Below are 190,661 nucleotides of genomic sequence, written 5' to 3'. Positions count from 1 at the left end.
ACACCTTGGGATTCGCTAGTCCCCTGCCATGTTGCTACTTATTAAACAATCCGCAAGGATAGTGTATTTAGCATAACAAGCTCAGATAACAAGGTTGAAGCAAACATTACCCTGAAAAGGTGAAATTTAAATGTCTAATTTTGTTCTAGTTCTTGATACCAACAAAAAACCACTTACTCCAATTCATCCAGGAGATGCACGTTTTTTATTAAATCAACAAAAAGCTGCTGTATTTAGAAGATTTCCATTTACCATAATTTTGAAAGAACCTAAATCTGAAGTTCCAACTCAACCGATTGAATTAAAAATAGATCCAGGGAGTAAAACTACAGGTTTTGCGTTAGTTCAAAATAATAAAGTCATCTGGGGTATGGAATTACAACACAGAGGTTTAGCTATTAAAGAAAGCCTAGAAACTCGAAAAGGAGTAAGGCGAGGAAGACGTTCTAGACATACTCGTTATCGTCAAGCTAGATTTCTTAACCGCACTAAACCTCAAGGTTGGTTAGCACCTTCTTTAAGCCATAGAGTTTTAACTATTAACACTTGGGTTAAAAGATTATGTAATTTTGCCCCAATAACTGACATAGTTCAAGAGCTTGCTAGGTTTGACCTACAGCAGCTAGAAAACCCGGAGATATCAGGCTTTGAGTATCAACAGGGAGAGTTACAAGGGTATGAAGTCCGTGAATATCTTTTGAATAAATGGAATAGAAAATGTGCATACTGTACTGCGGAAAATGTCCCTTTACAAGTTGAGCATATTAAACCAAAAGCCAAAGGAGGAACTAATAGAATTTCTAATTTGTGTCTAGCTTGTGAGAAATGCAATATCAAAAAAGGTACTCAAGATATTGAGAAGTTTTTAGCAAAAAAGCCTGAGTTGTTGAAGCAAATTTTATCCCAAGCCAAGCGTCCACTAAAAGATGCGTCTGCTGTAAATTCAACGAGATGGGCTTTATTTAATAAGTTAAAAGAAACTGGATTACCTATAACAACAGGTTCAGGAGGTTTAACTAAGTTTAATAGAACTCGTTTAGGATTGCCTAAAACTCATTGGATTGATGCTGCTTGTGTAGGAAAAGTTGAAACTCTCAAAATACTGACAACAAAAATTTTAACAGTAAAAAGCACGGGGCATAGTTGCAGAAGATTCTGTAGGATCAATAAATTTGGTTTTCCTTGCACTGAGCCTAAAAAAATATTCACTCATGTTTCTACAGGAGATTTTGTTAAGGCTACTTTGCACAAAGATCGTAAAAACATAACTTCTGGAAAGTATGTAAGTCGTGTTAAAACTCCCACAAAAAACGGATGTGAGATTGTTATCAATGGTTTTAGAGTTGAATTTTCAACAATGAAAGATATTACTAAGGTTCATTGTAGTGACGGGTATAGCTACGTTTGACTACGGACAACTACAATTTTATGAGATTAAATGCAAAGACGATTTCTTGGTGAAAATTTTAGGATATCTAAGGCAATTTACTTGCCGTATACCACAACAGGTGTAGATTCCAAACTACTTCTGTAAGTTAATACTATTTGAAAAATATGGTAACAAATATTGCTCCGGGTGCGCGGATTCTCTGTCGAGATGCAGAATGGTTGGTGAAATCCGTTTCTCTTTCTTCTGATGGAGATTCGGTAATAGAAGCGGTTGGAGTTTCAGAATTCTTGCGGGGACGACGAGTTCAGTTTCTCAAGGAGATAGAAGAACAAGGTGGAGATCTACAGGTTTTAAAATCCGAAGAAACTGAGTTGGTGGCTGATTCTTCTTCCGGTTATACCCAGAGTTTATTGTTTATTGAAGCAAATTTAAAACAAATCGTTCCCGAAGATGGGCGGATTTATCTGGGACAGTACGCAGCGATGGATGCTCTCGACTATCAACTATATCCTGCTGCTTTGGCTTTGCAAATGCCTCGCCAAAGGCTATTGATTGCTGATGCTGTGGGTTTGGGTAAAACTCTTGAATGTGGGATTTTGGTTGCAGAGTTAATCCGACGGGGAAAGGGACGCAGAATTTTAGTCGTCACCACTAAATCGATGATGGGACAATTCCAAAAAGAGTTTTGGTTGCGGTTTACCATTCCTCTGGTGCGGTTGGATTCGGTGGAAATTCAACGGGTGCGATCGCGTCTTCCCGGAAATCATAATCCATTTCATTATTACGATCGCGCCATTATTTCTATTGATACCCTTAAACAAGACCGGGAATATCGCAGCTACTTAGAACAAGCCTATTGGGATATCATTATTATTGATGAGGCTCACAACGTCGCTAAACGGGGGAAAGGAGAGTCGGCTTCCCAACGGTCAAAATTAGCAGAACGGTTGGCGACTCGTTCGGATACTTTAATTTTACTTTCAGCGACTCCCCATGATGGCAGACCAGAAAGTTTTGCCAGTTTGATGAATATGCTTGATCCCACGGCGATCGCCAATGAATGCAACTATACTAAAGATGACATTCGTGATTTGTATGTCCGGCGGTTTAAAAAGGATGTCTTGCAAGACCTCAAGCAAAATATCCCCGAACGTCATGTAGAAGCGGTAGAAGCCACAGCCTCTGTTGCTGAAGAACGGGTATTTCAGCGCATCAATGATTTACACTTAGCTACTATTGACAAACAGCGAAAAGCGGGACAACTGTTTAAAACCACCCTACTCAAAGCCATGCTATCTAGTCCCCAGGCTTGTTTAGAAACAGTTCATAATCGTTTGCAAAGGTTGCAACAAAAAGAAAGTATTGACCCAAGCGATGATCGCGCCGATATAGTAGAATTACAAGCCTTAGCAGCTGCTTTAGCACAAGTTGAACTTGCTGATTTTTCTAAATACCAACAACTACTGCAACTGATTCAAAAGGATTTTCAGTGGACAGGTAAAAATACCACCGACCGTTTAGTGATATTTACTGGTAGATTGGCAACTTTGAGATTTCTCCAAACCCAATTAGCCGCAGATTTACAGTTAAAACCCCAAGCGATCGCCATCTTAGATGGAGGAATGGCTGATGTAGACCAAGTAAAGATTGTAGAACAATTCGGACAAGAAAAATCACCCGTGCGGATTTTGATCGCCACCGAAGTTGCTTCCGAAGGATTAAACCTGCACTATCTCAGCCATAAACTCATTCATTTTGATATTCCTTGGTCTTTAATGACCTTACAACAAAGAAATGGACGTATTGATCGCTATGGACAAACCCGACAGCCAGAAATTCGGTACTTGCTGACTCGTTCTACCCTAGAACGGATGGACGAAGTAAAGCGAATTATTCAAGTATTATTGGTAAAAGACGAACAAGCCATTAAAAATATTGGTGATCCTTCCGTATTTATGGGAGTATTTGCACCAGAAGCAGAAGAAGCCGTCACAGCAGAAGCCATTGAAACCGGAATTTCGGCTGAGGAATTTTCTCAAAAACTGGATGGTAATGCAGCCAGTGGGGGAGAGACTGATATATTTAGTTGGTTTGAAAACGAAGACAGTTTTACACCAGAAGCCACAACCGCCCCTCAACCCATAGCAGAAACTGGGAAATTGTTAACTTTGTTTAACTCTACCTTTGATTTTGCCGTGGCTGCCCTGCGGTCTAGTACAGTAAAAATACCCAATCTTACCATTAATCAAGGTGATGGTTTTATTGAGTTACAACTACCCGAAGAACTCAAATCTCGGTACGATCGCTTACCCCCAGAAATCTGTCCCGATAGCAAAAGTCTCCTCCACCTGACAGACCGTCCCCAAGTAATTATGGCCGCAATGGTAGAAGCGCGTCGTCAGGATGCAGACTGGTCACAAAAACAATATCTTTGGGACTTGCATCCTTTAGTAGAATGGTTGAGCGATCGCTGTTTATTCTACTTTGGCAGACACCAAGCCCCAGTCATCCAACTTTCTCAGGGAATCAGTCCTCAAGAAGCCATCTTTATCTGTTTTGGGAGTTTTCCCAATCGCCGGGGGTCTTCTATACTCAATCGCTGGGTATCAGTGATTTTTCAACAAGGTCAATTTCAGAGAGTAGAACCTTTTGCAGACACAGTACAACGGACACAACTGGGTAAACACCCAATTCCTAATTCCGGCGGGATAGAGTTAAAAGATTTACTTCCCCTGCGTTCTGTTACCATTCAACAAGCCCGAACCTACCTCCAGAAAGAACGGGAAATTTTTCAAACCCAATTAAACCCCAAACTGCAAGAACAACAGGAACGCCTAGAACGTCTGCAAGGATATCATGTAGAACAACTAGAACTGTCCTTTGAGCAAGATAAACGCCCGCAAACCATTAAAGAACAGCAACAACAGAAAAGGCGCACGGATATTGATAAAATATTTCAAGATTATCGAGACTGGGTTAATCTCTCCATGACCACCGAAACAGAACCATATATCAAACTAATTGCTGTATTGCGTGGCTAGATGTTGGAGGCTGTGAATTTCCGGTTTAGGTTAACGATATTTGCACATTGGAGATCCCCCTAAATCCCCCTTAAGAAGGGGGACTTTGAGGACTTTAGCCCTGCTTTTCAAGGGGGGTTGGCGGGATTGCCTACGGCACGCTACGCGAACAAAACCTTAACCGAAAAGTATTGGGTGACGACGGAAACACATTTTTTGTGTGGTGTCTTGTAGGGGCGGGTTGACAAATATGATTTAATATTAACCAGCATATAAATAAACCCGCCCTCATCAGTGTTCCTCAAAGGTGGTTTTCGCCTCAATAATTCCGTGATATCATGTCCGAATAAACGCTTGTCATTACGTTAGCGGAGCGTGGCGTTAGCCATACGTAGCGATAGCGAAGTGAAGTAATCGCAGAGTCTGGGCGATTGCGTCGTTCCACTTCGTTGCACTCGCAATGACATATCGTAAGTAATTTGCCGGACTTGATATGACTTCCAGTCGCCTAGTGCCAGATTTTGCTTTATTGTATAAAGGGAAGGTGTAAAAAAATCCCTATTCCCAAACTTCGGATATAAATCTGCTGTAATCCTATGCCTTTAGTCGGAATCGCTAACGAAAACGAGTTTTACTCGGCGCATTACCTGGATGCTATTCTCTCCCAAGACCTGAACGGAATTACCCAAGATTGGCAAAATGCTGAAGAGAAAACACCAGATAAAGCCCTCGCTAGTCTCCGACAAGATTATTTTCGCCTCCGGGATAAATTAGAACGCATTCATGAACCGGGGGAAAAATTTCAGCTACAAACCGAATTTTTACAGCAGCTTTTAAGCATTTTGGGTTATAATTGGCATCCTCAAATCAAAGTTTTAGATGATGATAGTCTCTTGCCAGTGGTAGCAGAAGTTACTAAAAATCAGAGTAATCCTCAATTGTGGGCGATCGCAGCTTTTAATCCCCATAATGAACCTACAGATGTACTTTCTTTAACCTTAACACCAGAACAGTATCAGGAATTACACGCAGAAGATAGCCAGCAATTGCAGGGGATAAACCTGGAAGATTTGTTAACAGACTCGATTTTTGCCCAGGATAATCCGCCCCGGTGGGTGATTCTGGTGAGTATTGACCAAATTGCCTTAATTGACCGCCACAAGTGGAATGCGTCCCGCTTACTGCGCTTTGATTTAGTGCAACTCCTCGAAGAACGAGACCGGGATTCTCTCTTAGCTGCGGCTACCTTATTACATTGCGATCGCATTTGTCCAGCAGATGGCACAGCATTATTGGATACCCTGGATGACAATAGTCACCGCCACACTTATAGTGTTTCCAAAGACTTGAAATTTGCCTTGCGGGAAGCTATCGAACTGTTGGGGAACGAAGTAATTTACTACCGGCGTACAGTCAGCAAAAAAGGCCTGTATTCCACCGCAGAGCAAAAGCAACAGGGAGAACAGAAAATCAACCCCCAGCAGCTAAAACTAGAATGTCTGCGTTGGGTCTATCGTTTGCTGTTCATTTTCTACATAGAAGCGCGACCAGCATTAGGCTATGCACCGATGGCTTCTGATGTCTATCGCCAAGGGTACAGCTTAGAAGCCCTGCGAGATTTAGAAAAAACCAAATTACTTTCCACAGAAGACGAAAACAGCTACTATATAGATACTTGTATTCGGCGTTTATTTCAGCTGCTGTGGTCAGGGTATCCCGAAGCCAAATATAAGCAAGGAGAAATTTGGCAAAATTCCGAACATTCCCCCATTATTCATAATACCTTCCGCTTACCCGCCCTGAAAAGCCATTTATTTGACCCCAAACAAACGGATATGCTCAACCGGGTAAAATTTCGTAACTGCGTATTACAGCAGGTTTTAGAACTGATGTCTTTGTCTCAGGTGGGAAAAGGACGGCGGGGGAGAATAAGTTATGCTCAGTTAGGCGTAAACCAACTGGGAGAAGTCTATGAAGGTTTATTAAGTCTCTCGGCTTTTTTTGCAGAAGAAGACCTGTATGAAGTGCAACCTGCAAATAGTAGTAAAAACACCGATGACAGCGATGATAGCTGGGCGGGGCTAGATGATGATGATGCAGAACCCGATGAAGGCAAAAGCAGATCATTCACTAATTCAGGATATCAAAAATCACGAGAGTTAGAAGTTGCCTATTTTGTGCCGCAGCATCGGTTAGATGAGTTGAAAAAATCCGAGTTAGTCCCAGACCCAGACACCGGAAAAGCCCCCCGCAAGCATGAAAAAGGGAAATTCTTGTTTCGCTTGGCGGGACGAGATAGACAGAAAAGCGCCAGTTATTACACCCCTCAGTCTTTAACCGAATGTTTGGTGAAATATGCTCTCAAAGAATTATTAACCGATAAAACCGCCGATGATATTTTAAATTTAACCATCTGTGAGCCGGCGATGGGAAGTGCTGCCTTTTTGAATGAAGCAATTGACCAACTAGCCGCAGCATATTTAGAACGCAAGCAAGCCGAACTTAACCAGCGTATCCCCCATGATGATATCAGCTTGGAAATGCAGAAAGTCAAAATGTTGCTGGCGGATAGAAACGTTTTCGGGATTGACAAAAACCCGGTAGCGATGGAATTGGCGGAAGTCTCCCTATGGCTGAACTGCATTTATGGCGACCCCAAAGCACCAGAGAAAATATTTGTTCCTTGGTTTGGTTTACAACTGCATTGCGGAAATTCCCTCGTAGGGGCGAGAAGGCAAATTTATCGCCGTCGGAATGTCACCGGGTCTAAAAAAGGGGTGGCGAAATGGCATGAATTTGAACCGGAACGCATACCTTTAGCCTCAGCTTTACCCCCAGATGGAATTTTTCATTTCCTCTTGGGAGATCCGGGAATGGCAAATTATACGGATAAAGTGATTAAAAAACTGGAACCCGAAGCCATTAAACTGATTAATGATTGGCAGAAGCAGTTTTGTAAAGCCGAATTAACAGCAGAACAAGCTGATTATGCTGTGCTTCTCAGTCAACGCATCCATAAACTTTGGGAGTCTTACGCCCAGGAACTGAAAAAGATTCGTCAACGCACCACCGATAGTTTGACAGTATGGGGACAAAAATCGGAAGACCAGCGAGAAACGCCTTTAGAACAAAAGGATAAAATCTTCCAACAAGAAAAACTCTCCCAAGGGATACAGAATGCTTTTGCTTACCGTCGTCTCAAGTTGGTGATGGACTATTGGTGTGCTTTGTGGTTTTGGCCTGTGAAGGAGGCGGAAAATTTACCCAGTCGTGAGGAGTTTTTGCAGGATGTGGGGGCGATTTTAGGAGAAACTGAGATGCTGGCTTCTTCTTCTCAGCAGTTGTCTTTATTTCCCGAAACCCAACCGCCAGAACAGGGACAAGATTTTGTCGCCAATTGGGGATTTGTCAATTTGGATAAGTTGAAAATCATTAACCCTCGGTTGCAGTTGGTGGAAGAGTTGGGGGAAAAATATCGCTTTTTTCATTGGGAGTTGGAATTTGCAGATATCTTTCTGTTTAATGGCGGGTTTGATTTAATGGTGGGAAATCCCCCTTGGATTAAAATTGAGTGGACAGAGGGGGACGTGTTGGCAGATTATGACCCCTTAATGGTAATTCGCAAGTTATCGGCGAGTGATTTAGCGCAACGGCGAGAGAATTTATTTGAGAAATATCCGGGGTTAAAAAGGGGATATTTACAGGAATATGAGGAATCAGACGGAACACAAAATTTTCTGAATGCGGTGCAGAATTATCCGTTGTTAAAAGGTTCTCAGACGAATTTATTTAAATGCTTTCTTCCCCAAGCGTGGACATTTAGCAAACCTGCGGGGGTGTCGGGTTTCTTACATCCAGAGGGTGTTTATGATGACCCCAAGGGAAGAATGCTGCGGAGTGAGCTTTATTGTTATTTAATAGCACATTTTCAAATACAGAATGAGTTAAATCTTTTTGATGACGTGGATCATCATGCTAAATTCAGTATAAATATTTATCAAAACCCATTCAATCCAGCAAGCGGTATTATTCGCTTTGTTCATATTGCTAATTTATTCAGCACTAAAACTATATTTGAATGCTTTGAAACCTTTAGTAGTGTTATTCCAGGAATCAAAGATAATAATGGCAAATGGGAAACTAAAGGACATCCAGCGAGAATTATTAGCGTTGATTTAAATACGTTAAAAATATTTGCTCAACTTTATGATTCTGAGGGTACACCAGCAGAAGCCCGTTTACCTGCTTTGCATTCTCAGAATTTAGTCAACGTATTAGAGAAATTTGCAGCCCAAGAAAAGCGTTTAGGTAATTTAGAGGGTGAATATTATGCAACAGTAATGTTTGATGAAACAAATGCTGTAAAGAAAGACCATACCATTCGCCGCGATACTCAATTTCCCCAATCTCCTCAAGAATTAATTCTATCTGGTCCTCATTTCTTTGTTGGGACACCATTAAATAAAACTCCTAGAAAACTTTGTCGCTTGAATAGCCATTATGATTGTCTCGACTTAACGCAAATTCCCGATGATTATCTCCCTCGCACCAACTACGTCCCCGACTGTTCCCCCAGCGAATACCGTATGCGGACTCCCTGCGTCCCTTGGGGTGATAAAAAAACCTGTTACTGATTTTTATCGGTTAGCAGCTAGAGGTATGTTAAGTCAATCAGGTGAAAGAACTTATACTCCTAGTTTAGTTTCTCCGGGAGTAGCTCACATTCATGGTGTGCAATCAATTGCATTTCAAGAAACCAATGTTTTATTAAATGCTGCTAGTTTTGCAATTAGTATCATTGCAGATTTTTACATTAAAACAACGGGACGCTCTAACCTTGGCTACACTTGGGAAAACTTTCCTTTAATAAGTGCATCCCCAGCGCTAAAACTTCGCACCCTAGCTTTAAACTGCCTAACAACATACTACAGTGAACTATGGGAAGAAAGCTGGCAAGACACATACACCCAAGACAGTTGGAGTAAACCAGAAGATCCGCGCCTGACAAGCAACTTTTTCACCCAACTCACCCCCAAATGGCAAAGAAACAACGCCCTCCGCACCGACTATGATAGAAGACAAGCCTTAGTAGAAATAGATGTATTAGCAGCAAAGGCGCTGGGACTGACATTAGACGAACTGATTACCATATACCGAGTCCAATTCCCAGTCATGCAACAATACGAACGAGAAACATATTATGACATGAACGGGCGGATAATTTTTACCACCAGTAAAGGCTTAACAGGTGTCGGTTTACCCCGCAAAGGTAATCAGAAAAAACAGACCATCGGCTGGGAAGACGTGCAAGACATGAAAACAGGTACAGTAGAAGTCACAGTAGAAGATGATACCCTACCAGAAGGAATCATCCAACGCCAGATAATTTATCAAGCCCCCTTTGCTAAATGCGACAGAGTAGAAGACTACCGCACCGCCTGGAATTACTTCCAAAATCAAATATAGAGCGTGTTTTCAAAGTCTAGAAGTAGGGTGTGTTAGGATGAAATCCGTAACGCACCATTATTAAAGCTTTGGTGCGGTGCGTTACGCTGCGCTAACACACCCTACTGGTGTGACAAGCTTAAGTTGAATAATTACGAAATGCGAAAACCTGCCAAACCTTTGCTTTATCTCCCCTCCTCGCTTGCGGTCTGGGGTTGGGGGTGGGGTGACATGATGTGGTAATCGTAACTAATTACAGCAGTTTTCATCTATTTAGACCATACTCTTGATTCCTCTCTGCGCCTCTGCGCCTCTGCGTGAAACAAAAAAATGTGGTTCATTTACCCGAAAATCGCTGTAAACGGACATGATCTGAAGAGAGATAAAAATACATTGACAACACCTTAATTGCTGCTAGTATAATTTAAAGCAGCATCTCCCACCCAAACCAAACCTCAATGATACCTTCAGTTGTCGCCAGTCAAATCCGCAACTGTGTAGAAGATTACCTCTGCACCACCTTTCGCCCCACCACTGCTGGTTTTGATGGCTTGATAACACGGTTTTTAGCAGACAAACAGAATATCTATCGTGGTCCTTACGTTTCTCTCGGCTTACCTTTTCGTCCCGGAACCATTGGTCAAGACTACTTCCCAGAAATTCCCCTGGGTTTTACTCCCTTCCTCCACCAAGAACAAGCATTTAATCGCCTCAGTCCCCCCCATTACCAATCTACTTTAATTGCTACTGGTACTGGTTCCGGTAAAACCGAGTGTTTTTTACTTCCCTTATTAGAACACTGTCGCCAACAACAGGGAAAACCCGGAATTAAAGCTATTTTAATTTACCCCATGAACGCCTTGGCTACTGACCAAGGTAAACGCATCGCTCAACTTATCCACAACACTCCATCTCTGAAGGGAAAAATCACAGCCGGCTTATATGTGGGAGACAAAGACGAAACCCCCACGAAGGTGATGACACCAGAAAAAATTATCACCGATAAACCAACTTTGCGAGAAGCGCCCCCAGATATTCTGCTGACTAACTATAAAATGCTAGATTATCTGTTAATTCAGCCAGAACAGCAACAATTATGGCGAGATAACCAACCCCAAACCCTACGTTATCTGGTGGTTGATGAATTTCACACCTTTGATGGCGCACAAGGAACCGACCTGGCTTGTTTATTACGTCGGCTGAAATATCGTCTGCAAACTCCCCCGCAACATTTAGCTTGTGTGGGAACTTCGGCAACTTTGGGAAATAAAAGCGATCGCGCTGATATACTCAAATATGCCGAAACTATTTTCCAAGAAACCTTTGACAATGGCGCATTAGTAGAAGAAAACCGCCTCACCGATGCTGATTTTTTAGCCAATGCGTTGCTCAATGTTTTACCTCTTCCGGGGTTAGAAGCCATCAACCAACTGCAACCCAATAACTATCATAGTCCCGCAGCGTACATCCGCGCCCAAGCGAAACTCTGGCTGCAAAACCCCTGGGATGAAGAAAGTTTACCAGGGGAAACCACAGATATAAATTTAGGCGCAACGGGGAAACCAAAACCTGTATCTGACAATCATACACCCCCGGCACTCACCTTCACCGACACTGACCCCAACGCCCCCCTAGATGATGCTTGGTGCGTCCAACTGGGTACAGAACTCAAAACCCTGCCAATTATCCATAACTTAATCAGAATTTTAAGTCAACAATCTTACACCTATAGCGATATACTTGACCGTATCGGTCGGCGTTTGCATTTACCCCTACAGCAACACCCAGAATACTGTGAACTCCTCCTGGATAGTATTTTTGCTCTCATAGGCGCAGCCCGCAGCCGCATTCAGCGCCCTGATAGTGAATCTTTAATTTTACCCTGGGTAACATTACGCATACAAGTGTGGTTCCGAGAACTCAAGCGTATGGTGGCTTCGGTGGAGTCTCAACCAAAACTGCTATATTCTGACGACCTCACCGCCGAGATGAGGGAAAAAACCAAAACCTTACCGGTGATGCACTGTCGGGACTGTGGGGCGACCGGTTGGGGTGCGGTTCAGCCTTTCCAAAGCGCCAATAAACTGATTGCTAATGACTTACGGGGTTTTTACAAGGCGTTTTTTAATAACAAACCTTTAGTATCTTTTGTTTTCCCAGTGAATGAGGAAACAAATCACCCCGATATGCGTTTGCTGTGTACCGAATGTCTCACCATTAATTTATCTGGGGCGAAACATTGTCACAGTTGTCATTCCCCCAAACTGATTCCGGTTCTCGTTCCTGATGTCGTCAAAACCATCACCCGCAACGGTCAAACTCAATCAATTTCTAGCCATGACTGTCCATTTTGCGGTAATTCCAATGGTTTATCTATCCTGGGTTCTCAGGCGGCTAGTCTCACCAGCGCCACCATTGGCACTCTTTATACTACTCCTTTTAATACCGATAAAAAACTGCTGACCTTTTCCGATTCTGTCCAAGATGCTGCCCATCGTGCCGGATTTTATAATGCTCGTACTTATCGTACCACTCTCCGCACGGCTATTTTCCAACTGATTCGGGAGAGAACTATTAAATCCCCATCTCTGACTTTACAGGAATTAGTCACAGAGTTTCCCGAATATTGGCAGCAGAAAATCAATTCCACAGCTAATTATATTGCCACTTTTTTACCCAACGATTTACAGTGGTTGCGGGATTGGGATACTTTTGTAAATAGCGATCGCTTAGATTTAGCACCCAATACCAACTTACTCAATTTAGTCAAAGAGCGTTTAGTTTGGGAAATAGTCACCCAATTCGGTCTTCGCGCCGCCATTGGCCCTTCTTTAGAACGTAGTGGTGTGTGCAGTGTCAGTTTTAACAATGATGCTCTGAATCACAGCGTTAAAGCTTTACACTTGCAACTGAGCAATGAAATTGAAGCCTTACGCCACATTAGTTTCTCATCTGTGCGGCAGTTTCTCTTGGGGTTACTGCACCATCTCCGCCACCGGGGAGGCATTTTACAACCAGCTACCAAAGGTAATTATATCACAGATGGCGGTAATACTTTTATCTGGTCGAAATTAACTTATATGCCTCGCCTGGGGCCGTCTACCCCCGCGCCGAAATTTTTCGTGAATGCTACCGCAAAAACAGACCGATTTGAACGAGTTATCCAAACTGGTAAACAAAGCAGTTGGTGTGAAGACTGGACAAGGCGGGTATTTACTCCAGACAGTTTACTGCTCAAAGAGCAAATTATCGAAATTTTACACACTGCCCTCAATAGTTTGGTAGAATCAGGACTGCTGGAAATGTATCCTTGCGGTCAAGGTCGCGCCTGGGGGATTCCCCTGTCAATGATCGAAATTCAAGCCCAGGGTCAAGTTTTAGCTTGCGATCGCTGTCATCATCAGTTAACCCTACCCCAAACAGAAGATATACAATCCAGTCCCCAAGTCTGTCAAACATCAGGCTGTACCGGACATTATCAACCAGACCCCCGCAACGGTTTAGCTTACTACCGCCAACTCTATCAGCAAGGTGAAATCCGCCGCATAGTAGCCCAAGAACATACAGGACTGCTGACCCGCAGCAACCGGGAACGCTTAGAACAGCGCTTTATTAATAGCGATCGCTACTGCGACCCCAATCTGATCTCCGCCACCTCCACCCTAGAAATGGGGATTAATATTGGCGACCTTTCCAGTGTTTTACTTTGTTCTGTACCCCCCAGCAGCGCCAACTTTCAGCAACGCATCGGACGCGCCGGACGCAAAGCCGGAAACGCCTTTGTGGGTGTAGTTGCCAATGGTAAAGCCCACGATTTATTTTTCTACACCGACCCCACCCAGATGCTCGATGGGAGTGTGGAAGCTGCGGGATGTTATTTAAATGCTGCGGCGATCTTAGAACGTCAACTCACCGCATTTTGTCTGGATTGTTGGGTGGCTAGAGGTATCGCCCGTCAGGATTTTTCTTATAAAATCAATGATATTCTAAATACTCTGCAAAAGCAAGATCAAACTCGTTTCCCCTACACCTGGCTCAACTTCATTAAACACGACCAAAGCCAACTCCTCACAGACTTTTTAGCTCTATTCTCCCATAATACCATCGACGAACCCACCCAGGAACAGATCCGCTCATTTATGGAAAGCGGACAAGAACAATATGGGTTAGACTGGCGCATCCTCGACCGTTTACAGGGAGTACAAAACGAACGCAAACGACTCCAAGACCTGATTACCCATATTGCTAAAAGAATTAAAGACCTCAAAGCCGAACCCCAAGCCCTCCAAGACCCAGAAAAGCTAGAAGAACTAGAACGAGAAAAAGCCGGTTTTCAGGGATTAATTCAGCATATTAACCAGAAAAATATTTTCAACTTCCTCACCGATGAAGGATTGTTACCCAACTACTCATTCCCAGAAGCCGGAGTAACTCTGCGTTCCATTATCTTGCGAAAGATACATTCTAGCAATAGCACCCCCACTCAGAAAAATAGCAAAGGCTATGAAACCTCTACATACAGCTACGAACGACCCAGCCAAGTTGCAATTCGCGAATTAGTTCCTGGTGGCGTTTTTTATGCTGAAGGTCGGTGTATTAAAATAGACCAAATAGACCTGAAACTTTCTCAGCCCCAAGAGTGGCGCATCTGTCGCAATTGTAGTTATGCTACCCCAGCCTTTCAACCCGAAGCCCATCAAAAAACTTGTCCCCGATGTGGAGATGTCATGTGGAGTGACCAAGGTCGCTTGCGCCAAATGTTACGCCTGACTCAAGTCATGGCTACCACTACAGATAAAGAAAGTCGGTTTGGCGATGATAGCGAAGACCGCAATATCTCGTTTTTTGAACGTCATTTATTAGTAGATTTTGCCCCAGCATTTCGGGAACAGACATTTTTAGTCGATCATCCTGATTTTCCCTTTGGATTTGAATATATTTCCCGCACCAACTTCCGAGAAATCAACTTAGGAGAATCTTTAGCCACAGGGGAAACCGTAGAAATGGGCGGTGAAAAATTCACAACTCGCGGATTCCGGGTTTGTTCTCACTGTGGTAAAGTCATGAAAGGCAATAAACCCCAGGATCACACCATTAGCTGTAAGTGGCGAGATAAACCCGAACAAGCCAAAGCCCTGGATGTACTTTATTTATATCGTGAGTTTGAATCTGAGTCAATTCGGTTCCTGATGCCCGATGAAAGTTTCTGGACTCTTCAAGGGGAAAACTCTTTTATTGCCGCAATTCAATTAGGACTGAAGCGCAAATTTCGCGGCAAAGTCGATCATCTCCATACTACCATTACTCAAGAGCCTCAACCTCATACCAGCTTGCGGAAATCTTTTCTCTACTTATTCGATACCGTACCGGGGGGAACAGGTTATCTGCGACAACTGATACAAAAACCGCAAGAACTGCAAGATGTGTTTCAACAGGCTTTGACAATTATGAAAGCTTGTAGTTGCAAAGAACGCCATGAAGACGGGTGCTATCAGTGTTTATTTGCCTATCGCAACAGTTTTTACCAAGACTATACCAGCCGCAAAACAGCAGAAAACCTGCTGTCTAAGTTGCTTCAGCATTGGTCGCAGTTAAAGGAGACTTCTGAGGGTTTATCAGCAATTCGGATTAATAGCAACTTTGAAAGCGAGTTAGAACGGCGGTTTATTGAAGCAATTGCTCGGTATAATGGTCGAGTTTACCAGGGGGAACCGCCAGTTTTTAAGCCGAACGTGGTGAATGGCAAAACTGGCTACTATCTCAAAATTGGTAATATGGCTTGGACAATAGAAACCCAAGTGACCCTGGGAGAAGAGGATGGGGTAAATATTCCTTCTAGGGCTGATTTTGTGATTCGTCCAGCCTCTAGCCGTATTTCTAGTTTACCCCTGGTGATATTTACTGATGGTTGGGAGTATCATCACCAGCGCATCGCCCAAGACTTTCAGCAACGCCTAGCTATCTTACGCAGTGGACAATTCTGGTGTTGGTCTTTAACTTGGGACGATGTAGCCAAACAAGTTGACAAAAATCATCGCAGCCCCATTATATCACCTGATGGTCTGGATTGTCAATTAAATAACTCCAAATTCCAGCAAGCAGAGCAACAATTTTATGCACAATATCAATGTTCTCACTTACGCCCCTTAGAAACAGAGGGGAGTTTTGAGTGGTTAATGTATTATTTAGCCCAGCCAGATAGTCAAAACTGGCAAAACTGGGCGCTGTTGCGAACTCTGGCTCAAGCCAATTCTGCTGGCACACAATCACAACTAGATACCATCGCTGCGGATATCTCTGCGGAGGCGATCGCCGCTTGGGAAGTACCGCCGAAATTTATCACAGGTGTAGTTAAAGTTTCTCAGAATTTAAGGGTTTTCACCTTGGTTGATAGTAGCCGCCATCGTCAGCTAGACGGGAATGGTAGCCTAGTCTTGGTGCAACTCGATGATGTAACTCAGTGGGATACTGGCGGCGAGGTCAGCTATGCCTACGGCACGCTACGCGAACGCACTGAAATACAAGGAGATTGGCAAGCAGCGTTACGATTACTCAACCTTTATCAGTTTCTCCCTCATAGTTATGCAGTAACAACCAGCACTCATAAGTCAGGAATTACCCCATCTGCTGCGAGAATGCCATCTTCTACTACAGTAACAGCTCGAACTCACAGCGATCGCCAGTGGGAACAAGTACGGGAATTAACGGTAGAAGCAGAATTATTACCCGCAATTGACCGCATGAGTCAGTTAGGGTGGCTGACCCCAGAAGTCGGTTATGAACTGGAAAACGAGCGGGGAACCGTAGTGGCGATCGCCGAACTCGCTTGGTTAGAAGCCAAAATTGCCGTTACTCTCACACCAGAGGATGCAGATAAGTTTACTCAAGCCCATTGGCAAGGGTGGCTGATAGAAGACTTTTTATCCGCTTTTGATACCCTGAGCAGCACTTTAAAAGGAGTCTCATAAATGAGTTTACAACATAGTATCCGCCTAGCGATCGCCGATGATTTTTTTGATCAATATAGCCAGTTATCCCGAAAAATCCAGGGAAAAGTCTCAGAATTTATCAATCGATTTCGCCAAGACCCCACCCGTCCCGGCTTAAATTATGAATCAATTCGTGATAGTCGGGATAAGCGGCTCAAATCTATTCGGGTTGATCTAGAATATCGGGCGATCGTTCTCAAACCTGAATCAGGAAATGTTTATCTCCTGCTTTGGGTTGATAAACACGATGACGCGTATCAATGGGCTAAACGGAAAATTTGTCAAGTTAATGAAGTCTCTGGCGCACTGCAAATTATCGACGTAGAACAAGTTGAAGCCACCACAGAAAAACTTAGCCAGAAAAAAGACCAGCAACAGAGCGGAAGATTTGACTTAATCAAAGACCAAGAATTAATGCGCTTGGGTGTTCCAGAAATTTTACTTCCAGCCCTCCGCCAAATCATTACTGATGAAGATGTAGACCAATTATTACCCCATTTACCCACAGAAGCCAGTGATGCCATATTAATGTTAGCCGCAGGCTACCCCCTGGCAGAAATATTTCAACAGCTAGAAAAACCCAAACCGAAAGCAAATATCGACCCAGAGAATTTAGAAGTCGCGCTGCAAAACGAGGATAGTCTCAGCCGCTTTATGGTGGTGACCAATGACACCGAATTAGAAGAAATGTTAGCAGCGCCCTTAGAAAAATGGCGCGTTTTCCTTCATCCCACCCAGCGTAAATTAGTTGAACGAGACTGGAATGGTGCTGTGCGAGTTCTGGGCGGAGCCGGTACCGGCAAAACAGTGGTAGCTATGCACCGAGCTAAATGGTTAGCCCAAAATAGGTTTAATCATCCAAGCGATCGCATTCTGTTCACTACCTTTACCCGCAATCTCACTGTAGACATTGAAGCTAACCTGAAAACCTTAGTTTCCCCGGAAGTGATGAAGCGGATTCGAGTCATTAATTTAGACTCTTGGGTAATGAAATTTCTCCAGCAAGAGGGTATTGAAACTCAGATTGTTTATGAAACCAATGAAATTTGGGAACAAGCTTATACCCTCGCTCCCGTGGAACTCGGACTTCCTCTGAGTTTTTATTGCGAGGAATGGAAAGAAGTTGTGCAACCGAATCAATGTCAAACCTTAAAAGACTATTTACGCGCCAGTCGGACTGGGCGAGGAACTCGTTTAAGCCGCCAACAACGCCAAGCCATTTGGATAGTGTTTGAGGAATATCGCAACTTGCTCCGAGAGCGCGGACTTCGTGAACCTAATGATGCTATGCGGGATGCAATTCAAATCATTCGGACTAAGGGAATTGCAGCCTTACCTTATCAAGCCGTCATCGTCGATGAAGCTCAGGATATGAGTAAAGTAGCCTTTGAGTTACTGCGAGCCATTGCAGGGACTGCTAAACCGAACGATTTATTTATTGTTGGAGATGCTCATCAGCGCATTTATGGGCAAACTGTAACCTTAAGTCACTGTGAAATAGATATTCGTGGTCGGTCTAAGAAGCTCCGCCTCAATTATCGCACTACAGACGAAATTAGAAAATGGGCAACTGCTATCCTGGCTAACCTATCCATTGACGATCTTGATGGGGGTATGGATTCCCTGGAAGATTATCGCTCTTTAATGCATGGAGATGAACCGATTGTGAAAGGGTTTGATAAATTTGATGAGGAATTAAATTATTTAACTCATTTTTTAACTAATCTTCAAGAAAGCGGTCATAATCTTTCTGGGGTTTGTATGGTCTTCCGCACCAAAAAACTTATGGAAAAATATCAAGCCGCTCTGAATCAATTTCCCATTCAACAAATTCATCGCGATCGCGCTGATAATCCATTAGATGTAGGGATGAGGATGGGGACAATGTATCGAGTTAAGGGACTCCAATTTGACTATATCCTCATTCCTGGATTAAATCAGGACGTTTTGCCACTGCAAATTGCTCTGAGCGACTGTCCAGATAAAACCTCTCAAGACCGATTTATCGCTGGAGAACGTTGTTTGTTGCACGTAGCCGCAACCAGAGCCAAAAAGCAAGTAATGGTTACATACTATGGGCAACCTAGCCCGCTATTAAACAGTAGTTTTTCTTAGCCCTTAATCTGGAAACTCTCCAGTTTTTGACTGAGGGCGATCGCTTGGTCAAAGCACTTCTGAGAAGTCCACTATATTGCGCGAAGTTTTACATACGTTGCACTTATCTTAATTAAGATCGTTACGATTAGGTGTCGGCAATTGCATTATCTCAGAAAAACGTGAATACTTAACTTCATCTGTAGGAGGATAATCTGCTGATACAGCAATTAAGCCAATTTTTATATCCTCGAAATAAATTACACCCCCAATACGTCTTTCAACTTGGAAAGGGGCATGAAAAAAATGATACTCTGGAATGTAAATCGGGAGAAAGTCAGTAATTTTTATTGCCCTACCAAACATTTGCTGACAAGTGTTGTGCAGGACAGCATCTAGGTATTCATTATGAGTAGGCTTACCCAGTTCAGTAAATTCGGGATGATCCGCAAAATGATCCATATAAAATAACCAGATATTGGATAAGTCGGCTTCAACAGTCAGTTTTTCCTTGAGTTTCTGCAATCGGTCGATGTTCATGTTCGGATATTGATGAAGTGGGACGTGGGACGAGCAGACAGCACTGTTAAAATCTAACATGAGCATATCTTTACTCGGAATTATAGGTCATTAGTTTAGCTTTTACCCTACCCGGATTTCTTTGTGAGAAATCCGGGTAGGGTAGAAGTGGGAGAAGATGGGGCTAACTCGGCTCCAAAGTATCCAAAAAATATTCCTGTACTTGGGTTGGTGTCATTTGTTCAACTTGATCAAGTAATGTGGCGATTTCTTCTTTGTGAGATGTTTCGCTAAGGTTCGATACCAAAGCTTCTGTATCATCAGTAACCAGAGATTGATTTTCTCTAATAATTTTGGCTATACCAGCAATGGTGGGTGACTCAAATAAGAATTGTCGCATGGGTAATTCCACTTGAAATTCTGACCGCAGTTGAGAAACTGCTTGAATAGCTAACAGCGAATGTCCACCCAACTCGAAAAAGTTATCATGAATCCCTATAGGTGAGATTCCCAATAAATTCTCCATGACTTGGGTGACTCTGGCTTCAATTTCATTGCTGGGGGAAACGTAAGTAGTGGAAATTTGGGGACGGGCGTGGTTACTTGCAGATATGCTATTTTCTGGGATCTGAGATTGTGGGCGAGATTCTAAGTCTATGGGAGAAACGCTGATTTGTGCGGCTACAGGTTGAGCTAAAATTCTTTGTGTAACTTGCCAAACTTCCTGGGGAGTCATGGCTAAATCTACGAGGGCTGCACCTGTGGGAGTAGTGATTTCTGCTAAACTGACGGCATCCCAGTTAATACTAATCCAAGGTGTGTTACTGTTTTGACTATGTTGATGAGATATAGCATCCATAAAGCAGTTAGCCCCAGCATAAGCAGCAAAGCCAATCCCACCAACCACAGCCGAGAGAGATGATTGTAAAAGGAAGAAGTCCAGGGGTTGATTTTTTAGTGCTGCTTCTAACGTTAGCAAACCGTGGATTTTCGGAGAGAATTGTTTTTCACACTCATCCATCGTCAGATTGCGAATCAAACAACTAGCGCGATCGCCCATTGCAGCAGCGTGAATCACACCGTTAATTGTACCAAATTGAGTGAGAGAATGAGCGATCGCCTCCTCAACTTGATCAATCTGGGCTAAGTCAACACTGTTAAACAAAAATTCACATCCCTGAGCCTGTAAAGCTTGTAGTTGTTGAATACAATGACTAACAGAATCTTGACGACCGTGGGTAGCCAACCAATTATCCCATAGTTTTGGCTGCGGTAAATCTGAACGTCCCAAAAACACCAACTTAGCCTTCACCGTAGCAGATAAAAACTTAGCATAAATCAACCCTAAACCTTCCACCAAATCCCCAGCAATCACATATACACCCCCTGAAATCAGAGGTAGTTGAGTAACTTCAGCATCAGGTAAAGAAATTGGTGTAAATTCTTGTAACCAGCGAGTTTTACCGCGATAAGCAATAGCACTACCCAACCCTCCCCTTGCTAAGGGGAGGGTGTCCGATAGGACGGGTGGGGTAGTTATTTCCCTAACTATTTGCTGTAAATTAAGATTAGGAATAGACACATCAATATGTTGACAAGTCAAATTCGGATATTCTTGCGGAATTACCTTGACTAAACCCAGAATTGTGGCATCATCAACGTTAAGAGTTTCATTACCCAAAACATTGTGTACTTGTTGAGTCAATACACAAATTCGTACAGATGGAGATGATGACGATAACGCCTGAATTAGCCAAAGTAAACTGTAAAAACCAAGATTTTGCTGTTGTTGAAAATTTGTCAGTTCTTGAAGAGTCCATGAATGCAAAATTACATCAGGTAACTGATCATCTGTTTGTAATTGTAACCAAAGTGTTTTGTAATCTTCTGGGTGATCAAGTGCGATCGTATAATTATCACCTGCTTGAGTAAATCTTTCTCCAGGTTTAACAGTTATTACATCTTGTCCTATTTTCTCAAGTTGCTGGACTAACTTTTCACCAACACCCCCACCATGACAAAATACCAAATAGCGCTGTTTATTTAAAGGTGCAGCAGAACGCAACAGAGGCTTTTGTCTCCAAGAAGGCAAATAAAACCAATTTGAGATATCTTCCTGCTTCTGAAGGGTTTTAGAGGTAGTAGAAGTAGTTTCTGGTAACGGATACCGTTCCACCCAGTAGCGTTGACGTTCAAAAGGATAAGTAGGTAAAGGTAATCGTCGGCGTTGTTGTTCAGTATAAAATTCTGCCCAATTCACACTCACACCCCACAGCCAAAGCTGTCCCAAAGTTTTGCAAATCAAAGCCACATCAGATTGATTATCTTGGGGATGCCGTCCAGATGATAAAGTTGGATGTGCATCGGGAAATTGTCTCACTAAATTACTCAAAGTTTGACCAAAACCAACTTCTAATAAAACCTGATTAGGTATTTGTTGGAGTTGAGTAATTCCTTCAGCAAATCGCACAGGTTGACGCAAATGAGTCGCCCAATAATTGGGATTTGTCGCTTGTTCTGAAGTTATCCAAGTTCCAGTCACATTAGAAATAAAACGAATTTGGGGAGAACAAAGTTGAATATTTTGGAAAATTTCCGTCAAAGGAGTCACAGCACTTACCATTAAAGGTGAGTGGAAAGCGTGGGAAGTATGTAAACGCCGATGAGCAATATGTTCATTTTCTAGACGTTGTTCTAATAAATTAATCGCTGCTTCTGTTCCTGACACGACACATAACTGAGGTGCATTATACACAGAAATCACTAAATCATCTGTCAGCAAAACTTGCAATTTCTCAGCAGCAAGAGAAACAGAAAGCATCACTCCTGACGGGCATTTTTGCATCAATTGTCCGCGCTGTGCAACTATTACCAAAGCATCAGCTAAAGTGAATACACCAGCTAAAGTCGCAGCCACATATTCCCCTATACTATGACCAATCATTGCCTGTGGCTGAATACCATAAGATAACCAGAGTTTAGCCCAGGCATATTCTACTACAAATAGTGCAGGTTGGGCATAAGCAGTTTGGGTAATTAAGGCAATTTCCTCTGCTACTTTTTTATTTTTTTGAACAAAGAGGATAGAACGCAAATCTAAACCTAAATGTGGAGTTAATAATTCACAGCAATTGTCAATTTCTGTGCGGAAAACTGCTTCTGTGGCGTACAGTTCTTGTCCCATATTTACATATTGGCTACCCTGTCCAGGAAACATAAACACAACGCTAGGTTCAGTATTTTCTGGGGAATGACTCAAAACTTGGGAAGAATCAAGTCCTGTGAGTATTTCTATTGCTTGCGTTGGAGTTTGACAAACTAAGCAGCGACGATGGTTAAATGCTCTTCTACCAATTTGGAGAGTGTAAGCTACATCTGCAACATCCACATCAGGAAATTGTTGGAAATATTCAGAGAGATTTTTGGTTGCTGTTTCTAAAGCTGATAGAGTTTTTGCTGATAGTGTCAGCAAATGCCAAGGACGGGAACTATTAGCAGATAATAATGTTGGTGCTTCCTCTAAAATTGCATGAGCATTAGTTCCACCCATACCAAAAGAACTCACACCTGCTCTTCTAGGGTATTCATTATTTGTCCAAGATGTTAACTGAGTATTCACAAAAAATGGACTATTGGCAAAATCAATTTGGGGATTTGCAGCAGTAAAATTTAAACTGGGGGGAATTTGTTTATGTTTGAGAATTAGAGCAGTTTTAATTAAACCACTTATACCCGCAGCCGCATCCAAATGACCAATATTAGTTTTTACTGAACCAATAGTACAAAATTGTTTTTTATTGGTATGTGGAGAAAACGCTTTAGTCAAAGCAGCAATTTCAATGGTATCTCCTAAAGCTGTTCCAGTACCGTGAGTTTCAATATATTTAATTGTCTCTGGATTTATTTTTGATTTGGCTAAAGCAGTCGCTATAGCTTTCGCTTGTCCTGTGACACTGGGTGCAGTCAAACCAACTTTTTGCGAACCATCATTATTAATTGCAGTAGCTTTGATAATTGCATAAATATGGTCGCCATCTTTAATAGCATCCCGCAGTCGTTTCAGAACAACAATACCCACACCATTACCAAAAACTGTACCTTTAGCATTCACATCAAAAGCACGACAATAACCATCTGGAGAAAGCACACCATCTTCTTGATAAAGATAACCTGTTTTTTCCCCTGAACCGATAGATACACCACCAGCCAGAGCTATATCACATTCTCGACTGAGTAAACTTTGAGCAGCAAGATGTACACTTACTAAAGAAGTAGAACAACCAGTTTGAAGACCACAACTCGGACCAGTTAAATTCAATTTATAAGATACACGAGTAGGCATTAAACCCATCACATTACTAATAACAATCTGCACATTATTGGCAGAGTCTCGGTAATTAGAATTACTCGATAAATTGACAAGATAACTATTAAGTGCAGCCCCTGCATAGACAGAAATACTTCCTGAATATTGCTGTGAATCATAACCAGCATTTTCTAATGCTTCCCAAGCACATTCTAAAAATACACGATGCTGAGGATCAAGAATTTCCGCTTCTCTAGGAGAATAACCAAAAAAAGCCGCATCAAATTGGTCAATTCCTGAGAAACTAGCATAAGCCCGGACATAATGCGGATTTTGTAGATCTTCCGGCTTCACCCCATTGGCTAATAATTCCTCATCATTTAAAAACTCAATGGAGTTAACACCATTTTTGAGATTATACCAAAATTCATCTAAATTTCTCGCACCAGGGAACCGCCCCGCCATCCCAATAATAGCGATTTGCTCAGACCTTTCTAACTCCACAGCTTCTAACTTAATTCTAGCATCCTTAAGTGCAGCCAAAATACGCTCAGATGCAGGGTAATTTTTAATCTCATCAATGGAATAATTCATAATTTCTCTACTCTTAAAAATCTCTAATAAAAAACTCATAAATCTTACTCTGCGCCTCTGCGCCTCTGCGTGAGATTATTCTCCATATTTTCAGGATTAATAAACTGACAGCGACTCCGCGCAAAAGCATCTAAAACATCAACAGCACAACTCCGCTCAAATCGCAAACTACCCGTTTCTTCACCACCGAATTTTTGACAAACTGCGCGATGAGAAGAAGCCAGATAAAGATAAGCATCAACAAACTCTTGATGTTGGTCTTTTAATTCTATTGGTAAGTTAGCAAAATGGGGGCGTAGCTGCTTCCAAACTTTGACGAGAACTGAATGTTCCCAGGACATTAAACCACTAAAATCATGAGATTTAACTTGAGGAGGCATCATTGAAGGACGAATTTGTGCATCATACAATTCGGGACTTAAGCTACCTGCTAATTGCATAGCTGCACCTGATGCTAACATTAATTTGGTGGCAGCTTCTAATTCTGTTTGTGCTTCTGCTAAGTTTTCTTGTATGAGCCATAGTTCAAAGCGACGCAAACAAATAATTAATCCTTGAATATTAATAAAAAATGACCAGTGAAAACCTTGCCAAATTTCCTGTGCTTCAATTTTTAAGTTGTTCATAACTCTAGTTCAAGCTGAAAAACTCGCCCTAATAAATAAATATAAGTTAAAAAACCTTCTCGTTGTAAATTGATTTGAGTTTCATCTAAATTGGCGTTACTTTGATTTAAGCAGAAAAATGTTTTAATTGTGGATAACAAACTTTTTACTAAACATATTTCCGGTTCGGTGCTTTGGACATGATTTACTTGAAAGTAAGTATCAAAATCTTCAATTTCCCAGTACTTTAAGTTTGTGTTTGTTGATGTTATTTCGGGGGTGAATACATTATATATTTCTAATTCCATGATCATGTTTTCGATGATGGTGATATTCTGTTGAATATTGGGTTGAGTTAGTGCTGTTAATAGTTCTTTCAGCACTTTTTGAATTTTAATTTGATTGTTTTGAGTTAGGTTGCTTTTGATGGGGAGTTCCCAGGGAGTTAGGAGTTCTAGTTTCATGTTGAGATTTGGGTTTTTAACGCAAAGGGGCGCGGAGGTTAACGCAAAGGTTCGCGGAGGTTTTATGAGGAGGAGGGAATGGTGAATTGTAAGGTCTGTTGACAAAATTCTTGCCATTCGGGGGTGATATGGTTAAATATGATGTTTTGGTCGAGATAAATTCCGGTTGTTACTACATAGTTTTCTTGTAGGTAGAGAATACTATCTTCTGTTAGTTGTTGTTGGAGGTTTGGGTTTTCTTGCCAGTTTTTATATTGACGCAGTTGTTGTAGTAGATAAGCTTTGCAGTATTTTCCGATTTGTGGCATGGTTTTATTTCTATTTGTTTATAAGTCCTTGGGTTTGCAATTCTTTGATACTCTCGATAAATGCTTTTTTGATGAGATTAATATCTTCGTCTGTGTGTGCTGTGGAAAGAAATCCTCCTTTGTCTCCTTGGCGCAGGTGTATTCCTTTTTCTATGAGATGATAGGAAAGTAGATTCATCGCCATTGGGGAAACTGCATTTTGGGAAGTAGCTACAGCAAAAAATGACCCAAAGCTGGTAAACTTAATGGCTATATTCTGTTGTGCCAAATCAGCGTTTAAATCACTGACAAGCTGCGTAGTTCGTTCATTTAAAGCTTGGTGTAATGCAATACCCGATGTTTTGAGGTGTTGTAAGGTGGCATGGGCGGCGGCGAGGGCGAGGGGATGTTTACAAAATGTCCCAGCAAAGAAGGTTGTGGGGACTTGAGGGGCGGAATCATCACCAAATTGCCATTGTCCACCATCTATGTAATTCATATAACTTGCTTTGCCAGCAATTGCCGAAATTGGTAGCCCACCTCCAACTATTTTGCTATATGTGGTAATGTCTGCTTTTACACCAAAATGTGCTTGCGCTCCTCCGGGGTGAATGCGAAAACCTGTCACCATTTCATCAAAAATTAGGACTATTCCCAGTTCTTGGGTGATTTGTCGCAGGTGTTGCAGAAATTCGCGGGGTTGGAGTTCGGGAAAACGGCTTTGTACAGGTTCTACTAAAACAGCTGCAATTTCTTGGCGGTGTTTGCGAATTAAGTTTAAGGAATGTTCATTACCGTATTCTAAAATCAGCACGTCATCGGCTGCACTGGGGGGAATTCCTGGGGCGGCGGGTACGGCTTTGGGGTTGAGGTTGGCTGCTAAACCTGCTTGAATTGGCTGTAGTAGTCTACCAAGAAAACTACCGGATTTCGCTGCCATGACGCGACGAGCAGCTTTTTTAGCATACTCTGTCATTGTTGCCCGTACAAGTACAGCATCAAAATGTCCGTGATAGGAATTGGTGAAAATCACTATTTTTGAACGTTTTGTAGCGGCGCGGGCTATACGTACAGCTGTCATTACTGCTTCTGTACCTGTGTTGCTAAAGGTGACGCGTTCTGCACCTGTTAATTCACTGATGAGTTGGGCTACTTCTCCAGCTATTGTATTTTGGACACCAATGTGCATTCCTCGTTGTAGTTGTTCGGTGATGGCTGTTTGGATGAATGGGGGGTTATGTCCAAATAAGTTAGTTCCTAACCCCATAAGAATGTCTATGTATTCGTTGCCATCAATATCCCACAGTCGAGAACCATTAGATTTTTCTACAGCAATAGGGTAGCAAAGTTCTTTGATTTCTGGGGTGAATTTGATGCCAATTGAGGTTTTATCGGCTAATATTTGCCGATTTTTTTGAGCTAGGTTTTTCGACGCTTGGGTACGTTGGGTATATTTTTGGATGAATGTTTCTAGATACTGTTGTGGGGGGTTTTTCGTTGTTGTCATGGGTGTTTTTTTTCACGCATCAGCGAAGCGAAGTACGAAGTACGTTAGGCGCAAAGGCGCAAAGGAAGAAAGGTTATAAGCAAGTAAGTGGAGGTTAAATATTTATGGGTTTACGACATAGGAAGTATGCTGAGTGTCTATCGTCTATTGTGGGGTTTCCTTCTAGGGTGAGGATGTGAATGTCGGTGAAGCCTGTTTGTTGTAATGCAGTTTTGATTTCTTCGGGGATATGTCCTCTGACGGGGTATTTTTCAGCCATTTTTTGCCAATTTTTTTCTTTGGCTTGAAATGCAGTTAGGAATTTTATTCGGAGTTTGTATAAAAGTCGGTGGTTTAATATTGGGGAAAATAAACGCCATATTGTTCGCAGTAAAGGTGTGGATGATGGTTTGGTTTTTTGTTGAAACATTGTGACTTGGAAGTAGCCTTTACGTTCATCGGGGTTATAATTTGGTGTCAGCATCCAAGCGTATTTTTTTTCGATTTCTCCTTCAACAATTTTGCCTCTCCACCAGCGCTGCATTTGTTGATGATGGTTGATATCGAAGAGAAACCAGCCGTTATCTTTGAGGGCTGAATATACTCTTTGAAAGACTTGCTGTAGTTCGGGAATTGTCATGATGTGGTTGAGGGCTGCGCTTGTGGAAAATGCTGCATCGAAGGATGGGGGGAGTTCAAATTGACGTGCATCTGCTAATAAGAATTTGCCGTTGGGTGCATTTTGACGGGCATAATTTAACATTTGGTTGGAGTTATCTATGCCTGTTATTTGATATCCTTGATTAATTAAAATTTGCACTAGTTGTCCTGTTCCACAGCATAAGTCTAGGATTTGTGCGTTTTGGTTTAGTCGGGGAAGGAGGATTTTTTCTAGGGGTTTTAGTTGGTTTTGGCAATATTCTGGCCCCATTGTTTGGTTATATAGCCATGCCCAGGTGTCGTATTCTGTATGGTTTGGTGTGTTGGATATCATGATTTTTAAACGCAGAGGTTCGCGGAGGTTAACGCAAAGGTTCGCGGAGGTTTGAGGGAGGTTTTTTTATGAGGTTTTGTTGGATGAGGTGGGAGAGGTAGGTTTGTATTAGGTTTTCGTTGATGGTGGGTGGGGTGATTAGTTGATTTAGGATGTTTTGGGTTTTTCTGTTGTCAATTTGCAATTTAGTATTGGGTTGTGATTCATGGGTGGTTCTTTGTTTCGGTAGTAGGGGAATTAGGGGATATAGGATATGTTCTGGGGAATTTTGGGCTATTTCTAATATTTTGTTTCTCCATTGTTGGTAGGAAATTTTCTCAATTTTAAAGCCGATTTTTTTTAGTTGTTCAAAAATAATTTCTGAGGAGACGGGTTTGGGTTGGATGATATGGAAAATTTGATGGTTGGATGCTATTTTTGATAGTTCGATGATGGCACTACAGACGTAATCTACTGGTAAGATTTCTAAGGGCATGGCTGTATCTGGTATACTGCCTAATTGCACGTAGCCTAAAAGCAGTTTGTAGAGAAAGTCATCTTGATTAAATGCTCCGGTTTTACTATCTCCTGAAACTGCTCCTAATCTGTATATTTTGACTGGTATTCCTCGGTTTATGGCTGTTATGGCTAATTTTTCGGCTGCCCATTTACTCTGAGCATATCCACCAATAGGTATACCATATTTATCTAAGTTATCATCTTCTGTTATCTGTAAGTTACTATGATTATTGGCTGCAAAAATGCTGGTTGAGGAAATTAAATGTACAGGTTTTAATTTGCTCTGGCTTGCTAGTCTGAAAATTTCCTGTGTACCTAACACGTTGGCGGATTTTAAACGGTTGTAAGGTTCTGTGTGATTTACCTTTGCTCCATTATGATAAATTATGTCTATTTGGTTGGCTAAGTTGGCAAATTCTAGTGCAGATAGTCCTAATTTTGGTTTGGCTAAGTCTCCTACTATGGGAATAATTCTTTCTGAGTATGAGTTATCCCAAATTTGGTAGTTTTGTAAGGTTTTGACTATTCTCTGTTTTGCTGTTTCAATATTTTCGGCTCTGATTAAACAATAAATTGAGGCTGTGGTTTTATTTAATAGTTCTTGTAATAAGAATGCGCCGATAAATCCTGTCGCACCTGTTAATAGTAATGAGGAAGCTGCGGGGGATAGGGAAGATGAGGAAGGAGGAATAATTGTTGAATCAAGGGTTGTTTCTTGTTGCCAATCTATTTCTACTTTTGTTTTTCCAGAGTTTTGCAGAAATTCAATTATTTCGCTTTTGCGTTCCTGTAATTGTGCTTTTAAGGTAGGTTTTAAAACTCCTTTGGGAGCGTTACAGCGTAGTTTGGGTATGCTATCGGTATCTTCTAGCCAAATGCGAATATCTAGACGCTGCAATTCAAAGAGAAATGATTGAATTGAAGATACTTCTCCCCAAACTTCCGGTTGTAAAAGGGTGTGAGTTTTGATATTTCCTATAATTGATGAGGTTTTCGGGTTTGGTATGAGGAAGATTTCTTCACAACCAAAGAGGCGTTTGCTGAGAATTTCTTGGCTATGACAATATGCTATTAGTTGGTTAGATTCGATTATTGCTTTGGATTCTGCGGTATAAATAATTGAGGTGATGAAGGTGAGCCAAGGTTCTTGACCCATTGCATAAATATATACTTGCTGGGGGTGGAGTTGTTGCACTAAGGCGATCGCCCTGCTACTATCAGAACCATCTAAGCGTCGTGTTTGGGCAATTTTTCGCGGGACTTGATTGGTTAATAATGCCCCATAAGCCCACGTATAAGGCGCACCACCGCATTCCATACCAATGAACAATACATCGATATCGCCAAAAATTTGCTGTAGGTGGCTGTACAGTTGGGGGTCAATATTATTAGAATCGGCGGCACATAATATTGAACGTCCTTTGAGATTAATTAAATACGCAGCTTTTGTAGCAATATTTAAGTCTCCGTGTTCTCCTAAAAATGGTAATCCGGTTATGTACCCATCTGTAAGATGAATTACTTCTAATTCGTCAATTTCTCGGACATTTTTAAACCCAATTTGTTGCAGCATCAATTTTAAAGAAGGGTCAATTAAGGTTCCCTTATTACTTTTAGGAACGACCACAGTTTGAATTTTGTGGCGTAACTGCAACAGTGTTTCTAACATTATATGGTCTTGATGATTGTGGGTGATCAAAACGTAGTCAATCACCGGGGGGAGATGCTGGTATGTGTAACGATTATCTCCAGAATCATCGGGATAACTAATGATGGGGTCACAAAGAATACTAATGGATTCGGTTTGAATTAAAACACAGGCGTGACCAAAATAACGAACTCGGACAGCTTCCCCTCTGTAGTCTGGTTCTTGCTTGGGGGGTGTGGTGGTGAAAAAGTCTGCAAATAGAGTTTCTTGCTGGGGTTTAATTTTGAGGGTATCTCGAATATCTTCATAGGGCTGGGGAGTGTGACGCATTTGGAAGAGTTGGTCAAGTGCGCGATCGCTAAATGCCATTTTTAGATGTATACTCTGCTCATCTGGTAAGCGTGGTGTACTCAAAACAAAAGCCCGTTTATCTCCATCACCCAAGTACAAATTCACCGATTGATTGGCGGGATTATAATATGGACTGCGATAAAGTAACCCTTCAATAAAACGAATTGACGGATAATTATTACTATCTTGCACCAATTCCACATATCCACGTAAGGCTTGAGGAATTTTCTCATACAAAGGCTCTAAGGAATAACCCTGAGTATGTTCAGCTAAGATTTTTTCTAAATCTTGAATTGCTTGCGCCAGTTCTAGCAGATGCGCTTGCTGTTTTTGGGTTGTCTCTAGTAATATCTGTATATCCTCAACTCGACTGGAATCATAGTTAATGAAAGGACCGCCAATCATCGCCGGATTTTTTAAAGCATCTTGATGTACCTGGGGTGCAGCTACAAAAGATTGCATAATTGGCAGATGGGAATGAGCAATATACATTGCGGCTGTAGCGGGAGAAATTAAGTATGACCACGCGTACCACTGATTGAAAAGTGGTTCAACGATGACATTGGGTTTCAGGTAAATTAGTTGGTTAATCATTAAATTTCAAACTCCTCCCGTTCATCGTCTCCGGTGTCAGATATTACGGTAACTTCCGCCGTTAATTGTCTTTGCAAAATCCGTTCCGCCATACCTGCTACTGTCGGCGCATCAAACAAATCCATTACAGTTAGTTCCACTTGAAACACCTGTAAGGCTTGAGAAATTAATTGGGTAGCAATGAGAGAATGTCCCCCCAATTCAAAAAAATCATCGTGAATACTGACTTTTTCTAAGTTGAGTATCTGGGTGTAAATATTGGCTAATTGCGCTTCAATTTGTGTCCGAGGAGCAATAAATTCAGATGTTGAGACTATTTCTTCGGGTGCGGGGAGAGAGTAGATATCTACTTTACCGTTAGGTGTTAGGGGTAAATTATCCAACAGCACAAATGCACTAGGAACCAAATATTCTGGTAACTTCTCGCGCATGAAGCTGCGGAGGGACTGGGAAGTAAGTAAATTTTCTTTTCCCTGTTCCCTGGTTTCTTCATTGGGAATCACATAAGCAACTAAACGCTTCTGTTCTGGTTGGTCTTCGCGGATTATTACTACCCCGGCACGCACCCCAGAATTTTGACACAATACTGTTTCCACTTCTTGCGGTTCAATGCGAAAACCGCGAATTTTTACTTGATTATCAATCCTTCCTAAAAGTTTGATGCGACCATCAGGTAAGTAACAAGCAAGGTCGCCGGTTTTATAAAGTCTGGGTTGACTGTTGACTGATAACTGATAACTGATAACTGATAACTGACTAAATGGGTTAGGGATAAATTTTTGGTTTGTTAAATCTGGACGATTTAAATAACCTCGCGCTAAACCAATTCCACCAATGTAAAGTTCACCAATTACACCGATGGGGACGGGTTGTAAATAATTATCTAATATATATAGTTGTTTGTTGGCGCTGGGGCGAATGGTGGGAAGCAAAGGATGACCATTACCACAAAGTACCATGCTGGCGTTAACTGTTACTTCTGTTGGTCCATAAGCGTTAATAAAGCGTCTTTCTTCTGACCATTTGGCGATTAATTCAGGTGATGGGGCTTCTCCTCCTACTAATATCATTCGCAAATGTGGTAAATCTGCTGAAGGAATTAGAGACAGGGCTGAAGGGGTGATAGTTATATGAGTAACTGCATTATTTTGTAGCAGTTGTAGTAAGGTTTCTCCTGGTAGTAAAGATTCGGATTTAGCGAGACAAAGTTTAGCACCACTTCCCAAGGCCATGATGATTTCGGGAATCGAAGCATCAAAGCTGAGTGAGAAAAATTGCAGTACACAATCACCTGGATGAACATCACAAATTTCTATTTTATGTTTTGTGAGATTTGTTAAGCCAATGTGGGGAATTAAAACGCCTTTGGGTTTACCAGTGGAACCGGAAGTGTAGATTAAATAAGCTAAATTTTCTGGTGTAACTTCGCTTTTTGGGTTCTCTGTGCTGCATTGAGAAATTATTTCCCAGTCTGTATCTAGGTAAATTATTTCATAGTTTGGGGGAGTGCTGAGTGCTGGTTTCAGGCTGGTTTCTGTCAGCAAAATCGGAACTTGGGAATCAGCCAACATATATCCCAAACGTTCTGGGGGATAATTGGGGTCTAGGGGAAGATATGCGCCACCAGCTTTAAGAATACCAAGTAAAGCGATGATCATTAATGGCGATCGCTCTACACATAATCCCACAATTATCTCTGGTTTCACTCCTTTTTTTTGCAAATAATGAGCAACTTGATTACTTTTTTGATTGAGTTCTCTATAAGTAAGAGACTCAACAACTACTCCCTCCTCTTTGTCAGGGGAGGGTTGGGGTGGGGTATATACAACCGCTACTGCATCCGGTGTCTTTTCTACCTGCGCTGCAAATAAGTCTTGAAAAGTTAAATGACTGGGAAATTCTACCTGAGTTTGATTCCAATCAATGAGGATTTTTTGTCTTTCACTTTCTGTAAGTAATGGTAATTCGGAAATCCGTTTTTCTGGGTTTTCAACTATCGCTGTGAGTAGAGTCTGAAAATGTCCTACCATGCGGCTAATTGTCTCTGGTGCAAACAAATCTCGGTTATACTCAAATGCACCCACAAAACCTGCTGATGTCTCGTACATATCCAAACTTAAATCTAGTTTGGCGCTGGCTTCTGTACGATTTAGAGGTGTGAGAGTTAACCCCGGTAATTCTAATTTTTCTGTGGGGGCATTTTCTAAGCGAAATTTTACCTGAAATAAAGGATTAAAGCTTAAATCTCTTTCTGGTTGCAGAACTTCTACTAATTTCTCAAAAGGTATATCCTGATGATCGTAAGCTTGCCAAGTGGTATTTTTTAACTGTTGCAATAAATCCTGAAAACTAGGATTATCTGTGAGATTTGTTCTTAATACTAATGTGTTGACAAAAAAGCCAATTAAACCTTCAATTTCCCGACGATGGCGATTAGCTACGGGAGTACCAACGAGTATATCTGTTTGTCCGGTGTAGCGATGCAGAAGGATTTTATAAGCTGTGAGGAGGGTAACAAAGGAGGTGACACCTGCACTTTTTGCTATTTTGATAATGTCTTGACTCAACTGAGGAGAGAGAGAAAAAGACTCAATTGCACCCCGAAATGTTTGTACTCGTCCACGGGGGTAGTCGGTGGGTAATTGTAATACTGGCAGAATACCGCCTAACTGTTGTCGCCAATAGTCTAGTTGCGTGTCTAAAACTTCTCCTTGTAACCATTGTCTCTGCCAAATTGCAAAATCAACATACTGAATTGCTAACTCTGGTAAGGGGGATGGTTGATTGGTACTAAAAGCATTATAAAGGGTTGCCAATTCCTTAATTAATATTTCCATTGACCAACCATCAGAGACGATGTGGTGCATGGTAAATAACACTACGTTTTCATCTTTAGCCAAACGGAGAATTTTCACCCGCAATAGTACATCTGTGGCTAAATCAAAGGGTGTCTGTGCTGCTTTTAAGGCGAGGTGGCGGACTTCTTCATCTTGTTCTAGGGGATTAAATGCTTGTAAATTAATGACAGCTAGGGGAAGAGTGACACTTGGCTGAATGTGTAAAACAGGATTGCCATTTACGGTTTTAAATTGTGTCCGTAATACTTCATGACGCTGAATAATTTCATTGAGCGATCGCTCTAATACCCTAACATCTAAATTCCCCTTTAATCGCACTGCCGTGGGTAAATTATATGTAGCATTCCCCAGTTGCAATTGTTCTAAAAACCACAATCTTTGTTGAGCAAAAGAAAGCGGCAGATTTTCATGGCGTTCTGCTGGTAAAATTGCTTGTGAATAATTGATTGCAGAAGACTTAGCTTGACGTAAAAAATTGATAATTTCAGGTTTGCGCGATCGCAATTCTACACCAAGTTCATCCGTCAGCACATCTTCAGGAACACTACACCGCAAATTAGCATCTTCTATCCACAGTTTCACATCTAGGCTGTAAAGGTGTGCCAGAAATTTTTCTATGGTCTTCATAGCGAAATCTCCTTACGCCCTGGTTGATCAGATGGGGTAGTTTGCATTTGTTGAATAGTTTGTTGTAGAATTTGAATTCGTTCTGCAAGTCCAGCAACTGTTGGTTTTTCAAACACACTATGTAAAGGTAAATCCAATTGAAAAGCCTCCCTCAGTCGTGATGTTACCCGAATTGCCAAGAGGGAATTTCCCCCCAATTCCAAAAAGTTTTCATCTACTCCCATGCGTTCGATTCGCAACACATCCGCCAAAATATTAGCAACCAGCGTTTCTGTAGAATTACGCGGTGCAATATATGCTTGATTAGCATGGCGTACAGTCTCAGGTTGAGGTAAAGCTTGACGATTGATTTTACCGTTAGGCAATAAAGGTAACGCTGACAACACTAAAAATATTGACGGCAGCATATAATCTGGTAATTGAGATAACAGAAATTTCTGTAATTCTTGAGTGAAAGATTCTGACTCGGTGCTAGTTGAAGCAGGCACAATATAAGCAACTAAACGCTGATTTTCAGAGGATTTGGAGTCCAAAATCACAACTGTTTGTTGAATATCAGGATGTTGATTTAGTACCGCTTCAATTTCGCCTAACTCAATTCTCAATCCCCGAATTTTTACTTGAGTATCCAATCGCCCCAAGTATTCCAAATTACCATCAGGTAAATAACGGCCAAGGTCGCCTGTTTTATAGAGAGTGATAACTGCTGACTGTTGACTGTTGACTGTTGACTGTGGATTAATAAATCTTTCCGCCGTTAAATCTGGACGATTCCAATAACCCCGTGCAACTCCCACACCACCAATGTAAATTTCACCAGTTACACCTAACGGGACTGGTTGTAAATCTTCATTCAGCAGATAAATTTGGGTATTAGAAATAGGACGACCGATAGGTACTGTATGTAATTCCACCCCACCGCTTTCAGCACCTCCCCTTACTAAGGGGAGGTTGGGAGGGGTAGGTTGACATTGCCAATAAGTTACATCAATTGCAGCTTCTGTTGGGCCATATAAATTGTGTAATTCTGCATTTAAACTGCGGAAAAAGCGATTTTGAATCTCTATTGATAAGGCTTCACCGCTACAAATTACCCGCTTGACACTGCGACAGCGTGCAGTTAAATTTGGTTCTTCTAAAAATACTCCCAACATTGCCGGCACAAAGTGTAATGTGGTGATTTGCTGCTGTTCAATAATCTCTAATAAATAATTTGTATCTTGGTGTCCTTCTGGTTTAGCCATTACTAGACAACCACCGTTAAGTAATGTCCAGAAAAATTCCCATACCGAAACATCAAAACTAAAGGGGGTTTTTTGTAAAACTGGTTCTCCTATCTCTAAATTATACTGTTGCTGCATCCAATACAACCGATTACTAACACCTCTATGATTATTAATGACTCCCTTGGGTGTACCAGTAGAACCAGAGGTATATATGATGTAAATTGCATTGTCAGGATTAACTAAGGTAGTGGGGTTATTTTCAGATGTCTGGGATATTTCCTGTAAATCTGTATCTAAAGCAAGAATTTTACCAGAATAATGAGGTAATTTATCTAATAAAGATGATTGTGTTAATAATACTGAAATATTAGTTTCATCAATGAAATATGTTAACCTGGAAACAGGATAAGCAGGATCTAGAGGAACATAACAACCTCCAGTTTTCAGAATACCTAATATTCCAATCACCATTTCTAAGGAACGTTCAATATAAATTCCCACTGGGATTTCAGGTTGTACTCCCAAAGTTTGTAAATAGTGGGCTAATTGATTGGCACGTTGATTTAATTCTTTATAAGTAAGTTGTTTGTCCTCAAATACCACAGCAATATTATCTGGTGTGCGTTCTACCTGGGCGGCAAATTGCTGATGAATAGATTCTAGGGGATAATATGCTTCTGTTTGATTCCATTCATGAATGCTTTTGTATTCCTGCTGAGTTAATAGGGGCAAGTTTCCTACAGTTTGCACTGGTTGACTCATGCCTAATAACAGAATACAGAAATGCTCTAATAATTGAGTAATAGTATGATCTGTAAATCTGCTGCGGTCATATTTCACCTTCAATGATAATTGATTTCCCACAGAAACCAACACCGTTAAGGGGAAACTTGTCCATTCTAAAGATTGAATATCAACAATACGTAATTCTTGATTTTCTGGAATTGCCGATGTATCAACGAGATAATTTTCAAATACTAAAATACTATCAAATAGTGAAATTCCCTGTGAAAGTTCACTCCATTCTTGAATTTCCAAAAGAGAGGTGTATTCATAGTCTAAAGCTTCTGCTTGTTGTGCTTGTAACTTTTGCAACCATGCAACTAAATTCTCTGTTGCTGAGACTTGCACTCGCACCGGCAAGGTATTGATAAATAACCCTACCATTGATTCTACACCAGCGATCGCTGTGGGTCGTCCTGATGAAGTTGCACCAAATACTACATCTGTGGTGTGGCAATAACGACTTAATAATATAGCAAAAGCAGCCTGTAAAAGAGTATTGAGAGTTAATTGTTGCTGTTTTGCCCACTGTTGTAAAGAAGTGGTTTGACTAGGGGTGAGGTTGCGGTGTTGTTCTTGGGGTGTGAACTTATTGCTTTCACTTCTTGAAAAAGAGAGGGAATAAGCAGGTGTGGTGAATCCTTGAAGTTGCTTTTGCCAAAATTGTTTAGCGGCGATTTTATCCTGTTGCTGTAACCAGGAGATGTAGTCAATATAGGGGCGAGAATTAGGATAATAAAATGGGGAATTATAATAATTTTGCCAAACTTGTTTAATTACTAATGCTGATGACCAACCATCAAGAATTAAATGATGCTGTGTCCAAATAAGAATATATTTAATATCTGATAGCTTAATCAGAGTAAAACGCATTAAGGGCGGTTGTTTTAGGTCAAATCCCAAAGTGCGATCGCCCTGTAAATATTCCTCTAATTTTACCTTAATTTTTGCCTCTGAAATTCCTTGCCAATCTAACAATTTCCAAGGAATTTCTACTTGCCGAAATACAACTTGGAAAGGTTTATCTCGCTGTTCCCAATAAAAAGCTGTGCGTAAAGCTGCATGATTTTCCACAACTTGATTCCATGCAGTTTGTAAAGCATTTATATCTAGTCTTCCTTCCAGATACAAGCAAACTTGTGGTACATACACGCCTACTTGTGGTGTTAACAAGGTATGAAATAGCATTCCTTGCTGCATGGGAGATAGGGGATAGATATTTTCTATATTTTGGCGTTTATCCACGGGGTGCATGATTTTTGGTTTTGATGTTGTGATGCAAATATTTAGTTGGTGTCACGCAGAGGCGCAGAGGCGCAGAGAGTAAGAGAACTCTGCGTACCTCCGCGTTACCTCCGCGTACCTTTGCGTTTAAAAAAACTCTTCTCATAACTCTTCCAACAACTTATCAAGTTCATCTTGGGTAAAATCCATCTCTGGGAAATCAGAGGGGGTAAAGCCGCTAATGTCAGGGGTGACACAATGTTGAATTAGTGCAAGTAGTATTTGTTGATAGTTGTCTGCTAAGGTGGTGATGGTTTGACGGTGATGTATTTTTTGGCTGTAACTCCAATCACATCGTAGTTTTCCTCCTGTGACTATACTGTTAATTTCAATTAAAGTGTTGCGATTTCCTTTGAGACTCCGGCTATATCCGATAAGTTCACGCGCTGGGGTGAATAGGGAATTATCTGAGAAGATTTGGTCAGATTGTCCTAGATAGTTAAATCTGATTTGTGGTAAAGGTCTTGATTTCAGGGTAGCTTGAATTGTTGGGGATGCTAGATAACGTAGCAATCCATAGCTGATACCACGGTCTGGAATTTGCCGCAGTTGTTCTTTGATTGTTTTGAGGTAAACCCCTAAATCGGAAGAGGGAGTTATATTTAATAATACCGGAAATAGGTTTGTAAACCAACCCATTGTCCGAGATAAATTCATGTTTGGAAACAAATCTTCTCTGCCATGTGCTTCCAGTTCTACTAATAGACGATTTTCACCTGTCCAATCTTGAAAGGCTAGTGCTAGTGCTGTTAATAAAATGTCGTTGATTTGGGTGTGGTAGGCGTTGTTAACGTTTTGAAGTAAGGCTTGGGTGTCTGGAACTGTTAAAAATGTAGAGTAAGTTTCTACATCTGCCATTGTGTTGGAACCTGGGGCATAATCTCCGGGTAAAGGTGGTATTTGCTGCCAAAGGGGAGATGTCCAGTAGTTAAATGCTGATTGTAAATCGCCTGTCCAGGTGTAATCTTGAAGTTTGATTGCCCACTGTTGGTAAGATGTGGTTTTTGGTGGTAGTTGTATTTCTTGTTTTTGGCTAAGTTGCTGATATGCTAGTTGCAAATCTTCAAGAAATATTCGCCAAGAGATACCATCGATGATTAAGTGATGGAAGATGAGGAGTAAACGATTATTTTGGTTTCTACCAAGGTTGAAATAGGCGATACGCAGCAATGGCGGTGTTTCTAGGTCAAAGCCGGCTTGTAAATCATTGGCAACATTGGTTATGGTTTCTGATACTTTTTCTGGGGTGAGAATTGCTAACTCTGAGATATCAATATGATAAAACCCCACCCCTAGCCCGTCCCCGCAAGCGAGGAGAGGGACTGGATTTGCTGCTGCAAATTGTCGCCAACCATCGGGGGTGTTTGTAAAGCAGGAACGCAAGCTATCATGATGTGATAATAGGTGATTTAATGCCTGTTGTAACCATTCAGGATGAAGAGATTGCTTTACTTCTAACAGAATTGCTTGATTCCAATGATGTGCATCTACCAGATTTTGTTCAAAAAACCAATGCTGAATGGGAGTTAAAGGAATTTCTCCTGTAACTGGTGCTTGGTCACTCGGTAATATGATTTTGGTGTCTACAATGGCCGCTAGTTCTGCCACTGTTTGATATTGGAACATTTGCCGGGGACGCAATGCCAAGTTTTGCTGATTTGCTTTGGCTACTACTTGAATTGCTAGAATGGAATCACCACCCAAGCTAAAGAAATTATCGTGAATGCTAAGAGATGCAATCCCTAATACCTGACTCCAGATGTTAAATAATTGTTGTTCTATGGGTGTCCGGGGTGCGGTTGCTGTGGTAGTGACTGGTGATAAATCAGGTATGGGCAAAGCTTGACGGTCTATTTTACCATTAGCGGTTAAAGGTAAAGTTTCTAGGATAACGAAGGCAGTTGGTAACATATAAGCAGGTAGTTTTTCTGCTAAAAATTGCCTTAATTCTGCTGTTTCAATGTGAGATTTAGGAACAACATAAGCAACTAAACGGCTATGTTCTGGGTTATCGTTACGAACTATTGCTAAAGCTTGGGCTACCTGTGGATGTTGGTTGAGTACTGCTTCGATTTCTCCTAACTCAATGCGAAAACCGCGCAGTTTGACTTGATGATCTAAACGACCTAGATATTCAATATTACCATCAGGAAGATAACGCGCGCGATCGCCTGTTTTATAAAGTTGATTATTCCCTATTCCCCAATTAATAAACCTTTCTGCGGTCAATTCTGGACGCTTCCAGTAACCTCTTGCTAACCCAGCACCACTGAGGTAAATTTCACCGGGTACGCCAATGGGAACGGGTTGCAGGTTTTGATCTAGGATATAAACTTGAGTGTTGGCGATGGGTTTACCAATTGTGGGGGCTTGTTGGCTATGTGGAGGAATAAGGGTAAAAGTAGAATAAGTAGTATCTTCGGAAGGGCCGTAAAGATTATATACTCGCTGAATTGTCGATTGTTGATAAAGTGCGTCTACAAGGGATTTCGGTAAAGGTTCGCCGGCTAAATTGACTGTCTGCACTGATGCAGAAATACCATTTAAACGCAAGAGTTCTCTGGCTGCTGAGGGAACTGTATTTACTAACGTCACCTGTGCTGCGGCTGGTAATTCTGGTAATTGTAGGGCATGATCAGCCAGGATGACGCAACCTCCCCAACTCAGAGGAACAAAGATTTCAAATACTGAAAGGTCAAAACAAATTGAAGTGGAAGCTAAAACACCTGTTAATTCTGCTGCTGAGTAAATCTCTCGCGCCCAATACATGAGTGTAACTGGACTTTGGTGGGTGATGGCGACTCCTTTGGGAATGCCTGTTGTACCAGAAGTGTAGATAATGTAGGCGAGGTTGGATGTTAAAGGTTGACGGTTGACGGTTGACAGTTGACTGGGGATTGGGGAATCTAGGCAAACTGTGGGAATTTCTAGTTGGGGTAATTTGGTTAATTGCTGTTGCTGGGTGAGTAACACCTGCATTTGAGCATCTTGAATAATTAATGCTAATCTGGCTAGGGGATAGTTGGGTTCGAGGGGAACGTAAGCACCACCAGCTTTGAGAATACCCAATAAGCCGATAATCATATCTAGGGAACGGTCAACGCAAATTCCCACAGGCGTTTCAGGCTGTACACCTAAACTTTGCAAATGACAGGCTAATTGATTGGCTTTGGTGTTTAATTCTTGGTATGTTAGCTGTTTTTCACCCCAAACAACGGCTATACGTTCAGGTGTTTCTGTAACCTGTGCCTCAAATAATTCATGTAAACATTGGGGCTGAGAATACTGGCGTTGAGTTGCGTTCCATTGTGCTAGTTGCTGTCTTTCTGCAATAGTCAATAACGGTAGTTCGCTGATAGGTTGCTGCGGATTTGCCACTACAGCCTCTAGCAAAGTTTCTAGATGTCCCGCCAAACGCTCAATTGTTGTGGCTGCAAATATATCAGTATTATATTCCAACTTACAACGTAACCCCTGGGCAGTTTCCCTCACTACCCAAGTCAGGTCAAATTTAGCTGTACCACTATCGGCATCAATCACTTGCCATTGCACTCCCGCCATATCTAACTCTGGTAAAGGTAAATTTTGCAACACTAACATGACTTGAAAAATTGGCGTATAACTGAGCGATCGCACTGGTTGGAGAACTTCTACCAATTGTTCAAAAGGTAAATCCTGATGGGCATAAGCACCCAAAGCCGTTGCCCGTACCCGTGCCAACAAAGTCATAAAACTAGGATTTTCACTTAAATCAGTACGTAAAGCTAGAGTGTTCGCAAAACAACCAATTAACCCTTCAGTTTCAGCTCGATTACGATTAGCGATCGCACTACCAACCACAATATCATCACTACCACTGTAACGATACAACAGCACATTCCAAACAGCCAGCAAACTCATAAACAAAGTGCTATGAGAAATCCGACTCAAACCCTTCAACCCCTGAGTCAATTCCGCCGAAACATCAAACCCATATACAGACCCCCGAAAAGACTGTACAGCCGGACGCAAATAATCAGTAGGCAATTCCAACATCACAGGCGCAGACTCCAGCTGTCCCCGCCAATACTGCAAATGTTCCTCTAAAACCCTCCCTTGCAACCACTCCCTCTGCCAAAAAGCAAAATCCACATATTGAATCCTCTCCACCTCTCTGCGTCTCTGCGCCTCTGCGTGAAACACATCCCGAACCAACAACCCCACAGACCAAGCATCAGCAATAATATGATGCAAAGTCAACAACAAAACCTGATTTCCCTGCCCCAAACGCAGCAACCGCACCCGCCACAAACAACCATCAGCCAAATCAAAAGGCTGCTGCGCCTGACTTTGCGCCAAGTCCCGCACCTGCTGCTGCTGTTCAAATTCCGGTAATCCTTGCAAATCAATTACTGGTATCTGGACATCACAAACATCAGCAATCCTTAAAACAGGCTGTCCATCCAAACTTGAGAAACTCGCCCGCAACATTTCCTGTCGTCGGACTACTTCCGCAAAACTGGCTTGCAAAATACCCAAATCAATATCGCCCTGAATTTGTACAGCCAGAGGAATATTATAAGCAATGCTGTTTGGTTCCAACTGCGCCAAAATCCAAAAACGTTGCTGGGCAAAGGATAGAGGTAAATTATTAGTACGAGGAATAGGCAAAATAGGGCTAGCTTCCCTGTGACTTTGGGCAATTACCCCCGCTAAATCTGCAATCCTGGGACTTTCAAACAGATGACGCAAAGGCAATTCTACACCAAATACCTGCCGCACTTGCGAAATTAACCGCGTAGCTAGGAGGGAATGACCACCCAAATCAAAGAAATTATCCTCAATACCCACTGACTCGACACCCAACACCGTAGCCCAAATACTCGCCAAAACTTCCTCTGTTGGGGTGCGAGGCGTTTCATGTACCAGTGCTTGAGTATTCGGTGTAGGTAAGGCTTTACGGTCAATTTTACCATTAGGTGTGAGGGGTAAGGCTGCCAATGTGACAAATATCCCAGGAATCATATATCTGGGTAGTTTGTTGGCTAGGAATGTTTGTAAATCATTTACCCCCCTTAATCCCCCCTTATAAAGGGGGGAAACTGGAGAATTATCTAACTCCCTCCCCTTTATAAGGGAAACTGGAGAATTATCTAACTCCCTCCCCTTTATAAGGGGAGGGCTGGGGTGGGGTAAGTTTGATTCTGTGGAACATGGAACTATATATGCTACTAAGCGAGGTTCTTGTTCTCTGACTGTGACTACTGCTTGGGTGACTGCGGGATGTTCTGTTAATACTGCTTCTATTTCTCCTAGTTCAATGCGAAATCCTCTGATTTTAACTTGATTATCTAATCTACCTAAGTATTCTAGTTTACCATCTGGGAGATATCGGACGCGATCGCCTGTTTTGTATAGGGTGTATTCACGCAGAGGCGCAGAGGCGCAGAGAGGAGGAGTTTTGAGGAGAAATCTTTCTGCTGTTAAGTCTGGGCGTTGCCAATATCCTCTGGCTACTCCTGCACCACTAATATATAATTCTCCTGGTACTCCTATGGGGAGGGGTTGTAAATGTTGGTCGAGGACGTAAAATTGGGTATTGGCGATGGGATGACCGATGGTGACTGGTTGATCTATACTGAGTTTTTGGGCTGCTGACCAAATGGTTGTTTCTGTTGGCCCATAAAGATTCCAGACTTCTTGAGTGCAGGATAATAGTTGTTGGGCTAGGGTGTTATCTAATGCTTCTCCACCACAGAGGATTTTTAAGTCTTGTTTACCTTCCCAACCACTGGTTAAGAGTAATCTCCAGGTGGCGGGTGTGGCTTGCATGACGGTGATTTGATGTTTGGCGATCGCTTGTGCTAATCTCTCTCCATCTAGGGTGACATCCCTTTCTACTAGGACTAAACACGCACCTACTGTTAAGGGTAGGAAAATCTCTAAGGCTGCAATATCAAAGGCTAAGGTGGTGACAGCTAGGAGGTTATCTGCTGCTGTTAGTCCTGGTGCTTTGGACATTGCGGTTAAGAAGTTACTCAAGCTTTTGTGCAAAATTTGCACGCCTTTGGGTGTTCCGGTTGAGCCGGAGGTGTAAATTAGGTAGGCGAGTTGGTGGGGATGTGAGAAGTCACTGGTTTTGTCGCTGGTTAGGGGGATGGTTTTTATATCACGCAGAGGCGCAGAGGCGCAGAGAGGAGTTTTGAGAGGTGTATTTAACTCTATTTTTGGTAGGTTATTTAATAAGGATGTTTGAGTTATTAAGATTGATATTTTTGAGTCGTTAATTATAAATTGTAAGCGCTCTTGGGGATAGCTGGGATCGAGGGGAACGTAAGCACCGCCGGCTTTGTGTACTGCTAATAACGAAATTACCATTTCTGGGGAGCGATCGCAATAAATTCCTACTCGTGTTTCTGCTTGTACTCCCAAGTTTTGCAAATAATCGGCTAGTTGAGTGGCTTTTTGTTCGAGTTGTTGATAAGTTAGGGACTCACCGCCAAAAATAACGGCGATTTTATCTGGGGTTTTAGTTACTTGTTGACTGAATAATTCATAAGCTGTTAATTCAGGAATATCTGTAAATGTATCGTTCCACTGTGTGAGTAAATTTTGCTCTTTTGGTGTTAATAATGGTAATTCAACGATGGATTGTTCTGGGTTGAGGACAATTGCTGATAATAAGGTTTGGAAATGCTCGTTTAAGCTTTCAATAGTTGTTGATTGAAATAATTCTGTACTGTATTCCCAAGTTCCCCTTAATCCTTTTGATGTTTCGTACATATCCAAGCTGATATCAAACCGAGATGTGGAGTGTTCTGTTTCTACTGGTTCGATTTTTAAATCAGGTAAGGTTATAGTTTGGCTGGGTGTGTTATGCAGAACAAACATGACTTGGAATAGAGGATTTTGACTTAAATTTCTCTCTGGTTGTAGTTGTTCTACCAAATCCTCAAAAGGTAATTCTTGATGAGATAATGCGCCTAAAACTGTTTCTTTGACTTGGTTGAGAAGTTGGAGAAAACTGGGTTTACCAGATAAATTGCTGCGAAATATGAGATTATTAACAAATAAACCTATAAGGTTGACAATTTCTTTGCGATCGCGGCTAGTAACTGTAGAACCAACTAATATATCATCTTGCCCACTGTAGCGATATAATAATATATTAAATGCTGTTAACAGCGTCATAAAAACTGTAGAATTATGCTGTTGGCTTAGTCGTTGTAATTGCTCAGATAATTCTGGTGATAAAGTGAAAAATAGCCTTGCGCCCTGAAAACTTTTTATAGCCTTTCGGGGATAATCTGTTGGTAAAGATAATTCATGGGGATAATTTTGCAGTTGTTCCCGCCAATATGATAATTGATTTTGCCTAGCTTCACTTTGTAACCATTTTTGTTGCCAAGTTGCAAAATCAGCAAATTGAATTGGTAATTCTGCTAAGGTTTGACTTTGATAAATTGATATTAATTCCCGTACTAAAACACGAAATGACCAGTAATCTGTAATAATGTGGTGCATCACCAAAATCAACACAAATTCAGTATTACTCAGTTGTAGTAACGCAACACGTAATAAAGGCGGTTCTGTAAGTTTAAACGGTTGTTCTGTGAGCAATTTAGCTTGCTGTATAACTTCTGATGCTTGATTTTGCTGTGATAATTCCCGCAAATCAATTAAAGGTAAAGTTAGTTTTAAATTGGCAGCAATATTCTGTACAGGTTCATCATTAATTACAGTAAAACTGGTGCGTAAAATCTCATGACGTACCACAATTGACTGTAAACTTTGCTCTAAACGAGTGACATCGAGATTACCCGTCAACCGCAAAGCCGCAGGGATGTTATAAACTGATAATCCTGGTTGTAATTTATCGAGAAACCATAATCTTTTTTGAGCAAAAGAAAGCGGAAAATGTTGTTTAGCTGCTTTTTGTTGTAGAAGTTTCGCTAATAGTTCGCGTTTTTGGCATGAGGAAATATTCATAAGTTACTCAAGTAAAATAAGATTTTTATGTTTCGCGCAGAGGCGCAGAGACGCAGAGAGGAGAAAGGAGAGATAGTTTGATTAAGAAATTATTTCCCCATCTCTTATTCTCCGCGCCTCTGCGTCTCTGCGTGCAATAAATCATCCTCTTCTAACTGTATTTTTTGAAGTAATATCTCTACTTCTTCATCTGAAAGTTCATCTAAATTTGCCAGTATTTTTTGAGGATTAATACGTTCAATAGGCTCAATTGTAATTTCTTGTCTTGTTTTCCACTGATATTTGAGTAATTCAGCTTGTGCTGTTAATGTAGGCTTGAGGAAAAATTCCCGAATGGGTAAATCAAGTTGGAGATTTTGCCGCATCTGAGTAATTATCTGAGTTGCTGATAATGAATTACCTCCTAATTCAAAGAAATTATTGTGAATACTTGAAAATTTTACATTTAAAATAGATTCCCATAGTTGAGCTAGTGCTATTTCTAATTCTGTAGAGGGAGGTATAATAGGCTGTTCAGACTGACTAAATTGATATTCTGGCTGAGGTAAAGCACGGCGGTCAATTTTGCCATTTGCTGTTAATGGTAGGTTTTCTAGGGGAATATAGAGGCTAGGTATCATATATTCTGGCAATCTTTGTTGGAGAAATTGCCTTATTTTTTGGGTAACTAATTCGGTTTTCGTGATTTTGTTTGAAGAAGTTTCTGGTGATAGCCAAATATTTTTCCAACTGGGATCGATAGTACCACCAACAAAACCATGCCAGAATATTTGCTGTTCATTTAAAGCAAAATATTCACGGATAGCATCAAATTCTAAATCACCAATTGGACACAAACCTAAGTTTTGATTTGGGGCGTTTTCCATTAATAATTGTCCGATATAACCTGCTTCTAGTAAACAGAAATCCCTGGATTTATCTCCGTAAACTGGTGAAATTGCTTGTAAGTCACCAATTAAAAATATAGAAAATGCTGATGCTGTAAAAATCTCTTGATTTATGCCATAGATACTACTATCAATATTTGTAGCATCACTTAAATAAATAAGTTGATGTTGTTGGGGATGGTAGTAGTAAAAACCAGCAGCTAAATTTTCAACTTGATGGGGTTTGATATAAATATATGTTTGGACTGGATATAAACTACCAGCAGAAGCATAGCGATATTTTGGCAGGGGAGAATTTTCTAATTGCTGCATTTGCAAACATTTCAAAAGTTCACCCAAGGCATTTAGAGGGACAGTTTCTGCTAAAAACTGTCGGTAACTTTGTCGCTGCAAATTGACTTGAGAAGTTTTACCACCAGGGAAAGCTACAGAATGCACCCCAGGAGCAAATTTTCTGATTCCCTTTTGTTGTAGTTTAAAATCAAGTTGAGAGGAAGAATTAAGTATGTTTTGGCTGACAATTACCTCTGGTTGTAACACTAAATAAGCAACTAACTGTTGTTGAAAGGATGTATTTCCCGCAGTTGTCACAACTGCTTGGTTTATAGCTGGATGTTGTTGTAAAGCTGCTTCAATTTCCCCTAACTCAATCCGGTAGCCATTAACTTTAACTTGAAAATCTTCTCTTCCTAAAAATTCTATTGTGCCATCAGGTAAGTAGCGTCCTAAATCACCAGTTTTGTAGAAAGTGCTGAGTGAGGGATGCTTTAATTTTGAATTGATTTGTTCCCAATTAATAAACTTTTCCGCCGTCAATTCTGGATTTTGCCAATAACCTTTAGCAACTCCTAAACCAGCGATGTAAATTGCGCCTATAGCCCAGATGGGAGATGGTTCAAGGGAATGATTAAGGACGTAAACCTGTTGATTACTGAGGGAATAACCATAAGGTATGCTTTTCCAATGAGGATCAATTTTATCTATGGGGTAGAAAATTGACCAAATAGATGCTTCTGTTGCACCACCTAAACTAATAATTTGCGGATGATTGAATTGGCTACGAATGCGTTCAGGTAATGTTAAAGGAATCCAATCACCACTGAGTAAAACTAAGCGGAGTGTCTGGTTTTGGGTGGGGGAGGAGTCGAGTAAAAGCTGCATCAGGGCGGGAACTGAGTTCCAAATTGTTACCTGATATTGGTTAATTAGCTGCATCCAGTGTGTGGGATCATTACCGCATTCTGGAATAACAATTGTTCCCCCAGCCGCTAAAATTCCAAAAATGTCATATACCGATAAATCAAAACTCAGGGATGATAGCGCCAAAATTCGGTCTTTTGCTGTCACGCCAAAGCGTTGATTAATATCTAATATTGTGTTGACTGCCCCTTGATGATCAATCATCACACCTTTGGGTGTTCCCGTTGATCCGGATGTGTAAATTACATAAGCTAAATCTGTGGGTTGTTGTCTTACTCCCTCTCCTTTGCAAGGGGAGGGCTGGGGTGGGGTATCAACACATATCCGAGTCAGATGATCAGCCCATTCTAAAGTTTTATCTAGCCAAGATTGGGTGAGTATAATTTGTGCTTGGGTTTCTTGCAGTAATTGCAAACGACGCTGTGCTGGTAATTGTGGATCTATGGGAACGTAGGCTGCACCAGAGGTGAAAATTGCTAAGGCTGCAACCACTTGTTCCCAACCCTTATCCATGACAATTGCTATTAATTGATTGGGAATGACATTTAAGTATTGTAATTGCTGGACGAGATCACAGACGCGATCGCTCACCTGTTGATAAGTTAAAGTTTGTTCTGTAGTAAAAATTGCTGGCTGGTTTGGTTGTTTTGCTACCTGCTGAAAAAATAGGGTGTGAAGGCAAAGGGAAGGCTGGGGGGCTGGGGGGCTAGGAAGTTGGGGAACGATTGTATCGGGTTCTACTAACTGTTTTAGGAAATTACAGTAGGAGTGGAACATTTCATCTAACATTCCTGGGGGGAAAAGTTCATCGATGGTGTCCCAATTAAATACTAATGCGCCTGCTACTTCTCCTACTTGATGGTCAAAATACACTTGAGAGGTTTGGCTGAGGCTGTATATTAAGTCACCTTGCCAATGGCGTTTATCTTCTCCTTGTTGATGATCTTGGGTGAGGGTACTAGTAAACACAACAGGCATCAGTGCCTCTGTCACTCGCTGTTGCTGACGCGCCAGTTGTCTGAGTACCTCTACACCACTGAAATAACGATGGTCTAAATCATCCCACAGTTGGGTTTGGATGCGGTGAGCTAGTTCGAGGAAATTGTGACACCCAGCACTAACAATTTCTATAAGTAGGGAAGCTGTGAAATCTCCGACAATTTGATTAACTTCGGGATGTAGGGGAAGGCGGTTAAATAAGGTCAGATTTAGGGTAAAATTAGGTTGCTTGCTCCAGCGTGAGAGAATTTTAGCAAAAGCAGCCAAAAGTATGCCTGATGGTGTAATTCCCGCTTCGCTGCCTTGCTGTTTAAGTTTTTGCCATTGGCTTGGGGATAAAGTACCACTGCGACGCGTGAAATGTGGTTCTGTAATTTTACCGAGTGGTTTAGTTAAAGGTAATTCCGGTGCAGGTGCTAAGGTGGCGAGGCGATTTTGCCAGTATGCTTGAGAACGCTGATAAATTGCTGATTCTCGTAATGTCTTTTCTGTGAGGACGTAATCTCGGAAAGTTAAACTGATGGGTGGTAACTCGATATCTGGATTTTCCAGAATTTGGACTAATTCTCTACCTAATAAGCGGAAACTCCAAGCGTCACCAATTAAAACATCAAAACTGATGCAGAAACGGATTTTGTTTTCATCTAATAAAATTGCTTGAATTTCAAATAAAGGGTAACTGTCTGTGGGGCGAATTTGATGGGAAAGGTTTTGGCGGATATCCTTAAGTGTAGAATCTACCCCCCTTAATCCCCCCTTGTAAATGGGGGAAACCGGAAAATCTAACTCCCTCCCTTTACCAAGGGGAGGGTTAGGGTGGGGTTGCAAATCTGTCACCGTAATTTTGAAATCCGGGACTTGTGATAAAATCTGTTGCTGTCCATCAGCTTGAACAATCACCCGCAGCATATCATGACGCTCAATTAATCGCTGCATTGCCATTTCTACCTGTGCAACCCTTAACCCCACTGTCTCAATTTCTTGATAACCGTGTGTAGCAATGTTACCCAACTCAAAAGCGGCGTTACGTCCGATGAGGTAGGCTTGCTGAATATCTGTCAGGGGAAAAGGTTGATAGCGTTCTTGGAGTTGGGGTTGAATTTTGGGTAATCCCAACTGAATTTCATGGCGCTGTAACTGGTCAATCTGTGCAGCTATACTGGCAATGGTGGGAAACTGAAATAAATACTTGAGGGGTAATTCTACCTGTAAGGATTCGTTAATTCTTGCTACTAACTGCATCCCCAGTAGGGAATGTCCACCCAATGTAAAAAAGTTATCGTTAACACCGATTTGCTCAACTTGAAGTATTTCTTGCCAAATTGCTGCTAATTTTTGCTCTGTAGGAGTGCGAGGTGCTACATAAACAATCCCTAATTTTAAAGATACTTGATCAACTGTGGGTAACGCCTTGCGGTCAATCTTACCATTGGGATTACGCGGCAGGGCATCCAAAGTCATGAAATGGGCAGGAATCATGTAATTTGGCAATTTATCTGCTAAATATTGCCGTAAATTTAGAATATTGATACTTTTAGGGGCAATATAAGCAACTAAATTTTTATCCCCTGATGCTTTTTCACTAGCAATAACTACAGATTCTTGAATTTCTGGATACTGACTGAGTAAAGCGTCAATCTCGCCTAATTCAATGCGATAACCCCGGATTTTTACTTGACTATCTAATCTACCCAAGTATTCAATGTTACTATCAGGAAGATAACGAACGCGATCGCCTGTTTTATAAAGTTGATTATTCCCCATTCCCCAATTAATAAACCTCTCGTCCGTCAATTCTGGGCGTTGCCAATATCCCCGTGCTAATCCTGCACCTGCAATATATAATTCTCCAGGCACACCAACGGGTACTGGTTGTAAATATCTATCTAAAATATAAACTTGAGTATTTGCAATAGGACGACCAATAGGAGGAGTAGAACTATTTGGGGTAATATCTTTCAGTTCTATGTAAGTAGAATAAGTAGTATCTTCCGAAGGTCCATAAAGGTTAAAGATTTGCTCAACGTGCGGGAGTTGTTGAAGTTGCTGTACCAATTTCCATGTCAGAGGTTCACCCGCTAAATTAACTGTGTTAACAGAATTAGGAATAGCATTGAATTGGAGAAGTTGAGTTACTGCACTGGGTACAGTATTAATTAACGTCACCTGATTTTTAGCCGCTAAATTCGGCAATTCCAGAGCATTTTCAGCCAAAATTACCTTACCACCCCGACACAGAGGGACAAAAATCTCAAACACCGATAAATCGAAACAGATAGAAGTAGCCGCCAACACCCCAGAAATCGCATCATCACTAAAAACCTCACGCGCCCAATACAATAAACAAACTGGACTGCGATGCTCAATCATCACCCCTTTAGGCTTACCCGTAGAACCCGAAGTATAAATCAAATAAGCCAAATTACCCGGAGTAACATCCGTCACAGGATTAGTAATAGGATATTCCCCAATATTCTCCCAATCAGCATCCAAACAAACAACCCTCCCAAACTCCTCTGTGCGCCTCTGCGTCTCTGCGTGAACTAACAAAATCCCTACTTTTGCATCATCCAAAATATACTGTAATCTCTCATCAGGATAAGCCGGATCTAAAGGTACATAAAAACCCCCAGCTTTGAGAATAGCTAACATCCCAATCACCATTTCCGGGGAACGTTCCAGACAAATTCCCACAGGAATTTCTGGCTTAACTCCCAAACCTTGTAAATAATGCGCCAGTTGATTAGCTTTAATATTAAGCTCTCGATAAGTAAAACATTCCTCACCAAAAATCAAAGCTATTTCATCAGGAGTTCTTTCAACCTGCGCTGCAAATAATTCATGAATACACTCATGGGTAGGATATTCCCGTGATGTCGCATTCCAATTAATTAATAATTCTTCTTCTTTAGCAGTCAATAAAAATAAATCTGATATTTTCCCATCAATATTTGTAACTATACTCTCTAAAAGAATCTGCCAATGTTCCGCCATTTGAGCAATAGTAGCAGCATCAAATAAATCTGTACTATATTCAAATTGTCCCTTAATTCCCTGGGGAGTGTCTTGTAAATTCAGACGTAATTCATATTTCGCCGTATCTTCCTGAAGCTGTAACCTTTCTAAAGTTAATCCTGCTAGTTGAGGTGGTTGTACTGTTGCTAGTTGTAAATCAAATTTCACCTGAAATAAAGGCATCATTTGATTGAGATGGCGTTCAGGGTTGAGGATTTCTACTAACTTTTCAAAAGGTAAATGTTGATGAGTAAAAGCAGACAGCGTTACTTCACGCACTCGCTTGATTAATTCCTTGATCGTGGGATTACTGCCTAAGTTAGTCCGTAATATTACAGTATTGACTAATAAACCAATGAGATTTTCTGTTTCCTGGCGATCGCGGTTAACAATATCTGTACCAATTAATAAATCTTCCTCTCCAGTGTAGCGATATAGCAATGCTTGAAAACTCGCTAATAGCAGCATGAATAGGGTGACATTTTCTTTGGCTGCTAAGGTTTTTAGTGCTTTGGAAAGAGACAAAGAGAGAGAAACTCTATACTGTGAACCTGAGTATGTAGATATATCTTTAGCAATAGTTGGTAGTTGTAAAACAGGTAATTCACCACCTAACTGCTTTAACCAATAATTAATTTGGTTTTCTAGAAATTCTCCTTGTAATTGTTGTCTTTGCCACAATACCCAATCAGCATATTGAATTGGTAAATCTGACAAGGGTGAAGCTTCTCCCTGTACATAAGCTGAATATAATAGAGAAATTTCTTTGAGAAAGACACCTACTGACCAACGATCAGAGATAATATGATGGGTTGTTATTAATAAAATATGTTCATCTTCAGCTAAACGAAAAAGGCTAGTTTTGAATAAAGGTTGAGTTAAATCAAAGGGTGTTTGTGCGGCTGTTAATGCTATTTTTTCGACTTCTTCATTTGTATCTATAATTTGTAATGAGATGGGTTGCCAAGGTTCGATAATTTGAATTGGTTGGTTTTCGTCATTGGTGGTGAAATAAGTTCTTAAAGTTTCGTGTCTTTTTCTGAGTTGGTTGATAGCTGATTCTAATGCGGATATTTGTAAATTTCCCTGCATTTTTAGGACACAGGGGACGTTATAAACATAACTATCTGGTTCTAGTTGTTGGATGAACCAGAGGCGTTGTTGGGCGAAGGATAGGGGGATGTTTTCTGTTTGGTTTCGTGGGGGAATTGTGGAGGATTGAGGTAAGGTTAATCCTTTTTGTTTGAGGCGACGTTCAAATAAGGCTTTTTGTTCTGGGGTGAGGTTTGAGAGGATTTGTGAGTAGTTAGACATTTTTTTTAACGCAGAGGTTCGCGGAGGTTAACGCAGAGGTTCGCGGAGTTTTTAAGAGTGGTTGTTGAGTTGTTGGAGGACTTGTTCTGGGGTGAGGGTTTGGATTTCTGTGAGTAGGGCTGTCATTTGTTCTAGGTTTTGGTTTTGGGTGGCGATAAATGCTGCTATTCCGGCGATGGTGGGTGTTTCGTATAGTAGGTTTCTCATTGATAGTTCGATGTTGAAGCGATCGCGTAATCGGGAAATGGCTTGAATGGCTAGTAAGGAATGTCCGCCTAAGTCGAAGAAGCTATCGTTAATTCCAATGGGAGAAATTCCTAATAATTCTTGCCAAATTTGCGCGATCGCTGTTTCAATTTCGTTACGGGGTTCAATATATTCGTTTGTTGGCTGGGAACGGGTGTGGGTGCTATCGGTTTCTTTTTTGGTTTTAATTGGGGTGTTTGTTACCCACTGTTCTAAACGTTTGTATAAGTCGGCTTTAGTCACTACAACTGATTCTGGTAAACCCAATTTGATAATATGTTGGGTAGCTTTCCATACTTCTTCTGGTGTGAGTGCTAATGTTGCTAAATCACCCCATCCGCCCAAATTATCTCCCTCCCCTTTATAAGGGGAGGGTTGGGGTGGGGTATCATCACTACGACAAGCATCCCAATTAATGCTAATCCAGGGGAATTTGCTATTTTGATTTTGTTCCACGGCGAACATATCAATTACAGCATTCGCCCCAGCGTAAGCGGCTAAACCTAAACCACCTAACACGCTGGAAAGGGAAGATTGCAATACACAAAAATCTAGCGGTTTATCGCGCAAAACTTCAGCTAAAACCGATAATCCTTGTACTTTAGTATGATAGTTATATTCCCAATGTTTTACAGTTAGTTGGGGTAAGAATGCCATTGAATGTTCATTACTCATGGGTGTGGAGTAGAATACACCATTTAGTTGTCCAAATTTTTCCTCAGCTAGAGCAATTGCATTTTCTAATTCTGGCTGTTTGGTAATATCTACATTGAGATGAAAGTAGTCAATCCCAGCATGATCTAAAGTTTGTATCAAAGTTTCAGGAATAACATCACTTAGTACAACTAACCGGGCTGACATTTTTATTAAGAACTCAGCAAAAATTTTTCCTAAACCTGTTGTCAAATCTCCTAAAATTACATAAGTTCCTCCTTCCCGTAAAGAGATTTTTGATGTTGAATCATCTATTAACAAGGGTTTAAAAATCTGATTCCAGCGATAATTACCCCGATAAGCAACTTGCTGTGTCAAGATCCCCGACTTCTTTAAGAAGTCGGGGATCTGATTCTGATGACTAATATTTAAACAATCTGTAATTAATTGTTGGGCGACTTGTTTTTTATTTGTCTTAACTGTGCTTGGTAATGAAATATCAACACAGCGACAAGTTAATTGTGGTATTTCTTGAGAAATCACCTTACCCATACCCCAAAATGTTGCTTTCATGGGGTGGATATTTTCATTTCCTAACACCAATTGCCCATCATTCGTGACTAGCATTAATGTTATTGCTTGCTCAATTGATTGCGAGTGAATTGCTTGTGCTAGATATAATAAACTGATAGGTTGCTGTTGTGAATCAGTTAAATCCCATAAATATAGAATCTGGTGAGGAATTAATTCTCGCAATTCTAAATCTAACCATAACTCGGAAAAATCCTCTGGGCGTTGGGGATTAACTGTAAAAGTACGATATGCGGGTTGGTCGTATTCTTCACCCCTGTTAACAATAATTACATCTTGTCCAGCAGCTTGCAGAGTATTAATTATTTCTGTGCTGATACCGTGATTATCCGCAAACACCAGCCAAGATAGTCGTTTTTCAGCTATATCTACCTGAGTCTGGGGTAAACTACGCTCCCAAGAAGACATATAAAACTGGGGACTGGGGAGTGGAGACTGGATGAATTTTTGCTCATCTGCTTTCACATCAATCCAGTAACGCTGACGTTGAAAAGGATAGGTAGGTAGTGATAAACGTTGACGCTGTTCGTGAGTATAAAACTTTGCCCAATCAATTGATACACCTGCTAACCAGAGTTCACCCAAGGTTTGCAATAAAAATTCTACATCCGATTGCGTATCTTGAGGATGAGGCAGGGAGGATAAAATTTTGTTGCTGTTAGTTTGTTGTTTGGCTAAGGTAGAAAGTGTCCTTCCTGCTCCTACTTCCAGTAAAATCAGATCAGGTTCTGTTAATAGTTCTTTGATTCCTGTTGCAAACTGAACAGGTTGACGTAAGTGATTTCCCCAGTAGTGAGGATTAGTTGCTTGCTCTGGTGTAATCCAAGTACCAGTAACATTAGAAATAAAGGGAATTTGTGGGCTTTGCAGTGTAATTCTCTGGAAAGCTGCAATAAATGGATGAATAATTTCTGCCATTAAGGGTGAATGGAAAGCGTGAGATGTCTGCAATTTGCGACAGGATATTTCCTGTTGATTTAAATTGTGTTCTAACTGAATAATTTCCGCTTCAGCACCAGATACTACACATAAATCTGGTGCGTTGTATGCTGCTATAACTAAATTATCGGTTAATAGAGGTTGTAATTGATCTGCTGACATTCCTACCGAAAGCATTCCCCCAGTAGGACATTGCTGCATTAAACGACCACGCAATGTTACTAATTCTAAGGCATCGGAGAGAGAAAAGACACCAGCTAAGGTTGCGGCTACATATTCGCCAATACTATGACCAATCATCGCTTGTGGTTGAATACCCCAAGATATCCACAGTTGAGCTAAAGCGTATTCAATTACAAACAATGCTGGTTGTGCTATTGATGTCTGCTTGAGTTGTTCAGAGTCTTGTGAATAAATTTGCGATCGCAAATCTAACTGCAAATCATGCTTTAATAATTCACAGCAATGATCTATTTGTTCTCGAAATACAGTTTCCGTATCATATAGTTCCTTAGCCATATTAACATATTGACTACCTTGACCAGGAAACATGAAAGCAATACTTGGAAGTTTTTCTGAGGTAGCACGAATATCTTTTGTCTCTCTGACTAAAACTTGCGCTGCTGCTTCTGTGGTTTGACACAACACCATCCGGCGATATGCAAAATGTTGTCGTCCTATGTGGAGGGTATAAGCAATATCTGCAAGATTTAATTGTGGATGCTTTTGTAAATGTGTAGCCAGATTAATTATTGCTTGCTCAAGTGCTTTTTCACTTTTAGCTGATAAACATAACAGATGATAATTGCTTTTGACTTTTGACTTTTGATTTTTGAATTGTATTGGTGCTTCTTCTAGAATTACATGGGCGTTTGTCCCACCAATACCAAAGGAACTTACACCAGCGCACCGGGGGGTTTTGTCTGTTTCCCAATCAACTAAATTGGTGTTGACATAAAAGGGGGTTTGAGAAAAATCTATTTGAGAATTTGGTTGTTTAAAATGTAAACTTGGGGGAATTTGTTTGTGTTTAAGTGCTAATACAGTTTTAATTAAACTTGCAATTCCCGCAGCTGCATCTAAATGTCCAATATTGGTTTTTACCGACGATATGGAACAAAAACCGTTTGTCTTTGTTCCCTCACGAAAGGCTTGAGTTAAAGCCGCAATTTCAATGGGATCACCTAATGCTGTTCCTGTTCCGTGGGTTTCAATATAACTAATATCTGTTGGTTCTACTTCAGCTACTGCTTGGGCGGTACGAATGACTGCTGCTTGAGTATCAATTCTTGGTGCTGTGTAGCTAACTTTAAAACCACCATCATTATTAATTGCTGAACCTTTAATTACAGCATGAATATAGTCGCCATCGTCAATAGCTTCTTGTAACCGTTTCAAAACAACGATACCCAAACCACTACCAGCAATTGTTCCTTGAGCATCAGTATCAAAGGCTCGACAATGGCCATCGGGTGAATAAATTCCTCCTTCTTGGTATAAGTAACCTGTGGTTTTTGCTAAGGATACACCCCCGGCCAATGCTATATCGCATTCACCACTTAATAAGTTTTGACAGGCTACATGAACTGCTACTAAGGATGTGGAACAAGCTGTTTGAATATCTAAACTTGGCCCGCGTAAATTTAATTTATAAGATACTCTGGTGGTGAGAAAATCTTTATCGTTGCCGAGAAATAGCTGATAACGACTAACTTGATTTTGAATTTCTGGGTTTGATACTAAGTTGAATAAATAGCTATTCATTCCTGCACCGGCATAGATTCCGATGGCTCCAGGGTAGGTTTCAGAATTGTATCCAGCGTCTTCTAGGGCTGACCAAGCACATTCTAAAAATAATCGCTGCTGTGGGTCGATAATTTCGGCTTCTCTGGGGTTGAATCCAAAGAAGTTAGCATCAAAATATTCGATATTATCTATTATGCCTTGTTTTTTTACATAATTGGGATTTTTTAATAGTTCAGGATTTACGCCGTTTTTTAGGATCTGTTCGTCGGTTAAGTCGCTGATTGATTCTACTTTGTTGCAGAGGTTTTGCCAATATTTTTCTAAGTTGTTAGCACCTGGGAATTTAGCGTTCATGCCGATTATTGCTATTTCTAATTCTGTGGGGTTTTTCATATATTTTTTTTAAACGCAAAGGGGCGCGGAGGTTAACGCAAAGGTACGCGGAGGTTTAGGTTTTTAGTCTGGTTTGTCTTTGTTGGAGGAGTCTTTGTTTACCGTTTTGTAATTGAGCAATTCTTGATTTTGTTTCTGGGTCGGGTGAGGGGGTTTTTTGAGTTAAATATTTTGCTAGGGCGTTAATTGTGGGGTGGCGGAATAGGTCTACTAGGGGAATGTTTTGATTGAGTTGGAGGTGTAGTTGTCCCTGCATTCTCACTATTAATAAGGAGTGTCCTCCTAAGTCGAAGAAGTTATCATGAATACTCAGATTTTCTATGGTTAGCAGTTCTCTCCAAATTTTGGCGATGGTTTGCTCAATTTCGGTCTGCGGTAGCACTAAGGTTTTACTCACGGCTAAACGCAAGTTATTTGCTGTTGGTAATGCTTTGCGGTTAATTTTACCGTTGGGTGTTAAAGGTAATTTTTCTAGTTCTATAAATGCGGCCGGGATCATATATGTGGGTAGTTTTTCTCCTACGTAGGAGCGTATTTCTGTGAGGATGATCTCGGTTCTGGGGACTATGTAGGCTACTAAGTGAGGTTCTTGTTCTCTGAGTGTTACTACTGCTTGGGTGACTGCGGGATGTTCTGTTAATACTGCTTCTATTTCTCCTAGTTCAATGCGAAATCCTCTAATTTTGATTTGATTATCTAGTCTACCCAGGTATTCGAGTTTACCATCTCTTAGGTAGCGGACGCGATCGCCTGTTTTGTAGAGGGTGTATTCACGCAGAGGCGCAGAGGCGCAGAGAGGAGGAGTTTTAAGGAGAAATTTTTCTGCTGTTAGGTCTGGGCTTTGCCAATATCCTTTGGCGACTCCTGCACCACTAATATATAATTCTCCTGGTACTCCTATGGGGAGGGGTTGTAAATGCTGGTCGAGGACGTAAAATTGGGTGTTGGCTATGGGATGACCTATGGTGACTGGTTGATCTATACTGAGTTTTTGGGCTGCTGACCAAATTGTTGTTTCTGTTGGCCCGTATAGGTTCCAGACTTCTTGACTACAACACAGCAACTGTTGCGCTAGGGTGTTATCTAATGCTTCTCCACCACAGAGGATTTTTAAGTCTGCTTTTCCACGCCAACCACTGGTTATTAGTAACCTCCAAGTAGCGGGTGTGGCTTGCATGACGGTAATTTGATTTTGTTCTATGCAGGTTGCAAGTTGAGTGGGGTCAAGGGTTTGGGGCGCTAATACGATTTGTGCGCCGGCAATTAAGGGGAGAAATAATTCTAAGGCGGCGATGTCAAAGGCGATGGTGGTTATTGCTAATAGTTTGTCATTAGGGGTAATTGATAATCGTTGTTTCAGGTCTGTTAAAATGTTGAGGAGCGATCGCCCTTCAATCATGACTCCTTTTGGTTTCCCTGTTGAACCAGATGTATAAATTAAATAAGTTAGTTGTTCTGGTGTTACTTTAACTTGTGGGTCAAAGATTGGCTGTTGATTAATATTTTCCTCTAATTCATCGAGGTTAATTGTTGTTAATCTATCAGTAATAATACTATTTAAAGATGTTTGTGCAAGTAATAATATTAACTCTGCATCTGCCATCATGAAACGCAGACGTTCTGGGGGGAAGGTGGGATCTAGCGGGATGTAAGCGGCTCCGGCTTTGAGGATACCGAGTAAGACTATAATCAATAGTGGTGATGAACGCTCTAAATAAACTCCAATTCTGGCTTCTGGTTTGACTCCCAGTTGTAATAAAAAATAGGCGATTTGGTTGGATTTAGCGTTTAATTCGGCGTAAGTTAGGGTTTTATCTGCAAATACAACTGCTGTCGCGTCTGGTGTTTGTTGCGCTTGCTGACTAATGATTTCATGGACGCATTGCTGGGGAATTTCCTGGGTTGTGGCGTTCCAGTCAATGAGTATTTGCTGTTGTTGGGCGGGACTGAGAATTGGTATTGCGGCTAAAGTAACATCTCCCTGTGTCATTGCTAACAACAGTGTTTCTAGCTGTTCTAAAATTTGGGTGATAGTGGTATGGTGATAGCGATCGCGATCGTATAAAAGTCTTAAAGAAAGCTGAGAATCTACTGTTGCATACAGCGTCAGAGGATAATTAGTCTGTTCTATAGCTTGAATATTACGAATCTCCAGAGAATCCAAGGATTGTTTCAGGGCGGGTTCAATGGGATAATTTTCAAACACCACCAAAGTTTCAAACAGTGGTAAAGAGTGTGAAACTTCACTCCAGCGATGAATATCCACTAAAGAACAATATTCATATTCTCGTATTTCTACTTGCTGCTGTTGTAACTTTTGAAACCATTTATATAACGACTCTTCAGGTGATACTAATACCCGGAATGGTAAAGTATTAATAAATAATCCCACCATTGTATCAGCACCATTCAGCGAACTGGGACGACCAGCACTAACGGTAGCAAATAAAACATCTTTTTCCCCACTATAGCGACTTAATAACAACGCCCAAGCACCTTGGACAAAGGTATTGATGGTTAATTGTTGTTGTTTGGCTAGAGTTTGCAGTTTTTTAGTTAATTCGACTGAAAGTTGAATATTTTGCTCACTATAATGGCTATGTAAATTATCTGGACGAACATCTCTATTTTGCTCAATATTTAGTTTGGTTGGAGACAGAAAACCCTGTAATTGCTGTTTCCAAAAAACCTCAGCTTCCGCCAAGTTTTGTTGCTGTAACCAAGCGATATAATCTCGATAACGGCGTGGGTTTGCTAAAACGGGTGTTTGTTGTTGGCTATATGCTTGATAAATAACTATAAATTCTTTTAAAAGAACCTGTACTGACCAACCATCTAATAATAAATGGTGATAACTCCAGACAAATTGATAAACTTTATTTGTTAATTTTATGAGCGTTATTTGCATCAAGGGTGCTTGAGACAAATTAAAGCCCTGTTCTCGCTGTTTTTGTAGTAATGCTTTTAAAGATTCCTGTTGTTTATCACCAGTAAAATTACACCAATCAAGATGAGATATAGAAAACTCTACCTGCTTACCAACTACTTGTAAAGGCTTTTCTAACTTGTCCCAAACATAAGCTGTCCGTAAAACCGGATAACGATTAATTAAATATTGCCAAGTAGCATCAAAAGCCCGAATATTTAAACTTCCATGTAACTCATAACTGACCTGTACCACATAAGCACCAGAATTAGGCGCGTACAGGCTATGAAATAACATACCCTGTTGCAAAGGTGAGAGGGGATAAATATCTTCTATATTTTGGCGATTTAAGTTAGTATTCATTCCACACCCTCCGCTTCAAAACTAATCATCCCCATCACTAAATCTAAAGTATCCTGATTTAAATTACCTAACTCAAAATCAGAAGGTGTGTAACCTCCGATATTAGGTAAACGACAGTGATTAATAATTTCTTTTAATCCTTGCTGAAAATTGTTTGCTAATTGTGCAATAGTTTTCTGTTGATACTGTTGCCGACTATATACCCAATCAAACTGTAATTTACCTTCGCGGATAAACCCAATAATTTCTATAGCATAGCGTCGAGTTTGTTGTTTATCTTGGGTTGTAATTTCTGGTAAGGGTAGCCATTGAAATTTTCCATTATCTAAACCTAAATCTAATTGTCCTAAATAGTTAAAACTAATCTCAGCTTGGGGTAAATTCTGCAACTTCTCTGAAATTTCCCCGTTGTGAAGATAGCGCAAGATTCCATAATTAAATCCTTGGTTTGGGACTGTGCGTAATTGTTCTTTAATACCCTTAAGCATTTCACCCCAGTCATCACTAGACTTTTGTAATAAACAAGGATAAATTGCCGTAAACCATCCCACAGTTCGAGAAATATCTATATCTTCACCCGGAAAATTACGTCCATAACCTTCTAAATCAACCAACACCAAAGGATTATTTATCCAGTTTGATATAGTAGACGTTACAGCCGTTAATAAAACATCATTAACTTGCGTATTGTAGACCGGAGGAACTTCTGTTAGCAAACCTTGTGTATCTTCCACAGAAAGTTTTATAGTCACAGTCTCAACATCAGCCACCTGATTACTACCATCAGAATAATCGATGGGTAATAGTTTAACTTCTGTATAATTCCTTGATAACCAATATGTTAATTCCTCCTTGAGATATTCCGTCTGAGCATAATCATGTAATTTCTCAGACCAACTTAAAAAAGAAATCGTCTTAGCAGGTAAAACAATCCTCTTCCCGACTAAAACCTGTTGATATACAGTTTGAAAATCCGCCAACAAAATCCGCCAAGAAACCCCATCAACAACCAAATGATGAGCAACAATTAATAACTTAGAAACCTCACCCAAATCAAAATGAACTACCCTCAATAAAGGAGCATCACCAATATTTAAACTAGCCTGTATTTCACCAGCAACATCTTGAATAACTCTATTCTGCTCACTCTCATTAAAACCTGATAAATCACAAAAAACCAGAGGAAAATCCTCTAACTCAACAATTTCTCCTCCTATATCTCTCTCTGCGCCTCTGCGCCTCTGCGTGAATAAATCCCCACTTACAAATTGACACCGCAACATATCATGATGCAGCAATAAATATTTGATGGTATCAACCAGAACTTGCTGTTGTAACTTCTCAGAACACTCTAAAAACACCGCCTGATTAAAATGATGTTGATTCACCAACTCCTGTTCAAAAAACCAATATTGAATCGGGGTCATTAATACAGCACCAGTAATCATACCCTGCGGCGGTAGAATTGATTCATTAGAAATAACAACTGCTGCAAGTTCAGCAATAGTTTGATGTTGAAAAATCTGCTTATGACTTAACTTTAATCCTACCTGATTAGCACGACTAATTAACTGAATTACCACAATTGAATCGCCACCAAGTGCAAAGAAATTATCATAAATACCCACTTGGGACAAATTCAAAACTGATGACCAAACTTCTGCTAATTTCGCTTCTATATCAGTACGCGCTATACTTCCATCTGGAAAACTTGTAATTTCTATTGCTGGTAATTTCTGTCTATCTACCTTACCGTTAGTTGTCAGAGGTAGACTTTCTAAAGAAACAAAAAAGTGAGGAATTAAATAATCAGGAAGACGTTCTTGTAAAAAATCTCTGAGATTATCTGGTGTACTATCTAAAGGTATAAAGTAGGCTATAAGTTGTTTTTCACGAGTAATAACTACACATTCTTTTACTGCTGGATGCTGATTTAATACTGCTTCAATTTCACCCAACTCAATGCGAAACCCCCGGATTTTTACTTGGTTATCTAATCTGCCTAAGTATTCAATTGTACCATGAGGAAGGTAGCGGGTGCGATCGCCTGTCTTATATAAGGGAGTGGGGAGTGGGGAGTGGGGAGTAGGGAAAGGATGCTGAATAAACTTTTCGGCTGTTAAATCTGGTTGATTTAAGTAACCACGCGCCAGTCCATCACCGGCAATATATAATTCACCTGGAACTCCTACAGGTAAAGGGTTGAGGTGCTTATCCAGAATATAAACTTGTGTATTATTGATAGGGCGACCGATAGGAACAGTATTCCCCTGACAGATATCGGTAACACTATGACAACAGGTAAAGGTAGTATTTTCTGTAGGACCGTAACCGTTAATTACACGACATTCAGGATGAGTTTGCAGCAATTTGTTAATATGAACCGCAGATAAAACATCACCACCAGCTATTAATTGTTTAACTGATTTCAAACTTTCAATATGTTCATCCACCATCAGATGAAATAAGCCGGCGGTTAACCACAAAGTAGTAATTTGGTAATCTGTAATAGCCTGTGCAATTTCTGCTAATGTGGGCTGTTGACTAGATAAAATTACCAAACGACTACCATTTAACAATGCTCCCCAAATTTCAAATGTAGAAGCATCAAAAGCTATGGGTGCTGCTTGAAGTAAGCTTTCATCAGCACTTAAATCTATATAATTGCAATCTTTGACGAGTCGCACTACACCACGATGGGGGATACATACACCCTTGGGAACTCCTGTAGAACCAGAGGTGTACATGACGTAGGCGAGATTTTCTGGTGTGCTTTGGTTGACTGGGTTGGTTGTGGGGTAATGTCCTAGATTTGCTGTGTCTGTATCAAAGCAGAAGATGGATAAATCGGGTAATTGGGGAATGTGCTGCTGTTGGGTAAGTAGTACCTGTATTTGAGCATCTTCAATTAAAAATTCTAGACGTTCTTGGGGATAAGTAGGATCTAAGGGAACATAGAAACCGCCAGCTTTGAGGATTGCTAAAATAGCAATGATAAAATATAGGGAACGGTAAACGCAAATTCCTACGGCTATTTCTGGCTGAACTCCTAAATATTTGAGATGATATGCGAGTTGATTAGCTTTGGCGTTGAGTTCTGAGTAAGTAATTTTTTGATGATTACAAATAACTGCAATTTCATCACCAAATTTTGCGACTTGCTGCTCAAATAATTCTTGTATGCAATCAGTTATGAGATTTATTGGCGAAGTACCAAAACTAATGATTTGCTGAAGTTCTCCCGCACTCATCAAAGATAAATCGGAGATTTTTGGACTCGGTTGAGAAGTCATCCCTAGCAAAATATTTTGGAAATGTTCTGTAAAACGGTGAATCGTTGTTTCTGTAAATAAATCACAGTTATATTCCCATTTACCTTGTAAACCTGCGTCTGTTTCCGCAATCATTAAGGTGAGGTCAAATTTTGCTGTACCGCCATCAATTTCTAAGGGACTCCAACACAACCCAGGAATTTCTATTGATTGGGTTGGTGCATTTTCCGCTACCAGCATAACTTGAAATAAGGGTGAGTGACTCAAAGAGCGCGCCACGTTCAACCCTTCCACTACCTGCTCAAATGGTACATCTTGATGGCTATATGCAGATAACACCATTTCCCGCACCCGTGGTAATAATTCCGCCACGGTGGGATTATCTTCTAGGGAAATCAACAGTGCAAAAGTATTGACAAAAAAGCCAATTAATTCATCAGTTCCAGGATAATGACGATTAGCTACAGGACTACCAATGACGATTTTTTCTTGTTGACTATAGCGATGCAACAAGATACTTAACGCCGAAAACATTACCATAAATAATGTAGTATGCGTTTCTTGACCAAGTTGTTTAATTTTCTCGGTTAATTCCCCAGATATGATAAAACTGTGTCGCTGACCTCGAAATGTTTGAATAGCTGGACGAGGATAATCTGTAGGTAATTCTAATAGTTCTGGTGCTGACTCTAATTGTTGTCGCCAATATTCCAGTTGATAGTTAAATTTATCATTTTGCGACCTCTGCCAAGCGGCAAAATCAGCATACTGAATTTTTAATGGTTGTAGAGGTGAGAGTTTTCCTTGAGAAAATGCTTGATATATAGTCGCCATTTCCTGCGCGAATACATTAATTGACCAACCATCAGTAATAATGTGGTGCATGGTTAGTAATAAGATATATTCGTGATTGTTTAAGTATAATAATTTGGCGCGTAAAAGTAGACTTTCTGCTAAATTAAATGTTTGCTGACTTTCTTCTTTTGCAAGTTTTTGTTGTTGAGATAAAGGAAGAAAACTTAAATCTACAATTGGGATATTTATATCTATTTCCGGTTTAATTACTGCTACACCTTGACCATCTACATTTAAAAAGTTGGTACGCAATACTTCATGGCGCTGAATAATTTCTTTGAAACTTTCTGTCAGCACATCAACATTCACATCACCAGTAAGTCGTAAAGCGGTCGCTACGTTGTAGGATGGGTTTTCAGGTTCAATTTGTGCCAGCATCCACAAGCGTTGTTGAGCAAAGGAAAGCAAAGATTTACCCCCCTTAGTCCCCCCTTGTAAAGGGGGGAGACTGGAAATCATGTTCCCTCCCCTTTCCAAGGGGAGACTGGAAATCATGTTCCCTCCCCTTTCCAAGGGGAGGGTTAGGGTGGGGTAATTAAACTCAACAAATCGAGAGGAATTAATTAACGTTGCTAATTCAACAATTGTCGGGTTTTCAAATATTTGTCGTAAAGAAATATCCACCCCAAATACTTGTTGAATTTGGGAAACCAAACGAATAACTAATAGTGAATGACCACCCAAAGTAAAGAAATTATCTGTAATTCCCACTGAGGTTAAATTTAATATACTTTGCCAAATACTCAGCAGTAATTCTTCTGTGGGTGTGCGTGGTGCAATTGTCTCTGATGATGTTTTGAATTGTGGCTTTGGTAATGTACGACGGTCAACTTTACCGTTAGGAGTGAGCGGTAGTGCATCTAAGGTGATAAATTGGGAAGGAATCATGTAATCTGGCAGATGCTTTGCCAAATATTGCCGCAAATCTGTTATTTCTGGATTTTCTGAGACAATATAAGCAACTAACCGCTTATCTTCAGATGTATCTTCAGTCACCACTACAACAGATGTCTGTACCTCTGGATGTTGACTGAGTAACGATTCTATTTCACCTAATTCAATCCTAAATCCCCGAATTTTTACTTGGTTGTCTATTCTTCCTAAGTATTCAATTGTACCATCTGGGAGGTAACGGGTGCGATCGCCTGTTTTATATAGGGTATTCTCACGCAGAGGCGCAGAGGCGCAGAGAGGAGTTTTGAGGAGAAATTTTTCTGTTGTCAATTCAGGACGGTTTAAGTAACCTCTGGCGACTCCCGCACCAGCAATGTATAGTTCTCCAGGTACACCGATGGGAACGGGTTGTAAATGTTGATCAAGGATGTAAAATTGGGTGTTGGCGATGGGATGACCAATGGTAACAGGTTGATTATGGGTAAGTTTTTGTGCTGCTGACCAAATAGTGGTTTCCGTCGGTCCGTAAAGATTCCAAACCTCTTGACCAGATAATAACAACTGCTGTGCTAAAGACTGATCCAAAGTTTCCCCACCGCAGAGAATTTTTAAATCTGCTTTACCAGTCCAACCATGCGCGATAAGTAAACGCCAAGTAGCCGGGGTTGCTTGCATCACAGTGATTTGCTGCTGTTCGATAATAGCTGCTATCTGCAAGGGGTCAACCAAAGCTGTTTGCGGTGTTAAAATAACTCGCGCTCCGACAATTAAAGGCAAAAACAACTCTAAAGCTGCAATATCAAAAGCAATAGTCGTAATTGCTAACCAATGGTCTGTACAAGATATTCCTAACTGCTGTTGTAAAGCCGTGATAGTATTTGTGAGCGATCGCTGTTCAATCATTACCCCCTTCGGTTTACCCGTAGAACCAGAAGTATAAATTACATAAGCCAAACTTGCTGCCGTGACATCACTGATAGGATTCTCAATAGATTGTAGTGCGATCGCCTCCCCATCAGCATCCCAACAAACAACCCTCCCTTCCTCCTTTGCGTCTTTGCGCCTTTGCGTGAGCATTACCTCCACCTGAGCATCCGCCAAAATCCACCTCAAACGCTCATCAGGGTAAGTTGGATCTAAAGGTAAATAAACACCACCCGCCTTGAGAACTCCTAACAGAGAAATGATCATTTCTGGGGAACGTTCCAAACAAATTCCCACAATAGTTTCCGGTTTTACCCCCAACTGCTGCAAATAATGCGCCAGTTGATTAGCTTTATGATTAAGTTCTCTATAAGTCCAACATTCCTCACCAAAAACCAACGCAATTTCATCAGGTGTTCTTTCCACCTGCGCCTCAAATAGCTGATGAATGCACTGATTTGGATACGCTTGTGTGGTTTGATTCCACTTTTTTAATATTAATTGTCTTTCCTGGGTAGTTAATATTGATATTTGTGCAACCCTTTGCTCAGGATCATTCACCATTGACATTAGCAAAATTTCCAAATGTCCTAAAAGACGCGAAATCATTGCTGCATCAAAACAAGAAACATCATAACTAACTTTAAATAACAACTCCTGCCCAGGAATTACTGTTAATGTCAGAGGATAATTTGTTTTTTCAAATCCTTGAGTATCTTCAATTTGGAGAGTCTGATCAAAAGTTTTGATTATTGATTCTATAGAAACTGGATAATTCTCAAATACCAGCAAACTCTCAAACAAAGGTGTACCGCGAGGGACGGAACTCCAACCTTGAATATCTACCAAAGAACTATAACTATATTGTTCTCTTTCTACCTGTTCCCCTTGCAATTGTTGCAGCCAAGGTATGATTTGCCTCTCTCCATCTACATCAACCCGCACGGGTAAAGTATTAATAAATAGTCCAACTATCTTTGCTACTTGCGGTAATTCTGGAGGACGACCGGAAACAGTAGTACCAAATATAACATCATTCTCATCGCTATAACGGCTTAATAATAACGCCCAAGCTCCTTGTACTAAGGTATTGAGGGTGAGACGATGCTGACGGACAAAGTTTTGTAATGTTTCAGTTTGTTGACTGTTGACTTTTAACTTTTGACTGAGAATTGAGGATTGGTTATTTTCTCTATTCCCCAAAACTGTGGGTGCTGTAAAATCTTGAAGATGCTTGCGCCAATAATTTTCCGCTTGTTCTGGGTTTTGTTGCTGTAGCCAAAGAATATAATTACTGTAAGGTGTAGGAGGTGGTAATATTAAATCCTGCTCTTGACAAAATGCTTTATATAGTGTAAAGACTTCTGTTAATAAAATACCGTTACACCAACCATCCATGAGTAAATGATGGTGACTCCAGATAAACTGGTATTTATTAGCTTCTAAGCGAATCACAGCACAGCGCATTAAGGGAGGTTGCTGTAAATCGAAACCACAATTACAGTCACTCTCTAAAAACTCAGTTAATTTAGCTTCTTTTTCAGTAACTTTTAAACCACACCAGTCTAACTTTTGCCAAGGTAAATCCACAGAATCATACACCACCTGAAGTGGTTTTTCTAACTCTGAATAGTGAAAAGCAGTCCGCAGCACCGAATGACGCTTAACTACACCTTGCCAAGCTTGACGGAAAGCTGCTAAATTTAAATCGCCACGAATCAGACAACTACGCTGCTCAAAATATACCCCCGAATTGGGAGCATATAGGGTATGAAATAACATTCCCGCTTGCATGGGAGAAAGTTCGTAGATGTCAATGATGCTGCTTTCCACTTTCACTACCTTTTTTTGGGCTGAAGCTTGTTTAAAATTTTGTCGAGTTGTTGCTGATTCAAACGCGCACCTGCAAAATCAGACGGTGTGTAACCACCATTTTCTGCTGATTGACAATGTTGAATTATTGCTTGTAGTGTTTTAATAAATTCCTGGGCTAAATATTCAATGGTGGCTTTGTCATGTAAGTTATGACTGTACCGCAATTGAATTTGTAACTGAGATTGAGCTATCCAAGCATTGATATTTAATACATATCGACGCGCATTTAGAGGATGGGATGATAATCCTGTGGATTCTTTTGCTAGTCCCAGAATCCATGCTTGGGAGGAAAATAAATCTATTTGTCCCAAGTAATTAAAACTAATAGCAGATTGGGGTAGTGCTTGTAAAGTCTGGGACAAATTTTTATTTGTGCTTAAATATCTTAAGATTCCATAACCAATGCCTTTTTGGGGAATTCGTCGCAGGTGTTCCTTAACATATTTTAAATTTACTCCCAAATCATTGGTAGTTTTTAACTCTAAAAATACTGGGAAAATTGTTGTAAACCAACCCACTGTCCGAGTAATGTTTGTGTTAGTAAATAAATCTTCTCTTCCATGTGCTTCTAAATCAATCAGCAAGGAACTTTGTTTTGTCCATTGTCTCAAGGTCAGTGCTAAAGCTGTTAACAATACATCATTTATTTCTGTCTGGTAGGCTTTGGGTACTGCTTCTAGTAAGGCGCGAGTTTGACTGCTATCTAGTGTAACCTGAATTTCCGCTTCAGATGCAACAGTGTTATATTCTTTTTCTTTGACAAGTTGGGGAAGTTGATATGGGAGTGATTCTTGGGGGAGAAGTTCTAACCAAGTTGTTAATTCTGCCTCTATTTTCTCAGATTTTGCATAATTTACTAAACTTTGCGCCCATGCTGGGAAAGATGTAGTTTTTGCTGGTAATTGTACAGGAGTTTGATTGACTTTTAGCTGTTGATAGGCTGTGACTAAATCTTCTAGCAATATCCGCCATGAAACTCCATCAATTACCAAATGGTGCATGATAAATAAGAGGCCATCATGTTCACCATTTCCCAGTTGAAATAAGGCTACCTGAAATAATTTCCCGGTGGCTAAGTCTAAACTAGCTTGGAGTTGGGATGCTATGAACTCAATTTGCTGGGTTTGTTGGTTTTTTGGTAATTCTGCTAAATTAATAACTGTCAGCATACCCTCGTTTTCCAATCTGGGAATTATATTTTGTTCCCATGTACCGTTTAAGGAAAGATGTACAAAACAAGAACGCAAGATATCATGATGTAATACTAATTCCTCAATTGCTTGTCTCAAATAATTTGCTTCTAAGTCGGCTGCTACTTCTAAGAGAACAGCTTGGTTAAAATGATCCCAATTGTGCAAATTTTGCTCAAATAGCCAATGCTGAATGGGTGTTAAAGCCACTATCCCTGTGACTAATCCTTGTTCGGCTGCGGTTTCGGGGGCGATTTCTACCAGTGGGGCTAGTTCGGCGATGGTTTGATGTTGGAATAATTGTTTGGGAGTTAATTTAATTCCTGCTTGATTGGCCTTTGCTACCATTTGAATACTGAGTATGGAATCTACCCCATGTTCAAAGAAATTATCTTGAATGCCAATGGTAGAACCGAGAACTTCTGACCATATTTTTACCAGGATGATTTCTGTGGCTGTACGTGCTGCGATTTGCTTTGATTGTGCCTTGGCTGGGGGGGCTGGAAGTTGTAATTTATCAACTTTACCGTTAGTGGTTAAGGGTAATTGCTCCAGCCACACGAAGGCTGAAGGTAACATATAAGCTGGTAATTTAGGAGCTAAATATTGCCGAAAATCTGTTAATTCTGAGTTGATTTGATTCCCGACCAGGTAAGCAACCAACTGGGGCTGATTTGGGTGGTCTGTTCGTAGGATGACTACTGCTTCCTGCACGGAAGGATGAGTTTTCAGACTGGCGGCAATTTCCCCCAACTCTATCCGAAATCCCCGAATTTTAACTTGGTTGTCTAGTCTTCCAAGGTATTCAATTGTACCATCAGGGCGGTAGCGGGTGCGATCGCCTGTTTTATAGAGAGTGCTAACTGTTGACTGTTGACCGTTGACTGTTGACTGTGGAGTAACTAATTTTTGAATTTTAAATTGATCAATAAACCTTTTAGCCGTTAAATCCGGGCGATTTAAATAACCCCTCGCCACTCCTGCACCACCAATGAAGAGTTCACCGGGAACGCCTACAGGTACGGGTTGCAAATATTGGTCTAAAATATAAAGTTGAGTATTGGCAATAGGACGACCAATAGGAACATTAGCATTAGTTAATGGTATATCTGTGGCATCATAAACACAGCAACCCACAACAGTTTCCGTGGGGCCATATTCATTAATTAGCCTTGTTTGGGGAAAATAACGCCGCCAAAATTCTAAATGCTGTTCGGTGAGTGCTTCGCCACCAATAATCAATGCTTGGGGATATCCAGTTTGCACTGGTGGGGATAGCTGACTTTTCACATCATCTGGAAAACCTAACCCCCTAACCCCCTTCCCTACTAGGGAAGGGGGAAAAGTTAAAGCCTCTCTCCTTGTAGGGGAGAGGTTTGGAGAGGGGTTTTCTAAATCATCTGAAAAGCTAGGTTGGGGTAGAAGCTGAGACAGTATGCTCAAATGGGCTGGGGTGAGCTTAACTAGACTAAAATTAGTTGCAGAACTCAGGGCGTTACTCAGTGCTGCGATTTCCTCTGTTTCTGGTAACAAGATCACAGCTTTACCAACGAGCAGGGGAGGATATAAACTGGTAATGGTGGCATCAAAACTAATGGCAGATTGCACGGGTACACCCATTCCGGCTGTTACCGGATATGTTGCAATTGCCCAGTGGAGGTAATTTTCTAATCCTCGATGGGTAAGCATGACTCCCTTTGGTGTACCAGTAGAACCTGAAGTATAAATTATATAAGCTAGATTTTCACCTGTAACAATGTGATTTCGGTTGTTTTCTGGATTTTGAGCGATGATTTGCCAATCTTCATCTAAACACAGTACAGTGCCTTCATAGTTTGGTAATGTTGCCACTGATGCAGCCATTGTCAGTAAAATTTCAGGTTTGGCATCCTGAAGCATATAGGCTAAACGTTCTGGTGGTAGTTTGCTATCTAGGGGTACATAAGCACCTCCAGCTTTCAGAACTGCTAGTAAGGCGATGATTAATTCTGGTGAACGTTCTAAATAAATCCCCACTAAAGACTCACAGCCAATACCCAAATTTTGTAAGTGATACGCCAGTTGATTGGCTTTGCTGTTGAGTTCTTGATAAGTTAGGTTTTGCTCTCGATAACAAACAGCAATATGATCAGGTGTACGTTCAACTTGAGACTCAAATAGTTGATGTAACCACTTTTGGGGATAATTTACCTGAGTTTGATTCCATTCCACCAATATTTGATGTTCTTCTTCGGGGGTGAGAATGGAGATTTCGGAAATTTTGCGGCTGGAGTTTTCCACCACTGCGGTTAGTATCATCCGCAAATGTTGAATCATTCGGGTGATAGTTTGCTGTTCAAATAAATCTGTGCAATATTCCATCACCACTAGCAAACCTTCCGAACGTTCTACCAAATGACAAGTTAAGTCAAATTTGGTTGCGCCAGTTTCTACCCAAGTTTGCTGAATTTCTAAATCTGGTAGTTGTAAATCTAAATGAGTATCATTTTGTAATTGGTACGCTGCATTTTGTACCTGAAACATCACTTGCACAAGGGGATTATGGCTTAAATCCCGTTCTATTTGCAATGCTTCTACCACTTTGGCGAAGGGAATTTCTTGATGCTGATAAGCGTCTGCGGCGGTTGTGCGTATCCGTTCGAGGAGGGTTTGGAAGGTAGGATTTCCAGATATATCTGTTCTTAATACTAATGTGTTGACAAAAAAGCCAATTAACCCTTCTATTTCTTGGCGATCGCGATTAGCACTGGGTACTCCTAAAACAATCTCATCTTGTTGAGAATAACGATGTAATAAAATTTTAAACGCTGTTAGCAACAACATAAACAAAGTTACGCCTTGCTGCTTACTCAAATTTTTGAGTGATTCTAACAGGTTTTTTGGCAATAAATAAGACTCAGTTTTTCCTTGAAACTTTTGCAGGGGGCTGCGTGGGTAATCGGTTGGTAGTTCTAGAGTTGGTAATGCAGCTAATTTTTGTCGCCAATACGCCAATTGTGCTGTCATTTCCTCCTTTTGTAGCCATTCCCTCTGCCACAGGGCGAAATCTGCATACTGAATCGGTAATTCTGGTAAAGATGGTTTTTCACCCTTGATAAACGCACGGTAACAAATCGCCAACTCCCGCAATAAAATTCCCCGTGACCAGCCATCGGCAATGATATGATGTAAAGTCAGCAGTAAAGTAGTTTGATGGGGTGTGAGGCGAATTAATTTTACCCGCATCAGAGGCGCTTGAGTTAAATCGAAGGGTTGACTAGCTTCTAGTTTGGCTAAATTTTCAGCTGCTTGTGTTTGCTGTTGTGGTGGTAAACTTTGTAAGTCGATAACTGGTAATTGTAAGTCAACCGTTGGGAAAACTTCTTGATAGGGTTTACCTTCCTGGGATGGAAAAGCAGTTCTTAAGCTTTCGTGTCTGTGGATAATTGTTTGTAAACTGGTAAATAAAGCGGGAATGTTGAGGTTGCCAGTTAATTGCCAACTAATAGCAATATTATATGCACAATTGTGAGGATCAATTTGATCGAGAAACCACAATCTTTCCTGTGCTAAAGAAAGGGGTAATTCGGTATTTTCTTGACGACGGGGAATAGTTTTTTGCGGGGAAAATTTGCCGGAATTGGTTTGTTGGCGGAGAATTTGCTCAAATAATACTCGTTTTTCTGGCGGTAGGGCGGCTATGCGGTTTTTTAGTTCCTGGTTGATGCTTGGTTCGGAAGATTTCATCTCAATGTGCTGAATGGGAGAATTTATTGCACGCACCAGGCGCGGAGAGTTAGAGTTTAATTATTGCAAGTTTTTGTTATTAAGTCTAGTGGGGGATGTGAATGTTTGATTTTTAGGACTTACGCAATAACTCTGTGAAATCCTCTTTACTTTGTGTCCTTTGTGTCCTTTGTGGTTCGTTTTTCATAATTTTGCGTAATGATTTTTTAACGCAAAGGGGCGCAGAGGTTCACGCGGAGGAACGCGAAGTTTTGATTGGTTTGAGGCGATTATTATTGTTTTTGAGTTCTAATAGCCAGGGATGGAAAGAGCGCAATGAGGTTCGATGTCCAACGCTGATATAGGTGATTTCGGTTTGCTGTAGTTGTTGATATAGTAAGGTTTGGTTGGTTTCGTCTAAGGCGCTGGTGGCTTCGTCTAGAATTGCGTACTGGGGAGATTGCAAAAGTAGGCGGGCAAAGGCTAATCTTTGTTGTTCTCCTATTGATAATACTGTTCCCCAGTCGGTAGTTATGTCTAAGCCGCCAAAGCGTTGTACTAAGTCTGTTAAGTTGACTTGCTGTAAAGTTTCTAAGAGCTGATTTTCTGGTATGCTGTGATTAAGTTGGGGATATAGTAGCTGTTCTCTCAAGCTGCCGAGAATCATGTAGGGACGTTGCGGTAAAAATAGTAAGTCGGAACGCTTTGGGTGAGTTATGGTTCCTGTACCAGCTTGCCACAGTCCGGCTAAGGCACGCAATAGTGAGGTTTTACCTACACCACTTTTACCAGTTATTAATAGGGATTGTCCAGGGGAAATGCTAAAGGATAAGTCTTGTACTAAAATTTTCTGATAATCGGGGGTTTGTAGGGTGACGTTCTCAAAACTGATTCCGGAACTTTCCACTGTGTTAAGTCGTGGTTGACTCAGGTGGGTGGGGTTTTGTAATTCTTTGAGGCTGTTTTGTAATTCATCTAACCTAGTTACTGCTGCGGCTAAGTTACTTAGTTGCTCAAATTGGCTGACGACTAAACCTAATGCAATTAAGATACTCCGAAAGGCTACTCCAGCTTGTGTTGATACGCCTAGTTCTAATTCGCCTGTGAGAATCTGAGGAGCTAAAATAAATGTTGGTAACAAAAATGTGATGTATTGATAACTGTTTTGAAATAAATCTAAGCCCAATTGCCAACGAATTAGGTGGGTAAAGTTACTAAATACACGCAAGAAACGCTGCCACAGTTCTTGATATTCTACCGCTTCTCCTTGATAAAATGCGATCGCCTCTGCATGATCTCGGACACGAATTAAACCATAACGAAAATCCGCTTCTCGTTTGAGTTGTTCAAAGTTAATTCCTACTAAAGTTCGCCCAAAGACTATTGTCGTGATGACAGTGCCTGCAATGGCGTAAATGATTAAAAAAACCATTAACGCAGGAGAGATGCGCCATAGGACTCCAGAGAAGGCAATGAGCAGTAAAATGGAGTCCCATAGAACAACGGCAAAATAGAGTGATTGTTGGGTAAAATTTTCGATATCTTCACCAATGCGCTGGTCGGGGTTATCAATGTCCGCAGTTATGGTAAGCTCGTAAAAATTCCGTTGATGTAGGTATTGATGCAGAAAGTATTCTGTTAACCATTGTCGCCAAGATAAGCTTAATCGGGATTGTACGTATACTTTTAGGGAAAGTATGGGGACTCCAATTAGTAATATTCCCAGGAAGGTGAGAACTGCTTGCAAAAATCGGTTGTTATCTACTGCTGCTAGGGATGATTCTAATTCTCCCAAAAAAATACTCACGCCTACCATGATAGCGGTGCTAATGAATGAGAGAAATATCAGTAATATTAGGGAGGCGATCGCTTGCCATTTTTGTGATGATAACCAATAAAGTTTTACAATTCGCCCAAACTGCCGTAGTAAGCCATAATCAAATTTATCAGACATTGCTGAATTTTTCATAATCTGTTCTTGCCAATAATTGCCATTTTTGCTGCTCTGCTAGTTCTAATACAAGTTGATGATAATTCAACAATTCTTTACGGTGTCCGACACTAATATAAGTGATTGATGTTGTTTGCAGCTTTTGGTATAAACCGGCTTCAGTTTCAACATCTAAGGCACTGGTTGATTCATCCAGAATGGCATATTTTGGTTTAATTACTAACAACCGAGCAAAGGCGAGTCTTTGTTGTTCTCCTAAAGATAACACCCTTGACCAATCAATAACAGCATCTAAGCCTCCGTGACGTGTAGCTAAATCCGGTAAATGTACTTCTTGAAGAATTTTTAGCAGGATTTCAGGCTGAATATTAGTTTCTGTGAGGGGATAAATTAATTGCTGTCGTAAGCTTCCCCAAGGCATATATGGACGTTGAGGCAGAAATAATATATGCTCATTAGGTGGGCGTTCTATTTTCCCTTTTCCATGTACCCATAACCCTGCGATAGCACGTAATAGGGAAGTTTTACCTACACCACTAACTCCGACAATAATTAATGATTCACCTGGCTGTACAGTTAGAGATAAATCTTTAATTAAACTGATTTGTTTGGGAGTCTCTAAGGTCAGATTTTTAACTGCAATATATCTATTTTCTAAGATTTTTATTTTATCTTCTGGGGGGAGAGAGGATAATTTTTGTATGCCATTTTTAAGTTCTGTCAGTCGTTGAGTTCCTGCGGCTAAGACACTGATTTGATTGAATTGAGTAATAATTAATCCCAGTGCTAATCCTACTCTTTCAAAGGCTGCTTGAGCTTGGGTAACAGCACCTATTTCTAGTTCACGGTCAAATATGCGCGGTGCTAAAATAATAAAGGGTAAAATAAAGGTGATAAATTGATAACCATTCTGAAAAACATTTAGCTGAAATTGCCAACGAATTAAACGTTTTATATTGGCAAATACGCGGATAAATTTTTGTTTAATTTGTTGTAATTCCTGGTTTTGTCCACCGTAAAAGGCGATAGATTCGGCATTTTCTCTGACTCTAACTAAACCATAGCGAAAGTCAGCTTCTCGCTTTAGTTTCTCAAGGTTTATTCCCATTAAAACTTTGCCAAATACCAATGTTGTCAACAGTGAACCGAGTCCGGCATAAATTACTAAAGAGTACATCAGGATGGGAGAAATCAACCACAGTACGCCGATAAAACCAATTAACTGCACTAAAGAATCTAGTAAAATTACAAATAATGCTACTAAAGTTTGGGTGACATTTTTTATGTCTTCGGCTAAACGTTGATCTGGATTATCAATGTTAGAGTTAGTTAGCAATTGATAAAAAGCTTGTTGTTGAAAATATTCTTGGAGATAGTCAGATGTCACCCATTTGCGCCAGTCAAGACTGAGTTGTGCTTGGATATAGTTTTTTAGGGATATAAATAAAATGTTAATTATGACAACGCCACTAAAAAACCAAAATGCTTGATAAAATCTATTGGCGTTTTGCGCTGCTAAGGAAGATGTGAGTTCACCACGTTGGAAAATTTCAAAAATTATGAAATAACTACTGCCTAATGATAAGATTACCAGCATGATTAACTGCGCGATCGCTATTTTGCTCTCACGCCAACGAGATAACCAGTATGGTTGGACAATTTGCCATATTTGACGATTTCTCAAACCCATGAGATGATCACCTCTGTATCTAAAATTGCAATATCAGAGGAATATCAATTTTGCGCGCATCTATTACGCCTCGTTTTACACAATTATCAAAGTGTAATTGGATACAGGGTGAGCCATACTCAATTTGCACTACGCCATCTTGTGATAACAGCGCTAAAGGTTGACTCAAAGCATTTTCACAAGTGCTAGAAATCTCCATTCCTGTGATTTTTTTTAGCCCCAAGCTATGGGACATCCACTGGTATTGTAAATTGGGAAAATTTCTTGCTAGTGTAGGCAGAGCGATCGCATCAGGAATGACAAAACACAATGGTTCGGTTTGAGTGACTAAATTTTCCCTGGAAAAACTTAGTAATAATTCGGATTTTTCTGGTGATGAATAGCTAAAATTATACTGGTCTAGAAAGGCTTTCCTCCCAGATTGCTGACGTAGAGCAATTCCAAAGGGAGAATATTTATTGTTATACTCATAAGTCCGCCCTAAAAAATCTATACCTGTACGAACTGCATAAATTTCCGCAGCGATTTCATCCTCAACCCAGATAAATTCTAAATAAAAATTCTCAAAAAAAATAATCTGCGAAGCTGTACCTCGTTCTGGTTGTTTGACGGAAGTGGGAGAAACAGTTAGTCCATGTTTGGCAAAAAATTCTACTTCCGGTGCTGTCTCCAGACAAATAAAAACATGATCAACTTCTAACAAGGAACTGTTTACCGATGGTAGCAAGGGGGTTTTCATAAGTTAGCGAAAAATTGTTGGTTGTAGCTATTCATTTACACCTGAAATTTGCGACAAAAATATTCCAAATTTACATAATGATTCGATATTTAGAATCTATTATCATTTGTGTATTTTTGATTTTGCGTGTTTTGATGGTACGTGAGACTAAAAAACGTCGTTAATTGACTACCTAGCGATTACAGAAAATCAGTAGTGATTTTGCAAAATGTTAATTCATCCTCAGATTTAGTCAAGGCGAAAATTAGCTTCTGTCTAGTTTAGAGGCTATTCTTGAAACTTGAAAGTATAGTGCCAGCCTGTGTCTAAACCTTTTTCCTGGGAAGAAAGAAGATTGGAAACCCCCATTCCTTGCTAGGAAATGGGTACTAGACAAATGAGCTTCTGAGCTTTTTGGTGTTTCATTGATTACTTAAATTCTTTAACAATTATTCTCAATAAACCAATAAATAGCCTACTTTGTCAAGTCTTTTTGTTGTCACATCAATTAATAGGCACAGAAGACTCTGTTAAAAATGCTGCTAGCAAAAGTTTGGGGCAAAAAAGATATACCCGTATTTGTACTGAATGCGACAGTTTTTATAGAGCGATGCTTTCAAGCAACAGGGCTTTTACTCAGTCATCTTTAGAGCTTAAAGTAGAAAAATAAATCAGTGTATTTTTTATAAAATAGACTGGGGTGGAATCAAGTAATATTACGGTAAAAGATTGAGAATAATTAAAGTTAAAATGTTTGTATGCAAGTAGTATTGCTAAGTTTATAGTTATTTTCGGCTTAATAAACCACATAATATATTAACATAGGGGTTATAACTGAGTAAAATAGACTTGTGATTTTTTGTCCTGTCAGCGAGCTAAGGTAGGTGAAACCTTTATTTAATGGATTTACAAACTGATCATTATGATTAATTCCAAACGTAAGAATCCGAAAGAGAATATTTTAGCTAGTTTTGATTATGGCATTCTCACTCCCGAACAGCGATCGCTCGTTGAGCAACGTACCAGCGAAATTAGAGAACAGTTGCGAAAAACTGCTCAAGATATTTGGGAAATTGGACAAAGTTTGGCGGAGGTGCGCGCTCAATTGAAGCATGGCCAGTTTGAGACTTGGCTAAAAGCTGAATTTGGTTGGAGTCGTCGCACTGCTTATAATTTTATTAACGTGTACGAAACTTTTGGGAATCGTGCAAATCTTGCACAAATTGATATTGCTACCTCGGCTCTTTATCTTTTGGCTGCGCCTTCCACGCCGGAAAATTTGCGTGAGCAATATTTACAAGAAGCGAAAACAGGTAAACGCATCACCCATAAGGAATTAGTCCACAATATTAAGCATCAAGCCGAAAAAGTAGCTGAAAAATCAGAAGAATTACCACAGCATCCAACATCAGAAATTATCTCTAATTATAGTAATGTTATTGAGCAAAAAGTCCAAGAAATTACTGCGAACCCAAGTAGTAGTCAATGGTTACGCTTAGGTAAGCAGCATTTGATATTTCATGGAGATACAGCTTCACCCAAGTTTTTTACGAATATCCCTGCTATTGCTTTGGCTGTGGCTGTGACTGCGGATGATTGGGATCATGAGTGGCTGATTGAAGAAGCTAGAACCTTGATTGTGCTTCAACCTGCGGATTTACAAACAAATACTTTAGAGCAACTAATTACGATGTTTTCTCAGTCAGGTGAGTTGGTAGTGTTTCCCTGGTTGCCACAAGAAGATATGATAGCGATCGCTCATCGTTTGCAGCGAGTGGTGATAGCCGGTGATCCTTCTCTAGATTTGTGCCAAAAGGCCGTTATTGCATCGGGTTTGAGTGTGGAAAAAATTTAATCTATTTTTAGCAGTTTTTCCACAGCATACTGATTAACCCTTGTCAAAGGGACATCATCGCCGGATTTGAGTTTTGTTGTCACTGTTCCGGTTTGTTTGACGAGGGCTGAGTATGCACCCCCATTGTAACTAATTTGGACTTTAGTCCATGTTGCTTGCTCATTCCACCGTGCAACTAAAAGTTTTAATTTGGGGAAGGGAAGGCAGTTAAAAATAGTTTTTAGAACCATTTTTACGATTCCTCCTGGTTCCTGCGCCAATATGCGCCCACTTTTGGGATATTCCAACCAGTTCCACCCCTGCTGCATCCAAATTTCCCGTTCTGCTATTTGCTCAAATTTGCTCAAACCTGTCCAACCACGGTAGAAAGGGCGCAATTGAGAAACATCACCTTGACGATAAATTAAACAATCTAAAATATCAAGTTCTAAATGTCCCCAAATTTGTCCGTTGGGAAAGTCAATTAATGTGGGAGCAAATTGATGTCCGCCAAAATGATTAGTTTGCCACACTCGCAGGTTTTCTGTAGCTGTGGCATATTTTTTTTGTAGTTGTCGGTAAAGGGGATAACCAAATTTGCCACAAGCTCGGTCATAGTTAGCATGGGTACAGATGAGAATTTCCCGAATGTGTGCTGTTGGTTGTTGGTAGGTTTGAAAGCGGATGAGTTGGCGGGGTTGGAATAATATAGCTTCTGCAAGGGACGCAATTTCAGCCAGGGGAAGTAAATATTCTTGCTTGGTGTATTGAGCAAATAGTTTGGCTGGACGTTTGTAGTGAAAAATGCGGACGAGTTCTGGATGAGTGTGAATTTTATGGGGTGCGATCGCTAATAGTCGAGTTTTGAAGTATCGTAAAGGTTGAGATGCTAACTTTTCTACAACTTGCAGCAGTGGTTGAAACTGTGGTTTTTGTTGCCAAAGATCGGTTTTCCACGGTTGGGGTACTTCCACCAGCAGCCATTCATCTACTGTGCCGGCTGTACCAATGGGATCTTCCCGGTTAGCTTGAGAAACTACGGAGCAGTAACGACAATCATCATTGAATTTTCTCATGTCACCAGTTGATTTTTGAGCCAATACACGGAAAATACTGCCGTGAAACTGTAAAATGTGATTAAAATCAAGATGAAAAATTCATCTAAGGGAAATTCTAGCCCTATACCTTCCCCTAACCAGAAGGTTCCCATTGCACTGAGCATGACTCCAGCACCTAGTTTGATTAACACTTCTGGCAGTTTTAACAAATATTGATGTAAGAAAATTATCATTACTAAGGATAATAATAATGCTAACCCAGTACCTGCGATCGCCTCATACCATGCACTGGTTGCTAAACCTAAAGTGATGACAATCACAACAATTTCCAAGGCTTCCAGAGCCACGCTTTTGGTCATAATCAAGAAATTGAGTTTGCTAAATCCTGGGGATTCTTGGTCTAATGTAATACCTTCTTTTTCTAATACCTGATCATCGATCCAACCGGCTCGTCTCCCGCTTGCTAGTCTGCTTACAGACTTCTTTGCCCATCCCCAGCCGAACCACAACAGCAATGATCCAATCAGGATTTGTAATGGTTGTAGTGGTAAAAATTGTAACCCATTTCCTAGTGCGATCGCCACAGCTAAGACTACTATTAAGCCAACGAGGGAACCCCAAATAGCCTCTCTAACATAGCCAGAACTACCAATAGCATAGGCGATCGCCACCACTTCTAAAAATTCAATCCCTGTACTGCCAAGTGCAGCCAAGAAAATACTCCAATTAATCATACATCTCACCGCATAAATTGAGATAGATTTGCAACTAACTTAGTATACTTGTGGTAAATTAGTAAAATCATTGTCTCACAGAAAAGTTTGCAAGTTGCTAAATTTTAAAATGATTTTAGCAAAGAGTGTGGTTCTTTTACTGAACCGTATTCCGCCGTATTACCCACACAAAAAATAGGTTGATTAATTATGGAATGGATTGATAATATCTCCATCTTCGTCAAATATGTGCTGCAAGGACTTCTGATGTATGGTGTATTTATTCTCATCGAAAGATTGCGCCCAGCCGAGCCAAACCAGCCATTTCGTCATATTCTTTTTAACTTAAAGTGGTACATTGTTTATACTTTATTGGCATTTTTAATGAATGCTATTGGTATTGCCACATTAGTAGAATTAACACGTACTTGGTTAGGTGGAGCCTATTTAACTTTCCCAGAACCCAGAAATTGGATAGAAGCATTTTTTGGAGTCATACTTTACTTGTTGATTGTTGACTTTTTTTATTATTGGTTTCACCGATGCCAACATACCAATTCATTTTTATGGGAACAGCATAAATTTCATCATAGCGAAGTTTCTTTAAATGTTACCAGTTCTAGAAGAGTACATTGGTTAGAAGAGCCATTGGTTCTCTTATTTATAGTCCTGCCTATGACCTTATTATTTAATCTTCAACCCATACCATCGGGTTTCTTAGCATTCATACAAGTTTTGTGGTTACAGTTTATTCACATGAATTTACGGTTAGGAGCAGGCAAATTATCCCCTATCATTGTTAGTCCACAATATCACAGAATTCACCACTCGTATCAACCAGAACACATTGATAAAAATTATGCCGTCTTTTTTCCTATTTGGGATATTATTTTTGGCTCTTATTATCATCCGCAAAAGGGAGAGTTTCCCCCAACCGGACTGACAACAGGAGAAACTCATAATCATCTTTGGGAAGCAGCCATTTTACCTTTTAGAGAATGGTTAAAATTAATCAAATTCAGAAAGCAGAAACCAGAAAATAACCATTTTTAATGTAATATATTGGTATCTGCCTCACGCAAAGACCCAAAGGTACGCGGTAATAGTACCTATTTGGGAATCGCTATAAAAAATTACAACCTTTGATGATGAACTTTATTAAAACCAAAAATCCTTGGCTAATATTTCCTCAACCAAATCCCCAAGCAAAATTACGGTTATTTTGCTTTCCCTATGCTGGAGGTGGAGCATCTATTTTTCGGGAATGGTACAAACAATTAAACCGCGAAATAGAAATTTGTGCAGTGCAGTTACCAGGAAGAGAAAATCGGCTAATTGAAACACCTTTTAATCATCTCAAATCTTTAATAAATGCACTAAGCCAAGAAATATTACCAAATTTAAATCAACCCTTTGCTTTCTTTGGTCATAGCATGGGTGGTTTAATATCTTTTGAGTTAGCACGTTATTTGCAGCAAAAACATGATTTAAAGCCATTACATTTATTCATCTCTGGTGCAAGAGCGCCTCATATTCTTGAAACAAAGCCACCCATTCATAATTTACCACAGCCAGAGTTTATCCAAGAGTTACGCCGTTTTAATGGTACGCCAGCAGCAATATTAGAAAATAGAGAATTTATGAAATTATTCTCACCAACTTTAAGGGCAGATTTTGCGGTTTTAGAAACTTATATTTATACAGAATCAGCACCATTATCTTGTGGAATCACAGCCTTGGGAGGTTGGGAAGATACAGAAGTTACCCTAGAAAAATTAGTAGCATGGAAACAACATACAATTGATAATTTTTCTATAGAAATGCTACCAGGAAATCATTTCTTTTTGCATTCTCATCGGGTGCAATTGTTAGAATTATTGTCAAAATATATAGAAATTCCTGATTAGATATACTATAATAGGGTATTCAATAATTATTAAAAAACGTCGGCTGGATCAGCATAACGAAGCTTACTGGAAGCGATCGCAGCTGAAACTATACACATAACGAAAGTTAACAAAAATACTATCACAGCCAGTTCAGGTGTCATCGCTAGCTCCAAACGTGTCATACTAGCGAGAAAATTGTACATACTCAAAGATACCAAAAAACCAGGAATAAAACCTAATATAGTCAAAATGGTCGCTTCTTGAAAAATAATTGCTAGGAGATAAATATCAGAATAACCCATCGCTTTCAGCGTCGCATATTCAGCTAAATGATCTCTCACATCAGCATACAAAACTTGATATACAATTACCACCCCAATAATAAACCCCATGATTGCACCAAAACTAAAAATCAGTCCGGCTGGATTTTCTTCTTGGTATTTTAATTCTTTAGCTATCAATTCCTGATGAGAATAGACATTAATCCCAGGGACATTCTTTTTGATACCAGCTTTCACTGCATCTGGATTAACATCTGGGTTTAAATTCACTATACCAATACTAACTCTATTTAAAATATTATTGCCAAATATTTCTTGATAATTAGCTTCGCTAGTAATTAAGTTACCAGTACCTAAAAAGAAGGAATTACCAAGATTAAAAAGCCCGACAATATCAGCTTTACGTCTATTAATTAAAACTTTAATTTGATGAGGTTGAGTATTTTTAGATTCTGCTTTACTAAAATCTTCAACAATATTCCCTAACTCTTGTTGAGCAAAACGATCAAATAAGAAACTATTGGGCATACTTATTTTATAACGCTGCTGATTAATCTCAGCAATATTGAAAACTTTTTTTTGAGGATTAAATGCAACTATTCTTACCTCATAAGATTGGTAATTTTGTGTATAAGCCCAAGAAACACCTGAATTAATATAAACAGGAATAGTATCGGCAACACCTTTAATTCCTGCTGCTTGATAAAGCCGCAAGCGGTCAAATTCAATTGCACCTAAAAATCTGCTATCTGGATGTAATAAAAATAAATCTCCTTTGAGACTTTCGGGTAAAACAGTAGCTCCACTAGTAAATAATTGCCTAAAACCCAATTGCATAAAAATTAATATATTGGCAAATGCAATTCCTCCCATCGCCACTAAAAGACGCATTTTTTGATGCGATAATTGTGACCAAGCAATTGAATACTGGAATTTAATTTTCTTCAGGGTAGACTTTAGCATAAATATTTTTTATTTAGTATAGATCTTTCTTACTAATAAGTGTCATTAATTTGTTATATTATATTTTTTACCTGTGCCAAACAATGATTTATTATCAAAATTTGCTTCAAAAAAAACTGAACTATTGATTAATATCAATTTTGACTCTTACTAACATATAAGTTAAAGCTGCAATCTGGGAATTATATTGAGGATCTATCCGAATTTTAACAGCAATCACCCGTGAATTATCATCAGTAGTCGGTCCTCTTGTATTAGCTGCATCTTGAAGAGTTCTTTTACCAATCTGTAAAGCAATTTGTTCCACATTACCTTTAATATCACCGCTAAAACCACCATATTCGCTGCTAATAGTTGCTTGTTGTCCGAGACGAATTTTGTCAATATCAGTTTCTGCAACTTCAGCTACAGCAAACATTCGGTCAGTTCGAGCAATTTCCACTATCCCTAGACTAGTGTTAACTTGTTCACCAATACGGGTGTTTATTCTTAATATCTGACCAAAAGCAGGAGCGCGGACTTTTGCATTTTCTAGCCTAGCTTTCCTCTGAATAACAGCAATTTTGGCTTTTTGTAACCGCAAGTTAGCAATTTCTATATCTACAGGACGTATTTCTGTTAATTGTGTTAATCTTGCCTCTTCTTCAAGAATTTGTGCTTGTAAAGTTGTAATAGTTTTATCTAATTCTGCTGTGCGCTCCATTAAAGTAGCTTCAGCAGTTGCTAATTCTCGTTTTGCCGTGTCTGCATCTGCAATAGAAATTGCACCTTGTGTCGATAAATATTGACGACGTTGATAAGTTAATTGTGCTTCTTCTAATGTAGCATCTGCAATATTTCTAGCTGCTTGTTTTTGGATAGTTTCTGCTTTTAATTGCGCCTTTAAACGATTAATAGTAGCTGTTTGTGCAGCAATTTCAGCTTTTTTAGCCTCACCTTGCTGCACCTTTAAAAGTTCTGCTTGCTGCAAACTTACATCAGTCTCCGCATCCTTTAAATCAGCTTCTAATTGGTCAATTCCCTGCAAAATCGCGATAATTTGATTTCTTTGGACAAAATCGCCTTCCTTCACCAAAATTTGGTTAACTCGACTATCTTGAGCATTGGGAACAGAGAGTCTGATAACTTCTCCTTCTGGTTCGATTTGTCCCAGGGCGACAACAGCAGTTACAGGTGCTGGTTCTACTGCTATCTGAGAGTTCAAATTAATATTTGCCTGGGATGTTGTACAACCTGAAGTAAGATTTAATATTCCCCATATAATCGTGGTTATTTGCCATTTTTTCATGAAAGGCTGCACAAAATAAATTGCTTCGGTTGAATTTTTCAGCAGTACCCTAACCCAAAATTTCTACTTTGCAGGAGAATATTATGTTAGGGCAATGGTTTTTTTACTTACATAAACTCAATGTTAATTGTTGTTGTAATTTGCTGACAAATGGTAAACTTGCCATTACTAAATCATAATCTTGGACAAAATCAATTAAACAAGCAATTTCATCTACACCAGCAGCACGAATTTGTTCAACAAATGGACGACAACTTTCGGGAGTACCAATGAGCGATCGCCCCTTCATAAATCCTTCGACACCGAATTGAAGTAAACTATCAATATCATCTTCAGAGAAGTGTTTGATACTGACATTTAACCCCATACCCTTAGCTAGATTTTCCAGCAAGTCGTAGTGAGTTTTCAGGTAATGGCAAAAAGGCTGTGTGACTTTTGCTTTCACATCATTGATATCATCACCCAAAAAGGTATGAATCATCAACGCCACTTTTCCACCTTGGGGGTCGTGTCCGTGCTTTTCTAAAGACTTGCGGTAAAGTTTAATTTTCGGAACAATATCATCAAGAGGACCACCTAATAAGGAAGTCAAGACATTTGACCCTAATTTTCCTGCTTCCACAAAAGTTTCTGAAGATTGACAAGTCATCCACATAGGAAGCTCTGCTTGTACAGGTCGAGGTAGTGTTTTCACCGTGAAAGTTTTCCCATTAGCATCCTGACGTTCCACAGCTTCACCCCGCCATAGCTTCCGCATTACCTCCAAATCACGCCACATGACAGCTTTGCGGTGAGAGTGGGGTTCACGAGCCAAAACAAAATCATCCACAGTCCAACCAGAAGCAAAAGCGATCGCCACCCTACCATCTGATAAATTATCTACTACAGACCATTCTTCCGTAGCCCGTACAGGGTCATGTAAAGGTAAGACAAAACTCCCAGCACGTAGCTGTATCCGCTTAGTAATCATCGCCAGAGCCGCACTTGTTAAAGCCGGATTTGGGTAAAGACCACCAAAAGCGTGAAAATGTCGCTCTGGAGTCCAAACAGCCGTAAAACCGTTAGCGTCGGCAAACTTAGCACTTTTTCTTAACAATTGGTATTGGTTAGGGAGCGCAACAGAACCATCACCATCGAAATAAAATAAACTAAAATCCATAACTTTAAAAAAACAAAAGACAACCAGATATTTTTATAGAGACGTAGTAATACTACGTCTCTACTTTGCGTACCTCTGCGCTAACCTTAGCGCTACTCTGCGTTTAAATCCTCAGACCTAGTATTTTACACAACAGTAAACGCTGAAGAATTGAGGCTAGTGGATTGAACAAACCTCAACACAGCCAGAGTTTCATCGCCTGTTTTAATCAAGGTATCCATACCACTTTGAGTCAAAGTTAACTCGTCGAAACTTAGACCACCACTTAAACCAATTCTTTGTCCCAAGCTAACTTGGAAGTTGTTGATAGTATCGACTCCCTCACCTTGGGCTATAGCAACAGTATCTTGACCACCATTTAAGAAGATGATGTCATTGCCAGCACCACCGTTAATTAGGTTTTGGCCAGAACCACTGTAGATAATGTCATCACCAGCGCCACCCAGTAGAGTGTTATTACCAGCACCACCATAGAGAATATCGTTACCGTAACCTCCATCTAATAGGTTGTCACCAGCACCACCAGTTAAGTAGTCATTACCAGCACCGCCCCGTAGAGTGTCATTACCATCACCACCAAAGAGTGCATCGTTACCGTCTCCACCATCTAACAAGTCGTCACCAGCACTACCAAACAGGTAGTCATTGCCAAGACCACCGTATAAGATGTCATTACCAGCAAGACCAAATAAGCTGTCATTCTCGAAAGTACCAACCAGGATGTTGTCATCAGCACCACCAACGGGATTGGTTGGGGTATCACTAATGGTGAGACTGACACTACCAGCATCAGGATTAACTTCGTAAAGTTCCCCATCCACCAAATTGAAGGTGATGTTTTCAATCCCTTCATTGGGACCATCATCAAACACCTGCAATGTCAGGGAAGCAGTGGGTTCAGTCAAGGTGACAAAGAAACCGCCACCAGTACCATCTGGTTCTGGGAAACCAGCAATTCCTTCCCAAGTCACAGCAGGTGTACCATCTTCATTAAAGATGACAAATTCACCTAATGCGCCTCTGGTGGGGCTGAGGACAAATACTTGCAAGCCGCCCTCTGGGATTTCGCCATCTACACTGAAGTTAACTGTCAGGGTATCACCTTCATACAGTGCAGTTTGCTCAGTGGAGATGCTAACAACTGGACCAATACCACCAGGTACACCATCTACATAGGTGACATCTACGGAACTAGCTGCGGGGTCTACTCTGTAGCTTTCACCTGCTAACAGTTCATAAGTGTAGGTGGTGTCTGCTTCTTCTACTATGTCATCGAAGACGGGAATGGTAACAGTAGCGTTACCTTGGGTTAAGCGGAACTCATAAACTTGGGTGTCACGGTTAAAGCGGAGATATTCCACACCTTCTGACTCCACCACTTGCCGGAATTGCAACCCTTGCTCGACTGCTGAGGGTCGCAAGTCGCCACCAACGCTAACTACTATGCCTTCTTCTGGGATAATGCCTTGGGCATTGAAGAACAGCACTAAGCCTGGCCCGTCTGCTTCACTCACTACTGGGCTGGCTGTGAAACCAACAATTGGCTCAAGGATATCTATAATGGTTACAGTTACCGCAGAATTATCAGGATCAACTTCATAACCTTCCCCATCCACAAGGGTGAAAGGTAAGACTTCTGTTCCTTCATCTACGTTATCCTCGAATACAGGAACAGAGATGGTGGCAGTGGCTTCATCCATACGGAAGAAGAATCCACTCACATCTTCGTCTGTACCAACAATTTCACCGCCAGTGACGGTTACGCCTTCAACTTCTCCAGTACGCGCACTGCCGCTAACATCAAATTCACCAATGGCAGCCCTGACACCGCTATCTAGGAAGACGGTTACGCCCCCTTCAGGAATCTCTCCTTCGGCACTCAAGGTAACGGTCAAAACGGTCTGCTCACTTTCGATAAGTGTTCCGGGTGTGGCAGTAACTCCGATGAGGGGTACGGGACTGGGTAACTCCCCATCGCTAACGGTGAAGGTAACACTATTAACCCCTGTTGCATCAAGGTTATAACCTTCCCCTTCAATTAAGGTGAGGGTGTACTCGGTATCCATTTCCTCGATGATGTCATCCACTACAGGTAAACGTAGGGTGGCATTGGCTTCGGTAATGGTGACTCGTTGTAAGAGTCTGACAAAGTTGCCGTTTTCAGCGTTCCTGGTTGTGCGAGAACCACCAGGAACGCTGATACCGACGTTATCTCCTCCATTGGAAGGTCGGCTGATCTGAGTACCGAGTAAGAGAGGGTCGGTGGTTTCAAGAACAACTGTCGTACCAGAGGCCGGAATGATACCAGTGGTGGTGAAGTTCAATTCTAATACTGTACCTTCGTCTTCTCTGAGCAGGGTGGGACTACCACTCATGCTGACTACTGGTGGCTCTACGGTATCTTCAATGCTGAAGGTAACGCTTTCGCGGCCTTCTCTGACCTCATATTCTTCGCCGTCAATCAATGTAAATGTGAAGTTTTCAGTGCCTTCGGTAACATCATCTTGAAAAACGGGTACTGTAATGGATGAAAACTCTTCGGTAACTCGGAAGAATAGGCCTCCGGCTGTCTCATTAGTGCCAACAATGCTACCGCCTACTACCACAGGTCCTGTGACCACAGTTTGATCTTCGGGTAAACGGGGGTTGGTGGCATTAACATCAAATTCGGCGATCGCCCGAGCCGGCCCTTCCAAAAATACCACGACACCTTCAGGGGGAATCTCACCCCGTGTTCTGAAGTTGAGGGTAATTTTTGTTTGTTCACTTTCGTAGAGGGTGCCAGGGGTTGAAGAGATTTCTACTGTTGGCCCAACACCACCCTCAACTCCGTCAGTTAACGTAAATGTGCCACTGTTAGCGGTTTCGTCAACGGTGTAGCCTTCTCCTGCTACTAGGGTGTAGGTAAAGGTTTGGTCAGGTTCTTCTAGGATGTCGTCAGACACTGGCAGGGTAATGCTAGCAACTGGCTCCGTGATGGTGAAGCTGAAGTTACTCAGGAAGCCTGTCCCTGCTGCTGCGGGGTCGGAGTTATCTTCGGCAGGATCGCCATCTTCTAGGGCAAATACATCCAGGACACCACCTACAATATTGGCAAAGTTAGGGTTGTCGGCTTGAAAAGAGGTGTCGAAGCGATAAAGAATGTTGCCATCGGCAGTAACACGGGTTTGAACCGCTCCGTCTCCATCTGGTGCTAAGAACTGTTGGAGAATTTCGGCTACATCGCCTTCTAGGTTGACTGTGATTCCTTCAGGGGGAATAACGCCTGTGGTGTTGAAGGTTAATGTTAAGGCTGTTCCTTCTGCTTCGCTGATTACATCTGGTGATACTGTGAATGCTACTACTGGTGCAGGGGGAACGTCGAATATGGTAAATGTGATTGCGTCTTCACCGGGAACAAAATCGTACCCAGGTACGGGGCTAAGGGTGTAGGTAAAGGTTTCTGCACCTTCTACAACTTCATCTTTAAATAGGGGTAGAGTAATGGTTGCGGTTTGCTGAAGCAATCTGACAGTAACACCACTGGAAGCAGCATTGGCCCTCACCAAACTAGCACCATTGAATGATGGACTAAATACATCAAATTCAGCTAATGAGTCTTCAACACCACTATCAAATGTAACTTCTAACCCTCCGGCTGGGGGTGGTTCACTTAGTTGAAAGGTTAATACAATACTGTCTTCGTTTGCTTCCACTAAAGTAGTGGGGCTGGCGGTAAAGCTAATTGTGGGCATAGTGGCTGGTGGGTTAACGGTTATACTAACTGTGGCTGGGGCAGAATCTGCCTGACTGTCATTGGCTAGATAGGTAAAGCTATCTGTACCTGCAAAATCTGCATTGGGTGTGTAAGCAAACGAACCATTCGCATTAAAGATAAGACTGCCATTACTGGGTGCTGCTAAAACTGCTGCTGTTAGAGGATCATTGTTACCATCAGTGTCATTACTTAAAACACCATTGGCTACATCCACTACTAATTGCTGACCTGCGTTTGTGGTGTAACTGTCGTTAACTGCTACTGGTGGGTTGTTGGCTGCTGAAACCTGACTGGGATCGTCGTAGAAGTTCACTGTCACCGCACTAAAACTCGGATCAACTGTATATGCTGCATCAGCTTGGAGAGTGTAAACTACCGTTTGCTGTCCTTCTGAAATTCCGTCTGCAAAAATGGGCGCAGTTACAGTGGCAACTGTGGATGTAATGTCAAAGAAAAACCCGGAAAAATCAAAGTCTCCTTGTGGGACATCGCCACCTGTAAAGCTGAGTGCAAACAAATCCAGTTGAGTTAATGATTGGGGGACATTACCCAGGAGATAAACTCTTATACCTCCTGCTGGTGGTGGCTCACTTAACTCAAATCTGAAGGTAAGTGCAGTACTTTCGGTTTCTATGAGGGTTGTAGTGTTGGTGGTGAACTTGATTGTTGTCATAAATAGTTGGCTAAAATATTGGTCAATCTCAAATTTGATCGACAGAAATAACTGCGTGACTATTCCTCTCAAGTCTTAACAAGGGTCACTTTGTGTAAAGCCGTCGTACAAGGACAGTGTTTTGTGTTGTCACGCATATAGATAGCATCAAGTTTTTCTGATGACTTAGACTATGACGCTCACTATGCTAGCTATTTTCACTATCTTCTCTTTGCTAGACTCGAAAACAAGTTAGCAACCAGCATGGTATTAATAGCTAAATAGTGTAGATAGATATGGCATTACTAGGTTGATAAAATCGATAAAATATTTTAGGTGATCATGCTCTCATAGTGACCAATTACTGGATATGAACACCAGTTTTGGGCAACCTGAGTACAACAACCAAGAAAATTGATGATGTTTTATTGCAATTTATTCTCGATAACTGAAATCACTAAGTAAAAGAATAACACGATCCTTAACTAATTGCAAACATAAAAAATAAAATTTAAGTAAAATTTGTTTGCTCCAATAGATATTGGCAGTCAATGGGTAGTTTGTGCAAAATTTGCATAAACCATAAGAGACTCTCCGCCAATTTTTCGGTGTTGCTGATTGAAAATATGATCCAAAGTGCGGCTAATTAGTGATAAGTCGGTGGGCGTTGAAAATTGTCATTATGGCAAGGCAAAAGGCAAGAGTCACTCATGCAAGAGGGAAGAGACTTTCAGAGATTTTACATTTTGTTACATACTTCGGTTTTTTCCAGCCGACTTACTTATAGGAATTACGCATGACTAAGGAAAAATCAGGACTTTGGAGAAGGGTAATAGGTGAGCCACTGGTGTCACAAGAGGCATGGGAGCAGGGAGCAGGGAGCAAGGGGGAAGACTGAGACGGAGCTTGTACTCCGCCCCAGTAAGAGCGCCCTGGAAGGACGGGGCTTCTTACCCATGCTTCGCTTCGCTCCGCGCAGAGGGGAAGGGCTTGCTCCCCCTGCTCCCTGCCCCCTTCCCCTCTGCCTCTTCGGTGAACGGGTTTCCCGACTTGAGCCAAGTGGCGTGTGTACCTGTTTAAAACCCTTACACCCTCCCAAAGCGAATAGTCTTATTGCGTAAATCCTATAACATTCAAGCAGTGCTTTAAATCAGATTAAAATTAGCCCGGATAACTACATCGTTGTAATCCATATCACCGCCAAGAGGTAAATCCTCAAAACCCCAGACATTATTTCCTAAAAGGCGTATATGGTCTATTTTGCCAGGGTTAGCACCCAAAAAGGCAAAGTAAACCGCAGGGTCATTGTTAGAATTATTATCTAAGATGGCATCGGGTTTGCCATTGGCAATAATAAATGGGGCATAAATTGAACCCCCGTTTAGGTCTGTTGTGAAAGTTGCCGTCCCTTGATTGTTAACCGTCATATCAAGACCAACAATCCGTTTTTCGATAGCGGCTTTTGTATAACCTGCATCGCCAGGGCGGAAATCAATAGTACCATCACCATTAAAATCTATTCCACCATTAACATCAGCAACTTCGTAAAATCCGATCAAATTGTCAAAGGCAGCTTCTCGGTTTAATATAAACTCAGCCCGTACCTGACCTGTTATGTCTTGTAAATCAATCAGTTCTCCTTGAGGATTTGCTTGCCAGTCAGCACCTAATGGTAAAGATATGTTGCTAGCTGAGGCTTGTATAACTAAGTCTTTGAAATCGACAACACCATTAGCGTCATCCCAGGAGATTTTGTAGCTACCATCATTTGATGTTTCTACCTTGTAGCTTGAAGGTTGACCAAAAATAACTGCTGATTCAGGAGTTGAACCAGAACGCACGGCATCAATCGTACTATTTTTCACCAAGAAAAATCCCAGTTTATCCCCTGAATTAAATTCTATTAAGCTGCCTAAATTGGTTTGATTAAATCCATTTGGTGAATCAGCAATAATTGAGAAAATGACCTTTGCCCTATCCAATGCGGCTTCTGCATATCCTGGAGAATTAGGTGCTATTCCATTGATAGTTCCCTGGTCATCATCAACGATAAAGACACCCATCTCGTTGACTAGATTAGAATTGTACTCAAGTAGAGAGATTTGCAGTTTTGCTTGATCACCGCCTTGGATCTGAAAAATAGTATCCGATATTTGCTGGAGGCGGGGGTTAGTATTTTCTACAGGGTTAGTATTTCCGAGGGTAAAAGTCACACCGTCAGCATCGGAATTAACTTCATACTGTTCTCCATTGACCAGATTGAAGATTAAGGTTTCTAATTCTTGATCAGGATCATCATCAAGTACCTGTAATGCCAGAGAAGCAGTTGATTGGGTTAAAGTGACAAAGAAACCATTACCAGTGCTATCTGTTGCTGGTAAATCGGCTAGTCCTTCTGTATTTAATATCTGGATATCACCCAAGGGATTTGGGGTTGGACTCAACACATACAAGATCAATCCTTCTGGGGGAATTTCACCATCAACGCTGAAGTTAAGGGTGAAAGTTTCTCTTTCCTGGATTGTAGTTTGTTCTGTGGAGATACTGACCACTGGACCCACTCCACCAGGTACACCATCCACATAAGTTATATTTGCTGATGCTGCCTCTGAATCGATAGTGTATGCTTCATCTGGTAATAGTTGGTAAGTGTAGGTGATGTCTGCTTCTTCTACTATGTCATCAATGACAGGAATGGTAATGTTAGTATTGGCTCGTGTCAACCTGAACTGATAAGCTTGAGTGTCACTTTTGAAAGCTAGATATTCAATTCCTTCTGACTCTATCCGTTGCTCAAATTGTAGCCCTTGTGTGAGGGAGGAGGCTCTAAAATCCCCACCAACACTGACGATAATGCCTTCTGCCGGGATGATGCCTTGGGTGTTAAATATCAGCACTAATCCGGGACTGTCTTGTTCACTCACTACTGGACTAGCTGTGAAACCAACGACAGGTAATTCGCTCACTGTTGATGTATCGTTGATGGTAAAGGTAATTGCATCCTCACCCGGTACAAAATCATAGTCTGTTATAGGGCTAAGTTGGTAAGTAAAGGTTTTCGGATCTTCTGCTACTTCATCTTTAAACAGGGGGAGAGTAATGGTTGCTGTTTGCTGGAGTAATCTGACAGTTACGGCACTAGAGGTGTCATTGGCTCTTAAAAATTGGACTCCATCAAATGTAGCACTAAATACATCAAATTCAGAGAGCGATCGCTCGACACCACTATCAAATGTAACTTCCAAGCCTGCTTCTGGGGGTGGTTCGCTGAGTTGAAATGTTAAAACAATACTGTCATTATTTGCCTCAACTAAAGTATTGGGGCTGGCGGTAAAGCTGATTGTTGGCTTATTTACTGGTGCATTCACAGAAATGCTCACTGTGGCAGCAGTTGAATTCACTTTGCCATCATTAGCAAGATAAGTAAAGCTATCTGTACCTGTAAACTCGGCATTGGGTGTATAGGTAAATGAACCATTAGCATCTAAGGTCAAACTGCCATTACTGGGTGCTTGTACTACGGTGGCTGTTAAGGGGTCAGTTTGAGCATCTGTATCGTTACTCAAAACACCATTAGCTACATTCACTACTAATTGCTGACCTGCATTTGTGGTGTAGCTGTCGTTAACTGCTACTGGTGGGTCATTGACTGGAGCGTTAACAGTAATGCTCACTGTCGCCGCAGTTGAATTTACCTTTCCATCATTAGCAAGATAAGTAAAGCTATCTGTACCTGTAAACTCGGCATTGGGTGTATAGGTAAATGAACCATTAGCATCTAAGGTCAAACTGCCATTACTGGGTGCTTGTACTACGGTGGCTGTTAAGGGGTCAGTTTGAGCATCTGTATCGTTACTCAAAACACCATTAGCTACATTCACTACCAATTGCTGACCTGCATTTGTGGTGTAGCTGTCGTTAACTGCTACTGGTTGATCATTGACTGGTGGTGGTGCTGGAACTTGACTGGGATCGTCGTAGAAGTTCACTGTCACCGCACTAAAACTCGGATCAACTGTATATGCTGCATCAGGTTGGAGAGTGTAAACTACCGTTTGCTGCCCTTCTGAAATTCCGTCTGCAAAAATGGGTGCAGTTACAGTGGCAACTGTGGATGTAATGTCAAAGAAAAACCCGGAAAAATCAAAGTCTCCTTGTGGGACATCGCCACCTGTGAAGCTGAGTGCAAACAAATCCAGTTGAGTTAATGATTGGGGGACATTACCCAGGAGATAAACTCTTATACCTCCGGCTGGTGGTGGCTCACTTAATTCAAATCTGAAGGTAAGTGTAGTCTCTTCGGTTTCTATGAGGGTTGTAGTATTGGTTGTGAACTGGATTGTTGTCATGATATTTGGTGAATAATTATTAGATGTGAGTAGGAATATTTAAGATGGGGGAATTTCAGGAAGTTTCTGATCTGGGATTAAATCCTCTACTTGTCGTAAAGTCCGCCAGTTGTAACCAAAAATCCCCACCAAAACTGTGCAGATAGTCATGGTGACAAACAACAAAGTAATACCTGCGCCAGTGTCAGTACCAAAGATGTTGCCGAAAATATGAGCTAAACTACCAGTGGGACTCATAGCCGGTTCAAAAACTCGATCTGCCAGAAATCCCGCAACTAAAAATGTAGTCGCTGAAACCGTCACCCCAATCAGTTGATCTGCGGCTAGGACTCGTCCTTGTAAAGAGGGTGGTACTTTAGCATACCAAATGGCGTTACTAGAACTATAGAATAAAGGCATAAGTAACGATGCCAAAAAATGAGTAATTATCCAGACTGGTAATGTTTGCCCAAGACCGAGAATTGTTCTAAAAAAACCATAGCCGATAAAACCAAGTAACATTCCGTGAATGCGACGATGAAAACCTCCCCAAATACTCAGGATTAACGCCCCAATCACACCACCAATACCCGCAGCACTGGTGACAGTTCCAAGAATTTCGGAGTTACCACCTGTACGCGCCAGAAGCATTGGACTGTAGAGAGCTTTACTGATATCATTGGGAAAGGCAAATAAAGTAAAGGCGATCGCCATCGCCGTTAAAGATGGATTAGCCCAAATGTAGCGGAATCCAAATGTAAGTTTTTCCCAATTACTTTCAGTGTTATTACTGTTGACTTTTTCTATAACAGGCTGAGGAATTGTGACAATTAGCAATGTGACAAAAGCCGTAGCAAAAGTTGCTAAATCAATCCAGAAAATACCTTGCATCCCCACACGTGGATAGAGAAACCCTGCCAAAGCGGGAGCAAAAATAGCCGCACTGTATTTAACCGCAGAACCCAAACTTTCAGCACGGGTAAATTGTTCCTTGGGAACGAGTAGAGAAATGGAAGCAGAATAAGCTAGAAGTTGCAATTGTCCAAAGCCGCCGTAAAGCGTAACAATTACATATAAATGCCAAACCTCTAATTGTTGATTGAGGTAGAGCATGGCTATAGTTAGAGTACATAACATAGCGACAACTTCCGCCACAATCATCAATAGGCGACGATTAAATTTATCCACAGCAATACCAGCAAAAGTAGTAATTAGCACTTTAGGAAACTGGGAAAAAAACCCCACTAATGCTAAAGCTGTTGCGGAACCTGTTTTATCCCATACCCAAATTGTCAGAGCAAATACTGTCATAAAACTGCCAATAGTAGATGCTATTTGCCCCAACCAGATGATCAAAAAAGTTCGCATGATCTAATTCATACTTAAAAAAGTAGCATTGCTGAATACAAGTATAAAATTCAAAAATTCAACCTCTAAAACTCCAACTCTCCGCGCCTCTGCGTGCAAAAAATGTAATAATGCACTTTAATATCATGGCTAAAATTCCCAAGAAACATTACCAGTTAAAGTAAACGGCGCACCTGGAACTATACGCACAATATCCCGCGCCCCTTCCCAATAATTTTGGTCAAATAAATTTTGGATATTAATAGCAGCACGAAACTTATCCCGACGATAGAAAATAGAGGCATCTGTACGCCAATAACTAGGTAATGTAAAGGTATTGCGTAAGTCACCTTGGCGTTCTCCCTGAGTAAAGACACCCAAGCCTAACCCTAACCCTTTGAAGTTTCCAGATTGGAATTCATAGCTACTCCATAAGCCGAAAGCATTTTTAGGAACATTTTGTAATTCCTTATCTTGAAATTCAGAGCGGTTATCTTCGAGAATTTTTGTATCTGTATAAGCGTAACTAGCTGTGAGGTTCCAACCAGGGAGAATTTCACCAGCAACATCTAGTTCTATACCTTGGCTGCGCTGCTTACCGATTTGAATTTGTGATAAAGGTTCGCTGAGTCCTTGGGCTGCGACATTGGTGCGTTCTAAATTATAGAATGCTAGGGTGGTGGACAGGCGATCGCCTAACAAATTAGCCTTCAAACCAACTTCGTATTGAGTTCCCCTTTCTGGTTCAAAGGGTTCGCCAATAATACTTTGTCCCGTCTGTTCATTGACTAAAACCCTAGTTCTACCAACCACCGGTGAAAATGATTGACTGTAACTAGCGTATAGTGAGAGGTTTTCCCTGGGCTTAATTACAACGCCCACACGGGGGCTAAAAACCGTATCATTACGTTCAAAACTTTCTGCGGAAGACAGCAAATCCTCGTATTTTTGGTGAGAAAAATCCAAACGTCCCCCCAAAACTAAAATAATATTTTGCGATAATGAAATTTGGTCTTGAGCATAGATACCCACAGAGTTCTTACGAGTATCAATATTACCAAAGGGAATCGCAAAATTAGAAACAGTTTCAGGTTGATAAACAGGATTGAAAATATCAATAGCACTGATTTGTCTAAAATCAAGTTGATCTTTTGTCTGCTCTCTAGAAACTTCCACACCCAATAGCAAATTATGCTCAATGCTACCAGTATTAAATTTACCTATGAGATTATTATTTAAAACAAAAGTAGATAAACTCGAAGGATTTTCTATCAAAAATCGTCTGACTGTGCGCCCATCATTATTTAATCCATCGGCTCTCCCAGAGTTAGAAATAGGAGTTATCCCAATATTTTTAGGAATATCTAAAAATGAGGTAGAAAGTTCACTTTTGAGCGACCAATTAGAATTGAGACGATGATCTAACTGATAACCCAAACGAGTTACAAATGTCTCAGTTTCAGACAAAGATGGTTCACCTAAATTAGCGTCCCGTGGAACTCTACCATTAGGGTTAGCAATAACTGTTCCGGAGGCGGGTAAATCAGGTGCTGTCTCAAAGTTGCGATATTTAAGATATTCTAGATTAGCAGTTAAAGTGGTATTTTCGTGATCAATTAATCTGACAATGGGTGAAATAAAGAAAGATTCACTATGTTCAAATTTCCTAAAGCTTTCAGCAGTTTGATAGCCAGCATTCAAACGATAGGCAATACCATTTTGATCTAAAGGACCGGAAAAGTCAATTGTGGGACGATGTAACCCAAATTGACCTACTTGATACTCAAAGCCATAGTAGGGTCTATCTAAAGGCTGTTTTGTAACTAAGTTAATGACACCACCCAAATCACCCCGGCCAAAGAGTACCGAAGCTGGTCCTTTGAGAACTTCTACTCGTTCGACATTACTAATTTCACTGCTAAATCGGAGAGTTTCGTCTCGTAAGCCGTTACGTAAAATATTTCCCGATTCAAAGCCGCGAATCACAGGATTTAACGCTGGTGCTTGGGAAGGAGTCCGGCCGGTGCTGGCACTACTAGTATTTTTCAAGACTTCTCCAATACTGCGTGTACCCTGGTCTTGAATAACTTCTTGGGGTATGACCTGAATTGCTTGAGGTACGTCAATAATCGGGGTATCGGTACGAGTCCCTATGGAGGAATTTGGAACTTGATAAGTTGGTCGGACTTGTTCTCCTATAACTGTTAATTCTATGGGTTCCTCTGGTTCTGGTTCGGGAGTTTCTGGTGGGGTTTGACTGGTGGTGACAAAAGGAATACTGACAATAAATTCCTCTCCATTCTGGAGCAGATCAACTTTGGGAATTTCATTAACCCCTGTCACCTCAATTTCAATAGTGTTAGGGTCAGACTGTCCGACAACAATTTGAGCAATATCAGGGATGGGATTATCGATAATTACAGGTAATTGTCCTTGTTCCAGTTGGAATTGAGCATTATTAAGAATAATAATTAGGGTGTTGTCTACGGTGCTAGACTCTGTTTCTATAGATACTCCGGGTGGAGTCTTTAAAACAACTTCTAAACCTTGATCTGTATCATAAAGTTCTACTGCGGTTACAAGTACAGGAGTAGCCCAGACAGGCTGAGATCCTAAAACAGTGATGATACTAGCAACACCAATTGAAGATTGCCAAAAATTCCATGCCATAAATAGCTTTTTTCCTAACTTGTAAGGGAAAGGATGTGGTTATATCTGGGAAAACAGCAAAACGCACAAATTTGAGACTTTCTCCGGTTTTGGAGAAGAAATCAGTAAAGATGCTCATGACTGTACGTTCTCTAATTTTAATGTTACCATCTAACGACATTCCTCTGGTGCGCCTGGGGCATGAGACAAAAATTTTCTAATTTAACTGCTCAGAAGCACAGTTAAAAAGTGCAAATTTTTCACAAACCCTTTGAGCTAATTTTATTCCCCAAAGCGAATTAGTGCAGAATGATTAACCGCCAACGAGAAAGATTCTCAACAGAAACACACCAAGCTGTGACACTTGTAGATGTGTTACTCAGATGGACACAACAAAGAGGTAACTCTGTCGGCTTTTCTTTTTTGCAAGATGGCAAACAGGAAAATCTTACCTACGCGGAGTTAGACAAAAAAGCACGCACAATAGCGGCTCATTTACAGGCGATGCACTGGCAGGGAGAACGGGTATTATTAATGTATCCACCGGGCTTAGAATTAATAGCGGCGATTATGGGTTGCTTTTATGCGGGTGTGGTAGCAGTTCCAGTTTATCCACCGCGTCGCAATCAAAACAGGAATAGGCTATTAGCAATTACCCAAGATGCTGAAGCCAAGGGAATATTGACCACCGTATCCTTAGATGATTTATTAAAAGAAGTAGCTAAAAATACAGTAATAGCAGGGTTAAATAAAATTGCCACAGATAGTATGCTCTTATCTGTAGGTGAGGCTTGGCAAACTCCTGAATTGACAAAAGATAGTCTGGCTTTACTACAATATACTTCCGGTTCCACTGGCATACCAAAGGGAGTGATGCTCAGTCATGGTAATTTATTGCATAACTTGGCACAAATATATCAACGTTTTGGGCATTCATCACACAGCAAAGTTGTGAGTTGGTTGCCACCTTACCATGATATGGGTTTGATTGGAGGAATTTTTCAGCCCTTGTATGGTGGTTTTCCAGTTACACTCATGTCTCCTGTAGCTTTTCTACAAAAACCGCTTCGCTGGTTGCAAGCAATTTCTCAAACTCATGCTACCACTAGCGGCGCTCCTAATTTTGCCTACGAGATGTGTGTCCGCAAGATTCGTCTAGAGGAATGCCCAGATTTGGATTTGAGTAGTTGGAATTTAGCATTTACCGGTGCAGAACCAATTCGTCAGGAGACACTAGAAAGATTTGCTACAGTTTTTGCACCTTATGGATTTCGACGAACCGCTTTTTATCCTTGTTATGGTTTAGCAGAAGCGACTTTGTTTGTGAGTGGTAAAAATCAGAAAAATTTAGAATTAAATCATATTGCTCAAGGTTTAGTCAGTTGTGGTATTCCCAGTCATGACCAAACTTTAATTATAGTTAATCCAGAATCTCGACAACCTTGTGCGGCCGGGGAAGAGGGAGAAATTTGGGTCAAAGGTGAGAGTGTAGCTCAAGGTTATTGGCAACGTTTTCAGGAAACCGCAGTAAGTTTTCGCGCCTCCTTAGCTTCGGAAGCAGGTGGTTTTTTACGCACAGGAGATTTGGGTTTTTTACGCTCTGGGGAATTATTTGTCACGGGCCGGATAAAAGATGTTATTATAATCAGAGGGCAGAATTATTACCCCCACGATATTGAAGCGACTGTTGCCCAAAGTCATCCAGCTTTGAGTGCTTACTGGGGTGCAGCTTTTAGTGTGGAAGTCTCCGGGGAAGAACGGCTAGTTGTCGTTCAGGAGGTGGAGCGTAATTGTTGGCGTACACTGGATAAAGATGGAATCATTACAGCAATTCGGGCTGCTATTTCTCGTGAGTTTGGTTTGCAGGTAGATGGGATATGTCTGTTGAAGCCTAGTAGTATTCCTAAGACTTCTAGTGGGAAGGTGCAGCGTTTCGCTTGTCGGGATGGGTTTTTGAGTTCGGGGTTGGATGTGGTTTGTCGGTGGGATTTGTCTCACGCAGAGGCGCGGAGGCGCAGAGAGGAGAGGGGGGAGGTTGTGGATGCTTTGATTGAGTGGTTACGGGTTTATGCTCGGGATCATGTTAATTCGCGGTTGATGGATGAACGGCGTTGTATTTCTCCTCATATTGTTTTGGATTTTGGGAATAGGGGTTTGTTGGGGATGCAGGTTCCTTGTTGTTATGGTGGTTTGGGTTTGGGATATACGGACACCATCAGGATTATACAACAGCTTGGGGCGATTGATCCGACTTTGGCTTTGTTTGTGGGGTTGAATAATGTTTTGGGGGTGCGTCCTATATTAATGTATGGGACGGATGCTTTAAAGGCGGAACTTTTACCTATTCTGGCTACGGGGCGGGAATTGGCGGCTTTTGCACTGACGGAAACGGGTGCTGGTGCTAATCCTCAAGCTATCGAATCTCAGGCTATTAGTGATGGTGATGGTTGGCGATTGCGGGGTGAAAAGATTTGGAGTGGTTCGGCTGCTTGGGCTGGTGTGATTAATGTGTTTGTTAAACATGAGTCGGGAATTAGCGGCTTTGTGGTGCGTCGGGGTACTCCTGGTTTGCGTCAAGGTGGGGAAGCGCTAACGATGGGAATGCGGGGAATGGTGCAGAATACTGTTTATTTAGAAGATATTCCGGTGACATCTGCGGAATTATTGGGTGACGTTGGGGCAGGGATGAATGTTGCTCAAGATGCGATGATGTATGGCAGGTTAGCGATCGCATCTGCTTGTGTCGGTGGGATGCAACGTTGTGTACAATTAATGTGGCGTTATAGTGAACGGCGACAAATTGCTACAGGTAAATTACTCGATCATCCTGTGGTTTTATATCGTCTCCAAGAATTAACCAATGCCATTACCGCAGTCAATAGCTTGGTAATGCGGGTAGGAAAATTACTCGACGCAGGTGATAATATTCCAGCCGAAGTATATACAGCGTGTAAAATTTCTGCCCCAGAATTTTATTGGCAAGCAGCAGATTTACTGGTACAAAGTTTGGGGGGACGAGGTTATATAGAAAGTAATATTGCACCGCAAATTTTGCGAGACGCGCGAATTTTAAGGATATTTGAAGGACCAACAGAAACATTATGCGGCTTTTTGGGTGCGCGTGTTCTCAAACAAGGACAGACGCTGCAAAATTTTCTCTGTCAAACCCTGGGTGCTGTAGAAGTAGGACAAAGATTAAAGGATGCTGTTGATAAAATTCGAGAATGTTGCTGTGATGATGCTAACATTAAAGTCCAGCGTTGGATTTACCATCAACTTGGTAAACTGGCAACAGAAGCGATATTATGGGCAGTATTAGAAGAGCCATCAGCAACAGCTTGGGTAAAAAATCGCTTTGAGGAACAACTCCAAGAAATTTTAAGTTTCAACACCGACAACTTATTATTTCTCAGTTGCCAAACCTTAGTCCATCACCTCAATCAATATAAACAAACAATTGGTGATATCGAACAAACCTTGGCTGGAGAAGAACAAGATTTAGATGAATTATTGCGTCAGTCTGGAGAAAGTCCCCAATTCACCCCACCAATAGAAGATTTACCCACAGTTAATACATCTTCAGACATCCAAAACTGGTTAAAAACTTGGATATCGCAAAAATTACACCAGCCAATTTCTACTATAGACGTGAATAAAGCCTTCGCTGACTACGGCATAGATTCGGTTACAGCTATAGAACTAACCCAAGACTTACAAGAATGGTTAAAAATTTCTCAACCCTTAGATGTCACTATCGCTTGGAACTTCCCCACAATTAATGCTTTAGCCAATTACTTAGGAAAAGTCACCAGTGAAAAACCTACACCTTCAGATAACAACTTAGACAACTTATCCACCATAGACATAGCACAACTACTAAGCCAAGAAATAGCGATCGCTCGTCACCGAAAACCTCAAAACAAATAATTCCCTCCGCGAACCTTTGCGTGAACCTCCGCGAACCTTTGCGTTAAAAAAAACTCCTATGAAAGACAACTACCAAAACTTGCTCAAAGACGCACTCCTAGAAATGCGACACCTGCGAGCCGAAATCACAACCTTAGAAGCACAAAAAACCGAACCCATTGCTATAATTAGCATAGCGTGCCGTTTTCCAGGTAGCGCGAACAACCCCGAAGCATTTTGGCAATTGTTGAGAGATGGAGTCAATGCAGTTAGTGAAATTCCCTCCCCACGTTGGGATGTAGATAAATACTACGATAAAAATCCTGATACTCCAGGAAAAATGTACACTCGCTACGGTCATTTTATCGACCGAGTAGAGGAATTTGACGCTGAGTTTTTTGGAATTTCCCCCCGTGAAGCCGTAGCAATGGACCCCCAACAACGGCTATTGCTAGAAGTTAGTCACGAAGCCTTAGAACGCGCTGGACAATCAACCCAAAAAATTAAGGGTAGTAAGACATCTATATATATAGGACTGTGTTTTGATGACTACGCCAAATATAGCCTTTCCCATCCCACACAAATTGATGCTTTCAGCAGTTTAGGTAACACTCGCAGTATTGCCGCCGGACGCATCGCTTATGTGTTAGGATTGCAAGGAACAGTCATGCAACTAGATACCACCTGTTCTTCCTCGTTGCTGGGGGTACATTTAGCCTGTCAAAGTCTCCGCAATGGTGAATCAGACATGGCTTTGGCGGGAGGAGTCAACTTAATTTTAGCCCCAGAACCAATGATTGGCTTTTGTAAATTAAAAGCCTTAGCAGTGGATGGACGTTGTAAAACCTTAGATGCGGCGGCTGACGGTTACGGAAGAGGTGAGGGATGTGGTATAGTGGTGTTGAAAAAATTGCGAGATGCGATCGCTAACCATGATCCCATTTTAGCAGTGATTCGTGGTTCCGCAGTCAATCACGACGGTAGTAGCAACGGTTTAACCGCCCCCAACGGTACAGCCCAAGCAGCCGTAATTCGTCAAGCTTTGGAAAACGCCCAGGTAGAACCGCAGCAAGTCCAGTATAGTGAACTCCACGGCACTGGTACAGTTATCGGCGACCCCATCGAAGTTTTAGCACTAGCTAACGTACTAGGTGAAGGTAGAAGTCAAAATCAACCCTTGTCTATTGGTTCTGTGAAAACCAACATTGGACATTTAGAAGGTGCAGCAGGGGTAGCAGGGTTAATTAAGGTAATTTTAGCATTGCAAAAGCAACAAATTCCAGCCCACCTCAACTTACAACAACCAAACCCATATATTCCGTGGCAGAAATTACCTGTCACCGTCCCGACTCAGTTAACTCCTTGGCAAAGTGAAAACGGTAAACGCATTGCCGGCATTAGTTCCTTCGGGATGAGTGGGACAAATGTACATCTGGTTTTAGAAGATTTTACCCTTCCTCAACCTTCCCAGAGGGCAGAACAATACCACCTGCTGACTATCTCCGCTAAAACACCCCAAGCACTGCGGGAACTTGTAGGAGAATACATTAAATACTTTGAGTCACAGCCAGATACTAACTTCGCTGATATTTGCTTTACTTCTAACGTGGGGCGATCGCACTTCCCTTACCGTTTAGCGATACCCGCCAATTCTTATAGTACAGCTTATGAAAAATTATTTAATTATTCAAAATATACCCCAAAAATACTTTCCAGTCAAGTAGTTATCCCCAAATTGCCCAAAATTGCCTTTCTCTTCACCGGACAAGGTAGCCAGTACCTCAACATGGGTAGAGAACTCTACCAAACCCAAGTTTATTTTCGCCAACAAATTGATAAATGTTGTGAATTATTGCATCCCCACTTAGACATAGATTTGCATTCAATTTTATTTGAGAACAAGGCAAACCAGCAATTACTTTCCCAAACTATTTACACCCAACCAGCATTATTTGTTTTAGAATACGCCATAGCTCAACTGTGGCTACACTGGGGAATTACACCTGATTTTCTCATGGGACATAGCGTTGGGGAATATGTAGCTGCTTGTATTGCAGGTGTGTTCAATTTACCAGACGCACTGAAATTAATTGCTAACCGCGCCCGTTTAATGCAACAATTGCCTGAAAATGAAAAAATGTTAGCTGTTCCAGCATCAGTTGCAGATATTAGTAAATATATGCAACCATATTCGCAAAAAGTTACCATAGCCGCCATCAATTCCCCAAACAATACAGTTATTTCCGGTGAACAAACAGCAATTGAGGAACTTGCAGAAATCCTCGCAAATCAGGGAATTAAAATTACTCCCTTGTCAGTTTACCATGCCTTTCATTCTCCCTTAATGGAGTCAATGGTAGGAGAATTTAGACAAGTAGCTGAAAGTATTACATTTCATCCCCCCAAAACCCCAATAATTTCCAACATTACAGGTAAAATCATTAATACAGAAATCGCTCACGCCGAGTATTGGTGCAATCACATTTTACAACCTGTACAATTTGAGCTAGGGATGGAAACATTAGCCACAAAAAAATGCGAAATCTTCCTAGAAATTGGGGCAAAACCCACCTTATTGAGTATAGGTCAAACCTGTTTAAACCCAGCAGAAAAATATTCCTGGTTGCCCAGTTTACGCCCAGGAAAAAATGATGTGGAAACAATATTATCCAGCCTAGCATCATTATATATACAAGGTGGAGATATCAACTGGGAAAACTTCATTGGAGATGAACAAAATCAAAGAGTAAATTTACCAACCTACTCATTTCAACGCCAGAGATATTGGGTAGAAAACCTCAACTCAGCCAAACCAACCCATACATCTAACTTCCACCCATTATTAGGAGAGAAATTACAAATAGCGAAAACAGAAAACATATATTTCCAAAATAAAATTTCTCAAAATTACCCAGAATACTTACCCCAACATCAAATTCTTGGTAAAATAATCATGCCGGCTGCGGGTTATGTAGAAATAGCAATTGCAGCCGCAGAAAAAATATTTAAATCTCACTCCTACCACATTCAAAATCTCGAAATTCTCCAAGCCTTACCCTTACCAGAAACCACAGATATCACCATACAAATAACTCTCACCCCCTCAGAAAACCAAACCTACAAAATAGAAATCCTCTCCTTCCATACTTCTTCCCTTTGCGCCTCTGCGCCTCTGCGTGAACCAAAAACCCACGCCACCGGAATCATCCAAACATCACCCCCATCCTCACCCCCTCCTCCAGATATTACCCAAATCCAAAAAACTTGCAACCAAGAAATTAACGTAAATACCTACTACCAAACCTGCAAACAAGTAGGAATAGAATATGGAAAATCATTCCAAGCCATTCAACAACTGTGGCGAGGTAAAAAACAAGCATTAGGACACATAAAACTATCTCCAGAAATTGATATTTACCCTTATCAAATTCATCCGATATTATTAGATGCTTGTTTACAGGTAATGGGAGCAATTTTACTAGACTTCCAACCACCTACAGCTTACCTCCCTGTAGCCATAGAAAAAGTGTATTGGTATGGCGAAAACCAAACATTCTCTCACATTTGGAGTCATGTAAAACTACGAGAAACATCTGATTATATTGCTGATATCCAAATCTTCCATCCAGATGGTAAATTAATTGCAATCATCAACGGCTTACAAATTCAACCAGTCAGGCAATTAAACAACTGGCATGATTGGTTATATAATATTGAATGGCAAGCAGAACCAATTCTTAGCCATTGCTTACTCACTCCCACCGCAATTAGTAACTCAAAATTACAACTATTACAGCAGTCAGACTTACAAAACTATATATCCTTATCATCCCAACTAGAAAAGTTGAGTTTTGACTGTGTAATAGAGACATTTCAAAAATTGCAACTACCATTAACAGGTGGTGAGGAATTCTCTGCAACAGAAACAATGCAGAAAATGGGTATAACAAGCCAATATAAAAAATTATATCAGCATTTATTACAGATTCTCCAAAGCCAAGGAATATTACAACCCCAAGGAGAAAACTGGCGAGTCATAAAAACACCTCCCAGCATAACAACAGCTTCAGTTTTTAACCAGTTGCGTCAAGGATATCCCAACGCCGCATCAGAATTAAATCTACTCCAACGCTGTACTAGCAATTTAGCAGAAGTTTTACTGGGAAAAACCGATTCATTAGAGTTATTGTTTCCAGGTGGAGACTTGAGCGACTTAACGCAACTTTACCAAAATTCACCCATTGCTCAAATGATGAATAATTTGGTAAAACAAGCTATAATCACAGCCATAGCCGAAATACCACCAGAAAAACCCCTGCGAATTCTAGAAATAGGTGCGGGAACAGGGGGAACTACAGCACATCTGTTACCAGAATTGGCGCAAAGAGAAATTGAATATTACTTCACCGACGTTTCACCATTATTCCTCAGCAAAGCACAGCAACAATTCCCAGATTATTCCTGTGTGCGATACCAGATATTTGATGTAGAAAAATCGCCTTCTGCTCAAGGCTTCACAGAAAACAGCTTTGATATGATCATAGCTGCTAACGTTCTCCACGCCACCCAAGATTTACAGAAAACTGTCATACATATTAAGCAATTATTGTCAAGAGGCGGCTTACTGTTTTTATTAGAAGGAGTGCAGACTGTCTGGTGGCTAGACTTAATATTTGGGTTAACTGAAGGCTGGTGGCGTTTCCAGGACTATGGCTTACGTCCCCATCATCCCCTCATTTCCAGTACACAATGGCAGAACTTACTCACACAAGAGGGTTTTGAGTCTCCCACGCTATTAAATGAAATTATCGGAAATCAGGCGCTAATTGTGGCGCAAGCCCCAATTAAACCAGATATATGGCTAATATTAGCAGATAAACAGGGAGTAGGACAAAAAATTGCTACTCATCTCCAAGGCCAAGGTGCAACTTGTGAGTTAATTTTTGCTGACTCAGAACTTCCCACCCTTCCCACGCCAGCATCACACCTAATTAACCTCTGGGGTTTAGATGTACCCCTCCCCGACGAATTAACCACAGAACAATTGATGGAAACACAACAGACACTCTGCGAAAGTCTGTTGCATTGGTTACATAATAACATAGAGTATCAGCAATTATCGCAATTGTGGCTAGTAACTCAAGGAGCAGTAAATACAGGAAAAGATGCTTCAATAAAAGGACTTGCAGCCGCATCATTGTGGGGAATCAGGAAAGTAATACAGTTAGAACATCCAGAATTAAACTGTCGCTGTTTAGACCTAGATCCAACCCGTACCCCCACAGAACAAACAGATATTATCCTCAAAGAACTCCTCACAAACCCAGAAACAGAAATTGCTTGGCGTAACCAAACCCGATATGCTGCAAGACTAACTCAAACTCCTCTCCGCGCCTCTGCGCCTCTGCGTGAAAATCACCGTCTAACCATCAAACAAAGAGGAACATTAGAAAACCTCTCCTTCCAAACAGTGAACCGCCCTTCCCCAAAACCAGGAGAAATAGAAATCTGCGTTCAAGCAACAGGCTTAAACTTCCGTGATGTCTTAAACGCCTTAGACTTATACCCAGGTGAACCCGGAATGTTAGGCTGTGAGTGCGTCGGGGAAATAGTAGCCATTGGTACAGGGGTAAAACACCTGCAAGTCGGACAAAGAGTTATGGCCTTAGCCAGTGGAAGTTTTAGCCAGTATGTCATTGTTAAGGAAGCGATCGCAATCCCCCTACCCCAAAATTTAAGTATAATTGATGGCGCGACCATACCCGCCGCCTTTCTCACCGCCTTTTACACCTTGCATCACTTAGCCAAAATTTGCCCTGGTGACAAAATTCTCATCCATGCAGCTGCGGGTGGTGTCGGACAAGCAGCCATCCAAATAGCCCAACTAGCAGGGGCAGAAATATTTGCTACCGCCAGTCCCCAGAAGTGGGAAACTTTGCAAAACTTAGGCGTAAAGCAGATTTTCAACTCTCGCACCTTAGATTTTGCTGAGGAAATTCTCGCCCAAACTCAAGGAGAAGGTGTAGATATTATCCTCAATTCTCTAAGTGGAGATTTTATTACTGAGAGTTTAGCTATTCTCAAACCCCAAGGAAGGTTTGTGGAAATTGGCAAAATTGATGTGTGGACGCAGGAACAGGTACAACAAATGAAACCAAATGCAAGTTATTTCTTGGTAGATTTAGTAGATTTGTGCCACCAGCAACCGGAACTTGTACAGAGTATTTTACAGCAATTGGGACAAGAATTTGAGCAACATCGCTTACAACCTCTAGCTGCAAAAGTATTTCCCATTACTGAAATAGTAGATGCTTTTCGATATATGCAACAGGGTAAGCATACTGGAAAAGTCGTAGTTGAATGGGAAATGGGGAATTCTCTTTATCCCCTTAAAGGTAATTACACCTACTTAATTACTGGTGGTTTAGGTGGTTTAGGTTTACTAGTGGCGGAATGGCTGGTAAAAATGGGTGCAAATCATCTCCTCTTACTGGGACGCAATGCACCTACATCTGATGCAGTGTCAAGGATTCAGAAATTAGAAGCTACTGGGGTGAGAATTGCGATCGCACAAATAGATGTATCCCAAAAAGCAAAATTAAGCAACATCTTGACAGAAATCACCAAATCTGCATATCCCCTAGCTGGAATTATCCATGCGGCGGGAGTATTAGATGATGGGGCGCTGTTACAAATGAACTGGGAACGCTTTCAAACAGTGATGGCGGCGAAAGTCATGGGTGCTTGGAACCTCCATACCTTAACCCAACACCAACCCTTAGATTTCTTCGTCTTATTCTCCTCAGCCACCGCCTTATTCGGTTCACCGGGACAAGCAAACCACGTAGCTGCAAATACCTTCCTAGATACCCTAGCCCATTATCGCACTACTCAAGGCTTACCCGCACAGAGTATTAACTGGGGAATTTGGTCAGAAATTGGTTCAGCCATTCAAGCCACCAACCAAATGCAGCAAAAAGGAATTGATGCGATCGCACCATCAGATGGTATTCAAATTTTACAACATCTCATCACCCAACCCCTCACCCAAATAGGAGTTATACCCATTAACTGGCAAAAATTCGCCATTAACTCACCATTTTTCGAGAATTTTTATCCAGCCAACAACCCAGAAATCAGCGAAACACCACCCCCCAAAACAGATTTACTCAAAAAACTATCTCAACTAGACAAAACAGCAGGTTACGAACTAATAGAAACCTATATCCGTGAACAAATAGCAAAAATCTTAGGTTTTGCACCCAACGCAATTAACCCACAAACCGGATTTTTCGACTTAGGAATGGACTCACTCACAGCCATTGAACTCAAAAACCGCCTCCAAACCGACCTCAAACTCACCCTCCCATCAACAATAGCCTTCGACTATCCCAACATACAAACATTAGCCCACCACCTCAACAAAGAACTACAAAAAACCCCAGAACCCTCCACAGCAGAAATCGCCCACCTACTAGCCCAAGAACTCAACTAACCTCCGCGCACCTTTGCGCTTACCTCCGCGCCCCTCTGCGTTAAAAAACCATGACACAAGACTACCGCACCTTAATGCAAAAAGCCCTCAAGCAAATCCAAGACTTGAAAGGCCAACTCAAAACTCAAAACGAACCCATAGCCATAGTAGGAATAGCCTGTCGCCTTCCTGGTGGTGCAGACACCCCCGAAAAATTGTGGCAATTACTACGCAATAAACACAGTGGAATTACGGAAATTTTGAGCGATCGCTGGAACATCAACACCCTTTACCACAACAATCCCAGCACACCTGGAAAAATGTCCACCCGTCACGGCGGTTTCATTGGACACCTCCAAGAATTTGACGCAGACTTTTTCAACATAGCACCGCGAGAAGCCATATCTCTAGATCCCCAACAAAGGCTATTATTAGAAATCACTTGGGAAGCCTTAGAAAACACAGGCATATTACCCGAACAACTTATAGGTAGTCAAACAGGAGTGTTTATTGGCATCAGTAGCAACGATTACTCCACCCACTTATTGCAACGTCCCATTACAGACATTGATGCCTACCTAGCAACAGGTAATTCCCACAGTACAGCATCTGGTCGCATTTCTTACATACTAGGATTAACCGGCCCCTCCTTAGCAGTAGATACCGCCTGTTCCTCCTCCTTAGTTGCCGTACACCTTGCCTGTCAAAGCCTGCGCCAGGGAGAATGTCAACTCGCTGTAGCCGGTGGTGTAAATCGCATCCTATGCCCAGAATATACCATCAACTTTTCCCAAGCGCGGATGTTAGCAGCAGATGGAAAATGCAAAACCTTTGATGCTAAAGCAGATGGCTTCGTGCGGAGTGAAGGCTGCGGCGTAATCATTCTGGAAAAACTTAGCGATGCCTTAGCCGCCAAACATCCCATCCTAGCAGTAATTCGGGGAAGTGCCGTCAACCAAGATGGACGCAGTAGCGGCTTAACAGTTCCCAACGGTCCCGCACAACAGGCAGTTATTAGACAAGCCTTAAAAAATGCGACATTACAACCTAGTGATATTACATATATAGAAGCACATGGAACAGGTACAGCCTTGGGAGATCCCATTGAAATTGGCGCATTAGGGGCTGTATTTAGCGAAAGTCATCAAAAATCGCCTTTATTAGTAGGTTCACTCAAAACCAACATCGGACATTTAGAAGCAGCTGCGGGAATAGCCGGGTTAATCAAAGTCGTACTGGCGTTAAAATATGGAGAAATTCCCCCTCATTTGCATTTTGAACAACCAAACCCCCATATTCCTTGGGAACAGTTCCCAATTCATATTCCCACCACTTGTACACCTTGGCATGGTAAAAAAATAGCTGGGGTAAGTTCCTTTGGTTTTAGTGGAACTAACGCCCATGTGATTTTGTCTAAAAATGACTCCCTCCCCTTACCAAAAACTAGGGATAATGAACGTCCTTTGCATATTTTGACTTTATCAGCTAAAACTGAGACAGCATTACAACAACTAGCAAAAAACTATATTAACCATCTCCAAGATATTGACTGGGCAGATATTTGTTATAGTGCCAATACTGGGAGAAGTAAATTAGAATATCGTTTAGCTATTATTGCAGATTCCCTCACCACAGCCCAAGAAAAACTAAATTGTTTCATTAATAGTGAAGCAACCGCCAATATATTTACAAATAGAGTAAATTATCAATCTCGCCCAAAAATTGCCTTCCTCTTCACCGGACAAGGTTCACAATATCAACAAATGGGCTTTCAACTATATCATACTGCCCCATTATTTAGAGAAACAATAGATAAATGCTGTCAATTATTATTAGCTAACTCAGGTTTAGATTTACAGCCCTTATTTTTGGGGAAAAATAACCAAAATAGTGACGAATTACTCTCCCAAACTTTCTACACCCAACCCGCATTATTCATCCTTGAATATGCACTTTGTCAACTTTGGCTATCTTGGGGAATCAAACCTGATTTTCTCATAGGACATAGCGTTGGTGAATATGTAGCCGCTTGTATTGCTGGAGTTTTCAATTTAGAAGATGGGTTAAAAATAATTGCCAATCGCGCCCGTTTAATGCAACAGCTACCCCAAGGTAAAATGGTAGCAGTAATAGCCAGCGCCTCTCAAATTGAAAAATTCATATTACCCTATAATCAACAGGTTTCCATTGCCGCAATTAATGCACCTAATAATACAGTAATTTCCGGAGAAACCTCTGCAATTGAGCAAATTATCACCGTTTTAACAGCACAAAAAATTAAAAGCATCCCTTTATCAGTTTCCCATGCTTTCCACTCACCCATGATGAAAGAGATGTTAGGAGAATTTGAGGAAATTCTGCATACTATCAATTTTCATCCTCCTAAATATCAGATCATATCTAATGTCACCGGAAATTTAATTAATTCAGAAATCGCCACTCCTGAATATTGGTGTCGTCACATTTGTCAACCAGTCCAGTTCCTGCCAGGAATAGAAACTTTAATTCAACAAGATTGTACTGTCTTTATAGAAATAGGTGCAAAGCCAACCTTACTACAAATGACACGTTCAATTATTGCCAATCAAGAGAAAAGCAATATAGAATTATTACCAACTTTGCAACTAGGACAACAAGATTGGCAAGTCATACTATCAAGTATAGCTGCACTTTATGCAAAAGGAGTAAAATTTAATTGGCATGGCTTCGAGCAAAATTACCAGCGCCAACGGATAGATTTACCAAATTATCCATTTCAAAGAAAGCGGTATTGGGTAGATATTAATCCAGAAAATAACAATTCTTATTCAAACACAAATAATAGCATACATCCCTTATTAGGAGAAAAATTAAACTTAGCTAAATCCACTAAGATATATTTTCAGCAACAACTATCTGATAGTTATCCTGTCTACCTCCAACACCATCGCGTATTTAACCAAATTATCTTACCTGGGGCGGCATATTTGGAAATGGCGCTGTCTGCGGGGAAGGAAATATTTAAAGATAATAAATTTTATTTAGAAACTATTTCCTTTCAACAACCTTGTATTTTAAATCCAGATAATTCCAGAAATATACAACTTATCCTCAATAATAATCAGGACTTTGAAATTGTCAGCACCGAAATCAACCCAGTAGAAAATAACTGGATAACTCATGCTACCGGTAAAATAAAACCTCACATTCATATTCCTCAAAACCAGGTTATTAATTTTGTAGAACTGCAAAATCAATTTACTAAAATTACAGATATTGCTGACTTCTATGAAAATCTCAAACAAGTAGGAATTGATTATGGTGAAACCTTCCAAGCTATTACCCAACTTTGGCATCATCAAAACCAAGCATTAGCCGAAATTCACTTACCAATAGCTTGTAATTGCCATTATAATTATCAATTTCATCCTATTGTTTTAGATGCTTGCTTACAAACAATAGCGGCTATATTTTACCAACAAAATACACCCTCTATTTACTTACCCATTGGTGTAGATAAATTGACAATTTGGCAACCCATTGGCGAAAAAGTTTGGAGTTTAGTTAAATTAATTCCTCAACAGACAACCTCCCCAATTTTAATCGCCGATATCCAAATTTTTACCCCAGATGGTCAATTAATTGCTGCAATATCAGGATTACAACTCAAAGCAATAGAATCAGAAAATCTCGTAGAGTGGAAAGACTGGTTATATGAAATTGAATGGCGACTTCAACCGTTAATTATTAATTGTACATCTGATTCTTTCCTGACTTCTCCGGCAGAAATTGCCGAAAAAATAGCCCCTCAATTTACTCAAGTTTTAACAACAGATGAAATTCAACGTTATGCCCAATTTCTGCCAAAATTAGAAGAATTAAGTCTTGCATATATTATCCAAGCACTGCACACTTTTAGTTCATCCTCACCACAAAATGGAAAAGTAGCACCACAATATCAACAACTATATACACATCTATCTACCCTACAAAAGCAAAATGAACATAATTTTGAAAATCCGCAAAATCTCCAAACAGAACTAAAAATACAATACCCAGAAACTACAGCCGAATTAACTTTAATAGAACGTTGTGGGACAAACTTGGCTAAAGTTTTGCGGGGAGAATGTAATCCTTTAGAGATATTATTCCCCAACGGAGACTTAACAACCCTTACCCAATTGTATCAAAATTCTCCTGGTGCAAAGGTAATGAATACTTTAGTACAGCAAGCGGTAAACTCTGCTTTAGAAAAATTACCACCAGGGGAAAAGCTGCGAATTGTAGAAATTGGTGCTGGTACTGGGGGAACCACAGCTTATGTTTTACCACAACTCGCTAATAAATCTGTAGAATATGTATTTACAGATATTTCACCTGTATTTATAGCAAAAGCACGTCAACAATTTTCAGATTATGGGTTTGTGAGTTACCAAACTCTAAATATTGAACAACCGTTAGTAAATCAAGATTTTAATGAGCATAGTTTTGATATAGTAATTGCGGCTAATGTTTTACACGCAACCGAAAATTTAACCGACGCAGTTACTAATATTAAATCCTTACTTAAAAATCAGGGATTGCTAATACTTCTAGAAGGTACTCGCCCCAGTGCTTGGATAGATTTGATTTTCGGTTTAACGGAAGGTTGGTGGCGGTTTCAAGATAAAGATTTACGTCCTCATCATCCCCTGATTTCTACATCTAATTGGAAAAAGTTACTACAAACCAATGGATTTGCCAACGTTGTTAATATTACTCCTGATTCGATTCTCCCAGAAGTATTAGCCGAACAAAGTGTAATTGTTTCGCAATTCATCAAGGAAATTAACAGCCTCAAAGAATGGTTAATTATTGCAGATTTACCAGAATTGGCAACAGGTATCGCCCAACAATTACAATTGCAACAGGAATCTGCTATTACCCTTAAACTCTCTGATAATATTCGAGAATTTCTCCATCAACCATCTTCTCAATCTATCAAACACATTATTTATATCGCTGGTTGTCAAGATAATATAAATGAATGTAATCATGTTCTTCATCTCGTCCAAACTCTCATTCAAACCCAACATTACCCTATTAATCTCTGGTTAGTGACTCAAGATGCTATCAATCCTCACACTATCACAGGATTAAGTCAGTCTTCTCTATGGGGTATGGGCAAAGTAATCAGTTTAGAACACCCAGAATTAAATTGTCGATGTGTTGATTTAGATCCTACACAAGAACTGATTACTCAAATTCAAAACCTCGTTACCGAAATTACTCATCCTGGGGAAGAAAAACAAATTTCCCTACACACATCTGAACGCAAGGTAGCAAGATTAACTCGTTTTACTGGTCAAAGTCTTCCCAATCAACCGTACCATTTAACAATTGCCAAACGCGGTGTACTTGCATCTTTAAAATGGCAACCTTTCCCCCGTCGTCAACCCCAAGCTGGAGAGGTAGAAATTCAGGTAAAAGCCACAGGATTAAATTTTATTGATGTTTTGGATGCTTTGGGATTATTGCCTTTTGAACGTAACTGGTTTGGTGTGGAATGTGCTGGGGAGGTTGTCGCCGTTGGTGAGGGTGTAACTCAGTTCGGTGTCGGTGATGCTGTGCTGGCTTTGGCTGCTGATAGTTTTAGTCAATATGTGACAACTAATGCTAATTATGTGATTGCTAAACCCAATTCCTTGAGTTTTGCAGCCGCAGCGACAATTCCTGCCAATTTCCTCACTGCTGCATATAGTTTGTGGGAAGTTGGGAAAATTCAACCGGGACAACGCATCCTCATTCACGCGGCGACTGGAGGAACAGGGATGGCGGCTTTACAAATTGCCCAAGCAGCTGGGTTAGAAGTGTTCGCTACAGCTAGTCCGGGGAAATGGGAGACTTTACGCGCTTTCGGTATTCAGCATATTTTTAACTCTCGTACTTTAAATTTTGCTGAGGAAATTCCAGAAATCACCCACGGCGAAGGGGTGGATATCGTGTTTAATTCTCTGTCTGGTGAGTTCATTCCTGCGAGTTTATCGGTACTCAAACCTCAAGGACAATTTATCGAAATTGGGAAACGGGGAGTTTGGAATGCACAACAAGTGGCTCAAGTCAAGCCCCATGTTTCTTATCATCTCGTGGATTTGATGAGTGTTGCTCAACAAGAACCAGGGAAAATTCAAACTTTGTTGCATCGTCTTATGGAGAAGTTTAACACTGGAGAAGTGCGATCGCTTCCTCAAACTATTTTCCCCGCCACCAAAATAGTAGAAGCATTGCAGATGATGCAACAAGCCAAACATATCGGTAAAATCATCATTACCCACACACCAACTGAGTTAGTAAAACCCCAAGCTACCTATTTAATTACAGGGGGAATGGGCGGTTTAGGTTTGCGTGTGGCACGTTGGCTAGTGGAAAAAGGTGCAAAATATCTTGTGCTTTTAGGACGTAACCAGCCAAATACAGAAGCAAAGTTACAAATTCAAGCTTTAGAAGCAGCCGGAGCTACAATTATTACGACCCAGGTTGATGTCAGCCAAAAAGCAGAATTAGCCGCAGTGCTGGCAGACATTCAGCAAAATTATCCGCCTTTACTTGGTGTCATTCATGCCGCCGGAGTTTTAGATGATGGAGTTTTGCAGCAATTAAATTTAGAAAGATTGCAGGGTGTCATGAGTCCGAAAGTTACTGGGGCTGAGAATCTACATCTATTAACCCAAAACATTCCTCTTGATTATTTTATCATGTTTTCCTCGGCTGCTTCTCTACTGGGTTCTCCAGGACAGGCAAATCACGTAGCTGCAAATACATTTTTGGATGCTTTAGCCCAATATCGCCGTCACCAGGGATTACCAGCACTGAGTATAAATTGGGGTGTATGGTCAGATATTGGGGCAGCTACTCAAGGCAAAATTGCCGAGCAAATGAGTCTGCGTGGTATCAGTGGAATTACTCCCAATCAAGGTATAGATATTTTAGAATTTCTCCTCACCCAATCTTCCACACAGGTAGGGGTAATTCCCGTGAATTGGTCAGAACTTCTCAAACAAAGATTTTCTTCACCTTTTTTGAGCGATTTTTACCACAAAAGGCCAGCAACCTCTAATCAAAATCAAACTTCTCAACTAATACAGCAAATCCAATCTTTAGGCGTAAAAGAACGTATTGTATACTTGAAAAAGTATCTACAAACAGAAGTTAGTCAAGTATTAGGTTCTTCTTCTGCTCAATTACCAGATGTAGGGTTAGGGTTTTTTGACATGGGTATGGATTCACTCATGATGGTAGAGTTGCGTAGTCGTTTAGAAGCAGGTTTAAACCAAACAATTTCTTCTACAATATTGTTTGAGTATCCCCATATTAATGGTCTAGCTGAATATATGGCTACGGAGTTGTTAGCGAAAGATAGTGTAATTTCCCCAAGAATTGAACAGAAGTGTTTCACCCCTTTAGATAATTTTTCCTCTGAAGAGGGTGTTGGATTATCTATCACAGCAGAATTAGAAGCTTTAGAATTGATGGGGCGACAACCAAGTTAAAGTGGTTGCTGTATAAGCATCATAGCCACCAAACTTCGCTGGTTTTTAAGAAGTACCGGGGTATGGCTAGTGACAGTGCGCCAGTGTTTCCCAATATGTCACCTGATCCCAAAAAACGGGGTCTGCCGTTGAGCGATCGCGCAATTAAAAGGTTGATTCAGGATATCTCTGAGGTAGCCAAAGTAAAATTTTCTTGTCACTGGTTACGCCATTCCCACGCAACAAGGGCGGTGGATAGTAAACCACTTTTTGAGGTGCAAGACCAATTGGGGCATAGTAAGAGCGATACCACAAAGGCTTATATCCGCACCAAAAAAGTTGTTATGCCATTTCATCCAACCTGAATATAAGTTAGTTGAAGAAGGATACCAACTATAACTATCGTAATCAGGTTTAATAGCTATTGTATCTTCTACTTTAAGTTCGCTATCTAAGATAACAATACTTCTAGCAATACTGTAGCCAAAAAAAGAGTATAAAAAAGAGGGCTGATGTAGTAGAGTTATAGTCTTCCAATGGCTAGGCAGGTAAAATTACACATAATTTCCAAGTTGCGCCATGATTCTGCGTTATATATACCTTACCAACATCCTGACCCCAATCATCGTTCCCAGCGTAAATACGGAGAGAAGCTGGACTGGCGTAATATATCTGATGAATATTTGTGTCAAAGTAGTATTGAATCAGATATCCAAACTGATATTTATCAAGCTACTTTATCTGTATTGTGCGACGATAAATATACACAATTAGAAATAAGTTCTTTATCATTATTAAATCTACATGAAAGTGAAATAGATAATTACGTGGAGTTTCAATGTGATAATTTAATAAAATGTTATGAATAACTTATCTAGAATAATAAATGACATAACTACTTATTTTCTAACTAATCCATTTACTGTAATTAATGAGTTTAGCTATCGAATAGATTTAGACGATAATATACTACTAGTTAAATGGTCGAACAAATACGGAATAGGTGTAAGTCTTCTTCTATTACATCTAATTGATTTATAGTGTTATTACCTTTAACTGAGATATCTATATCATCAGCTATACCATCATATAAGTTAACTGTAATTAAACCTCTCTTTAAAGCTAAGGTATGTGCTTTATCTATATTAATTAAAGTATGTTTAACTATTCTTCTACATCTATTATCTAATAACCAGGTACGTATAGTTAGAGGTGTTTCTTCTACATTAGATAATGCAGCTTTAATTGCATTAAGATACACACCTTTAAATTCTCTTATGTAATAGGTGTAACTAACATTAGGTTTCTTATATTCAACATATAAGTCCCACACTTCTAGTAGCGATAGTTCAGGTTTAGCAATACTCGTAGGTGAACTAACTAAACGCAACTTAGCTCGTAACCCGTATTCTTCAAGTATTGAATTGTAAAAAGTAATGTTAAATTCCCCATCACTTTTTTCTAACTTTCCATCCTCTAATTCGAGTTGTAAACGACGTTGTAATCTAGCAGCTACGTTCTCCCATCCTTCTACTAAAGATATACCAGTGGCGAGTTTAACCTGTTTAGAGTTAGAAAAATAGGTGCGGGGGAAACAGGCTTTAACACTTCCTGAATCAACACGCACTGAGACTTGACCCTTCTTAGACTTAGAAAACATAATGCTCAAATCATGCTCAATTGACCTGTAAAGCTATATAATCACGAGTGAGCCTAGAAGTCAATCTTTATCTAACAACAGTCTATAAGCCGTGTCAGATAGTAGTTGGTGATGCTCACCGTTACTCGCCATCAAACCACCCCACTGATTTATATCATCGGTATTATATGTCAATAAACTGCCATCAAAGTGAGTAAACTGACCACCAGCTTCTGTTAAGATTAATTCTGGAGCTGCTATATCCCAATCTTTAGGGGCAGATTTACCCGACAAAGAAACGTAGACATCCGCCTGTTGTTCCACAATAGCGACAATTTTGCACCCTATACTGCCTACAGATTTGTAATTTTGACAAGGAAAGTTTTGTAATAAGTAATCTAAAGATTCATTGCGGTGAGAGCGACTGGCAACTACAGTTAAATCTGCCACCGGCTTACCTGATGAGACTTGAATGGGAGCAAAGCCATTGCGGGTTTCCACAAATGTACCCCCACCTTTTGTAGCAAAGTATAACTTTTCGGTTTCCGGGACGGCAACTACTGCTAAAATCGGACGCTTTTCTTTAACTAAAGCGATGTGAATGGCATACTCGCCAGTTTTTTCAATAAAGTCTCGCGTACCATCTAAAGGATCAATAATCCATACCCATTCAGGCGATTCTGGACTCAGTTGTGATTTATAAGTTTCTTCGCTAATATAGGCAAAATCTTCATTACCCAAAGCGGCTTGTAACTTTTCCAGAATATATTTACTTACGGCTACATCTGCAACAGTCACAGGCTCATTCTGTTTGTACTGTATATCTAAATTTGGGTCTTTTGCAGTGCCGTCGTAATAAGACCTAAGTATATCTGATGCACCCCAACTTATTTCACGAGCGATCGCTAAAATTTCTTGCAAGTCTTTCATTAATTTTGCCTTAATTACTGAGGAATGGGGATTTAATAAATACACTAACCTCACCCCCAACCCCTCTCCTTACTAAGGAGAGGGGAGAGTTTGAACAAAGTCAAAGACGGGGTGAAGTCTACATCTGTGGAAGTTAAATCTTAACAGCAGATTCCATCCAACGACGCGTACCAAAAAATTGACAGGAGTTAGCAGCAATTTTAGCAGCCCGTGTCAGAGCATCAGTAAAACTTGCCTGTAAAATATAGTAACAGAAAGCACCGTGAAAAATATCTCCAGCCCCCAGAGTATCAACCGGCTGAACTTGCGGGACATCAACAGCACCCATTTGAGTAGAAGATAAATATTCAATTGGGTTTTCGCCGTGAGTAATGGCGATGTGAGGAATATTAAATGTACTTAAGTAAGTAAACACCTCAGCTTCAGTGTGGCAGTTAGGCGGATAAAAGTTTGCCGAACACAGGGCATAATCAACAAAAGGCAAAATTTGCTCAAATCCTGGTTTCCAACTCCCACCGTCAATCACTATGGGGATATTTGCAGCTTTAGCCATTTCCGCTATGCTGAGGCTAACCGCCATCTGATGCCCATCAATTAAGACAATATCAATATCCTGTAAAATATCTGGCGGGATAGATGTTTTACTTACTTGACTTTTGGCAGCATTTATGCTAACAACAGCGCGTTCACCTGTGGCTTGGGTGATAATGATTGAAGATACAGGTGGTGGTGTACTTATATTAGATTCAAGATCAGCGATCGCCACTTGATAATTTGCCAAATCTCCGCGAATTAGTTGCGTCATCGGATGAGAACCCAGCACACCCAAAACTTGAGCTTGATTCCCTAAATAACTAAAGGTAACAGCCGCATTGGTAGCGGGTCCACCGGCTGCTAAAGTATAATCAGTAGCGACAATTTTCTGATTATTTTTAGGGGCAGAATCAGCGAGGTAAATTAAATCCAAGGTGACTAAACCGACAAATAACCCACGCTGGGATTTAAGATTATTCATAGTTTTTTTATAGAATGGGAATCCTCACTCTTAAAATATTCAAGGCGGGCAAGATGCCCACCCCACAAGATAGATAATTAATTTATTGGAAATATTATTTTCTCACTCATGCAAACTGACCCCAAACCAGGAACACTTTACATCGTCGGGACACCAATTGGCAACCTGGAAGATATTACCTTTCGGGCGGTGCGAATTTTGCAAACGGTAAATTTAATTGCAGCCGAAGATACTCGCCACACAGGGAAATTACTACAGCATTTTCAAATTAAAACACCCCAGATAAGTTACCACGAACACAATAGCCATAGCCGCATCCCGGAATTATTAGAGTATATGGCAAATGGGCAGGCGATCGCTCTAGTTAGTGATGCGGGAATGCCGGGAATTTCTGATCCTGGTTATGAATTGGTAAAAGCTTGTGTTGAGGCGGGTGTAACTGTTGTACCTATTCCGGGGGCGAGTGCCGCAATTACCGCTTTAAGTGCAGCCGGTTTACCTACAGATAGGTTTGTTTTTGAAGGCTTTTTACCAGCTAAGGCGCAAAAACGGCGTGAATATTTAGAATTGATTCAGGCAGAATCTCGCACTTTAATTTTCTACGAATCACCGCACCGCTTACGAGAAAGTTTACAAGACTTTGCCATAGTTTGGGGAGGCGATCGCCAAATTGTGCTGGCACGGGAGTTAACTAAATTATACGAAGAATTTTGGCGCGGAACCATTGCCGAGGCGATCGCACATTATAGCCAACGTGAACCCCAAGGCGAATATACTTTAGTGCTGGCTGGAATTACCGCCAGTCAACCCCAACTCACAGAAGAACAATTAAAAGCCGAATTACTAGAGATTATCAGTCAGGGCATATCGCGATCGCAAGCCAGCCGACAATTAGCAAAAATGACTTCTCTCCCCCGTCGCCAACTTTATCAACTAGCTCTTTCCTTAGAAATCAATCCTGATAATACCAATTAAACCACATTAGATAATGCCGATTTCAAACCAGTATATTTACTTAAATATATTTAAATTAAGTAAAATAAAATTTTGGTAAAGTCCAGTAGTTTGAGCAAATGTCCCATATAATTAAGTGTATCATTTGCTTGATCTACTCAAGAACAAAATATGGGCAGACTTTTAATCAAAATCATAGGTTTAAGTCTACTTCTTGTAGGCATCTACTTTTTTGCTCAAAATATCATATTTGTCAGCAGTTACTATTCAATTTTTTACCGCCGAGTACCTGCTACCATATCTGTTTTAGCCATCATGTCAGGAGTATTTTCACTGTTGTTCTTCCGTAGGGAAACTGGAAACCTGGGATGGTTTTTCCTAGCTATTGGCTTAGTGCTAGTTTTCTTAAGCGGTGGCGTAATTTTTCGCTCAACTAGCTTGTGGAATTTATTAGTGGCTTTAGGCGCTTTAGTCTCTGGATATCAATTATTAAACACTGGTAAAGTCCGCTTTTGAAAAGTTTTGAGAACAGTCATCATAACTATATCTTTTTGCCCTTTTTGTCAAGTCCTTTGGGGATAGCTGCGCTTACCTCGTAGCTTCAACTACAGGAGATAGAGAGGAGATAACTTTAGTCCTCACTACGAACGTTTAAGCTAAATTTGAGGCTAATATATAAGATGAAAAATATTGACTATAAGGATACAGCAAGAATGACCCAAGTCGTTCTAGGAGAAAACGAAGGTATTGATTCAGCTTTGCGTCGGTTTAAACGCCAGGTCTCTAAAGCTGGTATATTAGCTGATGTCAAGTTTCATCGGCACTTTGAAACACCTTTAGAAAAGCGCAAGCGTAAGCTGGTACTAGCTAGACGCAATCGACGCTTTTAATCAACCTATTTGGGCAGAACCTTCAGTTAACAGTTATCAGTTAACAGTTATCAGTTATCAGTCAAGAGACATAATTGGGTTTGAATTCCCTACCTTATGTCTTGCTTACTGATAACTTCTGCTATATAAAACCTAGACAAAACTAGACTTTACTTTCTACTTCAACGGGAGCATGGGAGCAGTTATCCCTCAGTAGACTTTCACGCCTTAGCCAGACGCGATTGTGTTCCAATTAAGTTTCTGAAAAAGACTACCACCATCATTGCTTGGTTTTCGCGTCGGCAATAGTCTCAATTCAATACTTGATATCACCGTATTATATATCAAGTAGTTGATTTTTTCCTAAAATATATATTGATTTTTGTCAATATAAGTATAGTTTTGTCTATGAAATTGTCAACTTAGGACTTGCTCACTATTCCCTGATTTATGAGGAAAGTTCGACAGTGCGGCTATTACAACGATTCATCGCCTTTTCTACTCCCTGCTTGAGGCTCAATTCTACACACTCAACCACAAACTGAAGTAAGACAGATATCAGTTGAGTTTCAGCCGCAGAAAATTTCCCTAAAACATGAGAAATAGATTCTGAATTATCGCTATCATTTGGTTTACCAATGCCGATGCGTAAACGCGGGAAGTTTTGGGTGTTAAGATGGGAAATTGTACTCTTCATCCCATTGTGTCCCCCAGCCGAACCAGACAAGCGTAAACGAGTCTTACCCAAAGGTAAATCCATATCGTCATAAATCACCAGCACAGACTCTGGCGGCAATTTATACCAACTTGTCACAGCTTGAATTGACTGTCCAGAGCGGTTCATATAAGTCAACGGTTTGAGTAAACGGATTTTACGGCTACCTGGTGCTATTCCCTCACCATACTCACCCTGAAACTTGCGATTTTCCCCCAAAGGAATATGCCAAGAACGAGAGAGTGCATCTATAGCAGCAAAGCCAATATTATGGCGTGTTTGGTCATACTTAGGCTCTGGATTTCCTAACCCGACAATTAATTGCGGAATTACCAAAGATGGTTTCGTAACAGCTTCTGACATTTTACCTAAAATCAATTTCTTCGCAGCACCTCCCCTAAGTCACAGGAGAAGAACCAGCAGCTTTGTAGGGTGTGTTGTCGCGTAGCGCAACGCACCATTCCAGATTATCGGTGCGTTAGGACTAAAGCCCATAACGCACCCTACCCAAATAAAAGGTTTGTGGACTTGTGTGTACACAGTAGCCTAAGTCATAGGGGAAGAACCAGCAGCTTCTTTTTCAGATTTAGCCGCTTGCAGATGCTTGGTTTCCAGTTCAGCAGAACTTTTCACAGCTTCTTCGATTTGTTCAGCTTCCCGTTTAAACTCGCTTTGAAATTCATTAGAAGCTTCTTGAAAACCGCGCACTGCTTTACCCACACTACGACCAATTTCTGGTAGCTTCTTCGGTCCGAAGATTAACAAAGCCACTACCATAATTAGACCCATTTCCGGCAGACCGATACCAAATATATTCATGCGGTTTCTCCTATAAATATACAATGCAATCAAGGGAAGCTGTGGAGAATCAAAATCAACACTCTCCTCATCTATACCATGCTGACTTATTTAAGGCTAACGTTTTTGGTATCAAACCCATAAAAAAACCCGGACAAGCCGGGTACAGGTTCGCTGTCTTTAATTAGCCGCCTAAACTGCGCCAATCAACCATTACGTCCTGAATTAACAGAGACTTGTTGTAAACTTGCAGAATAATTAGCAAAAATACGAAAAATAGGAGCATAAAAACAGCCATTACAGGCGTAGTACCCCAACCCGGAGCAACTTTACCGTACTCAGAGTTCAAAGGTTTGAGGATATCTCCTAACCTAGTGCGTTGTGCCATAGTTCACCTAAGATTCAGTTACCAAAGCTTTTTTTCATCTTCTGTAATATTCTACTATCATCAAGCCCCTGCCTGATAAATTGCTGCGAGTAAAATAAATTCAGTCAGTGACAGCTAAAGAAATGTTAGAATGATCAAGCTAAAGCACGTAATTGTGCCAAGCAGAGCAAAAGACCTAAATAATAACACTCAATTAATCTCAAATTTATGGAACAACTTATGGCGATGGAACCCGCAACCATGATTAGTATTTCCGTTGGCGCTGCCTTAGTTGCCGTCACTGGTTTTGCCATCTATATGTCCTTTGGTCCTCCTAGCAAGCAGTTGGCAGACCCTTTTGAAGACCACGAAGACTAAAAGCCGCCGTGAAGTCAAAAGTCAAAAGTCAAAAGTCAAAACTGTACTAGCTTCTGGGAACAGTTTACAGGCTGTTGACTTGGAAAGTAGCAATTTTTTTAGGCTGTATTGTTAAGTTTTGTTGCTCAGATGAGTTAAATTCTAACAAATCTGCTTCATTCCCTAGATACAGTCCTAAATCACTTTCTAAAGATAACTCGGCTATTTCTCCGTGACATTCGTAACACCGCAGGATAAATTGCTGGGGGTTATCCTCAGACTGTTTGAAAGCCATTAAAATTAAATTTTCTGCTGTTAAGTTGAGAAAACTTACCTCTGTGGAATTACTGAGTGCGGTGGGGTGTGTTCCTGGCTGAGTCGTCAGGGGATTAATTATTACTTGTAAGGGAATATTCAACTCATAACCACGCTTGACTGTGTGGGCTGTTTCCCAACTACCTGCGTGGGAATATAAGGCGTAGGTAAATTCATGGAAGCCTCTATCTGTTTCTGGGTCAGGCCAGTTAGGACTGCGTAAGAGTGTGAGGCGTAATTGATTCTGTTTACTATCATAACCGTATTTACAATCATTGAGTAAACTTACACCATATATATTTGCTTCTGTTTCCCCAGTTAAATCAGCCCAACGCAAGGCGGGAACTTCCCATTTCGCTTGTTCTGCGGGTGTTTGGGGTTTCGTGGGGCGACGAATTGCGCCGCAGGGAATTTCGTAAGTTGCAAAATCTGCTTCTATATTTAAAGGAAACGCTGCTTTCACCATGACCTGATTTTCTTGCCAATTTACAGTAGAAGCAATTTTCAAGAGTGGTGAACCTGCTTGTAAAATATAATCTTGGCAAAATTCCGATTTACCTAATTGACGCACTACGCGGACACGACTTTGGACTAAGCCTTGTTCTAACCATTGGATAGATTTTAGCTTTGTGGGTGGTAAAGGATGTTGGGCATAATTAGGGTCAATATTCCAAGCATCCCAATATTGTCCACTATCTTGGAAGGCTTGGAGTTGATTACCAGCACCGCTTAAAATTTCCCGTTGTTGGGTTTTGTCAAATACACTGGATAAATCTCCTGTGTCAGCATTGACTGTAACCCGCAAAAATCCATTTTCTAAAATCCAGTCTGGGGAAATGGGAAGTTGGGGAGTTGGGAAAGTGGGGGAAATCCAAAATATGCGATAGCCTACGGGGGGAATTTCCGCAGCGAGAAACAGCAGTTGAGATGATTCTGATAGTTGAGAGATAATTGGCTGTCCGGAAATATCCTGGACTTGCCAATGTGGGTGAGATGCGGGTAATGTGACAGATACGATTTCAGAACGTTGCCAATTGAGAGGATTAAAAACAAATATTGGTTGTGCTTCAGGATGCGGGGGTGGTGGTAAAATGGCTTGAGATGCGATCGCTAACAAAGACTCCTGTAAAATTTGCGTTCCCACTTGTTCCACTTGCTGCCATTCTGGGAGTGCATCCTGATAAACTTGGGTAATGGAAGAACCGGGTAAAATATCGTGAAACTGGTTAAATAAAACTTTTTTCCAAGCTGTTTCAATTTCGGCTTGCGGATATATCGCCCCACAGCTAACAGTGGCTAAAGTGGCAAATAATTCAGCTTGATATAATAAATCTTCACAACGTCGATTCCAGCGTTTTTGGTCAGCGTGGGTAGTATAGCAACCGCGATGGAATTCTAAATATAGTTCATCATCCCAGGTGGGAATAGACCTCTCCCCCAACCCCTCTCCTGCGAGGAGAGGGGAGATATTTATATTTTCATTTCCCCCCCTTCCCTGCCTTCGGCACGCTGCGCGAACGTAGGGAAGGGGGGTTAGGGGGGTTAGGTCTGCTTTAATTTGCTGTAAATACTTTTCTGAGGTGGTAAATTCCATCTCTGGGAAAACGCTCGACTTTTGCCAGCGTCGGGCAGTTTCTAACATATCACGAGTCGGACCGCCACCGTGGTCGCCGACACCGGGAAGCCAGAGAGAATCTTCTAAACCGGTTTTGCTTTGCCATTCACAGGCGTATTCTGCCATTTTTACCGGGTCAATACCTTGACCGATAAGTGCAGACATCACACTAAAGATTTTACTGCCATCAGGCGATCGCCACCAAAAAGCCTCATAATCAAACTGGGTAGTATCATTCCAGCGTAACTTCTGAGTCACAAAAAACTCAACTCCAGCATTCACAAAAAACTGTGGTAAAGTCGCACAAAAACCAAAAGTATCAGGTAACCAAGCCACAGCAGAAACCTTACCAAACTTTTCTTTTATATAACGCTGACCATATAATAACTGACGCACAATAGACTCACCAGAAATCAAATTCAATTCTGGTTCTACCCATAAACCGCCCACAACCTCCCAAACTCCAGCCTTCACCTGTCCTTGAATTTCCCCAAACAAATCCGGGCGATTTTCCTCAACCCAAGCATAAAGCGCCGGAGTCGAATGACAAAAAATCAACTCAGGAAAATCAGCCTGTAACTTCAGCACCGACTCAAAAGTATTTTGTGCAGCTTTCCAAGTATCACTCACAGGCCAAAGCCATGCTAAATCCAAATGAGCATGACCCAATAAATATATTTTAGGATTTAAACCGCCAATAAACGCCGATAAACGCTGACGTAACTCTCTTCCCTCTTCCTTGGCGTTCTTCTCTTCGAGACGCTTCGCGAAGGCGACTTGGCGGTTCGTTACTCCCCCCAAACCCTCAGCCAAAACCCCCAACCTATCCGGCGCAAACCGAGTTAAAAAAACCTGTAACACAGCCAACTCATCAGCCAAAAAACCCGGATCAGGATTATGATCATCATAAGACTCAAAAACAAAGAGCGATCGCACCAAAGCACCAAAATCATGACCAGGACTCACCAAACGCAAAGCCACAACAAACTCCTCACCAGGAGTCACCCCTTGACTAAGCAGCACTCTTGGCGAACAATCAAATAAATCTCCCTCCAGCACCAACTCCCCATTGACGTAAACCTCAGCCAAATCTGCCCACCAAAGCAACACCAGGCGCAAAGACAAACCAGCCAAAGGATACCCCTGTAAATTGTCGGGAACCACAAACCTTTGCACCAACCAAACCACCTTTTTACCCCCTGTCCAAGCAATATGTTCCTGAGAATTTAGCTGAACAAGTTGCCAATCAGACAAATCAGATGTAGAAATATCAGTAATATCGCAGTCAGATTCCTGATATAGCCAACGAGATTTCACATTAACTTGACAAAAAGAGCGCAATTGGTCAATAGTTGCCGAGATTAATTGAGAATGGGATTTTGATATGGGCAGAGTCATATTTTCGTTAAAATTATGGTTGGGCGGGAGTATTAACAACTAACAAATCACCATCATGTCTTCTGGTTACTCTGGCCGTTATCAAAGCAGACTACTTAACTTTGTCCACCAGCAAACTCGGCGGTTGACACAACAGTGGGATCACACATTCCGACATTTGCAAGTTGCAACCAAGTGGGGTGTAGAATTATTACTTTACCCCGTATATCTATTATTAAATCCTACAGAATCAGCCGGAAAAACTCTACAAGGCCAAGAACCAAAAGCCAGATTAAAGTTACAACCCGAAACTCCTCCAACTGTTGATACCCCCATTCAACAAGTCCTAGAAGCAGTTAAAAGTTTACCCTCCCAGTCAGACGACGCTGAACCGATAAAAACATCAGCCCCTTTGAAATTTCTGGAATTTTTGTGGTCAAAACTTTTGCGTCATCCCCGTACCGAACCCTTAATTTCGCACAAATCGCCAGAAAATATCCAGCCATATTTGCCAGTAATGCGCGGAATTGCCACAAATTTGGTCAGCCGTAATTTGGTACTTGTCACCGCCGACAATCAAATTTTGGATATTTTGACACCTCAACAACAGTTAAAATTAGAAGCCCGGATTATTTGGGAAGTTGGTAATTATTGGCATTCTTGGCAATTAGATACAAATAAACCAAAAAGTCAAATACTACCAAAGATTGCCCGAATTTTCAGGAAAATTACTGGACAAATTTCAGTTAATATGCTGTCATTACCTGAAAGCACACCAAATAATTTACTTAATACTAATAAATTAATAGCATTTTTAGACGCATCCATTGCCAACTGGGAAAGTAAAGCTTTATTACCAGTGCAACAGCGCAGCCAAAAAATTATCAGAGTTGCTCAAACTCGGCTAAATATATTTGTTTATGGTAAAGAACAGGTAGATGCTAGAGGAAATATAGCAGTTAATAGTGATGGGTTAGAAACTCAGATATTGAATATTCCGGCTTTAATTGAAGCGGCGATTAATTACTTTTTTGGTGTTGGTAAAGATAAAAAAATTGGTCAGGGAAATAGTGTTGTAAAACCACAAAATCAACTAACCGATAATCGCCATTTCCCGAATCAAGATTTAGCCCTAAATTCTTGGTTGAATTTTAGTGATGTGTTTGGTAACTCCGGTACTCTTGCTAAAAAACCAGTTTCATCCCCAAACTTGAGTGAAAGTAAACCAAAATCTAGTAGCCAACTCACCCGGACTTCCAGAAATGCGGTAAAATCTTCTGAAAACCTGAATTCTCAAGCTATAACCGAGAATCATCACAACAGCCAAGTTGAAGCAAAACCAGACTGGATAGAAGTTGAAGCAACGTTTGTCGGCTATGATAAACATCCTTTAGAACAACTTTTAGAGTGGCTTGATCATGCTATACTCTGGCTAGAAGAAATAATTGTGAAAGTTTATCAGTTTTTCCAAAGGTTATGGCGCGGTAAGTGAGATTAAACTGACAAAGATTTAATTTCTTTGCGACAAATTGGCATGATAGTTACTATAATTAATTCTTATGTTTCAAACTTAGATGTTTGAAGTTATTTTTTTTAGTACTATTGGTGGTTTTTTTGCGTGAAAATTATTGTCTACTGTAAATACTTCAATTTTAAAAATCCACTAGATAAACCAAAACAGGAAACATTTGTGGTGAGTTTACCACAAATACCCAAAGTTGGTGAAACAATTGTAGTTGAAAGAATTTCCCCCCAAAAACAGTTTGTAATTATTTTTGAATACATTGTAACAGCAGTACAGTTTAATGCTTCGAGGGAATCAATTGATTCAGCCGATGCTCAAATTAGTGCATCTTTGAACCACTGTTGGGAAGGGACATCAAACTTCAAAGTAGATAACTTTTTAGAGCAAGTCCTAAGTTGACAATTTCATAGACAAAACTATACTTATATTGACAAAAATCAATATATATTTTAGGAAAAAATCAACTACTTGATATATAATACGGTGATATCAAGTATTGAATTGAGACTATTGCCGACGCGAAAACCAAGCAATGATGGTGGTAGTCTTTTTCAGAAACTTAATTGGAACACAATCGCGTCTGGCTAAGGCGTGAAAGTCTACTGAGGGATAACTGCTCCCATGCTCCCGTTGAAGTAGAAAGTAAAGTCTAGTTTTGTCTAGGTTTTATATAGCAGAAACAATAGCAATTAAGTGAACGAAGGAAGCTGGAATTGTTCACGGTGCGTTGCGCTACGCGACAACACACCCTACATTAAAATTTATTAACTTCCTTCTTCCTTCTTTCTTCTTCCTTCGTGTCCTTAGTGTCCTTCTCCCAAGGGGAGACGCTACGCGAACGTGGTTCGTTCCTCTTAATATTTAACCACAGATAAACACAGATGTAAGATTGAATTTTTGCTATTACCACAACATATGATTGAGAAAATGACGAAAAAGCTTGATTCCTTGTGGTTCTTGATAATTGCTTGGTAAGAGATTAAGCATAGCGTTTTTTAATACCTCCAAAACTGAATCCACTTCCTCGCGCTTAATTCTAGAAGTTTGAGAAAAGTATAATGGTTCCCCAAAACGCACCGTTAACTCTTTTCCTAAATACAAGTCATGAGTGCCAATTATTACCACTGGTATTATGGGTACACCAGCCCGCAAAGCATAAATCACAGTTCCTCGCTTCAGGGGGAGATGTAATTGACCTTCAGTGCTTCCTAAACGTCCTTCGGGAAACAATACCAGTCCGTCACCCTGGGACAAAATTCCCTGTACAATGCGGTCTATTTGTCTGAGCGTCTGGATATCTCCCCCTGTGCGTACATTTTCCTCAATTGCTTTGGCTAGTTCCTGGAGGTCTTGTATTCCGGTTTTAGCAGCTTCCATCACCGCTACTTCTTCTTTCCACACTCGTTCTAAAGGAATTACACCTCCGACTAAACGCAGAATAAAACGTTTCCACAACTTGTTATAAAGGGTACGAGCATCACCTAGAACGTAGTAGTGGGGATGGGTGGGAAGTTCTCCCAGCAGCAGCAAGGGGTCGATATGGTGGAGATGGTTAGCAGCGAGGATGGCTGGTGTTTGAGGTATCCTGTCTAGGTTTTCGACCCGTACCCGAAACAGAGTATGGATGAGCGATCGCAACACAAAACGACGTACTATAGCATGGACTCTGGTTTCTCGGTGTCCCTGAGCCATAGCTTCCAGACGTTGCAGAATTTCTTCTATTGTACGGCGAACAGCGCGATCGCTAGCAGCAGCCACACCTTCTTGTACTCGCCCAATCGTTGTTAGAGTTAAATCGGCTGTTTTCTCATCGGGATTAATTGGGTAAGTCACCTCATCAGCTCCGTCTTCGGGAAAAGATTTGTTAGAAGAACTTTTAATAAAACCCTCTTTGAATTCATGAATATATCATAATTGTTCATGGCACAATAGAAAATTAAGCGCCAGTTCAAAGGTTTAATTACTCGTATCATCTGTGACAGAGTAAGAGTTAGAATTAGAACAGTAATTACAAGATTGTATTTTAATTAGAGTAGTATATGAGTAAGGATTACAAAAAGTGCAAGTTCTAAAAAGAGCCATCAAACCACAAACCTATATATCGTTCCTTCACATCTACCCCACGACTTGGGGGACTGCTGGCGATATTTGTTTAGTCCGTAAATCTTTAGCTGATGAGAGTGTATCGAAGTTCGTAGGTTACAAACTCCAGCTAGTGGTTCCCAAAGGGATGGAACGCCATGAATTGGCTGGTGTTCCAGTCATCAAAATTGCCGGTCATGTAGGTGACGGACATCCTAAAGATAAGCACTCAGAATGGGAAGCTTATGAAGGTATAGATAGAGAACTAGCACTTGCGGCCATGAAACCTTGGAACTTCAAGTTAATTGAGTTGACGAATTAACCCCTAATTAACCTAAAATTCAGGTTTTTAACCCGCCTGCGCGGGTTTTTACCTGCAAAGTGCTGTATAACTCTTCCTTAATTACGAATTAGTTACAAAATAAGTAGCTAATGATTGAGAATCTTTGGCAATTAATACAGGTTTTCCCTTCACTGCTCCATGAGTCAGAGTACAAATTTTATAAAGGGTTTCACACTCAAATATTGCCAAAACTAACTCTTTACCAGTTTGATATAGGGATGGTAGAGGTTTACCCACCTCACATTCCATATTCATTCCATTATCCAGCCATTGTAATTTCCAAATCCGCTTTTCGGTAATTGGTGCTTGAGAAACTTTAGCAATAGCAGTATATACATCTTCGGCTCTTGTATGGTCGTTGGCGGCGGGAATAAAAAATTTCATAGGTTTTAATTTTCAGAGTATGTTATAATCTCAGCTACCAAGGTAACTGACTTCCATCCCACGAGAAGAATTTTCCACTATCACCTTCTTGAAGTTGTTCAATAACAGACAGCAATTGAGTTACACAAAGTTCCACTGAAAATAGTTTTTCTGGTGGTACGTTTCTCTGGAATGGACGGGATAGACGTGTATCTGTTGTCCCAGGATGTAAAGTTACTACCAATGTTTTCGGACAACTTCTGCTATACTCAATTGCTGCGGTTCGCATAAACATATTGAGTGCAGTTTTAGAAGCTCGATATCCATACCAGCCACCAATTTGATTATCGCCAATACTAGCCAATTTAGCAGAAATGCTGGCAAAAACGCTATTTTCACTATGGCGAAATAAAGGTAACAGGTGTTTAGCTAGGAGAATAGAACCAATACTGTTAATTTGGAAGTAACGCAGCAAGTTTTCGGAATTAATCTGTTTTAAACTTTTTTCCGGTTGGAAAGTGTCGTCATGCAATATTCCTACACAGTTAATAACCAAGTGTAACTTATTGACTTCAGTTTTGATGCGTTGGACAACTTCAGCAATTTGGGATTCTTCGGTAATATCTAAAGATACACAAATTAATTTATCAGAATATTGGTTTTCTAAGGCGATTAATTCTCCTGCTGATTCACGTTGACGATAGGTTGCATAAACTTTGGCAATTCTATCATCTTCTAGCAATTTTCTCACAAAACCTAGACCTATACCTTGACTAGCTCCCACAATTAAAGCATGAGCAGAATTAATATGATTTCCAAAAGACATTTATTTTCTGTTGATTAACACAGTACAAATATAGCGCTTTTTCCTGTCAATTACTCATGGCGGGCATCTTTGCCCTCCCCCACAAGAGTTATGATATTATGATGTATCTGTCTCGTAAAAATTACTAATTTTATTTACCAATACAAAATCTACTAAAAATCCGATCAAGGACTGATTCTGTAACTTGCTCTCCGGTAATTTCTCCTAATGCTTGAATTGCACCACGTAAGTCAATTGTCCAAAAATCAAGGGGTAATTGATCAGTAATTGTGACTTGTACTTGTTCTAGAGATATTTTAGCTTGAGTTAGGGCTGCTGCTTGCCTTTGGTTAATTGCTAAATCCATATCAGCCGCTTGCACTTTCCCCGTTTGCACAATGTTTAAAATTGCTGTTTCTAAAGCATCAATACCTTGATTTTTTGCGGCAATTGTGGTAACGATTTGGTGAATATTATGGGGATATTTCCCAGAGTCAATAGATGCTGTTTCTACAAGGTCAATTTTATTGATGACTAGAATTAAGGGACGGTGTTGTACTTGGTCATAAATTTCTTGGTCACTTTCAGTCCATCCAGCAGAAGCATCAATAGTTAATAATACTAAATCAGCTGCATTTGCCGCACGGCGCGATCGCTCTACGCCAATTTTTTCTACTTGGTCTACTGTTTCCCGAATCCCGGCTGTATCTAGCACCTGCACAGGAATTCCCCCCACAACTAGCTGAGACTCCACCACATCACGGGTTGTCCCTGGTAAATCAGTCACAATGGCGCGATCGCTCTGGCTCCAAGCATTCAATAAACTAGATTTACCGACATTTGGTCGTCCCACAATTGCCACTTTTAAACCTGTTCGCAGCAATTCCCCTTTATCCTTTGTGGCTAAAAATTTAGAAATTTCTGCCGCAACGTGATCAATATCTGATATGATGCCTTTATGATCCAACGGAGGTAAGTCTTCCTCAAAGTCAATGCGAGCTTCAATCTCCGCCAAAATATCCAAACAGTTAGCGCGTAACTGCCGAATTGGAGAGGCTAATTTTCCCTGTAAACCAGCTAAAGCCGTTTGAGCAGCTTGGGGCGATCGCGCACCGACTAAATCAGCTATACTTTCAGCTTGGGTTAAATCCAGTCGTCCATTCAAAAAGGCTCGGAGCGTAAATTCACCCGGTTGAGCAAGCCTAGCGCCTTGTTCTAGACACAATTGTAAGACCTGCTGCACTGCCATAATACCGCCGTGACAATGAAATTCTACCACATCTTCGCGAGTGTAAGAACGAGGTGCTTGCATAATTAATAACAGCGCTTCATCCACCAATGCTTGTGTCTGGGGATGGCGGATATGACCGTAAAGAATGCGGTGACTTTCCCAAACTTGCTGCCCAGGGGCGGAAAATAGAGCTTGTGCGATCGCCATTGCTTGGGAACCAGATACCCGTACAATACTAACGCTACCCTGTTGAGGAATTACAGCCGTTGCGATCGCGGCGATGGTTCCAGTAATAGCTAAGAGTTCCGACATGAGCGCCCTTGTTAGCAAAACATTTGATATATATGCTATTAGCGTAGCAGCAGTTTTATCATAGTCAATTAAGGGGACTTGATATTAAGAGTAGAGATTTACAGTATCAATCACAACTCTTAACTCATATTTTAAAGAGAGGATATTCACTGTGGAACAACAAATTGATTGCGCTCAAGCCTGCGTGAACGGCTGTATATTAGGGGATAAATGTCCCCATATCGAGTTTAGAGAAGCCACGAGCAAATTTATCGAAGAGACATCTTTAGACCAAATGCTGATGATGGCAGAAGAACGCCTGCGGAAAAAAATGACCGAACCACCAAAATGGGTTTTACCCGAAGACTTCTAAACTTAGGGAGTAGTTAGAGACGTGATTAATCGCGTCTCTACAAAGCATACAGTTCAGTGAAGCATTTCTTCCTTTTCCTTCTTGACTTTGCGTCCTTGGCGTTCTTGGCGGTTCGTTAAAAAAAATTGACTTCAACAAAGCGGAATAGATATATACATTGAGAGTTTTCTACTGAGTTTGAAAGATATTTTGCACCATTTTCTTATCCGTACTTGCAGCAGCTTGATCTAAAGCAGCAATTTCGCCAGAATCTAACAACCAACCCAAAGCACCAATATTCTGCTGTGCTTGTTCTAGACTTTTCGCCCCAGGGATAGGAATAGTACCCTTACAGATACACCAATTAATTGCTACCTGAGACATAGTTTTATTTCTAGATGCAGCCACCTCTCGTAAACATTCTAAAAGCGATCGCACACCTGGTAAAAGCTGCCTAAATAATAAACCCCGGATACCCTTGGGTAAACTGCCTTTTTCCGCATATTTCCCCGTTAAAATCCCCAAAGCCAGAGGACTATAGGCAATTAACTTTATCCCCAATTCGTCACAAACATCCTTCAGTCCTAAATCCGTCACAGGATAGGTAGATAGTAAAGAATACTGAACTTGCAGAGTTTTAATAGGAACACCCCGCGCCGCAAACTTTTCATGTACCCGTTGCAGGCGTTTCGGACCATAATTAGATAAACCGACCCCCTTCACTAGACCTTGTTCGGATAAATCAGCCAAACCATCTAACAAACCTGATTCTTGCCAAGGTGCATAATTAGCCGTAGACCAGTGCATTTGCACCAAATCGACATTTTTGCCCAAACGTTGCGCCGAAGACCGACAAGCCTTAACCATTGCTTGACGAGTCCATCGCCAAGGGTAAGCCGCCAGCTTAGTAGCAATGCAAATATGATCTTGATTTACCCCTTGATATTCCTGAGTAAATCGCCCCAACAGTAACTCACTGCGTCCATTTAATCGTCCAGTCCCGTAAGAATCGCCAGTATCAAACAAACTTACACCATTGCTGACACAGAGATTAAAAACAGCTTGTAACTGTTCATCCATACTTTCATCATATCCCCAGAGTAATTGATTACCCCATGCCCAAGTGCCACAGCCCATACTGGGTAGAGATAGTTCTTGGCTAATCTGCATATTGACTCATTGTAGACACCCCTAACAACAAATTATCAGGTAAGAGACTTATACCATTTCTTTATAAAGTTGCGCTAAATTTCTTTCCTTCTTTCCTTCTTTCTTTGTGTCCTTTGTGTCCTTTGTGGTTCGTTCATCCGGATATCATGCCTTTAGTTCAATTGAGACAACAAAAAACGCGATAAATGCTAAAGTCTGAAAATTGAGGTCAATTTGAGCAGTTCACCCAAAAAACTAATTAAACTATGGAAGCGCAAATCAGTAGTAACGAAATCATGGCTATGCGGGAAATATTGCAAGATTACAAACCTGCACAGTATGCCCTAGATAACTTAGCCAGACACAACGGTAAAGTTGAACGCTCATTTGAGGATTTATGGATAGAGAAAAATGGCAAAACATTAATGTCAGAGGGCAAATCTCTCTGGAAAGTCACCCTGAATGTACTGCGTAAAGAACTCTGCGGTGATGATGGGTTTCGTGGTCAACTCAAAGAATACACGAAAAATCCAGGCAGTTCACCCTTGCTATCCGGTTTGATTGTCTCTCTAGTCGGTCTTGCAACCACAAGTGGATTACCAATTGATCCAGCCATCGCCACTGTGATTGTTTTGTATATACTCAAAATAGGACTAAATATATTTTGTGACTACACAGAACCAGAAACAGTGAACAGTGAACAGTAAACAGTGAACAGGCGTATGTGGGGGATTTAAACGAACCAGAAACAGTGAACAGTGAACAGTAAACAGTGAACAGGCGTATGTGGGGGATTTAAACGAACCACCAACGCTTTTCACTCATGGGTGTGGTGTTCCACTAGCGATAAAACTGATAACTGATAACTGATAACTGATAACTGAATCAATCTGGTAATTTCTCTAAATATTCCCGTGTCATCGCTGCATGATATTCATCCTGATACTCAACAAATATCTCTAACGCTCTCTGTAAGTTAGCCCTCGCTTCTGGGTAGTTTTCCTCTGCTGCTGCAAGTAGTCCCAACTGGTGGTAGGTGCTGGCTTGGTAATAGCGATCGCCATATTCGATTTTGATATTCAAAGCCCGTTGATAATTGCGCTGTGCTTCTTCATATTCGCGCAATTCTTGGGCAACAACTCCCAAGTTGTGGTAGGTGCTGGCTTGGTAATAGCGATCGCCATATTCGATAAAGATATTTAAAGCCTGTTGATAATTGCGCTTTGCCTCTTCATATTCTCGCAAATCTTGGGCAACCATTCCCAACTGGTGGTAGGTTTTGGCTTGGGTATAGCGATCGCCATATTCGATAAAGATATTTAAAGCCTGTTGATAATTGCGCTTTGCCTCTTCATATTCTCGCAATTCTTGGGCAACAACTCCCAAGTTGTGGTAGGTTTTGGCTTGTTCATAGCGATCGCCATATTCGATAAAGATATTTAAAGCCTGTTGATAATTGCGCTTTGCCTCTTCATATTCTCGCAAATCTTGGGCAACTGTTCCCAACTGGTGGTAGGTTTTGGCTTGGGTATAGCGAGCTTCCGAAGGAAGAGCTTCGCTACCGCCATATTCGATTTTGATATTCAAAGCCAGTTGATAATTGCGTCGTGCTTCTTCATATTCTCGCAATTCTTGGGCAACTCTTCCCAATTCGTGGTAGGTGCCGGCTTGCCAATGTTGTTTTTGTTTTTCTTCTTCACCCATTAAGATAGGAAAAATTTCTAAAGTCTTTTCGTAAGAACATTTAGCTTGCTCGTACTGCTTTGCCCTTAGTTGACAATTACCCAGGCTACCAACTGCCAGTGCTATCTGATAACCTAATTCACCCTGAATAAATGCCGGGGGATATTTTTCTAAATTTTGACAAACCATTTCTGCCAACTTGAGGTTACTTTGGTGATCACTAATCAAATCAAAGTATTTATATAAACAAAAATAGATCCTAATACTTTCTTGTTTCTGCAAACAAATTTGCAGGGCATGATAAAGGTTTTCATATTCCCAGTTACAGAAAGATATACCACTTTGACGCTCTTGAGCATCTTTAGAATCCATCAAATTATTATAACTTTCTGCCAAACCTATATAGTATTTTTTAAATCCCTCTTCTAAAGCTGCCTGTATTGTTTCATCAACAGATGCTAACTTAGTCTTTAAAAAATAAGGAAAAATAGGTTGAATTTTTAGGAAGTTCTGATTATTCTCAATCAATGAGAGTAAACCCCAGTTAATTGCTTCTTGAATGGCATCATCAAATTTATCAAAATAATAATCATTTAATGGTTCTAGTTTTTCTAGTTCCTCGATGTAAACTGGAATAGCTCTACGGAAAATAAACCCACTAAAAGGAGCCAAACACAGCAACAACTTCTGTGCATCTGGTGACAAATTACTGTGAGAATATTCCACACATTTCAAAATACTCTTGGTCTTATCCTCACTCACCACATCCAAATTGACATCAGCACTTTGCAACCCCTGCAAAATCTCCTGGGGTGATTGCCTTTGCAAATTCGTCAACACAACTTCCATCGCCAGGGGATACCCTGCCAACAATTTCATCAATTTTTCAAAATCTGCATCTTGACGAATCCCATCAACAAGGTGTGCAGCTACATTCCGTTCTAAGATTTTCTCTGCTAATTCCGTCCGGGCTTCTTTATCTAATCCTTGTAACTCATAAATATTTTGTTTAAAAGTCTGAGTTTGTAGCCATTCTTCCCGACTACGTGAACCCAAAACCACCCGCGTTTTACCACCTACCAACTTCCCAATAAAATCCCGGATTTGCTGACGTTCTGCCTCTGGTAAAGTATTCTGAATCGCCAGTTGTTGCCCAGTCACCGATTCCAAATTATCCAAAATCACAGCGTAAGCTGCACCCCGCAACTTTGCCACTAATTTCTGTACCTGTGCAGGCTGACTCATGGCTTGAAACTGCGCCTGCTCAAATTTACTATACACCTGCTGACCAATATCAAACATAATTTGTGTCAGCGTCCAGGCTTTTTGGTCATAGCCAAAATAAAATACATCCTCAACAAAATGTGTCCTCTGCCACCATTCCCTTAAATAATTTAACAAAGTTGTTTTACCTGTTCCCCCCATACCTTGCAACAGCAAAACATTATGCCTGAGCAAAGCTTTCTCAATTTTGAGAATCTCCAAATCCCGACCAATAAATCCATATTCCGGCAAGGAGAAACGATACTGAATACCAACAGATTCGTAATATTTCTCTTCTTCTTCTGGTGTAAACTGCCGTAAATTAAAATTCACTACCTGATGAGAATAAACCACAGGTAATAACCAATCTTCTAAATTAATATATTTATTGAAATAGGCTTTCCGTTCTTTATCATTGAACAGTTCCAGCCTCCCCAGCCTGATAGCTTCAGTCATGGGTTTATGATCAAACAAATGTTGATAAAGCTGTGACATCATCAACTTTGCCGCCGACACAGTGACAGAATACCCCATAGCCACCACCATCTGCATCCCTGCGGTCATTAACCGGCTTCCCAGACTGGTTTCACGAGCATCTTCACTTAACCCCTCCTCGCTGGCGGATTTCCTCACCTGTTTCCCCGACTGACAAGCATTGAGAATACACACAGGAATCCCCTTTCCGGTCAACAATGCAGCTAATTCTGAAGCTTCTACCAAATCCACCTTTCCCTGAGACTCGCCCTCAAAGCAGACAAAAGCTTTCACCCCATCAAAGGGCTGCAAATCACCACGTCCATAGCGCCCTTTATAGAAATAGCGTTCAGGTTTGCTGGGAGACTGAACCTGTTGATAATTTAGCAGCGCCCCGTGCATATCCAAATGAACGATGTGATAAAATCCCGCACCTTTTTCTTGCAAATGCTTAGACAAACTTTCGTAAGTTCCCGGACGCAGCAACTCAACATTTACCCGCAAATTGCTATTGTCAATCAATTCCAGCAACGGGCGGGAAATAGTCCGATAGCCCACATCCCTTTCCTCATCTGGACGCGCCACCACCACCAGCAGATTAATCACAGGCGATAACTGCACATTCGCTGAAACTGGTGCAGGTCTGACATCCTTCCGCAACATTACACAGTCTACCGCCAGTGGTCGGCTTAAATCTGGGTCTTGTAGAGCTTCCCAGTGTAAAGCGTGAAATTCTGGGGTTTTCGCCACGATTTCAATCTGTACTTGACTCAGATTACCCCGCAGTTGTCGATATAAGCCGTAAGCATTGAAATCTGACTGAAAAACCTGCTTAAATAGGCTTTCACCGTATATTTTAACGCTGGCTGCTGCCCTCTCTGCAATGACAGTATCACTAAAAGGAAACGTTACCCATTCTTCAAAATACCACTCTAGTAGTTTTTCTTCCTGTGGGGTAAAGGGGTCAGTAATCGTAACTGGGTATTCTCCCCCATCAAATTGGAGAGTTGCTGCAAATCCGGTATCTATTCGCCGTTCTTCTCGAATTGTGATGACTGTCATGGGTTAAGCTTGTCAGCAGGTAAAATTACATAGCTATATACTACATAATATGGTTTGGGATTTTCGGATAACCACAAAAAACAGCACTTTAATCCCAAATTATGCAAGAATATTATCTTGATTTGTTTAATGTGATTCTGACCCGATATTATGCAATAATTTATTATAACTAGTGTTTAATTGAACTAAAAGCTAAACTAATATTTAGTAAATTCACTAACAGTCAAGTTACAATTACTTGTAGATAGAAAAGGCTACAGCTACTAATAAACATAGTTATCGCCCTTCATCAACAAAAATTAGGGGACACTTTTGAGTTAATAGCTACGTCACCTGTATGACTGTGCTAAGTTTGCTGCGGTTTCTCCAAGGCAAACCTTGATTGTGCATGGAATAAACAACTAACTACCAATTAACAAATCCTTTAGTAAGCATAGATGTTCGTAGATGATATGGTGGGTAAATTTAGTCACACAAGGATATGGCGGGCGTGGGGAGCGAAGGCATTATTCCAGGCTATGAAATTACGTTTGATTGTGCGATCGCCTAGCGCTATGCGATCGCACAAAAGTCTTTTCCCAATTCTGGTTTTCATATCATTTATTACAGCACTACTACTCAATAGTCTAAATCCGGCGATCGCTACCGTTACCATAGACATCCCACAGTTACCACGTCAAGAAATTCGGGGGGTTTGGATCACCAACAATGATTTTGACACCCTCAAAGATCGCACCAAAGTGCAATCAGCCATGACTCAATTACGGGCGCTAAACTTCAACACCATCTATCCTGTAGTGTGGAATTCTGGCTATGTCATGTACCCCAGCGCCGTAGCACAACGCGCAGGTATCCAACCCTTTGTCTTTAAAGGTTCAGATGGACATGATATTCTCGCAGACTTAATTAACCAAGCCCATCGCCGAGGACTGCTGACCATTCCTTGGTTTGAATTTGGTTTCATGGCTCCCCCAACATCAGAACTAGCATTGGAACATCCAGAATGGCTAACACAAAAGCAGGATGGTAGCCAAACCTCCATTAGTGCAGCTGGTGAAGTTGTCTGGCTCAACCCCTTCCATCCCGAAGTACAGCAATTTATCAGCAATCTCGTACTAGAGACTGTAACTCAATATAATGTCGATGGCATTCAGTTTGATGATCATATGAGTTTGCCCCACGAATTTGGTTATGATCCCTATACAATTCGCTTGTACACCCAAGAAACCAAAAATCGTCCCCCCAGCAATCCTGAAGATGAAGCATGGGTACGCTGGCGAGCAGATAAAATCACAGCCTTTATGGTGCAACTCAACCAAGCTGTAAAAGCCAGAAAACCCAACGCCATTTTCTCGGTTGCTCCCAACTACTACGACTTTGCTTATAAATTTCAACTCCAAGACTGGCTAGCTTGGATGCGGCAAAATATTGTAGACGAGCTAATTGTGCAGATATATCGTCCCGATTTACAAAGCTTCGTGAGTAATATTTCCCGCCGAGAAATTCAAGAAGCCCAACAAATGATTCCCACAGGTATCGGTGTGATGACAGGTTTACGAAATCGACCTGTTTCTATACAACAAATTAAGGCTCAGGTCAGGGCTACCCAAGCACGCGGTTTAGGTGTCACCTTCTTTTATTACGAAACCCTTTGGAATTCTGCCCCCGAACCCTCAAGCCAAAGGATAGCAGGATTTAAAAGCCTTTTCCCTGCTCCCGCCTTCCGCTCGGCAATAAAATGATCATAAAACTGAGACACCAAGAGACTTTGAGCATGGGTAGGGGCATGGCTACGCCACAAAAGGCGGGCAGGATGCCCACCCCACAATATGACAAAACCCGTTCCTACTATTTCCCTTTTTTACGTAAATATATGATGAAATTCAAATGTTTCAGGGATACCAGTAAATGCAAATAGTTCAAAAATGGTTAGTTGAAAAAACTAATCAGTCGGTGCTTTGTTTGCTAGTTGGGGGACTATTGTTTCGAGGCTTGATAGCTTTCTGGCTTTACCCTACTGCTGATGAAGCTTATTACTATATCTATAGCCTGCATTTAGACTGGAGCTATTTTGATCATCCAGTTATGGTAGCGCTGACTACTGGTTTTGGCCCCTGGGTAACTGGAGTTGTTTCCCAATTCACAATTCGCCTGGGAGCGCTGATTTGTTACACAGGGAGTTTAGTGTTATTGTATTTGACTAGCCGGAAATTATTCTCTGCCAAAGCTGCTTACTTGACTTTAGCGATCGCAACTATCAGTCCCATTTTTGCAATTTGCTTTGGTCTTCTGAGTCTCCCCGATGCTCCATTGATGTTGTTTTGGACAGCCAGTTTATATTGTGCAGCCGATGAATTTTTTCGTCAGCCTCATCTGTTAAAAGACGAATCCGGCTCATCTCACCTATACTTACCCAGTTACCGTTTAGCCATCCTGGGGGTTTTGGTAGGATTTGCTTGTTTAAGCAAATATCATGGTTTTGTTTTAGGCTTCGGGCTACTGGGTTTTTGCTTAACAAGTCCCCGTCATCGCTGCGCTATGGTTTCCCCTTGGACATGGCTAGGGTTAGGCTTGTTTGTGATCACCATCTCCCCTATTTTATTGTGGAATCTACAACATGATTGGGTATCCTTGCTTTTTCAGTCAGAACGTGCAGTACCCAACAGTGGCTATAATCTACTGAGTGTCGTAGGTGTCTGTTTAATTCAGACAGCTTATCTGTTCCCGTCCATAGGATTTCCGCTTTGGTGGGTGAATTTGCGACCAGCCCTAGCTAAAACCAGTCAACTTTTTTACCCGAAATCACGCAGCGAGAACAGAGATTTAGCAGATATTGAACTATTTATTTTATGGGTATCTCTACCCTTAACTTTAGGGTTTACTCTCATGGGGGGATATCGGCAAATTTTGCCAGCTTGGCCGATACCAGGATTTTGGGGAGCAACTTTGCTGTTAGGACAACAAGCAACTATTTGGCAGCAAAAATCCCGGCGTTGGGTGCGGCGGTGGCTCTTAGGTTCCGGTTTAATGGTTGGTAGCATCTTACTAATTGCCCTACTCCAAGTCAGCGCAGGCATAATGCAAAAACCCAGCCAAAACGCCATTCTGGGCGGCTTTTTAGCTCCTCAAAACGACCCCTCCACAGAACTAATTGATATTCAGCAATTACGGGCGGGCTTTGTGGAATCTCCCCTTTTGCGGGCGGCGCTCCAGAACTCCAGCTTTGTATTTACCAATCGCTATTACCTCGCTGGACCCATTGCCATGTCCCTTCAACCGATAACTGACACACCAATTACTTGCTTTGATATTGGTCAGGATTTGCGTGGCTTTGCTTTTTGGTCAAAACCCGACCAATGGCTGGGAGAAGACGCACTGTACATTACTACTGCCGCTTTTAAGAACAGAGAAGACTTAATGGCTAGTTATCGTGATCATTTTAGCAGCTTAACGGCGATCGCAACCATACCAATTAGCCGAGGTGGGGTAGAGATTAATGTTGTTTATGTCTATCAAGCTAAGACACTGCTCAAGCCCTATCCTCGGTCTTACGGAATTTAACCTAAAAACAGTTTGTATGCAGGGTTCTGGCTTTCATCCCAATAGCGATAGCCGAGGGTATCCAGAAATGCTTGCCATTCCTGCATCTCCTGGGGAGGTACTTGCATTCCTACCACAATTCGCCCATAGTCTGCTCCGTTGTTGCGGTAGTGAAACATACTGATATTCCAGTTGGGACTCATGGAACCGACGAATTTCATTAATGCGCCCGGACGTTCGGGAAATTCAAAACGATAAAGCAATTCGTTATGTGCTAGGGGAGAATGTCCACCAACCATGTGCCGGAGGTGTAATTTTGTCAGTTCATCATCTGTTAAGTCAATGGTTTTGAAACCACAACTTTCAAAGGTTTCGACCATTTTGACGGCATCAGCACGGTTTTGAATTTGCACACCTACGAAAATATGAGCTTCTGTTTCATCGGCAATGCGATAATTAAACTCGGTGAGATTGCGTTTGCCAATACATTCACAAAATTTACGCAGACTACCCTGTTCTTCAGGAATTGCTACTGCCAAGATAGCTTCGCGACGTTCCCCAAACTCTGCCCGTTCTGCTACAAACCGCAGACGGTCAAAGTTCATGTTAGCACCACAGGCAACGGCAATTAAGGTTTTTCCTTGGATTTGTTCTCGTTCGGCATAGGCTTTGGCAGCTGCGATCGCTAATGCCCCGGCAGGTTCTAAAATTGATCGTGTATCCTCAAACACATCTTTAATCGCCGCGCAGGTATCATCTGTATCCACCAGAATAATTTCATCCACATAGTTCTGGCACAAACGAAAAGTTTCTTCTCCCACTTCCCGCACCGCCACCCCGTCAGCAAATAAGCCCACCTGAGACAACCTCACCCGATGTCCAGCTTTCAGAGATTGAGACATGGCATCAGCATCCACCGGTTCCACACCGATAATCTTAATTTCCGGACGCAACCGTTTTACATAAGCCGCAATTCCAGAAATCAAACCCCCACCACCAATAGCCACAAAAATTGCATGAATGGGTTGCTGATATTGTCGCAAAATTTCCATCCCAATTGTCCCCTGTCCCGCTATCACATCAGGATCATCAAAAGGATGAATAAAAGTTAGTCCCTTTTCTGCCTCCACTTCACGGGCGTAAACATAGGCATCATCGTAGGTATTCCCATGTAATAGCACCTCTCCCCCCCTAGCTTTGACTGCATCTATTTTTACCTGGGGAGTAGTCACAGGCATGACAATAATCGCTCGTGTTCCTAGCCGACTAGCAGCTAAAGCGACACCTTGGGCATGATTTCCCGCAGATGCAGCAATTACACCCTGCGCCAGCAATTCCGGTGAAAGATTCACCATTTTGTTGTAAGCACCCCGTAGCTTAAAAGAAAAAACTGACTGCATATCCTCCCGCTTCAGCAAGAGTTGATTATTCAGTCGTTTCGAGAGGTTGGGCGCATACTCCAGTGGTGTTTCCTGGGCAACATCGTACACACGGGCAGTCAGAATTTGTACCAGGTAGTCGCAATACATCGGGTTAACAGGTAGGCCAATTTGAGATAGATGGTTAATTTTACCCTTAGTTGTGTACCTAGCTAACCATTAGTTCTTGTTGACATCACGAGCCATATTGAGAAAGTAGTCATCCATTTTGGCATTCTGACGACGGCTTCTAGTAACGGGAGTTTCTGGAGTCTTATCCTGAGTCTTGGCAATTATTTGTTGATTTGCCGCTTGCTTTATACCTTGCGCCGCATCAGTTTCTAAGAAATAATCAGACTTCGTAAATCCCAAAATCTTGGTAAAAGGACTAATTATATTTTTGATAAAACCCAAGAAACTTTTGAAAACAATACCGAAAAAGCCTTCAAGACGAAAGAACAAGTTCTGAAAAATTTGAATTAAACGAGACATATCAGCACATACTTATGATTGCATATTACTATTGTGACGCAAGTAAATAGCTTGAACCATCTTTCGGAAATAAGTTACAAAATTCAGCAGATAATGGCTGATAACTCATTATTTTATACGGGGTTTTTGATACTGTTATCCTCTTTCGCAAATAGTTCTATTAAAGCAACCGTACCTACAAAAAATGTATAAATAGCATATTTGATCGGCATTTTTTGTTTTTTCGGTGCATAAAAAGCCGCAATTACCGCTTCAATTAAGTGCGCGGTAATCGCAAAACGTTCCAGCCAAAAAATAAAATTCAGGCTACTGGGAATACTAATGTTATTGATGACTGCATAAATATTCCACAATTCCCAGCCGATAGCACTGGACATAAAAATTGTGGATATCACTTTGATTATCGTCGCCAGTGTCTTCAGGATATTCATGCAGTTTCAGGGTAACTTTACTTAAAACATTATCCGGCAAATTGCCAAAGATGCCAGCATTCCGGCTGCATCAGCACACAGCGCCGCCGGGAGTGTGTAACTTGTGCGAATAATGCCAATACTGCCAAAATAAACTGCCATCACATAAAAGGTAGTTTCTGTTGAACCTTGCATGGTGGAAACCAGAAAAGACAAAAAGCTGTCGGGGTCATTTTTGACAATTTCTGACATTAACCCATAGGAGCCACTACCTGAAAGGGGGCGAATTAATGCCATTGGTAAGGCTTCTGGTGGGAGGGTAATGAGTGAGGTAATGGGAGAAACTATGGATGTCAGGATATCAAGAGCGCCACTGGCACGAAACATCCCAATCGCGACAAAAATGGCGACTAAAAATGGAATAATCCGAATGGCAATTTCAAAGCCTTCTTTTGCCCCTTCTGTGAGAACTTCGTAAACTTTCACGCCTCGGAAATAGCCGAATAACAGGAAGAGACAAATTAAAATAGGCAGTAGCCAGTTGGAAAGGTTACTGAGAAAAACCATACTGAATATATACGGAAATCCACGGATTGACAAACGGTAAAATACAGCCGCCAAAAATGCCACAATTAACCCGCCGAAAACGATATTACCAATCATTCCGGGAGGAATTAATTCGGATTCGGGAGTTTCATCGGCTGCGGTTTTGCTGTCTGCTTCGGTAGTTTCTAATTCAGATTTTAAAGGAGTCAGGGTAGGGGATGCACGGCGGGCTAAAAGTTTACTCGCAATAATGGCCACGGCTGTAGAAACCATAGTGGCAATAATTGAGGGTAAAACAATTGCGGCGGGATTGCTAGCCCCAGCACTGGCGCGGACAGTAATTACACCAAGGGGTAACAGTGTCACAGATGAGGTGTTAATGGCTAAAAACAAACACATCGCAGGTGTTGCGGTTCCCGGATTGGGGTTGAGTTTATTCAGTTCTGCCATTGCTTTTAAACCCATTGGCGTAGCAGCATTTCCCAGTCCCAGGGCGTTGGCTGCCATATTCATCACCATCGCGGACATAGCCGGGTGATTTACGGGAACTTCGGGGAAAAGTCGGCTCATGAGTGGACGAATTAAACGGGCGATGAATCGCATCATCCCTGCGGCTTCGGCAACTTTCATAATTCCCAACCACAGCGCCATTGCCCCAATTAGTCCAATGGCTAGGGTGACTGCACTTTCTGCGGCTGTAAAGGAGGCTTCTGTTAAAGCGGCCATGTTGCCGTTATAAGCTGCTACTACTGTGGCGGAAACAATCAGGAACAGCCAAATGGCATTGAGTGGCGATGATGATTTTTTCATCTAAGGTTTTAAATTTAACTAAATAATTTTCTGCATCCTAAGCCATAGGACGGCTCATTGTGAAGAGTAGTTCAATGGCCGATGTTACGTATTTTGGCTTTGGGAGAACGACTACATAGGTTGAATATATAATTTTTCTTAATAGTCGTTGACAAAAATTCTCTGACACTGTAATAACTGGGGCTAGGGCGTGTTTTCAAAGTCTAGAAGTAGGTTGGGTTAAGCGCCGCGCCACCTGTAGGAAGCAAACCAAATATTGGGTCAAAAGAGGCAGGGGAGCGGGGAGCAGGGAGCAGGGGGGAGGATTGGAAGGAGCTTGTACTCCCACCAATCGAGAACGCCCTGGAAGGACGGGGCTTGATACCCATGTTCCGCTCCGCTTCACGGCTTCGGGACAGGGATTGCTCCCCCTGCTAGAAAGCCCCCTGCCCCTCCGCCTCTTTGGTCACGCCAGTAGGCTAGTTTTCAAATAAAATTGGCACTTCGACAGGAATTGCTTCAGGTATGACTAAATTATCGACAGAAGTGGGATTCTCAACGGGAGTAGCTATGGGAGTGGTTTGACGCTGTTGTTCAATCATTTGGGCAATTTGCTGCATTAATTGCGAAATCTTCTGGGCTTCCTCAAGGTTGCCTTGCTCCTGGTATCCTGTGTAGGCGCGTTTCAATATTCCGTTGGCTTTCTTCAGTTCACCCTGATTGTATAAAATAACTCCTAAGTTATAGTAAGCTGAGGTATTCTGCGGATTTTGGCGAATAGCTTGCCGATATACAGCAATAGCTTCTGAGGTTTGACCTTGAATTGCTTTGAGACTTCCCATGTTGTTATAGGCTGCGGCATTATTAGGGTCTAGCTCTAGGGCTTGCTCATAGGCGGCGATCGCCAATTCTATTTGTCCTTGTTCTTGTCGGGCGATCGCTAAGTTAAAATAAGCTTTGGCATTGCTGCTATCTAAATTAATCGCTTCTTCATAAGCGGCGATCGCTGCCTGTATTTGTCCTAATTCATACAGTCCTAATCCCAAATTATACTGCCCTGCTGACTTCGTAGGATCAATGACTAAAGCTTGTCTATAAGCAGCAATGGCGGCTTCTTTTTGTCCTTGTCGGTGCAATGCTAACCCTAGATTATACTGCGCTTCACCCAGCTTGGGATTAATTGTTAGCGCCTGTTTATATTCTGCGACTGCTAAATCCAGGCGATTTTGCATCAGCATAATATTACCTAGATAATTCCGTGCCATACCGAGAGCAGGATCTCGCTGTAAGGCTAGACGAAAGGCAGACTCTGCACCCTGTAAGTCATTACGGTTATAGCGTGTGACTCCTTGCTGGTACAGGCTAGCGGCTTCTAGATTCTGAGAAACTGATTTTTGTGCCAGCAGCTGGCTTCCTGGTAATTGCATCATTGTCGGTGCAGCCCACACCAAACACACAGAGGCAGCACAGAGAAGTCCCAGATGCGGCTGCTGCCAATTGATTACCGGGTAAAACCAGCAAAACCACTGACGAATTTGATGCTGTTTATACATAAATAGCAACTCTGTACTTTTTAAATTCCCTATAAGTCAGAGTACCCATGACGAGAGCCAAAATTAATAATTAACAATTAATAATTACAAATTCCTCACCGCAGAATGAGCATGGCATCACCGAAGGAATAAAAGCGATATTTCAAGGCGATCGCTTCTTGATATATACTTAATAAACGTTCCCTACCAATCAAAGCACTGACCAGCATCAGCAAACTAGAACGTGGTAGGTGAAAATTGGTAATTAGTCCATCTACTACCCGCCATTCATAACCAGGATAGATAAATAAGTCTGTTTTGCCGCAAAATGTTTGTAAATCTCCTGATTTGGCTGCCCCTTCTAAGGCGCGCACTGCTGTTGTTCCCACGGCAATAATTCGACCACCCGCAGCTTTGGTGGCGCGGATTTGTTCGACTGTGGCGGGGGGAACTGAAATCCATTCTTCATGCATCTGGTGGCTAGTTACGTCTTCTATTTCTACAGGGCGAAATGTGCCTATCCCAACGTGTAGGGTGATAGAAGCTTGATTAATGCCGCGATCGCCTAACTTTTTGAGCAATTCTGGGGTAAAATGTAATCCAGCCGTAGGCGCTGCGATCGCTCCTGGTTGTTGAGCATAAACTGTTTGATATTGTTCATCAGCCGCAGTGGATGCCGTAATATAAGGCGGTAGGGGTATCTCACCGAATTGATCTAACACTTCTACCAGTGGTTTTCCTTCAGGCACATCAAAACGCAATAACCGCCCTCCCGTGGCTGGGTCTGTGTCTATAACTGTCGCGCTGAGTTCTGTGGGAAGAGGCTGAGAATCTTTTCCCCTGGGTGGAAAAATAATCTTTGTTCCTGGTTTGAAGCGTTTTCCTGGTTTAACTAAAGCTAACCAACAGTTATATTGTCTTTCTTCTAAAAGCAAAACCTCGACTTCCGCACCAGTGGATTTACGACCATAGAGCCGCGCCGGAATAACTTTTGTATCATTGATGATCAATAGATCACCAGTACGTAATAGCTCTGGTAAATCTCGAAAAATCTGGTGTAGAGGTGCGGTTTGTGTCCCTGTGGTGGGAGAATTGACGACTAATAAACGGGAACTATCTCTAGGAAATACAGGGTTTTGGGCAATAAGTTCGGTCGGTAAGGTGTAATTATACCCTGCCAATGAACAATCCAAATTTACCTCTGGTGTTTCTGTTTGAGTATGTACTATTTCAGGCTCCATTGAATTCATCACATTTCTCATCACTAACACTAAGAACGCCGCACATTCAAGCAACACCATTCTTTCTTTTTCCACAGGGTAGCAACAATCCAACCGTTTTGTTCTAACGCATCAGCTACAGCTTTCGATTGTTCCAGTAAGATACCACTAAAAATTGCCCAAGTATTTGGTTTAGCGATCGCACTCATTTCTGGAACCAACTGAATAATCACATCAGCTAAAATATTACAGACGATGCCATCAACTGGTTGATCTACCAGTTTAGCCATCATGTCTACACTACCTTCTGCGGCTACCAAGCGATCTGGACTAATGTCGTTGAGGGCGCGATTACTAAAAGTTGATTGTACCGCTAAAGGGTCAGTATCCACTGCATAGACTTTTGCCGCACCTAATAGCAATGCGCCAATGGAAAGTATACCAGAACCACAGCCGATATCCGCAATTACCAGAGGTTGGTTTTGACCACTCCTATCCACAAAATCCACAGGTAATTGAGTTAACCGCATTTCTAGAGATTCCAAACATAATTGAGTGGTGGCATGGTTTCCAGTACCAAATGCTACGCCAGGGTCAAGACGAATCACTAACCTTTCTGTTGTTTCTGGTAAGGCTAGCCACGCCGGATTAATCAAAAAGCGATCGCCTATTTCTTCCGGTTTCCAGTATTGTTTCCAGCTAGTAGCCCAATCTTCCTCATCAATTAACTCCCAATTCAGGGTAGGAGCAGACAATCCTACACAAAGAGCATCTTGACGCAACCACAGCGACAGCGCCGCCAAATCGAGTAACTGTGCTTGAATTCTCGGTAGGTAAGCTTTGACTAGACAGGAATTACCTTTACTTTCACTCGCTGTACCACGACTGCTAAAATTCTCCAGTCGCCAAGAGACTGACTCTTCTAGCGCTGGTTCACATGAAATCTGTAGTTCCCACCAAGTGTTTGCCATTTTTTAGTGCTGAGACGCGATTTATCGCGTCTGTACAAGAAAGTACAACATCCTGAGTCTAAGTGAGTTATGAGTACTTCTGAAATTTTTCCTCATTCCCCACTATTTACTCAGGATATTACACTTTATAAAGTTACTGTGTATGCGTCCCTAATTCCAGCTACTTTGACAATTTCCGCCAAAATGCCATCGGGTAAGGGATCATCGATACTCAGAGCCATCACAGCATCACCACGGACAATTTTACGCCCTACCTGCATACTGGCAATGTTGACATTAAAACTGCCGAGTAAGGAACCGAGTTTACCGATAATTCCTGGCATATCACGGTGTAAGGTAAACAACATATATTTGCTGGGGGGGACATTAATGGGGAAACCATCAACATCGGTGAGATGAATTTCTTTGTCCCCTAATAAAGCCCCTGTGACAGAATGAGTCCCTAAAGTACCCGTAGCTTCCAGGTGTAACGAGCCGGCGTAGTCGCGAGCTGAAGCATCACGGGTTTCAATTACCCTAATTCCTCGCTCTTTAGCTTCTATCGTAGCGTTGACATAGTTTACCCGTTCCCGTAGGGCTTGGTAAAGTAGACCTTTGAGGGAGGCGACAACTAAAGGCTGACTTTTGTTACTAGCTAGTTCTCCTTGTAGTCGCACAGTCAGTGATTCCACCCGTCCACCGGCTAGCTGTCCTACCAAGTTACCCAGGGTTTCCGCTAGTTGCATATAAGGCTTGAGTTCTTCTAGCACATCGGGACCCAATCCGGGGATATTGACTGCGGAACGTGCGGCTAGTCCTAAGAGAACATCACGAATTTGTTCGGCGACATCAATGGCGACATTTACTTGTGCTTCGGTTGTGGAGGCTCCTAAATGGGGGGTAAGGATGACTTCTTTACCGAGCGATCGCAAATCAGATTCACCCAGTGGTTCTGACTCGAACACATCCAAAGCCGCACCTTTGATTTGACCTTCTTTAATTGCCACTGCTAAAGCAGCTTCATCAATGATACCACCACGAGCGCAGTTGATAATTCTGGCTGTGGGTTTCATTTTTGCCAGAGTTGTGGCGTTAATTAAATGAGTCGTTTCTGGTGTTTTGGGGATGTGTAATGTGATATAATCAGCTTGCTGCATTAGCAAATCCATTTCCACCAACTGACAGCCCAGTTGTTCGGCGCGTTCGGTGGAAATAAACGGATCGTAAGCTAACAGCTTCATTCCCATTGCTCTGGCGACAGTCGCAACATGGGAACCGATTTTACCCAAGCCAACGACACCGAGAGTTTTTTTATAAACTTCCGCACCCACAAAGGTTTTGCGATCCCACTCACCACTTTTAACTGAAGCATTAGCATCAGGAATGTGGCGAGATAAGGATAACATCATCGCTAGGGCGTGTTCTGCGGCAGCAATTGTGTTACCTTCAGGAGAATTGACAACCACAATTCCTCGGCGAGTAGCTGCGGGAACATCGACATTATCCACACCCACACCGGCGCGACCGATGATTTTTAACTGAGTCCCAGCTTCAATAATTTCTTGTGTAACGCGCGTACCAGAGCGAATCATCAGCGCGTCATATTCACCAATAATTTCGATCAGTTCTGCTGGTGTGAGACCTGTTTTGACATCTACAGTCGCCACTTGGGTCAGAATATCAATTCCAGCTTGGTCAATGGGATCGGAGACGAGAACCTTAGACATGATTACTTCATTACTTTTAAATTTACAGGTTTTGCTGCACAAGACTTTTTAGTTTAGTCTTTATCTGTGGCAATTCAGCAAAAATTAGGCATTTTAATTTGAACCTCGTCCTCACTCACCTTTGATGGTAAAGGTTTAAAGTATCAATTGCAGATATAGTCTGGTGATGCCTCCTGGTATCTGAAGACGAGTGGTTATTTTGTGCCACCCTACGGTAATATAAACCATGACTAGGGTAAAAAACCGAATATTTTTATTAATAAAACGCTAAAGTTTTTTCTAGTAGTTTGACATTAGCATAGACTGTATCCATGTAGGGTGTAGAAATGTGGGTAAGTTTGCCCAGTTCAATCACTGCTCCTAAAATTGCTTCTACCTCTGTAGTCCGACCGGCTTCGATATCTTGGAGCATAGAAGTCTTATGAGCGCCGACTTTTTCGGTCCCATTGATGCGCTGCTCTAAACTGATACCGAATTTAATACCGAGTTTTTCTCCTATGGTTTGCGCTTCTATCATCATCTGTCTTGCCAGTTCGCGCGTCAAGGGGTATTGACAAATCTGCTCTAAGGTGGCACGAGTTAAGGCACTAATGGGGTTAAAAGCCAAGTTTCCCCATAATTTTAGCCAAAGTTCTGAGCGAATATCCGAGCGCACTGGGGCTTTTAATCCGGCTTTTTTGCAGATCCCGGCTAGTTTTTGGATGCGTTCGGTTTTGCTGTTGTCGATTTCTCCCAGGCTAAAGCGATCGCCTTCAATGTGATGAATTACTCCAGGTGAATGTAATTCTACGGCTGAATAAATTACACAACCAATTATCCGCTCTATATCAATATTAGCAGCAATGATCCCTTCTGGATCAACGGCGTGGATTTTTTGCCCTTCATATTCACCGCCATGCTTGTAGAAGTACCACCAAGGGATACCATTTTGGGCAGTAACTACCATTGTATCAGGATTGTAGAGGGATGATAGAGCCGGGGCGATCGCTGCTAAACTCTGAGCTTTTACCGCCAGGATAACTACATCTTGAGTTCCTGCGTCATTTATATCACTGGTGGCTAAAGATGGATGTACGACATAATTTGACCCATCCCCCATAATTACCTCAAGTCCCCGGTTTTGAATTGCTTCTAAATGCTGTCCACGCGCAATAAAGGTGACTTCTTCCCCTGCTAGAGCTAGTTTAGCTCCTAAGTACCCACCAATCGCACCCGCACCAACAATACAGATTTTCATAAAATCTTCCCCTATTCCTGTGACACGGTTACTCGCGTCTGTGCATAATTTTAAGGGATTTTTGAAAGGTTCAGATCCCCGACTTCTTCAAGAAGTCGGGGATCTTGTTTCTGTAAGGGACTAGACTAATTTCAGGAATTTAGCCATGTTCAACCTTTGCAGTTTACCGGTTGCGCCACGGGGTAAGGCTTCGAGAATGTGTATTTGTTTCGGTATTTTGAATTCTGCTAAGTGTTGGGAACAATGAGATTTTAATTCCTGTTCGCTGGTATCACTCTTCAGGACAACCGCAGCATGAATTTCTTCACCCAAGGTTTTGTGAGGAACTGCAAAAGCTAAGGCTTCCGCTACCGCAGGATGACGCAGCAATATATCATCTATTTCCAAAGGCGAAATTTTTTCCCCACCTCTGTTAATTAATTCTTTGATTCTACCAGTTAGGTAAAGGTAGCCGTCTGGGTCGAGTTTACCTTGATCACCTGTCCGAAACCAGCCGTTAACAAAGGCTGTGGCGTTGGCTTGGGGGTTATTTTCGTAACCATCGATGACGTTGGCTCCTTTTACTACTACTTCACCAAGGCTACCTTGGGCAAGTAATTTACCATCTTCATCCATAATTCCCACTTCTACACCATGTCCATAACCGACGCTTCCCGGTTTGCGGTTTTTGGGCGGTAAGGGGTTGGATGTCATCTGATGTGCAGCTTCTGTCATGCTATATGATTCTACCACCGGCACGTTCAGAACTGCTTCCATTTGTTCGATAATTACTGGCGGTAAAGGTGCGCTGCTAGAACGAATAAACCGGAAGCTATGGGATTTAACAATATCTTCGTTGCGACTGGCTCGCGCTAAGATCATTTGATGTATGGTGGGTGCAGCAGAATACCAAGTTGGTTTGTAACGCTCAACCAGTTGCCAAAATTCTAAAGCATTAAACCCTGTGGGACAAATAAATGTCCCTCCTGATGCCAAAGTTGCTAAAAGACACCCCACTAATCCGTGAATGTGAAATAGTGGCATCAGACATAAATTAATGTCGTTAGCAGTGAGGTTATAGACACTGACGATATTTTGGGCTGAGGCGATGAGATTTCGGTGACGAATGGGAACCCGCTTAGGACGGCTAGTAGTTCCACTGGTATGCAGAATAATTGCTACATCATCGGACTGGGGAAGGTCAGGAGTAGAAGTTTCTCTTTGTGGTTGTATAATTTCTCTACTCAATTCCAAACTCAATGTACCGTCAGCGTTTGTTATGGCCTGGATGAGTAGCATATCGGGATGAATGGCAGTTATAGCCGCCTCTGGTGTCCCTGGTAAGGTAATTAATGCTTTGGCTTGGAGGTCTTCGTAGTAAAAAGCAAATTCTTCTTGTTTGTATTTGGGATTGAGGGGGGCAGCAGTTCCACATAGACTCGCCGCAAGAAATATACACGCCATTGAAGAACTGTTAGTCATCGCAATGGCAATGCGATCGCCTTTACCTAAGCCGAAACTGTGCAACTGTGCCACTAAATCAGCTACAATTGTCCGTAGTTGCTGATATGTCAGAGTCAGTTGGTCTGGTGTTAATAAGGCTGGATGGTCGTCTTTTCCGGTTAAAATATCAAATATATGCATATAAATAAGTTATATTTTTAAGCTATCTCTTCAGGGTCAACACCTAGTTCACGTAACTTTGCTGCTAACTTTTCTGCACGTTGGCGTTCTTGTTCTGCACGTTGGCGTTCTTGTTGAGCTTGTTCGCTACTCCACAACAGCAAATTGCCTTCTTTATCCCACCACCGTAGCCAATTCATAGTTTGGCATAATCTTTCACCTTGCCAAATTCCGAGAAATAATTCTAACTCAGGAATCCAATAACGTCCATTGGCATCTGCTGACGCTAAACTATACTGTCCATTTTGTAAATACCTTACTTCTAGAATGACTTCATAAGGATCATAGGTGACGTAAGTGGGAATTTTAAGAATATGTTCGTAAAAATACAGTTTACCGTAAGGTGGTGTAGAACGAATAGATAATTCGCCATTTTCGGTGTCTGACAGAAATTCCATGACTACAGCCACAGTCGCGCCTTCTAAATTCGGTATGTCACTACGACGAATTAAACTTGGGGCTACAGGCTGCGCTTGCGGGACATAAAACCAGTCAGGTGCTTTGACAACATTTTTTTGGTTTACTGTGGCTACTAGCCCAAAATTAGAGCCTATCAGCATCTGAGGGTGGATGCGTTGTGTAGAGCCTAAAGCATCTGTCAGCGCTGATGCTAAAGCAGGTTGCTGTATATTTTCCACTGGGTCATCAGGTAAAATAAAATCGGTGGGAAGTGCTTCCCAAGTAATATTTAATTCTTTTTGAATTTTTTGAGTAGGGTGAATTTGTAAAACCATAAGACTACTCCTAGTATTTCAGTATATTCAGTTAAGGAAATTGCCCATCGCGCACGTCTGAAGCATAATCTTGTACAGCTTTGGTAATTGTCTCTCGCAAATTTATGTAAACTTTGGCAAAGGGTGGCTGCTTCTCTGATAGACCAAGGACATCTGAGGTAACTAACACTTGTCCATCACAATGAACTCCCGCACCGATACCAATGGTGGGAATATTTAACTTTTGTGTAATCTGCATTGCCAAATCTGCGGGAATATGCTCTAACACTATAGAGAATACACCGGCTTGTTCGAGAGCGATCGCTTCGTTAAAAATTCTTTCCCCAGCCTCTTGAGTTTTCCCCTGTTGTCGCAGTCCCAGTTGATGAACTGATTGGGGTGTCAAGCCTACATGACCCATCACTGGTATTCCGGCTTGTACCAAACGAGCAATAGTTTCCACCATCGCTGGATAACCACCTTCTAACTTAACAGCTTGAGCGCCTGTTTCCTTCAGTACCAACCCAGCCGAGTGCATCGCTTGAGAAATGCTTTCTTGGTAAGTTAAAAATGGTAAATCAACCACAACTAAAGCTTGTTTCACACCACGGCGCACAGCTTTAGCATGATGCAGCATTTCATCGAGGGTAATTGGGAGCGTGGTTTTATATCCTAAGACAGCAGCCATTGAATCACCCACCAGGATTAAGTCTACCCCAGCCGAGTCCAGAATTTGGGCGATCGCATAATCCCAGGCAGTCAAAGCAACAATTGCGCGCCCCTGTTGTTTCCATTGAATTAATTGTCCAGTAGTAATTACCATATTTTTAAGTAGGGAGTCGGGAAAAGAAGCAGGAGAGCGGCGAGCAAGGGGGAGTTTGAAACAAAATAGCACTTATTCACTATGCTGAATATGAATTAAATAACATCCAAATTCTGGTTTTTCACCTCACCCCGCCTAAAAACTTGCGTCAAAGTCTCCCCTCTCCTTACTCCCCTCTCCTTAGTAAGGAGAGGGGTTGGGGGTGAGGTTCTGTATTTTATCAAATCCCCATCTCCCCATTCCCCATTCCCCACTCCCCACTCCCCACTCCCTACTCCACAGCCCGACTAAAAGCCAGATGAGGTTTTGCATTACCCGTCGTGGGCGTTAACCAAGCCAGACCTTCACGAGTACCGACCCATAATTTATTGCCGATGTCCGGCGCAAGAGTAAGAACTCGACTAGAAGGAAGTCCCGCAACTTCATCTAATACAGCCCCTGTATGTGGATTTAATCGTAACAAACCATTGTGAGTCCCCACCCACACACTACCATCTTGGGCAAAGCGCACTGCTGTGACATTTCGCCCCCGCAGGCGAGTTACAGACCGCAAAACTGCACCAGTTTTGGGATTAATAACGAGCAAATGATTCGACATTCCCGCCCAAATTAAACCGGATGGACTAATGGCTAAGGTTTGCACGGTTGTTCCCGGTAACTGGTTAATCTGCTTCATAATTAAAGCGCTGGCCGTATTTACCCGCACCAGTCCATCTAGAGTCCCAACCCACAGTTGACCTTCAGCATCTAAAGTCATGGCGTTGGCGCTGACACCAGGCAAATTTTTTAATGTTGTCATAATTAAGCCTTGGTCAGGACTAATTAGAGCTAAACCATTATCGGTTCCAGTCCACAAATAGCCCCGATTGTCAACCAATAAAGATAAAACCCGTTTGGAAGGCAAAAATAAATTTTGGGCTGTAATTTCACCTGTGCGGGGGTCTATTCGCTTTAGTCCCTCATAAGTCCCTACCCATAAGCGACCCACTTTATCTTCTGCTAATGCACCAATGGCTAAATTCGGTAAACTCACACGCGCTAAAATTCTGCCTGTGTTCGGGTCAATGCGCGATAAGCCCCGCCATGAACCCACCCAGAGATTACCGGTAAAATCTCCTAGTAAGTTACTAACACGATAATCTGTTTCGAGCGATCGCTCTTGAATTCCCCTTTCATCAGGTAAAAGGTCTCTTCTCGGTGGTGGTGCAGTAGCCGGATAAGTAGGAGTTAAGTCAGATGAATCAACGTCAGGGGTTTTTTGTAGCGGTGCATTAGTACCAATTTTCTCTGCCCTTACCGCATTTGTCATAGTTACAAGACCAACGCTTGGCAAAGCTATCAACCCCAGAAATATAGAAGTCAACAATAATTTATGACGCTTGCGAAGTAATTCCACCATGACATTTCCTTTAAAAACAGTACCCACAGCCATTATCTAAACTAGCTAACAGTTAACATCAGTGTTCCCCCAGTCAGCTTGTTTTAAACTTCGGTAGCAAATTTAGTCATTAGTCATTAGTCATTGGGAAGTTACCGTCTTCTTCCCACACCTCCCACACCCCCCACACTCCCCACACCCCATTCCTTTACTTTTCTACATAAAACTACATAAAATGTTTAAAACTTTATGTAATAACAAAATTAAATACATAAGTTAAAAATTTTCAAAGAATAACTTATCAATTTCTTGATATATTGTGAGACAAGCTACAAATTACGTGGTGTGCAATTTCTTTTTCTTTCAATTACCACTCTGCTGTATTTCTGTCAAGCAAATTCTCTCTTGGTCTGTTTACTACTATTAGGGGACATATCAGGAGCCTGGAAGTGGGAATGGGTGTCAACCAGCCCAATTCCTGAAAAACCCCGATGTGTAGGGGAATAGTTTAATACTTTCCGCAAAGCGCGGAGTTTTTGCTGAAAATAGAAAAATTTAGCGGAGCAAGAGAAAGAGATAAAAGAGAATTTTTATTCACGGGATGAGGAAAAAGCACCAAGTGCCAATTCACGCACCCCAGATTGGGGAGAGCATTTGTTAATAAATGTAACTAAATGTTCGTTGCTAGAAAATCGACCCGCCAAAGCAAACCTCTAACAAAAAAATTTTCCTAATTTTTCCCCCAATTTAGTGCGGGTAAAAAGCGGGAGTGAGAGAAAGTTGCACAGAACGTGATTTGATGAAGTAATTAAAGAGTGACTTCTTGGAAGGGAATTTATGTCTTACGCTCAAACCCAAACCCAGAGCAAATCAGGGTATCAAGCCGGTGTTAAAGATTACAGACTAACTTATTACACCCCAGACTACACACCTAAAGATACAGACCTTCTTGCAGCATTCCGGATGACTCCCCAACCTGGAGTTCCTCCCGAAGAAGCTGGTGCTGCTGTGGCGGCTGAGTCCTCCACCGGTACTTGGACAACTGTATGGACAGATTTGCTCACCGACCTCGACCGCTACAAAGGTCGTTGCTACGATATCGAACCAGTTCCCGGCGAAGATAACCAGTACATCTGCTACGTTGCCTATCCTCTAGACTTGTTCGAGGAAGGTTCTGTAACCAACGTATTGACCTCTATTGTAGGTAACGTATTTGGTTTCAAAGCCTTGCGCGCATTGCGTTTGGAAGACATCCGCTTTCCTGTAGCTTACATCAAGACCTTCCAAGGGCCTCCCCACGGTATCCAAGTAGAGCGTGACAAATTAAACAAATACGGTCGTCCTTTGCTGGGTTGTACCATTAAGCCCAAATTAGGTTTGTCCGCTAAGAACTACGGACGTGCTGTATACGAGTGCTTGCGTGGTGGTTTGGACTTCACCAAAGACGACGAAAACATCAACTCTGCACCATTCCAAAGATGGCGCGATCGCTTCTTGTTCGTTTCTGAAGCTATCACCAAAGCCCAAGCTGAAACCGGTGAAATCAAAGGTCACTACCTCAACGTTACCGCTCCCACCTGTGAACAAATGTTGGAACGGGCTGAGTTCGCTAAAGAACTCAAACAGCCTATCATCATGCACGACTACCTAACCGCAGGCTTCACAGCTAACACCACATTGGCTCATTGGTGTCGCGCTAACGGTATCTTGCTGCACATTCACCGTGCTATGCACGCAGTTATCGACCGTCAAAAGAACCACGGTATCCACTTCCGTGTATTGGCTAAAGCCCTACGCTTGTCTGGTGGAGACCACATCCACACAGGTACTGTAGTTGGTAAGTTGGAAGGCGAACGTGGTATCACAATGGGCTTTGTTGACCTGTTGCGTGAAAACTATATTGAGCAAGATAAGTCTCGCGGTATTTACTTTACCCAAGACTGGGCTTCTTTACCAGGCGTAATGGCAGTTGCTTCCGGTGGTATCCACGTATGGCATATGCCCGCACTTGTAGAGATCTTCGGTGATGACTCCGTACTACAATTTGGTGGTGGTACTCTTGGACACCCCTGGGGTAACGCACCTGGTGCAACCGCTAACCGTGTAGCTTTAGAAGCTTGTATCCAAGCTCGTAACGAAGGCCGCAACTTGGCTCGTGAAGGTAACGACGTGATCCGCGAAGCTGCTAAGTGGAGTCCTGAATTGGCTGTTGCTTGCGAACTGTGGAAAGAAATCAAGTTCGAGTTCGAGGCCATGGATACTGTCTGATCCTCAAGTAACTAGTAAAAAGTTAAAGAGTAAAAGAAAATAATATTCTTTCTTTTTACTTTTTACTTTTTACTTTAGCTTTTTATGGGCTGGGGACAAACATGAATCTTAAGCAAATTGCCAAGGATACAGCCAAGACATTGCAAAGCTACCTGACTTATCAGGCGCTGAAAACAGTATTGGCACAGTTAGGCGAAACGAACCCACCGTTGGAACTTTGGCTACATAACTTTTCTGCTGGCAAAATCCAGGACGGAGAAGCGTATATTCAGCAACTGTTTCTCGAAAAGCCAGATTTGGCATTACGGATTATGACTGTCAGAGAACACATCGCCGAGGAAGTCGCCGACTTTCTTCCCGAAATGGTTCGCACTGGCTTTCAGCAAGCCAACATGGAACAACGTCGCCAGCATCTAGAACGCATCACACGAATAGATACATCTCACCCCAGTCCACACCCGGAACAGCAGACAAGTTCAGATCCCAATAGTGAACAGTAAACAGTCGTCATTGTTAACTGATAACTGATAACTGTTAACTGATAACTGAAATTTCATATCAATCGCAACCCATTATCAAAAACTATGCAAACTTTACCAAAAGAGCGTCGTTACGAAACCCTTTCTTACCTTCCACCTCTTTCTGATGCTCAAATTGCCAAGCAAGTTCAGTACATCTTGACTCAAGGTTACATTCCAGCTATTGAGTTTAACGAAATTTCTGAGCCAACAGAATTTTACTGGACAATGTGGAAGTTGCCTTTGTTCGGCGCTAAGTCTACTCAAGAAGTATTGAGCGAAGTTCAATCTTGCCGTTCTCAATACAGCAACTGCTATATCCGTGTTGTGGGTTTTGACAACATCAAGCAGTGTCAAGTTCTTAGCTTTATTGTTCACAAGCCCAGCATGAGCAGATACTAAGAGTTGGACTTTTGAATTAATTTTGGGGAATTTGAATTAGTTTCCCTTTGGAGAGGTAGATTTTTCTGCCTCTTTTTTTTATTAATTAAAGTAGGGTGTGTTATGCCGCAGGCTAACGCAGCTTGAATTGTTTAACCATAGCAATAACGCTGGTATTTTGCATACCAGCGTTATTGCTACTTTATTTAATCTTCTGTCTGCACTTGAAAATGTATGGGAGGCTTTCAAAGCATTAAATATACTTAAAAGAACTAGATTTTTGCCTATCTCTGCTAATAATTTACCCCACATTACATCAAAAGAATATTTAGAAGACACAAACATAAATAAATTGTCTGAGCTTAAAGAAGTTACCCTTTTGAATGATGACGAAAGTAGTTACCGTTATTTATATCCTGAAGATGTAGAAGCAGAAAAGGAACGTCGTCGTAAAGAAGCAGCAGCAAGAAAGAAGGAACTGGAGCAGGAAAGGAAGGAATATATGCAACTAGAGGCAAGAGAGTGGGGAAATTTTGGATATTATGCAGCTATGGTTGATGAGGGAGAATTAGCTCCTGATGATCCTAGATATCCCTTATGATCATAAGTGCGACTTTATCTGGGTATTAAGTTTTTTTCAGTTGAGCTACTTAGCAACTTGGGATTTTTACCAAAAGATTAGTAAACATCCGACACCAAAAAAACTTAATATTAGTTTAATAAAACATTATCAGTGATATTTTTATGAGTTACTACATTGCTCCCCGCTTTCTAGACAAACTTGGCGTTCACATTACCAAAAATTTCTTGAATCTACCTGGTGTGCGAGTTCCCTTAATTTTAGGGATTCATGGACGTAAAGGCGAAGGAAAGACATTTCAGTGTCAGTTAGTCTTCGAGAAAATGGGTATCGAAGTAACTAACATATCCGGGGGAGAATTGGAGAGTCCAGATGCTGGAGACCCGGCGCGGTTAATTCGTTTGCGTTATCGCGAAACAGCAGAATTAATTAAAGTGCGCGGTAAAATGTGCGTGCTGATGATTAATGATTTAGATGCGGGTGCGGGACGCTTTGATGAAGGTACTCAGTATACTGTAAATACTCAGATGGTAAATGCCACACTGATGAATATTGCTGATAATCCTACAGATGTGCAGTTACCTGGAAGCTATGATTCTACACCGTTACATCGTGTCCCGATTATTGTTACCGGGAATGATTTTTCTACTCTCTACGCGCCGTTAATTCGCGATGGACGGATGGAGAAATTCTACTGGGAACCAGATAGAGACGATAAGGTGGGAATTGTTGGCGGAATTTTTGCAGAAGATGGACTTTCACAACGAGAAGTTGCACAGCTTGTTGATACTTTTCCTCATCAATCTATTGACTTTTATAGTGCGTTGCGATCGCGCATTTATGATCAACAAGTACGTGAATTTATCCATCAAGTCGGTTTCGAGCGTGTATCGTCGCGTATCGTTAACAGCGCCGAGAAGCCACCAGAGTTTAAAAAGCCGGATTTCAGCTTGTCTAACCTGATTTCGGCGGGTAATTTTATGGTGGGTGAACAACAACGGGTAGAAACTTCTCAATTGGTTGATGAATACAATCGGCTGAATCGAGGTAGTAAAAATTATCAAGTAGCACCACCAGCGCCTGTCACACCGAATAGGGAGCCGTCAGGTAATGGATTTCATCAACCAAAAGTATCAAATACCCATTTAAGCCTAGAGACACAAGAACAAATCCGGCAAATTTTAGCTCAAGGTCACAGAATTAACTTTGAACACGTAGATGAACGCCGCTTCCGTACTGGTTCTTGGCAAAGTTGCGGTACAACTCAGATAAATGCTGAATGGGATGCAATATCAGCTTTAGAAGGTTATCTAGCGGAATATAGTGGTGAGTATGTGCGCTTGGTAGGAATTGACCCGAAAGCTAAACGGCGAATTGTGGAAACGATTATTCAGCGTCCGAACGGTAAGAATTAACATCATCTAGCACCCCACCCCCAACCCCTCCCCGCAAGCGGGGAGGGGAGAAAAGGCTCAATAACAAGTAAAAAACATCTCTCTTCCTGATTTCTCTGTGTTCTCTGTGCCTGGTGTGGTTCGTTTAACTTCTCCCAAACACCCACTCAAGCTGACCAGTTTTCGCGGAAGTCAGCGTACAAAGTTAATCCACCGTCTACAAATAGGGTTTGACCAGTGATGTAACCGGCATCATCTGAGGCTAAAAAAGCTACAGATGCTGCCATTTCTTCAGCAGTTCCCGCACGACACATGGGGATATGACTTTCTACAGCTGCCTTTTTTTCTGGGTCATCTATCCAAGCTTGATTGATTGGTGTGACTGTTGCTCCCGGTGCGACAGCATTGACACGAATACCTCGATTAGCATATTCTAATGCTAGGGTTTTAGTGAGATTTTCCATTCCCCCTTTGCTGATGGAATAACTCAGATATGTAGGTCTGGGAATAATTTCGTGAACACTGGAAATATTGATGATTACCCCGGAACGGTTCTGGGATAAAAGATGTTTGATGGTTTCACGGGCGCAGATAAAAGCACCCCGGAGGTTAACTGCAAGGACTTGATCGAAGTCTGCGGTAGTCAGTTCATGGGATGGGCATTCTCTTTGAATCCCCGCATTATTGATCAGAATATCTAAGCTACCAAAGGTGTTAACTACACTGTTGACCATTGTCACAATATCTGATTCTTGGGAAACATCACCTTTTACTAAAAGCGAACGCATTCCGCAATTTTCGATATCTTTACAGGCTTTCTCTACTGCCATTGCTTCGGTTTCAGACCCTGATTCGGGAGTTCTGCGGTAGTTAATCGCTATATTACAGCCTAATTGGGCAAGTTTAACAGCGATCGCCTGACCAATACCTGAAGTTGCACCTGTAACTAAAGCATTTTTGCCTTGTAATCCTTTCATGGTCAATTTGTTTCGTAATTCAACACCTACATACAGAGGGAATTTGGTAATAAATTCATCCTCCTATAGTGTAGATATTTCAGAAATTCCCAAAACCAGTATATCTCTTGCGGGATTTTTTCCTGGCTATTTCTACTATTAGCCTAAAATCCATCGAGCTAAGTTGAGGTAAATTAACACTCCCAACACATCAACAGCAGTGGTAATAAAAGGCGCTGACATCAAAGCCGGATCTAGCCCCATCGCACGGAATAAAAATGGCAAAGCCGAACCAGAAACTGAGGCTAAAACACAGATGGACAATAGACTAATACCTACAGCTAGGGCTACAAAGAAATTCCCTTGTAAGAAGTATGCCCAAACTATGACTACACTACCTAGCATAGTTCCGAGCAGTACACCAGCGATCGCTTCTCGTTTGATGATATTTAAAGCTTCACTAGGGCGAACGTCTTCCGTATTCAAGCCCCGAATCACCACAGTTGAAGACTGCGCCCCCACATTCCCGCCTGTACCAATCAATAAGGGTATAAAGGCAGTTAAAGCAACTACTTTTTCTAAAATATCTTCTTGGTTAGTAATTACCGCCGCCGTAGCACTATTAGTTATCAATAGAATAAACAACCATACTACCCGCTTCCGGGCAACAGTAAATAAGTTAGTTTGAAAATAATTATCACCGCCAGATTCTACACCACCTAACTTATAGATGTCTTCCGTGGTTTCTTGTTCTAAAATATCCAGCACATCATCCACCGTGACAATACCCACTAGACGCTGTTCTGCATCTACCACAGGAATGGCTACAAAGTCATAGTGCTGAATTGTCCGAGCCACTTCTTCTTGGTCAGTCCCAGTATTTACAAATACCACATCACGGGTCATGATGCTGCCAATAGTTTGCTCTGGTTGCGCTAAAATCAGATCCCGCAGGGAGAGAATCCCAGTTAAGCGACGAGCATCATCAGTTACATATATATAGTAAATAGTTTCTCTCAAGTTAGCCAAAGAACGAATTTGCGCTAGTGCCTGATTAATCGTAATATTTTCCCTCAGTGACAGATACTCAGGAGTCATAATCCGCCCCGCAGTGTTAGGCGCATAACCTAAAAGCAGAGCAGTTGCATCCCGTTCCGCCGGACTCAGTTGTTGTAATAGTCGCCGCACAACTTTAGCGGGGAGTTCGTCAAACAAGCGCGCCCGGTCGTCAGGGGACATATAATCGACGATTTCCTGTACATCCTGACGCTTAAAATCTTCTAGTAGTGTTTGTTGTACACTAGGGTCTAAATATTCAAAGACTTCTATAGCCTCTTCTTTAGAAAGTAACCGAAAAGCGATCGCCTGGGTAGCCTCTGGTAAACCTTCAATAGATTCGGCAATATCTGCAACCTGAACCGGAATTAATAAAGCTTTAGCACCCTGAAAGTTCTTTTGTTCAAGTAGCACTTGCAGCTGCTGGCGCACTAGGTCTTGTAACTCTTGTCGGGATCTGCTTTGCATATGTGAACTAAAAGGTAGCTGATTAAGGCAGTATTCTCTAAAACTAATTTGCTTTTACTGTTACCAACTGTGACATTCTCCTTACACTATAAAGGGTAGTGGCTCTCCCTACTTTACTTCTCTTACTTGTGTTACGACTTTTTCGCCACTTATCCAGAGCAGCTTTATATTTTACCGCCAGGTGAGAATCCCACCTCTGGTCTAGATGACGCAGAACTAAGAATCCCCATCGATTTATCGCGCTTAGTGTCAATCCTTAATAGCCAGACTGCATAAGCACTTTCTATTCCGCCGAGTCCCAGCCTAAAAGCTAATTTTTGTGGAATCCCAACAGAAAACACTTCAGGTATTTTACTCAAAGTCTGGGGTATTTTTATTTTTAGTAAACAATAGTTTTAATCATGATTAAAACCCACCATTTTAGTTTAAAGGGAATAAACCGCCAATAATAGAGTATTGGGAGTTGACATTCGCTCGAAATTTTGTTATGTTATAATTGATAAGGAAGAACTATCTTAATAGCTAAAACCTAATTTATAGTCTCTTGAGATGCGAAAGTGGGGCGAGGTAGAGACTTACCTGTGCATAAGTAAGTATTGCGGCTAAAATCTGCTACTGGGCAAAAGTAAAATATCGATCAATTCGCCCACTACCAAACCGCACAGGGCTAAGACGGTTAAAACCCAAAAAGAATCAGTCTTGTTGAAACCAGCAAAACGCATTTCTAAGTCAGCTAAAAACGTAGTGGCTATGGGGATGAGAAAAAGGCTAAAGAATATCGACCAAGTTTCCACCAAAGCAACCGATAAACTTAAAAATAACACCACAACTAAGATTCTGGAGCCAAATGCCACTAACTGCTCTAACCAAACAATAGTTTTTCTGACAATAGCTAAAGTGACAGCAACCACAAAAGCTCCCGCCAACCAAACAATGTGATGAGCCGCAAGATACCACCCCAATAGAGCATAAGCTAACCAGAGTAATACGAGGGGCATTACTGGAATTCTGTGAAAAAATCCCACATTCATCATTTTCTTCCCCCAGCTTTCAATAATCAAGGAATAGTTATCTTAATTCTAATAAAAAACCGCTTATTTTTACTTGCTTTAGTAACGCCTAAATTGCCTTTGGAGATTTTCGACTTCTTCTACAGTTTTTTCTATGCCTTCTTCCGCAATGTTTTTGACATAATTAATCTTGATTTCCTCTAACATATCTACAAGTAATTGTTCTAACTCCTGTAGGTTATGCTTTTTTTGTAACTCAATTTCTAAAGCATCTGGAAAGTTTTTGGTCAACCGGGCTGTTATCTCTGCACCGATGGGATATTCTAATGCTTTCACCAAGGTTGTGTAAGCAGATTGTGTTAAGTTTGCGGCTAATTGCTCAATTAATTGATTAGGTAATTCATTCAGTCCAGGAAAGTTCTGTTTTTGTAGTCCTGTGGCTTTAGCTCTAGCCACTGCAAAATTCAAAATGGTAGTATGATTATTTATCGCCTGTTGCAACTGGGCAATATTCTCATATTTTCTTCTAGCGAGAGTTCCCTGAGTAGGAATCAGCAAAGCTGCAACTCCACTAGCCAAATCTTGCTGGTTTAACGCAAAATAACGCCAATCACCGTAAGCATACCGAATTAATTTGTCATCATTATCAGGCAAAACCAAACTGGAATGTAAGCCTAAATCAAGTACGTAAACAGTGACTGGCTCCACTGGGTCAGATGGGGGTATGATAACTGCGGGAGAGGCAATCAAGACAAGAGATATCGAGGCTAGTATTCCCAGAATAAATATAGATATGCGACTTGACAAACTCTGCGTTCCTCTGCGTTACCTTAGCGCCCCTCTGCGTTTAAACAAGATTAAGATCCTAACTATTTCATTGTAATGAAACAAGCGATCGCTTGTTAATTTCCGGCCAATTCACCACATTCCACCAATTATTTAAATACTCAGCCCGACGGTTGCGATATCTCAGGTAATATGCGTGTTCCCAGACATCATTACCCATAATCAGATTATCTTGATTGGCTGTGGTGACGATTTGTAATGTTCAGTTTCTAGCCCCACCATCTTCAAGATTCATAATTTGTTACATGAAAGCGGGTGGCAGAATACTCTCAATAATTTCCGATTGTGAATTTAGAGGACAGAATGTAATTTTTAATGAATATGATTATTATTTGAAAAAAAGATTTAGCGGTAATATATACTACTTACTAAGCATATAAAATCTATGCATTATTCAGGGTAAACAGTAAATTATGCCACATCAATACGTGACTCCCCTCATTTTTGACGACGATGGTAGCCAAGATGGAATGACTGCTCTAGCTTTCATGCTGGCGAATCCTAAGTTTGATATTCAAGCAATCACTATTTCCCAAGGTATTGCTAATCCGCCAAGTTTTGCTAATGATCTAGCTCGAATGCTCTCCAGACTTGATGCCAGCAATATTTCCATTGGTATCGGTAGATCTACCCCATTAGTGGGTAATAATGCCTTTCCAGATTTTATTCGGGATGGCGCTGACACATTCTGGTCACCCTTTGTAAAATTATCGACAGAAATTCCATCTTTTACAACTAGAAATGCAGCAGAATTGATTGTTGAAACCATCAACAAATCACCAGAACCTGTAGCAATTTTAGCCACTGGTAGTTTGACTAACATTGCTGAGGCTCTGCGCCTTGATCCTGGGATTATTGACAAGATCTCTGTACTGCAAGTTATGGGAGGAGCAATTTTTGTTCCTGGCAATCTTCCTGTTCTTCCCGATCCCCCATATTCCACCAACTCAGTGGCCGAGTTTAATATCTGGGTTGATCCGGTCGCAGCACAAGAAGTCTTTGCAGCTGGAGAGCAAGGACTGAAAATACAACTTACTCCCCTAGACGCAACTAATCAAACTGAGTTTAACCGTCAAGATCAGGAAGCATGGTTAGCAACCCCATCATCGAAAAGTAAAATAGCGGCAGAGTTCTTGGATTTTGCCCTCACGGTTATTCAAAGTGATCTTGATCCAAATCCTGTTTGGGACTTGGTTGCAGCTATTAACTTGAGTGAGCCGGACTTCTCCGAAGAGACACCTCTACACATTGAAGTTGACACAACATCATCCCCTGGAGAGACCCAAGGACAAACTAGGGTGATTCCCGACTTAACACCCAATGTCTTAGTATCATTAAATCCCAGCTTTGCTAACATCACCTTCAATGCTAGTCAAGTTTTCTCGGCACTTGACTCTACAGTAGTTAAATTTGGCTCTAATGCTGACGATGAGATTACCCTTGAGACCACTGAGAAGACTGAAATTTTATTCACCGGAGACGGACAAGATACAGTGGATGCTACTCAAAATAAAAGTATTTTTACTGGCAAAGGTGAAGATATAGTCTTGACTGATGGTCACTCCTCCATATTTACAGGAGAGGGAAATGATCAGATTTTTATTGGTCAAAACGGTGGTGCGAAAAATACCAGTGTTGATGCGGGGAAGGGTGATGACGATATCACTACAGTAGAGAGCAGTGGTATTAACTTCCTTTTCGGTTCCGCAGGTAAAGATACCCTCAAGGTAATAGAGGGTTCAAATCAATTACTGTTTGGTGGTTCTGATAACGATACCCTCACTAGTAGAGGCAATAAAAACCGCTTATACGGTGGTTCTGGTGATGACATCCTTTACTCTTATCTTAATGATTCTCTATTTGGTGGGGATGGAGATGATATTTTGTTTGCCGGTGAAGAAGGTGGCAATCGTTTAACAGGTGGTAATGGTGTTGATCGATTCTGGATTGCTAACGCAAGTCTACCTAGTAGTCCAAACTCGATTACGGACTTCACATCCGGCATAGATATAATTTCCATCGGGGGAATAGGTGTTACCCAGTTTGATCAACTGACCCTCACACAACAAGGTAATGATCTATTAGTCCAATTCGAGAATACTCAATTGGCAATTCTGATGGGAGTGACAAATACTCTCACAGCTAATAACTTTGCCTTTTTTGCTTAAACAGAAACTAATACCAATTCAAAAAATGATGGCGACAGATAGATTCCCTAAACCTGGACACAGAAGAGGATTTTGAATCCAAAATCTAAAATCCAAAATGGTATAACCTATTTGGGGCTTGGGGAGATACAGAAGTAATTGACAATGGTGTTGAAGATTTTCTACACCAAACCATCAACTCTCCCACAAACCTTAACCTTACGTCCCTTTCTGTAAGTTAACAAGCGATCGCTTGTTAACTTCCGGCCAATTCACCACATTCCACCAATTCTTTAAATACTCAGCCCGACGGTTGCGATATCTCAGGTAATATGCGTGTTCCCAGACATCATTACCCATAATCGGATATGCACCATCCATAATCGGGTTATCTTGATTAGCTGTGGTGACGATTTGCAGTTCTCCGGCGGGGTTACGCACTAGCCACACCCAACCACTCCCGAAGCGATCGCCTCCAGCTGCGTTAAACTGTTTTTTAAACTCCTCAAAACTGCCAAAAGTTTGGTTAATCTCGGCTGCAATTTCCTCTATTGGTTCTCCACCACCTTCAGGACTCATAATTTGCCAAAAAATTGTGTGGTTAAGATGTCCACCACCGTTATTGCGTACCTTTGTGCGAATATTTTCCGGAACATTATTTAAATCCCGCAGCAAAGCTTCAACACTATTTTTTTGCAAATCTGGCGCTTGTTTGAGAGCATCATTAAGGTTATTCACATAACTAGCATGATGTCCGTCATGATGTAATTTCATCGTTTCCGCATCAATAGCTTTTCCTAGCGCCGCATAATCATAGGGTAATAGTGGTAGCTTGGCTGGACTAGCACTCAGTTCCCCATCAGGAGAAGCTACGGGGGGAAACGTTGCAGCAATGGGAGTTCCTTGAGGAGATTGTGATTCAGCTACGGGTACTGGTTGACAAGAAATTAGCATCATCGCCAGCAGCATTCCTGTAAGTACAAAGGCAATTTTTTCTCGGATAAATTTGGACATAACTATTCACACCACCCTGAATATTTGTATTATAAAAAAGTCAAATCTTGCTGTTATTTAGCCAGATTTTTTTATACCCCTGTTCTGACAATAGACAGGAGAATAGAATTAACAATCGCTAAAGCAATAGAACCAATCAATGCACTCCAAAAGCCCCATCTCAGAGAAAACCCCGGAACTAAATAAGCAGCCAGAGCAAAAATAAGCGCATTCAACACAAAGAAAAATAATCCAAAGCTCAGAATAATCGCGGGTAATGTAACTAAACTGAGAATTGGCAGCAAAATTGCATTCAATACTCCGAAAACAGCCGCAGAAATGGCTGCTTTCCCCAAACTATCAATTTCAATGCCTATCGGTAGTCTAGAAATAATTAAAAAGCTGATTGTAGTCACTAACCAAGTGAGAAGAAGGTTTAACATTAAGGTTTCCTCAAAATACTTAATTGTTCAAAAGTTTATTCTAATTTTGTTTCTTTAAACCCAGATAAAATATTTTTAACCTGATATTTTCAGTAAAATAAAGCTTTTCTTCTGGGCAATTTTAACATAAAAACTTCCATCTTTAAGCCAATATATTAATATATTTCTTTGGGTATACAATTATAAGTTATTAACAAAACTATCGACAGATATACGATAAATTTTATTTTGCTAAATATATAATTAAAACATAATCAATATCTAGCAATAAAATTGATTAACGAAAAAATAATAACTGTATTTTCTATCTTTCAGGGATGACAAACTTGAGCAAAATTATGCTAGATAAAGGTTAAACGTAAACAGATTAATGTCCCTAGTGACTTTTTTTTTAAGGACTTAGCCTGCAAAAAAAAATGGGTTTAATTGGAGAAGTTATTATTCTTAAAATTTAACCTTATTTGCTAGCTAAAGTTCTGGCAAAATTCCAAATCAATCAATTATTAACCGCCGATAAACGCCGATGAAATTTTATGGCTATTCTCAAATCACCAATTAATTTTGTATCAAAAATCAACATATTGTATATAGCTGAGGGTAAAGAAGATGTCTGTTGAGCCAATTCTGCTAAAAAAAATAGCCGAAGATAGAAATTTTTCTCAAGTCACTATTAGTGAAGTGAAACCAGAGCAAATGCAACAAGATGGCTTAGATATTCCGGATATAGCTTTAACTTTATCTCCCGTAGCCTTGCTATTCAGTTGGGTAGTTTTTTTCCTCCTTTTGCAAAAAGTTCGCACTCTTTTAGACAATAAAATGGTTTTTACTGTCAATGGTTCACATAAAGTTCCGTGTAAAAATTGTCGCTTTTATTCAAATAATCATTATCTCAAATGTGCAGTACAACCTTCTATTGTCCTCACTGAAGAAGCGAAGGATTGCCCCGAATATTCACCTAAAAATGGAAAGTTTTCGCCAAATAGCCTCTTTAAATAAGGTATTGATTATTTCCATTTCTATGCTTAATTTTCAGTGAATTAATCGTTAAGTAACCTGATCTAAATCTCGTTGTCTTTGCAACCAGTTAGCCAAATCATGGGCAGTAATGATACCTCTGAGTAAGTCGTTTTGAATTACCAGTACACGGCGGACACCTGAATCTTGCATTTTTTGCAATACTTGAGACATCTGTTCTTCTGGACGGGCAGTAACACGGTTTTCCACAGGAATCATTGTATCTTTGACAGTGCGATATTTCCATTCTTCTCTGGGAATATCCTTGACCTGATTTAAGGTAATAATGCCTACAGGATGACTGTCTTGTGTGACTGGAAACGAATGATAGCGACGACTCAGAAAATATGTATCAACTAGCTCTTGGAGGTTCATCTCAGGACTGACAGTTTCAGGATGAGGAGTCATGATTTCTCGCGCCTTTACCCCTTTTAAACTGGTGCGAAGCAAAAGCTCCTCATAGCTAGTTTCTGCGGCGTTGTACAAGAACCAACCAATGAGAATCAGCCACAGTCCGCCTAAAATCGCGCCAGCAAACATCTCCAAAGCACCGAAGGCAATTAACAAATAAGCTAGCCATTTTCCCCCTGTAGAAGCGATTTTTGTGGCTTTTTTGATATTACCAGTATACTTCCAGATCATCGAACGAAAAACACGACCGCCATCTAAGGGAAAACCTGGGAGCATATTGAAGATAGCCAAAGCCAGATTAATCACAGCCAGGTAAGCAAAAATACCTGTGAAGACTACACTCCAGCCAGCATTTATGCCCACATACCAAATCAAGCCAAAAAAGCCAGCCAGCAGCAAACTCACAAGAGGCCCCACCCCAGCTATTTGGAACTCATCCCCAGGAGTTTCGGCATCCATACGAGTCCGTGAAACTCCACCAAAAATAAAGAGGGTGATACCTTCGACGGGAATTCCTTTAGCTCTGGCTACAAAGGTGTGAGAAAGTTCATGTGCCAGCAGCGAGGCAAAAAATAGTAGTGTTGCCACTATACCCATGCCAAAATAAGTAGCATTACCAAATCCTGGATAGCTGGTGGGGAAGATACCCGCGCTTAAAGTCCACAGGACGAGGAAGAAAATTAAGAACCAAGATAAGTCTACTCGGATTTCAAATCCGAAAATAGAACCTAGACGAAAACCTTGCATAGCTTTAGGCAAGTGTGTAATGGGATGAGGTTAATGAGTGATAAATATCACTGAAAGTATAAATAAATGTAATTACTTCCGCCTCTAGCAAATGATAGAGAGTTTATATGTATCTTTGGGGTTAGCGTCTTGAGTGTTAAGAAAAAAGTTTTATGAATCCCTTGACTCTCTAGTTGACTAGAGACTTTAAAATAGATTCAGGATATCAAAAAATTAATCAAGGAGTAGAAAATATGTCTGCACCCACTAAGAAAACAATAATTCGCTCCACTGTGGCTGGTTTAGCACTTTTGGGGAATAAATGCCCAATCACCTTGAGGCGATGTTTATCTTCTATTGTAATTAGGGAATAGCAGCATTTCATCCTGGTTTCATCTTTGTCTGCCATGCTCAATAGTGGGTTAAACATCACTGCACAGCTTGACTGTCTAGTTAACTAGAGAGTTGATCATATAATCGGAGTTATGTCTTGTGGATGAGAGTTATGCAAATTTTATCTGTGAAAAATAAATTTCTGGCGTTGAGCTTTGTCGTGTTGACATCTTTATCTGGCGGAGTTTTGACGGCTTGTTCTACAACGAGTTCCGAAAATGCCAACAACCCAAATACAACTGTAACCGAAACAAGCGACAGCCAGCAAATGCAGCACGGTGGTATGAATCACTCAATGGATTTAGGGCCAGCCGATGCTAGCTATGATTTACGGTTCATTGATGGGATGATTGTTCACCATCAAGGGGCGGTGGTTATGGCTCAGGAAGCTCAGGAAAAATCACAACGTCCTGAAATTAAGGAGCTAGCAGACGAAATCATTAAAGCCCAAAATCAGGAAATTGCTCAGATGCAGCAGTGGCGTTCAGCTTGGTATCCTAATGCTGGGGATAAAGCAATGGCTCATCATGGCGAAATGGGTAACATGATGGAGATGACTCCTGAGCAAAAGCAAGCCATGATGATGAGCATGGATTTGGGTGCGGCTGATGCTGAGTTTGATTTGCGCTTTATTAATGGGATGATTCCTCACCATGAAGGGGCTTTAGTTATGGCTCAAGATGTTTTGCAGAAGTCTCAGCGTCGGGAAATGAAGAAATTGGCTGAGGAGATTATTCAGGCGCAAGAAACGGAAATTAATCAAATGAAGCAGTGGCGACAAGCTTGGTATCAGAAGTAATTATGAGGAACGAACCGCAAAGTACGCAAAGGTCACAAAGGAAGAAGAAAGAAGAAAGAAGTAAGAAGTAAGAAGTAAGAAGTAAGAAGTAAGAAGTAAGAAGTAAGAAGTAAGAAGTAAGAAGTAAGAAGTAAGTAAGACGTGGTGTAAGGATTTTTGATTGCGATGCCTAATTCTCTGCGTTCCCCAGCATTTTTAGCGGTGCTGAGTCTGTTTTTATTGGCTAATCCTCTAGTAGTAGTTGCTCATCCTGGACATGGTGATGAGTTTCATAGTGGAGGTGATGCTACTCCTTCTGTGACTCCAATTCAAGTTGATGCTCAAACTTCTCAACGGCTAGGTATTAAAGTTGAACCAGTGAAACGCCAGCCATTAGCTGTGAGTATTAAATCCACTGGACAGATAGAAACTTTACCTAGTCAAGAAGCCCAAGTGACTACTCCTATTGCTGGGGCGAAAGTGGTAGAGTTATTGGTTGAACCTGGGACTGTGGTTAAACGTGGTCAACCTGTGGCTGTGGTGTCTAGTCCTGAGTTGGTATCGCTGCGGGTGGAGTCTGAGGAAAAATTGGCACAAGGTCGGGCGGAATTACAACAAGCCCAAGCTGATTTAAAATTGGCTCAACAAAATTATCATCGCTTTCAAGAAATTTCTGCTGCCGAAATCGCCGAAGCCCAAACTCAAATCGCTTTTGCTCAAGAAAAGTACAGCAAAGACCAAGAATTAGCTGATGCGGGAGCTTTACCACAGCGTAATGCTTTAGAGTCCCAAACTCAACTCGCTCAAGCTAAATCACAACTAGCTACAGCTAACAGCAGTCGTGATGTGATTGCGGCTCAAAATCAAGTCCAACGCGCCCAAGCTGCTGTGGAAGTAGCTAAATCACGAGTGAGTCTCAGTAATAATATTTATGAAACTCGGCTGCAACAATTAGGTATTCGTGGTAATGCTAAAGGATTAGTCACAATTACAGCCCCAATTTCCGGTACGGTTGCAAACCGGGAAGTTACCCTTGGTCAATCCTTCCAGGACGCAGGGGACAAACTGATGACCATTGTTAACGATAGTCGGGTATTTGCCACAGCTAATATATATGAAAAAGATTTAGAGCGAGTCAGAAGCGGACAACAGATATTAGTCAGAATTGCTTCTTTACCTGACCGGACATTTACTGGACGTATTACCGTCATTGGGTCTGTAGTCGGAGGTCAAACGCGAGTTATCCCCGTGAAAGCTGAAATTAGTAACCCAGGAGGAATCCTGAAACCAGGGATGTTTGCAGAATTAGAAGTTCTCACTGACGAAACATCTGCACCCATCTTAACCATACCCAGTTCAGCTGTAGTAGAAGCCAATAATATCAAACAAGTATACATAAAAAACGGTAACGCCTATCAACCAGTAGAAGTCACCTTGAGTCAAACCTCCGGCGACATGGTAGAAGTCAAAACAGGCTTATTCGAGGGAGACTTAATAGTAACTCAACGTGCGCCCCAACTGTATGCTCAAACCTTGCGGAGTGGAAATCCAACCACAACACCAGAACAAGAACACACACCCGTGATCACAACATCAAGTTTACCACCGTGGCTGATAGGAATTAGTGGAAGTGCGATCGCCTGTTTAGCCTTCATCACAGGAGCCGTCTGGACACACCACCGCCAATCGAAACCCCACATAGACCAAAAAACTCCTCACCACACCAAATAACCCTCCGCGTACCTTTGCGCTAACCTCCGCGCCCCTTTGCGTTAAAAATCCTCCTCCACCTCCATGCTAAACACAATCCTCAAATGGTCAATAATCCAACGCTGGATAGTAGTCCTCAGCGCCATCATCATCACCTGCTTAGGAGTATATAACATCACCCAGATGCCCCTAGATGTCCTCCCCGACTTCGCCCCACCCCAAGTAGAAATTCAAACAGAAGCCCCAGGACTAGCACCCGAAGAAATAGAAACCCTAATTACCCTACCAATTGAAAGCGCAGTCAACGGTACACCAGGAGTAGAAACCGTCCGTTCCGCCTCAGCCGTAGGAATATCCGTCGTCAAAGTCATCTTCAACTGGAACACAGACGTTTATCAAGCCAGACAACTAATAACAGAAAGGTTACAACAAGCACAACAAAAACTACCAGAAGGTATAGAAAACCCGCAAATTTCCCCCATTACTTCCCCCATCGCCACAGTTTTACAGTACGCCTTCACCTCAGAAACTCTCCCACTCATGGAAGTGCGGCGCTTAGTAGACAGAGATATTACCAATCGGCTGCTAGCTGTACCCGGTGTTTCTCAAGTAATTGCTTATGGTGGTGATGTGCGTCAATATCAGGTTTTAGTAAATCCTGCCAAACTGCAAGCCTTTAACGTCACCCTAGATGAAGTCACAGCCGCCACTAGAGAAGCTAACGTTAACGCTGCGGGGGGTTTTTTGATAAATCCAGACCAAGAGCTAATTATTCGTGGCTTGGGGCGGATTGAGTCTATTGAAGAACTAGGGAAATCAGCTATAACTTCTCGTAATAATACACCTGTGTTACTGCAAGATGTGGCAGATGTCCGCATTGGTGCAGGTTTAAAGCGTGGGGATGGTAGCTTGGATGGTCAGCCAGCCGTTGTAGTTCTCATTAACAAACAACCGCAAAACGATACACCCACAGTTACTAAAGCCATCGAACAGGCGATGTCAGAAGTGAAAGCTGGCTTACCCGCAGATGTCACAGTTACAGAAACCTTTCGCCAAGAAAACTTTATTACAGCTGCTATCCAAAATGTTACCAGTTCCCTCAGAGATGGGATAATTATCGTCTGCATTATCCTGTTAATGTTTTTGATGAACTGGCGCACCGCCATCATTACCTTAAGCGCCATTCCTCTATCAGTATTAATTGGGATGATGATTCTCGGCTGGTTTGGTCAGGGTATTAATACCATGACTCTGGGAGGTTTAGCCGTAGCTATTGGTTCGGTAGTCGATGACTCCATTGTGGACATGGAAAATTGTTATCGGGGACTAAGACAGAACCAAGCAGCCAAAAATCCGGTGCATCCTTTTAAGGTGGTTTATGATACCTCTGTGGCTGTGAGAGTCAGCGTAATTTTTTCTACAGTAATTATCGGCGTTGTCTTTGCACCCATTTTCACCCTCACAGGTGTGGAAGGTCGGATATTTGCGCCGATGGGTGTCGCCTATTTGGTGTCAATTTTTGCTTCAACTTTCGTGGCTATGACTCTATCCCCAGCACTGTGCGCGATTTTACTCGCAAATCGACAACTACCCACAGATGATACTTGGGTAAGTGCTTTAACCCAGCGCCTTTATCGTCCTCTCCTCAGTTTTGCTACGGGTTTTCCCAAAGTTATTTTAGTTGTAGCTACAGCTTCCTTAATTGCCTCTTTGGTAATTTTGCCGACTTTGGGACGGGTATTTTTACCTGAGTTTCAGGAATCATCTTTAGTCAATGCAATGGTGCTTTATCCTGGAAGTTCTCTAGATGCGACAAATCAAGTGGGATTTGCTTTGCAGGATGCACTCAAGGACGACAAACGATTTAAAACTGTGCAGTTAAGGTCTGGACGCGCCCCTGGTGATGCAGATGCTGGGGGGGTGAATTTGGGTCACTTAGATGTGGAATTGAGTGCAGAAGGTTTGCAGAATCGAGAAGCGAGTATTGAGAAGCTACGCGCTGAGTTTGCTAAAATACCCGGAGTTGCGCCCAGTATTGGCGGTTTTATTTCCCATCGCATGGATGAGGTATTATCAGGAGTAAGAAGTGCGATCGCAGTGAAAATATTTGGCCCTGATTTACCAGAATTACGCCGTTTGGGGTCAGAAATTGAGGATGTTATGGGGGATGTTCCGGGACTGGTAGATTTACAACTCGAACCCCAAGTCCCCATTCGACAGGTACAAATTAAATTTAGCAGAGAAGCCGCAGCCCGTTATGGTTTAACTGTAGGTAACTTGAGTCATACTCTAGAAACAGCACTGAATGGGCGAGTTGTTTCTCAAGTGCTGGAAGGACAACAATTATTTGATTTGGTGGTGTGGTTACAGCCGGAATCACGCAATAATTTAGACATTATTCGTAACTTATTAGTAGATACTCCCACAGGTCAAAAAATCCCCCTCGCTCAAGTCGCCAGTATAAACTATGGAACTGGACCGAATACGATTAACCGCGAAAATGTTTCACGTTTGATAGTTGTATCTGCAAATGTTTCTGGTCGAGATTTAGGTTCTGTGGTAGATGAAATTCAAACCAAAATCAGTCAGTCAATACAGTTACCCACAGGTTACTTTATCCAATACGGCGGACAGTTTGAATCAGAACAACGCGCCACCGCAAATCTACTGTTATTTGGGGGCATAGCATTTGTGGCGATCGCAGTTTTAATGTATTTTGCTGTTAAGTCTGTTGCGGCTATGTTAATGATTATGGTTAATTTACCTCTCGCACTGGTGGGGGGTATCTTTTCTATTGCGCTGGGAGGGGGAATTATTTCTGTGGCTTCGTTGGTGGGGTTTATTACTTTGTTTGGGGTGGCTACACGTAACGGTTTGTTATTAGTAGATAATTATAATCACAAGTTGGCGGAGGGAATGCCTTTAAAGGAGGTGATTTTTCAGGGTTCTATGGAGCGTTTAGTGGCGATTTTAATGACGGCTTTAACTTCGGCTTTGGGAATGGTTCCTTTGGTGGTGGGGACGGGTGCTGGTAAGGAAATTTTGCAGCCTTTGGCTGTGGTTGTTTTGGGTGGTTTGTTTACTTCTACGGCTTTAACTTTGTTGGTTTTACCTGCTTTGTATGCTCAATTTGGTAAGTTCTTGATACCGAAGCAAATACAGCCTTCTGTAAATTTGAAAAACGGTAAAGCTGTAGGAGCAATTTAGGAATAGTAAATAAGTATATACTTTACCACTTTCCTTCTTCCTTCTTCCTTCTTCCTTCTTCCTTCGTGTACTTTGCGTCCTTTGCGGTTCGTTCTCATATTAGAACAAAATTTGTATAACTAATGAAAAACAGTAAATCAATAACATCAAACTTGCTTATTTTAGGATGTACAGGACTGCTTTTTGTGGGCGCTTGTAGTAATACTAATCCAGTAGTTAACACAGAAAATCCAGCTACTTCTAGTGCTGAAATTCCGGCTGATTCTGTTGCGCCTGTAACGAAATCAAATCACGAGCATGGCGCAAGTAAAGGTGGTCAAGTTGTGGAAACCGGAAGCTATCATTTAGAGTTCTTAGCTGATAAAGAAGCTGGGGGAAGTCACTTGGATTTATATTTGCTGACTGGTGATACTCACGAAACTGTACCTAATGCTAATGTCACGGCTCAAATTCAAACGCCTGATGGTACGGAAAAAACTCTTCCTTTTACTTATGATGCTGAAGGTAAACACTATATGGCTATGCTCAATGAAGCAGCATCAGGACAATATCAGGTCAGAATTACCGCAGATGTTAAAGGCGAAACGGTTAACGGGCGTTTTAGTTTTAACCGATAATGGTTAGAAGATGCAGTTCCTATGTTTTAGAGGCTGGAGGAATTAATTATGAGCGCTTTAACTTTACAATTACCTAATCATTTACAATTTACTGATGACGAATTTGCCCAGGTTGTTGCTGCTAACAAGGATTTACGTTTGGAATTATCTGCTGAAGGGGAATTAGTTATCATGTCACCAACTGGGGGAGAAACGGGAAACCGTAATTTTGATTTATTAGGTCAAGTATGGTTTTGGAACCGTCAATATAACTTGGGTAAAGCTTTTGATTCTTCCACTGGCTTTAAACTTCCCAATGGTGCAACTCGTTCTCCTGATGCTGCTTGGATAAGGATGGAAAAATGGGATAGTCTCACTCCCCAGCAAAGAAAGAAATTTTTGCCTTTGTGTCCTGATTTTGCTGTGGAATTGGTTTCTGAAACTGATGATGTCGCAGATACTCAAGCCAAGATGCGGGAATATTTAGCTAATGGTTTACAACTTGGTTGGTTAATTAATCCCCATGACCAACAAGTAGAAGTTTATCGTCCTCATCAACCACCAGAAGTTTTACAATCTCCTACCAGTTTATCAGGTGAAGATGTACTTCCCGGTTTTACTTTAAATTTACAACAAATTTTGGCATAAAAGGGTAATGAGGGTATTACTTGTCGAAGATGAACCGGATTTAGGTGCTGCTATTAAACGGACTCTTACTCAACAAAAGTATTTAGTTGATTGGGTAATTGACGGAGATGAAGCATGGGGATATTTAGAAGATAGCTGGACTGAGTATACTTTAGCTATTTTTGATTGGATGTTGCCGAAAATTTCTGGCTTAGAATTGTGTAAAAGATTGCGGAAACATCAGAATTCTCTTCCTATTTTGATGCTGACTGCTAAGGACAGCATGGAGGATAAAGTTACTGGGTTAGATGCAGGGGCTGATGATTATTTGGTTAAGCCTTTTGGAATGGCGGAATTGTTAGCACGGTTACGCGCTTTGCAAAGAAGGTCTCCTCAATTTCAACCTCAAAAGTTAACTGTGGGTAATCTGACTTTAGATTACGGTAATAATGTAGTTTCTAGTCAAGATGCTGTGGGGAATGTCCAGGAAATTACTTTGACTTATAAGGAGTTTCAGTTATTAGAGTATTTTATGAAGCACCCAAATCAAATTCTGACTACTGAACAAATTCGGAATCAGCTTTGGGAGGTGAATGCGGAACCTGTTAGTAATGTGGTGGCGGCTCAAATGCGTTTGTTGCGTCGGAAGTTGGTTAATGGTGGGTGTGAGAATATGATTGAAACTTTACATGGTTTGGGTTATCGGTTTAATTTTAATTAATGTCTCACGCAGAGGCGCAGAGGCGCGGAGAGTTTAGAGTTAGAGAGGATGAATGAGAATAAGCTGTTTCGGCAGACGCGGTTACGTTTGAGTTTGTGGTATGCGCTGGTGATGGCTGTGATTTTTAGCCTGTGCGAGTATGGGGTTTATCGGGTGGTTTCTCATACTCAATGGGTAACTTTAAATCGTGAGTTGGAATCTGTGGCGGGAACTCTACATGATAGTATTGAATTGAAGTTACAGGAACCAGGGAAGTTGTCACCTGTGATGGGGCAACTTTTACCTAATATTTGTGCAGTTGGTGAAGGTTGTATTCAAGTACAGTCAAGTTCTCAGCGTCATGTTTTAAGTGCTATTAATCAAAGTAATTATTATGTGCGTTTTTTTGATAATTCTAAAGGTTTGATTGCTATTGCTGGCGCTTATCCAACGGGTTTATCTTCTGAGTTTAATCAGGAAAGTTGGCAAACTTTGAAGGACAATCAAGGTATTATTTATCAACAAATTTCTTTTGTTCTACACACTCAAGATAATCGCGATTGGGGTTATATTCAAGTTGGGCGAAGTCTTGAAGATTTTAGTACATATCTGGAAACTATAAAATTAACTTTGGCTTTGGGTTTACCAATAGCTTTGGGTTTGGTGGGTTTTGCTAGTTGGTGGTTAGCAGGTTTAGCTATGCAGCCAATTTACCTTTCATACCAACAAGTTCAGCAATTTACAGCCGACGCAGCGCACGAGTTACGCACACCTTTAGCCGCAACACAGGCGACGGTGGAATCTACGCTGTTGATGTCCCAACTCGATGAGGCGGAGGCGCGGGATATTCTCAAAACTATACAACGTCAAAATCAACGACTTACAACTCTAGTAACAGATTTATTATTACTGACTCGTTTAGACCGTCAAGCTGTATCTATACAATATAATTTGTGTTGTTTGAATGATATTATTGGTGACTTAATTGAGGAATTTGCAGCATTAGCGATCGCCTCTAATATAAAATTAAGTTGTCAGGTCGGAATGTCTGCATTTCTAAATGTTATGGGGAATGAAGATCAGCTTTATCGCCTATTTTCTAATTTAATTGTTAATGCTATTCAATATACACCAGCAGGGGGAAAAGTTACAATTGATTTAAGTCGCAATGACCATTATGCTGTAATTCAGGTGCAGGATACAGGTATTGGGATTCCCCATTCAGAGATTCCCAGAATTTTTGATCGCTTTTATCGAGTTCATAGCGATCGCTCTCGTAAAACTGGCGGTTCTGGATTAGGATTAGCGATCGCTCAAGCAATTGCTTATACACACACAGGCAGTATAGATGTACACAGTGAATTAAAAACAGGTAGTAAATTCACTGTAAAACTACCCTTCAAGAATAGCCCCAAAAAAAATTTCCCTCCCTTAATGAAGGCACTTCCAAAAAAACACCCAACCACCTAACGCAAAACCTCTCTCCACCTCATTCCTCAGCGTTCTCTGCGCCTCTGTGGTTCGTTAATAAATTATATTCTCCAAGGTTGCCAAGTTTGCCGTTTCACCTCCACCTCACCAGATTTAACCACAGCATCCCAATGGGTAATTTCACCTTCACGCCAAAACTGCAAATCCACGCGGGAATTACCAATTTCTACGTGCTGAAGTTCAATCTCTGGTAGCCATTTTGGGAGATGTGGGTCAACGTAAAGCAACTGATGGGGCGCATCGGCTTCCAAACCCAGTATTGCTTGGATAAAATGAAAAACTGATGCAGCAGCCCAGCCTTGAGGCACATTGGCTTCAATGTAAGGAACTGGGAAAGCTGCTGGTTCCCGCTTAATTCCCGCAAAAAGTTCTGGTAAACGATAACTAGCAAAATACTTGGCTGCATCAAAAATCCCCTCAGCAATTTGGGCTGCTTCCGCAGTAAAACCATAACGTTTAAATCCCATTGCAATGATGCCATTGTCATGAGGCCAAATTGAACCTAAATGATAAGAATAAGGATTATAAGCGTGGTTTTCGGTACTTAAAGTGCGAATACCCCAACCACTCCACATATCAGGTTGCATCAGCCGCTTAACCACACGGGCTGCACGTTCAGGACTGGCGATACCACTCCACAGACAATGACCTGCATTTGAAGTGAGCGATCGCACTGGTTTCTTCTGTGGATCTAGAGCAAAAACATAACAGTCTAAATCTTCACTCCAGAAATGCTCTTCAAATCTTACTTGCAGTTTAGCAGCTTTAATGCGTAATTCTTGAGCAAAATTTCCTTCCCCCAAAACATCAAACACCTCCGCCATTCGCATCCAAGCATCAAAAACATAGCCTTGTAATTCACATAATGCCTTTGGTGCTTTTACCTGAGTTCCATCTGGATAGACAACTGCATTACCTGAATCTTTCCAACCTTGATTTTCAATTCCCCTTGATGATTGGGTTTGATACTCTTGAAAACCATCGCCGTCTAAATCTCCATAATTATCAATCCATTCCAGACAACGTAATGCTTTATCCCGGTTATTCTGCAATAATGAATCATCTCCCAACCACTTCCAAGTTTCGTGCAAAGTAATTAGAAATAAAGGTGTCGCATCGGCTGTACCGTAGTAAGGAGTATGGGGAACTTTGCCAAAATGCGCTAATTCACCTTGGCGGACTTCATGCAGAATCTTACCCGGTTGAGCGTCGCGCCAATCATCTAATTCAGTCGCTTGTAACTGTCCCAATTTTTGCAGCGCCCCACGAGCAAAACCCGGATGAATAATCATATTTTGCAGACTGATAATTAAGCTGTCGCGCCCAAACAGCGTCACAAATTTGGGGACACCTGCGGCTGGTAGCCAAATATCCGGTTCAAAATCGTAGTCATATAATCGCAGTGAACCTAAATCCTCAACTGACTGGCGATAAAGTCGCACTACATCCTCATTGGCGCAGACAATACCAGTTACCGAGTCCCGCCATTGACAATGCAACCTTTCAATTTCTGTATTGATGGTGGTGGGATTTACCATGTCTTCACAACAGAAATCAACGGCTTCACGCACGTGCTTATTATCAATCAGATTATATTTACAGCAGGTGTGCCAAGTTTGACTCGGTTCTAATGATATCTCAAAGGTAACGCGACCGTTTGCATAGTGGGGTTGAGATGTAAAGTTACAAGGTTTGTAAATCAAACAACGGTAAAATGTGTCGTTTTTATAGCTCGTTTCTAACTGATTTTCTGCTTCTCGCCATCTCGTTTCAATATGTCCCCGACGCACACATTGCTGTGATTCCACTTCAAAAATATCGGCAAAGTCGGAACCGAGGGCAATTTCTAGATTAAACTTGACAGGTTTGGAGCTATTATTTGTAATATCAAGATCCTCATGTATTCCCTGTTCTACTGTCCGGCTAATGATTAAAGATAAATCACCTTGAGCAATTTTGCCTTGTCTAGAAGTGAACTGAGGATTTATCAGATAAACGCGCGCTGCATAATATGTTGTGGTTGCGGAAGTTAGGCGAATCCAAGGGCTACCATCAACGTAGCAAGCATAATGACTTAAAAATCTCGTATCATCTGAAAAAAGTCCTAAATGACTATGGGGGTTAATTTCTCCAGCCAAGTCAGTAGCCATGAAGGTACTACCATGATTAATCATCAGAATTGGTGGGCCGACAGTTACTCGCATAATTGCAAATTTACTCCTTAATTTAGTAGTACCTTCAACGAAGGGGTAGAGGAGAAGAGGAAAGGTAGTTAATTAAGCAATACCTTAGCCAAAATAAGAGCCTTGATAATTTTTGGCAAAAACGGCAAAAACAAGCATACATAAGCGTTTCGAGAAAAAGGTTGTTTAGAATCTAAAACCCTTATCCTACCGTCAATACATTAAAAAACCCTTGTGGGAAACCTTCAAGGAATTTTTAGGACTGATTGTTTTTGCCAAGCCTAGCAAGAAACGGGAGTTCATGGTTGAAGCATTATCATCTCACCCTCGTAATTTGGCTACAGTATTGAAATATTAAGCATTTTATTTTAATTTCTATCTTATCTTTCTACAATTATCGCCATCTTTTTATTACTATCATGAGACAGAAATGTTCTAGAGTTTAATCACCTATAAAATCAGTCTATCAGTCAATACTTGCACCAATATTTAATACCTGAGAAGGATAAGCAGGTTGGAACCTCCGGCGGGTTATTGCGACAGATGCAAGATGTGAGTTAAAATCACAGCCGATTACCTTAACGCCGCAAGAATAACTGAGTGATGTAATATGTGTTGTCAACTCGCCAAACTCCTACACCCGTTTCTGTAAAAACCGGACGGAGAATATTCTCCCGATGTCCGGAGCTTTCCATCCAACCTTCCACCGCGACTTTTACAGGTTGAGGAACATTTGTACTTTTGAAGAGATTTTCACCTACTACCCAGTAGATCATACCACCAGCCCTTACTCTGTCTTGGAGAGTGCTGTCATCATTACCGGTGTGACTGAAAAAGTTGTTTTCTGCCATTTGTCGGCTGTAATTACGAGCAACCTGTGCTAGTTTCTCATTATGCTCTAGAGGGTGGAGGTCTTCATTTTGACGCACCTCATTAATGCGTTGTCGAACTGCAATCTCGATTTGGTTAGTCGTAGCAGATTGAGTGGGTTGTGGCGGTTGTGGTGGCTGACCTGATGGAATTTCGACTCTAGGTAACGGTGGTAAATATTCAACCACCTGTTCACACCCAGTTAAAACCAGCGTCATCGCTGCGCCTACAGCCCATAAAATATGGGATAATTGATTTTTCATACTTAATTTATCAGAATTACTGGTTAATTTGCACAAGTGGAAATCATCTCAAATCATTGGATAAATAGAAAACTTAATTTATTTCACAAATGATTAGGAATTAATCATTAAATGCACATCTATCTTTTGAGATAATTTCCCAAACAACTTGTCTGTTGATATTGCTGATTAAAACAGGACTTACGCACAAATCCTCTCAAACCCTTATTCCTCTGTGTCCTCTGCGTCTGGTGTGGTATGCCTCCGGCACGCTCCGCGAACGTTATTCCGTAATTTTTGCGTAAGTCCTATAAAATACTTTAACTCCGCTATTGTAACTAGTTATAGTAATCCGCTTTGATTTTTGATAGCTTGCGTGGCGTAGCCATACTTACTTGCGTAGGTGGGGAGTGGTCCGTAGGAAACAGCTTTTTGAGTTGTAAGCGCAAAGCGCAGGCTACGCCAACAGAAATCAAATAGGAGTCCTATATAGCGATAAAAAATATTGTGACAATCAATGCGGTTGCACTGGTACAATATTGTTAATATTGGTTGAAAATTGCTTTCAAGTCATTTTTGGATGGTGGCGATCGCCTACTCTTAATAGACAATTATTGGGGTGTAAAAAATTAGATTAATTAACTAGATATAGGAGTAAAGAAAAACATGAAAATCGGGCAATTGTTGGGATTTTTTGCGCTGGTTATTTCACTGTATATTCTTTGGGAAATTCGCCGATTATTGTTACTCTTATTTACAGCCATAGTGCTAGCAACAGCCATTAGCCAACTAGTGCAGAGGTTTCAACGGTCAGGGATGCAGCGAATTTGGGCTGTGTGGCTGAGTCTGCTAATTGTCCTAATTGTGTTAATTGGTTGTTTCGTGTTAATTGTGCCACCTTTTATCGACCAATTTGAGGAATTAGTGCAGTTGTTTCCCACTGGAGTAGCTCAAATTCAGCAGATGATCATTTGGTTAGAAGGTACAATCGTCGGACCATACATCACAAATTTACCAGATATTAACAATTTAATTCAACAACTTCAGCCATTAACTGAGAATCTCCTCAGACAAGCGATCGGGTTTTTCTCCACTGGATTTACTGCGGTCTTAGAATTGTTACTGGTAATAATTCTCACTTTAATGCTGTTAGTGAATCCCCAACCCTATCGTAAAGTTTTTGTACGCTGTTTTCCATCATTTTACCGCCATCGGGTGGAAGAAATTCTCACGTTATGCGGCGAAGGTTTGGGACACTGGACAGTTGGGGCTTTGATTACAATGGTATTTATTGGCTTTTTGAGTCTGTTAGGATTGCTAGTTTTACGAGTACCCTTAGCACTCGCTCATGCTGTACTAGCAGGATTACTCAACTTTATTCCCAATATTGGTCCCACCTTAAGCGTCATTTTACCAATGACCATCGGCTTTCTGGATGCACCTTGGAAAGCGATCGCTGTTCTCATCTTATACCTCATCA

The 190,661-nt window shown here is 41.3% G+C and carries 103 protein-coding genes and 2 pseudogenes (1 of these 105 running past the window's edge); 40 read left to right on the top strand and 65 right to left on the bottom strand.

Going from position 1 to position 190,661, the window contains the following annotated elements; translation table 11 throughout:
• The first annotated feature begins 130 nt into the window (after positions 1-130).
• From iscB to NSP_RS11960, 6 genes are all read left to right on the top strand, one after another.
• Positions 131-1,408: an RNA-guided endonuclease IscB gene (gene iscB / locus NSP_RS11980; RefSeq protein ID WP_006194169.1), complete on the top strand. Its 1,278-nt coding sequence runs from the start codon at positions 131-133 to the stop codon at positions 1,406-1,408.
• 146 nt (positions 1,409-1,554) lie between these two features.
• Positions 1,555-4,431 (top strand): DEAD/DEAH box helicase, encoded by a 2,877-nt coding sequence (locus NSP_RS11975; RefSeq protein WP_006194168.1) that lies wholly within the window; start codon positions 1,555-1,557, stop codon positions 4,429-4,431.
• A gap of 575 nt (positions 4,432-5,006) precedes the next feature.
• Positions 5,007-9,044 carry an Eco57I restriction-modification methylase domain-containing protein gene (locus tag NSP_RS11970; RefSeq protein WP_231859459.1) on the top strand — a complete coding sequence of 1,346 codons (4,038 nt, stop codon included), beginning with the start codon at positions 5,007-5,009 and terminating at the stop codon, positions 9,042-9,044.
• A 25-nt stretch (positions 9,045-9,069) separates the two neighbouring features.
• On the top strand, positions 9,070-9,876 hold the full coding sequence (locus NSP_RS26905; protein WP_231859458.1) for a hypothetical protein: 807 nt from the start codon (positions 9,070-9,072) through the stop codon (positions 9,874-9,876).
• 437 nt (positions 9,877-10,313) lie between these two features.
• A complete protein-coding gene (locus NSP_RS11965) occupies positions 10,314-16,823 on the top strand; it encodes a DEAD/DEAH box helicase (protein ID WP_006194166.1) in 6,510 nt (2,169 codons plus the stop codon).
• A complete protein-coding gene (locus NSP_RS11960; RefSeq protein ID WP_006194165.1) occupies positions 16,824-18,959 on the top strand; it encodes a UvrD-helicase domain-containing protein in 2,136 nt (711 codons plus the stop codon).
• 108 nt (positions 18,960-19,067) lie between these two features.
• On the opposite strand, the gene NSP_RS11955 is transcribed toward NSP_RS11960, so the two are convergent.
• From NSP_RS11955 to NSP_RS11865, 19 genes are all read right to left on the bottom strand, one after another.
• Positions 19,068-19,478: a hypothetical protein gene (locus tag NSP_RS11955; protein WP_006194164.1), complete on the bottom strand. Its 411-nt coding sequence runs from the start codon at positions 19,476-19,478 to the stop codon at positions 19,068-19,070.
• A 163-nt stretch (positions 19,479-19,641) separates the two neighbouring features.
• Positions 19,642-24,357, bottom strand: a complete 4,716-nt coding sequence (locus NSP_RS11950; RefSeq protein WP_231859457.1) for a type I polyketide synthase — start codon at positions 24,355-24,357, stop codon at positions 19,642-19,644.
• A 44-nt stretch (positions 24,358-24,401) separates the two neighbouring features.
• A complete protein-coding gene (locus NSP_RS11945; protein ID WP_006194162.1) occupies positions 24,402-24,983 on the bottom strand; it encodes a hypothetical protein in 582 nt (193 codons plus the stop codon).
• Positions 24,980-25,426: a hypothetical protein gene (locus tag NSP_RS11940; RefSeq protein WP_006194161.1), complete on the bottom strand. Its 447-nt coding sequence runs from the start codon at positions 25,424-25,426 to the stop codon at positions 24,980-24,982. Before NSP_RS11940 ends, NSP_RS11945 begins: the two co-directional genes overlap by 4 nt.
• 62 nt (positions 25,427-25,488) lie before the next feature.
• Entirely contained in the window at positions 25,489-25,734 is a 246-nt protein-coding gene (locus NSP_RS11935) for a hypothetical protein (RefSeq protein ID WP_006194160.1), read from the bottom strand.
• Between the two features lie 10 nt (positions 25,735-25,744).
• Complete coding sequence (locus tag NSP_RS11930; RefSeq protein WP_006194159.1) at positions 25,745-27,220, bottom strand: aspartate aminotransferase family protein; 1,476 nt, start codon at positions 27,218-27,220, stop codon at positions 25,745-25,747.
• Positions 27,221-27,314: 94 nt separating this feature from the next.
• On the bottom strand, positions 27,315-28,193 hold the full coding sequence (locus tag NSP_RS11925; RefSeq protein ID WP_231859456.1) for a class I SAM-dependent methyltransferase: 879 nt from the start codon (positions 28,191-28,193) through the stop codon (positions 27,315-27,317).
• 28 nt (positions 28,194-28,221) lie between these two features.
• Entirely contained in the window at positions 28,222-31,284 is a 3,063-nt protein-coding gene (locus NSP_RS11920) for a thioester reductase domain-containing protein (RefSeq protein WP_006194157.1), read from the bottom strand.
• A complete protein-coding gene (locus NSP_RS11915; RefSeq protein ID WP_006194156.1) occupies positions 31,284-34,769 on the bottom strand; it encodes a non-ribosomal peptide synthetase in 3,486 nt (1,161 codons plus the stop codon). The genes NSP_RS11920 and NSP_RS11915 overlap by 1 nt, the downstream gene beginning before the upstream one ends.
• A complete protein-coding gene (locus tag NSP_RS11910) occupies positions 34,766-38,032 on the bottom strand; it encodes a non-ribosomal peptide synthetase (RefSeq protein ID WP_017804093.1) in 3,267 nt (1,088 codons plus the stop codon). The genes NSP_RS11915 and NSP_RS11910 overlap by 4 nt, the downstream gene beginning before the upstream one ends.
• Before the next feature lie 132 nt (positions 38,033-38,164).
• Positions 38,165-46,030, bottom strand: a complete 7,866-nt coding sequence (locus NSP_RS11905; RefSeq protein WP_006194153.1) for a non-ribosomal peptide synthetase — start codon at positions 46,028-46,030, stop codon at positions 38,165-38,167.
• 104 nt (positions 46,031-46,134) lie between these two features.
• On the bottom strand, positions 46,135-53,445 hold the full coding sequence (locus tag NSP_RS11900; protein WP_006194152.1) for a non-ribosomal peptide synthetase: 7,311 nt from the start codon (positions 53,443-53,445) through the stop codon (positions 46,135-46,137).
• Between the two features lie 51 nt (positions 53,446-53,496).
• Positions 53,497-58,014, bottom strand: a complete 4,518-nt coding sequence (locus tag NSP_RS11895; protein ID WP_006194151.1) for a type I polyketide synthase — start codon at positions 58,012-58,014, stop codon at positions 53,497-53,499.
• A gap of 55 nt (positions 58,015-58,069) precedes the next feature.
• Complete coding sequence (locus tag NSP_RS11890; RefSeq protein ID WP_006194150.1) at positions 58,070-61,303, bottom strand: non-ribosomal peptide synthetase; 3,234 nt, start codon at positions 61,301-61,303, stop codon at positions 58,070-58,072.
• On the bottom strand, positions 61,300-69,042 hold the full coding sequence (locus NSP_RS11885) for a non-ribosomal peptide synthetase (protein WP_017804092.1): 7,743 nt from the start codon (positions 69,040-69,042) through the stop codon (positions 61,300-61,302). Before NSP_RS11885 ends, NSP_RS11890 begins: the two co-directional genes overlap by 4 nt.
• A 44-nt stretch (positions 69,043-69,086) precedes the next feature.
• Positions 69,087-74,039, bottom strand: a complete 4,953-nt coding sequence (locus tag NSP_RS11880; protein ID WP_006194148.1) for a condensation domain-containing protein — start codon at positions 74,037-74,039, stop codon at positions 69,087-69,089.
• Positions 74,040-74,268: 229 nt separating this feature from the next.
• Positions 74,269-75,987, bottom strand: a complete 1,719-nt coding sequence (locus tag NSP_RS11875) for an ABC transporter ATP-binding protein/permease (protein ID WP_006194147.1) — start codon at positions 75,985-75,987, stop codon at positions 74,269-74,271.
• Positions 75,965-77,659 carry an ABC transporter ATP-binding protein/permease gene (locus tag NSP_RS11870; RefSeq protein ID WP_006194146.1) on the bottom strand — a complete coding sequence of 565 codons (1,695 nt, stop codon included), beginning with the start codon at positions 77,657-77,659 and terminating at the stop codon, positions 75,965-75,967. Before NSP_RS11870 ends, NSP_RS11875 begins: the two co-directional genes overlap by 23 nt.
• A 19-nt stretch (positions 77,660-77,678) precedes the next feature.
• Complete coding sequence (locus NSP_RS11865) at positions 77,679-78,398, bottom strand: VOC family protein (protein WP_006194145.1); 720 nt, start codon at positions 78,396-78,398, stop codon at positions 77,679-77,681.
• Between the two features lie 901 nt (positions 78,399-79,299).
• Here NSP_RS11865 and NSP_RS11860 point away from each other — a divergent pair.
• Positions 79,300-80,232, top strand: a complete 933-nt coding sequence (locus NSP_RS11860; RefSeq protein WP_006194144.1) for a DUF3102 domain-containing protein — start codon at positions 79,300-79,302, stop codon at positions 80,230-80,232.
• Here NSP_RS11860 and NSP_RS11855 read toward each other — a convergent pair.
• Positions 80,229-81,287 (bottom strand): sucrase ferredoxin, encoded by a 1,059-nt coding sequence (locus NSP_RS11855; protein WP_006194143.1) that lies wholly within the window; start codon positions 81,285-81,287, stop codon positions 80,229-80,231. The two genes, NSP_RS11860 and NSP_RS11855, sit on opposite strands and share 4 nt — an antisense overlap.
• Positions 81,284-82,003 (bottom strand): COG4280 domain-containing protein, encoded by a 720-nt coding sequence (locus tag NSP_RS11850; RefSeq protein WP_006194142.1) that lies wholly within the window; start codon positions 82,001-82,003, stop codon positions 81,284-81,286. Before NSP_RS11850 ends, NSP_RS11855 begins: the two co-directional genes overlap by 4 nt.
• Before the next feature lie 189 nt (positions 82,004-82,192).
• Between NSP_RS11850 and NSP_RS11845 the strand changes: the two genes are divergently transcribed.
• Positions 82,193-83,035, top strand: a complete 843-nt coding sequence (locus tag NSP_RS11845; protein ID WP_006194141.1) for a sterol desaturase family protein — start codon at positions 82,193-82,195, stop codon at positions 83,033-83,035.
• A gap of 95 nt (positions 83,036-83,130) precedes the next feature.
• Positions 83,131-83,889, top strand: coding sequence for a thioesterase II family protein (locus NSP_RS11840; protein WP_006194140.1), 759 nt, complete (start codon positions 83,131-83,133; stop codon positions 83,887-83,889).
• Positions 83,890-83,918: 29 nt separating this feature from the next.
• Here NSP_RS11840 and devC read toward each other — a convergent pair whose 3' ends face one another.
• From devC to NSP_RS11805, 7 genes are all read right to left on the bottom strand, one after another.
• Positions 83,919-85,115: an ABC transporter permease DevC gene (gene devC, locus NSP_RS11835; protein ID WP_006194139.1), complete on the bottom strand. Its 1,197-nt coding sequence runs from the start codon at positions 85,113-85,115 to the stop codon at positions 83,919-83,921.
• A 121-nt stretch (positions 85,116-85,236) separates the two neighbouring features.
• Positions 85,237-86,319 (bottom strand): HlyD family efflux transporter periplasmic adaptor subunit, encoded by a 1,083-nt coding sequence (locus NSP_RS11830; protein ID WP_231859580.1) that lies wholly within the window; start codon positions 86,317-86,319, stop codon positions 85,237-85,239.
• Positions 86,320-86,506: 187 nt separating this feature from the next.
• Positions 86,507-87,562: an LLM class flavin-dependent oxidoreductase gene (locus NSP_RS11825; protein WP_006194137.1), complete on the bottom strand. Its 1,056-nt coding sequence runs from the start codon at positions 87,560-87,562 to the stop codon at positions 86,507-86,509.
• A gap of 125 nt (positions 87,563-87,687) precedes the next feature.
• The gene (locus NSP_RS11820) at positions 87,688-91,992 is read right to left on the bottom strand and encodes an Ig-like domain-containing protein (RefSeq protein ID WP_006194136.1); all 4,305 of its coding nucleotides are present in this window, start codon (positions 91,990-91,992) and stop codon (positions 87,688-87,690) included.
• 1,124 nt (positions 91,993-93,116) lie between these two features.
• Positions 93,117-96,320, bottom strand: a complete 3,204-nt coding sequence (locus tag NSP_RS11815; protein WP_006194135.1) for an Ig-like domain-containing protein — start codon at positions 96,318-96,320, stop codon at positions 93,117-93,119.
• A 39-nt stretch (positions 96,321-96,359) separates the two neighbouring features.
• Complete coding sequence (locus NSP_RS11810; protein WP_006194134.1) at positions 96,360-97,667, bottom strand: MFS transporter; 1,308 nt, start codon at positions 97,665-97,667, stop codon at positions 96,360-96,362.
• A 129-nt stretch (positions 97,668-97,796) separates the two neighbouring features.
• Positions 97,797-100,316: a TonB-dependent siderophore receptor gene (locus tag NSP_RS11805; RefSeq protein ID WP_006194133.1), complete on the bottom strand. Its 2,520-nt coding sequence runs from the start codon at positions 100,314-100,316 to the stop codon at positions 97,797-97,799.
• Between the two features lie 288 nt (positions 100,317-100,604).
• Here NSP_RS11805 and NSP_RS11800 point away from each other — a divergent pair, with 288 nt between their 5' ends.
• From NSP_RS11800 to NSP_RS24750, 5 genes and pseudogenes are all read left to right on the top strand, one after another.
• Positions 100,605-104,222, top strand: coding sequence for an AMP-binding protein (locus tag NSP_RS11800; protein ID WP_006194132.1), 3,618 nt, complete (start codon positions 100,605-100,607; stop codon positions 104,220-104,222).
• A gap of 58 nt (positions 104,223-104,280) precedes the next feature.
• A complete protein-coding gene (locus NSP_RS11795) occupies positions 104,281-111,696 on the top strand; it encodes a type I polyketide synthase (protein WP_006194131.1) in 7,416 nt (2,471 codons plus the stop codon).
• A 50-nt stretch (positions 111,697-111,746) separates the two neighbouring features.
• Positions 111,747-119,183 (top strand): type I polyketide synthase, encoded by a 7,437-nt coding sequence (locus NSP_RS11790; protein ID WP_006194130.1) that lies wholly within the window; start codon positions 111,747-111,749, stop codon positions 119,181-119,183.
• A gap of 62 nt (positions 119,184-119,245) precedes the next feature.
• Positions 119,246-119,527, top strand: a complete 282-nt coding sequence (locus NSP_RS11785; protein WP_006194129.1) for a site-specific integrase — start codon at positions 119,246-119,248, stop codon at positions 119,525-119,527.
• Between the two features lie 162 nt (positions 119,528-119,689).
• Positions 119,690-119,912, top strand: a pseudogene (locus NSP_RS24750) (transposase); the annotation flags it as partial.
• A 226-nt stretch (positions 119,913-120,138) separates the two neighbouring features.
• Here NSP_RS24750 and NSP_RS11775 read toward each other — a convergent pair.
• The 3 genes from NSP_RS11775 to NSP_RS11765 form a co-directional block, all read right to left on the bottom strand.
• Entirely contained in the window at positions 120,139-120,822 is a 684-nt protein-coding gene (locus NSP_RS11775) for a hypothetical protein (RefSeq protein ID WP_006194127.1), read from the bottom strand.
• A 60-nt stretch (positions 120,823-120,882) separates the two neighbouring features.
• Positions 120,883-121,731, bottom strand: coding sequence for a 3'(2'),5'-bisphosphate nucleotidase CysQ family protein (locus tag NSP_RS11770; RefSeq protein WP_017804089.1), 849 nt, complete (start codon positions 121,729-121,731; stop codon positions 120,883-120,885).
• A gap of 133 nt (positions 121,732-121,864) precedes the next feature.
• Complete coding sequence (locus NSP_RS11765) at positions 121,865-122,746, bottom strand: sugar kinase (RefSeq protein ID WP_006194124.1); 882 nt, start codon at positions 122,744-122,746, stop codon at positions 121,865-121,867.
• A gap of 108 nt (positions 122,747-122,854) precedes the next feature.
• Here NSP_RS11765 and rsmI point away from each other — a divergent pair, with 108 nt between their 5' ends.
• The 3 genes from rsmI to rpsU all read left to right on the top strand — a co-directional run bounded on the left by rsmI (position 122,855) and on the right by rpsU (position 124,590).
• Positions 122,855-123,721: a 16S rRNA (cytidine(1402)-2'-O)-methyltransferase gene (rsmI, locus tag NSP_RS11760; protein WP_006194123.1), complete on the top strand. Its 867-nt coding sequence runs from the start codon at positions 122,855-122,857 to the stop codon at positions 123,719-123,721.
• 150 nt (positions 123,722-123,871) lie between these two features.
• Positions 123,872-124,216, top strand: a complete 345-nt coding sequence (locus tag NSP_RS11755) for a hypothetical protein (RefSeq protein WP_006194122.1) — start codon at positions 123,872-123,874, stop codon at positions 124,214-124,216.
• A 197-nt stretch (positions 124,217-124,413) separates the two neighbouring features.
• Positions 124,414-124,590 (top strand): 30S ribosomal protein S21, encoded by a 177-nt coding sequence (gene rpsU, locus NSP_RS11750; protein WP_042201508.1) that lies wholly within the window; start codon positions 124,414-124,416, stop codon positions 124,588-124,590.
• Between the two features lie 427 nt (positions 124,591-125,017).
• On the opposite strand, the gene pth is transcribed toward rpsU, so the two are convergent.
• The 3 genes from pth to psbH all read right to left on the bottom strand — a co-directional run bounded on the left by pth (position 125,018) and on the right by psbH (position 126,470).
• The gene (gene pth, locus NSP_RS11745) at positions 125,018-125,647 is read right to left on the bottom strand and encodes an aminoacyl-tRNA hydrolase (RefSeq protein ID WP_006194120.1); all 630 of its coding nucleotides are present in this window, start codon (positions 125,645-125,647) and stop codon (positions 125,018-125,020) included.
• A gap of 183 nt (positions 125,648-125,830) precedes the next feature.
• Entirely contained in the window at positions 125,831-126,103 is a 273-nt protein-coding gene (locus tag NSP_RS11740; protein WP_006194119.1) for a TatA/E family twin arginine-targeting protein translocase, read from the bottom strand.
• A gap of 163 nt (positions 126,104-126,266) precedes the next feature.
• Complete coding sequence (gene psbH / locus NSP_RS11735; RefSeq protein WP_006194117.1) at positions 126,267-126,470, bottom strand: photosystem II reaction center phosphoprotein PsbH; 204 nt, start codon at positions 126,468-126,470, stop codon at positions 126,267-126,269.
• Between the two features lie 225 nt (positions 126,471-126,695).
• Between psbH and psbN the strand changes: the two genes are divergently transcribed.
• Positions 126,696-126,827, top strand: coding sequence for a photosystem II reaction center protein PsbN (gene psbN, locus NSP_RS11730; RefSeq protein ID WP_042201506.1), 132 nt, complete (start codon positions 126,696-126,698; stop codon positions 126,825-126,827).
• 64 nt (positions 126,828-126,891) lie between these two features.
• Here the strand turns inward: psbN and NSP_RS11725 are convergent, their stop codons facing one another.
• A complete protein-coding gene (locus NSP_RS11725; protein ID WP_006194115.1) occupies positions 126,892-130,134 on the bottom strand; it encodes an alpha-mannosidase in 3,243 nt (1,080 codons plus the stop codon).
• Positions 130,135-130,189: 55 nt separating this feature from the next.
• Here NSP_RS11725 and NSP_RS11720 point away from each other — a divergent pair, with 55 nt between their 5' ends.
• Positions 130,190-131,605: a hypothetical protein gene (locus tag NSP_RS11720; RefSeq protein WP_006194114.1), complete on the top strand. Its 1,416-nt coding sequence runs from the start codon at positions 130,190-130,192 to the stop codon at positions 131,603-131,605.
• A 126-nt stretch (positions 131,606-131,731) separates the two neighbouring features.
• The gene (locus tag NSP_RS11715; protein WP_006194113.1) at positions 131,732-132,037 is read left to right on the top strand and encodes a hypothetical protein; all 306 of its coding nucleotides are present in this window, start codon (positions 131,732-131,734) and stop codon (positions 132,035-132,037) included.
• A 504-nt stretch (positions 132,038-132,541) separates the two neighbouring features.
• On the opposite strand, the gene NSP_RS11710 is transcribed toward NSP_RS11715, so the two are convergent.
• Complete coding sequence (locus NSP_RS11710) at positions 132,542-133,471, bottom strand: lysophospholipid acyltransferase family protein (RefSeq protein WP_006194112.1); 930 nt, start codon at positions 133,469-133,471, stop codon at positions 132,542-132,544.
• Between the two features lie 226 nt (positions 133,472-133,697).
• Between NSP_RS11710 and NSP_RS11705 the strand changes: the two genes are divergently transcribed.
• The gene (locus NSP_RS11705) at positions 133,698-134,042 is read left to right on the top strand and encodes a hypothetical protein (protein WP_006194111.1); all 345 of its coding nucleotides are present in this window, start codon (positions 133,698-133,700) and stop codon (positions 134,040-134,042) included.
• 81 nt (positions 134,043-134,123) lie between these two features.
• On the opposite strand, the gene NSP_RS11700 is transcribed toward NSP_RS11705, so the two are convergent.
• The 3 genes from NSP_RS11700 to mnmE form a co-directional block, all read right to left on the bottom strand.
• The gene (locus tag NSP_RS11700) at positions 134,124-134,447 is read right to left on the bottom strand and encodes a hypothetical protein (protein WP_006194110.1); all 324 of its coding nucleotides are present in this window, start codon (positions 134,445-134,447) and stop codon (positions 134,124-134,126) included.
• Positions 134,448-134,481: 34 nt separating this feature from the next.
• On the bottom strand, positions 134,482-135,252 hold the full coding sequence (locus NSP_RS11695) for an SDR family NAD(P)-dependent oxidoreductase (RefSeq protein WP_006194109.1): 771 nt from the start codon (positions 135,250-135,252) through the stop codon (positions 134,482-134,484).
• Positions 135,253-135,382: 130 nt separating this feature from the next.
• On the bottom strand, positions 135,383-136,774 hold the full coding sequence (gene mnmE / locus NSP_RS11690; protein ID WP_006194108.1) for a tRNA uridine-5-carboxymethylaminomethyl(34) synthesis GTPase MnmE: 1,392 nt from the start codon (positions 136,772-136,774) through the stop codon (positions 135,383-135,385).
• A gap of 151 nt (positions 136,775-136,925) precedes the next feature.
• Here mnmE and NSP_RS11685 point away from each other — a divergent pair, with 151 nt between their 5' ends.
• The gene (locus NSP_RS11685; RefSeq protein ID WP_006194107.1) at positions 136,926-137,126 is read left to right on the top strand and encodes a hypothetical protein; all 201 of its coding nucleotides are present in this window, start codon (positions 136,926-136,928) and stop codon (positions 137,124-137,126) included.
• Positions 137,127-137,294: 168 nt separating this feature from the next.
• Here NSP_RS11685 and NSP_RS11680 read toward each other — a convergent pair whose 3' ends face one another.
• Positions 137,295-138,275, bottom strand: coding sequence for an aldo/keto reductase (locus NSP_RS11680; RefSeq protein ID WP_006194106.1), 981 nt, complete (start codon positions 138,273-138,275; stop codon positions 137,295-137,297).
• 245 nt (positions 138,276-138,520) lie between these two features.
• Here NSP_RS11680 and NSP_RS11675 point away from each other — a divergent pair, with 245 nt between their 5' ends.
• Positions 138,521-138,961, top strand: a complete 441-nt coding sequence (locus NSP_RS11675; RefSeq protein ID WP_006194105.1) for a hypothetical protein — start codon at positions 138,521-138,523, stop codon at positions 138,959-138,961.
• Between the two features lie 178 nt (positions 138,962-139,139).
• Here the strand turns inward: NSP_RS11675 and NSP_RS11670 are convergent, their stop codons facing one another.
• On the bottom strand, positions 139,140-142,736 hold the full coding sequence (locus NSP_RS11670; RefSeq protein ID WP_006194104.1) for a tetratricopeptide repeat protein: 3,597 nt from the start codon (positions 142,734-142,736) through the stop codon (positions 139,140-139,142).
• Between the two features lie 518 nt (positions 142,737-143,254).
• On the opposite strand from NSP_RS11670, the gene NSP_RS11665 reads away from it, so the two are divergent.
• Together NSP_RS11665 and NSP_RS11655 are read left to right on the top strand one after the other, a co-directional pair.
• Positions 143,255-144,478 (top strand): glycoside hydrolase family 10-like protein, encoded by a 1,224-nt coding sequence (locus tag NSP_RS11665; protein ID WP_006194103.1) that lies wholly within the window; start codon positions 143,255-143,257, stop codon positions 144,476-144,478.
• Positions 144,479-144,644: 166 nt separating this feature from the next.
• Complete coding sequence (locus NSP_RS11655; RefSeq protein WP_006194101.1) at positions 144,645-146,297, top strand: ArnT family glycosyltransferase; 1,653 nt, start codon at positions 144,645-144,647, stop codon at positions 146,295-146,297.
• Here the strand turns inward: NSP_RS11655 and ilvA are convergent.
• From ilvA to NSP_RS11590, 13 genes are all read right to left on the bottom strand, one after another.
• Complete coding sequence (gene ilvA / locus NSP_RS11650) at positions 146,294-147,805, bottom strand: threonine ammonia-lyase, biosynthetic (protein ID WP_006194100.1); 1,512 nt, start codon at positions 147,803-147,805, stop codon at positions 146,294-146,296. The genes NSP_RS11655 and ilvA overlap by 4 nt on opposite strands.
• A gap of 69 nt (positions 147,806-147,874) precedes the next feature.
• Positions 147,875-148,186, bottom strand: coding sequence for a hypothetical protein (locus NSP_RS11645; RefSeq protein WP_006194099.1), 312 nt, complete (start codon positions 148,184-148,186; stop codon positions 147,875-147,877).
• Positions 148,187-148,299: 113 nt separating this feature from the next.
• The gene (locus tag NSP_RS11640) at positions 148,300-148,563 is read right to left on the bottom strand and encodes a hypothetical protein (RefSeq protein WP_017804088.1); all 264 of its coding nucleotides are present in this window, start codon (positions 148,561-148,563) and stop codon (positions 148,300-148,302) included.
• 75 nt (positions 148,564-148,638) lie between these two features.
• Entirely contained in the window at positions 148,639-149,952 is a 1,314-nt protein-coding gene (locus tag NSP_RS11635) for a nucleoside recognition domain-containing protein (RefSeq protein ID WP_006194097.1), read from the bottom strand.
• Positions 149,953-150,410: 458 nt separating this feature from the next.
• Positions 150,411-151,484, bottom strand: coding sequence for a tetratricopeptide repeat protein (locus NSP_RS11630; RefSeq protein ID WP_006194096.1), 1,074 nt, complete (start codon positions 151,482-151,484; stop codon positions 150,411-150,413).
• A 95-nt stretch (positions 151,485-151,579) separates the two neighbouring features.
• The gene (gene queA / locus NSP_RS11625; protein WP_017804087.1) at positions 151,580-152,704 is read right to left on the bottom strand and encodes a tRNA preQ1(34) S-adenosylmethionine ribosyltransferase-isomerase QueA; all 1,125 of its coding nucleotides are present in this window, start codon (positions 152,702-152,704) and stop codon (positions 151,580-151,582) included.
• A gap of 29 nt (positions 152,705-152,733) precedes the next feature.
• On the bottom strand, positions 152,734-153,654 hold the full coding sequence (gene prmA / locus NSP_RS11620; protein WP_006194094.1) for a 50S ribosomal protein L11 methyltransferase: 921 nt from the start codon (positions 153,652-153,654) through the stop codon (positions 152,734-152,736).
• Positions 153,655-153,779: 125 nt separating this feature from the next.
• Positions 153,780-155,360: a phosphoglycerate dehydrogenase gene (gene serA, locus NSP_RS11615; RefSeq protein ID WP_006194093.1), complete on the bottom strand. Its 1,581-nt coding sequence runs from the start codon at positions 155,358-155,360 to the stop codon at positions 153,780-153,782.
• A gap of 256 nt (positions 155,361-155,616) precedes the next feature.
• The gene (locus NSP_RS11610) at positions 155,617-156,597 is read right to left on the bottom strand and encodes a 2-dehydropantoate 2-reductase (protein WP_006194092.1); all 981 of its coding nucleotides are present in this window, start codon (positions 156,595-156,597) and stop codon (positions 155,617-155,619) included.
• Positions 156,598-156,717: 120 nt separating this feature from the next.
• A complete protein-coding gene (locus NSP_RS11605; protein ID WP_006194091.1) occupies positions 156,718-158,220 on the bottom strand; it encodes an acyl--CoA ligase in 1,503 nt (500 codons plus the stop codon).
• 17 nt (positions 158,221-158,237) lie between these two features.
• Entirely contained in the window at positions 158,238-158,993 is a 756-nt protein-coding gene (locus tag NSP_RS11600; RefSeq protein ID WP_006194090.1) for a Uma2 family endonuclease, read from the bottom strand.
• 31 nt (positions 158,994-159,024) lie between these two features.
• Positions 159,025-159,795, bottom strand: a complete 771-nt coding sequence (gene panB, locus NSP_RS11595) for a 3-methyl-2-oxobutanoate hydroxymethyltransferase (RefSeq protein WP_042201503.1) — start codon at positions 159,793-159,795, stop codon at positions 159,025-159,027.
• A gap of 271 nt (positions 159,796-160,066) precedes the next feature.
• Entirely contained in the window at positions 160,067-161,227 is a 1,161-nt protein-coding gene (locus NSP_RS11590) for a ligand-binding sensor domain-containing protein (protein ID WP_006194088.1), read from the bottom strand.
• A gap of 783 nt (positions 161,228-162,010) precedes the next feature.
• Here NSP_RS11590 and NSP_RS11585 point away from each other — a divergent pair.
• The 5 genes from NSP_RS11585 to NSP_RS11565 all read left to right on the top strand — a co-directional run bounded on the left by NSP_RS11585 (position 162,011) and on the right by NSP_RS11565 (position 166,335).
• Positions 162,011-163,441, top strand: coding sequence for a form I ribulose bisphosphate carboxylase large subunit (locus tag NSP_RS11585; RefSeq protein WP_006194087.1), 1,431 nt, complete (start codon positions 162,011-162,013; stop codon positions 163,439-163,441).
• A 101-nt stretch (positions 163,442-163,542) separates the two neighbouring features.
• Positions 163,543-163,941, top strand: a complete 399-nt coding sequence (rcbX, locus tag NSP_RS11580; RefSeq protein WP_006194086.1) for a RuBisCO chaperone RbcX — start codon at positions 163,543-163,545, stop codon at positions 163,939-163,941.
• A gap of 84 nt (positions 163,942-164,025) precedes the next feature.
• On the top strand, positions 164,026-164,361 hold the full coding sequence (locus NSP_RS11575) for a ribulose bisphosphate carboxylase small subunit (protein ID WP_006194085.1): 336 nt from the start codon (positions 164,026-164,028) through the stop codon (positions 164,359-164,361).
• 127 nt (positions 164,362-164,488) lie between these two features.
• Positions 164,489-164,941 (top strand): hypothetical protein, encoded by a 453-nt coding sequence (locus tag NSP_RS11570; protein ID WP_006194084.1) that lies wholly within the window; start codon positions 164,489-164,491, stop codon positions 164,939-164,941.
• 143 nt (positions 164,942-165,084) lie between these two features.
• Positions 165,085-166,335: a RuBisCO small subunit-like domain-containing protein gene (locus tag NSP_RS11565; protein ID WP_006194083.1), complete on the top strand. Its 1,251-nt coding sequence runs from the start codon at positions 165,085-165,087 to the stop codon at positions 166,333-166,335.
• 146 nt (positions 166,336-166,481) lie between these two features.
• Here the strand turns inward: NSP_RS11565 and NSP_RS11560 are convergent, their stop codons facing one another.
• From NSP_RS11560 to NSP_RS24125, 5 genes and pseudogenes are all read right to left on the bottom strand, one after another.
• A complete protein-coding gene (locus tag NSP_RS11560) occupies positions 166,482-167,291 on the bottom strand; it encodes a glucose 1-dehydrogenase (RefSeq protein WP_006194082.1) in 810 nt (269 codons plus the stop codon).
• A 138-nt stretch (positions 167,292-167,429) separates the two neighbouring features.
• On the bottom strand, positions 167,430-168,794 hold the full coding sequence (mgtE, locus tag NSP_RS11555) for a magnesium transporter (protein WP_006194081.1): 1,365 nt from the start codon (positions 168,792-168,794) through the stop codon (positions 167,430-167,432).
• Between the two features lie 602 nt (positions 168,795-169,396).
• Positions 169,397-169,825, bottom strand: a complete 429-nt coding sequence (locus tag NSP_RS11550) for a hypothetical protein (RefSeq protein WP_017804086.1) — start codon at positions 169,823-169,825, stop codon at positions 169,397-169,399.
• A 78-nt stretch (positions 169,826-169,903) separates the two neighbouring features.
• Positions 169,904-170,611, bottom strand: a complete 708-nt coding sequence (locus NSP_RS11545) for a hypothetical protein (protein ID WP_231859579.1) — start codon at positions 170,609-170,611, stop codon at positions 169,904-169,906.
• A gap of 67 nt (positions 170,612-170,678) precedes the next feature.
• Positions 170,679-170,849: pseudogene (locus NSP_RS24125) on the bottom strand (Fe-Mn family superoxide dismutase); the annotation flags it as partial.
• A gap of 214 nt (positions 170,850-171,063) precedes the next feature.
• On the opposite strand from NSP_RS24125, the gene NSP_RS11540 reads away from it, so the two are divergent.
• The gene (locus NSP_RS11540) at positions 171,064-172,818 is read left to right on the top strand and encodes a nucleoside hydrolase (protein ID WP_006196479.1); all 1,755 of its coding nucleotides are present in this window, start codon (positions 171,064-171,066) and stop codon (positions 172,816-172,818) included.
• A gap of 198 nt (positions 172,819-173,016) precedes the next feature.
• Here the strand turns inward: NSP_RS11540 and NSP_RS11535 are convergent, their stop codons facing one another.
• Both NSP_RS11535 and NSP_RS11530 read right to left on the bottom strand, forming a co-directional pair.
• Positions 173,017-173,811, bottom strand: a complete 795-nt coding sequence (locus NSP_RS11535; RefSeq protein WP_006196478.1) for a superoxide dismutase — start codon at positions 173,809-173,811, stop codon at positions 173,017-173,019.
• A gap of 71 nt (positions 173,812-173,882) precedes the next feature.
• On the bottom strand, positions 173,883-174,233 hold the full coding sequence (locus NSP_RS11530) for a phage holin family protein (protein WP_006196476.1): 351 nt from the start codon (positions 174,231-174,233) through the stop codon (positions 173,883-173,885).
• Between the two features lie 606 nt (positions 174,234-174,839).
• Here NSP_RS11530 and NSP_RS11525 point away from each other — a divergent pair.
• On the top strand, positions 174,840-175,229 hold the full coding sequence (locus NSP_RS11525) for a hypothetical protein (RefSeq protein ID WP_006196475.1): 390 nt from the start codon (positions 174,840-174,842) through the stop codon (positions 175,227-175,229).
• Between the two features lie 48 nt (positions 175,230-175,277).
• Here NSP_RS11525 and NSP_RS11520 read toward each other — a convergent pair whose 3' ends face one another.
• Together NSP_RS11520 and NSP_RS25985 are read right to left on the bottom strand one after the other, a co-directional pair.
• Positions 175,278-176,405: a site-2 protease family protein gene (locus NSP_RS11520; protein ID WP_006196474.1), complete on the bottom strand. Its 1,128-nt coding sequence runs from the start codon at positions 176,403-176,405 to the stop codon at positions 175,278-175,280.
• Between the two features lie 217 nt (positions 176,406-176,622).
• Complete coding sequence (locus NSP_RS25985; RefSeq protein WP_157133656.1) at positions 176,623-176,814, bottom strand: hypothetical protein; 192 nt, start codon at positions 176,812-176,814, stop codon at positions 176,623-176,625.
• 75 nt (positions 176,815-176,889) lie between these two features.
• Between NSP_RS25985 and NSP_RS11515 the strand changes: the two genes are divergently transcribed.
• From NSP_RS11515 to rppB, 7 genes are all read left to right on the top strand, one after another.
• Complete coding sequence (locus NSP_RS11515) at positions 176,890-177,576, top strand: DUF305 domain-containing protein (RefSeq protein ID WP_006196472.1); 687 nt, start codon at positions 176,890-176,892, stop codon at positions 177,574-177,576.
• A 165-nt stretch (positions 177,577-177,741) separates the two neighbouring features.
• A complete protein-coding gene (locus NSP_RS11510; RefSeq protein WP_006196470.1) occupies positions 177,742-179,286 on the top strand; it encodes an efflux RND transporter periplasmic adaptor subunit in 1,545 nt (514 codons plus the stop codon).
• 63 nt (positions 179,287-179,349) lie between these two features.
• Positions 179,350-182,472 (top strand): efflux RND transporter permease subunit, encoded by a 3,123-nt coding sequence (locus tag NSP_RS11505; RefSeq protein WP_071839295.1) that lies wholly within the window; start codon positions 179,350-179,352, stop codon positions 182,470-182,472.
• A 122-nt stretch (positions 182,473-182,594) separates the two neighbouring features.
• A complete protein-coding gene (locus NSP_RS11500; RefSeq protein ID WP_006196467.1) occupies positions 182,595-183,089 on the top strand; it encodes a hypothetical protein in 495 nt (164 codons plus the stop codon).
• A 48-nt stretch (positions 183,090-183,137) separates the two neighbouring features.
• Positions 183,138-183,716: a Uma2 family endonuclease gene (locus NSP_RS11495; RefSeq protein WP_006196466.1), complete on the top strand. Its 579-nt coding sequence runs from the start codon at positions 183,138-183,140 to the stop codon at positions 183,714-183,716.
• A 7-nt stretch (positions 183,717-183,723) separates the two neighbouring features.
• Complete coding sequence (gene rppA / locus NSP_RS11490) at positions 183,724-184,416, top strand: two-component system response regulator RppA (protein WP_006196464.1); 693 nt, start codon at positions 183,724-183,726, stop codon at positions 184,414-184,416.
• Positions 184,417-184,464: 48 nt separating this feature from the next.
• A complete protein-coding gene (rppB, locus tag NSP_RS11485; protein WP_006196463.1) occupies positions 184,465-185,865 on the top strand; it encodes a two-component system sensor histidine kinase RppB in 1,401 nt (466 codons plus the stop codon).
• A 62-nt stretch (positions 185,866-185,927) separates the two neighbouring features.
• Here the strand turns inward: rppB and NSP_RS11480 are convergent, their stop codons facing one another.
• Together NSP_RS11480 and NSP_RS11475 are read right to left on the bottom strand one after the other, a co-directional pair.
• Positions 185,928-188,090, bottom strand: coding sequence for an amylo-alpha-1,6-glucosidase (locus NSP_RS11480; RefSeq protein ID WP_006196461.1), 2,163 nt, complete (start codon positions 188,088-188,090; stop codon positions 185,928-185,930).
• Between the two features lie 557 nt (positions 188,091-188,647).
• Positions 188,648-189,202, bottom strand: a complete 555-nt coding sequence (locus NSP_RS11475) for a CAP domain-containing protein (protein ID WP_006196460.1) — start codon at positions 189,200-189,202, stop codon at positions 188,648-188,650.
• Positions 189,203-189,847: 645 nt separating this feature from the next.
• Between NSP_RS11475 and NSP_RS11470 the strand changes: the two genes are divergently transcribed.
• Positions 189,848-190,661 carry the 5' portion of an AI-2E family transporter gene (locus NSP_RS11470; RefSeq protein WP_006196459.1) on the top strand. It continues 218 nt past the right edge of the window, so 814 of the gene's 1,032 nt are visible here — the first part of the coding sequence; it begins with the start codon at positions 189,848-189,850; its stop codon lies beyond the right edge, outside the window.

This window comes from Nodularia spumigena CCY9414, from assembly GCF_000340565.2.
GTDB classification, from domain to species: Bacteria; Cyanobacteriota; Cyanobacteriia; order Cyanobacteriales; family Nostocaceae; genus Nodularia; species Nodularia spumigena.
Note: the sequence above shows the minus strand (reverse complement) of the source record. Positions and strands in the feature narration are given on the sequence as shown.

Bases quoted from the DNA above. Each gene is read 5' to 3' on its own strand.
- iscB (WP_006194169.1), top strand. From the start codon at position 131: ATGTCTAATTTTGTTCTAGTTCTTGATACCAACAAAAAACCACTTACT.
- NSP_RS11975 (WP_006194168.1), top strand. From the start codon at position 1,555: ATGGTAACAAATATTGCTCCGGGTGCGCGGATTCTCTGTCGAGATGCA.
- NSP_RS11970 (WP_231859459.1), top strand. From the start codon at position 5,007: ATGCCTTTAGTCGGAATCGCTAACGAAAACGAGTTTTACTCGGCGCAT.
- NSP_RS26905 (WP_231859458.1), top strand. From the start codon at position 9,070: ATGTTAAGTCAATCAGGTGAAAGAACTTATACTCCTAGTTTAGTTTCT.
- NSP_RS11965 (WP_006194166.1), top strand. From the start codon at position 10,314: ATGATACCTTCAGTTGTCGCCAGTCAAATCCGCAACTGTGTAGAAGAT.
- NSP_RS11960 (WP_006194165.1), top strand. From the start codon at position 16,824: ATGAGTTTACAACATAGTATCCGCCTAGCGATCGCCGATGATTTTTTT.
- NSP_RS11955 (WP_006194164.1), bottom strand. From the start codon at position 19,478: ATGAACATCGACCGATTGCAGAAACTCAAGGAAAAACTGACTGTTGAA.
- NSP_RS11950 (WP_231859457.1), bottom strand. From the start codon at position 24,357: ATGAATTATTCCATTGATGAGATTAAAAATTACCCTGCATCTGAGCGT.
- NSP_RS11945 (WP_006194162.1), bottom strand. From the start codon at position 24,983: ATGAACAACTTAAAAATTGAAGCACAGGAAATTTGGCAAGGTTTTCAC.
- NSP_RS11940 (WP_006194161.1), bottom strand. From the start codon at position 25,426: ATGAAACTAGAACTCCTAACTCCCTGGGAACTCCCCATCAAAAGCAAC.
- NSP_RS11935 (WP_006194160.1), bottom strand. From the start codon at position 25,734: ATGCCACAAATCGGAAAATACTGCAAAGCTTATCTACTACAACAACTG.
- NSP_RS11930 (WP_006194159.1), bottom strand. From the start codon at position 27,220: ATGACAACAACGAAAAACCCCCCACAACAGTATCTAGAAACATTCATC.
- NSP_RS11925 (WP_231859456.1), bottom strand. From the start codon at position 28,193: ATGATATCCAACACACCAAACCATACAGAATACGACACCTGGGCATGG.
- NSP_RS11920 (WP_006194157.1), bottom strand. From the start codon at position 31,284: ATGATTAACCAACTAATTTACCTGAAACCCAATGTCATCGTTGAACCA.
- NSP_RS11915 (WP_006194156.1), bottom strand. From the start codon at position 34,769: ATGAAGACCATAGAAAAATTTCTGGCACACCTTTACAGCCTAGATGTG.
- NSP_RS11910 (WP_017804093.1), bottom strand. From the start codon at position 38,032: ATGCACCCCGTGGATAAACGCCAAAATATAGAAAATATCTATCCCCTA.
- NSP_RS11905 (WP_006194153.1), bottom strand. From the start codon at position 46,030: ATGAATATTTCCTCATGCCAAAAACGCGAACTATTAGCGAAACTTCTA.
- NSP_RS11900 (WP_006194152.1), bottom strand. From the start codon at position 53,445: ATGTCTAACTACTCACAAATCCTCTCAAACCTCACCCCAGAACAAAAA.
- NSP_RS11895 (WP_006194151.1), bottom strand. From the start codon at position 58,014: ATGAAAAACCCCACAGAATTAGAAATAGCAATAATCGGCATGAACGCT.
- NSP_RS11890 (WP_006194150.1), bottom strand. From the start codon at position 61,303: ATGAATACTAACTTAAATCGCCAAAATATAGAAGATATTTATCCCCTC.
- NSP_RS11885 (WP_017804092.1), bottom strand. From the start codon at position 69,042: ATGCAAGCGGGAATGTTATTTCATACCCTATATGCTCCCAATTCGGGG.
- NSP_RS11880 (WP_006194148.1), bottom strand. From the start codon at position 74,039: ATGAAATCTTCCGAACCAAGCATCAACCAGGAACTAAAAAACCGCATA.
- NSP_RS11875 (WP_006194147.1), bottom strand. From the start codon at position 75,987: ATGAAAAATTCAGCAATGTCTGATAAATTTGATTATGGCTTACTACGG.
- NSP_RS11870 (WP_006194146.1), bottom strand. From the start codon at position 77,659: ATGGGTTTGAGAAATCGTCAAATATGGCAAATTGTCCAACCATACTGG.
- NSP_RS11865 (WP_006194145.1), bottom strand. From the start codon at position 78,398: ATGAAAACCCCCTTGCTACCATCGGTAAACAGTTCCTTGTTAGAAGTT.
- NSP_RS11860 (WP_006194144.1), top strand. From the start codon at position 79,300: ATGATTAATTCCAAACGTAAGAATCCGAAAGAGAATATTTTAGCTAGT.
- NSP_RS11855 (WP_006194143.1), bottom strand. From the start codon at position 81,287: ATGAGAAAATTCAATGATGATTGTCGTTACTGCTCCGTAGTTTCTCAA.
- NSP_RS11850 (WP_006194142.1), bottom strand. From the start codon at position 82,003: ATGATTAATTGGAGTATTTTCTTGGCTGCACTTGGCAGTACAGGGATT.
- NSP_RS11845 (WP_006194141.1), top strand. From the start codon at position 82,193: ATGGAATGGATTGATAATATCTCCATCTTCGTCAAATATGTGCTGCAA.
- NSP_RS11840 (WP_006194140.1), top strand. From the start codon at position 83,131: ATGAACTTTATTAAAACCAAAAATCCTTGGCTAATATTTCCTCAACCA.
- devC (WP_006194139.1), bottom strand. From the start codon at position 85,115: ATGCTAAAGTCTACCCTGAAGAAAATTAAATTCCAGTATTCAATTGCT.
- NSP_RS11825 (WP_006194137.1), bottom strand. From the start codon at position 87,562: ATGGATTTTAGTTTATTTTATTTCGATGGTGATGGTTCTGTTGCGCTC.
- NSP_RS11820 (WP_006194136.1), bottom strand. From the start codon at position 91,992: ATGACAACAATCAAGTTCACCACCAACACTACAACCCTCATAGAAACC.
- NSP_RS11815 (WP_006194135.1), bottom strand. From the start codon at position 96,320: ATGACAACAATCCAGTTCACAACCAATACTACAACCCTCATAGAAACC.
- NSP_RS11810 (WP_006194134.1), bottom strand. From the start codon at position 97,667: ATGCGAACTTTTTTGATCATCTGGTTGGGGCAAATAGCATCTACTATT.
- NSP_RS11805 (WP_006194133.1), bottom strand. From the start codon at position 100,316: ATGGCATGGAATTTTTGGCAATCTTCAATTGGTGTTGCTAGTATCATC.
- NSP_RS11800 (WP_006194132.1), top strand. From the start codon at position 100,605: ATGATTAACCGCCAACGAGAAAGATTCTCAACAGAAACACACCAAGCT.
- NSP_RS11795 (WP_006194131.1), top strand. From the start codon at position 104,281: ATGAAAGACAACTACCAAAACTTGCTCAAAGACGCACTCCTAGAAATG.
- NSP_RS11790 (WP_006194130.1), top strand. From the start codon at position 111,747: ATGACACAAGACTACCGCACCTTAATGCAAAAAGCCCTCAAGCAAATC.
- NSP_RS11785 (WP_006194129.1), top strand. From the start codon at position 119,246: ATGGCTAGTGACAGTGCGCCAGTGTTTCCCAATATGTCACCTGATCCC.
- NSP_RS11775 (WP_006194127.1), bottom strand. From the start codon at position 120,822: ATGTTTTCTAAGTCTAAGAAGGGTCAAGTCTCAGTGCGTGTTGATTCA.
- NSP_RS11770 (WP_017804089.1), bottom strand. From the start codon at position 121,731: ATGAAAGACTTGCAAGAAATTTTAGCGATCGCTCGTGAAATAAGTTGG.
- NSP_RS11765 (WP_006194124.1), bottom strand. From the start codon at position 122,746: ATGAATAATCTTAAATCCCAGCGTGGGTTATTTGTCGGTTTAGTCACC.
- rsmI (WP_006194123.1), top strand. From the start codon at position 122,855: ATGCAAACTGACCCCAAACCAGGAACACTTTACATCGTCGGGACACCA.
- NSP_RS11755 (WP_006194122.1), top strand. From the start codon at position 123,872: ATGGGCAGACTTTTAATCAAAATCATAGGTTTAAGTCTACTTCTTGTA.
- rpsU (WP_042201508.1), top strand. From the start codon at position 124,414: ATGACCCAAGTCGTTCTAGGAGAAAACGAAGGTATTGATTCAGCTTTG.
- pth (WP_006194120.1), bottom strand. From the start codon at position 125,647: ATGTCAGAAGCTGTTACGAAACCATCTTTGGTAATTCCGCAATTAATT.
- NSP_RS11740 (WP_006194119.1), bottom strand. From the start codon at position 126,103: ATGAATATATTTGGTATCGGTCTGCCGGAAATGGGTCTAATTATGGTA.
- psbH (WP_006194117.1), bottom strand. From the start codon at position 126,470: ATGGCACAACGCACTAGGTTAGGAGATATCCTCAAACCTTTGAACTCT.
- psbN (WP_042201506.1), top strand. From the start codon at position 126,696: ATGGAACCCGCAACCATGATTAGTATTTCCGTTGGCGCTGCCTTAGTT.
- NSP_RS11725 (WP_006194115.1), bottom strand. From the start codon at position 130,134: ATGACTCTGCCCATATCAAAATCCCATTCTCAATTAATCTCGGCAACT.
- NSP_RS11720 (WP_006194114.1), top strand. From the start codon at position 130,190: ATGTCTTCTGGTTACTCTGGCCGTTATCAAAGCAGACTACTTAACTTT.
- NSP_RS11700 (WP_006194110.1), bottom strand. From the start codon at position 134,447: ATGAAATTTTTTATTCCCGCCGCCAACGACCATACAAGAGCCGAAGAT.
- NSP_RS11695 (WP_006194109.1), bottom strand. From the start codon at position 135,252: ATGTCTTTTGGAAATCATATTAATTCTGCTCATGCTTTAATTGTGGGA.
- mnmE (WP_006194108.1), bottom strand. From the start codon at position 136,774: ATGTCGGAACTCTTAGCTATTACTGGAACCATCGCCGCGATCGCAACG.
- NSP_RS11680 (WP_006194106.1), bottom strand. From the start codon at position 138,275: ATGCAGATTAGCCAAGAACTATCTCTACCCAGTATGGGCTGTGGCACT.
- NSP_RS11675 (WP_006194105.1), top strand. From the start codon at position 138,521: ATGGAAGCGCAAATCAGTAGTAACGAAATCATGGCTATGCGGGAAATA.
- NSP_RS11670 (WP_006194104.1), bottom strand. From the start codon at position 142,736: ATGACAGTCATCACAATTCGAGAAGAACGGCGAATAGATACCGGATTT.
- NSP_RS11665 (WP_006194103.1), top strand. From the start codon at position 143,255: ATGAAATTACGTTTGATTGTGCGATCGCCTAGCGCTATGCGATCGCAC.
- NSP_RS11655 (WP_006194101.1), top strand. From the start codon at position 144,645: ATGCAAATAGTTCAAAAATGGTTAGTTGAAAAAACTAATCAGTCGGTG.
- ilvA (WP_006194100.1), bottom strand. From the start codon at position 147,805: ATGTATTGCGACTACCTGGTACAAATTCTGACTGCCCGTGTGTACGAT.
- NSP_RS11645 (WP_006194099.1), bottom strand. From the start codon at position 148,186: ATGTCTCGTTTAATTCAAATTTTTCAGAACTTGTTCTTTCGTCTTGAA.
- NSP_RS11640 (WP_017804088.1), bottom strand. From the start codon at position 148,563: ATGTCCAGTGCTATCGGCTGGGAATTGTGGAATATTTATGCAGTCATC.
- NSP_RS11635 (WP_006194097.1), bottom strand. From the start codon at position 149,952: ATGAAAAAATCATCATCGCCACTCAATGCCATTTGGCTGTTCCTGATT.
- NSP_RS11630 (WP_006194096.1), bottom strand. From the start codon at position 151,484: ATGTATAAACAGCATCAAATTCGTCAGTGGTTTTGCTGGTTTTACCCG.
- queA (WP_017804087.1), bottom strand. From the start codon at position 152,704: ATGGAGCCTGAAATAGTACATACTCAAACAGAAACACCAGAGGTAAAT.
- prmA (WP_006194094.1), bottom strand. From the start codon at position 153,654: ATGGCAAACACTTGGTGGGAACTACAGATTTCATGTGAACCAGCGCTA.
- serA (WP_006194093.1), bottom strand. From the start codon at position 155,360: ATGTCTAAGGTTCTCGTCTCCGATCCCATTGACCAAGCTGGAATTGAT.
- NSP_RS11610 (WP_006194092.1), bottom strand. From the start codon at position 156,597: ATGAAAATCTGTATTGTTGGTGCGGGTGCGATTGGTGGGTACTTAGGA.
- NSP_RS11605 (WP_006194091.1), bottom strand. From the start codon at position 158,220: ATGCATATATTTGATATTTTAACCGGAAAAGACGACCATCCAGCCTTA.
- NSP_RS11600 (WP_006194090.1), bottom strand. From the start codon at position 158,993: ATGGTTTTACAAATTCACCCTACTCAAAAAATTCAAAAAGAATTAAAT.
- panB (WP_042201503.1), bottom strand. From the start codon at position 159,795: ATGGTAATTACTACTGGACAATTAATTCAATGGAAACAACAGGGGCGC.
- NSP_RS11590 (WP_006194088.1), bottom strand. From the start codon at position 161,227: ATGGCTGTGGGTACTGTTTTTAAAGGAAATGTCATGGTGGAATTACTT.
- NSP_RS11585 (WP_006194087.1), top strand. From the start codon at position 162,011: ATGTCTTACGCTCAAACCCAAACCCAGAGCAAATCAGGGTATCAAGCC.
- rcbX (WP_006194086.1), top strand. From the start codon at position 163,543: ATGAATCTTAAGCAAATTGCCAAGGATACAGCCAAGACATTGCAAAGC.
- NSP_RS11575 (WP_006194085.1), top strand. From the start codon at position 164,026: ATGCAAACTTTACCAAAAGAGCGTCGTTACGAAACCCTTTCTTACCTT.
- NSP_RS11565 (WP_006194083.1), top strand. From the start codon at position 165,085: ATGAGTTACTACATTGCTCCCCGCTTTCTAGACAAACTTGGCGTTCAC.
- NSP_RS11560 (WP_006194082.1), bottom strand. From the start codon at position 167,291: ATGAAAGGATTACAAGGCAAAAATGCTTTAGTTACAGGTGCAACTTCA.
- mgtE (WP_006194081.1), bottom strand. From the start codon at position 168,794: ATGCAAAGCAGATCCCGACAAGAGTTACAAGACCTAGTGCGCCAGCAG.
- NSP_RS11550 (WP_017804086.1), bottom strand. From the start codon at position 169,825: ATGAATGTGGGATTTTTTCACAGAATTCCAGTAATGCCCCTCGTATTA.
- NSP_RS11540 (WP_006196479.1), top strand. From the start codon at position 171,064: ATGCCACATCAATACGTGACTCCCCTCATTTTTGACGACGATGGTAGC.
- NSP_RS11535 (WP_006196478.1), bottom strand. From the start codon at position 173,811: ATGTCCAAATTTATCCGAGAAAAAATTGCCTTTGTACTTACAGGAATG.
- NSP_RS11530 (WP_006196476.1), bottom strand. From the start codon at position 174,233: ATGTTAAACCTTCTTCTCACTTGGTTAGTGACTACAATCAGCTTTTTA.
- NSP_RS11525 (WP_006196475.1), top strand. From the start codon at position 174,840: ATGTCTGTTGAGCCAATTCTGCTAAAAAAAATAGCCGAAGATAGAAAT.
- NSP_RS11520 (WP_006196474.1), bottom strand. From the start codon at position 176,405: ATGCAAGGTTTTCGTCTAGGTTCTATTTTCGGATTTGAAATCCGAGTA.
- NSP_RS25985 (WP_157133656.1), bottom strand. From the start codon at position 176,814: ATGTTTAACCCACTATTGAGCATGGCAGACAAAGATGAAACCAGGATG.
- NSP_RS11515 (WP_006196472.1), top strand. From the start codon at position 176,890: ATGCAAATTTTATCTGTGAAAAATAAATTTCTGGCGTTGAGCTTTGTC.
- NSP_RS11510 (WP_006196470.1), top strand. From the start codon at position 177,742: ATGCCTAATTCTCTGCGTTCCCCAGCATTTTTAGCGGTGCTGAGTCTG.
- NSP_RS11505 (WP_071839295.1), top strand. From the start codon at position 179,350: ATGCTAAACACAATCCTCAAATGGTCAATAATCCAACGCTGGATAGTA.
- NSP_RS11500 (WP_006196467.1), top strand. From the start codon at position 182,595: ATGAAAAACAGTAAATCAATAACATCAAACTTGCTTATTTTAGGATGT.
- NSP_RS11495 (WP_006196466.1), top strand. From the start codon at position 183,138: ATGAGCGCTTTAACTTTACAATTACCTAATCATTTACAATTTACTGAT.
- rppA (WP_006196464.1), top strand. From the start codon at position 183,724: ATGAGGGTATTACTTGTCGAAGATGAACCGGATTTAGGTGCTGCTATT.
- rppB (WP_006196463.1), top strand. From the start codon at position 184,465: ATGAATGAGAATAAGCTGTTTCGGCAGACGCGGTTACGTTTGAGTTTG.
- NSP_RS11480 (WP_006196461.1), bottom strand. From the start codon at position 188,090: ATGCGAGTAACTGTCGGCCCACCAATTCTGATGATTAATCATGGTAGT.
- NSP_RS11475 (WP_006196460.1), bottom strand. From the start codon at position 189,202: ATGAAAAATCAATTATCCCATATTTTATGGGCTGTAGGCGCAGCGATG.